This is a genomic window from Virgibacillus ihumii (assembly GCF_902726655.1).
GTDB classification, from domain to species: Bacteria; Bacillota; Bacilli; order Bacillales; family Amphibacillaceae; genus Lentibacillus; species Lentibacillus ihumii.
In genome coordinates this window covers 634,385-865,070 of the sequence record NZ_CACVAN010000001.1, presented here as the reverse complement: position 1 = coordinate 865,070, position 230,686 = coordinate 634,385, and the positions used below count along the sequence as shown (strand labels likewise).

The window sequence follows — 230,686 nt, the reverse complement described above, 5'->3', positions numbered from 1 at the left end:
TCATATGTAATTGGCGGTCAGTCCATGCATGTTCTTCATAATGAGGAAGATTTAACCGATTATTTTAAGGAACTGTCTCATTTACATGATAGTGCCTGGCCGATTCTTGTTGATAAATACGCTGACGGAATTGAGGCGGAACTGGATTGTGTCAGTGATGGTGACAACATCATAATCCCCGGGATAATGGAGCATGTTGAAAAGGCAGGTGTCCATTCCGGTGACAGTATGGCGTCGGTTCCGCCGGTAAATTTATCGAAACCACAGCAGGATGCCATGATTGATTATACAAAAGCTATCTGTAGGCATGCACATGTAGTTGGTTTGATTAACATACAATTTATTCTTGTGAATGGAGTAGTTCACGTATTGGAAGTCAACCCACGTGCATCACGAACGGTTCCATTAATCAGTAAGGTTACGAAGGTACCCCTTGTTCATCATGCCGTCCGAGTACAGCTGGGCGAGAAATTAACGCATGATACGTTGCCAGGATCATTTGAGAACTATACGGTTAAGGCACCTTCGTTCTCATCTTTCCAGCTGAAGGGAGTGGATCCTGCACTTGGACCGGAAATGAAGTCAACGGGTGAAATTATCGGTATTGCTGAAACATTTCAGCAAGCCCTGGCAAAAGCAATACGTTCAACCGGCTCTGTCCTGGAAGGGAACGTTGAAAAGCCATATTTATTCTGTTCGGTAGCAGAGAATCAACGATTGTCCAGTTTACCGGAAATACACCAATTGAACAGCAAATTTCAGTTATTTGCTACACAAGAAACTAGCAGGTATTTATCAGAAAATGGAATATTCGCTTATGAGGTAACTAGTCATGAAAAATTAAAAAACCTGTATGATGAACAATTATTAGCAGGTGCAGTCATTTTGACATCCGGATTCCAGGAAGAGGAAACAGGGCGAAGGGCACGTGATCTGTCCGCTTCCCATCAAGTGCCTTTGTTCACTTGTTTGGATACATTGAAGGTTGCAATTGAATCCGCTAATGTGGAAATTGATTCCATTTACACGCTCAAAGAATACCATCAGTTAAGTAGGCTCATGCAGAGAACGTGATGACATTCGGTCAGCTTTTAGGTTAAAAGTTTTACAATATTTATGTAAATAACTTTTATAAAGATGCCAATTTACCCCTTGGATGCTTTGTCCAAGGGGAGTTTTTAGGTAAAAAATAAACTTATAATCAACCTAGACGTTAATATCATATCTTTTCAACTTATTGTAGAGAGTTACCCGGGAAATCCCCAGCTTTCTTGCTGCATCAGATTTATTTCCATTAGTCTGGACAAGTGTATTTTTAATCAATTGTTGTTCGATATTTTCTTTTTCTGTAGGCAGTGATGGGTTTATTTCAGCTTTTTCATTTGCTTGTACGTCCATCATATGAGGGAGGAGTTTTTGTATATCGTCCTTAGTAATAATAGGTTTTTCGGAAAGAATTATAAGTCTTTCCATCATATTTCGCAGTTCCCTGACATTCCCGGGCCAATCATAATTAAGAAGCAGTTGAAAGGCTTCATCATTGATTTGGGAATTAACCATTTGATGTTTTGTTGCGAACTGTTTCAAAAATAGATCTGCCAGTTCAGGGATATCGTCGATTCTTTCTCTTAGTGGCGGCATTGTCAGCTGAATAACGTTTAAACGGTAATATAAATCCGTGCGAAATTGTTTTTCTTCTATTAATTGGACAAGATTCTGGTTGGTAGCTGCTATAAAACGGACGTTTACCTTTCTGCCGGTTGAGTCCCCTATACGATAAATAAGGTTCTCCTGCAGAACGCGGAGCAGCTTTACTTGCATTTCCAACGGAAGCTCACCAACTTCATCCAGGAATAATGTACCCCCATCTGCCATTTCAATTTTTCCTGCCTTCCCGTTTTTTTCGGCTCCAGTAAATGATCCGCCTTCATAACCAAATAATTCACTTTCAAATAATGCTCCGGGAATGGCACCGCAATTGACCGGAATAAATGGTGCATCCTTTCGGGGGCCTGCTTCATGAATTGCTCTTGCACATACTTCTTTTCCAGTTCCGCTTTCTCCCAGTATTAATGCTGTCGTTTCAGTATTCGCAGCTTTTTGTGCTATTTGTATTGTTTGCTGTAATGGCAAACTTCTTCCAACCAGCTTTGAAAAGGGAGAGGTTGGTTCATTTGCATGCATTTTTTTCTTTAATTCATCCAGTTCTGCTGATGTAGTTTCCAGGTTGTCATTCAGTTTTACAACCTGTGTTATATCTCTTTCGACCGATACAGCTCCGATAATGTTACTTTTATCATCAAATATCGGAGATGCGTTTATCACAACATGCTTATCCTTTCTTGGACGATGATAGACATTATTAACGGCTTCTCTGGTCTTAAGCACTTTCAAGATCATAAGGTCCTCTGTATGGAAAAACTCAGTAATTTTTTTATTTGTAATTTCTGACTCGTTGATATTGTAAGTCTGGATAGCAGCATCATTCCAGTACAACACCATACCTTGATTATTGATGATAGTTATGGCATCATCTTCGGCTTTAAGTACAGCTTTCAGATGAAAAAATAAATTATTCTCCACATAATCACTCCATCACATATTAAACTGTGTTGTAAATTAATTGTACACTCAGTTTACAACTATGTAAAGAAACTTAACAATCCCTTTCCCTGAAATTAATAGTTGTCACAAAAAAATAAATTTTTATAACCATTGTTGTGTAAGCGATTCCATTCAATGCAAATACAAAATAAGGTTTGTTGGCATGATTTTTGCTTTATAACTGGTAGAGAGAAAAAAGGCTCTTTATGCTTTTAATTTCTCGTATCAGCAAATAGTTATTAGGAGGTTTTATTTTGGTACTACCATTCAAACATGAACCATTTACAGATTTTACAGTTGAATCAAATATCAGTGAATTTAAGTCCGCTCTTGAAAAAGTTCAGGGTGAGTTAGGTCAGGAGTATCCATTGATAATAAATGGAGAAAAGATATATACAGATGATAAACTTTCATCTTATAATCCTGCTGATAAATCGCAATTGATAGGAAAAGTATCCAAAGCTACAAAAGAGCATGTGGATCAGGCGATGGATTCTGCGCTGGAAGCCTTTAAGACATGGAGCTCATGGACAGCAGCAGAACGTGCAGACGTTCTATATAAAGCTGCAGCTATTGTACGTCGCCGTAAGCACGAGTTTTCTGCATGGCTTGTATATGATGCTGGTAAACCGTGGAATCAGGCAGATGGTGATACTGCAGAAGGAATAGATTTCATGGAATATTATGCACGCCAGATGGTTGAGCTTGAAAAAGGAAAAGAGATAAATGACCGTGCAAATGAACAAAACACTTACTTTTACCAGGCGATGGGACCTGGCGTAACGATTCCGCCATGGAACTTTGCGTTTGCGATTGTCGCAGGAACGACTGTTGGACCAATTGTTGCGGGTAACCCTGTACTGTTGAAACCATCTGAAAATACACCGGTTATCGCTTACAAACTTGCAGAAGTACTGGAAGAAGCCGGACTGCCAAAAGGAGTACTCAACTTTGTACCCGGTGATCCTGCAGAAATCGGTGACTATTTAGTAGATCATAAAGATACACACTTCATCAATTTCACTGGTTCCCGTGCAACCGGAACTCGAATTATGGAACGTGCTGCAAAAGTGCAGGAAGGACAAACATTCCTTAAACGAGTAGTTGCTGAGATGGGCGGCAAGGATACAATTATAGTTGACAAAGATGCAGATCTTGACCTTGCAGCAGATTCCATCGTTAATTCTGCGTTTGGATTCTCAGGTCAAAAATGTTCCGCATGTTCAAGAGCAGTGATTCATGAAGATGTTTATGACGAAGTGCTTGAAAAATCAATCGCTTTGACGGAAAAATTGATTAGAGTCGGCAACCCAGCAGATAAAAATGTCTATATGGGTGCAGTTGTTAACCAAAAACAATTCGATAAAATTAAAGAATATATTGAAATCGGCAAAAATGAAGGACAGTTGGCTTTTGGCGGGGAAACAGATGATGCAAAAGGTTATTTTGTCCACCCGACGATTTTTAAAGATGTGGATCCTGAAGCAAGAATCATGCAGGAGGAAATTTTTGGGCCAGTAGTCGGATTTGCGAAAGCTTCCAACTTTGACGAACTGCTGGAAATCGCCAACAATACGGAATATGGTCTGACCGGCGCTGTCATTTCCAACAACCGTTCACATCTGAACAAAGCTAGGTATTCTTTTAATGTTGGTAATCTATACTTCAACCGTGGATGTACTGCTGCAATTGTTGGTTACCATCCATTTGGCGGATTCAAAATGTCCGGTACTGATTCGAAAGCCGGCGGACCGGATTATCTGCAGCATTTTCTTGAAGCCAAAATGGTTTCTGAAACGTTTTAATAAATTTGGTGGCTGGGGCAGTTTAAAGACTGTCTCAGCTAATATCCATTGCCAATTTTAAATTCCATAAAACTTATTATTGTGTATGTGTTGTTTACAGCGAATGAAACACATGTTTAAAGGAGCTAGTTATTATGGCCAATTTAACAAGAGATTTTTTCATTGGTTTATCAAATAATAAATTATTGAATACAAATGCAAAGAAATGGGGCTTCAAGCTGGGAGCGGAAAAGTTTGTTGCCGGCACGAATATTGAAAGCGTTACAAAAGTAGTCAAAGGGCTGAACCAAAAAGGTATCACCGCAACTCTAGATAATCTGGGTGAATTTGTAAAAGATAAATCTGAAGCCAATGAGGCAAAAAATGATATTATCCGGATTTTAGAGCGAATTCATAATGAAAATCTGGATTGTCACATGTCGGTGAAATTAACACAGCTGGGTCTGGATATTGAGCAGGAATTTTGTGTTGAAAACATGAGGGAGATTCTGTCCAAAGCATCAGAGTACAATATTTTCATTAATATTGACATGGAAAAGTATGTTCATTATGAAAAAACGTTGGATATTCTACAAATGCTTAGCGAACAATACCAAAATGTTGGTACAGTTATACAATCCTACCTTTATCGTGCAGAAAAAGATCTTGAACAACTGAAAGATATCAGAATCCGCCTGGTGAAGGGTGCATATAAAGAAAGTGATGTTGTAGCATACCAATCCAAAGAGGATATTGATCGCAATTTCATGAAAATGGCCAAGGAACGTCTGCTTGGGAATACATTCACTTCCATTGCTACACATGACCATAATATCATCAATGAATTAAAGAAATTTGTTAAAGAAAATCAGATCAGCAAAGAAAATTTTGAATTTCAAATGCTTTATGGATTCCGAACAGAGATGCATTATGGTCTGGCAGAGGAGGGTTATAATTTCTGTACGTATATCCCTTTTGGCAATGACTGGTTTGGTTACTTTATGCGCAGACTCGCAGAACGGCCACAAAATATTAACCTTGTATTGCAGGATACGTTCTATACAGAAGAAAAAAAATTAAGAAAAGGACCAATTATAGTTGGTGCGCTGGTTGTTTCAGCATCTGTCCTGTTAACTGCATGTATTACCAGAATAAAATGAGAAAGGTTTTTTACGATCCTGGGCATTTCTGTCCCATTAAAATCTTTGTTATCTGAAGATTAACAAAAAATACTTTGAAAGGGGAGTTAGTATGTCAGGGGATGTTTATCAACTTTTAGCCATTATTATTTACATGGTTGGAATGTTATTAATTGGATGGTATGCATTTAAACGTACTAGTAACTTATCAGATTATATGCTTGGCGGCCGTTCACTCGGCCCGGCAGTTACCGCATTGAGTGCCGGCGCGTCTGATATGTCGGGGTGGCTCTTAATGGGACTTCCCGGTGCAATTTATGTTTCAGGTCTTGTTGAAGTTTGGATTGCAGTCGGGCTGACAATAGGTGCGTATTTAAACTGGGTTTTTGTCGCACCACGTCTTCGTGCCTATACTCAAGTTTCTGATGATTCAATTACAATACCGAGTTTTTTGGATAACAGACTGAAGGAAAATTCACGAATTTTGCGCATTGTATCCGGTGTCATTATTTTAGTATATTTCACATTCTATGTTTCTTCCGGAATGGTCGCGGGTGGAGTATTCTTTGAGAGCTCGTTTGGACTTGATTATCATACAGGACTGATCCTCTGTTCAGCAGTTGTTATCGCATATACACTTTTTGGAGGATTTCTCGCAGTTAGCTATACAGACTTTGTACAGGGTCTGATTATGTTTTTGGCATTGATTCTTGTACCGGCAATCGGTATTTTTGTGACAGGGGGTCCAGCCGAAACATTTGACTCTATCCGTCAGGTGGATCCAAATATGTTAAGTTTGTTTGCCACTGCGACAACTGCAGGAGTTATTTCCAGCTTGGCATGGGGGCTTGGTTATTTTGGCCAGCCGCATATCATCGTACGATTTATGGCAATTAAGTCTGTTAAAGAAACGAAATCCGCAAGACGTATAGGTATTGGCTGGATGATTCTCAGCCTTATCGGTGCAACATTTACTGCTTTAATCGGGATTGCTTACTTCCAGCAAAATCCGAACGCTTCCATAACAGACCCGGAAGCAGTCTTTATCGATCTTGGTCAGGTCATTTTCCATCCTTTTATTGCCGGAATTATGCTTGCGGCAGTATTGGCAGCGATAATGAGTACAATTTCTTCTCAATTGCTTGTTACGTCTTCAGCTCTTGTTGAGGATATTTATAAGGATTTATTTAATGCGAAGGCGTCGGAACAAAGATATGTAACACTGGGACGTATCGCTGTACTGATTGTCTCGATTGTGGCAATGATCTTTGCATGGCAGCAAAATGATACAATCCTTGGATTAGTAGCATTTGCATGGGCAGGATTTGGCGCATCATTCGGACCGATCATATTACTTTCCATCTATTGGAGAAAAATCACAGGTATTGGTGCACTGGCCGGTATGGCTGTAGGTGCAATTACTGTATTTGTCTGGGGTAATTCAGAGCTTTCAGGTGTATTGTATGAGATTGTTCCTGGTTTTGTATTAAACCTTATCATTACAGTGGTCGTCAGTTTAATGACTTATAAACCAAATGCCGAAGTAAATCGTGAATTTGATGAAACACTTCAAATCATAGAAAATGAAAAATAAGCAGTTGAAAACAAAGCAGATAAAATAGTAGTTCTTAGAAGATATAATAAGTTTTATCCTTAAATGATGGGATAAGACTTATTTTTTTGTGTTCTGACATTCTGTACTGATTTGCAGTTCCCATCGAATTAAAGTAATATGAATAAAGAACGTATATTCGTAATGGTATCCTATGTTTACGAAAGGGAGAGATTATCATGACCAAACATAAAATTTATACAATGAGTATCGCAAGTGTCTATCCTCACTATGTCACGAAAGCGGAGAAAAAAGGGCGTACAAAAACAGAAGTCGATGAAATTATCCTATGGTTGACAGGGTATAGCCAGGAAGAGTTAGAGGCGCAGCTGGAAAAACAGACAGACTTTGAGACTTTCTTTGCGGAAGCTCCCCAACTGAATTCATCACGAACGCTGATTAAAGGTGTGATTTGCGGTGTTCGAGTGGAAGACATCGAGGAGCCAACTATGCAGGAAATTCGCTATCTGGATAAGCTGATTGATGAGTTGGCAAAGGGAAAAACGATGGAGAAGATTTTGCGGAAATAATCGTTATTGCTGAAAGCAGAAAAAGTTCCGTTCTTTTTATAATAATGGGATAATGTCTTACAAACGAAAGAATCCATTTTATCGAAATGGATTCTTTCGTCTCTTGGGCGGATTTGTTTAAATCATTTTGCAATGCATGGTATATTTCTGATTCATAACGTTTCAACATGTGTTTTATTTTGTTTAATCGGGATTTGCGAAATGCATAATCCAGCGTTTTACCGTTGCGGAAAAATTCCCTTTGTCTGTTTACAAGTTGGTCAAATTGTTCCATCAAAAATCAAACCCTCTATTTGGAATCTACTTTTACCCTGCAGAAATCGTGCGCAAGTTCTGTGTTTGAAAAAACAGTCCGTGCTTCATGGAGCAATTTTTGCGATTCATCCTTTTGATACCGGGATGATATATGCGTCAACAGTAACTTTTTTGTTTGGCTGTCTCTTGCAAGCGTAGCAGCCTCTACAGTGGTTGAGTGAAAATATTGACGGGCAAGATCTGCTTTGGAATGGTCAAATGTCGCTTCGTGTACGAGTATATCCGAATCAACCGCAAACTCCCGGAACCTATCGGAATTTCTCGTATCCCCCATTATGGTAATAATACGCCCTTTCTTTGCCGGCCCAAGAAAGCGATCACGATGAATTATCTTTCCATCATTTGTAGTAACCACATCATTTTCCTTTATTAGCTGATAAATTGGACCAGGCATAATTCCTTGGTCTTGTAATTTTTCAACTAAAAGAGAACCCGGTTTATCTTTTTCAACGATGCGAAACCCGTAGCTGGCAATGCCGTGTTCCAGTTTTTTTGTACGGACAGTAAAATTGTTATTTTCAACTACCTTGCCTTCTGTAAATTCAACAACAGAAAGGGGATAGGTAAGATGTGTTCCACTCACTTTCAGACTGGTTTCCACATATTGTTTTATGCCAGGCGGACCGTAAATGGTTAATTCATCATCACCTCCCTGGAAGGATCTGCTGCTAAGAAATCCAGGCAGGCCAAAAATGTGATCACCGTGCAAATGGGTGATAAAAATTTTATTAATCTTCCTCGGTTTAATGGAAGTGTGCATAATCTGGTGCTGCGTTGCTTCCCCGCAATCGAACAGCCAGATGCTGTTCTCTTCTTGCAATAGGGTTAATGCGAGTGCTGAAACATTCCGGTTTTTGGAAGGGATTCCTGAACCGGTACCAAGAAAAATCAGTTCCATAGTCATTTCCATCCTTGTCTGTATAGTTGTGGTGCAGTGTGTTTATACTTCTGTATCGGCAGCCTCTTTATCCTGATTTGAATTCAGAAATAATGTGTTGTCACTAATCATAAGGTCTGCACGTTCATTCTGGACAATTTCTACTGCATGCAGTCCATTGGTAACCAATTCCACTGTGTCTGTTACATCTTTTTAATCAAAGAGACATAGCAATTCTCTTTTAAGGTAACTTCACAGTTCAACTCGCGGAAAATAATGTCTTGCATGCTATGTCGATTGATTGTTAAATTGTTCACGGCACTGCAAGGCCTGTTCGGGTATATCGGTAAAGATGCCATCACTTCCATAGTCGAAACAGCGTTGCATGCGGTTTGTGCTGTTCACGGTATAAACGCGAACCGGTATGTTTTCCTGTTTACATTGCTGGATCAGACGATTACTGAGCAGAGGGTATTTTATATGTACTGCGCTTGCGCCCAACAACTTGGCATTTTCAACCAACCTTTTCCTGCGTTTTGATGTTAAGAACGCAATATCAATCTGGTTTGCTATTGTGCTTAACCTTCTCACACTTTTTGGGTTAAATGTTGAAATAGTGGTGCGGTTTTGCAGTTGGAATTGTGATATCATATCAACAACGATGTTTTCCAGATTCTTATAGTCTATTTTATTATTTTTCAGCTCAATGTTTAAATATAATTGCTTATTGCGCAGCCATTGAAGCAGTTCATGAAGTGAAATTATCGTTTCACCCGAAAATTTTGTTGAAAACCAGGTGCCGGCGTCAAGCTGCTGCAGCTGAGATAAAGTATAGTCTTTTATGTAACCGGTACCGTTTGTTGTCCGTTTCAGACGTTCATCGTGCATTATTACAGGGACATTATCCTTTGTCAGCTGCACGTCTGTTTCAATTCCTTCTGCACCTGACTGGTATGCGAGTTCAAAGGCGGACATGGTATTCTCAGGAGCTGACCTGCTGGCGCCTCGATGGGCTATGATGGTAGTTGACAATTCGTTCACCTCTTCTTCGATTGTGTTTTATTTTAAATAAGAAGTCAATTTTTATGGGGGGCAAAACATATGAAACACTGGCAGACAAAAGAACAATTGACGGAATTATTGTGTTCTCTTGTTGAACACCAGAGTATAACGGGAAGCAATGCTGAAATTGCTTTGGCGGAATACATGCGGCATTTACTGGCACAGAAAAAATACTTTCGGGATAATCCGGATTATTTAAAACTGCATCCACTGTCAGATGGCAGACAACTCCTGACAGCCCTTGTGAAAAATGGAAGTACTTCCGATACAATTATTTTATTGAGCCATTTTGATGTAGTTGGGGTTGAGGATTATGGTTCACTTGAAAATCTTGCATTTTATCCACGTGAACTTACAAAAGAGATGAAGGCGATACGCGGCAGTCTTCCGGAAGAAGTCCAAAGAGATCTCAAAACCGGTGATTGGTTATTCGGCCGCGGCGCGATGGATATGAAAGCAGGGGTTTCCTTACACTTTTCCATGCTCGAGCGGGCTATTGAAGGCGAGTTTGATGGAAATATTCTGCTGCTTACTGTTCCGGATGAAGAGGTCAATTCAATGGGAATGCTGACGGCGCTTCCTGTTCTGGATCAGTTAAAGCAGGAAGAACAGTTTACATATACAGCATGTCTGAATGGTGAGCCGATGTTCAGTAAATATCCGGGGGATACGAATTACTATGTTTATACAGGCTCCATCGGCAAGGTGCTTCCAGGTTTCTACTGCTATGGAAAAGCATCACACGTAGGCGAGCCTTTTGCCGGAATCAACCCGAACCTGATGACGGGTTTTTTATCCCAGCAGCTGGAGTTAAATGAATCGTTTATCGAAAAAATTGGTGATGAAGTTACCCCTCCGCCTATCAGCCTGATGCAGCGTGATTTGAAGGAGGAGTATTCTGTTCAAACCCCACATGCTGCAATTGCGATGTATAATGTGTTATATCTGAAACAATCATTTGCGGAAATCAATAAAAAATTGTTGGCAGGTGCGGAGACTGCCGCCCGCGAAATGGAGGATTACATCCGGCTCAAGGCTGGTCGGTTTGCGGAAGTAGCTGACGATTTTACAATGCCTGATTCGCGGGTTAATGTTATGATGTACGATGAACTGTATGCGGAAGCTGTGCAACGTCATGGTGTAAAAGAAGTGGAGCGCCGAGAAAATCTGCTCGTCAGCCAGCGTAATTCCGGAGATCGTGATTTTTCCACATTATTGGTTCAGGAACTGGCCGCAATGTGCAAAGACCTTGCACCAATGATTATCTTATTCTACAGTCCGCCATTTTATCCTGCTGTGTCATCCTATGATGATGCGAAAATTCAGGATGTCATGGATTATGTTAAAACGTATACAAATAAACAATTTAACAAGAATCTGACGGTTGCTGAATTTTTTACCGGTCTGTCCGATTTGAGTTTTATCGGACCGGATACATCACAAAGTAAATTGCAGCAGCTGACTACCAATATGCCATTGCAGAATAATGGTTTTGATTTTCCAGAAGATGTTATGGAACAGCTTACGATGCCGATTTTGAATATCGGGCCATTGGGAAAGGATCCGCATCAATGGACAGAGCGGTTGGAACTGACGTACAGTTTTGATTATTTGCCTGATATTTTAACTGAAGCAATCCACAGGCTATTTGCAAACTAAATGCCCTTTATGTGACTTTTTGCCGTAATGGATATACAATATACTAAACTGAACAGTCATTCATTTGGGGAGTGAAAACATGAAAGTAATGGATAAAACAATCAGCCAGATAACCGTACCGACACCATTTGCAGTGGGGGATACCCATGTATACCTGCTCAAAGGGGACACACTCTCGCTGGTTGATGCAGGTGTTAAAACAAAGGAAGCCTGGGAAGCGTTAACGGTTCAATTAAAAGAACTTGGATACTTCCCGGAGGATATTGAACAAATTATTCTGACACACCACCACCCGGATCATATTGGGCTTATTGAAGAATTTCCACGGGTTAAGAATATAGCAGCACATCAAAACGTTGATTTATGGCTGTCCAGAAACGAAGCATTTTTTCAGCATTACGAGCAATTTTTTGCGGATTTCTTTATGAAGTGCGGGGTGCCGTCCAAGTATCGTGACGTATTAAAGAAACTTCGGACACCGCTGGATTTTTCAGGCACCGGCCACGTGGGTATTGCTATCCAAGAAGGGGATGTTCTGCCGGGTCATGAAGACTGGCAGGTTATTGACACAAAAGGCCACGCCCAAAGTCACTTATCGTTTCTCCGTGAGTCTGATGGGGCATTCTTAGGCGGTGATCATTTGCTCCATCATATTTCACCAAATCCGCTGCTTGAGGCACCAATTGATGGGGATGAACGCCCGAGACCGATGCTGCAATACCGGGACAATCTGAAGAAGTGTCAGACACTGGGAATCAGCAACGTGTTTCCCGGACACGGCGAAGTTTTCTCGGATGTTGCATCTTTAGTGCCGTATCGACTGGAAAAACAGAAGCAGCGTGCTAATAAGGTACTTACGCTCTTGAAGGATCATGCACAGTCTGTATTTGAAATTTGCCGGCAAATTTTTACGAAACAATATGAAAAACAATTGGATTTAACCATATCTGAAACAGTTGGCCAACTAGATTATCTGGAAGATGAGCATCTCGCGGGGAAATTTCTTCAGGATGGAGTCTATTACTACTATGCAAAATAGAATTGCTGGTAAAAAGATTATCATAACTGGTGCGTCAAGCGGTATTGGTGAACGAATAGCCTGGCAAATTGCTGAAAATGGCGGGATTCCGATTATGGTTGCCCGTTCTATCAATAAACTCAAAAATCAGCAGATGCAAATTAAGAAGGTCTGTCAGGTAGACAGTTATGCTTATCAAGCCGATTTGCTGAATCAAAAGGAACTCGTTAACGTAATCAATCAAATTATTTCAGACCATACACAAATTCACGGGCTGATTAATAATGCCGGTGCAGCTGTGTTTGACTATGTCCGGAACATGCTGTGGTCCGATGTTGAACAGATGTTTCAATTGAACGTATTTGCACTTATGCAGGGGACAAAATGTTTGTTGCCGCATTTTATGCAGCATAATGAAGGACATATTATCAACGTTGCTTCACAGGCCGGTAAAATTGCTACTCCGAAAGCTGCTGTTTATGCTGCAACCAAACACGCTGTTCTCGGATTTACCAATTCACTCCGTCTGGAAACAACAGAATACAATATCCGTGTTACATCGGTTAATCTGGGGCCTGTAAACACCAACTTTTTTGCTGGTGCCGATCCAACCGGAGATTATCAGAAAAACATTGAGCGCTATATGCTTAATCCTGATAAAGTGGCGGTGAAAGTGGTAAAAGCACTTTTTACGGACAAGCGGGAAATTAATTTACCGGGCTGGATGGAACTAGGCAGTAAATTGTATCATTTGTTCCCACGGGCTTTGGAACGGCTTTTAAAAAAGCAATTTGATAAGAAGTAACGCTTTCCTTACGCCTGATGACCGCCAATTTTATGACTTCGGTCGATAGTGATGCCGGCATCGGTATAGCTTGTGGCCCTTAAAATGGAAGTTGTCCCATACTTGTCGCGGATTGTGTCCATTACAAAGCCAATATCTTTTTGCTTCAGTTTATTATCGAATAAATTAAGTTGTGTTTTACCATCATCATAAAGATTATCCAGGGTAACATAGACATGCCTGATTTTACTGATTCCATCGTAAAATTCACGGAAAAGCTGCATAGCAGTCCCGTAAACATCCATTGTAATATTGGTCGGAAGCAGGACAGATCTTGACCGGTTGAAACCGCTGCCTGTTTCTTTGGAGTATGCAATTCCAAGATGTATTGTTCGCCCGGCTTTTCCTGCTGTTCGCGCCCGGCGGCAGGCTTCTTCACAGAGATCAAGAACACAGGCGGCGACTTCTTCTCCGGAGTAATCCCGCAATAGGGAAATGCCATGGCCAAATCCCTTTTGTTCTGTTTTAGTAAAATTGCCGAAGACAGGGCTGAAATCCATCCCCCAGGCATGCCAGTAGAGTTGCTCCCCCATAATGCCAAAGCGTTTTTTTAAGGTTTTTAACGGGAAGTTGGCGAGATGTCCCAAATTCACAATTCCCATTCGGTTTAAATTGCGTTGCATTCTCCGTCCGATTCCCCAAATACGCTGAACAGGGATTGGCCACAATTTTTCTTCTACATCTTCATATTTGCATTCGGCTATACCTGTTTTTTTGGCATGCAGATCCATTACAACTTTTGCAAGGAATTTATTGTCGCCTATACCAATGGAACAGGTGAGGCCGAAGCTTTCCAAAATTTCCTGTTTAATGGACATGGCAACCTCCCGGCGATTGCCGAACTGTTTTTCCAGTCCGTTTACAGTTACCCACACCTCGTCAACAGAGTATTGATGAATAGCCTCTTTCGGCACGTATTGATTAATCAGGCGGGTGATTTCAACAGAGACCTCCAGATAATCAGCCATATGCGCTGCAACAATAACAATTTCCGGATCATCAGGAAGTTCAAAAAAGCGGCTGACATTACTGATACCATGTTTTTTCTTCAATGTCGGAGAAGCCGCCAAAACAATACTTCCCGGCCGATTTGTGTCCCCGACCACAGCCAGTTGAACTGTCATCGGATCCTCGCCCAGCTTGACAGCCTCAACACTTGCATAAAAGGAACGCATATCGATGCACAGCACATCATTTCTTGGATAGCTTGAATAATTCATTGCCACCACTACTTTCGAACTAGAACATTTGTTCCTATTATATGCAATTAACTGTCATTTTAGCAATGGAAATTTATTGTAGAGGTGGGGGCGAAATTCCAAAATCGCGGATATCGAGTTCGAAATCATGGATATCCGGTGTAAAATCGCGGATATATTTCGGCGATTGGATAAGGGTAAAAACGAGTATATCGCTACTTAAAAATCTGTAATAAAAAAGTGGCATAACAATAAGCTGTCCATGCCACTTTTTTTCGCTTTATCGGTGGTTCGTATATTGAATTGCTTTTGTAATTTGCTGTAAAGCTTCATATGTTTCGTCAGTCAAAGCTCTGGAATGATCGAACGCAGTATTTTCTGTTACCTGGTCAGTTGAGCTTGCACCAAACACGGCAGTAGCAACGGCAGGGGATTTGAGCACATATTTCAGGGCCAGCTCATTAAACGAATGTTCATCACCGAATTGTTCAGTAAGATTTTGGTTAACCGCTTTAAGTTCTTCAAAGGAATAGTCCAAAAATCCGTCCTGACCTTTTTTGTTAATCTGCTCAGTGGCTTTATTACTGAGCATACCTTTTGCAAGTGGACCTCTAGCCAGCACACTGATGTTGTTCGCATGCAGTAAATCAAGTATTTCCTCTTCCGATCGCCGGTCAAGCATGTTGTACTGCATCATAACGCCATCTATATTGGAACGTTTTACATATTCACGAATGACGTTGGGGCGAATGGAAGAGATGCCGTATGCACGAATAACACCTTCCTGTTTTAGTGACTCAAATGCCCCAATCGTTTCGTCAATCGGATCATCAATGGTACCGCCGTGCAGCATATAAAAATCGATATAGTCTGTATTTAAACGGTGAAGACTGTCTTTAACACCTTTCTTGATATGATCAGGTGAAGGGTCCCAGAACCAGTCTTGTTTATCCTTATTAAAATGATTGCCAACCTTCGTCGTTAAAATAATCTGATCCCGCCGGTTTTTGATTGTCTTACCGACAAGTTCCTCGTTTACACCAAAATCGTATAAATCAGCAGTATCCAGATGGTTAACACCGGCATCCAAGGCAGCATCGATAATATCGTTTGCTTTTTGCCGATCTGTCCCCAAAGACATGCATCCAAGCGTTAATTCAGAAACATTTAAATTCGATTGACCGAGTTGATTTTTTTTCATGTCGTTCCCTCCAGTAAATGTTCTTATCTCCATTGTAGAAAACTGTTTCTGCTAAATTCAACTAAACAGGTGTGTTAGAATGAAAATAGTGCTGAAAGAAAAGGATGGACCGATAAATGAAAAAATTTGAAGAAAAAACCATTCATACGGAACACATATATGATGGAAAGGTCGTTAAACTGCAGGTGGATGATGTCACACTTCCTGATGGTGAAACAGCGAAAAGGGAACTGATTAAGCATCCGGGTGCAGTAGCGGTCATTCCGGTTACAAAGGATAAAAAAATTGTCTTTGTTGAACAATATCGTAAGCCGCTGGAAAAATCACTGGTGGAAATTCCGGCCGGTAAATTGGAACCCGGTGAAAAACCTGAAAAAACTGCCGTTCGTGAACTGGAGGAAGAGACAGGTTACACGACTAGTAATTTGAAGTTGATTACATCATTTTATACTTCGCCGGGATTTGCGGATGAAATCATGTATATCTATATAACGGAAGACTTGGAACCACTGAAAAATGCGGTTACGGGTGATGATGATGAGTTTGTTGAATTGCTTGAACTGACACTGGACGAAGCAAAACAGTATGTACGAGAACAACGCATTCATGATGCGAAGACAAACTATGCAATGTTGTATCTTGAATTACTAGAAAGGATGTAGGAAATGCTGAATTCATTTTTCACCGATCTGCACATTCATATCGGCAGGGATATGTACAATAAACCGGTAAAAATAACGGGTGCCAAGACGTTGACGCTGACAAATATTTTGAAAGAAGCAAGCCGTAACAAGGGCATCCACATGGCGGGGGTGATTGACAGCCATGCTCCGGCAGTACAAGAAGAAATAAAGCAGCTGATTGATGCTGGAAAAGCATATGAACTGGCGGATGGAGGAGTTCGTTTCGAAAAGGTTACACTGCTGCCGGGGGCGGAGATTGAAGTATATGATGAAAACTGCCACGGACAAATTCATGTGCTTTGCTTTTTCCCAACACTTGCGGCAATCGGGAAGTTCACGGAGTGGCTGACAGGAAAGATGAAAAATGTCACATTGAGCTCCCAGCGATATTATGGTTCAGCAAAGGAACTGCAATATAAAGTAAAGGAACTTTCCGGGCTGTTTATTATTGCTCATGCATTTACTCCGTTTAAAAGCTTATACGGAAAAGGTGTTCGCCAATCTTTAAAAGAAGTATTCGATCCGGACTTGATTGATGCCATTGAGCTGGGTCTGAGTTCAGATACGATGATGGCTGATCAAATTGCCGAACTGCACGATTACACATTTGTATCGAATTCAGATGCGCACTCGCTTGCGAAAATAGCGAGAGAATATCAGGAAATTATGATGGATGAGCCTTCTTTTAAAGAATTTGAATGGGCACTGGGCAATGTTAACGGGCGAGGCATCAAACAGAACTTTGGCATGAATCCGCATTTGGGGAAATATTATACAACGGTTTGCAGTCAGTGTCTCGAACCATTATCACCTGATGCAGATCAATGTCATACGTGTCATTCAACTAAAATTATCAAAGGGGTGTATGACCGGATACAGGAGTTATCCAATGCGGATGGCAGCAATATGGAACGGCCGCCATATTTGTATCAGGTTCCATTGGAATATTTGCCGAAGCTTGGTCCCAAAACATTTGAAAAGCTATTATCCCATTTTGATACAGAAATGAATGTGATTCACCATGTTCCATTTGAGGAACTGCAGGAGATCGTACCCGAAAAACTAGCAGCCTCTATCATTCGGATGCGGGAAGGGGATTTAGAAATAAAAGCTGGCGGTGGCGGCAGGTATGGGAGTGTAACTTCCTGAATAAATCATTCATTAAATTATCCGCATTTTGGTATTTTTACATGGTATTCTTCATAGTTTTTAGTAGAGAGGAAAAAAGGACAATGGAGGATTTCGATGTATACCAAACGAACTTTAGCAGTGAATCATGTAAAAGATCATGCCACTATTTATATGTTTATGATCATTCTGTTTTTAACCGGTGTAGTGTTTGGAGCAATTATTGTAAACGGCATGAGTTTCGGACAGAAGGAAGGTTTGTTTTTTTATCTGGAGCGTTTTTTCGGACAGCTTAATGGCAGTGAACAAATAAATAATAGTGAAATATTAAAATCCAGCTTCCTTTATCATGCCAAATATTTAATTTTACTGTTTATATTGGGATTGTCCGTTATCGGTCTTCCATTGGTGTGGATTCTCATTTTCCTGAAAGGACTTGTTGTGGGCTTCTCAGTTGGGTTCATTGTCAATCAGCTTGGGGCGAAAGGGCTGCTGTTGGCATCATTATCAATTGCACCGCAGAACTTTCTGATTATACCAGTCTATTTAATTGCCGGAAGTATGGCGATGATATTCTCACTAACACTGCTTGGTAAACTTTTTTCAAAAAAGATTCCGCAGCCGATTTTTCAGCCGTTTGGCCGTTATATCATGATTTTCTCATTGTTATTGATAGCTTCACTTGCGGCCGCGTCCCTGGAGGCGTTCGTCGCCAATGAAGCAATGGAAGCGCTGATTGAGTCGTTTTATTAGAATGCTCTCGTTGCTGTCTAACAGTTGAAGTAAACTGCGACATAGTATGATGTTTTACCACCGCTGCGGAAATACACGTCGCTTTCACTTTCGAGCATAAGTGCGACATCTGCTCAAGCAAGCTTTCGCAGTGTCTTCTTTACCGTGGGTGGCTGATGAGCCTCCTTGCGCTACCGCGCTACGGAGTCTCATCTAGGCCTCTGCTCCCACAGGAGTCTCCGCGTATTTCCTCCGCTATTTTTACGTTTATGACTCTTTGCTGGAATCGAAATCGTTATAGAAAAACGGATGATACCACTACACTAGTCCGGGTGAGCGGAGGGCGGTGACTCCTGCGGGAACAGCACGAGTCCGAAGACCCCGCAGAGTGGAAAAGGAAGGTCGACTAAAATCGTCCTTTGCGGACAACGTCGACATACCCCTTGCCGGGGCAAGGAGGCTGAGGCCGTGCCCGCGGTAAAGAAGACACAGTGAAAGTGATTTTCTTGAACTGATGTCGCACTTATGCTGGCAGTGAAAGCATCCGCCCGAAGCGATCCCGGACGGTAGGGCGAGAAAGTGGACGTAATTATATAAAAACATTCCAGTAGTTGTGTCGCAGTTTATGGATATTGTGTAATAACAATTACCTTTTAGAAATCCTGGCATTATCAAATAGAGGACGTCGCAGTTTTCCTGCCATAACAAATATTCCCTGATGACTTTATAAAAAATAATTTATATTATATAATAATAATTATCGATAACAGTTTATAATAATTATACTTTGACACTCGTTATCTATGTGCATATAATTATAGTTGGGGATATCAGGGAGGAGACTTGCCATGGAACATCGAATTGAACAGATTAAAAAACAGCTCCATGCACAAAGCTATAAACTAACTCCGCAGCGGGAAGCTACTGTCAGAGTATTGCTTGAACGTGAAGAAGATCATTTGAGTGCTGAAGAAATATACTTACTTGTTAAAGAATTGGCGCCTGAAATCGGATTGGCAACTGTTTACCGTACATTGGAATTATTATCAGAATTAAAGATTGTGGATAAGATAAATTTTGGTGATGGCGTTTCCCGCTACGACCTTCGAAAAGAGGGGGCAGAGCATTTTCATCATCATCTTGTCTGCATTGAATGCGGGTCTGTCGAAGAAATTGTTGAAGACTTGCTTGAGGATGTAGAAAAAATAGTGGAAAGTGACTGGGGATTTCAAGTGAAGGATCACCGTCTGACATTTCACGGGCTTTGCAAGCAATGTCAGAAAGCATCCGTACAATCAGCAACATCATAATGAAACTTGTATGCCTTTTTCTTCACCGGAAAGAGGCTTTTGTTTTAACGTCAGAAATTATAAGATAGGGTTGACCTTATAAGAAAATCATCGGCAATTGCTATAAGAGAGGCAAATGCTGAGTTTTTCCAATGCTGCAGAATTTTGCGGATAAAGCTACTCAGCTCTAATCAGCCGTTTGTGTTTTGTTTTAAGTTTACATTTTGGTCAAGATGGGTTACGTTTGAATCAGTAATATGAAATTGTTTTCAATGTATATTGTGTTCCTTTTTTAGCATATCTTCTAACAATAGATAGTAAAAGAGGGGACATGCACAATGAAAAAAATGATATGGGAAACATTGAAAGTATTTGTCATTTTTGCAGCCTGCACGTGTTTATTTTATGTTGGGCTGCATGCCATGCATGCTGAATATGAAAAGGAGCACCGCTATGATCCACCTGAAGGACCTTCTGTAAAAGTATTTTATGAAGTGGAAGATATCATAGCCCGTCTGGACATATTTTTTCGATTAGGGGAGTAGCTGTTATGCTGAAAGCCGGTATTGAGGATTTTATTCATTATTTGCAGGTTGAACGGGGCTTGTCTGATAATACACTGAAATCCTATCAAAGAGATTTAAAACAGTATATGGCTTTTATCGAGAATCACATACATAAGAAAAGCTGGAATGATGTGGAACGTAACGATATTATCGGATTTTTGTATGAATTAAAAGATAATGGGAAATCCGCAGCCACTATTTCACGGGCAATTTCATCTATTCGTGCTTACCATCAATTTCTGATCAGGGACCAACAGGTGAACCAGGATGCCAGCATCCATATTGAAACTCCCAAAAAAGAACAAAAATTGCCGAAAGTTTTGTCTTCCAAAGATGTGGAGAAGTTATTGACTTTTCAGGAAGACAGTCCGTTAAGTATCCGTAACAAGGCGATGCTGGAATTACTGTATGCATCAGGGCTGCGTGTTTCAGAATTAATAAGTCTGAAAGTGAGCGACCTTCATTTGACGATGGGATTTTTACGATGTTTCGGGAAAGGTTCAAGAGAAAGAATTGTTCCTTTGGGTGATGTCGCGAAAGAAGCGGTGGAAAAATATTTGCGGGAGGCACGCGGACAATTGACAAGACGGAGGCAGGATAAAAATGCACTATTTGTTAACCAGCATGGCCGTCCGTTATCACGCCAAGGGTTCTGGAAGATATTGAAGGGCATTGCCAGGCAGTCTGGGATTAAGAAAGAAATAACACCACACACGCTGCGTCACTCGTTTGCAACTCATTTGCTGGAGAATGGCGCAGATTTACGGTCAGTACAGGAGATGCTCGGACATGCCGATATTTCTACAACGCAAATTTATACACATATCAATAAATCACGTCTGAAGGATATTTATCAATCGTACCACCCAAGGGCGTAACAAGGAATAAATTTTTTTAAATAGAGAGGTCAGACATCATACAACAGAATGAAAATGACATATTTTTGACATGCTGATTAATACTTACTGGAGGGATAGATATGCAAAATTTCAAAAGGGTTTTTCTGATTGTAATGGACTCGGTAGGCATCGGCGAGGCACCTGATGCGGAAAGGTTTAATGATAAAGGGGCGGATACGCTTGGACATATTGCTGATCGCATGAATGGGTTGAATATGCCAAATATGGCAAAGCTTGGCCTGAGTAATATCCGGGAAATCGAAGGAATTGCAAAACAGGATAGTCCGCAGGCACATTACACAAAAATGCAAGAAGCGTCCAATGGAAAGGATACGATGACTGGACATTGGGAAATTATGGGGTTGAATATCCAACAGCCTTTTCGCACCTTCCCGGATGGATTTCCGGACGAACTGATTTCAGAGTTGGAGGAACGGACCGGTCGGAAAGTAATCGGCAATAAGCCTGCGTCCGGAACGGTTATTTTGGAAGAACTTGGTGCTGAGCATATGAAAACCGGTGCATTAATCGTATATACGTCAGCAGACTCTGTGCTGCAGATTGCTGCCCATGAAGATATCGTTCCACTTGAAGAGCAGTATAAAATCTGTGAAATTGCCCGTGAACTGACGTTGGATGAAAAATATATGGTCGGCCGTGTGATCGCCAGACCATTTACCGGTCAGCCGGGGGCATTTCAGCGGACAGCAAACAGGCATGATTACGCACTGAAGCCGTTCGGACATACAGTTATGAATGAACTGGAAGATACCGGTCATGACGTCATTGCACTCGGTAAAATTTCCGATATTTACGACGGGGAGGGTGTTACCTCTGCGATTCGGACTGCAGATAATGAAGACGGGATGACCAAGTTGATCGAATCAATGAGTGAAGATTTCCACGGCCTCAATTTTTTAAACCTGGTCGACTTTGATGCCAAATATGGCCATCGCCGGGATCCGGAAGGCTATGGAAAAGCGCTGGAAGCATTTGATGCAAGACTCCCGGAAGTGTTAAACAGACTGAAGGATGAAGATCTATTGATTATTACAGCTGATCATGGGAATGATCCTGTCCATCACGGAACCGATCACACACGTGAATATGTCCCGCTAATCATTTACCATAACGGCATCAGTAAAGGAAAAAAATTGCCGTTAAGAGAGACATTTGCCGATATCGGGGCAACTGTTTCGGATAACTTTAAAATAACAATGCCTGAACACGGTAAAAGTTTTTTAAACGAAATTAAATAGAAAGTGTGGTAGAGTGCATGAATCTGAACAACGTGAAAGAAGCAGCAGCATTTCTGAAGGAAAATACGGAGAAGAAACCGGAAATCGGATTAATACTGGGCTCCGGTTTGGGTGTGCTTGCCGACGAAATCGAGAATCCTGTATCTGTCGGATATAAGTATATTCCACATTTTCCGGAGTCAACAGTCGCTGGTCATAAAGGACAACTTGTGACCGGTACACTGGAGGGCCGGCAGGTGATTGCTATGCAAGGTCGGTTTCACTATTACGAAGGGTACACGATGCAGCAGGTGACGTTCCCGGTTCGCGTCATGAAAGAGCTGGGAATTAACTCCATCCTTGTCACAAACGCAGCAGGTGGCATAAATAAAACATTCAATCCGGGCGATTTGATGCTGATTGATGATCATATTAATAATATGGGTGACACCCCGTTGATTGGGCCAAATGATAATCAAATGGGGGATCGATTCCCTGACATGTCAAAGGCCTATGATACATTATTTCTTGACCATGCCGACAAGTGTGCGGAAAAAATTGGCCTGACGGTTCAGCATGGTGTATATGTGGGAAATACAGGGCCTGCTTATGAAACGCCAGCAGAGATTAACATGTTACGGACATTCGGCGGTGATGCGGTGGGGATGTCAACTGTTCCGGAAGTGACTATTGCTGCCCATTCCGGATTGCGGGTTCTCGGTATTTCGTGTATCTCGAATATGGCCGCTGGCATTCTTGACCAGCCGCTGACACATGATGAAGTGATTGAAACAACGGAAAAAGTGAAGGAAAATTTTTTACGGTTTGTAAAAGAAATTATCCGTACATTGCCAAATAATGAGTGAGGTTGATGGATTATGAGAATGTATGACATCATTGAAAAAAAACGGAACGGTGAAGAACTTACTGATCAGGAAATTCATTTTTTTATTGAGGGATATACAAAAGGTGACATACCGGATTATCAGGTGAGCGCCTTGATGATGGCGATTTATTTTCAAGACATGACAGAAAAGGAACGAGCGGAATTGACAAGTTCCATGGTAGATTCCGGAGATAAGATTGATTTATCGGCTATTTCAGGAATCAAAGTGGACAAACATTCCACTGGCGGTGTCGGTGATACGACGACACTTGTGCTTGCGCCACTGGTTGCATCTATTGGTGTCCCGGTTGCCAAAATGAGCGGTCGTGGATTGGGCCATACCGGGGGGACCATTGATAAACTTGAATCGATTCCAGGTTTTCACGTGGAAATTTCCAACGATGAATTTATCCAATTGGTAAATAAGAATAAGGTAGCAGTTATTGGTCAATCCGGTAATCTGACGCCGGCGGATAAAAAACTTTACAGCTTGCGGGATGTAACCGCAACAGTCAATTCAATTCCGTTAATTGCGAGTTCTATTATGAGCAAAAAAATAGCGTCAGGCGCTGATAGTATTGTTCTCGATGTGAAGACCGGTTCAGGTGCATTTATGGCAGAACTGGAGGATGCGAAAGAATTGGCCGGGGCGATGGTATCCATTGGAAATCGCGTAGGAAGAAATACAATGGCAGTGATTTCGGATATGAGTCAGCCACTGGGTAATGCAATCGGAAACGCATTGGAAGTGAAAGAAGCGATTGATACATTAAAAGGAAGTGGACCGGAAGACCTGACAGAATTATGCCTTGTTCTGGGAAGTCAGATGGCTGTACTGGGAGGAAAAGCGGAGACATTGGACGAAGCACGTGACCAACTGCGAACAAACATGCAAAACGGTAAAGCGTTCAACCAGTTTAAAACTTTCCTTGATTCACAGGGTGGAGATTCACACGTTGCCGACCACCCGGAAATGCTTCCGCAGGCATCATATAAAATAGAACTGCCGGCACTGGAAACCGGTACATTATCGGAAATAGCAGCCAATGAGGTCGGCACAGCTGCAATGATGCTTGGGGCGGGCCGGGCAACGAAAGAATCAACAATTGATTTGGCTGCAGGTATCGTTCTGCATAAGAAAATCGGAGACAAGGTTACCAAAGATGAAGCGCTGTTAACGATTCATACAAATCAAGATGATATAGAAGAAGTGAAGGACAGGCTGTATAAAAGTATCCGGATATCGGATACAACAGTAGATCCCCCAACACTTATCTATAATACCGTAACAGAATAAGGCGTAAATTCTGCGGAAAACACACATGATCCATGTGTGTTTTTTGTATTTCCAATAAGTATAAAAACAGTCGATAAAGTCAATCCTTTTACTATATTGATTGTTGGAGGTTAAACAATGAAAAAATTTGTAATCATGACCAGCATTGTTTGTTTTATGATGTCGGCAGCTGCCGGTATCGTGCATGGGGAGGAAAAAGATTCACAGGATAAATCCATTCAGGATGTTAATCTGGCACCTGAAGCCGAATCGGCAATCCTGATGGAACGGGATACAGGCAAGGTGCTGTACAAGAAGAATGCGAATAAAAGACTACCCCCGGCAAGCATGACCAAAGTAATGTCACTCTTGTTGATCATGGAAGCATTGGAAGAAGGAAAAATTAAGAAAGATGAAATCATCCGTGTCAGTGAAAGAGCAGCATCTATGGGAGGCTCGCAGATTTTCCTGGAGGAAGGAGAGGAAATGAGCGTTCATAATCTGCTGAAAGGAATTGCCATCGCCTCAGGTAATGACGCGACTGTAGCATTGGCGGAACGGATTGCCGGAAGTGAAGAAGCTTTTGTGAAAAAAATGAATAAAAAGGCGAAAGCGATGGGCCTGGAAAATACGCACTTTAATAATTCCACCGGATTGCCAGCCGATAATCATTACAGTACGGTACATGACATGTCGGTAATGGCGAAAGAATTATTAAAATACGAATCTATAACAAATTATACATCCATTTATGAGGATTACTTGCGAAAAGGACAGGAAAATGAATTCTGGCTTGTTAATACAAATAAATTGGTTAAATCGTATCCTGGCGTGGATGGACTGAAAACAGGTTATACTAATGAAGCTAAATATTGTTTAACAGCAACAGCAGAAAAAAACGGGATGCGTGTAATTGCGGTTGTAATGGGTGCAGATTCAACGAAAGAACGTAATAGTACAGTGTCGAACATGCTTGATTACGCATTTAATCATTTTGAAACGAAAAATTTATATAAAAAAGGGGAAAAGATAACAACCTTAAATTTATTGAAAGCAGAGGATCAATATACTGACGTGATCACCTCAGAATCGATCAGTACGATTCATCGGAAAGGGGAGTCAACTGAAGATATCAGCTCAGAGGCAGTATTATCCGAAAACCTGCAGCTGCCTATTGAAAAAGGTGATAAAGTAGGAACATTAATTGTTAAGAAAGATGGAAAAATTGTTTCCAAATCACAATTGGTTTTAAAGCAGGATGCTGAATCCGCCGGTTATTTCACATTGTTGAAAAGATCGCTGCAAAATATGGCGAAAAGCAGCTGATTTCTTCTGTTTTCAACGAATGGCATCTTCTTTTGTCATCAAGCAGGATTTCAGCTGCATCATAAAGAAAAAGATATACTACAACATTTTGTAAGGAGGAGAATGAATGATTCTGTCTACTGCATTTGAAGTTAAGGAGGACGTGCTGATTGTCAGAATTTCCGGGGAACTGGATCATCATGAAGCAGAAGCGTTGCGGAATGAATGGAAAGAAATGATTTATCAAAATGCGATAAAACACGTGATACTGAATTTGGAAGCTGTATCTTTTATGGATAGTTCCGGACTGGGAGTGGTTTTGGGACGATATAAGGAAATTCTGCAGCTTGGCGGTGAAATGGTGGTATGTTCTGTCTCGCCACCAGTAAAACGATTATTTGAAATGTCGGGTATCTTTAAAATTATTCGTTTAGAGGAGAACGAAGGAATAGCGTTGTCCACGTTAGGGGTGGCTTCATGAATAATGAAATGTTTGTAGAGTTTTCCAGTGTCAGTGCAAATGAATCGTTTGCAAGGGTAACAGTCGGGTCGTTTGTTGCCCAACTTGACCCAACAATGGATGAATTGACCGAAATAAAAACGGTCGTATCGGAGGCGGTCACAAACGCGATTATTCACGGATATAATAATCAGCCAGGTAATCAGGTTTCGATTACGTGTGCCTTAAATGATGGCGAAGTGGAACTGACGATTAAAGATAATGGAATAGGTATCGGTGATCTGGATGAAGCAAGACAGCCGCTATATACATCAAAACCTGAACTGGAGCGTTCCGGTATGGGATTTACCATCATCGAGAATTTCATGGACTCTGTTGAAGTGATTTCAAACCCTGGTGATGGAACAACTGTGCATATGACAAAACAACTAACAAAAAGCAAGACGGTATGTAACTAGGGATGCCTATGGATGTAAATGTAAAAAAAGATGATCAGAATGAGCAAAGAGAGGCTTTGACAGATGAGCAGGTAAAGGAATACATTTACAAGAGTCAACAGGGTGATAAAGAATCCAGGGATGTTTTGGTGGAAAGGAATGTCAGACTTGTTTGGTCAGTAGTACAGCGATTTATCAGCAGAGGCTATGACCCTGATGATCTTTTTCAGATCGGGAGCATTGGACTGATCAAGGCAATTGATAAATTTGATCTGTCCTATGATGTGCGTTTTTCCACATATGCAGTGCCGATGATCATTGGGGAAATCCAGCGGTTTATCCGTGACGACGGAAGTGTAAAAGTCAGCAGATCCTTGAAGGAGACCGGAAATAAAATAAGAAAAAAGCGAGACGAGCTGACAAAACAGCTTGGGAGGTCACCGGCAATCCACGAAATAGCTGATGCTTTGGATATTACCCCGGAGGATGTAGTGCATGCGGAAGATGCAGCAAAGGCACCGCATTCGATTCATGAAACAGTGTTTGAAAATGATGGGGATCCAATTACGTTGCTGGACCAAATTGCAGAAGAGGATACAAACTGGTTCGACAAACTGACCTTGCAGGAGGCGATAAGGGGGCTCAATGAACGGGAGCGGCTGATTGTATATTTGCGTTATTACAAAGACAGAACACAGTCTGAAGTAGCAGACAGGCTCGGTATATCGCAAGTTCAGGTATCGAGACTGGAGAAAAAGATATTATATGAAATGAAAATTAATATGAATTAAGCTGAATCACCACTTTACAGAGTGGTGATTTTTTTGGCAGTTTAAGAAAGAAAAAATCCTTTCTTACTGTTTTCTAAGTTAATAAGAGCGTTTCTACACAGTTGCTGCATCTTTTCTAACTTGACAACTTTTACTAGCTATAACAATTTTTTTTTAACAAAAACTATATGACACCAAGTAGCGAAGGATGATATTGATGGCAGACATAATATATCTCCGGATGAAAAAGAATGTGGAGTTGAACCGAATGCAACGTTTATTTTTAAAAGATATTGCATATATATCGGCTCCTTCAGGTTTAAAATCAAAATTAGAGAACAATTTTATTTACGAGGTTACAAAGAAAGACCGGAATATCATTATTATCGACAGTTTTATGGTTATCGATCATTTAAATGAGCTATATCCGGGATTAGAATTCCAGCTTATTGGACCGGCACAGTCGATTATACGGATTAAAAAGGTTCGTAAAACTCCGAGCGTCCTTCTTGCATCCGGTGTTTGGATTCTGTTGTTTATTGGAACTGCAATGACGATTATGAACTTTCACTACGATGTCAGTATGCAGGATGTACAGCAAAAACTGCATTTCCTGCTGACCGGTGAGGAAAATCAATACCCGCTGTGGATACAAATTCCATATTCATTCGGATTAGGCATTGGAATGCTGCTGTTTTTTAATCATTGGTTTACGAAACGGTTTAACGAAGAACCAAGCCCGCTTGAAGTTGAAATTTATAATTACCAGCAGGATCTGGATCAATATGTCAGTTACTATGAAAATCGGTTAAATGATACAAAACCTTTTCATTAATATTCTGGAAGCCACAATCGGTCTGGCTGCTGGGTTGGCTGTAGGTGGCGGGTTCGTTGCATTCCTGACTGTACTTGGTATTATTCCTCGATTAATTCAGCTAAGCCGCACAGCGAAGTATATTCAAATTTATGTCGTCAGTGTTATTACCGGTACCATATTCGGCACATATATGTCTTTTGCAGATGTGAGCTGGGATCAACCGACAGCAGTTTTAATTCTCTGGGGAATTTTTCATGGTATTTTTAACGGAATGCTTGCGGCAGCACTTACGGAGATTTTGAATGTGTTTCCGATTATTTCCAAGCGAATCAGAATGGATGACAAGCTGTTGTGGTTACTAATGGCAATTGTATTCGGAAAAATCGCGGGTTCCATTTTTCAATGGACGATTTTTGTGAAATAACGATCCAATTTATGTACGGGGGGTTTATTTGTGAAGCAGCAGAAAGATTATAGTCAAGTATCGGGAAAAATTAAAGAAAATGAAACATATATGAAAGATAAAATCGGTCTCGGTACATCATTTGACCTTGGCTTTCGGGAGCTTACCATTCTGAAAACAAAAGTTCAAATTTATTATGTAAACGGACTTTGTGATACATCTGTCATACTGGAGATCATCAAAAAGATGGTAGACATTAATGACAGTGAGCGGAATCGAAAAAAGATACCGGAAATCATTCAAAACCGGATTGTTCATCAGCAGGTGAACTCGACGGAAAATATGGATGAAACCATTGATCAATTATTATCCGGTCTGATTGTGATTTTTGTAAACGGAGAGAAAAGGTCATTTATCGTGGACGTCCGGAATTACCCGGGAAGAACTCCTCAGGAACCGGACACGGAGCATGTTGTACGAGGTTCAAGAGATGGCTATACGGAAAATGTTATTGAGAATACAGCTTTGACGAGGAGGAGAATACGCGACGCAAGATTGCGTATGGAAATGATGAAAGTCGGCGAGCGCTCCAAAACAGATTTGTGTGTTTGCTATTTGGATGATGTCGCAGATGATGGGCTTATAAAAGTTATCAAAAAAAGGATTAATAATATCGAAATTGACGGCATTACGATGGCGGATAAAACAATTGAGGAATTTATTGTACAGCGCGGCTGGAATCCTTATCCTCTGGTGCGCTATACAGAGCGCCCTGATGTTGCCTCTAACCACTTACTGGAAGGACATGTATTATTAATCGTTGATACCTCACCAAGTGTTATTATTTTACCAACGACTTATTTTCATCATGTTCAGCATGCGGAGGAGTATCGGCAGGCACCAATGATTGGTACATTTATCAGATGGGTCCGATTTTTGGCAATACTTGCTGCCGTTTTCTTACTTCCATTATGGCTGTTGTTTGTAATCGAACCAACATTACTTCCAAAGCAGCTTGCTTTTATCGGTCCCAGGGAAGAAGGGAACATTCCGATGGTTCTACAGATCATACTGGCTGATCTAGGGGTGGAATTTTTACGGATGGCCGCCATTCATACACCGACACCTTTATCAACTGCAATGGGCTTAATTGCCGCTGTTCTGATTGGTCAAATCGCAATTGATGTTGGTATGTTTGGACCGGAAGTAATTTTATATGTTTCCGTAAGTGCGATTGGTTCATATGTTACGCCAAGTTATGAGCTAAGCGTAGCAAACAAGCTCGCCCGGTTTATTTTAGTCATCTTGACCGGATTTTTTGGGGTAATCGGGTTTTCCATCGGGTTCACCCTATACATTTTATATCTCGTGCGACTTCGATCGATTCGAACACCATATTTATGGCCTTTCCTGCCGTTTAATGCGAGTGCACTTGCACATATTCTCATTCGTGTCCCTGTTCCTAAATCAAATAAACGACCGAGTATTGTTCATCCGCGTAATAATTACCGCCAACCTGTTGACAAACGATAATCTTTCCGCAAATACTGGCATTATCCTTTTGTTTTTTTTCTGCTTATGATACAGTATTTCTATTATTTTGATTAGGGGAAATGCATTATGGTACTGGAATATCACCCGTTTACCATCACGGAAAATGATCATCTTGAAATAGGCGGAATGGATTCAATGGAATTAGCATCTAAATACGGAACACCATTATATGTATATGACGTATCGGTTATACGTCAAAACTGCCGGGCTTTTGTCGATACATTTAAGGAACTGGGAGTAAAAGCACAGGTCGCATATGCGAGTAAAGCTTTTTCATCGATTGCAATGCTGCAGGTTATGAAACAGGAAAGTCTGAGTTTGGATGTTGTATCTCAGGGTGAACTCTATACAGCATTGCAGGCAGATTTTCCTGTCGATAAAATACATTTGCATGGAAATAACAAAAGCCGGAACGAACTTTCCATGGCCATCGAACATGGGGTTGGATGTATTGTAGTCGATAATTTTTATGAAATTAAGCTGATGAGCAGTTTACTGGAAGAACATCAGACGGAAATCGATGTCCTGATGCGTGTAACACCCGGGATTGAGACAAAGACACATCAATATATTATGACAGGGAATGAAGATTCCAAGTTTGGATTTAATCTGCACAACGGTCAAGCGGATCAGGCTTTTCTGCAATTGATGCAACATGATAAAATCCGTTTTAAAGGTCTTCATTGTCATCTTGGTTCGCAAATCTTCGAAACGGATGGATTTAAACTTGCAGCCGAGATGTTATTCGGTAAATTGAAATCCTGGAAAGACAATCATGACTTCACACCGGATGTCCTTAACCTTGGAGGTGGATTTGGAATCCGCTATACAGAAGAGGACAAGCCGCTTCCTTATCCAGCCTACGTTCAGGAGTTAGTGAAGACGGTACAAAGACATGCTGATCAGCTTGATATCCCCTTACCGGAAATTTGGATTGAACCCGGTCGCTCCATTGCCGGGAATGCCGGGTTGACGTTATATTCGATAGGATCCATTAAGGAAATCCCCGGCGTGCGTAAATATATATCAGTGGACGGAGGAATGACTGATAACCTCAGACCGGCGCTGTACCAGGCGAAATACGAAGGAATTTTGGCCAATAAAGCAAATGCAACCGCTACTGAGGAAGTTTCCGTAGCCGGTAAATGCTGTGAATCCGGTGATATGCTTATCTGGAATCTTCCATTGCCGCAGGTTGACAGCGGGGACGTGTTTGCTGTTTTTTCTACCGGTGCATACGGATATTCTATGGCAAATCACTATAACCGGTTTCCCAATGCTGCAGTTGTTTTTGTTGAAAATGGCCGCGACAAACTGGTTGTCAAAAGGGAAAGTTATCAGGATTTAGTTAAAAATGATTTAAGTTATGAATAGACTTTGCATGATTAACTTCCAATAAACAGTGTAAAATGATAAGATATACAGGTGCTTAAAGAAATTAAAAGGGGATGTCGAAATGAGTAAAACAGGTTATATTCTAATGGAAAATGGCAATAAAATTGAATTTGAGCTTTATCCGAATGAAGCTCCAAATACAGTGGAGAATTTTGAAAAACTATCGAATGAACACTTCTATGATGGGTTGACTTTTCACCGGGTAATCGATGGCTTTGTCAGTCAGGGCGGCTGTCCGAACGGAACTGGTACCGGATCTGCCGGCTATACGATTAAATGCGAAACAGAAGGTAACCCGCATAAGCATGTTGAAGGATCATTATCCATGGCACACGCGGGTAAGGATACAGGCAGCTGTCAGTTTTTTATTGTGCATGAAGAACAGCCGCATCTAAACGGGGTTCACACTGTTTTTGGGCAGGTGACATCTGGAATTGAACATGCAAAAGCAATGAAAAATGGTGATACAATGAAGGAAATAAGAGTAGTTCCAGAGTAATTAAGATTCCTCGGTAAGCCCACGGTCCACTAGCTGATGAAACCAACAGAAAGTCAGCGGTATGATTAACATCCGTCAGGGCAATACTTTATAAAGGATGAGTGAGTTGAACCAACGTAAAAAAAATTGGTTGTTGCTGGTCATTTTACTGCTGATTGGTTTTACTGCGGGATCCATTTATTGGTTTGTTTTTGTATTCTAAATGTAATTTGACAAATTAAGCGGGATAAGGCATAAATATATATACAACTTACATAACTGCCAATAAATTTTGAAAAGTTATTTTCATAATGAGGGGTATCTATGTTAATTCGTTATAAAAAGAATATGGAAAAAATAGCAATGGGATTGTTGTCCTTTATGCCTGAAGGTAAAGACGTGAAGAAATTGCAACAGACCATAAAGGAATATGAAACCAATCCTGACTGGCAGCTCTTCTTATGGAAAGAAGAAGATGTGACAGGTGCGATCGGAATAAAAATAGAAAATGATATAAACGCGGTTGTCCAGCACATAACAGTGAATCCATCCCACCGGAATATGGGTATCGGCAAAAAAATGGTTGAAGAGATTAATAAAATGTACAGTGATAAGTATGCTGTCTGTGCAGATGAATTTACACAAGCCTTTTTTAATAAATATAATGATTCCAACAATAATCAATAGCAGGACTCACGCAAAACAATAGCCAGCTCTTTTTGGGAGCTGGCTATTGTTAAGCAAGTTATTTTGGTGTAACTGGGATGATGGATCTACATCCAGGCTGCACCAACAATAATGAGCAGTATGAACAGAACGACGATTAACGCAAATCCTCCACCATAGTTGCCACTCATAGCTAAATTCCTCCTTTTTCACTTAACGAATAAATGTTATTTTGTTAACATTTATCTTACGTAATAACTTATGCTTGCAACAGGTATCATGTATAGGCGTCTATGACAAATTAAACTATTTTTGATCTGCTGCGGTATTTTCGGCGATGTTGGCAAATGGAAAAGGCTATATCCATCCTGCCGCATCTATACAAATAGGGTTATTGTCAATGATTCGGCGAAACACCAAGTTTTCTAAAAGGAATGAGAGGTATGAATAAACCGTATCAAGTTAAGTTGGACACATTTGAGGGGCCTCTTGATTTACTTCTTCATTTAGTCAATCACTATGAAATCGATATTTATGATATCCCGGTTGCCCGTATTACCGAACAGTATATGCACTACATACACACCATGCAACAACTGGAATTGAACGTTGCGAGTGAATACCTTGTAATGGCTGCTACGCTGCTTGCAATCAAAAGCCAGATGCTCCTTCCAGTACAGCAAATTGATGAAGAAGATGAAGAATACATGGAAGATCCACGTGAAGAATTAATGCAGCGTCTGGTCGAATATCGGAAGTATAAATCGGCTGCGGAACAGCTGAAGGAAAAAGAAAGCGACGAACAACAGACTTTCACAAGATCTCCAGCAGCATTCGAACAGGATGAACAAAAGCCAGTAATGGAAAAAAGTGATACGTCCATTTATGATATGCTGCATGCGCTGGAAAAAGTGTTTGAACGCAAAAAGTGGAATGATCCACTGGAAACAAAAGTACAGCGAGGAGAAATACCGATTGAACAACGAATGACAGAGGTGCTTCAGATTATTAAGGACTCAGGCGCCCAAGTTTCCTTTGACCATTTGTTTGAGACACCATCAAAAGAACATATTGTTGCAACGTTTATGGCTGTACTGGAATTAATGAAAGAACATCAGATTCATTGCATACAAAAAAAACATTTTGATGCATTATACGTTGTTTATTTGGGGGATTAGAATTGGAATTAAGTCATATCAAAGGTGTTGTCGAAGGGTTATTATTTGCAAGCGGTGATGAAGGAATTACCGCAAAGCAAATTGCATCAGTACTTGGTATTACGGATACCACCGTACACCATACACTCAATGAATTAAAAGAAGACTATAATCAAATGGATCGTGGTGTTATGATAATGCAGGCAAATCATGCTTTTCATCTCACTACGAAACCGGAACACAGCTCATATTACAAAAAGTACCTTGCATCCCCTCAATCGGCAAAAATGTCACAGGCAGCATTGGAAACACTTGCAATTATCGCCTACCGCCAACCAATCACAAGGACTGAAATTGAAGACATAAGGGGTGTTAAAAGCGATCGTCCTGTACAGACTTTAGTTGCCAGGTCACTGATTGAAGAAGTAGGCAGAAGAGAAGGAATTGGCCGCCCGATTCTGTTTAGTACCACGAAAGATTTTCTGACTTACTTCGGAATGACATCACTTGAGGAGCTTCCTCCACTTCCGGAAGGTGACGAGGATCTCAATCAGGAAGCTGATTTGTTTTTTGGTGATGAATTGCGTAGTAACAACTAAGGTCGTTACCTAAAGGCTTGGTGGCACCGAATAATACGAAATAAATAAATTTAAAAGCCATCCATGCAAGCATTGTGTGGATTTTTTTAATTAGGCATATCCATCCCAGTGGTGCATAAACTGTACAGAATAGTCTTCTGAAGCGGGAGGAACGTACATGCGTCATATGATAATTGCCATCAGCCTGTTAATTAGTTTACTCATATTTCCAGCAATTGGACAAGCAAAACCGGGTGTATCTGCAAATAATGCCGTATTAATGGAACAGTCTTCCGGTCGGATTTTGTTTGCCAAGAATGCACATGAAACGGAACGAATTGCCAGCATAACGAAAATCATGACCGCTATCATTGCAATCGAATCAGGGATGATGAATGAAACTGTTACCGCAAGTAAACGCGCAGTATATACAGAAGGCTCGTCGATCTATTTGGAGCAAGGTGAAAAAATGAAATTGAAAGATCTTGTATATGGCCTTATGCTCCGCTCTGGAAATGATGCAGCTGTTGCGATAAGCGAACATGTAGGCGGAAGTGTGGAAGGTTTCGTTCACCTGATGAATAAAAAGGCAAGATGGATCGGTATGACAAATACATCGTTTGCGAATCCGCATGGACTTGATTCGGACAAACATTATTCCACAGCTTATGACATGGCTCTGCTCATGCGTTACGCAATGGACAATGAACTGTTTAGGAAAATCACCGGAACAAAAATATATAAATCTGAAAAGCGGTCCTATTCATGGCAAAACAAAAATAAATTACTGACCCGGCTTTATAAATATAGTACTGGAGGAAAAACCGGCTATACTCGGGTTGCTGGAAGGACACTGGTTTCGACTGCTAAAAAGAAAGATATGAATCTTATTGCTGTAACACTTAATGGACCTGATGATTGGCAGGATCATATTTCCATGTTCGAGTGGGGGTTTGATAAGTATGAAATGAAAACACTCGGAAATAAAGGCAGAGTGGAATACAATCTGAACAATTCCTCCGACAATACGATAGGATATTTACATCATGATATTGTCTATCCGTTGAATCAGCAAGAATTGGGAACCGTTGAAAGTCAATCATTTATTTTAAAAGATGCATCAGTTGAGGATGTACAGGACATTATTGGTAAAACAATTTACTTTATCGACTCTGTTCCGGTGCTGGAAACACCTATTTATGCTGAAAAAAAGAAGGAAGATTTTCTGTCGTATATCAAACTAGTCTATCTGCGGATGTTAGGAATTTATTAATATGGTAAATATAATATGGGCTGCAATGGCCGCTATTGGCATCATTTATGCAATGTTTAACGGAACCATGGATAACGTCAACAAAGCATTATTTGAAAGCGCGGACGAAGCAGTAACATTATCAATCGGCTTGATAAGTGTTTTGGTGTTTTGGCTGGGAATTATGAAGGTTGCGGAAAAAGCAGGAATTTTGCGAGTTATGATAAAAGCGTTTCGTCCTGTTGTTGCAAAGATATTTCCTGATATACCGAAAGATCACCCGGCGATGGGCTATATATTATCAAACTTTACAGCTAATATTTTCGGTCTCGGAAATGCAGCGACACCAATGGGCATCAAAGCGATGGAACAAATGAAAGAATTAAGCGGATCAGATACAGCTTCACGGTCTATGATAACTTTTTTGGCGCTTAATACATCCAGTCTGACTCTAATACCAACTACCGTAATCGCCATCCGCATGCAATATGATTCAGCGTCACCTACCGAAATTGTCGGGACAACAATTATCGCTACAACAATATCATCTGTCAGTGCACTCTTGATTGACAGGTTATTCTACTATAGAAGTATCAGGAGGAAATAAAATGGGAGTTATAACTGCTATTAGCACTTGGCTGATTCCTTGTTTTATTCTGATTGTGTTGGTTGTTGCCACTTGGAAGCGGGTGCCAACCTATGAAATGTTTGTTGAGGGAGGAAAGGAAGGTGTCAGTATGGCCTTTTCTTTACTTCCTTTTTTAGTCGGTATGATTGTTTCCATTGCTATTTTGCGAAGTTCTGGTGCGCTGGAAGCCTTTATTAATCTGATTACCCCTTTCCTCGTACAAATCGGGATTCCTCCCGATATTATTCCATTGGCACTTGTACGACCGATATCAGGAACAGCTGCACTGGGAATGACTACTGAATTAATCAGTACACATGGAGCGGATTCTTTCATCGGTCGTCTGGCATCCACCATGCAGGGCAGCACCGATACGACTCTTTATATATTGACCGTTTATTTCGGAGCAGTTGGCATCAGAAAAATGGGATATGCAGTAAAGGTTGGACTACTGGCCGATTTAGTTGGTATAATTGCCTCGATTATTATCGTTACATTAATATTTGGATAAGTATTATCATTAGCGTTAACATGTTGTTAACGCTATTATTATGTGTGACGATATAACAAGGTTAAATAAGGTACATAACTAATTGAAAAGTTTGGTGATTACACATGGAAAGATTGCAGAAAGTTATTGCGCAAAGTGGGGTTACTTCCCGGAGAAAAGCGGAGAAACTTATAGCTGACGGTAAAGTGAAAGTTAATAATAAGGTTGTAACAGAATTGGGATCAAAAGTATCAGGCAATGATGAAATTGAAGTAAATGGAATCAAACTGGAAAAAGAAGCTCCGGTATACTACATGCTGTATAAACCGAGGGGTGTTATTTCCAGTTTGTCTGATGATAAAGGGAGAAAAGTCGTTACCGATTTCCTGGGAGAAGTTCCGGAGCGAATTTATCCAATAGGACGGCTTGATTATGATACATCCGGAATTTTATTACTTACCAATGACGGTGAATTTGCTAACCTGTTGATGCACCCCAGTCACGGTGTCGAAAAGGTATATGTCTGCAAAGTTAAAGGCATACCGGATAAAAAGGATCTGAACCGGTTACGAACAGGTGTGAAATCCAATAATGAATTGTTGAAAGCAGTTGGCTATAAAATCATGCGTGTTGACCGGGCCAAAAACACCATGATACTTGAAATTACACTGAACGAGGGTAAGAACCGCCACATCAGACGCATGATGGAGGAAATCGGTTTTCCCGTTTCCAAGCTGAAGCGGGAACGTTATGGATTGTTAACACTGGATGGTATGCAGCCCGGGGATTACCGTATGTTGAACCCGAAAGAAGTAAAAAAAATGCGTCAGGTGTCACATTAATTGTTAAAGAATAGTCAAATTTGTCAATATGCATACATGGTATACTTGCGGAGGGAGTGAAAAAGATGAGTGCAGAGCAGCGGATGATAAACAAAAAAACTAAAAAGAGAAACCGGCTGATTTTTCGTTCCATAGTATTGGCCGTACTCCTTGTTGCACTGATATACGCGGTAGTTTCAAATCTGACTAAAGAAAACACCAATGTCGATGTAGGTGATGAGGCACCTGATTTTGTACTTAATCAGATAAATAAAAATAATGAACTTGAAAAAATTCAATTCAGTAATCTCGAAGGAAAAGGTGTCATGTTAAACTTCTGGGGCACGTGGTGTGAACCGTGTGAAGCTGAAATGCCGTTTATGCAAAAACTCTATCCGGAGTATAAGAAAAAAGGCGTTGAAATTGTAACGGTTAATCTGGATGCGAGTAAATTTGTTGTACATCAATTTGTTGACAAATATGACTTAACTTTCCCTGTACTGTATGACGCGAAAGATCAGGTAATGAACCTGTATAATGTGGGGCCGATTCCGAGTTCTTTCTTTATCAGTCCGGAAGGGGAAATCGTCGAAGTTGTGGAAGGCGCACTGACGCTTGAAAAACTGGAAGGCTATTTAAAACAGATTCAACCAGAGCAACAATCATAATGTGAGGGATGAATATGAAACACATCAAATGTGAATGCGGACATGTTAACCCGGAAGGTACCGTTCTTTGCGAAGCATGCGGTAAACCGGTGGAGGGCAACCAGCATATCGACGGTAATGACAAGAAAAAATTGCTGAACATGCGATATGATGGCAGTGCACGCAGATCACAGACGTATAATAAATCAATTATCGATAAAACATGGAACTTTTTTTCATCCGTGAAGATTGGGGTCTGGTTAATTGTGCTTGCACTGGTTGCCTCAGCCATCGGCACCATTTTTCCACAGGAGATGTATATTCCGGCTGATGCGGAATCCAGAGACCCTTCGATTTACTACGAACAGACGTATGGTATTTTGGGACAGATTTATTATCAATTAGGGTTTCATAATCTATATGGCTCGGCATGGTATCTGATTCTCATCGCTTTAATCGGAGTATCGCTGGTGATATGCAGTATTGATCGTTTTGTTCCTTTATACAAAGCATTAAGAATGCAAAAAGCAAAACGGCACGAGACTTTTTTGAACAGACAGCGTTTGTACAGCAAGACCGAAACAGTTACTGCAGAAGAAAAAGAACAACTTATTACAGCCATGAAAAATAAACGTTACAAAGTCCGGGATGAGGATGGTCATATTTTAGCTGAGAAGGGAAGATTTTCCCGCTGGGGTCCATATGTGAATCACATTGGACTTATTATAGTACTGATTGCGGCATTACTCAGAATGGCCACCCCTATGTATATTGATGAATATGTCTGGGTCAGGGAAGGTGAACAGACCGTCATCCCCGGAACAAAGGGAGAATATTACATAAAAAACAAAAATTTTATTAAGGAGACATATTCCGAGGAAAACGAGAAGTTTCAAGAGGCTCTCAAACAAGAAGGACAAGTTGTGAAGAACTATCAGACTAACGTTGTAATCTACAAGGAAACAGATAATTCCATCCCGGGATCAGAGCAGCAACTTAAGAAAGTCACTGAAGATCAGATTAAAATGAACCATCCGCTTAAATTTGATGGGTATACGTTGTATCAGGCTGGTTATCAACAAAATGAATTCACGAAAATGACCTTTAAAATACACAAAACAAATGACCCGAAAGAAAAGGCAATGGGAAGTATTACGGTTGATTTAACATCACCAAAGAAAGAATATGAGCTGGATAACGGTTTTCGCGTTGTAATGGAACAATATTATCCTGACTACTATATGGATGATGGTGAACCAAGATCAAAAACCAAATATCCAAGAAATCCGGCATTTGTATTTTCTGTTTATCCTCCGGGCACTGATAAAGCTGAGGTTAGCTTTGTCGGAATCGGAAAAAACATTGATCCAAGTAATAACAATCAGTATAAACTTGGCATCCAGGATTTTCAGATGCGCGATGTCAGCGGTTTAACCGTACGACGTGACTATACATTGCCATTATTCATTATCGGTGCAGCGATTTTCATGATTGGTGTCGCACAAGGAATGTACTGGCAGCACCGCAGAATTTGGATTCGCCCTAAAGAAGGTGGTATTTTGATGGCAGCACATACAAATAAAAACTGGTACGGTATCAAAAAGGACATTGAAGGTATAATCGAAGGTACGAATGTAAAAATGGTTGATGATCAGCAGGAACTCGAAGAATTATCTTAACAGGCCTGAAAAAGGAGGATACAGATGGAAGCGTTGCTTAATCTAAGTAATATATCACTTTATGCAGCATTTGCCCTATATTTAATTGCCACACTTTTCTTTGGTGCAACAATCAAAGGAAACAAGGCAAAAGAGGAATCGGGCAATGGGAAAGCCGGAACAATCGGAATTGTTATTACGATAATCGGCTTTATATCACAATCGGTCTACTTTGTAACGAGATGGGTTGTAAGCGGACATGTTCCTGTCAGTAACCTTTTTGAGTTTATGACATTTTTCGGTATGGGAATCGTGCTAGCCTTTATCATTATTTATTTCATTTACAGGCTGCCTGTACTAGGAGTGTTTGCACTGCCAATAGCTCTGACCGTACTTGGTTTTGCCAGTATGTTTCCCAGTGAGATCTCGCCGCTTGTGGCATCACTTAGGCACTGGATGCTTTACGTTCATGTAACAACAGTAGCATTTGGCGAGGCAATTCTGTCGATCAGTTTTGTAGCGGGTCTGATTTATTTAATCAGACAAATTGATCAATCAAAAGCAAATAAACGAACTGCTTGGCTGGAAGTTATCCTGTTTTCCATTTTTATACTGATCGGTTTCAGTGTAATATCTGTTATATTCGGTTCAATGGATTATAAGGCTCAGTTCGAATATACAAAAAATGGCGCGACATTGACTGCCGATTATCCTCTTCCACCAATTGCCGGACCAAATGAAGGCAAACTTGTTACAGAAGGTGCAATGAAACCATGGTTTGAAACGCCTGAATGGATGCGAGGTGCGGATGCAGCAAGAAAATTCAATACGGTTATTTGGTCCGTGATTACCGGTTTTATAATTTATGTATCAGCACGGTTAATTACACGGAAAAGAATTGGTGCGGCAATCCAGCCGCTCCTGAAAAAAGCAAAACCTGATTTATTGGATGAAGTTTCGTATCGAGCGGTCGCAATAGGCTTTCCGGTATTTACACTGGGCGGACTGATCTTTGCATCTATTTGGGCCCAAATTGCCTGGGATCGTTTCTGGGGATGGGATCCGAAAGAAGTATGGGCATTAGTAACCTGGTTCTTTTACGCAGCGTTTTTACATTTACGACTGTCCAGAGGCTGGCATGGTGAAAGATCAGCTTGGCTAGCAGTTGGTGGATTCGCGATTATTATGTTTAATCTGATTGCGGTGAATCTCGTGCTGGCCGGACTGCATTCCTATGCATGACCTTGAATGGAGGCTAATAATAACCATTAATAATGGAGGGGACCTACATGGAGACAAATGCCAGAGTACTTGTTGTTGATGATGAAGCAAGGATTCGACGCCTGATTAAAATGTATCTGGAAAAAGAAGAGTTCATTGTTGAAGAAGCTGCGGATGGATCAGAAGCACTGCAACTGGCACTGGATAATAATTACGATGTCATTTTACTGGATATTATGATGCCTGAAATGGACGGGATTAAGGTAACCGAGGAATTGCGGAAAGAAAAATCTACACCAATCATTATGCTTACCGCCAAGGGTGAGGAGTCCAACCGTGTCCAGGGGTTTGAAGTTGGTACGGACGACTATATAGTTAAACCGTTCAGTCCCAGGGAAGTTGTTTTACGTGTTAAAGCACTTTTACGAAGGATTTCTGCCACCAGTTTCAGTGATGGTGCACCTACCAAAAATTTATTGGTATTTCCGCATTTAACAATTGATCACGACGCACACCGTGTCACTGCGGACGGAACAGAAGTAGCATTAACACCTAAAGAGTATGAGCTCCTTTGTTATCTTGCCAAATCGCCTGATAAAGTGTTTAATCGTGAACTGTTGCTGAAGGACGTTTGGGAATATGAATTTTTTGGCGATTTGCGGACGGTAGATACACATGTAAAACGGTTACGCGAGAAATTGAATAATGTATCCGCAGACGCTGCCAAGATGATAGTCACTGTCTGGGGCGTAGGATATAAATTTGAGGTAGATGATGTCTGATGTTTTGGCGGAGTGTTGTAGGGAAACTGGCAATAACCATTTTATTGCTGGTTTCTTTTGTATTATTTATTTTAACTATATTACTGTTGGAGTTCTTTGAAAATTTTCATGTTCAACAGGCTGAAAATGAAATGATGCAAACAGCTAATAAAGTTTCGTTGATGATTGAGCAGTATGACGATAGAGAGCTTGCCTATCGAACCACTGAACTTATTAAAGATCCGGCAAGTCATATTGCGGTCGTATACGGAAATGGCGATTTTTGGACATCCCACAGTATTGATAACCTGCATGAACTTGGTGAACAGTGGTTTCGTTCAGAGGATTCGTTAAACGCAGTTTTCACTAAAGGGGAAAATTTGAAGGAACAAATGCGGTTGCCCGGCGGTAATGATCGGGCTATGATGGTCGGAACTCCCATTCAGAACAATGGCGCTGTTTTTGTTTACCAGTCATTGGATGTTGTTAATAAGACAAAATCCGATACAACGAAAATCATATTGCTTGCGGCAGGTATTGCGATTGTATTGACAACGATTTTCGCTTTTTTCCTGTCAACGAGAATTACATCACCACTGATTAAAATGCGTGAAGCAGCTTTTGATTTAACGAGAGGCGAGTTTAATACGAAAGTTCCGATTTTGACACATGATGAAATAGGTGAATTGGCGATAGCCTTTAATCGGATGGGAAGGCAGTTGAAATTCCATATTAATGCACTAAGGCAGGAGAAAGAACAGCTCTCCAGCATTGTCAGCTCAATGGCGGATGGCGTTATTACGCTGAACCGAAATGGTGATATGCTGGTCACAAATTCTCCCGCAGACCAATTAATTGAAAGTCTTTATTATGAAAATAACTTGCGGTTAAATGATGAACATAACAAACTTCCTGATCCGCTGAATGGAATACTGGAAGATGTTATTCAGGAGGAAAAAGAAGCAATTAATGAGATAAACATCCAAGGGAGAACATGGGTCATGATTATGACTCCTTTATATGACCAATCATATGTACGAGGGGCTGTCGCTGTTATCCGGGATATGACAGAAGATCGCAGGCTCGATAAGCTGCGTAAAGACTTTATTGCCAACGTATCGCATGAATTGCGGACTCCGATTTCCATGTTGCAGGGATATAGTGAAGCAATTGTTGATGATGTGGCAGAAAGCAGGGAAGAAAAAAGAGAACTTGCCCAGATTATTTATGAAGAGTCCCTGAGGATGGGTCGTTTAGTTAATGAATTACTGGATCTTGCCCGAATGGAAGCTGGACAAATAAGCCTTAACGTGGAACACGTTGAACTGGATCCATATGTGGAGCGGATTATCAAAAAATTTTCCGGACTGGCAAACGACAGCAAGGTTGATCTGCAGCTAATTAAAAAGCTATCCGCTCAATCCATTTATATCGATCCCGACCGGATTGAACAGGTGCTTACTAATCTGATTGATAATGCAATTAGACATACTGGAGAAGAAGGAAAGGTGATTGTGACAGTGGAAAGCAATGACAGTGAGTTTTCGGTATCTGTTGCAGATAATGGGAGTGGTATTCCTAAAGAAGATATTCCTTTCGTATTTGAACGATTTTATAAGGCGGATAAATCACGCGTCAGGAATGGAAAGAAAAAAGGAACCGGGCTTGGATTGTCCATTGCCAAAAACATTGTTGATGCGCATAACGGGACGATTACGGTTAACAGTATCGTTAATGAAGGTACCACATTTGTATTGAAACTGCCACTGAATGACTAACCGTGTGGACAGGCAATTTATTTATGATATAATAATGGTAATTGAATAGGTAATGATGATTGGTGTATTACTTAATAGGGAATTCAGTGCAAAGCTGAAACTGTCCTCGCAACTGTATATGATCGGCGAAATAAGCATAATCCACTGTATGAATTCATATGGGAAGGGCTTAGAGTAGGGTGTGATCATGAGTCAGTAGACCTGCCAGCCATCTATCGTTTCAATGCTTCGAGGATATGAGCGATTGGGACAACCGGATACATTTTATGGAATAGTTATATATTCGATTGTCTATAAAGCTGACTCGCTTGAAGGGGTCAGCTTTTTATTTTTGCGGTTGAATTGACAGTATCGGTTACCAGCGCCCAATTCTCCTCAAAATTACAGTACTGGAGGAATGGGAACATGCATAAAGGTTTCTTACGTTTGGCATCATTTTTAATTGTTATTGGGTTATTAGTTGGCTGTGGAACAAGTGAAGGGCAGTCGACGTCACAGAATAATCAGAGCGCTAAATCAACGGAAAGCAGCAACGCATCTGAACAAAAGGATGAAACAGTCACCATTATCCTTTCCAAAAATAATGGGGAAAAGCAGCTCGGGAAAAAAGAAATTGAAATTGAGGAAGGGACAACATTGATGTCGGTTATGAAAAAAAATTTTACACTGAAAACATCCCATAATGGTGGATTTATTACCGCCATTGAAGGTGTTTCACATGATAAAGGAAAAACGGCATGGATGTTTACCGTGAATGGAGAAGCAGCTAAAGTTGGTGCAAAAGAGCTCGAATTGTCCCCAGGCGATCAAATAACGTTTGATCTGCATGCATTTTGAACACGTATAAACTAACGCTTCTGGCGGTACTTGCAGCACTTGCAGTCGTTGGCAGATATGTTTTTGCTTTTCTGCCCAATGTTCAGCCTGTCACATCACTGATTATCATTTGCGGGTTGTTGCTCGGGCCGCTGGCAGCAGTACTGTTGGCAATTTTAACAACTTTTTTGTCCAATATGCTTTTGGGAATGGGAATATGGACAGTCTGGCAAGTTGTTTCATGGGGGCTCATCGGGGTATTAAGTGGATTGCTTGGAAAATATCCTAAAAAATTTCCATTTTGGGTCATCGTCGCTTTTTCCATATTCAGCGGTTTTTTATACGGCTTTGTCATTTCGCTGATGACATATTCGATTGCCGGTGAATTTTGGCCGTATTATCTGGCGGGTCTGCCTTTTTCTGTCAACCATGCGGTCGGTAACGCAATTTTTATGGTTGTGTTTTATCCGGTTATATCCCATTTATTTAAAACATATTCAAATAAGCACTTTTATTTAAAAAATACCAGCTGAAATAGGCTGGTATTTATTGTTTGATACCAGTAGTTAATACGGATAAAAATCAATTCCCGGTTGACATTCATTCAAATAACACTTTTACTTTTTCTCAATTTCCAATATAGTTAGAGCAAAGGTGTAACTTTTGATCAGTACAGACGACTGATTTATTGAACGGGGGACCCTTATGAAGGCCGTTTTTGAGGAATTATACGAAAAATACCATCAGGATTTATATCAGTTTATTTTTTATATGGTGAAAGATAAAGAAGTTTGTGAAGACCTTATTCAGGAAGTTTATATCAAAGTATTAAGATCATATGATTCGTTTAAAGGTGACAGCAGTGAAAAAACATGGCTTTTTTCCATTGCCCGTCATGTTACGATTGATTTTTTCCGTTCATTGAAACGAAAACGGAATCGAATAGCCGGGTATTTCGATTGGAATGAAAACGATCGGTATCTTTCCGATCAAAAGCCGCTTCCTGATGAAATTGCTGAACAGAATGAGAAAATAAAACGGATGTATTTTTATTTGGATAAGTGCACACCCGAACAAAAAAGTGTACTTATTTTGCGATACATACAATCTTTCTCAATCCAGGAAACAGCGGAGATTTTGGGTTTTAGTATAAGTAAAGTGAAAACAACGCAGCATCGCGGTTTAAAGCGGTTAAAAAAATGGATGATTGAAGCGAATCAGAAGGGAGGGGATGGATCATGAAGTCCCGGGACAACGATGAGAAGCAGATAACTGATTCACTAAAACAGATGCCAGTGGTCAAAGACAAAAGAAAAAAAGATGAGCTCTATAAACAAATTTCCTCCAGTTTAAAGGAACCGCAGCGAGTGCAGGCATCACGAAAGATTCCTCTTGTACCGATTTTCAGCATAGTGGCGGTATTGACCATCCTCCTTATTAGTGTACCGTTTTTGATGAATGAAGATAATTTTCTGACCAATAACAGTCACGATGAAGCAAAAATGGAAAAAGCGGTATCTGACAATCGGACTAATACGGGGCAAATGAAACCTGGGAAAGAAAGTGATTTCAGTGCTGCACAGTCCAATAAGAAAAATATGCTTAGGATGGATAAAAATTTCCAATCACATGTAGTTCGTTCTATAAAGGATACAAATTCCATTGTGTACGGAGCTGTTGCCAATCAACAGGCCCAGTTCATTATACCGTTGACATTTATTGTTTCTGAAACGGAAGATTTAAGTAAACAGTATAATAAGATCGGCAGCTATCTTAAAGGGAAAAAAAGGCCGCCTGGCGATTATATGCTTGCCGGTGCAATGTTTGAAATGAACAGAGCAAATGGTACGGTATTAGTGGGTTTGCCGAAAGGTTTTTCACTCAACTCGGGGGCTGAGGCTAATATGTTTAGCAAAACAGTGCAATCCATGTTTGGTCCACTGCAGTTTGATAAGGCCGTCTTTACCCGCAAGGTTAATCTTGGACCAATCGGTAGTGTGAAGGCGTTAAAAATAAATGGAATTCAGAATAAAGCATATAAATTGTATGATCCGGCTCAATCCGAAAGAAATTTTTTAGTTCCGGTTAATATGGAAAATAAGAGGGAAATTACTGGTGCATTCGAAGAGATGAAACAGAGTGAAGAGGAATTTCATTTACAGCGTACCATCCCTGAAAATATCCAGATCTCAACGCATCAAAAGGGAGAGTCACTGCAGTTAACGTTTGCTGAAAACATACCGCGAAACCAGGAAAGTTTGACAATGATTGAATCCATCCTGATGACTGCCAAAAGTTTCGGATATAAACAGGTTGAATTTAAAAATACCGGAGTGCACATGATAGGTCCATATCAATTGACGGATCCGCTCAATGTCCCTGCAGGTGTTAACCCTATTTATACAAGGTCAAAATGAAGAAAGGCTGCTCTTTATTTGCAGATAGGAAAGTATAAAATTTTCCTATCTGCTTAAGTGCAACTATGGCATTCGTCTAAAAACTTGCACTTTACAGGTCACAGATGTGCGAGATCCATTCCCTGTCTTGAATCAGTCCCGTAGGCACTCAACCTTCTTCATATTTCAGCGGGTCACCATCAAATGGTGTACCTGACACTTTGATGGAATCCGTTGGGCAGCCTTCATAAGCATCCAGCATATCCTCTTCCAGCGTTTCCGGTATTACTTTATTTCCTTTATTTTCATCCAACATGACGTAAGCGATACTTTCATCATCATAATCAAATACATCCGGCGCCGCAGCACCACATGCTCCGCAGGCAATGCACGTCTCTTGATCTACTATCGTGTATTTAGCCATAAAGTATTCCTCCCCAAACTATAAATCAATTTTAAGACGGAAGTTTTTACATTTCAACTTACAACTGATGTGATACCATTAATTTATTAAGTTGGAAGTTACAAAGGAGAATGAAAAAATGCTTCTAGACATGATTATTATCAAATGCAGCAGTCAATTTCAGGATAAACGAAGTGTCGCAGCCATTTTTCATCTTCTTAAAGGGAGAAAATCAATTCAGACGCAGCAGGATGCTTTTCTTTATGATTTGCAGAAGTTTTATGGCATATATAAAAAACTGTCTAAACAATCTTTCAACCTGATAATAAATCAATTACAAGATAACGGGTATCTGCACCTGTATGGTGGATCAGTCCTATCCGGAAAGAAAGGAACAGCATTCTTGCAAAAAATGGATAGACATCGACATGTACCTTATTTAAACGGTATGAAGTATTCAAATGCTGATACAATTTTTTGTCAGCGGCTTTTTTTACTGATTCAAACGCTAACCAACAGCTGGCACAATCATTTTTCATTTATCCCTGTTGTGGATACACCTCAAATAACCGGCTGGGTTAAAGATCATTACAAGCAAATGAAACCAAAACACGAGAATGTACTCTATTTAATTCACAAAGAACTGCAGCAACTTCTTGAACGTTTTCCGGAAGCCGACGCTGAATTTTTCGTTGACTGTCTTGCTGGTTTTGAACACTACGGGATGAGCAGCTATCAATTGGCTAAGCATCATGAACTGGAGAGACTTGATGTTCCACTGCACCTGACAGCAATCGTACACCGCATGTTTTGGGAAATGGAACAGGAACCGGGAAAATTCCCAATCATATCGTATATTATAAAGGATGTGAAACAGGAGACAAAGCTCTCCCAGTCAGCTTCTAAAACTGATATCCTTTTGCGTGAAAACCATAACCCTGCGGAAATTGCCAGGATTCGAAACCTAAAAATCAATACCGTTTACGATCATATTGTCGAAATCGCTCTTTACGAGCCAAACTTTCCAATTGATGCATATATTTCAAATGAACAGCAGGAAAAAATTGCAGCCGCAATCAGAAAAGCAAAAAGCTTTAAATTGAAGGACATTAAAAGCGGGATTGATGATGAGATAAGTTATTTTCAAATACGACTTGTTTTAGCGACACACCATAAAGGAGTCAGGTGATAAACTTGATCAGCCAGGCAAATCTTGACCAAAAACTTAAAAAATACTTTCAGATTGATTCATTTCGGCCGGGACAAAAAGAGATTATTGAGGATATTACGGCGGGGAACGATGTTTTGGGTATCTTGCCGACAGGATCGGGGAAATCGTTATGTTACCAACTTCCCGCACTACTAATGGATGGGCTGACCATCGTAGTATCCCCGCTGATTTCGTTAATGCAGGATCAGGTAAAACAGTTGAAATCAAAAGGATTTAAGTATGCAGCTGCATTAAACAGCTTTATGGATCCGGAAGAAAGAATTCATGTGCTTCGAAATATAAAGCAATTTAAATTAATTTACATATCGCCTGAATTACTTCAACAGCCTAAACTGATCGAACTATTCAGCCATATAAAAATAAGTTTGTTTGTTATTGATGAAGCACATTGCATTTCCCAGTGGGGGCATGATTTCAGACCGGACTATTTACGGCTTGGAGCTGTTATCAAGCAATTGGGAAACCCTGTAGTACTAGCGTTAAGCGCAACAGCAACTGCAGAAATTCAAAAAGATATTATTACTGCACTGGACAGGAAATCCATTACCAAACATATTTATCCGATAGACAGAAAAAATATTACGTTTGCAGTCGAGCATGTAAGCAGCAATTTAGAGAAAAAACAAGCGTTGACAGATTTATTCAGACAATATCGTGTGCCGGCATTGATCTATTTTACAAGCAGACGGATGAGCGAGGAGACAGCTCATTATCTTTCGCAAACACTTCCGTTACACAGGGTAGCTTTCTATCATGGGGGGATGGATCAGACTGACCGGGTTACTATTCAGCAGCAATTTATGAACAATCAACTGGATATAATTTGCTGTACGAGTGCGTTTGGAATGGGAATAGACAAGCACAATATCCGCCTGGTCATCCATTATCATCTTCCTCCGCAAATTGAATCTTATATTCAGGAAGTGGGCAGAGCCGGGCGGGACGGTAAGCAAAGCATCGGCCTGTTAATGTATGCACAGGGGGATGAACAAATTCCAGAATCAATCATTACAAGTGAACTGCCAACAGATGTTATGGTACGTTCAATTTTTCAACGATTGGCTGAGTTATGCCACTCTTCTGCGGATTATAACCAAATTAAAAATCAGTTGATCGAAGAATTTCAGCTGAATGAAATTCAATGGCGATTTTTGCACTATCAATTTGAAAAACATGATATGATGAGGGAAAATAAATTTCTTTATCATACCAATTGTTGGGAAGCAGCTGAAGCAAAGATTATCAGGCTTGTCAGTCATCGAAAATCCTTAAAGGAAGCGAAGTTAGCTGAAATGGTAAGCTGGATTAATCATACCAATTGTTTGCGTGAGCATCTATATAAAAGTTTCCAGGACACATATGAAAAACCAGCCAGCATGTGCTGCAGCAGCTGCGGCTTTTCATTTTCCGAATGGACTCCTCAACAAACAGAAAATGAGGAAAAACAGATGACCTGGCAGACGAAATTGCGTTATATACTGTTAAGCGGGGTAAAGAATGACCAGGCAGAGTGAAATAATAAAACAACTATCTGATGCAGAATTAAATAAACAACTAGTGCTTTCCCAGTTGATTATGCTCGTTACAGGGTTATTTTTGAGTATATTCCTGTTTGACGATTTTTCAGTCTGGTTTGAGTTATTTGAGTTAAATATAACTGAGATTCTTTACTATGGAGTATGTTCTGGTCTGTTAATTGTTATAGTTGATTTATTACTGATAAAGATTTTTCCGAAGCGATATTATGATGATGATGGCATTAATGCAAGAATCTTCGGCAATCGAAAAATAACAGAGACCTTTGCACTGACATTACTCGTGGCAATTTCGGAGGAGATATTATTCAGAGGATTCATCCAGACAACATTTGGTTACCTGATTGCCAGTATACTTTTCGCACTGATTCATTTCAGGTATTTACGTAAGCCTGTTTTGTTAATTTCAGTCCTTGCTGTCAGTTTTTATCTTGGCTATATATTTTTGCTGACACAGAATCTGCTTGTTACAATAATATCGCATTTTATTGTTGATTTTACCTTGGGAATTGCTATCCGTTTTCAAAAGTGGGGTGCTGAGGATGAGTTATGAAGCCGAAAATCATGGAGACGACAGAACGGAATTAAAAAGATTACTTGATGAAGTGCAGAGCGGGGAAAATAATCATAAGCCACATCAAACAAATGAATCTACTGACTCGGTGAAAAAGGAACGGGGTATAGATGTATTAAATTTGCCGCCTCGAAAGGACGTACATAGTGCTGCTAAAAGTCGCAAACGGGTTAAAATCAATCATGCACTGTTCCGGCTGATTTTCGTAATTATCCTGATAATTATAGTGCTGGGCGGCATATTTTATTTATGGGGCGAAGAAGTTTTAAATCTTATTTAATGAAAATTGCAGAAGGTGCCTTATATGAGGCACCTTTTAAGTTAAAAAAATGTTTTTTTATCCCGATCTTCCTTGAGTATCTCAACTGCTTCACGAAATCGCATTGAATGAACAACTTCCCGTTCACGCAAAAATTTCAGGCTGTCATTTAGTTCTGGATCATCGGATAGATTAATTATCCATTGGTAGGTTGCCCTTGCCTTTTCCTCGGCGGCAATATCTTCGTAGAGATCGGCAATCGGATCACCTTTGGCCTGGATATATGCAGCGGTCCATGGTGTCCGATGCGTATTTTCCGGGAATAATGCATGACCGTGATCAGTGTAGCGGCCACCTAGACCCGCAGCATCCATTTGCTCCGCAGTGGCATCTTTGGTCAATTTATAGATCATTGTCGCAATCATTTCAAGATGGGCGAATTCTTCAGTGCCTATATCGTTCAGTAACCCTACAACTTTGTCAGGGATGCTATATCGTTGATTTAAGTATCGTAAGGCAGCGGACAGTTCACCGTCAGCGCCACCATATTGTTCGATTAAAAATAATGCTAAATGTGGATTACATTCTCTGACTTTTACGGGGTATTGAAGCTTTTTATTATAATACCACAAACTATCTCCTCCTAATTAACGATTCTTTCTTTCAGGTTATACCTGCCATGGCCACGGCGTATCATCCCAATTCCATGGATAGTCTGAATAACTTTTTCCAAATTGCATGAGCGGGCCGAATTTCGCTTCAAAATTATTGGTCAGTTCCTTACTTTTTTTGACGTATAAATTAAATTGTTCAATTGCATCATAATCATATGGATGTGTATCCAGATATAATGTCAGTTCAACCAGTACAAAATCGACAGCTTGAAGCTCTTCTAATAATTGGTAATATTCAGGGGGGAGTGTTTTACTCATTTTGTTCACCTCTTTTTGTCGACGGTGGATAAGGACTGAACAGAGCGGGCCACAATGTACCATGATATAAGGCTTCTTTTGGATCGAATTGGGGTAATCCTCTTGGTTGAAAAGGTATATAAAGATTAGGCGGCGTGCTATAAACTTTTACCCGATCTGGGGGGCATGGATCGGTAGGACTTATAAAAGGCTCCCAATATTTGTATTGTGTATACATAATTTCCTCCTTTCAAATTACTTCATCGCTTCATGTGTATGACCTTTCAGATTGTCCGAATAACCATTATTTAAAGTACTTATTATAATAGTTATCATGAAACAACATATGATTGTTGCTTTTTATATTTGTCAGGGTTAATGTACCGGGAAATTTTTTCGGAAATGAATTGGATTGGTTTACTTTGCATCATAATACTAATATCCTTGTACATAACGTTTGTCTAAGTTGGCTTTTAAAGAATGGGCATGTATAATTTGCCTGTAAATGTTCAACAATTGCTAAATTGACATATAGTATTATAAACGGGATAAAAAGAAACCATTCGGCATATAAAGGGGGATGCTTTATGCGTATAGAACAAGTATCCAGCAGTCAATTCACGATTTTTCTCACATTTGATGATTTAATTGACCGTGGCTTTACGAAAGAAGATCTGTGGCATGATGTTTCAAGTGTGCGCAGTCTGTTCAGCGATATGATGTATGAAGCCAGTACCGAACTGGATTTTGAACTGGAGGGGATACTGCTTGTACAGGTTCATTTAATGCAGGCGCAAGGCATGCATGTCGTTGTTACCAAAAAGAACGAAAATATAAGCTGGGATGAGGATTTTATTGAGATGAAAGTTACTTTGGATGAAAGTAAAGAACTAATCTTTTCATTTGCCGAATTTGAAGACATCATCCAGGTTTCCTCCTATTTAACAAAGCTTAATGTGGATGGTGGTCAAGTATACTACTTTAATAACAGTTATTATATGCTTCTTCATGAGAATGAACTGGCGTATGCTGACAAAGAGGATATTATCGCTGTTATGTCGGAGTTCTCGACTCCAAGTATTATTACATCTTACCGGCTTAAAGAGTATGGTAAGGAAATTATGTCGGAAAAAGCCGTGCACCAGGTCGTCAAAGCATTTTTATGTTAAAATAAATATGTTTGGTATACAGAGATGCAATCGCTTACAGTCCTTTTATAAAATTCCCGGAGAAAATAGATTTATATTATTGCATATTTAATATGAAGGTGTATACTAATCTCTGAGTACAGCAATAATCAAAACAATCATTAATTGACAATCTAGGAGGTAAATTCATGGTAGCCGATAAAGCAGCAGATTCTACCAAAGAGGTAAATAAAAAGATGGATGTGTTAAGTTCAACACGAACTGTTGTGAAGACTGCACTCGAAAAACTGGGTTACCCTGATGAAGTATTTGAGCTGTTAAAGGACCCAATCCGCATGATGACAGTCAGAATTCCCGTCAGAATGGATGATGGTTCAATCAAAATCTTCACCGGATATCGTGCACAGCACAATGATGCAGTTGGACCTACAAAAGGCGGTGTCAGGTTTCACCCTGATGTAACAGAAACGGAAGTGAAAGCATTATCGATATGGATGAGCTTAAAAGCTGGCATTGTTGACTTGCCATATGGTGGAGGTAAAGGCGGTATTGTTTGTGACCCCCGGGAAATGTCATTCCGGGAACTTGAAGGTATCAGCCGTGGCTATGTCCGTGCGATAAGTCAAATCGTTGGACCTACAAAAGATATTCCTGCACCGGATGTGTTTACAAACTCGCAAATTATGGCTTGGATGCTTGATGAGTACAGTCGAATTGACGAATTTAACAGTCCTGGCTTTATTACCGGAAAGCCAATTGTTCTTGGCGGTTCACATGGAAGAGAATCTGCTACAGCAAAAGGTGTTACAATTGTTATAAATGAAGCAGCAAAGAAAAAAGGTCTTGATGTAAAAGGTGCAAGGGTAGTTGTCCAAGGTTTTGGTAATGCTGGAAGCTTCCTGGCCAAATTTTTGCATGATGCCGGCGCCAAAGTAGTCGGAATTTCCGATGCTTACGGTGGACTGCATGATCCCGATGGGCTTGATATCGACTACCTTCTTGACAGAAGAGACAGTTTCGGAACGGTCACCAAATTGTTTAACGATACGATTACTAATGAGGAATTGTTGGAATTGGATTGTGATATTCTCGTTCCAGCAGCAGTTGAAAATCAAATAACCGAAGAGAACGCGGATCGGATTAAAGCCAGTATTGTAGTCGAAGCTGCTAACGGTCCAACAACACTGGAAGCAACTAAAATATTGACAGAGCGCGGTATTTTGCTCGTACCTGATGTCTTATCCTCCGCTGGTGGTGTCACAGTATCCTATTTTGAGTGGGTGCAAAATAACCAGGGGTATTATTGGGAAGAAGATGAGATTGAAGAGAAGTTGCAATCCATTATGATTAAGGCATTCAATAATATCTACAATACTGCTCAAACAAGACGGGTGGATATGCGTCTTGCCGCTTATATGATTGGTGTACGGAAAATGGCCGAAGCCGCCAGGTTCCGTGGATGGGTTTAATTATCAGCTTCAAAACAGAATAAATGACGAAAGAACTCTTATCATGTATAGTTGGATAGGAGTTTTTTTTTGGGATTGTACAAAGACAATTCAGGATTGTTTATTATGTTTGAAAAAAATCAAACACTGGGAAGAATGACTCACTAATTTTTACTGGAACTATTTCTTATTTTATATCAATTGAAAGCATTAAAGATAGAGATATTAATGAAAATGCTCCTTTATAATTAAATATTCTGGAGGGAATAAAGGAAGTGTGTAAGATATGAATATGGAAAATACGATAATTATCGGCGGCGGGCCATGCGGTATGTCATGTGCAATAGAACTTCAAAAGCAGGGTATCAGACCGCTTATTATTGAAAAGGGAAATATTGTCAACACGTTATATAATTTCCCGACACATCAGACTTTTTTCAGTTCAAGCGAAAAGCTTGAGATTGGCGGTCTCCCATTTATTACGGAACTTAAAAAGCCTGTAAGAAATCAGGCGCTGGCATATTATCGTGCTGTAGCAGAACGGACGGATATCCGGGTGAATACGTTTGAAAAAGTTACAGAAGTCAGTAAACAGGATGAAGCTTTTTTAATACGAACGGATAAATCAGGTCACAGAAAAGCTGAATATAAAGCAAAGCATGTTATTATAGCTACCGGTTACTATGATCAGCCGAATAAAATGAATATACCTGGTGAAGACCTTCCAAAAGTAATGCATTACTTTAAAGAAGCACATCCGTTTTTTCAAAAAAATGTTGTTGTCATCGGTGGAAAAAACTCTGCAGTTGATACTACGCTGGAATTGCACAAAGCAGGTGCAAACATTACCGTTTTATACAGAGGAGACGGTTATTCAAAAAGTATTAAACCATGGATATTGCCGGAGTTCGATTCACTTGTCAGAAAAGAAATTGTCGGTATGGAATTTAATGCTGAAACACTGCGTATAACGAAAGATCAGGTGGAATACAGGGTGGATGGCGAGACCAAATCGATTGACAATGATTTTGTATTTGCGATGACCGGATATAAGCCGAACAATAAATTTATAAAGCAAATTGGTATTTCTGTTGATGAACATAATGGTAAGCCTGCTTTTGATGAAAATACGTACGAAACGAACGTACCAAATGCATATATCGCTGGAGTTGTTGCAGCCGGGTACAATAATAACGAAATATTTATTGAAAACGGCCGGCATCATGGCAAACAAATTGCTGAAGATATTGTAAAGAAGGGTTAATTTGTATATTCTTTGACAGCTTATAGAAGCAAAGTAGCAAATCCCGTACCATTTTTGATATGGTACGGGATATTCATTTAGGAAAATAAGTTTAATTCGTGATTTTTTTGTTACTACTTTTCATTCTCAAACATTTCCCGAATAACATTTTGATCATTGGTTTTTTCCAGGGCAAGTAATAATTTGATACGGGCTTTTGGGCCGTTAAGGCCGTTTGTCAGGATAACTCCTTTTTCTTTTAACTGTTTTCCGCCGCCTTCATATGCGTAAGTAGGCTGCACAATTCCCTGGTAACAACGGGAAACCAATATAACCGGAATATTATCTGCTATAAATTTCAAGATGGGGGTGACCGTATTTTGGGGAAGGTTGCCCTGTCCAAGACCTTCAATCACAAGACCATCCGGATTACCGGCATATAATGCTTCGAGTATCTGCCCGTTCATACCGGCATATGCCTTAAGTAAAAACACATTCTTAGAGATTTGTGCAGCCGGATGAGAGTACCTTGCCAAAATGGTATGATGGAATATAATGGATTCTTTCGTAATAATTCCTATCGGTCCATATTGCGGACTCTGAAATGTTGCGACATTGCTAGTTGATGTTTTCGTTACATTGCCTGCAGTATGAATTTCATCGTTCATCACGACAAGGACTCCTTTACCGGAAGCCTCTTGATCAATAGCCACCCGCAGTGAACTGATTAAATTGTATAGGGCATCTGACCCAATTTCATTCGTTGAGCGCATCGCCCCTGTGATTATGACTGGTTTTGCGGTTTTAACTGTCAGATCCAGAAAATAAGCCGTTTCCTCCAGTGTATCTGTACCATGTGTTACTACAATGCCATCATAATCCTTACTCATCTTATCAATTTTTTTGGACAGTTCCAGCATATGTTCCGGCGTAATATGTGGTGAAGGAAGTGAAAACGCAATAACCTCATCCACATTTGCATAAGATTTAAAGTAATAAGACAGGTCTGTTAATGGATGCTCGGAAGTGGTTGAAACTTTTCCGGTTTCTTTGTTTTCCAGCATGGATATGGTCCCGCCTGTATGTATAATCAGTATATTTTTCACAATAAGAACCTCCCTGTAACTATTTTCATTCCCGGCACTTAATGGTAAGCTTAATGAAGCATAATTGGAAGGGGGGAAATAACTTGCTTGCTATTATATCAGCTGGTATTGCACCTGTATTTGCACTGATGTCCTTTTTTTACTTAAAAGATCGTTTTTCAGAGCCAATAACATTAGTAGTCAAAACTTTTATATCAGGCGCAGCGCTTGTCTTTCCAATTATGTTTATTCAATATGCTTTACATGCGGAAAATTTCAGCGACAATAATTTTATTCAATCCTTTTTGCTGATTGCGTTTTCCGAAGAGTTTTTCAAATGGTTTATATTTATTTTTGTTATTTATAACCATACTGAATTTGATACGCACTATGACGGCATTATCTACGCTGTTTCGATCAGTCTTGGATTTGCCACTGTAGAAAATGTTTTGTATCTCGTCACCAATGGAATTGAATATGCTTTTTCACGTGCATTATTTCCTGTTTCATCACATGCCTTATTTGGTGTCATAATGGGATATTACTTTGGAAAAGCGAAAGTTAATAATAACTTTAAAAAATGGAATGTGGTGCTTGCATTTGTATTTCCTTTCCTGCTCCATGGAAGCTATAATTTCATTCTAAAAACGGTCACAAGCGACTGGCTTGCTCTGCTAATTCCATTTATGCTGATATTATGGATGGTCTGTCTGAATAGGATGAAAGCTGCTAATAAGCCTATTCAATCAGACTGAACGTAAAGTTTGAGGCTGGGACAAAACCCAGTAAAATAGAATAAGCGTGGTCTCCACCATTAAGTGGAAAGACCACGCTTATTTTTTTGCTTTTAATAAACAAAAAGGACACCTTCTGATAAAATTAAAGTAACCACACAATAATCATCGGAGGTGTCCTTATGTTTAAACATTATAACATGAATCAAGTGGTTTTGCCGTTAGATTTAGAAATAAAACTTCAAGAAGATGATATTGCTTACGCTGTGAATGACATAGTGGAAGCTATTCCGGATGATGCATTCATTAACTTTTTACGTGACACTGGTTGTCCAGCTTATCATCCACGCATGATGATGAAAATTATTTTATGTGCTTACACGCAATCTGTTTTCTCTGGCAGAAAGGTGGAAGGATTACTGAACGATAGTGTACGTATGATGTGGTTAGCCCAGGGATATGAGCCGAGTTATCGCACCATCAATCGATTCCGTGTTCATCCAGAGGTCAAAGAACTATTGCGTCAGTGCTTCGTGCAATTTCGTTGTCAGCTTGTACAGGAAGAACAGATAGATGAAGAAGCGATTTTTATGGACGGAACCAAAATCGAAGCGAATGCCAATAAGTATACATTTGTTTGGCGTAAAGCGATTGAAAAATACAGTGCCAATTTGGTGGAGAAGTCCAACCAGATGTATGATGAACTATTGGAAAAAGAAATTATTCCGGAAATCGAACGGGAAAGCGCAGATGAGCTATCTACCGATGAGCTCGAAAAAGTAGTCGAAAAGCTGGATGAGAACGTTGAAGCCTATAATAAAAAAATCGAAGCAAGTGAAGATGGAAGCGAACGGAAACGGCTTCGCTCCGAACGCAAAACACCGAAACAATATCGTAAACAATTTAAGGATTACGTGGCACGCAAACAGAAATACCAGCAGGACATGGAAACCTTCGGAACACGCAACAGTTACTCCAAGACAGATCATGATGCCACGTTTATGCGAATGAAAGATGACCATATGAGAAATGGCCAACTGAAAGCAGGCTATAATGTGCAACTTGCGACAGAAGGACAATATGCGCTCGCTTATGATGTGTTTCCAAACCCGACAGATACACGTACATTCATTCCTTTTCTGGATCATATCGAGGAACGTTTCTTTAAGCTACCGACGTATATTGTCGCTGACGCAGGCTATGGAAGTGAACAAAACTACGAAGACGTCATCGAGAATCGGAAACGCACGCCACTGATTACGTATAACCAATACCGTAAAGAGAAGAAAAAGAAATATAAGGAAAACGCCTTTAATGTAGCCAATTGGGAATATAGCGAGGAAAATGATACCTTTACCTGTCCGAATGGTAAAAGATTAACCTTCCGCTATATGTCCAACCGAACAGACCGATATGGTTATACAAGGACATTTAAAGTTTATGAATGTGAAGACTGTTCCGGTTGTCCGTTACGATCCCAATGCACCAAAGCAAAGGAAGGCCATAACCGAAGAATTTATTATAACCAAAAGTGGGAGCAACAAAAAGCATATACGAGACAACAGCTTTCGGAAAAAGAAACTGGTGAAATTTACGGTAAACGTAAAATTGAGGTGGAACCAGTCTTCGGATTCTTGAAGGCTAATTTGCGTTTCACCCGTTTTTCTGTACGGGGCAAAGAGAAAGTGGAAAATGAATTAGGATTTGCATTCATGGCGGTGAACTTGCGAAAGTACACTGCCATGAACGTAAATCAACCAACAGATCATAAAAATAATCCAAATCAAAATGGTTCCGATCACCAACAATCGATGATCGGAACCATTTTTAAGTTATTTTTGGCTAGTTATGTCCCAGCCTCTTTCTATTTTTTAAGAAAATGAATAAAAAGCGATTTTCGTTTTAAAATAGGTACATCATATCTTCTAGCAGCAGGAGGAAATTACATGACCTATCAAACAAGAAAATTGTCACTATCCATTATTATTATATGTTTTATTGCTATCGGATTACAAACCGCAGCCCCTGTAAATAAGGTGGAAGCATTTAGTCCGCAGGTGATTCAGCATGGTTCAACCGGGGATGATGTCATCGAGCTTCAGGCAAGACTTCAGTATCTAGGGTTCTATAATGGAGATATCGATGGTGTATTTGGATGGGGAACGTATTGGGCATTAAGAAATTTCCAATATGAATTTGGGCTGAAAGTGGATGGGTTTGCCGGTCCAGTAACTAAAAACAAACTCGTCCAGGAAAGTAAATATGATAAGCAATACGTTAAAAGTCAAATCAGAAGCGGAAATGAGTTTACGTATTATGGAGGCGTCGATAGATCGAAACAATCTGCACCACAGGGAAATAACACCCCTAATCAGACAAATAATCAAACAAACAATCAGTCAGGTAATCAGGCAAATCCTCAACCTACTGCGGTAAATGTACCACAGGGCTTCTCGCAGAATGACATTAAGCTTATGGCGAATGCCGTTCACGGTGAAGCCAGAGGCGAGCCATACGTGGGTCAGGTTGCTGTTGCGGCAGTTATTTTAAACCGTGTTGAAAGTTCGTCTTTTCCGAATACTATTTCCGGCGTTATTTTTGAACCAAGAGCATTTACCGCAGTTGCTGACGGACAGATTTGGCTGACTCCGGACGAAACTGCAAAACAGGCAGTGATGGATGCCATAAACGGCTGGGATCCTTCCGGAGGGGCGTTGTATTATTTCAACCCGAAAACCGCAACATCTGATTGGATATGGTCCCGTCCGCAAATCAAGAAAATTGGCAAGCATATATTTTGTAAATAGAAAGGTGTGATATACATGATACGTTGGATTTTAATTGGTGTTCTAACCGTTGGAATAGCCGCTGTAGGTTTTTGGGGATATCAGGAACATCAGGAAAAGAATGCGATTCTTGTTCAAGCGGAAAATGACTATCAGCGTGCATTTCATGAACTTACCTATCATTTGGATTTGATGAATGATAAGATAGGAACCGCTTTGGCTATGGATTCAAAAACAAGCCTATCTCCACAATTGGTGGAAATATGGCGGCTGACTTCACAAGCAACTGCAGATGTTGGGCAGCTTCCTTTGGTTTTGATGCCATTTAATAAAACGGAAGAATTTCTTTCTGATATCGGTAAATTTACGTATCGAACAGCTGTTAAAGATTCAGGGAAAAAGGCCTTGACAGATAAGGAAATGACAAGACTGGAAAAATTATATCAACAATCAGCCGATATTAAAAATGAATTAAGAAGAGTACAGAATGTTGTATTGGAAGAAAATTTACGGTGGATGGATGTTGAATTGGCTCTTGCTGAGGAAGGCGAACCTACGGATAACACCATTGTGGACGGATTTAAAACAGTGGAAAAAACGGTGGAAGGTTTCAGTGAAAGCAACGTTGATTCACCACTGCCTGGAACATCATCCCAGGATCACAAGTATCAGTTCCTGAAAGGTGAAAAAATTAGCAAAGAAGAAGCTTTAAAGCGAAGTAAAAATATTTTTAATGTAAAAAACACGGAAAACATTACGATAACCGAAAGTGGTAAGGGATCCGATATACCTATTTACAGCATTTCTTATCGGAATGGTGATAAAAATGCTTATATGGATATGTCACAAAAGGGTGGGCATCTTATCTCTCTGCTTGTTAACCGCAAAGTCGGAAAGCAGAAGATCAGCTTGAATGATGGGTTAAAAAAAGCTGAATCCTACCTTAACAAACATGGTTTTGAAAAGATGGAAATTTTCCAGAGCAATCAATATGACAACATCGGTGTTTATTCCTTTTTGTATAATCAGAATGGGGTACGGGTTTATTCCGATGCAATTGAGGTAAAAGTTGCGCTGGATAACGGTGACCTGCTCGGATTTACCGCCAAGAATTATTTTATGAACCATAAGAAAAGAGATATTCCCGAGCCTAAGCTGTCTGCCAAAGAAGCAAAAGAAAGTGTCAATGCTGATGTGAAAATTAATGAAAAACATCTGGCGATTATCGATAATGACCTTGGCAAGGAAGTTTTGACGTATGAATTTCTCGGAGTTCTTGGCAATGAGACATACCGTATCTTTATCAATGCAATGAATGGGACAGAGGAAAAGGTTGAAAAACTGGATGGCAAAGAAGTAAATTTTGATGTTGTTTCCTGAAACGGAACACATGTTAAAAAGCAGCCCGTATCACGTAAACTGATACAGGCTGCTTTATTTTTTGCGCTTTTATATTATGAAAAGTGAAGTTATTTTCGGAGCAGCTGAATACACTAATACAATTATTTGGGATTTTTCTATTGAGAAAACATATTTGTCCCATCCTTGTTTTCTTACAAAAACAAATAGACCTTCATTTCAATAATGTGTTATTATTTATTGTAGGGTTATGGAAAAAATATGTCGGAATCATGTTTGTAATACATAATGGTGTTGACTTTCACACACTTCACCAAGTTTATATAAGCATAAAAATCGTGTGGGTTACAAGGGAAAATGAGAGGAATGAAAGTCATAAATGAATAAGAAAGAAATAGCGATTGCAATTGATGGACCTGCCGCTGCAGGGAAAAGCACTGTAGCAAGAATAGCAGCTAGGAAACTCAACTTTATATACGTTGACACGGGGGCAATGTACCGTGCGTTGACACTAAAAGCGCTAAACAGCCAAATTGATCCGAATAATGAAAATGCGCTGTTTAAACTGTTGGGGCATACAACCATTGAACTGATTCAAGGAGAAGATAGCCAGCATGTTTTATTGGACGGGAATGATGTAACAAATGACATTCGCTCTGATCAGGTAACCAACCATGTTTCCTATATTGCCAAGCATCCACATATTAGGAAGGAAATGGTAAAACGTCAACAGAAACTGGCGGCAAAGCGAGGCGTTGTTATGGACGGCCGGGATATTGGCACACATGTACTGCCGAATGCAGAAGTGAAAATATTTCTTATTGCCACCGTTGAAGAACGTGCGCAGAGAAGACATAAAGAAAACTTACAAAAAGGGTTTTCTTCCGATCTGGAGACACTTAAAAAAGAAATCGAACAGCGGGATTTGATCGATTCCAAACGGGAAGCCTCGCCATTGCTGAAAGCCGATGATGCCATTGAAATAGATACAACCTCCATTACCATTGCCGAAGTGGCGGAACGTATTTTAGATGAAGCCTGCAACGTAATGGGACGTAGAGGGGACGGAGCATGAGTCTTTATACATTTGCTAAAACAGTAGTGGCAATTTTTCTGTTTCCAATATACCGTATCAAGGTTGTCGGAAAGGAAAATGTACCGAAAGAAGGACCTGTCATTATTTGTTCCAATCATATTTCAAACTTGGATCCGCCAGTTGTAGGCATTACGTCACCGCGTGATATCTATTTTATGGCTAAGGGCGAGTTATTTGAAAAACCGGTACTGGGAACATTACTAAGGAAAATACATGCTTTTCCTGTACGAAGAGGAATGGGAGATCGGAACGCGCTACGGAGTGGGTTGAAAATATTACAAAACAATGAAACACTGGGACTCTTCCCCGAAGGAACACGCAGCAGGACTGGAAAGGTGGGAAAAGGCCTGGCAGGAGCAGGTTTTTTCGCTTTGCGTTCTAAAGCAGCAATTGTACCCTGTGCCATTATTGGACCATATAAGCCCGGCCAGCGTTTGACAGTAATTTACGGGAAACCGATAGAAATGGAAACATACCGTCAAAATAAATCGTCAGCAAAAGATACATCAGATGCAATTATGGATGAAATAAGAAAATTAGTGGATAATTATCATTCGTGATTTGCTTTGCTTGACAAATAATTATAAATATTAGAAGTTATAAAAAAGAGATATTTCGAACTTTGTTGGTTTGTATTTTAAGGAGGGCTTTTGAATGACTGAATCTAACAGCGAAGTACCAGAATTGAAGGTGGGAGACCTTATCACAGGAACCGTTGTCAAAGTGGAAGAAAAACAGGTTCTTGTAGATATTGGATATAAAACAGAGGGGATTATTCCGATAAGTGAGTTGTCAAACCTTCATGTTGAACAAGCAAGTGACGTGGTGAAAGAGGACGACGAACTCTCACTGCAGATTAAAAAGATTGAGGATGATGAAGTCATTCTATCCAAAAAAGCGGTAGATGCAGATAAGGCATGGGAATCACTTGCTACGAAATTTGAGAATGAAGAAGTTTTTGAAACAGAAATTAAAGATATTGTAAAAGGCGGACTGGTTGTTGACGTTGGTTTGCGCGGATTTATTCCGGCATCTCTCGTTGAAACGTATTTTGTGGAAGACTTTTCCGACTATAAAAATCAAGTATTATCAGTAAAAATTATTGATCTCAACAGAGAACAGAACCGCGTTATTCTATCGCATCGTGATGTGGTTCAAGATGAGGAAGAAAGCCAAAAACAGCAATTACTTCAAAACCTTGAAGCGGGACAGGTACTTGACGGCACTGTCCAACGTATAACAAGCTTTGGTGCTTTTGTAGACCTTGGAGGAATCGATGGTCTTGTCCACATTTCACAGCTGGCACATGAACATGTGGAAAAGACAGAAGATGTTGTCGCAGAAGGGGATACAATAAGCGTTGAAATTTTATCCGTTGATCGTGATAATGAACGTATTTCACTTTCTCGTAAGAAAACTCTTCCTGGACCTTGGACAGATATTGAAGAAAAAGTATCAAAGGGAGATGTGCTTGAAGGGACGGTAAAACGCCTTGTAAGTTTTGGTGCTTTTGTCGAAGTAATGGCTGGTGTCGAAGGACTTGTTCATATTTCACAAATTGCCAACAGACACATCGGAACACCTCAGGAGGTATTGGATACCGGACAAACCGTTAAAGTAAAAGTACTGGATGTCAGCGAGGCAGAACAGCGGATGTCATTGTCCATAAAAGAATTGGAAATGGAACAGGAAGCGGCCGAATTTAAAAAGTATGAAAAAGATGATGATCAACTTGGCTTCCAGGTTGGGGACTTCATTGGCGATAAACTGGACAAATATAAATCATAACTTTTTAGCGAATGCTCTTTCCAAATGGGAAGAGCATTCTTTATAGTGCTGTTTTATACGGTATTATAAATGAATCCATCCGTCCGGAAATTGTTTTCCATTAATAATTGTCTATGTGGCTTTCTTTTGCTAGAATAAATAAATGCTGTATACATAAAAATAAATCTGGAACGTAATGATGGAAAGGATGTTCCTTTCATGAGGAAATCTGTAGTAGCAATAGTTGGCAGACCGAATGTCGGTAAATCAACTATTTTTAATCGACTGGTCGGAGAGAGAATTTCAATTGTTGAAGATACTCCCGGGGTTACCAGGGACCGAATATATGCCGAAGCTGAATGGCTTACAACCACTTTCAATTTGATTGATACGGGTGGTATTGACGTTGGAGATGAGCCTTTATTGATTCAAATGCGTCAACAGGCGGAAGTTGCCATTGAAGAAGCTGATGTTATTATTTTTTTGTTGAATGGCAGGGAAGGCATTACTGCTGCTGATGAAGAAGTGGCTAAATTACTGTTTAAATCAAATAAACCTGTAGTTGTCGGTGTTAATAAAATGGACAACCCGGAAATGCGCCAGGAGGTTTATGAATTTTATTCACTTGGATTTGGAGAACCGTATCCGATTTCCGGGTCGCATGGGCTTGGATTGGGGGATTTACTTGACGAAGTGGTCGGATATTTTCCCAAGGAGCAGGAGATAGAAATGCCTGATGATACCATATACTTCAGTGTGATTGGAAGACCCAATGTTGGTAAATCATCACTCGTTAATTCGATGTTAAACGAAGACCGGGTCATAGTGAGTGAAATAGAAGGAACAACCCGGGACGCAGTTGACACGCACTTGCGTAAAGATGATCAGGATTTTGTAATAATTGATACTGCCGGTATGCGTAAACGTGGTAAAGTGTATGAAACAACCGAAAAATACAGTGTATTACGTGCCTTAAAGGCGATTGAACGATCGGATGTAGTCCTAGTTCTGTTAGATGCAGAGACAGGAATAAGGGAGCAGGATAAAAAAATTGCCGGGTATGCACATGATGCCGGTCGGGCAATTATTATTGTTGTGAATAAATGGGATACAATCGAATCCAGTGACAAAACGATGAAAGAATTTGAGGAGAAAGTAAGGGCACATTTTCAATTCCTTGATTATGCCCCTGTTGTATTTCTTTCAGCTAAAACGAGGAAAAGGCTTCATACACTTATTCCCGCTATCAGAACGGCCAGTGAAAACCATGCAAAGCGCATACAGACAAACGTACTGAATGATGTGATTATGGATGCATTGGCAATGAATCCAACACCAACCGTTAAGGGCAGAAAACTGAAGGTACTGTATGCAACGCAGGTAGCAGTTAAACCACCAAGTTTTGTTGTCTTTGTGAATGATCCTGATTTAATGCATTTCACATATAAACGTTTTTTGGAAAACAGAATTCGGGATGCTTTTGGGTTTACAGGAACTCCGATTAAAATATTTGCAAGACGACGTCAATAAGGAGGCTATACCAATGAGTAAAGTAGCAGTAATTGGTGCAGGCAGCTGGGGAACAGCCCTCAGTATTGTATTGTCTGACAATGGTCATGATGTCCGTCTGTGGACACATCGTAAAAAGCAGGCTGATACAATAAATAACGAACGAATAAACGAAAATTATTTAGAAGTAAAAATACCTGAAAACATTAAGGCATTTGATGATTTACAGGCAGCAATTGATGACGTCAAAGCCATCGTACTGGTTGTACCGACAAAAGCTATACGCGAAGTAAGCAAACAACTATACAGTTTACTGAAGAAAAAAATAACCATTATTCATGCCACCAAGGGAATTGAGCCGGAGTCACTTAAACGTGTATCCCAAATGATCAGTGAAGAAATGGATGCGTACAGCTATGAAGATATTGTGGTGCTTTCGGGTCCAAGTCATGCTGAGGAGGTTGGCAAGCGGCTGCCAACAACGGTAACCGTCTCATCGCTTGACAGTTCCAATGCCGAATTGGCACAGGATCTGTTTATTAATGAATCTTTTCGTGTATATACAAGCCCTGATGTGGTTGGAATTGAACTTGGCGGAGCATTAAAAAATATAATAGCACTTGGTGCGGGTATTTCGGACGGTTTAGGGTATGGTGATAATGCTAAAGCAGCTTTGATTACGAGAGGTCTGGCTGAAATTACCCGGTTGGGTACCTCTCTGGGAGCCAATCCGCTAACATTTCTGGGGCTTCCTGGTGTTGGGGATTTGATCGTAACATGTACCAGTGTCCACAGCAGAAACTGGCGTGCCGGCAATCTGTTGGGTAAAGGACATAAGCTGGATGAAGTACTTGACCAAATGGGGATGGTTGTTGAAGGCGTTCGTACCGCAAAGGCCGCATATCAATTTGCTGAAGACCAGGATATAGAAATGCCAATAACCGCCGGTATATACCAGATTCTGTTTGAGAATAAATATCCTCGCGATATTGTGGAGCAATTGATGAGTCGCAACAAACGTGAAGAGATGGATGATCTTGCAGAATTAATTGGAGGAAACTATTCCAAATAACACGTAAACGCATGCTTTGCATATAATGTGTTGAAGTAACAATGCAGGGAGGCGAGCGTGTGAGTAATTCCTGGAACGATCCTTTTGATCAATTACAGCAGCAGGCAGATATCAACCCGGATCAAATTTACAAAGTAGCTGAATCCGTCAAAAATGCTGATTTTTCCGATGAAACAACGGTAAGAGCATTGGTTCAGAAACTGGCAAAAATAGCCGGAAAGCCTATTTCAAAAGCGAAAGAGGATAAGATTGTACAATCCATCACAGACAACAATATGCCGATGGATATGCAAACATTGAATCAGCTGTTTAAAAAGTAGCGATATTTAGGCAAGTGAGGATGCAATTGGAAGTCTGCTCGCATAATATAAATCGCACAAGCATTCATGATAGAGTTGCTGTGGATTTTATTTAGTCAACCGGGATGGAGTCAGCCCCCTCTGTCCCGGATTTTTAATCGGATTTTACATACACATTCAACCATGTTCGGCTCATTGTCGAACAACCAGCAGAGATTTTGATGGGAGCGCATTTCCAAACTTCACACTTTCCACTACGATAATAAGATGCTAAATGACGCTTCCGCTTCATTATAAATTGTGACATTTTTTTGATTAAAATTATTTTAAATATATGAATCATGCCCAGTATGTTATAATACGGTGTGCAATTATGCTGAATTTGAAGCGGGAGTGAAATAAATGTCTCAGAGTATGCTGAATATGTGGATTTCATTTATCGGTATGGCACTCCTCCTACTTTCAATCGGACTTATCCTGCTCAGCCGGCATAAACTGAGAGGCTGGCTCGCAGGTATTGTCTCATTACTGGCTTACCTGTCGTTAATCCTTGGTGGGATTATTATTTTGTACATTGTCTTCAGCGGGCCGACAAGTTAGGAGGATCTACCGTGAAAGCTACATATATTTATTTATGCATTGCAATCATTTTCACAATTTTATTAAGCGGCTGTCTGTATCCGGAAAGTGAAAAGTCCAAAAATCAAATTCCGAATGAAGCTCAACTGGATATGATGCAATCAGCAGTTGATACCTACCAGAAACAGACACAGGGGTTACTCCCGATTAAAACCAAGGAACAGGATACACCTATTTTTCGTAAGTATTTAATTAACTTCAAAAAATTACTGGAGCGTAACATTATTTCGGACATTCCAGGCACTGCTTATGAAAATGGTGGTATTTATCAATATACCATCATTCATGCTGACAAGGACCCAACTGTCAAATTAATCGATCTGCGTGTAACCGATGCTATCCGTGAACTGAATATCAAATTAAATATGTACCGGAATGAACATCTCTATCCCCCATTTGGCAAAAGAATTTCAGAAGGTGTATTTAAAATTGATTATGAAAAATTAGGGCTGGATACTGAGCCATATGTTGTAAGTCCATATTCGCATAAAAATCTTCCAATCGTTATGGATACAGAAGGTAACCTTTATGTGGATTACAGGATCGATTTAACCGCCGCATTGAAGAAATATGATCACGATTATGAAGAGGGTGAAGATATTCGTTATTTATTAGCGGAACATTCACCATTTGTACCTTCCTATTCACTGCCATATACAATAAAAAATGGGGAACCGGTTTTTCTTCAGGATCATTAATATATCATAATATGTCCCTTGTAACATATATTGTGTTGCAAGGGATTTTTTGTGCAGTTAAAAACTGAAATGATGCTTCTATAAAAATTCCGTTAACGAATACCAAGGTTTGAAAGTCATCCAGAATTTATTTTTTTAGTCAAAATCAAGTCATAATTTGGTGGGACAACATCATAGACTTGTAATGTCAATTATTCGCAGGTTTTTCAGGATTATCGGAAATGGAGATCGGGAGGGGATCGTTTGGAGAGAGTTGATATTTTTAAAGATATTTCGAAACGGACGAATGGAGATATTTATCTGGGAATTGTCGGTGCAGTCCGAACCGGGAAGTCTACCTTTATTAAACGCTTTATGGAGTCCGTAGTATTGCCAAATATCGAGGATGATGGCGAAAGAGGACGTGCTCATGATGAACTGCCGCAGAGTGCTGCGGGCAAGACCATTATGACGACCGAGCCGAAATTCATTCCGAATCAGGCGGTATCTGTTCATGTTGATGACGGTTTGGATGTTAACGTAAGACTTGTTGATTGTGTTGGTTATGCAGTGGAAGGTGCCAAGGGATTTGAAGATGAAAATGGACCACGAATGATAAATACCCCATGGTACGAAGACCCTATTCCTTTTCATGATGCCGCGGAAATTGGAACCAGGAAAGTCATTCAGGAGCATTCCACCATTGGAGTTGTTGTAACTACTGATGGGACAATTGGTGAGATTGAGCGATCTGATTATCAGGAAGCTGAATCGAAAGTGGTGGAAGAGCTGAAAGAGGTTGGAAAACCTTTTATTATGGTGGTAAACTCCACTCGTCCGACAAGCCAGGAAACAGAATTGTATCGTCAGGAGCTAACTGAACAATATGATATTCCCGTACTTGCCATGAGTATTGAATCAATGACAGAACATGATGTGTATAATGTTCTGCGGGAAGCACTTTATGAATTCCCTGTTTTGGAAGTGAATGTGAATCTCCCAAGCTGGGTAATGGTTCTCAATGAAGATCACTGGCTGAGGCGAAATTATCAGGATGCAATTCAATCAACTGTCCAGAATATCAAAAGGCTTCGCGATGTCGACAGTATCGTTGGAGATTTCGAGGAATACGACAACATTGCTAAAGCAAATCTGGCAGGTATGGAAATGGGTGACGGTGTAGCGGAAATTGACTTACATGCGCCAGATTATCTGTACGATGATATATTGAAGGAAATTGTTGGCCAGCAGATTCGCGGCAAAGATCACCTCCTGGAATTAATGCAGGACTTCGCACACGCGAAACGGGAATATGATCAGGTAGCAGGAGCATTACAAATGGTTAAGCAAACCGGATACGGAATTGCCGCTCCTTCGCTTGAAGATATGGAACTGGATGAACCGGAAATTATTCGTCAGGGTTCCAGGTTTGGGGTAAGGCTTAAGGCAATGGCCCCCTCGATTCATATGATTAAAGTAGAAGTGGAATCAGAATTTGCTCCAATCATTGGTACAGAGAAACAGAGCGAGGAACTAGTCAGATATCTGATGCAGGATTTCGAGGAAGATCCTTTATCCATTTGGGAATCAGATATTTTTGGAAGGTCATTAAGCTCGATTGTACGAGAAGGAATTCAGGCAAAAATAGCACTTATGCCAGAGAATGCACGGTATAAGCTCAAAGATACACTGGAACGAATTATAAATGAAGGATCCGGTGGATTAATAGCAATAATCTTGTAGCAGCTGAACATAGTTGCTACTTTTTTTAGCAGTTATGTAGGTTTCAGTTTAATATAGGATTTTGTGTTTTCTATTTAATTTAAAGTTTTTTTTGATCAACAGCAGGAATTTGACATCTTATGTCGTATAGTTTATAAAGAGGTTTATATTAACCTTTTAAGTACAGTGCGGTTCTGGTTTAGCAGATTTTTCCCATAATCTGGAAAATTTATGGGGAAAATTCGCCAATAATTAAATAAATACCGGAAAATTATGCACTTATTGTTGAATTTTGCTTCAATCTCAGTTAATATAAGCCTTGTCATCATTGAATTGGTGGCATTGCGTATAAAAAATGACAAATTGGAAACAAATGAAATTAGATTCAATTTGTTCCAATGTCTATTGAACTTTTGGGAGGAGGTGAATATCATGAACAAAACAGACTTAGTAAATGCAGTTGCAGAAAAAAGTGAGCTTTCTAAAAAGGATGCTACAAAAGCTGTAGATGCAGTATTCGAATCTGTCATGGATTCACTTAAACAAGGTGAAAAAGTACAATTAATTGGATTTGGGAACTTTGAAGTACGTGAGCGTTCTGCCCGTAAAGGCCGAAACCCTCAAACAGGTGAGGAGATCAAAATTCCTGCAAGCAAAGTTCCTGCATTCAAACCAGGTAAAGCCCTAAAAGAAAGTGTAAAATAAAACGTACATAGGGCGAGAAAAGGGCGCGTGTCAACGTGCCCTTTTTTCTTTGGCAGATAGGAAAGTTTTATACTTTCCTATCTCCAAAAGTACAACTGAGGCATTCGTCCAAAAACTTGGCGAATGCCAAGTTTTTTAAAAAAATATATTTTTTGCAACCATTTATGGATGGAGGTAAAAATCATGGAAAAAGATGATTATTTCGTAATAAAAGCGTTGGAAGACGGTGTAAATGTGATTGGTCTGACAAGAGGAACGGACACACGATTTCATCATTCCGAAAAATTGGATAAAGGTGAAGTGATGATCGCTCAGTTTACGGAACATACTTCCGCAGTGAAAATCAGGGGTAAGGCATTAATTCAGACAAGTCATGGAGAAATGAACAATGATTAATCTTTGATAAATTATCAGCTGCGTCCAGCTCCAGCACCCAGCAACTGACAGAGATCCTGGCGAAAAGACCAACAACGAAATGCAGCTTCACTATATAAGTTGCCAGACAAACACTTTGGTTTTTGTTTTATTCAGCGATTTCTGATTATAATTTATAATTATGGAACACTTATAAAATGTGCTATAATGTCATTATTAATAAGAATGCATGAAAGGGCACGGGTGGTTGGTTTGCAGACGTCCAATACGGAAATGAGAAATCTCAGGTCATTAATACATGAGAAGATGCAGCATACATATATAGAAAGTTATGTCGATATACCGGAAATCAATGATGATAAACTATTCCTATTAAAAGCAATTTTGGATGATACTGATTTAACCGGTTTACAAAAAGAAAATTACATCACGACGACTATGTTGGTGCAAATGGCCCTGGATACGCATGATCTGGTTCCGCAGACCAATAACTATGTACAGACTGATTCAGAGAGAAAAAACAAACAATTATCGGTACTTGCTGGTGATTATTACAGTGGTCTATATTATTTAATTCTTTCCAGCATCGAAGAGATTGAATTGGTTCATATGCTCGCTGCAGCAATCAAAGAAATAAATGAATGTAAAATGCAATTATATTATAATAAAGCAGATTCATTGCACGAATTTTTAACTATAAATAATAAAATCGACTCACTTTTGATTATGTATGTTGCAGAATTTGTACAAGAAAAAGAAATCAGTAATATAACAGGTGACTGGCTGCTTTTAAGCAAACTACTCGAAGCGAAGCGTAATTTGGCAATGAATAATGCCTCATCAGTATTCACATACCGGCCCGGCTACTCCGCTTTTACTGAACAATTGAACAATCCGGAAGTGATTAATCAAATAATCCTGGATAATGTGACCAGTCTCAAAAATTCACTGGATAATTTCCCTAGTAGGCTGACCTCACTAAAGGCTGACTTGATGGACACATTAAGTGAACAATTAAGCAGCTTAAGAATAATTTCGGAAGAAGGATAACACATGTCTCAGTCCAAAGAAGAACGCGTACACCACGTGTTTGAGAAAATATATAACAATTACGATTCCATGAACTCAATCATATCGTTTAAGCGTCACAAGGCATGGCGGCGGGACGTTATGAAGCGGATGAATGTTTCAGAGGGAGCATCTGCATTGGATGTTTGCTGCGGCACAGGGGATTGGGCATTTTCGATGGCGAAAGCTACCGGGAACAAAGGTAAGGTGATTGGAATTGATTTTAGCTCCAATATGCTTTCAGTAGCCCGGGAGAAAAATAAAAATATACAGTACGAACAGCTTTCGTTCGTTCACGGTAACGCAATGAATTTGCCATATGATGCTAACTCCTTTGATTATGTAACGATCGGTTTTGGATTGCGAAATGTTCCCGATTATATGACGGTTTTAAGAGAAATGTACCGGGTCGTGAAACCGGGCGGTAAAGTTGTCTGTCTGGAAACATCCCAGCCGACCATGCTCGGCTTTCGTCAAGGGTATTATTTTTATTTTCGATTCATTATGCCGCTGATTGGCAGATTGTTTGCTAAAAGCTATAAGGAATATGCATGGTTACATGAATCAGCTAAAAATTTTCCTGATAAAAAGGAACTGAAGGAAATGTTTCTGGATGCGGGGTTCAGCCAGGTACAGGTTAAAAGTTATACAGGCGGCGTGGCAGCCATGCATTTGGGTGAGAAAAAATAAACGAAACGATTAGCGGGAAATTAATGTAAAAGGTGACGTGCATGAAACTAAGTAAAACATATGGATATTTAAAAAAAGAATTGGATATAATTGAACATGCATTAAACAGTGCAATACAAGCCGATCATACTGTGTTACGGGAAGCATCTTTACAGTTGCTTCAGGCAGGGGGGAAGCGTATTCGCCCTGTTTTTGTCTTGTTATGCGGCCAGCTGGGGAATTATGATTTGAACCGGGTAAAAACGGTTGCAGTCTCGCTTGAACTGATACACATGGCGACGCTGGTGCACGATGATGTGATTGATGATGCATCATTGCGCAGAGGAAAATCCACCACGAAACAGTTATACGGGAATCGTGTCGCGATGTATACAGGAGATTACATACTTGCCCGTGCATTGGAAAATATCACAACCATCCCCGATGTCAATGCTCATCAGGAATTGTCCAAAACAATTGTCCAAGTTGTAGTCGGTGAGATTGAACAAATTAAGGATAAATTTGACTGGGATCAGAATTTGCGTGATTATTTACGAAGAATCAGACGAAAAACCGCACTGCTTATAGCGACAAGCTGTAAATTGGGCGCTATCGTCTCTGGACTTTCAGAAAAAGAGCAAAAAAAATTATATCAGTATGGTTACTACATCGGAATGTCCTATCAAATTATTGATGATATTTTGGATTTCACCTCTTCAGCGGATGAACTGGGGAAACCTGCTGGAAATGACCTTCTACAAGGTAATATAACATTGCCTGTTTTATTTGCAATGCAGGATTCGGCTTTTAAACAGATGCTCATGGAAACATTTGATTCGTCCAAAACGGTAACAGATGCTGACATGACTCAAGTAATTAAAGGACTGAAGAATACGACTGCGATTGAAAAATCGTACCAGGTAAGTGATCACTATTTGGAAAAAGCATTAAATGCACTAGACTGTATTAAAAATCATAAAGCTAAACAGACACTTCTCAGCATTGCCAAATATATTGGCAAAAGACGTTCCTGACATTGTTATTTACTATGAAGTTTGATAAACTTTTAAACGGTTATAAAACTCAAATACATACTAAACGAGGTGCTACTATGGAAAAAACATTTTTAATGGTAAAACCAGATGGCGTACAACGCAATTTGGTAGGAGAGATTGTAAATCGGTTTGAACGTAAAGGGTTTAAACTGGCTGGTGCAAAACTGATGCAAATCACAGATGACCTGGCTCAAAATCACTACGGTGAACATAAAGAACGTCCATTCTTTGGCGAGTTAGTCAACTTCATTACTTCCGGTCCGGTATTTGCAATGGTTTGGGAAGGTGAAAATGTTATCACTACAGCCAGAGATATGATGGGCAAAACAAATCCGCTGGAAGCTTCTGCCGGAACAATCCGCGGGGATTATGGCATGACAGTTGGTAAAAATGTCATTCACGGATCTGACTCACCGGAAAGTGCAGAACGCGAAATTGGTCTTTTCTTCAATGAAAATGACGTATTATCTTATTCAAAACAAGACAGCGAATGGATTTACTAATTATGAAAAACCTCCGTTTTATATGCGGAGGTTTTTATGTTTTAAATAAAAATTCCTGACTTTATCCCAGTTAAATAAGCTTCAGCACATGCTTGTTACACAACAAGCGTATTTTTATGCAAAATAATGATGTTTTTTTCACAAAAATAAAAACAAATATGATATAGTAATATGAAAATCCTGAAAAGGAGGATCTCATTATGCGCTACTTAACTGCAGGTGAATCACATGGAAAACAACTTACAACAATTATCGAAGGTCTTCCTGCCCGGATGCCGCTGACGATTGATGATATCAACCAATCATTACTGCGCAGGCAAAAGGGACATGGCAGAGGCAAACGAATGCAAATCGAAAAGGATTTGGCTGAAATAATGAGTGGAGTTAGGCATGGATATACGCTTGGATCTCCTGTTACGCTTGTTATCCCTAACGATGATTTCAAGCATTGGACAGATATTATGGGGGAAGAACCGCTGGATGAAGATGCAAAAATCAGGCGTACCGTTTCCAGACCAAGACCAGGACACGCCGACTTAAATGGGGCACTAAAATATGGCCACCGTGATATGCGGAATGTACTGGAACGTTCTTCAGCCCGGGAAACCGCTGCAAGGGTAGCAGCCGGAGCTGTTGCCAAAACATTGTTGAAGCAGCTTGGGATTAAAATTTCAGGATATGTAAAGGGAATCGCCGGAATTGTCGCGGAAGATTCTCCTTCGCTTAGCATAAAAGAAAGACAGGAAATGTCAGAAGCCTCTCCTGTACGAACGTTGGATAAGCAAGTCGAGCAACCGATGATGGATGCGATCGACAAGGCGAAAAAAGATGGGGATTCAATCGGGGGTGTTGTCGAAGTTTATGTAGAAGGGATGCCTGCCGGAGTCGGATCCTATGTACATTATGATCGAAAACTGGATTCTCGGATTGCTGGCAGTGTTGTCAGCATAAACGCTTTTAAGGGAGTGGAATTCGGTCTCGGTTTTGAAGCAGCACGAAGGAACGGGAGTCAGGTTCATGACGAAATTGCCTGGAACGACGAAGATGGCTATTACCGGAAAACAAACCGTCTTGGTGGATTTGAAGGTGGAATGACAACAGGAATGCCTATAGTTGTTAAAGGTGTTATGAAGCCTATACCAACCCTTTATAAGCCACTGCAAAGTATTGATATTGATTCCAAGGAACCTTTCAATGCCAGTATAGAACGATCTGATTCATGTGCGGTGCCGGCAGCATCAGTTGTGATGGAACATGTTGTAGCATTTGAAATTGCCAAAGCTGTTTTGGAACAATTTCCGTATGACCAGTTTCCAAAACTGGCAGACGCCATCAATGAATACCGTGAAGAAACAAGGTGTTTTTAGGTGAAGGTTACCAAAGTAAAATCTTCTGCAAAAACATATGGTGTTTATATCGGTGAAGGTCTCAGAACTAAGATTAAAGAATTTTTTCCAACAACATATTCTTCCATTTTAATCATTACGGACGATCTGGTGGCAGGTCATTATCTGGAAGACGTTCAGCGTAACTTTGACAATGAACATGTTTATACAGCAATAATTGAAAATGGGGAAGGCTCCAAGTCAATTGAAATGTTTCATCAACTTCATACGAAAGCAATCGATTGCGGTCTGGACAGAAAATCATTGATTATAGCACTCGGAGGCGGAGTTGTCGGTGATTTGGCCGGTTTTGTTGCAGCAACGTACATGCGGGGCATTGACTTTATCCAAATGCCTACAACCATCCTGGCGCACGACAGCAGTGTCGGCGGTAAAGTAGCAATCAATCATGCACAGGGGAAAAATTTAATTGGGAATTTCTATCCTCCTGCAGCTGTCATTTATGATGTCAATACTTTGCAAACTATAAATCAGCAGGAGTTCAGAAGCGGATATGCTGAACTCGTTAAAGAAGCATTAATTGCTGACGAGCCATTTTTCGATTCCTTGATGTCTGTTCATCTGTCTGATTTAACAAGTAAAACCATTGCAGATCATATTAATCGTGGAATAGCAATTAAGGCAGATGTGGTTGAAGCAGATGAGACAGAGGCTGGAATCCGAAAATATCTGAATTTGGGTCATACATTCGGGCATGCATTAGAGGCAATACAGGATTATCATGGTTTCTCACACGGTGAAGCGGTAGCAATTGGCATGCTTTTCGCATTTCAGGTTAGCGAACAAACATTTCCTGTCAGCTTACCCTTTAACCAGTTGTATTCCTGGCTGAAATCAAATGGGTATCCGTTACAATTGCCGAAATTGGACTCAATGCATATTATAAATAAAATGAAACTTGATAAAAAAACAGAAGGCAAAAAAGTTCAAATGGTACTTTTACGGTCTGTCGCCCAGCCTGTAACGGCTGAAATCAGCGATGACGACCTATTGAACTATATCGATTTATTTATGGAAACATTATCAGGCAGATCTTGAGTAAAGGACAGGTGAGGACTGGAATGGATACAAAGCAAATTATAAATGAGTTAACACCATATAAACCGGGAAAGCAAATTCAAGAGGTCAAGAAAATGTTTGGTCTGGATCGAATTGTTAAATTGGCATCGAATGAAAATCCATTCGGTTACACAAAAAAACTTGACAACCTGAATACATTAACACCGTCTTTTGAGGTTTATCCTGATGGGTATACTGCAGAATTAAGAGGAGCCCTGGCTGAAAGACTGAATATTGATGAGAGTCAGCTTGTTTTTGGCAACGGGTCTGATGAAATTGTCCAGTCCGTCTGTCGTGCATTCCTGTACCCTGGAGTAAATACTGTCATGGCGGTACCGACATTTCCGCAGTATAAGCACAACGCACGTATCGAGGGTGCAGATGTTAAAGAAATACCAGTTATAAATGGCTATCATGATCTGCAGGGAATGCTTGATGCTATTGATAAGAAGACGAATGTCGTATGGCTGTGTTCACCGAATAATCCAACCGGGTGTGCCATTCCTCATAAGGATTTTTATACCTTTTTGGATAAGTGTCCGGATGATGTGCTTGTCGTACTGGATGAAGCGTATTATGAATATCTTGATGAAAAGAAAGACTTGGATACACTTGAAAATCTGCCGAATTATAAAAACCTGCTTGTGCTGAGAACTTTTTCAAAAGCCTATGGTCTGGCAGGGTTGCGTATCGGATATGGAATCGCTGATTCTAATCTGATAGCAAAACTGGATGTTGTCAGAGGACCATTCAATACATCATCCATTGCGCAGAAAGCTGCTTTAATTGCTATGAAAGACGATGCTTTTATTGCTGATAGTGTATCGAGAAATAAAAGGATCAAACAGGATTTTCAACAATTTTTGGAGTCGATTGATTGGCATTATTATGACTCAGAAACCAATTTTCTGTTTATTTCCACACCGATAAGCGGTAATGAAGTGTTTGAATACTTGCTGCAACATGGCTTTATTGTTCGTCCGCTCGAGGGTCTTGGCTGTCCGAATGAAATCCGAATCACAATTGGCAACGAATCCGATATGAAACAACTACAAACTATTATTTTACAACTGAACAACAAAGTAATAGAGGAGATTCAATCTTGAAAAGAACAATATTTATCATTGGCTTGGGTCTGATTGGCGGTTCACTTGCCAAAAGTCTTAAAAATGACAGCAGCAATTATATTATCGGATATGATTCAGACATGCGGAGTATGGAGTTTGCGCAGAAAAACAATATTATTCATGCCTCCTGTGAGGATATTACCATATCTGCACAGGAGGCTGATATCATTATTTTAGGCACACCTATCAGTGAAACAATCGCAATCCTTGGAAAATTAGATAAGGTACCGTTTGATCATGAAGTTATTGTGTCGGATGTTTCTTCGGTTAAATCACCTGTAATGAACAAGGCAAAGATGATCACGAATAAAAATATTAACTTTATTGGGGGCCATCCGATGGCGGGCTCCCATAAACGGGGGGTAACAGCAGCTAAAGCACACCTGTTCGAAAACGCTATTTATGTATTAAGTCCGGCAGAAAGTTGCCGTTCACATTATGTCGATGAGTTGGAGGAAGTCCTCCGTATCGCAAAAAGTAATTTTATTGTTTTGCCGGCCGAGGACCATGATGAAATGACAGGAGTCATCTCCCATTTTCCTCATTTAATTGCATCATCACTGGTTCATCAGGCAAGAAAATGGCAGGATACTCATGCATACATTCCCAAACTTGCTGCAGGCGGCTTTCGTGATATTACAAGAATTGCTTCAAGCAACCCGAATTTATGGCAGGATATTTTTTACCATAACCGTAGTAAGATGTCACAGTTATTGGGAGACTGGATCGCGGAAATGAACGAGTTAAAAGATCTAATTGACCATAACAACCGGATTGAGATGACCGCTTACTTGAAACAGGCAAAAGAATATCGTGACGGACTTGGTATTTCGGAAAAAGGTGCTATCCCGGCATTTTATGATTTGTACATCGATATCCGTGACCAGCCGGGTGCAATATCTTCTGTTGCTCACATACTGGCATCAGCAGAGATCAGCATAAAAAATCTGCAAATACTGGAAATACGCGAAGGAATAACGGGAGTATTGCGGTTAAGCGTTCCATCGAAAGAACAGCAACAGGAAAGCAGGAGTGTATTAGCAAAAAACGGTTATGAACTCATGCTTGCAGAATAATTGGAATAATGAAGGAAGTGAAAATATTGACTGCAATGAAATTGGAACCATATCAAAAGCCATTAACCGGAGAATTAGAGGTTCCGGGAGATAAATCGATCTCGCACCGTGCTGTTATCCTTGGGTCACTGGCCAAAGGGACTACCAAGGTTACAAATTTTTTGGATGGAGAGGATTGTCGAAGAACAATTGACGCATTCCGAAGTCTGGGTGTCGGGATTGAACAGGAAGGCACCACTGTCACCATACATAGTGATGGAAAAGAATCATTAGTCGAAGCAAAGCAGCCGATTTATTTTGGCAACTCCGGAACAACGGCCCGGTTAATGCTGGGTGTATTTGCGGGACTGCCTTTATTCACAACTTTATATGGTGATCCATCATTGACGGTCAGACCAATGGATCGGGTTGTACAACCCTTGCGGCAGATGGGCGCTTCCATTAATGGACGTGCTGAAGGGAGCTTTCTGCCACTGGCTGTTAATGGAGGTGGTCTTAAAGGAATATCGTATATCCTTCCAGTAAAAAGTGCACAAGTGAAATCAGCGGTTTTGTTGGCAGGGTTATTTGCTGAAGATGTTACTGAAGTCATCGAACATACAGCTACGCGAAACCATTCTGAAAATATGCTGGCAGCGTTTGGAGCCGATATAGTGATAAAAAACAATGTAATTCGGATAACAAATCAGTCACTATCCGCTACTAACGTTTACGTACCTGGCGATATTTCATCAGCGGCATTTTTTATAGCGGCCGCAGCAATCGTTCCTGGAAGTAACATTACTATTCATAATGTTGGTCTGAATAAGACCCGTACAGGAATTATTGATGTTTTGCTCGAAATGGGGGCCAGTTTGAACATTTCGAACGAGAAGGTTATAAGTGGCGAATTGATCGGGGACATAACCATAAGATATGAAAATTTGAAAGGTACGATTATCGAGGGTGACATGATTCCGAGACTGATCGATGAAATTCCTGTCATTGCTCTGGTTGCAACACAGGCAGAAGGGGATACAGAAATCCGTGATGCAAAAGAACTCAGACTGAAGGAAACGGATCGGATTGAAGCGATTGCGTCCAACTTGATTAAACTCGGTGCACATGTCGAGACAACTGAAGATGGCATGATCATACATGGAAAAGCGTCACTTACTGGAGGAGAAGTGGCATCATACGATGATCACAGAATTGTGATGATGCTTGCTGTTGCTTCGCTGATTGCCAATGATAATATAGTAATTGATGACATTTCTTCCGCGGCAATATCATATCCTGGCTTTTTCAAACACCTGGATACATTGAAGACACCTTAAAGAATCTGCATAAAAGCAGGTTCTTTTCTGATTGAAGTCAGCAGCAAAGTTTTGTATGATTAAAATCACCGGAAAATATTGTCCGATTAGAGAAAGGAAGTAATTAATGGACGAATCAATCATGGATGCAGTACGTCTGATGGAGAGCAAGCAGTCAGAAAAAGCCATTGCTCTTTTGGAAAACTTTTTACCTCAGGCGGATGTTGAAGAAAAGTATACAATTGCCGAATTATATATACAATGGGGATTTTTGAAAGAAGCAAGTACTGTTTTAGAGGAACTTCTCCAGCAATTTCCGCAAGAGGGAGAATTGAAAGTAATGCTTGCCGATACGTATATAGAATTGGACAGGGATGAAGAAGCAATGAATCTCCTTAATGAAATTGAAGAGGATGATCCGGAATATATTGCAACGCTGATTCAACTCGCTGATTTGTACCAGGCACAAGGGTTGTTTGAAGTTGCTGAACAAAAACTGTTGGCAGCAAAACAAAAGGAGCCCAACGAACCGATTATCGATTTTGCGCTTGCTGAACTGATGTTTTCAACCGGTTCCTATACAAATGCGATCATGTATTATGAAAAAGTTTTGCCAGTTACAAAGGAAATTGCCAACGTATCCATTAATGACAGACTTGCTGAAGCATATGCCGCATCCGGCGAATACGAAATGGCTTTAAGCATTTATCAGGATATTGACAGTGAGGACTCGAATACATTATTTAAATACGGTTTCACCGCACTGCATGCCGGACGAAAAGATATTGCCATCAAAGCATGGGAACACCTTATTGAAATCGACATGTACTACCACACAGCATATTATCAGCTTGCCAAAACATACGAGTCGGAGGATATGATAAATGAGGCATACGAGACTGCTAAAAAAGGGCTGAAGGTTGATGAATTCAACAAAGAACTATATTTTCTTGCTGGATCCCTTGCACATCAGCTGAATGCAAATGATGAAAGTGAAAAGTGGATGCGTGAGGCGGTTGCACTTGATCCCGATTATAAGGAAGCAGTATTATTTTTGATTGAACTGTTCAAAACAGATGAAAATTATTCGCAAACTATCGATCTGATCACTGAAATCAAAAGCACCGGTGCCACTGATCCGCTTTATGAATGGGAGCTTGCCCGGGCGTATAATGAAAATGAATCATATGAGAATGCATTAAATCACTATGATGAAGCATATAATAGCCTAAACGAAGACAGTGACTTTTTAAAAGAATATGGCTATTTCCTGATGGAAGAAGGGAGGCAAAAAAAAGCGTTATCGGTTTTTGAAAAATATTTGTCTCAGCAGCCGGAGGATATCGAAATGGAGGAGTACATCAGCAGAATAAAACAGATGGGAGAAACTGATTAACAAAAAAAGATGCTGAAGGAGGTTAACTATCATTGCAAACTCCTGTTTCCTTACAAGATAAAAAAAGCTTTATTCAATGGTTTTTAAATCATTATCAATTGAAAAAGCGGGAAAGTGTCTGGATTTTAAATTATTTGGTTAACCATAATGAAGTTCTGTCAAATGTACACTTTGTACGGGAAGCAAAGTTTTGTCCACGGGGAATTATCATGACAAGCCACTGCTCCGATGAGGTGCCATTCCGTTTTTATAAAAACCAGCTTGTAACGACAGATGCAGAAAAGTCCTTTCACGATATTCGACTTAACCAGCACGATCCACTGTATATACAACTGAATTTTGATAAAGCAAACCAAAACATCTTTTACGCTGCTGTGTTAGTGGAGAATCCATTTATTCCAAACGAGTATTTCATCACACAAAAAGACAAAGATCTGGCGAAGGATTTATTGGATAAACTGCTATTTGATTCAACGAAAACGAGACTCCTCAATAAGATTGATAAAGCTTTGGATCAACATGACCGTGACACGTTTGAGCAACTTGTAAAACAACTGAATCACTTGGAAAGCATTGCTGAAAATCAACCCGATATTCATTGATAATCGGTTGATTTTTTTTGTTTAAATAGGATATGATTAATTTTAAGATTATTATTATCCTCGTAAGAACATTATCATAGAAAGGCTGGATATCTTAATGAAATGGAAGAAGAATGAGCTGGAACAATACATAAATGCAAAGGAATATGTGGATACAATTATCATACCATTGCTGCCATTCCAGTTATCAGATGATTCAAACATGGGCAAAGATGCCTTTCAAAGGGAAGTTCTTGAAACATTTACAAACGAACTGGAAATGGAGCTTACCGGCAGAGTGATACGCATTCCGGCGTACAATTATTTAAAAACAGCAGATAAAGAGTCGGAAATCGCCCGCTTGAAAAGCTGGACAGATGATATAGGCAATCAGCCTTTTCATCATGTGTTTTTCACAACTTTCGATTCTGCCTGGAAAAAAGTTGAACATGCCTTACCAGGAACTTTATTGTGGATGCCCGGCATAACAACAGGAGATATAGATTCCAAGGAAATGCAATCGATTATTCGTAGCCAGGTTGAACAAGTTGGTGAATTAATCCGAACCTATTGGGCAGAATAGATTACCGGACAGGAAAGTTTATTCCCGAATCTTTTATGATTATATTGATTATATATTGACCGGACAAACAGTTTGCGCTATCATGGTAATGTCCTAGTAATCTGATTAAAATTATTTTGTCCGTGAAAAATGTATAGAGGGGGGAAATTCATGAGCGAAGATAAGCAGCGAGTATCCCGTCGTCAGTTTTTGAACTACACTTTAACAGGTGTAGGCGGATTTATGGCAGCTGGCTTAATGATTTCACCGATTCGAATGGCTATTGATCCAGTTTTCCAAAAGTCCAGTGCCGGACAATTGGCGAATGCAGGCATTGCTGTGGAGGATATTACGAGTAAACCGCAGCGTGTTGACTGGAAAGTAAATCAAGTTGATGGCTGGTATGAATCAAAAGTCAGTAAATCTGCCTGGGTTTATAAAAATGATAATGGCGACATTGTAGCACTTTCCCCAATATGTAAACACCTTGGCTGTGTTGTTGCATGGGAAGGCAGTGATCAATTTCCAAATCAATTTTATTGCCCATGTCATGGCGGACGCTATGAGAAAAATGGCGACAACGTTCCGAATACACCGCCGACGGCACCGTTGGATGTATATGAACACAAAGTTGAAAATGGGATGCTGTTTCTTGGTAAAGCACATCCACAAGGGGAGGCGTAATCGATTATGTTACAGAAGATTTATGACTGGATAGACGATCGTATCGATATTACGCCATTATGGCGCGATATTGCAGATCATGAAGTTCCTGAACATGTTAATCCTGCCCATCATTTTTCAGCTTTTGTTTACTGTTTTGGAGGATTGACATTTTTCGTTGTAGTCATTCAGATTTTGTCAGGTATGTTTCTAACCATGTATTATGTTCCGGACATCGAGAACGCATGGAGATCCGTTTATTATCTGCAAACTGAAGTGGCACATGGTCAGATTGTAAGAGGTATGCATCACTGGGGAGCCAGTGTTGTTATTGTAATGTTACTACTACATACATTGCGGGTGTTTTTCCAAGGTGCTTATAAAAAACCGCGTGAACTTAACTGGATGGTAGGAGTTCTGTTATTTTTTACAATGCTCGGACTCGGGTTTACAGGTTATTTATTGCCATGGGATAACAAAGCTTACTTTGCTACAGAAGTAGGATTGAATATTGCGGAACAGGTTCCGTTTATTGGAGAAGAAATTAAGACATTACTTGCAGGTGACCAGGAAATAGTTGGTGCACAGACACTGACCAGATTTTTTGCGATACATGTTTTCTTTTTACCTGCCGCCTTGTTCGGTTTAATGGCTGTTCACTTTGTGTTGATTCGCAGACAGGGTATTTCCGGACCATTATAAAATAAAAGGAGGTAGAACTGTGCATAAGGGTAAGGGAATGAAATTCGTCGGCGACTCACGTATAACTGCCGAACGAACACCTAATATACCAAAAGATTATTCAGAATATCCCGGTAGAACGGAAGCATTCTGGCCCAACTTCCTTTTAAAGGAGTGGCTGGCGGGTTCTGTGTTCTTAGTCGGCTTTATGTGTTTGACACTGGCACATCCCTCTCCACTGGAAGGAATGGCTGATCCGACAAATGCAAGCTATATCCCGTTGCCGGACTGGTACTTTCTATTTTTATATGAACTTTTAAAATATGACTTTGCAGCTGGACCATATGTATTACTGGGTATTATTGTTATTCCAGGTCTGGCATTCGGTGGTTTGTTACTGGCACCATTTTTGGATAACGGACCAGGAAGACGTCCGCATAAGCGTCCTGTTGCAGTAGGTATGATGCTGCTTGGTCTTGCAGCTTGTATTTGGTTAACATATGAGTCGGCATCACATGTCGATTGGGAGAAACGCGCTCAGGTAAATCAGCCGGTTCCTCCGTCACAACAGGTAGAGATTAACAAAGAAGATCCAGGTTATGCTATTTATGAGAATAACTGTATGAGCTGTCACGGCGAAGATTTACAGGGTGGAAGTGCTGCACCTCCACTAGTCGGCATTGACCGTTCTGCAGAAGAAGTGGCAAAAATTGCACGTGAAGGTACGGGCTCAATGCCACCAGGTATGTTTAAAGGTTCGGATAAAGAACTGGACAAATTAGTTCAATTTATCATGTCTGTTAATAAAGATGCAACAGAATAACTGATAATCAACGAGCACTTTTGCCATCAAGTCGGTGAAGGTGCTCTTGTTGATTGGGAGTAATTCAGAAAGGATTTATCAGATGATCAGATACATACTGTTGGACAAAGGGTTCATTTTTATACTATTTATTATCAATCTGCTTGGAACACTTTATGGATATTATTGGTATCGCTTTCAGCTCGCGGCAACACCTGATATTTTTTTGATATTTGTACCGGATAGTCCGACTGCCAGCTTGTTTTTTACGATATTTCTTCTGTTTTTCCTGTTTGGCAAAAGCACACCATATATTGAAGCATTAGCAGTCATCACCTTGTTTAAATATGGTGTATGGGCAGTAGTTATGAATTTGCTCACCCTCGTTGTTGAAGGTTCTCTGAATTGGCAGGGCTATATGCTGATGGCTTCACACGGAGCCATGGCAGTGCAAGGACTTCTTTATGCCCCTTTTTACAAAATAAAACTTCGTCATATTATGGCAGCCGCCATTTGGACACTGCATAATGACATTATCGATTATGTATTTGAAATGATGCCTGTTTATTCCTCCTTATCTTCATATATGGATGAGATTGGATATTTTACATTTTGGTTAAGCATAATTTCCATCGCAATTGCTTATAAACTGACTGTGAACAAAAAGAATCCAGCGTTAATGTAACTGCATGTTATATATTGTTTGGGCCTCACATACATTAGATTAGAAGAAGCTATGTGAGGTGATCTCTATGAAACATCAGCGGAAATTCCATCGATTGTTCATACTCATAGGGATTTTGCTGTTGGCGGCGCCTGGTTCTGTTCATGCGGGAGAAATCGCAGAAACACTGATTTTTGCCAAGACAAACCATTCATCAATGGTACCATTATATTGGATGACCATTATTGTCGGTGGGTGTATAGCGGTTACATTAACATACGTAAGTTGGAGAAAATATAAAGCAGAAAAGAAAAAAAATGTGAACAATGACTCAAATAGTTGACTTTGCAGACAAATTTGACTAAAATTGACCTTAATAAGATATCTAATGGAGGAATGAACAATGCTGGGTGGTCTTGGCGGTTATTTAATATACATTGCGTTACTGTTAATAATACCGATATGGGCACAATCAAAAGTAAAACGAACCTATAAAAAATATTCGAAAAAGGCAACTTCTTCCCACATGACCGGTGCGGAAGTAGCCCGGAAAATTTTAAATGATAATGGGATCTATAATGTAGAAGTACAAGAAACCAAAGGGGTATTGTCTGATCATTATGATCCACGTAAAAAAGTTGTAAGATTGTCCAGAGGAAATTATCACGGACAGTCAATGGCATCCTCAGCTATTGCGGCGCACGAAGTCGGACACGCTATCCAGGATGCTCAGGATTATGCTTTCCTGCGTTTCAGGTCTTCGCTGGCACCGCTTGCGGCAACAGGATCAAATATTTCATTTTTCCTGATCATTGCCGGAATCCTGCTGAATATGTCCGGAATGCTTCTGTTTGGCATCATATTCATGTCAGCAGCAGTACTGTTCCAATTGGTTACATTGCCGGTTGAGTTTGATGCGTCGAACAGAGCAATGGCACAGCTTGTTTCAACAGGAACCATACGGAACAACGAAGAAAGAGAAACCAAGAAAGTGCTGAATGCTGCTGCATTGACATATGTAGCTGCAGCACTCGTAGCAGTTGCAGAGCTGGTAAGATTTATTCTTATCTATGCAGCAAGCAACGAATAAAAAATTAAGGAAAAATACCCTGTTGTATAATTACAATCGATTGATAAATATAAAAAGTGTCATGATTTTCTAAATAAAATCATGACACTTTTTGCTGTGGTTTGCAATAGTAATTATAAAGACAGTATATATTTTTCATCGTTTGTTACCGACAAAATTTCCATAAACTGCGACATAGTATGATGTTCTACCACCGCTGCGGAAATACACGTCGCTTTCACTTTCGAGCATAAGCGCGACCTGCTCAAGCAAGCTTTCGCAGTGTCTTCTTTACCGTGGGCGGCTGATGAGCCTCCTTGCGCTGTCGCGCTACGGAGTCTAGGCACTCTTTGCTGGAATCGAAATCGTTATAGAAAAACGAATGATACCACTACACTAGTCCGGGTGAGCGGAGGGCGGTGACTCCTGCGGGAACAGCACGTGTCCGAAGACCCCGCAGAGTGGTTTTCTCGAGGAGGCTGAGGCCGTGCCCGCGGAAAGCATCCGCCCGGAGCGATCCCGGACGGCAGGGCGAGAGATGGATGTAATTATAGAACTCATTCCAGCAGTTTATGTCGCAGTTTTGTTCAACTGTTCACATAGCTTTAAATATAAAACAACCTAATCATTTATCGGGTTTTTATTTTCATCCAGTGTGAACCCTTCGCCGACAACGTCGTGTACGGAACTTACCGCAACAAATGCATGAGGGTCAACATCATTAATAATATTTTTTAACCGGACAATTTCATTTCTGCCAACGATACAGTAAAGAACATCGCGTTGTTCACCGGTAAAGCTGCCGCGACCGGATAAAACGGTAACACCACGATCCATATCCTGAATGATTTTACTGGCAATATCATCACTGCAGCTTGAGATAATGGTTGCACCACGGGCGGAATACGCCCCTTCCTGAATAAAATCAATGACACGGGCGCCAACGTAGACTGCCACCAGTGTATACATACCATTGACAAGGTCCAGAATGGAAAACACAGATGTAGTGATAACAACAAAGTCGAACAGAAACATTGTTCTTCCCATACTCCAACCGACATATTTATGGACTAGTCTTGCAATAATATCAACTCCGCCCGTGGTTCCCCCATAGCGGAATATGATACCCAATCCGACACCGATAAAAACACCGGCAAATAGCGCTGCGAGCGTCATATCAGAATGCAGGTCTATTTCGATCGGATTGATCTGAAACACGTATAAAAAAACGGATACGGCTGCTGTTCCAATGATTGTGTAATAAAATGTATTCCTCCCTAAAAATTTCCACCCGATAAAGAAAACCGGAATATTGAGAAGCAGATTGGAAATTGCGGGATCCCATCCCCAGAGAAAATACAATAATAGTGTAATACCAGTAAATCCACCTTCACCCAAGTTGTTCTGCATATTAAAATGAACAATGCCAAACGAAAAAATTGCGGAACCAAGCAGAATAAAAAATATGTTTTTTAATTTCAAACCAAAAACCATAGCGATTTACCTCCATTTCATAAATATTATAGACAATATCAACCCGGTAAACAAATTGAAGTAAGACTAACTGAAAGATTAGGCATTTATCGCAGGTTGAAACTTTTTATAAGGTCAATCATAAAAATTTCTCCCGGGTTTTAAACGTAAACATTTGTCAAAGTAATGCTGATTAGCTAACATTAAAGAAGATTGAATAGCTGAGGAGATGTGTATATGACAACAAAACATACAAATTACAGCACACAGGAAATCCAGCAACGGGTTGATGCTTACATATCCCAGTTTAAGGAAGGTTACTTTTCACCACTCAGTCTGATGGCAAGATTAACGGAGGAAAGTGGTGAACTGGCTCGTGAGGTCAATCATTATTATGGGGAAAAACCTAAAAAATCCTCTGAGACGGAAAAGACTGTGGAAGAGGAGTTAGGCGATATCATATTTGTTCTGTCGTGTTTTGCGAACTCACTTAATATTGATTTATCTGAAGCATTTGAGCACTCAATGAGCAAAATCGAGACGAGAGATAAAGACAGATGGACAAAGAAATAAAACGCAATTAGCGAAATGTGTGGAGGGACTTTTATGAGCATTAACATAATTATTGCCGGGCCGCGAGGTAGAATGGGCTCTGAGGCTGTAAAAATGGTTAGCAGCGAGGAAAGTTTTGTTCTTACAGCGTGTATCGACCGGAAACATAACGGAAAGAAAATGAATGAAATAGATGGTCTTCCGGACTTGGATGTACCATTTTACGAAGATCCGGAAGAATGTCTACAACAAACGGATGCGGATGTTCTGATTGATTTAACTGTTCCTGAAGCAGGCTTTGTCAATACAAAACTGGCATTGTTATATGATGTTCGTCCGGTTGTTGGAACGTCCGGATTTACACCGGATCAAATTGATGCATTAAGGGATTTGTCGGAATCACATGGTACAGGCTGTATCATCGCCCCTAACTTTGCCGTAGGTGCTGTATTGATGATGCGCTTCGCAAAAGAAGCTGCCAAATATTTGCCTGACGTGGAGATTATTGAAAAGCACCATGATAAAAAATTGGACGCACCATCGGGGACAGCTGTAAAAACTGCTGATCTAATCAAAGAAACAAGAGATTCAAAACAACAAGGTCATCCGGATGAAAAGGAAACCTTGGATGGTGCACGAGGTGCAGAAAATGATGGAATTCGTATACACAGCGTACGTCTTCCGGGATTGGTTGCACATCAGGAAGTACTTTTCGGAGGAGCGGGCCAAACCCTTACCATCAAACATGATTCCTATAACCGTGAATCCTTTATGGCCGGTGTGAAATTGGCGGTCAATAAAGTCATGAGCATGAACGAACTGGTTTATGGATTGGATAACATTCTTGACTAGGAGGAAGATGAAATGAACATCGCCTTAATTGCTCATGATAAAAAGAAGCAGGACATAATTAATTTCAGCATTGCATATCAGCATATTTTAAAAAATCATCAATTATTTGCTACAGGCACCACGGGTAAAAAAATTTCCGAAGAGACGGGCTTGGAGGTATTCCGGTTTCAGTCGGGACCAATTGGAGGAGACCAGCAAATTGGTGCAAAAATTGCCAACAATGAAATGGACATCGTTATTTTTTTACGGGATCCATTAACTGCACAGCCGCATGAACCTGATGTCAGTGCTTTGATGCGCCTGTGTGATGTTCATTTAATTCCGCTTGCAACCAATATTGCTGCAGCTGAGATAGTTATACGTGCATTGGCAAATGGGAATTTTTCATGGAGAGACGTACTGAAACAACAGAAAGAAGAAGGTTATAGCGAATGAAAAAAATAGGTATCACATGTTATCCGACGGTGGGTGGATCAGGCGTTATCGCAACAGAATTGGGAATGCTGCTGGCGGAACAGGGCAATGAAATTCATTTTATCACCTCAAGCCTGCCATTTCGGCTGAATCATGTTAATCCCGCGATTTTTTATCATGAAGTGGAATTAAATCACTACCCGGTTTTTCAATATCCGCCGTTTGACCTTGCGATGGCCAACAAAATGGCTGAAGTAATCGACCAGGAAAAGCTGGATATCCTTCATGTTCATTATGCAATGCCACATGCGATTTGTGCAATTTTAGCCAAGGATATCGCAGACCATGATGTGAAAATTGTTACAACACTGCATGGCACTGATATTACCGTTCTGGGCTATGATCATTCACTTAAAACTATTATCAGACATGGAATCGAAAATTCAGATGCGGTAACAGCAGTCTCCCAGAGTCTAGTGAATCAAACAAAAGAAATGCTTGGTGTGGAAAAAAACATTCACGTTATTTATAATTTTGTTAATGAAGAGAATTACGTAAAAAGAGAGCACCCAAGCATCAAACACCATTATGGTATTAAAGAAGATGAAAAGGTAATTATTCATATTTCGAATTTCCGCAAAGTGAAACGTGTCCAAGATGTAATTTATACGTTCGATAAAATACAGCAGCATCTAAAAGCTAAGCTTGTGCTGGTTGGTGATGGACCGGAATATTCAAACGCTGTTCAACTTACCAAACAACTGGGTATTCAGAATAAAGTACTATTTCCGGGCAAACAGAAAAACGTAAGTGATTTGCTTTCCATTTCGGATCTTAAACTGCTCTTATCTGAAAAAGAAAGCTTTGGTCTGGTACTTCTGGAAGCAATGTCCTGTGAGGTACCATGCATCGGGACAACCATAGGCGGCATTCCGGAAGTGATCGATCATGGCAATTCCGGTTATTTAGTGGAAGTTGGCAACACACAAAAAGCAGCTGAATATGCTATTGATCTGCTGAGCGATGATGCACTGTTGGAACGTTTCTCTAAAAATGCGCTTGAACGTGCAAGAAATAATTTTTCTTCACAGGACATTGTTAATCAGTACAACGCTCTTTATGACGAAATATTGAAATGGTGAGACCAATGCAGATAACTTTTTTTGATGAAGCTAAAGAAATACTGGAACGTCTTGAGTCCTATAATCATAAGGCATATTTTGTCGGTGGCTGTGTACGGGATATGATTCTCGGACGAAATATAGGTGACGTTGATATAGCCACTTCCGCATCCCCTGAATCGGTACAGGAGATATTTGATAATGTCATACCAGTCGGCTTGCAGCATGGCACTGTCATTGTTCGCCACAACCGTCAGTCATACGAGGTAACGACCTTTCGAACAGATGGGGAATATTCAGACCAGCGACACCCCGATTCAGTTACATTCATTCAGTCGATTGACGAGGATTTGCAGCGTCGTGATTTCACCATCAACGCATTGGCAATGGACAGAGACGGGACAATCATTGATTTATTTCAAGGCAAAAATGACATAGCAAAAAAAGTCATCCGGACAGTAGGAAATGGTTTTGAACGGTTTCAGGAGGATCCACTCCGTATTATCCGGGCACTACGTTTTTCCAGTCAGCTTGGATTTTCCATAAGTGATGATACATTAGATAACATGAAGCTTGTAAAGCAGGAAGTTGAAACTATCGCTGTTGAACGAATTAAACAGGAAGTAGAGAAATTCTTCGCAGGCAAACACGTGCAAAGGGGCATCGACTATTTAAAAGAAACACAATTGGATTACCATCTTCCGGTATTCAGACATTATCACCATTTGATACATAAGCTGCCGGACAGATTGACACCTGTTCCATCGTTTGGAGCTGTTACAGCTTTATTCCATTATCTAAAGCCGGAAATTACCATTCAGTACTGGAGCAGCCAATGGAAATGTTCCAACAGAGAAAAGCGTGCAGCCAATGATTTAATACGGGCACTTCATCAGTTTAATCACAGTGGGATGAACAGCTGGCTTGTATATTGTTTACCAGCAGCATGCTATCCCTCATTTGTTATTTTGATAAACTTACTGATGGACAAACACGCTGTATTAAACGATATAATGAAGTGGGAAAGTATATTACCGATTCATTCAAGACAGGAATTGGTTATTGATGGAAATGATGTAAAACAGCTGTTTCCCGACCGGAGCAGTGGTCCATGGATAAAAGATGTCCTGAATGCTGTTGAATTTGCAGTCGTAACCGGAAAAGTGAATAATAACAAAAAAGACTTAAAGGAATGGATAAAATGGAATCCAACCGCAATAAATTAATTGAGCTGTTATCAGCGAGCAACGATAAATATGTGTCCGGACAATTTCTTTCTGAAAAATTGAATGTTTCCCGCAGTGCTATCTGGAAACATATGCGCGAACTGGAAAAGGATGGATATACGATAGAAGGTGTATCGCGTAAAGGTTATCGAATTATTAAGTTCCCTGATAAGGTAAGCGAAAATACGCTTCAGTGGGGGTTACAAACGGAATGGCTGGGTAAGAAAATTATCCACCGGGATTCCATTTCCACCACCCAGCAGTTGGCACATAAGACAGCTCAAGAAGGTGCTGGTGATGGAACGGTTATCATTGCCGATGAGCAAACGAAGGGGAAGGGAAGAATGAACCGTTACTGGCATTCTTCCAAGGGAAAAGGGATTTGGATGAGTCTTATTCTCAAACCCGACATCCCGCCTAATCTCGCACCACAACTGACACTGCTGACAGCAACAGTACTGGCGGAAGTTTTTTCATCATATACCAAGACAAACCCAAAGATTAAGTGGCCAAACGATATTCTCATCGCGGATAAGAAAACAGCGGGTATCTTGACGGAAATGCAGGCAGAACAAGATCAGATTCAATATGTCGTAATCGGAATAGGAATTAATGTTAATCAAAGTACCGGGGAGATACCGGATGACATTAAGGATAGGGCGACTTCATTAGCTGTTGAGACAGGTGAAAATTGGAACCTGAAAGACCTTATTCAGCGTATTCTGGCAGCATTTGAGACAGCATATGATACATACATAACTGATGGATTTCAAATAGTTAAACAAAATTGGGAGTATTACGGGTATAAAATCGGTAAACGGTTATTGATTAAAACATTGCGGAATGAGTGGTATGCAAAATTTATCGGGATTGGTGAGGATGGCGCATTACTGATTCAGGATGACACTGGCAGGATTGAAAAAATATATTCAGCAGAAATCGAGTGGTTTAAAGAAACGGGGGATGCGTGATGCTGACGAGAACAGACATGCAGAAAATGAAAATGGAGAATCGCAAAATTGCCATGGTGACTGCCTATGATTTCCCATCAGCGAAGACGGCTCAAGCTGCGGGAGTTGACATGATTTTGGTTGGGGATTCGTTAGGAATGGTAGTACTCGGTTATGATTCCACCATAAAAGTTACGATTGGCGACATGATCCACCATGGAAAAGCTGTTCGACGGGGAGCCCAGGATACGTTTGTTGTTGTGGATATGCCGTTTATGTCCTTCCACATCTCACAGGATCAAACGATGCAAAATGCCCAAAAGCTTATCCAGGAAACAGATGCCCAAGCGGTTAAACTGGAAGGTGCGAATGAGGAAATTCTTCATACAACCCGGAGACTAACGGAAGCCGGGATTCCAGTGGTAGCACATCTCGGATTGACACCGCAATCGGTTAATGTACTTGGTGGTTATAAAGTTCAGGGGAAAGACAGAGAAGCAGGTGAAAAGCTGTTGCAGGATGCCAAAAATCTTGCAGACAGTGGGGCAATTGCACTTGTTTTGGAATGTGTTCCAGAAGAGCTTGCAGCCATTGTTACGGAAGAAATCATAATCCCAACCATCGGCATCGGCGCAGGGCCGGATTGTGACGGTCAGGTGCTTGTCTACCATGATATATTGAAATATGGGGTGGATAGACTTCCTAAATTTGTAAAACCTTATGCCGATTTTAATTCAACGGGAAAAGACAGTTTGGAAGCCTATATCTCAGATGTCCGAAAACAAACATTCCCAGCAGCAGAACACACATTTAACATAAAGGATAAAAATCTTTTGCCGAAAACCAATAGGAAAGAGTAGATTGTATGCAAATTATACGTTCAGTAAAGGAAATGCAGCAGTTGATGCTGCAATTAGGAAACGAAAACAGTATAGGATTTGTCGCCACAATGGGTTATTTTCATGAAGGTCATCTTTCACTTATGAAAGAATCGGTAAATGAAAACGACAAAACCATTACAAGTATATTTGTTAATCCATTGCAGTTTGGCGCCAACGAAGATCTTGACCGGTACCCCCGTGATCTGGAAAATGACAGCAGAGCGGCAGAGGAAGCAGGAGTAGATATTTTATTTGTCCCTGAAGCAATTGATATGTATCCATCCAAAATGACTTTGGAAATAATCACGAACCGGCGAACAAACGTGATGTGCGGAAAATCCAGACCCGGACATTTTGAGGGAGTTGCCACTGTTCTCATCAAGTTGTTTAATATCGTCCGCCCTGATAAAACATATTTCGGGATTAAGGATGCCCAGCAGGCATCTATCGTACAAGCACTTATCAATGATTTAAATTTCCCGATTGAATTGGTCACACTGCCGATTGTCAGGGAACCGGATGGACTTGCAAAAAGCAGCCGCAATGTTAATTTAACCGTTCAGGAACGCCAGGAAGCTATATGGCTGCATAAAGCATTGGATCAAGGCAGACAATTCGTTATTGACGGTAATTTTATTCCTGCTATGATTGTAAAAGAGGTAAACAAGATGATTGATGATAAAATATCCGGCACTGTCGATTATGTGGAATTACTGAGCTATCCGGAATTAGAGCCGGTAACAGACACCGGGAATCATTTTATTCTTGCTGCAGCAGTACAATTCAGTCAAGCGCGATTGATTGACAACCTGATATTTGACAGTGAAGGAAACTTAACAAGATAAAATAGGGGGAAACGGCATGTTCCGCACCATGATGAAGGCTAAAATTCATCGTGCCCATGTTACCGAAGCAAATTTGAATTATGTTGGCAGTATCACAATCGACCAGGATATTCTTGACCGGACTGATATTTTGCCGCACGAAAAAGTACAAGTGGTGAACAATAATAATGGAACCCGATTGGAGACCTATGTCATACCTGGTGAAAGAGGGTCCGGAGTTATCTGCTTGAACGGGGCGGCTGCACGGCTTGTCCAAAAAGAGGATATTGTAATAATTGTATCCTATGCACTGGTAGCGAACGATGAACTTGCAAATTATAAACCGAAAGTCGCACTAATGGATGAAGAAAACAGAGTTGTCCGGCTTGTTGAACAGGAGCCACCATTAACAACAATGTAACACAATAATGGTGAACATCAACTCTTATCCGCTTGAGTGGTAAGAGTTTTTTGACTTCCGGGCTGTGTGATGTGTAATTTTTCAGAGAGACAGGTGGATTCAATGGATAAGCGATTTGCGGTGATTGATCTCGAAACAACAGGACATTCACCATCAAAAGGCGATAAAATAATAGAAGTTGGTCTTGTCATTATTGAAAATGATAAAATTACTGATGAATTCTCCACTTTGCTTAATCCGGGAAAAGAAATTTCACCTTTTATTATGAATTTAACAGGTATATCCAATGATGATGTGTCAGATGCACCGATGTTTAAAGATAAAGCGGATGAAATTGCTGCGCTGCTGCAAAACAGCTATATCATTGCGCATAATGTACCATTTGATTTGGGATTTATTAACGAAGAATTTGCTAATGCCGGATTAAAGAAATTGCAAAATCCGGTGCTGGATACAGTTGAGTTATCGAGGATTCTTTGTCCAAAAGCCCCCGGATTTAAACTGGGCCAGTTGGCAGAATTTATGAACCTGGAGCATCGTGATCCGCATCGGGCACTTTCGGATGCTTTCGTTACTGCTAATTTGTTTTTGGCGCTGAAGAAAAAGCTTTATAAACTGCCATATGATACAGTCACACATCTGCTGCATCTGACAAAACGTTTGAAATCCGATTTATATGAATTACTGTGCGATTGTCAGCAATCATTCGGGATGTCGATTGAACCGGAAGCAGGAATGGACAGTTTTAGAGGCCTGACATTTAAAACAGTCGCCACCCCAAAAAAGGAACATTTTGATATTCCGACTACGTTCGGAAATTATTTGGATGATATTTATGAAGAACAAGGCAGTATGCAGCAACTGATGCCTCGATATGAAAAACGGGATGGTCAGAGAGAGATGTCTGAAACGATTTATGATGCATTTCAGACACATAATCATGCATTGATTGAAGCGGAAACCGGAACCGGAAAATCCCTTGCATATTTGATTCCTGCTGTGTATGAAGCAGTCAGGACAAAAAAGCGCATTGTAATCAGTACATATACGACACAGCTGCAATCACAGCTGATGGATGAAGAAATCCCCCTGATACGAAAACTGCTGCCTTTTTCATTCTATGTAGCATTACTAAAAGGAAAACAGCATTATATCAGCCTTGAGAAATTTGAACGGTCGCTTGCTGACACGCAGTCGGACAACTATGATATCGCACTGACAAAGGCGATGATACTTGTATGGTTAACAGAGACCGATACAGGGGATATTGATGAAATACAGCTGCCATCGAGCGGGTATTTTTTCTATCGGGGAATTTCAAGTGATACGGAAGGTTTTGCAGATCCGAATTCTCCCTGGTTTAGCCGGTCATATTATCAGAAGGCACGAAAAAAAGCTCAGCAGGCAGATCTTCTGATTACAAATCATGCATTACTAAGTACCGACATGTTCAATGAATACCAATTTCTTCCGTCGTATAATAAAGCAATAATTGATGAAGCACATCACATGGAGGAGACAGCTTCCAAACATTACGGTCTGAAGTTGGATTATGTTTCGGTGCAATATATACTTTCACATATTGGAACATCGGATGAGGACGGTTGGTTACATACAACACTTCGAAAGTATGGGTTCACAGAGGAATATTTTGCTTTTGAGACATGGAATGATATATTCGTGAAAGCAAAACATGAAGCTGATGATATGTTTCGGATGATTTTTCAATATGTCCTTGAGCAGAAGCAAAAAGACAGATCACTAAGTGATATCGGACGCATCCAATATCGTTTTCAAAATGCTGAAGAGCAATCATCAAAATGGAATGTCGTGTTAGAAATGGTATCCAGATTCATTTTTTACGTAAGAGATCTGATTCACATGCTCTCACAAGTGGATTACCATGCTTCAAAAACAGAGCAGCTGGACAAACATGACAAAAGTAACATCATTGATTCCATCGAGTCACTCCAATCCATTATTGACCGGATGGAGCAACTTTTCCTACTCGAGGATGAACAAGAAATGCAAGTGAAATGGATTGAAATTGATGCTCATGGTGCCAAAAACGCCGTCTATCTCTACAGCGAACCAACGGATATGTCCGAAATACTTGCAAATGACTTCTTCAGTGAAAAAGAGAGCGTGGTTCTGACCAGTGCAACGCTGACTATGAAAAATTCGTTTTCATTTATCCGAAATCGACTTGGACTGCCATCGGAAAATACAGTACCGGTTAAAATAGCATCGCCTTTTTCCTATCAGAATCAGGTGCAGTTGATGATACCAAACGATTTTCCGGACATCAGGCAGGGAAATCAGGATGACTTTATTTATTCCACCTGTGAAGCAATACTGTCACTGGCCAGCATTACAGAGGGAAGGATGCTTGTACTATTTACATCGTATGATATGCTGCGAAAGTCCTATTGGCTGTTGAAGAATACATTGAATACCAGCGATTTCATGCTGATTGCACAAGGGATTTCAAGTGGAAGCCGCTCACGTCTTAAAAAGAATTTTCAGACCTTCGACCAGTCCATTTTACTTGGCACAAGCTCATTCTGGGAAGGTGTCGATATTCCAGGTAATGATTTATCCTGTCTGATGATTGTCCGGCTTCCTTTTCAGCCGCCGAATCACCCGATATATGAAGCAAAGTCACAACGGCTTAAAGATGAAGGCAAAAATGCTTTCTTTGAATTGGCACTTCCAAATGCGGTAATTCGCTTTAAACAGGGCTTCGGTCGTCTGATTAGATCTGCCAGTGACCGAGGGATTGTGTTTGTATGTGATGCTCGGATTGTCAAATCACGCTATGGTAAATTTTTTACAAAATCAATACCTTCAGTACCGATTTCTTATGACTCGACAGATAAACTGTTGGATAAAGCTGAAAAGTGGTTTTAGTATTAATAACCAAGTAAAAATAACTGATGCACCGATCGATGCATCAGTATAAGCTGGTATGGGAAGGAAAAAATTTGTTGAAATAAATAAAATTAAACACATTGACTGCAATGCTTGTTATACTGTTTATTGAAGTTCATTTCAACGTTACTTATAGTTTAACCAATGCATCGGTCCCTATGAATAGCAAAATATGATAAAACAAGAAGCATTTTTAAATGGAGGTAACATGATGGATATCAGAATCATAATGCGTTACAAATGAGGAACATGACAGTTCCGGTCTGGCTTAAATGGACGATTGGAGTTATATGCATTATTTTACTTTCTTGTTTTATCTACGGTGTATATCTGTATTATGATGTTCAACAAAGCAAGACTGCAGCTTATTCGGAAATAACCAAAAATGTGAAGCGCGAAACTGAAATAAGCACTGTCCAAAAAATGGAACAGTATCATGGGGAAAAAGCATTTTATATTGTCTATGGTCAAACCGGAAATAATCAGAAGAAAATTGTTTTTTACCCGTATTCTAAAAAAGACGGAACGCTAAAAGTCATCGACAGATCAGAGATTATTCCGGAGAGGTCCATACAGGAATCCTGGAATTCACAGTGCGGTAACTGCGAACTTGTTAAAATTACACCTGCATTGATTAATGAAAAAGCAGCTTGGGAAGTTACCTTCATTGATGAATCCAAGCGTTATGTAATTGATTATTTATCCATATTTGATGGAAACCAAATCGAACAAATACGACTAAAACAAATGTTTAAATAGGAAGGGGATTACATGGAATTAGCAAATCGGGTTAAAACGTTAACACCATCATCAACTTTGGCTATTACAGCAAAAGCAAAGCAGCTGAAAAACGAGGGGCATGATGTGATTGGATTGGGAGCAGGAGAACCTGATTTCAATACACCACAATTTATCATTGATGCTGCAAATGAAGCAGCGCAAAATGGCTTTACAAAGTATACACCGTCAGGAGGCATTCCAAAGCTTAAAGAAGCGATTGTAAACAAGTTGCAGAAAGATAATGGGTTATCCTATACGACTGACGAGATAATTGTTACAACAGGGGCAAAACATGCTTTATACACCTTGTTTCAAGTCCTTTTGAATAAAGGAGACGAAGTGATTGTTCCTGCACCATACTGGGTGAGCTATCCGGAACAAATTAAACTGGCAGAAGGAAAACCGGTTGTCATCAAAGCAGATGAAGCAAATAACTTTAAAATAACCCCAGAGCAGTTGGAGGCATCCATAACGGACAAGACAAAGGCATTGATTATCAACTCGCCAAGTAATCCAACCGGAATGATGTACAGCAAAGGTGAACTAGAAAAAATTAGCGATATATGTCTGAAGCATAATTTATTAATTGTATCGGATGAAATATATGAGCAATTGATCTATACTGACGATCAACACGTATCGATTGCCGGAATTTCAGACCAGTTAAAAGAACAATCAATTGTTATTAACGGGGTTTCCAAATCGCATTCAATGACAGGTTGGCGTATTGGATATGCAGCTGGTCCCAACAAAATAATTAAAGCAATGACGAACCTGGCTTCCCATTCAACTTCAAATCCCACTTCTATTTCGCAATATGCAGCGCTTGCAGCATACAGCTCTGAAGAAGATTCCGGGGAAGAAATGCGCAGGACATTCCGTGAACGGCTTGATACATTACATGAGTTGTTAAATGAGATTCCTGGTGTATCGTGCAGAAAACCAAAAGGTGCATTTTACCTGTTTCCGAATGTGAAAGAAGCAGTCCGACAAAACGGTTTTGAATCAACTGATGCTTGGGTTACCGCGCTTCTGGAAGAAGAAAAGGTTGCACTTGTACCGGGATCAGGTTTCGGGTTTCCCGACAATGTACGGTTATCCTATGCCATTTCAATTGAATTATTAAAAGAAGCAGCAGAGCGGATTAACCGTTTTGTAGTAAATCATCAATCTTAGGCAGTGGAGGTAATTTTTTGAAAACAACGATATCACAATCACCAAAATCTCTGGAGCAGGAAGTAACCATTGGAGCCTGGCTGGCAAACAAGCGTTCAAGCGGTAAGATTGCTTTCTTACAGCTGCGTGATGGAACAGGATTTATGCAGGGAGTTGTTGCCAAAAACGACGTTCCCGAAGAGACATTCCAGCTTGCCAAGAACATGACGCAGGAATCTTCCATGTACATTACTGGAACGATTGTTGAAGATAAACGGTCACCATTTGGCTACGAAATGCAAGTAAGTAATATAGAGCTAATTCATGAAGCAATCGACTATCCGATTACACCAAAAGAACATGGAACAGAATTTTTAATGGATCACCGTCATTTATGGCTTAGGTCAAAAAAACAGCATGCTGTCATGAAAATCCGCAATGAAATCATTCGGGCAACCTATCAGTTTTTCAATGACAACGACTATGTAAAAGTGGATCCGCCAATTTTGACCGGTTCATCTGCCGAAGGTACAACTGAATTGTTCCATACCAAATATTTCGATGAGGAAGCCTATTTATCACAGAGTGGTCAGTTATATATGGAAGCAGCAGCAATGGCGCTTGGCAAAGTTTTCTCATTTGGACCGACGTTCCGTGCCGAAAAATCAAAAACGAGACGTCATCTGATTGAGTTTTGGATGATTGAACCGGAAATGGCATTTATGGACCATGATGAGAGTCTGGAAGTTCAGGAGCAGTACGTAAGCTTTGTTGTTCAATCTGTATTGGAAAATTGCCATCTTGAACTGGGTACGCTTGAACGGGACACATCAAAATTGGAAAATATTAAAGCGCCTTTCCCGAGGATCAGTTATGATGATGCTGTGGAGTTGCTGCAGAACAAAGGGTTTGATGATATTAAGTGGGGTGAAGATTTTGGTGCACCACACGAAACCGCCATTGCAGAACATTTTGATAAACCAGTATTTATCACCAATTATCCAGCAGAAATCAAGGCGTTTTATATGAAGCCTGATCCGGATCGACCGGAAGTCGTCCTATGTGCTGATCTGATTGCTCCAGAAGGGTATGGGGAAGTCATCGGCGGCTCACAACGCATTGATGATCTGGAGCTGATGAAACAACGCTATGAAGAGCATAGCTTAACCAGTGATGCATACAAATGGTATTTAGAATTAAGACAATATGGAAGTGTACCACATTCCGGATTTGGTCTTGGACTGGAACGAACGGTGGCATGGCTTGCAGGTGTTGACCACGTCAGGGAAACCATTCCTTTCCCAAGGTTACTAAACAGACTTTATCCATAACTTGTAAATCCCTTGCTCCAATCAGCAGGGGATTTTATTCGATTACTGCAATGCCACGGGGCATAGTTTAAATCCGACACATAAACTTCCATGTTATAATGTTTACGAGGTGTTATAAAGTGAAAAAGTCCATTTCATTTCAGGATATACTGCTAAATCAACTGCAGGTTCCAATAAAACTGCTCGAATCATACAAATCATTAAACCTTAATGAAAAAGAGGTCATGGTAATTCTTCATATATACCGTTTTTTGAATGAAAATAATGACTTTCCAACGCCTGGTGAGCTGGCATCTTACCTGTCATTTGGAGAAAAAGAGTGTTCAGATATACTTCGGAAACTCATACAGCGGAATTTGATATCAATTGAACAAACCGAAAATGAATCACACCAGATAAGCGAAGCATACAGCTTAAATCCGCTGTGGAAAAAATTGTTTGAGGAAGAAGTGGTAGAACCTGTTGAAAAAACGGAAGATGGTACAATATTTGTGCTGTTTGAGCAGGAATTCGGAAGACCATTGTCTCCTTTTGAAATTGAAATGATTAATGTTTGGCTCGATGAAGATCATATCTTACCTTCCTTAATTAAAGCTGCCCTTAGGGAATCTGTCTTAATGGGTAAATTAAACTTTAAATATATTGATCGGATACTCCGTGAATGGAAGAAGAAAGGAATTCATTCGGTTGATCAGGCGCGGGAAGCTAGCAAACAATTTCATAATAAACAAGGCAGCAAACAGGAGACACAGGGCAAGAAACGTGATACATCATTTTACTACAACTGGCTGGAAGAGGGGGAGTAATGAATGTTGAATAAATCCCAGGTTGAATACTGCCTGGAGGTGATGAAGGAGATGTTCCCTGAGGCACAATGCGAACTCAGACATGATAATCCTTTTGAATTAGTAATTGCGGTATTGTTATCAGCGCAATGCACCGATGTATTGGTCAATAAAGTTACCGAATCTTTATTTAAAAAATATCAAACCCCGGAAGATTACCTTGCAGTATCATTGGAGGAGTTGCAACAGGATATCCGTTCCATCGGGTTATACCGCAACAAGGCAAAAAATATCCGTAAACTGTGTCAGATGCTGCTTGATGAATATGAAGGGGAAGTACCAAGAACAAAAGAGGAACTGATGAAACTGGCCGGTGTCGGGAGAAAAACTGCCAATGTTGTTGCGTCAGTCGCATTTAGAGAACCGGCAATCGCTGTCGATACTCACGTTGAACGTGTTTCTAAGCGACTGGCAATTTGCCGCTGGAAAGATTCAGTTCTGGAAGTTGAACAGACGTTGATGCGAAAGGTACCGAAAGATGAGTGGGCGGATACACATCACCGAATGATATTTTTTGGACGTTACCATTGCAAAGCAAGAAATCCGGAATGCCCGGAATGTCCGCTCCTCGAATTGTGCAGGGAAGGGCAGAAACGGATGAAAAAGCTGAATAAAGCAAAATAAAGAGAGACAGCTATAGTTCAGCTGTCTCTCTTGTTTATTCATATTTAGGCGGCCTCATCAGTATTATTTTCATTACTATTTGAATTACTATTTTCATTAACGCCACCCTCATTTCCTGCACCTTCACCATTTCCTTGATCCGCTGGAATGGTGAACTGTGTGGTCCCAGGGCTGCCTTGCTGTCCCTGATTGCTGCCGTTTCTGCCAACAGGAGTTACGGTAACTGTATATGACCGACCCGGGCGCGGAAATTCCAGATAGTATGACGCATTGGTCGATGTAACCTGTTGTGATGATATGCCGTCGATAACAACATTGTAGATGGCGGGCGGCCCGGAATAATCCCAAGCCATCGATACTGTCTGATTATCCGGATTATAGGATGCACTGACATTGGATACCTGCATTGGCTCATTGCCGTTATTATCCTGTTCCTCTTCATTTTCTTCTTGCTCTTGATCTCCCTCATCTTCTTCCTTGTCTCCAGGTATTTGTACCGATACTGTGGCAGGTTCACTGCTGCTTACACCGGATTCTTCGCTGATCGCTGTTACCTGAATTTTATAGGTAGCACCCGGTTCGACGTTTGATATTTCAAGTGAGGTCTCGTCAGTGGAAGACAGACCCTGCATGGAACCACCGTTAACACTTGCTTTCACATCAAAGGACACATTGTCATCAGACCCGTAATCCCATGTTACCTTTATTGATTTTGCATTCTTATCATACGTTGCATTCAGGTTGTCAACAGAATCAAGCCGATCATATTTATCAGATGTTGCAGTAGGTTCATGACCATCAACGAATAGTTCCGTCACAATTTCAGAAGAAGGTGTGTAGCTGCTCGGCCGTTTGGCAGGACGGGATCCTTCTTCTACTTTAGCTTCGACTACCGAATCCGGCATTTCAAAATCAGGTGTTTCGATATCCTGTGATATTTCAGTCATTGTATTTTTAAACAATGCATGTGGAATTTTTGTATCCGGAAGTACTACTTTTTGGTTATCATATCCGGTCCACGCAGAAATGGTGTATTTTGTCGTATAACCGGTGAACCAGGAATCCGGACTGCCTTCTTTGTCCTCCAGGTTGGTTGTACCTGTTTTACCCGCAACAGGCAAGTTAGGAATATCAGCCAATTTACCGGTACCTTCTGAAATAGCTGTTTTTAACATATCTGTCATCATATACGCTGTGTAATCTGACATAACCGACTTTGGTTCCGGCTTCAGATTAACTGTTTTACCTGTATCCGGAAATTCCACTTTTGTAACGGCATATGGCTCATTGTAAATTCCGCCATTTGCAAAAGCCCGATATGCTCCGGCGAGTTCCATCGGATTCGTTCCCGTTTGTGAACCGCCGATTGCGTCCGTCAGCGCAATTTGATCGTTATGAAATTCAATGCCAAGATCTTCTGCAAATTTTTGAGCGGTACCATAGCCAACTTGCGTAAGCGTCTTTACCGCTGGAATGTTCAATGATTCCCTAAGTGCAAACCGCATGGAAACCCAGTCGTAATAATGACCGCCATTTACCCATGTATGGATTTCCTGATCAGTACCTTCAATTTCATATGGTCCGTCATCATTCAATTGATGATATGTTGACCATTGTTGAGTTTCAATAGCCGGTCCATAGGAAATAATCGGTTTAAATGTTGAGCCTGGCTGACGGTTGATATCTGTTGCATAGTTATATCCATGACTATAGTTGCGCCCGCCGCCGATTGCTCTGATTGCACCTGATTGTGTATCCAGAACGACCATACCGGCTCTCATGTCAACTGTTTTGGATTTGCCTTCCACAGTGATTGTTTTTGGTTCAGGGTAATCGATTGGGTTATTTGCATTATCAGACAGCAGGAACTGTACATGCTCCTGAACATCGGTATCAATTGTGGTATAGATTTTCAACCCATCCGTATAAATATTTGCTCCATCCACTTTATTTTTAACCTCTTTACGTACGCGATCAAGAAATGCAGTATACTGATTCGTTTCCTGCTCTTTTTGCGTCAGGAGGGATTTAATGTCCACATTGCCGGCTTTCTCCGCTTGTTTCTCTGTGATTTTGCCGTGCTGAACCATCAGGCTGAGAACGATATTCATCCGCTGTTTCATCAGTTCCGGATTCTCAAATGGGTTATAAGCAGATGGTCGTTGCGGCAGTCCAGCCAAAATTGCTGCTTCAGGCAATGTAAGCTTGCTCAAATCTGTTTTGCCAAAATATACTTCAGCCGCTTTGCCGACACCGTAAGCACCACTTCCGTAATATACTTTATTTAAGTACATTTCGAGTATTTGTTTTTTGCTGTATTTCTGTTCCAGTTGCAGTGCCAGCCACATTTCCTGTACTTTGAGACTGATTTTCTTTTCATGGCTCAGAAACGATTTTTCCACCAATTGCTGTGTAATCGTACTGGCACCTTCTGACCCGAACCCATTCGTAATATTGGCTATAATTGCTCCGCCAATTCGCCAGACGTCAATACCAGGATGCTCAAAGAAACGGGAATCTTCCGTAGCAATAACTGCATCAATCAGGACATCAGGAAGGTCTTCGTATTCCACTTTTGAGCGCGCTTTGTTTCCTAAATCAGCAATCAGTTCGCCATCTTTATCCAGGATTTTTGATGGAAACGGTGTTTTCAATTTGGATGCATCAATCTCCGGGGCGGTGGCAATGTAATAGGAAAATAACGCCGCAACACCAATACCTATTACTAAGAGGGCAATCATTGCCATCAAAAAAATTCGTTTCCATACTGGTTTCTTTTTTGATTTCTTTTGTTTTCTTCTTGCTGTACGAGACTGGCCATTATCTGCCATAACTCATCTTCCTCCAATCTATTCGAAAACTAAGTGTGTCGCCGGATTTCAGGCGAAAGCCTAGTTAGTTGCACTTATGCAGTACGAGTTTTAATCTTTTTTATCCGCAAAATAAACCCGATCGATAACGGCTAAATAGTTTACCCTGGCTTGAAAATGAAAGGGGATCAAATAACCTTCCTGTTTAATCTGCTCATATGAAATGGATTTTTTCCCGCCGTTAATTTTTTCCTCCCAATACGGAAAAAATCTTCCGGCAGGCATAAAGTACGTTTCATCGTATGCAGCAAACCGGATAATCAAAAAGCAGATGCCGCCATGTTCAACAATCGTTTTCATATGGGTAATTTGGTGTTCATGTATATTTGCCAAAGGAAAACGCGTTTTATTTTTGGTTTCCTTTGCTTCAAAATCAATGTGCCTGCTTCGATAAATGCCGTTATAATCCGTTGTCGATGGCTGCTTAAAATACCCCTCGGTTATGACCGCTGCACTTCTTTTGGGATAATGCACCTTGACAATTTGAACCGGGGTGGGCTTTTTATGAATAATTGCTTTTTCCACAGTTAAATAATAAGTATTAGTAGCATTAATATCTTCCTCCAACGTCATGCCACGGTTACTGTACCCGTTTTTCTGCTGAGTCTTGGGCATTCGCTGCCTGATGTTTTTACCGGTGCCATTCGGATACCTCATTTTCATTCCCCCCAGCATATTACAGTATCATATCAAAAATTGGCATGCTTGGTAACCATTAACTTCTTACAATAGTGTGAAAGCAGGTAATTTCCATGCATTTTAATTCAAAAAATCACCAATATCTACATTATATAACAAAAAAAACGAATGAGTATAATTCGGATAACATTTCCCGAACAAACGCATATCAAAACTTTTATAACCTATTTCCCGACATAAAATGGGCATTTGTTGCAAGCATGGTATCAAGAAACGCCGGTTGGAATATGACGGATTTATTTCTTTCACCGTTTCTTGAAATATTGGGTAAAAAGGAACGAAATCAATTGTTTATGACCTATGAACGGGCTAACTGGCTGATTTTTTCTGACGCATATCCACAGCTGTTGATATTTCAGCTGTCCGTACAGAAAAACAAGCCGATGTTCCATTTGCTGTTCGCGTTTCATGTCTCGCAATATATGGTTGATGAGTGGCAGCGTTACTGGGAATTTGGAGACAGGGATCGACTCATGCTGGCATTGATCATCAATGAGCAAAATGTTATTCAGCAGCCAGTCATAAAACAGTCATATTTCAAGTATAAAGTATTTTTGCGTCCGCCATACCTTCTGCAGGATATTTTATTGTTAAACGCTATTATACTCCCGACATCGGACAATAAACTTTTTGGCGTAAATGTTCATGATTTTACAAAATTAACGAATCGAATTTTACTTGGGAAAAAAATCGCCTCCATTATTTATAATCCAGCTGTCTATTTATCCATTTACCGTTTTGCGGCAAATAATGAACATACCGGTTCCAGAAGAGATTATGAGAAGTTTTTTTCCAAGCCAATGGAAAAAGCCCCTTTTTTACGTACGGTATATCCAGTAATTACACATCGGGATACAATTCGAAATGACTGGTATAAAACCGGGGGCATCAGAAAAAAATGGTTGAAAAATGTCAGCGCTGACCTGAATCATGATGTCAGCAACTCTTTTTACAAGAAAAGAAAGCTGTTTTATGCTTATTACCACGTAAAAAAGATACTATAACAAAAACCTGGCTTGATGGGTCTGTATCAGCCAGGTTATCCAATGAATATGCGCTGCCGCTTTTCTTTTAGGTTGATGGGCGATTAGGCCCGTCCAGTTTCTTATTTCCCATATCTGTTGGCTTACGTTTCTGTTTACGTTCGTCTTGCTTATCAGATTGTTTCTTCTTCACTTTCAGAACCTCCTTCCATGAATAGTTTGTCTAACCTTCATTAAATTTACACTAGTTTTGTTTCATTTCTTCTAGTTTTGTCGAACAGGAAGGGGACGGCGCGTTATTGTGGAATAAGAGTAATAACCAACTAAAAGTGAGGGTGAATAACATGGCTGTTGAAAATTTGGACAAGCAGACATTTACCGATGCGATTTCGGAACTGGCTGATCAGATACGGATAATGGAACAAAAGTATACGTTGAAGGTGGATGACACCATATTGCAGCATTTCCATGAGCAGCAAAAAAATATAAATCGGACTAAATCCTCCATGAAGAAACTGGCAAAACAAAAACCGGAAATTAAACTTTCTGCCCCTAATTTCAAAGTGAGAAAAAAATTATCGTAACGGCTGATTATTTTATGGTCTGATGGTAAAATGAACCTGTACTATTAAACTGTAAAAAGGTCGGATACATTATTATGAATCTTCAAATGCAGACAGAACAGCTTAAACAAAAATTACAGCAATTAAAATATAAGTATGAAGAAAATGACCCTCCGGAAGATCGCAAAGACAAGGAATTTTTTCTGATGGTTAAGTCACAGACTGAACCTATTTATCAAATGCTGGATAATTGGGAGGAAGAAGCACTGGCAGTAGTTAAGGATCAAAAAGTGTCATTGCATCCGCACCAGGTTACATCGACTAAGGAAAACATGGGGCTCCTGTTAATGCATAGTTTTTATATTGATGTGAAACGAAAGCGGTATATGGAGCTGAATCATTCGGTGAATTTTATCTTTGATCAGCTTATACATGACCTGCGTGACGGGTAACTTGCTTTACACGGGGGAAGTAATCTTTTATAATAACCTTCCAACGTGAAAGGGGTTCAGTATGAATAAAAATGATTTAATAAAAAAAGCGATTAAAATCATGGAAAGAGCTTACGTACCATACTCGAAATTTCCGGTGGGGGCAGCACTGCTTACCAAATCCGGGAAGGTTTATACCGGATGCAATATTGAAAATGCTGCATATCCGGTCAGCTGCTGTGCGGAAAGGGTGGCAATTTTCAAAGCCATATCCGATGGTGAACATCATTTTACCAGTCTGGCGGTGGCAGCTGACACAAAAAGACCTGTCCCGCCATGCGGATCCTGTCGTCAGGTAATGAGCGAATTCTTTGATGCTAGTACCGAAATACATCTGACAAATCTGAATAACGATATCAATTCTATCTCGATGGAAGCGTTACTTCCTTTTTCCTTTCAGCAGGAAGATTTAAATAAACAGTAAAAAAGAAGCGAGTGTTTGGCTTCTTTTTTTTTGCTTTAGAACGTCAGAAAATATAAGTTACGTTTGAATCTTATAATAAAACTTCCGCACTCGCTATAAGACAAGAATAATCTTTAATGTTATACTGGATGGAAGAAAGGATACACATAAATAAAATGGATAAAAATACAATTGTTATTGATTGATAATTTTGAAAAACATGAGGTGACTCAAAATGAATGCAAATCGAATGCAACTTAGCAGTAAGGATATTTTGGAAAAGGAATTTAAAACAGCCATCCGTGGTTATCACCAAGAGGAAGTAGACGAGTTTCTTGATACAGTTATTCAGGATTATGAAGCATTTCAGCAGGAGATTGAAAAACTGAAACAGGAAAATGATAGGCTGCGTAAGCAATCCGATCAGACAAGGACGAGAACCGCAGCACCAAATCATCAGGTTAACTATGACGTTATTAAAAGATTGTCCAACCTTGAAAAAGCGGTATTTGGTAAAAAGTACGCAGATTCTTAATGTGTTACTTCTTTTTACCAATGCGAAAATGCGTTTTATATGCTATAATCAATGAAGAGAAATGATGAATGCCTGCGTAATCGCTGTATGTAATTTTAGCATGCAGAGGAAAGTCCATGCTCACACGGGCTGCGATGCCTGTAGTGATCGTGCTTGACGAAATCATAAGTCAGGGTAACCGTAATGGTTAACGGCAGTGAAAAATCCTAATTCCGATGTGTTATGGATGAGTACACTTGAAAGTGCCACAGTGACGAAGCCGGATCGGAAACTTTCCGGGTGGAACGGGGTAAACCCCACGAGTGAGCAACCCAAATAATGGTAGGGGCATCCTTGATTAGGGAAATGAACCGAAAAAGGGACAAGCATAGCTTGTAGATAGATGATTACGACCAATGTACAAGGTTGACCACCGCTGGAAGTACAACGGGACAGAACATGGCTTACCAGGTATTCACCGGTCTGTTCTTAAACACATAGTGCTTGATTATATGCCTTTAATTTTATATGCGTTAAATTATGGAAACCTTTCTGATTGCACGCTTGCTGTTGGAAAGGTTTTTTCCTTACGGTATAATAAAGTAGAACGATATTGAATTTTGAAAGTGAAAGGAATTAATGCTATGGAACAAGATGTGACATTGATTGCAACCGCTGCCATGGGACTGGAATCAATTGTGGCAAGAGAAATTAATCAGTTGGGATATGAAGCGCACGTCGAAGATGGAAAAGTAGTATTCCAGGCTCCTGTATCAGCGATTCCACGCTGTAATTTATGGCTGCGCACAGGTGATCGTGTGAAATTACTCGTTGGCAGATTTAATGCTGCTACATTTGACGACTTGTTTGAATCGACCAAAGCACTGCCATGGGAACAATTTATTAGTGAAGAAGGAAAGTTTCCTGTTTCGGGTAAATCCGTCAAATCAACATTATACAGTGTTCCCGATTGTCAGGCGATTGTTAAAAAAGCAATTGCCGAACGACTGAAATTAAAGTATGGGTTTGCCAGTAAAATGCCTGAGACTGGTGCAATGTATAAAGTGGAAGTGGCAATACATAAAGATGAAGCATTACTGACGTTGGATACTTCAGGCAGCGGACTTCATAAACGGGGCTACCGTGTTGGACAGGGGGAGGCTCCCTTAAAGGAGACAATGGCTGCGGCACTCATACTGCTGACAAACTGGAAACCTGATTCCCCGCTTGTCGATCCGTTCTGCGGTTCCGGGACAATCCCCATTGAGGCAGCATTGATTGGGCAGAATATTGCACCGGGCTTTAATCGTGAATTTGATTCGGAAAATTGGAATTTTATTAAGAGCCGTTTCTGGGATGAAGCATTTGAAGAAGCAGAAGATGAAGCAAACTATGATCAAAAACTCGATATTATCGGATCCGACATTGATCATAAAATGATTAAGATTTCGAACGATAATTCAAAAGAAGCCGGCCTGGGTGAACTTATCTCCTGGAAACAAATGCAGGTAAAAGATTTGTTTATTCGCAAAGGTAATGGTTACTTGATTGGGAACCCGCCATACGGTCAGCGGATTGGTGACAAAAAAGGAGCCGCTGCGATTTACCGCGATCTTGGCCGAATTATGCGCGATCATCCAACGTGGAGCGTTTATATTATGACGGCATTTGACGAGTTTGAGAAACAATACGGCATCAAAGCAACAAAAAAACGAAAATTGTTTAATGGATTTATCCAAACAAATTACTATCAGTACTTCGGGAGGAAACAGAGTTAAATTAACAAGATTAATTGCAGTAAAATATACAAAAAGCACTTCAGACTATTATGGTCGCTGGAAAAACAGGGTGAACCCCTGTTTTTTTATGTATGTTTTTTGGAATCATGTTGCAAACTGTATATAAAAAGGTGACACGATGACATATATTTCTTCAGTTGGAAAAGGCATTCCCGAGCATAACTTGGGTCAGGACGAAATAAAAACGCTTGTCCAGGATATATTCTCAATTTCCGGGCGAGAGGCACGCCGATTTTTGCCTGTATTTGATCATGCAAAAATCGAACACAGACAGCTTGTGACAGATGCAGATTGGTTCAAAGAAGATCATACATTTAAAGAAAAAAATGATTTATACCAAAAACATGCCCGTACATATTCATTGCAGGCCATGGATGATTGCCTTACCAATTCATATTTTTTGAACAACAGTATTCCGTATGAGGCAATCGATTTGATTATTTTTGTGTCGAGTACCGGACTCTCTACTCCTTCCATCGATACGTTTTTAATGAACGATCGGCCATTCAGGGGGGATGTTACCCGCATGCCGTTATGGGGCCTTGGCTGCGCTGGTGGAGCAATCGGACTTTCCCGTGCATTTGACTGGTTAACAGCACACCCGGACAAGAATGCTCTTCTGGTTTGTTGTGAACTTTGCAGCCTTACGTTTCAAAAAAATGACCGACAAAAAAGTAATCTGATAGGAACAGCACTTTTTGGTGATGGTATTGGTGCAGTACTGTTAATGGGGAATAATTCACCATTTCTTTCGTATAACCAAAACAGCAAACCACTGATATACAAAACAAGTTCCAAAACGATGAAGAACAGTAATGATGTTATGGGATGGGATGTTACCAATAATGGTCTGGAAGTTATTTTTTCCAAAAGCATTCCTTCACTTGTAAGAACATTCTGGAGTACACACATAAAAACGTTCTTACAGAACAATCAATTAACAAAAGAGGATATACATTCGCTTGTCGCTCACCCGGGAGGTATGAAAGTGCTAAAGGCAATGGAAGAAGTACTGCTTGTATCTGAAGAAAAATTCAAGTATTCCTATGATGTACTGTGTGACCATGGGAATATGTCATCTGCGACAGTTTTATATGTACTGGACAGATGGATGAAAGAAAAAATACCAAAAAATGAAGTGAGTGTACTTTCAGCTTTGGGACCGGGATTCAGTTCCGAATTGTTGTTAATGGAGTGGGATAGATCATGACAATATGGATGTGGCTTTTTATTATAACAGTAATTGCACAACGGCTGATCGAATTGTATATCGCGAAACAGAATGAGATTTGGATGAAAGAAAGAGGAGGGGTCGAAAGGGGGGAGAAACATTATAAATGGTTTATTATTCTGCACAGTTTTTTCTTCTTATCCATAATAACGGAAGCTGTCGTTGATGGAAATTCGATTACTGAAATCAGTTACTTTTGGTTTACCATATTTTTACTCACGCAAATGTGCAGAATCTGGTGTATTCAGGCTCTCGGTCCCTTCTGGAATACAAAGGTCATTGTTCTGCCCGGGGTTGCATTGATTCGAAAAGGGCCATACAAATATGTAAAGCATCCAAATTATATTATCGTTGCGATTGAATTGTTTGTCATTCCATTTATTTTAGGAGCACAGATTACAGCGGTGATCTTTCCAATTCTTCACATATTGTTGCTGCGAGTCAGAATACCACGGGAGGAGAAAGCATTGCGTAATGCGGCAACTTAAAAAAGAGGCTGGGACAAATCAAAAAGTGTAATACAAAAAACGAACAATATTAGAAACTAGCGGAGGAAATATACGTAGACTCCTGCGGGAGAACAGGCCTAGATGAGACCCCGCAGTGCGTAAGCACGAGGAGGGCTCAACAGCCGCCCGCGGTAAAGAAGACACAGCGAAAGTGATTTCCTTGAGCTGTTGTCGCACTTATGCTCGAAAGTGAAAGCGAAGTATATTTCCGGAGCGGCTGAGTCCACCATTTAATTCGTTTTTTCTTTTGATAAATCACTTTTTGTCCCAGCCTCTTTTTATAATCATTGTTTCCATAAGCTTTAAATTCTACTTTTTATGCATATATTTAGCAATGTACATGAACGGCGTATCGATTAAGGCTACTACAAATTTGATAATATATGTTGTCAGGAAAATTTCCAGCCAGATTGTCGCCGGAAATTGTCCGAGAAAAGCGATGGAACAAAAAACGGCAGAGTCCAGAAGCTGGCTTAGCATCGTACTTCCATTATTCCGAATCCACAAAAATTTATCTGCGGGGAATATTTTACGCAGTCTGTCATAAATCCACACATCAAAATACTGACTTACCGCATATGCTGCAAGACTTCCGGCCGCAACCCTCGGAATCATTCCAAAAATCATTTGCAGGGACTCATGGGCGACATCATCCGGAGCCGGATTAAACACAAGGGAAATCTGCATCATTACCGTCATGGCAATCAGCGTTGAAAATCCCATCCAGACAGCCTTTTTTGCATCTTCTTTTCCGTATTTTTCATTTAGAATATCAGTTGCCAGGTAGGCAGTACCATAAATGATATTTCCAAGAGTCGCCGTTAATCCGAACAGTTCAACCGTTTTTAACACTTGAATATTGGCAATCACTGTAGCCATTCCGACCCAGACGAACAGACCCATCTTCCCAAACATGCGATAAAATAGCAAAAGCAATGAAAAATTGAGCAGTGCAAATAAGATCCATATTAACTCATTTGGCATTTTTTATCTTCCTCCTTAGTTTTGATAACGCGGGAGTTTGCGAACCGCGTGAAACAACAACGTTCATTATACGGATTCATTTTTAAAAAGGCAATATCAAAGGATTGTTTTAAAGCCACCAAAAAAAGCGGTAATCTATAACAGATTACCGCTTTGTATATGACTTCGTTATTTTTTGTTTACGTTTGCAGCTTGCGGGCCACGTTCGCCTTCAACAATTTCAAAGTCAACTTCCTGGCCCTCTTCCAGTGATTTGAAGCCTTCTTCCTGAATTGCGGAATAATGAACGAATACGTCATTTCCTTCTTCAACTTGGATAAAGCCGTACCCCTTTTCAGCGTTGAACCACTTAACTACTCCATTTTCCATGTGAATAATCCTCCTAAAAACTTTCACGTAAAACGTGGTAATACAAAGACAGATCATGAATACCAAAAAAGGCATCTCCATATAGAAGTGTAGAATCACATGTACACCTACTTCTATAGAAGCTGCCTGTCAATAATGATTCCATACATCCTTCTTTGCTTACGTCCAATATAGCGTATTTTAGGCTGTCAGTCAAGAAAATGTCTGGTTTATTTGCGAATTTCTGACTTTTTATACTAAAAAATGAATAAAAATGTAATCGTTTTATGAAATCGAACGAAAGTTATGTGAAAAATAGAATAAGTACGTTAAACTATAAGTAATTGATAGAGAGGAGTGTGCTACACTATGCCTACTGATATCGAAATTGCACAAAATGCTACACTGAAACCGATTGGTGAGATTGCTGAAAGTCTTGATTTGGCCAGTAATGACTGGGAACCATACGGCCATACAAAAGCAAAATTGTCGGACAAACTGCTGGAAAAGCTGGAAGATAAGCCCGACGGGAAAATTATTCTGGTAACTTCCATTAATCCAACACCAGCCGGGGAAGGGAAGTCAACTGTAACAGTCGGGCTCGGCCAAGCGCTTAACCGTATTGGAAAAAAAGCAATTATTGCACTTCGGGAACCTTCACTTGGTCCAATTATGGGAATGAAAGGCGGAGCTGCCGGCGGGGGTTACTCACAAGTACTACCGATGGAAGATATTAATCTGCATTTTACGGGAGACTTACATGCCATTACCAGCGCCAACAATGCTCTAAGTGCCTTTATTGATAATCATATACACAGAAGGAATGAACTTAATATTGATCCCCGTCGGATTGAATGGAAGCGCGTCATGGACATGAATGATCGTGTTCTCCGGCAAATCGTTGTCGGACTTGGCGGGCCGTTGCGCGGCGTACCAAGAGAAGATGGTTTTAATATTACGGTAGCTTCGGAAATTATGGCGATTCTCTGTTTAGCAACCAGTTTGGAAAACCTGAAAGAAAGGATCTCCAAAATTGTTGTTGGCTACACCTATGATGGGGAACCGGTAACCGTTAAGGACCTTAAAATGGAAGGTGCACTTACATTACTGTTGAAGGATGCGATTAAGCCGAACCTCGTTCAGACTATTGAAAACACACCAGCAATTATTCATGGCGGTCCATTTGCAAATATTGCCCACGGCTGTAACAGTATTATGGCCACTAAAACAGCTGCTAAGCTAGGGGACTACGTTATAACAGAATCAGGATTTGGAGCAGACCTGGGACTTGAAAAATTTCTTGATATAAAGTCACGGGCAGGTGATTTTGATACGGACGCTGTAGTCATTGTCGCCACTGTCAGGGCGTTAAAGATGCATGGCGGCGTTGCAAAAGATAATCTGAAAGCAGAGAATGTTAATGCTTTAAAAGCAGGCATGGACAATTTGCAGAAGCACATCGAAACTGTTGAGCAATTCGGTCTTCCATTCGTTGTTGCCATCAATAAATTCCCGGACGATACAGAAGCAGAAACAGATTATATTACAAAATGGTGTGAAGCAAGAGAAATAGACGTGGCTTTAACAGATATTTGGGCGCACGGCGGAGAAGGCGGAATTGAACTGGCTAAGAATGTCGTTCAAACAGCTCAATCAGCTGAGCGGAATTTTCAGCGAATTTATGAACTGGAAGACACTTTGTATACAAAAATCCGTAAAATTGCTCAAAAAGTATATGGTGCTGATGATATTGAACTATCTGCAAAAGCTAAAAAGCAACTTGCTTTTTACGAAAAACAAGGGTGGGGAGATCTGCCGGTATGTATGGCGAAAACACAGTATTCATTATCCGACGATCCGTCACTGCTTGGCAGACCATCCGGTTTTACCGTAACCATCAGAGAGTTGCGTGCGTCAATTGGAGCGGGTTTCATCGTTGTATTGACCGGAGATATGATGACGATGCCAGGACTGCCTAAAAAACCGGCAGCCTTAAATATGGACGTTACAGAAGATGGAAAAATTAAAGGGTTATTTTAATGAACAACGACGATAAAATCGCTGCCATCCGGGATTATGTGTTTGCCATTTTCAGCAGCGATGCTACTGGACACGATTTTCATCACATGAGTCGGGTGGCTGATGCGGCAAGAACAATTTCAGAAGCGGAAAACGCCAATCCATTTATTTGTGAAGCTGCAGCATGGATCCATGATATAGGGGATGAAAAACTATTTGCAGATCGGACTGAGGCAATTAATGATCTTACAGCATTCCTATTATCCAGTGGAATTACCAGAGATGAAACACGTAAAATCCTGCAAGCAGCTGAAGATGTGTCATTTCGAAAAGGAAACGTACCGGATACATTGGAAGGAAAAATTGTTCAGGATGCGGACAGGCTTGATGCAATCGGGGCAGTTGGCATTGCCCGCACATTCGCTTATGGCGGTTCCAACGGACAGCTGATTTGGAGCAGTACGGAAAGTGATGGTACTTCCATCCAGCATTTTTATGATAAACTGCTGTTATTAAAGGGGCGGATGAATACTAACAGTGCCATCCGGATTGCTGAAAAAAGACATCGTTTTATGGAAATGTACCTGGATCAATTTTTCAGTGAATGGTGCAGGTAGAAAGGAATTTCCTTTTCGCCTGCATCATTATTTTTTTATTTGACAACTCGGGCACCAGGATATCCCACTGGCTTATCTTTTGCATTATTTACAGTTTTCTGCTCCATTTCTCCCTCTTTTAGGTTTGTGTTACAATAAATTTAATTAAAAAGATATGGAAAAATACATAAAGAACATGTTCGATATGGAGGGGAAACAACATGCAAAAAGGTGAGAAGGCATATTTGGAATTATGCAGACAGGTACTGGAAAACGGAAACAAAAAAGAGGATCGGACAAACACAGGAACCTACTCCGTATTCGGACACCAGATGCGATTTGATCTGAGTGAAGGATTTCCGCTTCTGACAACAAAAAAAGTGCCGTTTCGGCTCGTTGCAAGCGAATTGCTTTGGTTTATCAAAGGAGATACAAACATTCGCTACCTTCTGCAAAACAATAATAATATTTGGAATGAATGGGCATTTAAAAAATGGGTGGAAAGCGATGATTATGATGGGCCGGACATGACGAATTTCGGAAACCGCAGTCAGTGTGATCCCGATTTCAATGAGGAATATCAGGAACAAATGGCCATTTTTAAAAAACAAATACTTCAGGAAGATGCGTTTGCACGTAAATTTGGAGAGTTGGGCAATGTATATGGAAAGCAATGGAGAGACTGGAAGACGTCCAATGATGAAACAATTGACCAACTGAAACAGGTTATCGACTCCATAAAAAACAAACCCGATTCCAGAAGACATATCGTTACCGCGTGGAATCCGGAAGATATACCAAACATGGCACTTCCGCCATGTCACACATTATTTCAATTTTATGTTGCGGACGGCAAGTTGTCGTGTCAACTGTACCAGCGCAGTGCAGATATATTCCTTGGGGTACCATTTAATATAGCAAGTTATGCATTATTAACTTACCTGATTGCACATGAATGCAACCTTGCACCAGGCGAATTTGTACATACACTGGGCGATGCACATATTTACACCAACCATGTGGATCAGGTGAAAACACAGCTTGGCCGCCATATAAAGCCATTGCCAAAACTGGTCATCAATCAGGATAAACAATCGATATTTGACTTTGAACTGACTGATTTTGAAGTACAGGATTATAATCCACATCCATCCATTAAGGCACCAATTGCTGTTTAAATAGACACAAAAGAGAGGACTGATTCGTATGATTTCTTTGCTTGTTGCTATGGACAAAAATAAAACAATCGGACTGAATAATGATCTGCCGTGGCATATACCAAATGATTTAAAATTTTTTAAAGAAAAATCAACCGGCAATACCATTATTATGGGACGAAAAACATATGAATCCATGGGAGGACCGCTGCCGAACCGCAACAATGTCGTGTTAACAAAAAAACAGATGGATTTTCCTGATGAGGTTGAAGTAATCAATAATCTGGATACCATATATGATTGGAATAATGATTACCCTGATAAAGAGCTATTTGTAATTGGTGGTGCTAATATATTCAAACAGGTAATGCCGTATGCTGACCGGATGTATATAACGTGGATTGATGAGGCATTTAATGGGGATACCTTTTTTCCGGAATTTTCCGATACAGACTGGAAACTGACATCGAAAGAAAAAGGTGAGAAGAACGAGAAAAATCCATATGATTACTACTTTCTGCAATATGATCGAAACCGATTGGATGCATAGAATATGAACACTTGCGGTATTATTTTATCAGGCGGAAAATCATCCCGAATGGGAACGGATAAGTCACTGCTTCCTCTTGGGGGTAAACCTGTCATTCAACATATTGCAACGCAAATGAAATCATTTTCGTTGCATCAGGCGATCATCACAAATTTCCCTGAGAAGTATGATTTTCTTGATATTGAAAAGCATGCTGACCGATATCCTGGAAGGGGACCGCTCGCCGGTTTGGAATCGGCACTTTATCATATCGATACATCGATATTTATCTGTGCTGCATGCGATATGCCATATATAAGTGCGGAAGTGTACAATAAATTGCTCTGTGAGCTGGAAAGTTACGATGCTGTCGTACCGGTTTTCAACGATAGAATACATCCACTATCCGGAATATACACGAAACGAATACTTCCGTTTATTCAACAGCAACTGGAACAGAATCAGCTGAAAGTGAGAGATGTATTCCGTTTCATAAATGTCAATTATGCAGATAACTTCGAGGGAATTCCGGAAAATACACTCAAAAAACATTTTTTTAATATGAACAATCCGGAGCAGTACGAGGAAGCTAAACATTTTTAAGTTGTTAATCACAGGAATTTCATGTTAAACTAAAGACGTTTAAATAAGCATTTTATAGATTAAGAATGATAATTGGTGAACTTTCCAATAATACATATGGAGAAGGTGATTTGATGCTGGCAAATATAGGTTTTCCAGGTCTTATTCTTATATTGGTTATCGCATTGGTTGTATTCGGACCAAAGAAACTTCCAGAAATCGGAAAAGCCGCCGGTCATACACTAAAGGAATTTAAGAAATCAGCCCGTGATTTGACTGGTGATGCCGCAGATGAAATTAAAGAAGCTCGCGACATTGTTAAAGGTGATGAAAGCAAATAATTTAGTGGAGTGATTGTGTATGTTAAGTAATATTGGCATCCCCGGATTAATATTAATTCTGGTCATTGCATTGATTGTCTTCGGCCCTTCAAAATTACCGGAGATCGGCAAGGCTGTTGGTGGATCTCTGAAAGAATTCAAAAAAGCAACAAAAGATATTGTTTCAGATGATGACGCGGAAGAGAAACATAATTCATCAAACAAATAGTTAACTTCTGATGGTGTAGGGGGCCCCTTACATCTTCTTTTATGCCTGAGCACTGGGAGTGTGAAAAATGCCTGGAGAAACACAGTATGATAATGAGAAGGAAATGAATCTGGTTGGACATTTATCCGAGTTACGAAACAGGCTGATTGTTACTGCGGTAACATTTATAGTTTTATTTTTCATTGGATTTATTTATGTAAAAGATATTTACCACTTTTTCGTAAAAGATCTTGGATTTACTTTAAATATAACAGGATTGACTGATACAGTTTCTGTTTATATCACGATGGCAGGACTCGTAGCGATTATCGGAACGCTTCCATTACTTTGCCTGCAAATTTGGTTGTTTATCAGACCTGGATTAACCAAGCAGGAACAAAAATCATCCTTGCCCTATATCCCGGCAGTTTTTCTCCTGTTTATTGCTGGCTTGACTTTTGGCTATATTGTGTTTGTTCAACTGATTGTTCCGTTCCTGCTTTCCTTGAATGAAGGAATGTTTAACGAAATATTTACTTATGACCGATACTTTAAATTACTTTTTCGTGTGATTGTACCGTTTGCGGTTCTGTTTGAAATTCCGGTGGTTACCATGTTTTTAACAAGCCTCGGAATTCTGACACCTGCATTTATGCGAAAAACCAGAAAGTATGCATACCTAATTCTTGTTATAGTCGGTGCAGCGATTACACCCCCGGATTTTGTACTGCAGATTGTAGTTGCAATCCCGCTGATTCTTTTATATGAAATTAGCATTTATCTATCAGATTTTGTTTACCGCAAAAAATTGAAAAAGCATCAGGAATTTATGGAAAGCGATTGAGGTGCAATGTATGCGTTCATTTTACCATTACATGATGACTTATCGGGGGAATAAACAAACTGATGATAAAAGCCGGCTTGCTGATTGGATGTTTTATGATCATGACTTTCCGAAACATTCAACCGATTATGATGAAATCAGCAACTACCTTGAATGGAACAGCCCATTCACAAATGCGTTGCGGGTCTTTGACGAACTTTGGGATGATTATAAAACATAAAGAACATAGAGGCCAGGACAAATAGTATTTTATTAAAAGAAAAATCGAATTAAATGGTGGACTGAGCCGCTCCGGAAATATACTTCGCTTTCCGCGGGCGGCTGTTGAGCCTCTTCGTGCTGACGCACTTCAGAGTCTCACCTAGGCCTGTCCTCCCGCAGGAGTCTACGTATATTTCCTCCGCTGACCTCTAAAATTGTTCGTTTTTTGAATTATGCTTTTTGATTTGCCCCAGCCTCTACGTTTTTTTCTACATAACATTAACTTAATAGGGTGGGGGATTTCTGAAAACATATAAATTTAAACAAACGTTTGATTGATTCAGTGATTCCGTAAGCCTAATAAGGGAAGACAACTTCCGGCAAATTCCGTCATCAAGTTTCAAATAAACGTTTGAACATGTAACATTTTGCGGTTGCCCGGGAAATATTTACTGAATAATTGGGCAAATCTGGTGTATTTCTTATTGTTGTGCATGCTGATAGCCTACACTATTTCATTGTTGTTACGTACAATAACCTAGAATAGTAAATCGAGAAATGAGGGATTATGATGGTATGGCCAACGCAGCAGCCTGAGAGGAATTATATTGGGAGTTTTCCATTTAACCGGCAAATGCCGCCGGATAATAGCTTAAACCGTATAATACCTGTCCAAAAAATGCAAAGTTTTCTATCGCCAGAACGGATTGGTTCGATTACAAATACGCTCACAAAAGTTCAACAAGTTTTAAAAACGGTTGAAAATGCTGCCCCCATTATACAACAGTACGGCCCGATGGTTAAAAATCTGCCAATGATGTTTAAAATAATGAAGGCGCTGAAGGAAAGTGATGACGTTGAAATTGATGATGTAGAGGAAGAAGAATTCGCGGAAGAAAATATCGAAGAAGATACCTTTTATGAGCATGAGGAAGAACTTCCGGGAAGTTCAAAACCTAAGCTGTTTATTTAAAGTACATTTTCAGGCACACAACTTGATTTTTTAACCGAAAAGCGAAAAAATAAGATTATACACAATAATTAAAAGTAATAAATGATGGAGGTTCGTAATACATGGATTCTCAAATAAAATATGCAACGTTTGCCGGCGGATGTTTCTGGTGTATGGTTGAACCTTTCGATCAGCGGCCAGGCGTTGTAAGTATCACTTCCGGTTATACAGGCGGTACAGTAGCCAACCCAACATATGAACAGGTATGTTCTGATACAACAGGGCATGTGGAAGCTGTACAGATCGCATATGATCCGGAAGTAATGCCATATGAGCAATTAGTTGAGACGTTTTGGCAGCAGATTGACCCGACAGATGCGGACGGTCAATTTAATGATCGAGGCGAATCATACCAGACCACTATTTTTTACCATGATGAACAGCAAAAAAAGATTGCTGAAGTGTCCAAAGAAAGACTGGAGGGGAGTGGAAAATTTTCAAAACCTATCGTAACTCCGGTTTTACCGGCAAAAACATTTTATAAAGCCGAAGAGAATCATCAGGATTACTATAAGAAACAGCCATTTCATTATAAATTATATAAAAAAGGGTCAGGAAGGGAGGACTTTATCTTGAAAAACTGGCGTCAAACACCGGATAAAAAAGAACTGAAAGAACGCCTGACACCAATTCAATATACTGTGACACAGGAGAACGGCACCGAACGGCCGTTTGAAAATGAATATTGGAATGAAAAATCTGATGGCATTTATGTTGATATCGTATCCGGTGATGTCTTGTTCTCTTCCTTGGATAAATTCGACTCTGACTGTGGTTGGCCAAGCTTTACCAAGCCAATCGATCCATACAAGGTAACGAAAAACACCGATACAACGCACGGAATGATTCGGACAGAAGTTCGGAGTAAACATGCTGATTCGCATCTTGGACATGTCTTTGAGGACGGTCCGAAAGACAAAGGGGGACTCCGTTACTGTATGAATTCTGCAGCGATGCGGTTTATCCCAAAAGAAGAACTGGAACAGGAAGGGTATGGCGAATACTCGAAGTTATTTAAATAAACTATTTCGCACATGTAGGAGGATACAGATGATTCATCTAAATTGGGAAAATCACGAAACAATTAAAAAAGTGGAGTGTGTGCATGCTGACGCAACAAAATTTATCGTTCACAATAAACTAACACCAGGCAAGCAATATGCCGTAAAAAATGAAACGGATGAATTTTACTTCATCATTGATAACAGCAATCGTGTTGGCGGATTTTTTAAAGATTATTTTAAAGAAATAATGTAGTTAAAATAGCAGGCATAAATTCCTGCTATTTTTGTGTTAATTTTTATTCAAAAATTGTTTTATATACTTCTTATTAATGCTATACTTATATTATTATTTTCAAAATATTAAATAGGTTCCATCTAAACTGCTGGAGAGGAGCTGGATCATCTTGAAAAACTTATTTATAGTCCGACACTGTTTGGCTGATGGGCAGCACAAAGACTCGCCACTGACAGATGTCGGAATGAGACAAGCACATCTATTGTCGGTATACTTGGGAAAAAACGAATTTGCAATTGATAAGATTATTTCCAGTCCTTATTTACGGGCAATCGAAAGTATCCGGCCTTTTGCTGAAAACAGTAATTTGACAATCAACATTGATGATCGGCTTCAAGAACGTATTTTAAGCAATGAACCAGTAGACGACTGGATGGAGGTACTCGAGCAATCTTTCTCAGACCCGGATTTCCGACTTCCCGGAGGAGAATCCGGTAATGATGTTATACAGCGGACAAATGGACTGATTGATAGTTTGCAATCCCAACCAGATGTTTCGAATGTTTTGCTGGTCAGTCATGGGAATCTGATTGCACTATTGTTAAGCAGGTTTAATCCGGACTTTGGATTTGAAGGGTGGAAAAACCTGCAAAATCCGGATGTTTTCCTGATTAATTTAGAAGAAGAGATCCATGCTGTTAATAGCTTATGGTCGAACTAAATTAAAGGTAGAGATTTGCCAGCATAATTCCCAGGCTTTCCTGATATATTTCTTCAAATTGTGCAAACGGCAGCGGGTTAATCCCGGTCCCCAACTCAATTGTAAAACCTGGCTGCCTGAAATCTTGTATATACCAATCTTTATAACCGGCATAACTATCGATATATCTGACTGGTTCATAACCGCTCACACGAAAATATTCATTAACGATAACTTCAGAAACTGGAGGCTCCAACCCTTCAAACCCCCAATAGATCACTTCTCCTTGAGTGTGAAATGCGTTCAACCGTAAAAAATTCCTTTCACTTGCTAAATTTGCCATTGCACTCGATTCCGGTTCAGACAACGGATATGGCCCAGGATAATCCCTTGGTTGCGGGGAATCTGGTTTTCGTTCAGCTTCTACTTGCCAGAGAGCAGGGAATTGTTTGTTTAAATCAACCCCCTTAATATTGGCTTTCCAGTTTGTAAAATTATTGCTTTGATTATTAATTTCCAAAACTTCTTCCTGAAAAGCTTCAGCTGCTGATGCGCCATTCAAGACAAGGTTTACCCCGTCCGGATTTACCATCGGAACAACTGACAGTAATGTCTCATTAAATAATGGAAGCATGTTTAAACCGCGGATAGGACGCTTATTCGTAACGGAAAGCACATATTCATTTACAAACCGCATAATAGTTGAAGTCGTGATCCACTCATTTGCGTGAAAAGAACCATCGATATGAACCTGTTTATTACCACTTCCTATTTGCAGTTCAATAAGGTCTTTTCCCATAACCGAATTGCCGATGGATTGTTTGACAATAAACGGATATACTTCCATCAGGTTATTAATGTCCATTTCCATTTTATTAAATGTATACTGGTCAAGGTCGGAAATCAGCATTTGGTTTACACGCTCGGGGATACGAATGGTCTGCCCAATCTGCAGGTTGTCAGCATTAACTTCCTGGTTTGCCAATTGCAGCAGATCAACTGGAATATTATACTTGATTGCCAACTTCCACAACGTATCATTAACGGCAATAGTATAGTTAGGCATCACGTATCCCGGAATTTTGACACGCTGCCCTGCAGCTAATTGCTCAGGATTTGTCTGTGGATTCGATTGTTTAATTAAAACAAGTGGTATGTCGAATAATTGACTGTAGTACCAGAACGTGTCGCCAGGGCGTATCGTTACTTCCATGTACACTCGCTCCCTTTACTCGGTATAGTAAATAGTATGTGTGGACAATTGACTATGTGTATTTAGGTTGAAACAATTAGTATTTTTAGGTAATATTGTTGTATATTCAATGATAATGCTCGCTATTTGAAGGAGGAGATTTACTTGGCATTTGTCATTACATCACCATGTAAAAATGAAAAATCAGGCGAATGTGTTGAAGTTTGTCCTGTAGATTGTATAGAAGAAGGAAAAGATATGTTCTACATTGATCCGGACATATGTATTGATTGCGGCGCGTGTGAAGCTGTCTGTCCAGTTGAAGCCATATATATGGAAGATGAAGTGCCTGAAGAGGAAAATGAATACATTGCATTAAATCGTAAATTTTACGAGGAAAACTAACCAATAAAAAACTTGGATTATCGTTAAAGGATTCTTATAAAAGCATAAGTTGCTTTTATATCCGGGAAGGTATTTACAGAGCCGCTGTCCGCAATGGATGGCGGCTTTATTTGATGGAGAATTGCTTATACCCTTCGTCTTTATTAAATCTGTCCACATCTATTTGCTTTACTTTTATAAACTGAGTAAATCCTGCTTTCATTTCTTCCAAAAAGCGGTCAACCTTCTGTTCGGGGCCTTCCACTTTGAGTTCCACACTCCCATCAGCTTTGTTTTGAACCCAACCTGTTAAATTATGTTGTGCAGCCTGCTGCTGTGCGGAATACCTGAAACCAACCCCTTGCACGCGGCCGGTTACTGTAACATGTGCTAACATTTTAATCACCTCTATAGCATCTTATTACCGTCTGAATACAGTTTTAAACGACAATTATATGTAAATCATGAATTTATGACAAATATCGTACGAAACCCATGTGATAATTATCACATAACTGCCAATCTTCACTTTAATTTATTGTTCAACATTTTAAGGCATGATAAGCTGAAAGTGTAGTAAAAAGTAACTAACTTTATTATATACGAACTGGAATAGAATAACAGTTAATGGGGTGAACATTTTATGTCAGGTCCGGCGCTAAGAAAAGTTGACAGCCATAGTGCAATTCATGAAGCAGCGTTGAATGAAGCTGCCGAATTAACAGAATTGCTGTCAAAACTGGTTAAAGGCGATCACACGGAAAAAGCTAAAGAATTAGCTTACGTATTAATTGAACTGTGGGAATCACGAATACTTCAGCATGCCAATTCAGAGGAAGAGGGACTTTACAAAGAAATAATTGAAGAACAACCGGAATTACGTGATGACATTGTTGCACTTACAAGGGATCACAATTTACTGCGCATTCTTGTTAAAGAAATAAAAGAAATTCTAAAAAAAAGCAATGTGGACAATTCTATCCTTCAGCAATTTCAAGCATTGATCATTATTGATGAACTCCATAATCGAAAGGAAATGGAAGTACTTCCAGATCATGATCATTAACCATTTATCGAATCCGAAGTGGAGGTGTTAAATAAATGGAACCGTCAAAAATGGGACCAACACAATCATTGCAAGTTCTATTTCCAGATCTCTACCAATTTGTGACGGAACACCTGGAAGAGACACATAATATTCATCCGTATGATGTCCAGGCGCATGCGATCAAAGAACAGAATGGCTATCAGCTGATTTTTCATTTCGGTGAGGGCTATGCGCACGAAGAGTCTAAGTTTTTTACACATAATGCTATCAAAAATATGGATAGTGAGATAAAAGAGTTTACTAAAGAAGTCGGAGAAAAATGCAAAGAGGTAATGATTGCGGATTATTTTAAAATGATGAAAATGTAAGTACTTCACTTTAGAGGTTCAGGCTTATTGCCAAGCATTTATGGCGATACTTATGCAGCCAGGAAAGTCATACTCTCTTAGCTGCAGGAAAAGGAGCGGACAGTATGTTTATGTTTGAAGACGAGGCAAGTTTTGTTGATGACCGCGAAGATTTACTGGCAATACTTAAAATGCGTTTTGGTGAAATACCACCGGGAATTATCCAGGCTATTTATGATATTAAAGAATATGATGCCATCGAACGGTTAATTCTGGTCGCTTCAAATGTTCCAAGCTTCGAAATATTTATTGAGGAACTGGAGGAGGGTTCCGGCAGCTTTCGGATACTGGGAGATCGTTTCAATCCAATCCAATCATTTAGCGATAAAGGGGAATTAAATGATGAGAAAAAGTAATAAGCTATTTGAAACCCTGAAACACATCCGTCATGGCGAACGAATTAATGATAACTTCACAGAAGAAAGCCCACGTCCGCGTGATGCAGAGGATATTTACCGACGGAGATGGCAGCATGATAAAATTGTTCGGTCAACACACGGCGTTAATTGTACTGGGTCTTGCAGCTGGAAAATTTATGTAAAAGATGGGATCATCACCTCCGAAACACAACAGACGGATTATCCAAGTACCGGGGACGATTTTCCGGAATACGAACCAAGAGGATGTCCGCGCGGAGCAAGTTTCTCCTGGTATACGTACAGTCCAATCCGTGTAAAGTATCCTTATGTTCGCAGTGATTTATATGAACTCTGGAAACAGGAACGTGAACAGGCAGGTGATCCTGTAACAGCATGGGAAAATATTACAAGCAATCCTGAAAAACGTGCAAAATATGTCAGTGCACGCGGTAAGGGAGGATTTGTCCGTGCCACTTGGAAGGACATGTGCGAAATTATCGCAAGCGCAGCCATCGTTACGATTAAAAAATACGGACCGGATCGTATTGCCGGTTTCAGTCCGATTCCTGCGATGTCAATGGTCAGTTATGCAGCCGGAACTCGCTTTCTATCCTTAATAGGCGGTACCATTTTAAGCTTCTACGACTGGTATGCTGACTTGCCGCCCGCATCACCGCAAGTCTGGGGTGAGCAGACAGATGTACCGGAGAGTGCAGACTGGTATAACTCCAAATATTTCATCATTTGGGGGACGAATCTGCCGCAAACCCGGACACCGGATGCACATTTCATGGTCGAGGCCAGGTATAACGGCACGAAGGTTGTAGGTGTGAGCCCTGACTTTGCTGAATATGAAAAGTTCGCTGACATTTGGCTGCCTGCCAGAGCCGGTACAGATGCAGCGTTGGCAATGGCGATGACACACGTTATTTTAAAAGAATTTTACGTAAATAAAAAAACACCTTACTTTACATCCTATACGAAGAAATACACAGATCTTCCTTTTTTGGTTACATTGAGAGAGGAAAATGGTGCATACCGCAGTAATCGTTTTCTCCGTGCATCAGATTTGAATGACCACCATACAAAAGGGGAATGGAAAACAATTGTATGGGATGATGTCACAAATGAACCTGCGACACCGAACGGCAGCATGGGATTCCGCTGGGATAATGACAATAAATGGAATCTGGAACTTAAAAAACAGAATGGAAGCTTTATTGATCCGACATTATCGTTCATTGACAAATCAGATGATGTAACGATGGTTCAATTCCCTTATTTTGCCGAGGAAAATGGGGGAGTCGTAGAAAGAGGCGTTCCTGTCAAACATATTCAGAATAAAAATGGTGAAACAATTAAAGTTACAACGGTTTATGATCTCATGATGGCACATACTGGGGTGGGGCGTGATTTGCCTGGTGATTATCCAAAAGATTATGATGATCCGAAACCATATACCCCTGCCTGGCAGGAAAGTATGACAGGTGTTAACAAGAATCACGTCATTAAAGTTGCCAAAGAATTTGCTGATAATGCCGAACGTACAAAAGGAAAATCGATGATTGCCATGGGAGGCGGAACGAATCACTGGTATCATAGTGACCAAATCTACCGTGCCATTTTAAACCTTGTTTTATTAACAGGTTCACAAGGTGTCAATGGCGGTGGCTGGGCACATTATGTCGGCCAGGAAAAAGTCCGCCCCCAGGAAGGTTGGCAACAGGTATCGTTCTCCGGTGACTGGCAAAAAGCAACACGGCTGCAAAATGGTACATCTTATTTCTATTTTCATACGGACCAGCACCGTTATGAAACACAATTGAACGAAGGGGATTCCGCCTGGGGCAATAAATATGATTCGATTCACCCGGCTGATATTAATGCCCTGTCAGCCCGACTTGGATGGCTGCCATCTTATCCGCAGTTCACACAGAACTCAATTGATATTGTGAAAGAAAGCCGTGAAAACGGTGCAACAACGGACCAGGAAGTTATTGACGATGTCGTCAAAAAGCTGAAAGAAAACAAACTGGAATGGGCCATTGAAAATCCGGATAATCCGAGAAACTTTCCAAGGCTTTTCTTTAACTGGCGGTCCAATCTTTTGGGTGACAGTGGTAAAGGCCACGAATTCTTCGTTAAACATTTGATCGGCGGTGACAACCAGGTCCTGGCCGAACCGGAAAATTCCTGGCAGCCAAAAAATGTAAAAGTTACGGATGAAGCACCAACAGGAAAAGCTGATCTGCTTGTAAGCGTTGATTTCAGAATGACCAGTTCCGGTTTATTCTCAGACATTGTTCTTCCCGCAGCAACTTGGTATGAGAAATTTGATATCAGCAGTACGGATATGCATCCATTTGTGCATCCGTTTAATGCTGCTATTTCGCCGCCTTGGGAAGCAAAAAGTGACTGGAACACGTTCCGGGAAATCAGTAAAGAATTTTCAGAGCTGGCTGAGAAACATTTACCCGAAACAGAGGAACTGGTAACTTCACCGCTTGGACATGATTCGGAAAATGAGATTTCTCAACCATTTGGTGAAATAAAGGATTGGCGAAAAGGTGAAGTGGAAGCAATTCCGGGTAAGACCATGCCAAACATGAAAATTATCAGCAGGGATTATCCAAATACGTATCAGAAGATGACCACTATGGGACCGCTAATCAAAAATGGTTACGGTGGCAAGGGCGTTACAATCCCGGGTGAACCGGTTTATGATGAATTAGGAAAAAGACTGGGAAAATCCAAACGGGACGGCATTGGAAAAGGCAATCCGGATTTGTATACGGACCAGCAGGCAATTAATGCCATACTATTGATGTCCGGGGCAACCAACGGAAAGCGTGCAGTTGCCGGATGGAAGTCCCTGGAAGCGAAAACCGGGCAGAAACTTGGCGACATATCAGCAGCGCGCGAAGAAGAAGATCATACATTACGTGATTTAACTATCCAACCGCGGACAGCTATTTCAACGCCGGTCTGGAGCGGTCTTGAAAAGGATCATCGCCGGTATTCGCCATTTACCGTCAATACGGAATATAACATTCCATGGCGTACACTTACCGGAAGACAAAGTTTCTATCTGGATCATGAAATGATGCTGGACTTTGGTGAAGGACTGCCGCTATATTTGCCGCCATTAAACTATGGTCCATTTCTGAAGAATGAAGAGGGTGTGAAAGCAAACGGTGATTCTATTACAGTAAGATACCTTACACCGCACCAGAAATGGGGTATCCATACGATGTTTACGGATACTACGAACATGTCGACATTGTTTCGTGGCTGGCAGACGATTTGGATGAATGAAAAAGATGGTGCTTCGATTGGGTTGAAAGATAACGATTTTGTTGAGGTATATAACCGGAATGGCGCAATCGCCGCACGTGTAGTTTTGACTTATCGAATACCAAAAGGAATGGCCTACATGTACCATGCCCAGGATCGTACGTTAGGTGTTCCGGCAACAACTGTCAGTAAAGATCGCGGCAAGAAAAAACGCGGTGGTACACATAACAGTGTAACCCGCATCAGTCTGAAACCAACACACATGATTGGCGGATATTCCCAGCTGAGTTACGGATTCAATTATTATGGACCAACAGGACACCAGCGGGATACAATCGCAGTTATCAGACCACTTAAGGAGGTTGATTGGCTTGAGAATTAAAGCACAAGTCGCAATGGTGATGCACTTGGACAAATGTATCGGCTGTCACACTTGTTCAGTAACTTGTAAAAATACATGGACAAATCGTCCGGGTACAGAATACATGTGGTTCAATAATGTTGAAACACGTCCCGGTGTGGGCTATCCAAAACGTTGGGAAGACACTGATCATTTTAAAGGCGGTTGGGTTCTGAAGAACGGAAAACTGCAGCTTAAAGCCGGCGGACCAATCACCAAGCTGATGAATATTTTTTATAATCCGGATATGGCTTCCATGGATGATTACTATGAACCTTGGACATATGACTATCAAAACCTGATTCATAGTCCAAAGGGGGATAACCTTCCTGTTGGCAGACCTCAGTCTGCGATTACAGGCGAATATATTGATAAGCCAGAGTGGGGACCGAACTGGGATGATGATCTTGCAGGCGGAAGCGAAACAGTTTCAAAGGATCCCACTGTTGAGAAATTACAAGAACACATCTCGATGCAGTACGAAAAAACGTTTATGATGTATCTGCCAAGGATATGTGAACACTGCCTTAACCCGTCATGTGTAGCATCCTGTCCATCAGGTGCACTGTACAAGCGGGATGAAGACGGTATTGTGCTTGTGGATCAGGAGGCATGCCGCGGCTGGCGTTTCTGTATGAGCGGATGCCCTTATCATAAAGTTTATTATAACTGGAATACACATAAAGCTGAAAAATGTAATTTCTGTTATCCACGTACAGAGGCCGGTCTTCCAACGATTTGTTCTGAAACATGTGTTGGTCGTATCCGATACATTGGAGTTGTTCTATATGATGCGGATAAGGTAAAAGACGCTGCATCTGTAGAAGATCCGCAAGATCTTTATGAAGCACAACTTTCCGTATTCCAGGATCCATTCGACCCTGAAGTGATTAAAGAGGCGAAGAAAGCAGGAATCAATGATGAATGGATTGAAAGTGCACAGAATTCACCCGTTTATAAAATGGCATTAAAATGGAAAATCGCATTGCCATTGCACCCTGAATACCGTACATTACCAATGGTTTGGTATGTTCCGCCACTAAGCCCGATTATGAATCATATTACCAATGAGGACGAACTTGATACAGATGGCTATATTCCGGCTGTAAACCAGATGCGGATTCCAGTCCAATATCTCGCATCGATCCTGGCGGCGGACGATACAGATGTAATCCGAAAAGTATTACTAAAACTGACAGCAATGCGCGTTCACATGCGTGGAAAAACAGTTGGCGGCATTGACGAGTTTAGGCAAAGTGAACTGCTGAATGAGGCTAATACGACACCGGAGGAAATTGAAGATATGGCCCGTTTACTGGGAATCGCCAAGTATAATGAGCGCTTCGTTATCCCTACAGGACGCAGAGAAATGGATGGCGATGCATTGTATTACGAACAAGGCGCTTGCAGTTTGGAGGATCTTGCCCCCCCTGAAGGAGTGGTAACATATCCATTCGGAAAGGGTGTCAGACAATGAACGACCAAGACCGTACCTTACTCATTATCGGTTCCCGGCTATTGGCTTATCCAGATGAAAATTTTATAAAAGAACAAATAGATATTCAGGATTGTGTACAGGATAATATTACATCGGAGGAACTGAAAAAAGAATTAAACAAAACACTAAAAGCTTTACACAGTTTATCACCGGAGGAACTGAAACAAACCTATGTTGCAACTTTCGATCTGAAGGCAAAACACGGGTTATATCTTACCGCGCATGAATTCGGTGACAGCAGTAAGCGTGGTGCAGGGTTAATTAAGCTGCAAAATATCATCAGTAATGCTGGCTTTGAACGGGTGGATGAAGAACTGGCAGATTATTTACCAATGTTATTTGAATTCCTGGCTGTTGCACCAGACAACCAGGAAAATGAACGATTATTAAGAAGGTTGGCTGCAGCGTTAAAAAGAATACTCAGCAGCATGCCGCTTGACAGTCCATACTATGATATACTGCATATTTTAGCCGTTTATGTTTTTCCGGAACCAACTAAAGAAGAAATTGATAAACTTGAATTTGAAAGGGAAGAAGCGGATTTGGAAGAATTGCCGTACCCGATTATGTACAAATGATAGAAGGAAAAACTCAATAATTAAAGGAGGCGAAAGATATGACCGGGATTTTCTGGTGGGTTATCTTTCCTTACGTAACACTGGCTATCATGGTTTTCGGTCTGTTATATCGCTTTACATTTCGACAATTAACATGGGCAGCACCATCAACGGAGTTTTTTGAAAAAAAATGGCTCCGGCTTGGTTCACCTCTTTTTCATTGGGGTATTGTATTCGCATTTATAGGTCATATAATGGGAATTGTGATCCCGATGAGCTTTTATGAAACGCTGGGGATTTCTAATCATTTGTATCATATGGGCGCAGTATACGGGGGCGGACTTGCCGGTATCGCAACAGTGGCCGGTCTGGTTATTTTGCTCATTCGTAAAATAGTAATTGATCCGATAAGAATTCATGCAACATTTGCAGATTTCTTTTCTGTTGTCGCGCTGCTGATTGTAGCCGGAATCGGAACGTACATGACTGTTTTTGGAAACTTCACACCTGAGGAATTTGATTATCGTTCAGCAATTGGACCATGGTTCAGAAGTTTATTCGTCTTCAATCCGCAATATCAGGTTATGACAGGTATTCCGTTCGTCTTTAAACTGCATACCTTAACGGCCTTTGGACTTTTTGCTTCAATACCGTTCACAAGATTGATTCATTTTTACAGTATACCGATAACATACCCAACCAGAGCACCACAACAGTATAGATCAAGAGCTCAATACAAAAAAGTAAAATAAATAATACACATCAAAACCAAAGGCAGCATCGATATGCTGCCTTTGGTTTTGATAATTTTATTCCTCTCAGAGCATAAATCAACACATTACAACAAATAATAAATTCCATGAAAGTATTGCACATGAGGAGGAAATAGACGTGACTGAGAATATTCACATCCCGCAGTTTCCTGAATCTTACTGGAGGGATTCAATTGAACTTCCATCATTCCCAAGACTTCAGGATTCTGTCAAAACTGATGTTGGTATTGTAGGGGGTGGAATCACAGGAATAACTGCAGCATATTTACTTGCAAAAGAAGGTTTAAAGGTGACTTTAATTGATGCCGGATTACTCCTAAAGGGAACTACCGGTCATACGACAGCCAAAATCACAGCCCAGCATGGACTTATTTATGATGAATTTTCCCGGCATTTCGGGGCTGAGCAGGCATCAAAATATCATCAGGCAAATATGGAAGCAAAACAATTAATCGAAAAATTAGTTGAACAGCATAAAATTAAATGTAATTACCAGCAGGAAGATGCATACATTTATGCTACGTCCGAGCAGTACCAAGAGAAACTGGAAACAGAGAAAAAAGCATATGATGAACTGGGTATCTCCGGGGAGTTAACCAACAGCATCCCGCTTGGACTTTCGATAAAAAGTGCACTTTGCATGGAGAAACAGGCACAGTTTCATCCATTAAAATACTTAAAGGCAATTGCAAAAGAAGCAGAGAAGAATGGTGCAGTGTTTTATGAAAATACGACCGCAGTCGATGTAGAGTACAATAAGCATCCTGCTATCGTAACACGTGATGGCAAACGCATAACTTGCCGTTATGTAATCCAAGCTTCACACTATCCGTTTTACGATGGCCAGGGTTTTTATCCAACCAGAATGTACGCGGAACGGGCATATATCGTTGCAGTCAAAACGCCTGAAAAATTCCCGGGTGGTATGTATATAAATGCTGAATCACCCTCACGATCAATTCGTTCCGCACAGATGGATGGAAAAGAAATGTGGCTGTTTGCAGGAGAAAACCACAAAACCGGACAAGGACAATCCACGATGCAGCATTATGATGCATTACAACAATTTGCGGAAGAAAAATTCGGCATCACGGACTATGTATACCGCTGGTCAGCGCAGGATTTAACAACACTGGATAAAATGCCGTATATCGGGCCGGTAACTAGAGGTGAGAATTCAGTTTTTGTCGCCACGGGCTTTCGTAAATGGGGAATGACAAACGGAACAATTGCCGCCAGTATTTTAAGTGATCGTATTTTGGAAAAGGAAAATCCGTATGCTGAAATATATAGTCCTTCCAGATTTCAAGCCGACCCTGCCATTCGTAAATTTATGCGTACGAATGCGGATGTAGCAAAACATTTAATAAAAGGAAAACTTGAGTACACCAACAACAATATTGACGAACTTACACCTGATAATGCGATTACAACCCGAATAAATGGAATGCGCGCCGGCGTTTATATGGATAAAGAACGTAACTTACATGCAGTCGATACAACTTGTAAGCACCTTGGCTGTGAAACACACTGGAATTCCGGTGATCGTACATGGGATTGCCCTTGTCATGGCTCACGATATTCGTACACAGGAGAAGTACTGAATGGTCCGGCCAATGAACCATTGAATAGAGTTGAAATTGATTAAAAGCTATCGCTGTTGCGAGCAAATTATCAACCGTAAATTGCGGATCAACTATCTTAGAAAACTTGGATGTTACCAAGCCATTAGGTGACAACTATAGTTGCACTTATGCAGTAAGAAAGGATTAAATCCTTTCTTAACTGCCAAAAAAGCAGCCGAATTGGCTGCTTTTTTAGCCAAGATGAAAATTCGATACAAAACGTACAAAATCACTTTCCTTCTCATGATCGTATTTATAAAGAATATACATACATGCTTTTGGAAGCTCCAGAATTGGAACTGGAACTTCCAACAATCTGCCCTCGAGCAATTCCCGATTAATAATAGATTTAGGCAAAAAACTGATGCCAATGCCTTCAAGCACAAATCGCTTTGCGATGTGCGACTGTGTAATTTTTATAAATTTAAAAGTATGCAAGGTTGCTTTCAATTGTTCCTTAAGAGCCCTCCAATAAACAGGGTGATTATCCGTGAAAATAACATTATTCTCAAGCAACTTTCTTGCTTCAAGAACAGGTCCCGATTCAAGATCGTATCCATCATGACTGCATACCAGGCTTATAGATTCTTCATGAAATTTTACAGTATTAATATTTGAAGACCCTGGTAAACAGGACAGCCCAATATCCGCTTCATCATTTTCAACAGCATCATTTATATCATTTGATTCAATAACCTGTATTGATAACACCACATTGGAATTACGTTTCGTATATTCCCGAAAAATAGCCGGCAGCACCGTATCGGCAAGCAGTGGTGAAATTGCAATCCGAATCGATTTTGTAAATCCCTGCTGATAGTTACCAATCAGTGTCATACTGGTTTCATATTGATTGACCAATTTTAATGCCTCTTTGTAAAATAACCGCCCAATTTCAGTTAATTGAATCTGTCGGCCATGTTTCAAAAATAACTTATTACCGATTTCCTTCTCCAACTGGCGTATTTGAAAAGTTACGGCAGGCTGGGTTATATATAACTTTTCAGATACAATTCTAAAGTTTTCGTATTCAGCTGCCATAATAAATGTTTTTAATAAGCGCATGTCCATAATTCTACCTCATTAATAAGAATTACTAATTATTATATAAAAAAACATTAAATTTTAATAATGGAAAGCATCATATACAATAAAAATAACAAAAGGGAAGGGGAGATATGCATGAACACCCGTGGATTAAAAGATGTAATTGTAGCTGAAACAAGAATTAGTGATATTAATGGCAGTCAAGGTAAATTATCATATCGCGGACTGCATATTGAAGAAATAATTGACAATTATTCATTTGAGGAAACAGCTTTCTTTTTGCTATACGATCGAATACCGAATGCAAATAAGTTAACCGCATTTGATTTAGACTTAAAAGCTGAACGCAATCTGCCGGAGCAATTAAAGATTATACTTGATACGATACCAACACATACCCCAATGATGGATGTATTACGGACCGGGATTTCAGCCTTGTCGGATAGTAAAGCCATACGTTTGATCGCCATTATACCAACCATTATTGCATATCGCTTCCGTAAAATTAATCAACTACCGGAGATTAAACCTAGTCGCAATTTAAAACACTCAGAAAATTTTATCTATATGTTAACTGGAACTGTTAATGAAACAAAAGCAAAAATACTTGAATCTTATATGATTATGACGATGGAACACGGCATGAATGCATCCACATTCTCAGCCAGGGTTACAATTTCAACACAAAGTGATCTGACCGCAGCAGTTACAAGTGCCTTAGAAACGATGAAAGGACCATTACATGGCGGCGCGCCATCGGGCGTTATTAAATTACTCGACGAAATCGCTACTGAAGACAGAATCTATAACGTTATACAAAGTAAATTACAGAATAATGAGCGCATCATGGGTTTTGGCCATCGTGTCTATAAAACGTTTGATCCGCGCTCAGAAGCTTTAAAAACAACATTACTGAAACTGGAAGAAAAACCGGATTGGATTGAGTTAGCATTAAAAACAGAGATAAAAACCGTAAACATGTTGCGTGAATATAAACCAAATCAGGCACTGTATACAAATGTCGAATATTATGCAGCTGCTATAATGAAATCACTGGATTTAGATTCATCTTTATTCACAGCCATATTCAGTGCAAGCCGAATTGTCGGATGGTGTGCACATGCAATAGAACAAGCTGATAACAATACAATTTTCAGGCCGTCAGTTAAATATATTGGTTAAAAGCATTAAAAAATCACGTTGAAAATCAGCGTGATTTTTTAATTTATCTCAATATCATAAGTAAACTTTATTTTTGAGACAAAGTAATTAAATTTTTGATGAGTGCTGATAAGATATATTATGTCTACTAGAAAATATTGTAAAATAAAGAAGGTGTTTTCAAACACCCTCCTAACCCGGAAATCATTACTGTTTAATTTTTTTCTTCTTTCTTTTAGTGCATTTTTATGTACCTTAATCCCTCTGTCTTGTAATTGATCCACAGGTAATTTTTCCAGTTGAAATTCGTTATACTTTCGTTTTAAATATAAATCTTTATTCCGGTATATCCATTTAGAAAAAAGATTAATTGTTCTCCTGCCGCAATGAAAAACCCCAGAATATATGCCATATTATTTGACCAAGTTTTGAAATAATGCTCATTAAATATATATTTCCGCTTCCAGCTTCCGTGTGGTCTCATTTCAACATTATTCCTATGCAACACTAAGCATATATAACGTGATGTTACATTAGCATGGTTAGCAATTTCAATTGTTCGTTCGCCATTCTTATACAATTCTACTATTTCTCGATCACTAAGTGTTCTTTTTGTTAATCTCCCCTTACCCACTAATCCCACTCCCCATTAGAACGTTTGTTCTATTATATTATTGCACACTAAAAATTGCGAAAAATCCAATTTGAAACATAATATTTCAAGTCTGTTCTCACGTTTATTCCTTTTATTGTTAGAAAAAATGGCTTACCAGAAATTAGAAAAAGGGTGAAAGCAAGATACGGTTGATCTTACTTTCACCCTTTAGTTTGTAGACCCTTGTATACGTGTCTCTTCAAATTCACGTATTTTATCATAAGATTTCACCAAATGTTCAGGCACCAATGTTCTGCCATATTCCCACGCATTTGCTTCTATTTCCGATTGAAGCTCTTCTTTTTCATCATCTTCTCCATATATTAATATTTTTAAATCACGTTTATTTTTCTTGAAATCCAAATAATAACCGAGTTCATGATAAAGGATTAACTTAATAATATTTTCATCTGACTCCTTTAATTTAAATAATTCTCTGACATACCCATTTACTTGCAGATAATTAAATTTTATCGTCTTTGTTGATACATTATAGCTCATTGGTACAGCTAATTCATTGTTGGACTCATAGTTAATGTCCAGATTAAGTTCATTCAATGTTGCTTTAATTATTCGCTCAATGTTCCATATATAAAGCATTTTTCAATCACTTTCCTTATAAAATATCGATTTTAATTCGGATCATTAAGATTATTCTTACACAGGATAATAAGCTACGTCAATGGATCGATTACATAAAGGCGCAATTCTCTTGGAGAAAAGCGCCCAATATATGAAAAAGGATAATAAATATTATTTTATTTTTCAAAACCATATTATTTATCCGTTACTTTATCGCACCTTTTTCAACGCCGCTGATAATCCACTTCTGAGCCAAAATGTACACGAGAGATAGGAAACACCGGACGAATGACAATTTCGCCCGGTAGTAATTACCGCAGCCGATAAACGGATGCTTCATAAGGGTTTAATGTAATTGATTGGAAGTTGCGGCTCTCAGCCTCCGCATCATTTGTAATTAACATCTCCTTCGAGGGATTAACGAGTTCTTCCGGAAGCTCACAGGGCTGCTTTTCTCCCGTAAAGTTACACAAGATGAGAAGCTTTTCATCCCCCAGGCTTCTCGTGTAAGCATAGATCGCCTCACTATCAGGAAGAAGAAGTTCATAGCTGCCGTAAACAATTACATCATACTGTTTTCTCAGTTCAATTAGTTTTTTATAAAAATAAAAGATGGAATTTGGATCACTCAACGCCTGTTTTGCGTTAATCTCATTGTAATTCCGATTCACCTTGATCCAGGGGGTGCCATCTGTAAATCCGGCATGTTCTGTATTATCCCACTGAACTGGTGTCCGGGCATTATCCCGTCCTCTTGCATAAATCGATTTCAGCACCTCTTCAGGATCTTTTCCATACTCTTCAACCTGTTCACGGTACATGTTCAAGGTTTCAATATCTTGGTAATCCGTTATATCCGGAAAATGCACATTTGTCATCCCTATCTCTTCACCCTGATAAATGTAGGGCGTGCCTTTCATCATGTGCATACAGGCTGCGAGCATTTTTGCCGATTTCTCGCGGTATTCCTCGTCGTTGCCGAAACGCGAGACAACACGGGGCTGGTCATGGTTATTCCAATAAAGACTGTTCCAGCCTTCTTCTTCGAGTTCCTTTTGCCATTTTGTCATGATTTCCTTGAGCTCAGTCAGTTTCCACGGCAAGTGGCTCCATTTTCCATTATCGCCGTCACCCAGTCCCATGTGTTCAAAATGAAAAACCATGTTCAGTTCATTGCGGTCCTCACCGGTATAAAGTTTTGCCTGTTCCGTGTTTACCCCGGGCATTTCTCCCACAGTAATAATATCGTAATGTGACAACACCTTCTGATTCATTTCCTGCAAGAATTCATGGATACGCGGACCATCCCTGAAATAGTCAGACCCTGAAGCATATTTTTTTCCATTCTTCACTTTACCGTCAGAGTAGTTTTGGTCCTTTGAAATAAAATTAATCACGTCCATACGAAAACCGTCAATACCTTTATCAAGCCACCAGGTCATCATGTCGTAAATTTCCTGCCTTAGTGTTTCGTTCTCCCAATTGAGATCGGGTTGTTTTTTACTGAATAGGTGCAGAAAATATTGATCTGTCGTTGTATCGTATTGCCATGCAGAACCGCTGAACGAGGATTCCCAGTTTGTTGGTTCTTTGCCGTCTTTTGCATCCTTCCATATGTAATAGTCCCGCTTTTGGCTGTCTTTTGAAGATCGTGATTCAAGAAACCAGGCATGTTCATCTGAAGTATGATTAACAACAAGGTCCATCATTATTTTAATATCGCGCTTATGAGCTTCCCTAAGCATCTCATCGAAATCTTCCATCGTACCGAACTCATCCATAATCGACTGATAATCGCTGATGTCATAGCCGTTATCATCGTTGGGCGACTGATAGACAGGCGAAAGCCAGATTACATCGATGCCAAGTTTTTGCAAGTAGTCAAGCTTTTGGATAATCCCTCTGATGTCGCCAATTCCGTCTCCATTGCTGTCATTAAAACTCCGGGGGTAAATTTGATAAACAACCGATTCTTTCCACCAGGCTTTTTGCATCATCATGTCATCCTTTCTTATATAACGTAAACGTTTACGTAAATGAAAAAAGTATTTGCCACTGTACAAATAGCGACATATATTTCTCCTATGTTAAGTCTTTAACTGATTGACGTTCCACAATCGTGTGAGGCAAGATATAACTTCCAACTTCCTTACCAGTCCGCAGCATTTGAAAAAGAGTATTGGCCGATTTATACCCCATCTCGAACAATGGCTGCGCCAAGGCGGTCAGAGGAGGAATCGACATTTCCGATAGTTTCGTATTATCATAACCTATCACGGAGAGATCATCCGGAACTTGAATCCCAAGTTGATGAGCCATAGATATTGCACCAATGGCTATCTCATCGCTGGCCGCGAAGAGAGCTGTCATTTCGGGAAACCTGTTTAATAAAACCGGAAAACATTCTGCCCCATCTTTAAAACCAAACCCGCCATTTGAAGCAATGTTATCTTCTTTAACGGACAAGTCGTGCTCTTTCATTGCCTGCTTATAGCCCTCCACTCTCGGCTCCCCGGCAATTTTATCTTGCCTGCACCCACTAATCATCCCTATATGCGTGTGCCCTTTTCTGATTAGAAACTCGGTTGCACTGTAAGCTGCATGCCGATCATCAACTTTAACGTATGGAAGTGGAAATTTGTACGATGAAGTGGAAACAAGAACAACTGGCACATCCATCGCTTTAAGAGTTGTATAGTAATCTTCTGTCATTTCTTCACTTGCAAAAATGACACCGTCTACCTGTTTCTCCTTCAGAAGCTGCAAGTATTTCATCGTTTTTTTCCCGTTTGAAGAAGTATTGCATACAATCACACTATGCCCTAATTCATGCGCCTTGCTTTCAATTCCCCGCAGAATTTCTGATGACAGCATTCCTGATACATCGGGAAAAAGAACACCAAGGGTTTGTGTCTTTTTGTTAATTAAACCGCGAGCAATCGCATTTGGCTGATAATTCAGCTCTTTGATGGCTGCCAAAACTTTATTTTTTGTGTTTTCCGAGTATCCAGGAAGATCATTTAATATTCTTGATACAGTTGCGATCGATACATCTGCCTTCTTGGCTACATCTTTAATTGTTGGACTCATAGCTTCCCCTTCTTACCGTAAAAGTCTTGGAACTGCTCAAAACATAACGTAAACGTTTAACTTTGGTTTTATCCTACACTGTTTGCAATTATGCGTCAACACTCATTAATAATTTCATTTATTAAATTCAATTTAACTATATATAGGCAGCCTTCAACGTTTATAAAATCTTGTTCCTAAAGTGTACTTAGTTAAGAAATATTGAAAAACAAAAAGAGGTACCAATATAAGATTGATACCATCTATCTGTTTCCTTCCTTATTCACGATTCGTACTTATTCAGCTGATTCAAGTTCACTTTCGACAACCCACTTATGGTTAACAACTTTCTCACCACCTGTAGATGGTGTGAAATTAACCATATATACGGTAGTTTCGACTGCTGAATCAATGACGGCTTTGGCACCATTCATTCCTTTCATATGATCCGCATTTAAGATCACTTCAGTACCTGGTTCCAGCGGGGCTTCTCCTGGATCTTCAACAAGAAGTTCCTCATGGATGACCCATTTATGGTTCTTTACCGGTTCGCCGCCATTTGTCGGGGTAAAAGAAACCGCATAGGCAGTTGTGTCGAATGCCCCTACAATGGTTGCCCTAGCACCACTCATCCCCTTCATATGCATATGCTCGGCTTTAATAATAGCATTACTTCCAACTTCATATTTGGGATTTTTTGCTTCTTGCAATCCAGCGGGAACTTTTCCTGAACTGGACATATGCTCAGACATATTACCTTGCGAATGGGAGGATGATTTCTCGTTTGTCTGTTGCTGGTTTGCATCATCATTTTCTGCATTTGTTTCACCGCTGCCACTGCCGCATGCAGCTAACAGCATAGCAGTACAGATCAGAACAACACCCATCCATAGTTTTTTGTTTGTCATAATAATCCTCCTTCAAATTTTTTATTGTTGGTTATACGTAAACATCCGTGCATTAATCGCCACTATCACCGTACTCAAGCTCATTAATACTGCCCCTACTGCCGGGCTTAGTACGATTCCTAACGGAGCTAAAACCCCTGCCGCAAGCGGTATTGCAAAAATATTATACCCGGTTGCCCACCATAGATTCTGGATCATTTTCCGGTATGTTTGTTTCGATAACCCGATTAAGGAAACAACATCTTTCGGGTTACTTTTTACAAGAACAACATCCGCTGTCTCCATGGCTACATCTGTACCGGCTCCAATGGCAATTCCCAAATCGGCAGTCGCCAAAGCAGGAGCATCATTCACCCCGTCACCGGTCATGGCAACTTGCCATCCTTTTGTTGATTTAATTTCCTTCACTTGGTCGGCCTTTTTGTCTGGTAAAACTTCTGCATATACTTCGTCAATATCCAATTGGTTGGCGACCCAGTGCGCAACTCTCTTATTATCACCAGTTAACATGACCGAATGAATACCCTTTTCTTTCAGGGAAGCAATCGCTTCTTTGGCTGTTTCCCGCACCATATCAGCCAGGGCAATCATGCCGACCAATTCATCCTCAACCAATACAAATACAACCGTCTTTCCTGCTTCCGACATTTCATTGAATAGTTGTCTGTCATAATCCATATGCTGGTTATCAACATATCCGGGACTGACAACATTTATCTTTTTACCATCTATTATCCCCTGGATTCCTTTTCCGGTGATGGATTCAAAATCGGTAATTTTTTTAAGTTTAATCCCTTTTTCTTTCGCAGACTTTACGATACCTGCTGCAATGGGATGCTCTGAATTTTGTTCCAGGCTCGCTGCCCAGTTCAGGACTTCTTCTTCCTCATATTCTTTAGTCGGGACAATGTCAGTTACCCCGAACTCACCTTTTGTCAATGTGCCCGTTTTATCAAAAACAACCGCATTAAGATTTCTAGCCCCTTCAAAATTAGCTCGGTTTCTGATGAGTAATCCATGCTTAGCAGATATCGATGTCGAGACTGCAATTACAAGTGGTGCGGCTAATCCAAGCGCATGCGGACATGTAATAACCATTACTGTAACCATTCGCTCCAAGGCAACATCAAATGGATATCCTAACATTAACCAGATGAACAATGTAATAAAACCAGATGCCAGGGCCACATAAAACAACCACTTTGCTGCCCGGTTGGTGATATCCTGTGTTCGGGATTTTGATTCCTGTGCTTCTTTTACCAGTGTTATAACCTGGGTAAGGTATGAGTCATCACCTGTTTTTTCAACCTGTATCGTAAGTGATCCTTCGTTATTGACCGAACCGCCGATAACTTCATCACCTTTGTATTTTTCCACTGGTACCGATTCCCCGGTAAGCATCGATTCATCAATAGCCGATTTACCGTCCACTATCGTTCCATCGACGGGAATTTTTTCACCAGGTTTTACAAGGACCCGGTCTTTATGTTTCAAATCAAACACCGGGACATCCTGTATTTCACCTTGTTCATCCACTTTATGCGCTTCGTTCGGCATGAGCTTCACGAGTTCTTCCAGCGCATTGGATGCTCCCATGACAGAACGCATTTCAATCCAATGTCCCAGCAGCATAATATCAATCAGTGTCGCCAGTTCCCAGAAAAAGTTTTTCCCCTGCAATCCGAATACGGTGAGGGAACTGTATCCATACGCAACAAAAATAGCAAGCCCGATCAGTGTCATCATTCCGGGATTCTTTTGTTTTAACTCACTAATACCGCCAGTGATAAATGGCCAGCCACCATAGAAAAATACAAACGTTGCAAGCGCGAATAATATATATTGGTCATTCGCAAATTGCCAGTCAACACCGATGAAATCCTGTATCATTGGTGACAAAATTAGAATTGGGATCGTAACGACTAAGGAAATATAAAATCGTTTTTTGAAATTGTTCACCATATCCCCATGGTCGTGATGATCGTGCCCTCCACGACCGCCATGATCATGATTCGCATGATTACTGTGCTCCTGATGGTTGTGATGATCATGATTATTGGTGTTGTGCTCTGTATAACCATCATGGCTGTGATGACCGTGTTCATGATGATGATGGGATTTATGTTTTTCATCGTGATTCGCCATACGATCACTCCTTACATTTAACATTCCTTAAAATTTTCAGGTGATACCTTTGATCCTATAAGGTGCTCACCGCTAATTACAATAATACGATACCCTTGTATGGTATTATACAAACATAAAAAAACAGTTACAAACCTGTAACATTTAAAGCTGGTCCTATCAAAGGAACCAGCCTATATGTTAAGTTATGCAACAACATCATAACCTTGCTCTTCCACTGCTTCACGCATATCTGACAATGTGATCTGCGCATCATCGTACGTAACATCTACTTTTCCACTGGCCAGATCAACTTCAGCACCGCTGACTCCATCCAATCCTTTCAATGCACCTTCAACAGATGATTTACAATGGCCACATGACATACCTTGTACATCCAATGTTACCTTTTTCATCCTGATTTCACCCCCTTTCAAAAGTCCGCTGAAAAGCCATGCACAGATGGCGAAACAAGATTGCAATTGTGAACTTTGGCATTTCGCATGTGAACTTCGGCATTTTTACATCTTATTATATTTTAACCCGCTTCAATCGCAGGGAATTAGAAACAACGCTGACCGAACTTAATGCCATTGCCGCACCAGCAATCCATGGTGCAAGTAATCCGATTGCTGCAACCGGAATTCCCGCTGTATTATAGCCAAATGCCCAGAAGAGGTTTTGCCGGATATTTCGAATTGTTGCATGACTGATTCGAATGGCTTTCGGTATGAGCAAAAGTTCCCCGCCAAGAATCGTAACATCAGCAGCTTCAATGGCAACTTCTGTACCAGTGCCAATGGCAATTCCGATATCTGCCGTAACTAATGCAGGTGCATCGTTCACACCGTCACCAACCATCGCGACCTTTTTATCCAGTGCTTGAATTTCTTTCACTTTATTCGCTTTTTCTTCAGGTAATACTTCCGCAATCACCTGATCAATACCAGCTTGTTTTGCGATAGCTTGTGCTGTTCGTTCGTTGTCACCCGTCAGCATGATCACTTCGAGACCTTGTTCCTGCAGCTCTTTAATTGCTTGTGGTGCGGTTTCTTTAATCGTATCCGCAACGGCAACAATTCCGCGATACTCTCCGTCAATAGCAATTAACATCGCCGTTTTTCCTTCAACTTCGTAATCAATCAATTCTTGTTCCGCACCACCAACATCTACTTGGTGATCTTGCATTAATTTTCGGTTTCCAACAAGAACGTGTTTTCCGAAAATCTTCGTTTCAATACCATGACCAGGTATAGCGTCAAATTCATCTACTTCCACAAAATCAATATCATGCTCTGTTGCATAAGCAACAATGGCTTCTGCAAGTGGATGTTCTGAACCTTTTTCCGCACTCGCAAGCAACTGTAATGTTTCCTCATCACCTGTAAAGTTTGTTACTTCAGGTTTTCCCTTTGTGATCGTTCCTGTTTTATCAAGAACAATTGCCTCTAACTGATGTGTTTTTTCCAGGTGTTCTCCACCTTTAAACAAGATACCACTTTCAGCAGCCTTTCCAGTCCCTACCATAATAGAAGTAGGCGTCGCAAGCCCTAACGCACATGGACAGGCAATAACGAGTACAGCAATTCCCGCAACTAAGGCAGGCTCAAATTGACCTGGCTGGACAAATGAAATCCAGGCGATAAATGTTAGAAAAGCAATTCCTACAACGATAGGTACGAAATAGCCGGAAATCACATCAGCCAGCCGTTGAATTGGCGCCTTCGATCCTTGCGCTTCTTCCACCACTTTAATAATCGATGCAAGGGCAGTATCTTTCCCTACCTTTGTTGCTTCCATTTCAATCGAACCATTTTTGTTTATCGTCGAACCGATAACAGCAGCGTCTATTTCCTTTTCAATCGGAATGGATTCACCGGTAATCATGGATTCATCAACAGATGTTTTCCCCTTTACGACCATACCGTCTACCGGTATTTTCTCTCCTGGTTTTACAATTAATCGATCACCAACAACAACTTCGCGGGCAGGTATCATGATTTCCTCGCCATTTCTTATAACGCGAGCTTCTTTTGCTTGCAAATTCAGCAAAGAGGATAGTGCATTTGTTGTCTGGGTTTTTGCTCGCGCTTCCAAATACTTGCCAAATAAAATCAACGTAATTAACACAGCACTTGTTTCAAAGTATAAATGCGGCATATATTCCGGATTGCCAATGGTCTTAAGTGCTTCATATAAACTGTAAAAATAAGCAGCACTCGTGCCTAATGCAACAAGCACATCCATATTTGCGCCGCCATTACGAAGGTTCTTATAGGCGCCAATATAAAATTGCCATCCAATGATAAATTGAACTGGTGTCGCTAAAGCAAATTGAAACCATGGATTCATGAATATTGCTGGCAGATTCATGCCAAATAAATGAACGAGCATCGTTACTAATAACGGTGCTGACAGTACAGCGGAAATAATCAACTTCGTCTTCTTTTGCTGCAGTTCTTTTTCTTTATGGGATTGTTTTTCCTCTGCTTCTGCCTTTGGTTTGGCATCATAGCCAATATTTCGGATCTTTTCGATCAAATTTTTTACATCAACCATTCCAGTGTTATACTCAATCGTTGCACTTTCAGTCGTTAGGTTTACACTTGCTTGCTTTACGCCTGATTGTTTATTCAAAACCTTTTCAATCCGGTTGGAACAGGCCGCGCACGTCATCCCCATGACATCTAGTTCAGCTTTTTCCGTCAAAACACCGTAACCAGTATTTTCTATCTTTTCCGTAATATCCTTAATCGAAGTCTTATCCGAATCGTAATCGACAGTTGCCTTTTCCGTTGTTAAATTGACGTGGGCTTCCACTCCATCCATTTTGTTTAAAACTTTTTCAACGCGATTGGAGCAAGCAGCACAGGTCATTCCTGTTATACCAAGTGTTTCATGATTTGTTTCGCTCATCATAGTTCCCTCCCTACTTGGAAAACTGCTTCATGACACTCATTAATTCTTCAATGGTTTCGTGACCTTCACCTTGTTTAATCGCATCACTGACACAATGGTGAATATGCCGTTCCGTGACATTGAAACCTACATTTTTTAAGGCGGATTGAATGGCGCTGATTTGTACTAAAATATCCATACAATATCGATCCTCTTCCACCATTTTCTGTATTCCGCGAACCTGCCCTTCTATACGTTTTAAACGGTTAATTGTCTTTTCCTTTTCATCCCGTGTTCTCGGTTTACTTGGTTGATCATGCAAGAATTTATCCAAATCAATCACTTCCTTTTCGTTTATATTTATACTATACCCCCATATGGTATTTTGTCAACTAAAAAATTTTATAAGATAAAAGTCTAATTCCTCCACATCTTTATGGAGGAATTAGATTTAACTCTCTTCAACAATTGCACCCGATCGATGAAGGAACATATATTTATAATTTCGAACACTATTCACTACTCCCCTCACTAAGCGGAAGTGTGATCCAGAAAGTATGAATGTCTCCATTCGACTGTACACCGATATTCCCATTATGGCGTTCAATTATCTCCTTGGATATTGCCAGACCAAGCCCTGTACCTCCCGAAAACTTACTTCGGGAAAAGTCAGTACGGTGGAAACGCTCAAAAATCTCACTATGTTCAGCAGCTGGAATGGGCTGACCGGGGCCGGATACTGTTACTTTGTAATTGGAATCCTGTTTTAATCCGTTTATCTGAATTGGTCCAGCACCCTCGTAGTATTGGATTGCATTTTCAATGAGATTACTAATAACCTGTGATATTCCGCCGTGATCCACCTTGACAATACCATGATCAGACTGAACGTCGATTCGAATCCTCGCCTTTTCCAGTGACCAATAAAACATTTCTGCAGATTGCCGAACAATCTGATGCATATCAGATGATTCTTTTTCAAAAAACTTCTGATTGGAAATATAATCCCATTCTTTAAGCTGCTCCAATTGTTTTACCATATTCGTGAGTCGGCGTGATTCATCATACAAATCCTGAAAGAGGTTTTCATCACCTTCAATAACCCCATTACTTAACGCATTTAAGTATCCGTTCAGGTTTGACAACGGCGTTCGAAATTCATGCGACAGATCTGATACAAGTTTCTGACGCTGCTCCTGGTTAACCTTTATTTGCTGGATCAGATCATTAAATTGTCCAATCAATTCCCCTGTCTCATCGTTTGATTTCACGGCAAGCGGTTCGGGATAGCGTCCTTCTTTCATGCGTTTTGTGGATTTAATCAATTCCCTTAGCGGATCAATCAACTTTTTTGTTATATAAAAATGAACCAGACTGCCAATAACGATTGCTGCAATACTGAAAATCCATAAATATTGGAAAAGAATCGAATTAAATTGCTTCTGCTTCTGATTGCTCAACGTGCCAAGCCCATCAGCCAATGAGCATGCAGTGTTATATATTGACCAACTACTCAATATAATAAAAGCAGTAATTACAATAATGTTGGTAATGGATAATCGCCATAAAAACTGCTTTGGGAGCCATGACCTGTTATGCTTATTCATTGGCAAATTTATACCCCATTCCCCGGACCGTGATAATTCGTTTCGGATCCGATGGTTTATCCTCGATTTTTTCGCGGAGTTTTTTAATATGAGCATCAATAGTACGATCCAGCACAATTTTATCAGCATACGGATACAACTGATCAATCAGATTTTCCCTGGAAAAAACAATATTCGGATTCTCCATAAAGAAATAAAGCAAGTTAAACTCGTGTTTTGTCAGATGCAACTGTTTATTGAATAATAGTACTTCTCCTTTGCGGGGTTTAATGCACAACCCACTATAAGCAATCTTCTGGCAAAACTGCCCCGTTCTGCGCAACACCGCCTCGACATGGGCAACAAGTTCATCAGGGTCAAATGGTTTTGTCAAATAATCATCTGCACCCATTTTCAGGCCGCTGATTTTGTCATCAGTACGTGCCTTTGCGGAAACCATGATAATGGAAACTTCATTCCGTTCCTGTTCCCTCACCCACATGCAGAAATCTTCCCCGCTCATTTTGGGGAGCATTAAATCCAGGATAATTAAACATGGGTGATTTGTCAGAAAAACCTCTTTTGCTTGTTCACCATTCTCAGCTTCGATAACGTCATATCCGGCTTTTACTAAATATATACTTATCAGACTACGAATCATTTTATCGTCTTCAACCACTAAAAGGGTTTGTTTCACAGTGACCACCTCGAGTCCATTTTGTACTATATGGCTGTATTATTTCATTTTTTTCCAGTTCCTGCACCATAAAATCATAATTCATTGCACCGAACGCCCTAAACCGGATCACCCCTTCTGCATCAATCATATAAGTGGTAGGGATGGGACGTATTTGATACATAGCGGCAACAGAGACTTGTCTATCTAATAGAATCGGAAATGTCAGATGATACTCGGTTCACATTCTGAATGTTTGCTTCAGACTTGGTTAAATTAACAGCTAAAATCGTAATGTCTTTGTTTTGATGAAGCTTTTCCATATCAGGAATTTCTGCACGACATGGCGGGCACCATGTAGCCCAGAAGTTAAGCATAACCGGATTACCCCTGAAGTCCGACAATTTTACCTTTTCGCCTTCCAACGTTTCCAGTTGAAAACCGGGTAATATCACCTACATCCAGTCCGACTACTCCGGTTTTAGTCACTTCCTCGGTTTCCTGATCCTGACTGCTCCCCTGTGAAGCAGTTTCGGTCTCGGACGTAAATCCTTTGTCGCTTTCCATTACTGTTTTATCATTTGATGAACTTACAAAATCATATACCGCCCACCCTAACATTCCAACAATGACAACAATTAAAACTGCTTTTTTCATCATTTCTTAAGCCCCCATCTCATCCTAACCTTGATAACCATGTATCCTGAACCAGATCAAGCAAGAACCCTGTTATACGCGGCATCAAACCAAAAAACAGTACAAGCCCCATAATAATCATGATAACCGCTCCTATTTTCATAATTAAATTGCTGTGCCGGATGATCCATTTGGTTGAACCAAGAAAAAATGTCAACACAAGAAATGGTAGTGAAAAGCCGATCACATACATCACTGTATAAAACACACCTTGCCCCGGATTACTTGCTGCTAAAAGCAGTATGGATCCGAAAATCGGTCCGATACATGGTGTCCATCCAGCAGCAAAACCAAGCCCGATAACAAATGTTCCGACATACCCTGCCGGCCGCTTGCCAAACCGATAACGGCGTTCCTTCATCAATGAGGGAATGGAAATCCAGCCTGCAACAAATAAGCCCATCACAATAATTAATATTCCTGCAATCCGTTGAATAAGCAATCCAGATTCACCTACAAGCAAATCTTGCGCCCACTGACCTAAAAAAGAAGCACTCGCACCTAAACTAATAAACACTAAGGATACCGCCAACAGAAAAATAAGTGAATGACTCAATAGCTGACGGCGGATTTTTATATTCTGATCTCCCTGCAATTCTTTTACACTGATACCGGTAATATACGACATATAAGCCGGAAAAATCGGTAGCACGCATGGTGACAAAAACGATAATGCACCAGCGCCAACCGCAAGAAACATTCCAACGACCAGCATCGTATCCGCTTCAATTCCACCCATTACAATCGCCTCTTTCTTTTTAAAAAAAATATATACAATAAACTGAACAAGATAAACAATCCTAAAAACCACGGCGAAACAATATACCCAAACACGGTTACAAACGGCTGTAAAAAGTAAAGTAACAGTACTCCCATACTCCAGCAGATAATTATGATTATCAACAGGATTGCAGCTGTTACGCGTTTTTGAATAAAAAGAAACACCAGCAACATTACTGTAAGCAGGACCAGGTAGCCAAACGCAAATTGATTATTATGATATATGTATTGTATAAATTCATAAGCAAATGAGGCTGCTAAAAATACAAGCATGGCAGATTCAAGGAATAACAGTGAATCCAGCTGCCATTTCCTTGACTTATAATGAAAAACTGCCGCACTGAAAAATAAAGCCAAATAAAATGAGTTCGCACCACTGGGATATGCCAACACAGATATAGGATCATTCATAAATAACGGGAAACTCAAAATGATTTTGCTTATCCAAATAAAGATAATCAAATTAATAAGCTGTGAAAATATCTCTTCCATATATAGCTTACGTTGTTCTTTGGACTGTCCGTTCGTAAGGAAAAAAAATATGAATCCGAAAAGAAAACTTAGCGCCATCACCCCGACTGACATTAACTTAATTGCAGCTGCCACAAATTTATTCCTCCATTCATCACTTTCACAAACACTTTACTTGTTTAATATGAAAATTTGATGAAAATAAATTGCAAAATATAAATACCTCTAACATGAATCATGTAAAATCAGGGATACTGGGACCGAAACAGTAGTTGTTCACATCCACTAAATGTTATTTATTTTACAGCATACTACCTAAAAACCGTCCCCAACGAAAAGGAAACGGTTTTTAATCTATTAGATGCAAACCAACGTGAAGTGAATTTTTGGTAATTCAACGAACATCTTGGCCCGAATAACGGTCATCCTGTTACGTATTTGGTACCGCCTTAAAAGCATAATTTTCAGGGTTCAATTGAATCAATTCAGCTGAAAAACCATTATTTACCAATGCCTTTTTCATATCATCCGAGGAAATACGGTGGTTCAGTGGCGGTCCGGACTTTGTCTCAAATGCCTCCCAGTCAAGCAGAAGCATCTGTCCACCGGGTTTTAAAATACGTGTTATTTCTCCAAGTGTTTTATCGATATCCGGCACCTCATGAATCACAAATGAAATCATAACCTTATCTATTGAGGTGTTATCAAGCTGGATTTGGTCTAAATTGCTTTCAACATACGTAATATTTTCAAGTTTTTCTGCTTCAGCATCTCCAGCATTCTTGGTTCAATATCGACTGCTTGGATTCTCTGCGCCTGTTTTGCTATTGGAATTGTGAAAAAACCAGTACCTGCACCAAGATCTGCAATTATATCACTGGATCTTATATCCAAATGGTCAATCACTTCCTCCGGCGGTAACCTCTTTTTCCGGTCTGAACTCGCCAGTACATGAGCCCTGTCTGGATTAAAACGTTTATCGGTCATTATTTATTCCCCTTTCATGATATAAGTGCTTCTCCATATAGTTACCTTACCGGCTTTTAACCAGTAAGTTGACAGCTTCTTTAATAATATCTTCGGAGTTTTTACCCGCATCTTTTTCTTCACGGATGCACTGTTCCAGGTTTTTACTTACAATCAGCGCTGACGTACGGTCAAGAGCATTCCTGGCAGCCGACATTTGACTCACCACATTACGGCAATCCTTTCCTTCGTCCATCATTTTCAACAATCCTCGTACTTGCCCTTCAATACGTTTCACCCTGTTTCTGATTTGATCATCATAATCCATGTCTGAACACCCTCTTTCTTTTCCGGTATCAATATAGTTCTTCACATAGTAATATACTCCACCATGTACCAATATTATTTGCCGGATGCGGATATTTGTCAAAAATTCAACCTTGAACCTGCTCCCCTTTAGTATTGCCAGTGCTTTCATCCCAATATATCCAGCCAAATTTTTAACGCAGTGGCAAAAATTAAAACGGCTAGTATCCATTGTAAAATTTTCGTGTTTACTTTTTTACCAATCCTTGCCCCCAGAGGCGAAGCGATTAAGCTTGCAACAATCATGATAACTGCCGGCACCAACAAAACTTGACCCGTCAGCACCTTACCTCCAGCAGACCCAATTGATGAAATAAAGGTAATTGCCAAAGATGATGCAATCGTAATTCGTGTCGGGATTTTTAAAGCAAGCAGCATAATCGGAACCAGTATAAATGCACCGCCCGCTCCTACAATACCGGCTCCTATCCCAACGAACAATGCAAGAAGAGCCGCCAGCCATCGATTAAATTGTTCCGGATCAAATACAGCACCATCCATTCTTTTTTTCGGAACAAACATCATGATTGCAGCCAGCACCGCCAGCAGACCATATACAAGGTTTATCCCCTCTTCAGTCATCAAGGAAGAAAAAAAGCCGCCGATAAAGCTGCCCGCGAGTATGCTGACTCCCATATAGCCAATAATTGATTTATGAATATAACCACCTTTCCTGTATGCCCAGACTCCGCCGATTGTCGCAAAAAACACTTGAATTGCCGTAATCCCTGATACTTCAAATGATGTAAATTCAGCTACACCCAAAGCAGCTGGTACATACAACAAAAGGGGGAAGTTGATGATTGCGCCGCCAATTCCAACCATCCCAGAAATAAAGGAACCCACGAAGCCTATAAGAAAAATGACAACTACAGTAACTACACTAATTTCCAAATTCTCACCCCCATCAAGGGGGCCCGCAAATCAGCGGGTCTCCTTTATGCCTTTTTAATCCAAAATTTCAGGATGTCCCCTTCTTCTGTTTGATCGACCAGTTCGTGACCACCTGATTTTGTCCAAGCCGCCAGGTCACTTTTGGCCCCTTTGTCAGTCGCATGGACTTCGAGAATTTCTCCTGAATTAATTTCATCCATTGCCTTTTTGGTTTTCACAACCGGCATTGGACATGCTATTCCTTTTGCATCTAATACTCTTACTGCTTCCATCATAAGTTCCTCCTGTTGGATTTTCTATTTTTCAGAGCTTTTTCCGCTCCCGCTATTTGCTGGTTTTCGTCAAGTCTGCTAGTTTAACCGTGTACTGCACAGCGGTTCGGTCCTATTTCCATTTCACGTTGTTTCTTATCTTCCGGGTCCATTTGACCCATATTGATCTGACGAATATTATCGTACTCGTTTGGCTGTGGCGGCAGATTTTCCGTTACCATTCTGTGGAATTTCTGTTCATCGTCCACCTTCAAACCCGAATTCTGCTCATACAAGTCACCAAGCCGTGCCTTGACACTGCCATCTTTGCCGAGCTCTTCTACAAAGGAATAGTGGGCAGGCAATACAATTAGATCGTCAGACAATTCGATATAACGGCTGTATAAGGTTTCGTGCAAATCACCAACCCAATCTTCAGCCTTTCCGGCCAAGTCGGGACGTCCGATCGATTTTACAAACAATATATCCCCTGTTAGCAGATATTTTTTATCAATAATTAATGATGTGCTTCCAATTGTGTGTCCCGGTGAATAAACAGGCTGAACATTAACCGTGGTATTGCCGATCGTAATATCGTGCCCTTCTTCCAACGGTGTATAATAGAACGTTACTTTTTCAGCATCTTTAGGCGGCAGATGATATGATCCGCCGGTATTATCGGCAAGCTTTCGGCCTCCCGAAATATGGTCAGCGTGAAGATGTGTATCAATTGTATACTCAATCGTTACATTTTTCTTTTCAGCAAATCGTTCATAAATATCCGTCATACGATTAGCGTCGATAACCGCAGCTGTCTTATTGGAAACGACCATATACGACAGACACCCTTTGCCAAGGCGAACAAATTGATAAATGCTTCCGCCATCGTTTAAGTCCGCTATTTTGACCGGTTCCAAGTGTTCACTCCAGGCTTCCATACCGCCTTCTAAATCATAAACATTTGTAAACCCGTTTTCTTCCATCAATTCTTTCACCATTTTCGATGAGTTGCCCTTGGCACAAACGACAATTACTTCCTGATCCTTATTTATTTTTTCCGCGATCGGTTCGACACCATCAAGTACATTAAAATAAGGTTCATTCATTATTTCAACGCTGTCTCCTTCAATCTTCCAGTCTTTAAACTTATCGGTATTTCGAACATCCAGAATAAGCGTTTCTTCACGATTGACGACCCGATTTGCCAGTTCGTCAGTTGTTATAGTCTTAGCCATAAATATTTAACCTCCTCATGTTAAAATGTCAGCGAAATATCAGCATCTTTAGCAAATTCAATGAAGGATGCTGCGCCGCCGACTTCAATCCCGTCTACAAAATCGTTTTTTTCCAAGTTCATAACATCCATCGTCATTTGGCAGCCGATCATTTTTACGCCCAGCTCTTGAGCCATTTCCAATAAGTCGCTGATGGATGGAACATTCGTTTTTTTAAAACCTTCTTGAAAGTCTTCTTTTCCTTCCGGGAGCGGCAGCCTTTTATGCGCCTCTTTATGAATCAGATTCAGTCCTTCAAATGTAAAGAAGATCCCTACTTCTTTATCGGATGCTGCTGCTGCAGTTGCAATATTAAATACTTTATAAGCATCGAACATACCACCATTTGCCGCTATAATTGCTACACGAGTGTTGCTGTTTGTCTTAATTTCTTTCATTTTCGTTTTACCTCCTTAGAATCACTGAACAGTAAATTCGTTGCTTTCTTCTTTTACATCAGATTGCTTCTCCTTTCATATTTATCGAATACATATACATGTACATGTATTTATACATGGCAAAAAATATAACCAGATACGGTTATTTTTTTGGAATTCCAAAAAACAATGCAACGCCACTATATACCCCTATATGTATTTTGTCAATAAGAATAAACTTGTGAAGGCTTTAATTCATCTTTGCCAGCTGCTGTATCATCAAATCATAGTTCATGGCACCCAAATGCATATAAGTTATATGGCCGCTTGCGTCAATCATATATGAAGTCGGATATGCCCGGACATTGTACTGTTCAGCAACCTTGGATTCTGTATCCTTCAACACAGGAAAGGACATTTTATAATTCTGTACAAATTTTTTAACGTCACCAATACTTTGTTCAGTTGACGTTAAATTAACCGCCAAAATCTCCACATTCTTATTTTTGTAGAGCTTTCTTAAATCCGGAATTTCTGCCCTGCACGGCGGGCACCATGTAGCCCAAAAATTGACAATAACAGGCTCTCCTCTGAAATCTGATAAACGCACCGCTTTCCCTTTCATGTTTTTCAATTTAAAATCAGGGGCAATGTTACCTGGCGAAAGACCTACCTCGTCTGTCATTTTTAGCCCGCCGTTTTGAGAAGATGGTGGAGTAGTTTTAGTTGAACTATTATTCAATTCGTTAGCAGTTTCATTAGTTGAGATTGCGAAATCATATACAGCCCATCCAAACATTGCTAATACAATTACTGCTATAATTGCCTTTTTCATTATTTGTAACCTCCATATTTCAGCCTGAAGAACGGTTTTATTTGAGTAAGTTTTTTCGAACACGTTCTCATATCATTCAACTTACAACATAAATATGAAAATTTGATGAAAGTGAAAAGAAAATATAATTTGGAATAGGGTTTGATGTCAGTATATATATAATGAATATAGTTTTCACTGACGAGGGAAAGGAAAGAGGCTCTGCTACAAGCAAATAATATGACATTGCGTTCTTAGACAACCCCATTTCGTAATAACCTGTAAAGACGAAAGGAGTGACATTTTGAACAATATAGATTGGCAAATGATAATGTTTGTAAGTACCTCCCTGGTACATGATTACTGGATCTATTGGGGACTTCCACGAGTATATTATTGGGATATAAAATATGAAAATAATAATGAGCTGGCGGAATTTCAAAAAAATAAGAGTAACGCATCATAAAACACGTCACTCTTAGAACTAACTATTCAAACAAATTCATACTAAGATACCGTTCTCCTGTATCCGGAGCAATACATAAGACTTTCTTTCCTTTACTTAGCTGCTTCGCAACTTGAATTGCTGCAAAAACTGCCGCAGCACCAGACAATCCAATAAATACTCCTTCCTCACGCGGCAGCTTTTTAAACATATTGACCGCATCGTCATCGTCAATTTGAATAATCTTATCGTAAATATCTGTATTTAGAATATCAGGTACAAAGCCCGGACTTGTTCCGACCAATTTATGCGGTCCAGGTTTCCCGCCTGACAATACAGGAGATCCCTTTGGTTCAGCTATTGTTATGTGTAATCCAGGTATTTTAGCTTTTAATGTTTCACCAGTTCCTGTTACAGTGCCACCAGTTCCGGCCGTACAAACAAATGCATCGAGTTCTCCGTCCATCTGGTCATATATTTCTGTTGCTGTCGTTGTTCGATGGATATCGGAATTAGCATCATTTTCAAATTGCTGAGGAATAAAACTACCTGGAATTTCATCTTGAAGTTCTTTTGCCTTTTTAATAGCACCAGGCATTTTTTCAGCACTTGGTGTAAGCACAACTTTTGCCCCGAAAGCTTTTAAAATATTTCGGCGTTCCTGGGTGCTGTTATCGGGCATTACCAGGATCACCTGATAACCTTTCGCGGCACCATTCATTGCAAGTCCTATACCCGTGTTTCCGCTTGTCGGTTCAATAATTGTATCCCCGGGCTTTATAGCCTTTGCATCTTCTGCTTGCTTTATCATATTATATGCAGCACGGTCCTTAACACTTTTACTCGGGTTATTTGATTCAAGTTTCACAAAAATATCTGCCGCATCTTCCGGTACGATTTTATTTAATCGAACAACAGGTGTTTCACCAATTAATTCTGTCATATTCTGCGCTACTCTCATTGTCAATCAACCTTCCTCCATCAATCTTTTGCCCTTCGCATAAAATTCCTTCATATCAGCTTCCGGTACCAATGAGCCACCTGTTGCCCAGGCGATATGAGAAATATTTTCTTTTGGCAATCCGTTTTCCTCTATATATTCCTGCACACGTTCTGGTCCGATTAATCCGGCTGTTGCGGACGGTTCCAGATAAATTCCTTCTGTATCTGCAAGCAGGGTCAAATAACGGTACAATTCATTATCTTCAACCGTATAGATACCGCTGATCAGCTTATCACTGACCGCTGTAGCAAAAGCTGATGGACGGCCAACCGCAAGACCATCAGCTTCCGTCTGGTTATCGATTCCGAAATCCTGAACGCTTATTTTATTCATTTCACCAGTCAAAAGCCCGATAAGCACGGAAGGGGAGTGTGTAGGTTCCACGAAAAAACAATGAACATGTTCACCAAATACATGTTTTAACCCGAATGCAATACCGCCCGGTGATCCGCCAACTCCACACGGTAAGTAAATACACAGCGGATGATTCTTGTCCACTTTAATATTTTGTTCCTGCAGCTGCTTCTGTAATTCAAATGCAGCAACACTGTAGCCTAAAAATAAATGCTTCGAATCTTCATCATCCACAAAGTATGCTTTCGGGTCATTGATAGTTTGTTCACGTCCTGCACGAATTGCCTCACTGAAGTCACCAGCGAACTCATATACAAACGCACCACGGTTCCGAAGCATATCCTTTTTCCATTGTTTAGCATCCGCAGACATATATACCGATACATTAAAACCGAGTTGGGCACTGATTGTACCAATACTTAAGCCTAAATTACCCGTCGACCCGACTCCAATTGCATATTGACTAAAAAACTTTTTGAACCGATCTGTCGCAAATACCTCATAATTATCATCAACTGACACCATTCCCGCTTCGACGGCTAAACGCTCCGCATAATGAAGAATTTCATAAAGACCGCCTCTTGCTTTAATGGATCCGACAATTGGCAGGTCATTATCACACTTTAAAAACAAATCGCCTTGTACAGACATTTGCTTATCCTTGAATGTTGAAATCTGCTTTAATGGTGATTCGATTATTCCGTTTGAGTCCGGGAATACCATACGCAGATAAGGAGCAAATCGCTCCCATAGTTTTTGAGCATCTGCCATATCCTGCTTGGAAATCGGCAGTGAATCCAAGTTAACCTGTTTATGTAGGTGATGATTCGACCAATAAATAGGGTTTAAATTAATAATATCATCTAAAATCGGAAATCTTTCTTTCCATTTTACAACTTCCTGCTGTGAAAAAACCATCTTTACCACCCTCTCATGACAATATCAGTCGCTAGTATACCCAATTTTATACTATCATGACACAAGTAAAAGCCCAATCAAAAAGCTGACCGTGGCTCGAACGTCACCTTTGTTTGCTATGTTCAGGCAGAATAAACTACTCAAACAATCTTACCCCTCGTGAAAACGATCCAGTTTTCTTGTCAATTTTTCTTTATAATGATTACTGAAACAATCATTCCCACCCCGCATTATTTCCGTCGCATAGAGAGAAGTAGGTGCAGTCTCAACCGTTTTTTTAATACCAATAAATGTCAATGCCTGGTATAATACCCCGGCAATGCTTACCAGGACAATTGCCGGTCGGTAAATCCGATTGTACACACCTTCCCGCCTGTATAAATACTCTAACGCTTCGGCCGGAATTTCATACACTTTTCCTTCCACATCTTCCGCTTTGTTTTCAACAATATCTGCCTTACCGCCGTCATTCGTTTTAACAGAAAAACGGAATTCAAATCCGTTAAGCACTCCAGACCCAAATACGTGTTTAAAAAAATGATCTGCTCCCGCACTGCGAAAGCGTTCATCATCGAGACAGGATCCATACGCAAAATACAACAGTTTATCCCGTTTTATGTATTTGTTTACGCACCAGTCGCCTGAAGAAATACTGTGAGTGGAATAATTTATGGATCGTGCTGCAGTAAAGACAACAGCGCGGCATTCCTCCCCTGATTCATTCCATACGGGCGTAGTTATCTTATGATATAAATTATCAGACCTTCCATCCTCATATCCTTCCAGCACATCAATGGTTTTCATTTGTGAATCCGTCACACTATAAAGTTCCCCAAATACCCAGGATGAATTATCTGGCTGCATAACAGGGTAATCTTTATCCGTATTAAGCAACTTTCCGCGAACGCGGCACTGGCTGTATATGCACTCTGCACCTTCCAAAAAAGAATCATTGCGACCGCCCATACGTAATGTTCCATATACAAACACGTTTGTCACTTGAACCCCTCCCATATTCATTCATAATACCATATCCTTTTATACTGATAAAAAGCATTGGCAGCTAAATACCCTTACATGTATATGTTAATACCCCGCAGTCAAGAACGGCTCTGATATTGCAGGGTATATAGTGATACATGCATAGGTATTATAAAATCTCATAAAAATACCGGATACCCCACTATAAGATATCCGGAAATGTGTTTGTATGTTTAGCAGATGAATAAAGTTAAGGATTATGCTTACTTTGCTTTGCCCTAAAGAAATCTCCGCTCCCACCCTTTACTTTTTTATTATCGGTTTCATCTCCCACTTCATGATCTGTTCTTTTCAGAAGAGGAATGTGTTTCGAACAATGGATGTAAGCCTCTTCGACTTCTATAACCACCCACCGTTCAGCTTTTTGCCCTTCCTCAGATTCAATTTTGCTTAAATAATCTTCTGTAATATTTAGCAAAGACAGTTTTTCATGTTCGATGATTTTTGCCTTCCCATTTACATGTAATCCAATTCTATGCTCAAAGAAATCAATAAATAGCAGGCCGATATGTGGATTTTCTACGATATTTCCCAAGCTGGACATTACACCGTTACCCTTGTATTCAGGGTACATTAGTGTGTGTTCATCAATGATTTTCACAAAACCCTTCTCACCGGCACGAAAAGAGTTATCACAATTCCCATCGTTGTCAGCTGTCGATATAAACATCATATCCTGATCTATAATAAATTCCCGCATTAATTCATTTAGAAAGCTTAACATTTGGTTATTATAAAATGAAAATGCCCGTTTTTTCGTCCCATTTTCTTCTTGAAGTATATGTTCGCCTCTTTTTTCAGACATCCGGACCCTCCTGACGATTTTCAACGGATATATTATAACGCAGAGCTGTGGTCGAGAAAAATATTTATATTACTGCTTGATTGTATGTTGCCGAAAATCGTGGATACATTCAATTAGGCAGGACTGATCGAAGGAGGATTTGTCAAAATCGAGCATTAATCCTTAAACAGAAAACGCCTCCCTGCCGCAACCTGCAACTGCAAGGGAGACGTTCACAACTATCGTTTTTTACCTGAATTCTATCTAATCTACAATCATTTACGATGATTTTTCCTGCAATCTTATTTTACCAGTTTAGCCAGATTGGTAAATTCCAGTTCGGTAAACTTGTCCTCAATCTGCTTTTTATCGTATTTCCACAATGCATCCTCTACCGGGCAGGAAACGGGAACATCACATTTGATTTCAGCTAGCTCCCTTGATAAATGCAGCAAGTCCAAATTATTTTTAATTTTGGTCTGGATTCCTTTTGATAACTGATCCATATTGGCAAGAATATTATCGATTGAATCGTACTTCTTAATAAGCTTCATCGCTGTTTTTTCACCGATGCCTTTAACACCAGGGTAATTATCCGATGTGTCACCCATCAGTCCTTTTAAATCAATTATCTGCTTCGGCGTAATTCCTTTCTTCTCCAGGAAATTAGTTTGTTCATACACATCATAGTTACCCTGTCCCTTCTTCATGATGGCAACACTGATGCCTTCATCGACCAGCTGCAGAATATCCTGATCTCCTGTAAGAATAAGCACTTCACTGTCGGTGGAAAAAGTTCGTGCAAGCGTTCCGATACAATCATCCGCTTCAAAATTTTCCACTCCGACATTCGGCATATTAAATGCTTCGGTCACTTCTTTCACCAGATCAAACTGCGGGATAAGTTCTTCCGGCGGTTCTGACCTGTTCGCTTTGTATCCTTCAAACATATCGGTACGGAATGTTTTACTCCCCATATCCCAGCAGCAGATCACGTGTGTCGGTTCAAATGTATCGACCGCATCCAGAAAATACCGCAGAAATTGATAAACACCATTTGTCGGTACACCACTGCTGGTCTTCATGAAATTACCCCGAAATGCGGTTGCGAAAAAGCCCCGGAACAACAATGCCATTCCATCTACGAGCAATATTTTGCCTTCTCTCATCATCCTTAAGCCTCCCAATCTTCTTCATCAAGAATCGAAACAAGCTTATCCTGTTTCGCCTGTAATACACCAGGTTCAACTGAATGATCATCCATCATGGATAACAGGTTATCGATATATAAATCTATATGCTTGCTAATGTCCTGTTTTATATCGCCCGTTGCTGTCTGCCACTGCTCCAGATAGCTATCCTGCATGTGCTGCTGATTCTTTTCCAAATAACGTTCAGTAACTGGGGATATCCGGCTATAAATCGCTTCTTTCATGGTTTCTTTTTCATTCTTTGCAAAAAAAGCTTTCGTTCCGTTGAATAACTTCAGTTCTTTACGAAAATTATCCGTCCCCAATTCAATAAATGCCTGCTCATATTCCGGTGTTTGCAATTCCAAATCAGTAATGTCCGGTAATAAAAATTTGGGATCGATTTGCTTGCTGCTGTTTGAAAAATCATCCTGCAATTCCGTCTGCAGTTCCTTCATAAACGCCTCAATCCGAAGCGAAACTGCCCGTAATTCCTGCAGCAATTCATAGCCCGTGTAATCCAATAATTCCTGAAGCTGTTTCTCCAGTTGGAGCACTGCTTTTCTGCCTGATTCAGTAATCGTGGCAGGGTTAAATGTTTCTTTGAAAAAATCATGGAAACGAATGGACAGCCGTTCCAACACATAATAGAGCTGCTTTTCAATTTTTTGAGCTATTTTTTGTTCACCGGTTGCACTATCTATATTAGCTGCAATCTCTTTCAGCGCTTCACGTTTTGACTGTAATTCATTGCGATACGCGTCTTTCTCCGCTTCATTCAGTTGAAGTGAGTCCAAGTATTGTCTGATTGCCTGTAATGCCCGGTACATATCACGGCCGGCAGACTGAATGGTGATTGCCGCCAGTTCATGATGAATAAAGTGATTGAAATCAGCTTGAAATGCAGCCATTTGCTCGTTTAATGGAAAATTCTTCTGTTTATCCATTAGTGATTGTTTACTGGAAATCGGGTACAACCTTGGGAAGCGAATCCCCAGTATTGTCAATTGTTCTTTGATATAATTCGACACCAGGTTTAATTCCATATCATCTGCCGCTAAGTCAGCTGCATTCATAATGAAGAACATTTTATCCAGTTCAAATGCATCTTTTACGCGTCCAAGCTGAAGCAGAAAGTCTTTATCCGCGCGAGCCAGTGCATGGTTATAATAGGTAACATACAAAATCGCATCTGCATGCTTAATATAATCAAACGCAACATTTGTATGGCGGGCGTTAACGGAATCTGCGCCAGGCGTATCCACCAGGGTAATGCCATCTCTTGTCAACTCACAGTCATAATACAAGTCAACCGATTCAATATAACAGGCTTTTGCTTCATTGGTTACAAATGCTTCAAACGAATCGATATCAATCGTAATACTTCCGGTAGTCGCTTCCATATAATCATGGTAACCGTCAAGAATCGCCTGCAAATAATTTTGGTGTGTTTGATGGAGATCATCATGTTCATGTATATTATTTTTCCTGATCCAATCAACCAATTGTTCAAAATCAGCAGATGGCGGATCAAGCTTTTTCATGAGCTGCTTCAGGTCGTTTATCAGTGTTTCCGTATCTTTCAAAGTAACAACAACGGTTCCGTGGTCAACTTCCTTCTCAACAGGATTAATCCGGTTAATCACAGCAGTTGTCGGATTTGGTGACACAGGCAATACATTTTTACCCAGCAGTGCATTGGCAAATGATGATTTACCTGCACTGAATGCCCCGAATAATGCTATCGTAAACGAACGTTTTGTCAAACGATGCCGTTTTTCCGATAAATCATCAATAATAGACTGAAAACCAGGCAGATCCTGAATCGTATCGATCACATTCTCAATCTTCTCCAGGGTATTTTCCACTGATGAATTCGTTTTTTTCTCGGGTTTAACTGTTGCCGCTACTGTCTCTTCTACCTGTTTTACATCGGAATACATACTTTTGGTTGCTTTCTTAACCGGTTTATGCCTGATTTTCAGCTCCTGTTCAATTTCCCCATCGACAGCAACATCCGATTTGGGATTGCTGTACGCTGATTCCAGCAGACTTAATTTTTCTTGTAATTCATTTTTCAAATCCATCTGATTCCGGTGCAATTCCAATTTATCCTGCAATTTTTGTTTTTCCGGTTCATACTTTTTCAGTTCCTCATTGACCTGGTCATCCAGGTTTACCTGAATCTGTTCCCAAATACGGAATGCTTCTCTTTTATAGCGTTGTTTTATATCGGAGCTGACATCATTCGTGTAAATTAATACATAATCCCCATTTACCTTTGCTCCCGGTTTTTGCAGGGAACGAAGCTGCTCCTCGCCATAATCAATGGCCAACTGTTGAATGGCATTCGCAAGCTGTTGATCATAAATGTGAAATTCCTTCAGCAGCTCCGAAAATTTATCCCGGAGTTTCCACTGAATCGACGTTTCCATTGTTTCTTTCAGTGATTGATAAAAGTCATCCAAACGCTTTTCCCGTTCTTCTTGCGTTTTCTTTTTTGATGAAAATATCCCGGCTTTGAAATCCTGTTGCTGCGATTCTAAATAAACCTGAGCCTTATCACGAAGCACCGCCGGCATCAAGTAAGCATTTTTAAGGGTTTTATTCAGCTCTGCCAAAAATGCTTCCTCCACTTTTTGCGGGTAATGCTTAATCGATTCTATTCTCTCTTTAACGGCTTCCAGTCTGGATCCAGCATCCATTTCACCGTCCTCTGATAAATTTTCCGGCAGTTTTTCTTCGTATACATCATGCAGAAACTTTCGATGTGCTTCCATCACCTGTTTGGTGGATCGTTCGATGTTCATTATCGCCTCTTTGTCAGTCATTAAGGCTGTCAGCTTTTCTCTGATATTATTAATCTGATTATGATCAGCAGCGGAATCTATCAACGAAGAATAATAGATTTTTTCCGGGTTAATGTCCCACTGGCTGAACGTTTGGTTAATACTTTCGGTAAAGCTGTCAAACGTAATTTCACGCTCGTCATGTTTATCGATTTGATTGATAATAATATAAAATGGTATTTCGAAATCCTGCACCATTTTAAGAAATTGCAAATTAACTTCAGATTGGACATGATTATAATCCATCACATAAAACAACCGGTCAACAAGATGCAGTGATGATTCGGTCATAAGCCGGTCAGCATCATCTGCTGCATCAATTCCCGGTGTATCCACAATGATACAATCACTAGGTAAAATCGCTTCTTTTGTACTGATATCAATCGCTTTGATACCTGCTTTATCTTTAGCGTATTCCTTAATCATATCGATGTCATATGGCTCTTCATATTCCAATGGTTCATTATCATGAAAATAAACGGTGGCCGTACCATAACCGGACTTAATTTTCACTACGTTTGCACTGGTTGGAATCGGACTCTTCGGCAAAATCTGTTTCCCCAGTAATTCATTGATCATGGATGATTTTCCAGCAGAAAAATGACCAGCAAAACTGATCATGATTTCCTGATTATTGTTTTTTTCGTATACATCTAATAGTTTGGCAGCATTTTCAGTATCACCGTGTTCCAGCATGATCTGATACAGGCTGGTCAAATACTCGTTTGTGATAGATTGCATGGGTACAGTTTGCAACATGATGATAAAATTCCTTCCTAATTAACATTTCCACCTTCCATTATACGATTTTTTAGCCTATATATCCACCGGCTAAAAATTGGGAAGCATTTTTCGCTGGATGCGGATCTGACCGCGATGATTGATTTCATCTTCAAATGTATGAAACCAGATGAAATAATTATTGGACGGGTAGCTGGCCCATTTTCGTTCCACATATAACCAGTCGTCATTCCGCCTCTTAAATTCAGTAAGTGTTCTATTGCGGACTTTATCCAGTTTATCTATGTAGTAGTCCAATGGTTTTCCCTTTATTTCGTGCCGTCCTTTTTCACCAAGGTCTAACCCGGCACCCCATTCCTGAACTTCCGCATCTGTTGGCTCTCGCTCATCAAACGTTTCAATCTGGAAACAAAATTCAACAGCTGCCATATGCGTCAAAAGTGCACCGATTGAATTCGCATTATCTGCATAAAGATAATCCAGTTGTTCTATCGTTAATCCTTTAACCGCCTGTAATGTTGTAGTCCGTGCATAATTCATCATGTGAACCAGGCGACCGATTTGTGGTGTATAGCCTTCCAAGTCCTTAATTTTAAATTCCATCCTATTTACCTTCCCTTTCTGCCAGCATCGTTTCCAATTTCATGACTGTCTTCCAATTCCGCATTGTTGCAGGTGTTTTCAGCTTTTGCAGGTGACGCTGAAGATTGGATTTATGAAGATTCTGACCAAAAAGCAGATAAACTTCCTTGCCATTCAGTTGATATGTATCTAAATTATTCTCATAGGTTCCCAGGCTGTTGACAGCTTGTTCTGAGGGTATTTCTCCAAGAAAGGAAATATGTATGCTTTGTTCATTCGCCAATGGTTTATCAGCATATGGACACAGCTGAATAATATTCGACCACTCTGATCGTGTTCGCAACATAACGGGAATGGCAAACCCGAACCGTTCCTCCAACTTAAATTCCAGCATGTTTTTCAGTGCTTTCACATCCATTTCCGATTCAAAAATAATGTTTCCGCTTTGGATATATGTCTGGACATGCTGCAGACCAATTGATTCCAGAAAACTTCTTAATTCAGCCATTTTCACCTTGTTTTTCTTACCAAGATTGATTGCTCTGAGCAGAGCGACATAGGTTGTCATAACTTCCACCTCCTATCCTTTGTGCATTATGGCCGCAAAATACTTATTGGTATAAAGGTCACCCCTTATGTTTCATCATCTGAATTGGCAATAATAGAAGTGGAAATAAACCGGATCAGATCTCCTCTGCTGATGACACCGATAAGTTTTGAATCATTATCAACTACCGGCACTTTTTTAATATGATGGTTCGAGAAAATATTTAGTACCTTCTCTATCTCGTCCTCAGGATGTACCTTGTACAGATCCTTCTTCCGCATGAAATTTTCAGCAGTATCATTAATACTGGAGTTTATTTTATAACGGAAATCCTCTTTTTCATTAACGAGCACCAGTGAAAACATATCATAGACTGTTCTGCCCCGGGGCTGCAAATAACGGATAATATCACCATCACTCACTGCTCCCATTAAGCGATTATTATCATCAATTACCGGAACACCGCCAATTTTATTTTCGACCAATGTTCTAAGTAATTGTTTGATCGTCGTATCTTTCGTTGCAGTAATGACATCTGTTATCATAAAATCTCTTATTTTCATCAAATTCACCTCACCTATATGAACCAGTCGTGTTAGCATAAATGAACTAATCCAGTGACCGGTATTTTCCACTGTAGAAAATAATTGGATCTCCTTCATTCATGTTCATTTCTGTTACTTCAGCAATAAAAATCATATGGTCGCCTGCTTCAGCAGTTTCTTTTACATGACAGGACAGTGATGCGATTGCTCCATCAATAACTGGGATGCCATCCTGTCTGATAATTGGAATGTCCCTGTCTTTTTCTTTCTGTCTGGCAAAAATCATTGCTAAATCTTGCTGATCCTCTGTTAAAATACTTATCCCGAATTTCCCGGTTTTTTGTAATTTATCATACATTCTTGCCTTTTCATCAATAGATATAGCAATTAATTTGGGGGCCAGTGAAACAGACATAAAAGCATTTACCGTCATCCCCATTGTGTCGTCCTCATAATCAGTGGTTACAATGGTAATACCGGTTGCAAATTTCCCCATTGCATTTCGGAATTCCCTGCTATCCATTAGTTTGTATCCCCCTCCACTCTCTGACTCTAAATTAGGATATCATGTTACCTGAAAATTTAAAATGGATAGGATTCATGTGGTTAGTTAACATAATAATATTATCGTAAATAAATTCCCGATGGTTGATATAGTTTATGCTGATAGTAATATTTTGTTATGAGAAAATCCTTGATATCTGATATCAAGGATTTTCGTTATCTCACATTTACACTGGATAAACACCGTGTTTCCGTTCAGTAAACGTTACATTCTTTTGTTCATAAATCTTGAAGCGGCTAACAAGTTCACCACGCAGCTTATCAGGATCAACGACAGCGTCAACAACCATTTCAGATGCCAGGCGGTAAATATCGATGTTATCTTTGTACTCTTCCTGTTTTTCCTTGATGAATGCCGGGCGTTGTTCTTCCGGTAGTTCCGCAATTTTGTTTGCATATACTGCATTCACAGCTGCTTCCGGTCCCATGACAGCAATTTGTGCAGTCGGTAATGCCAGACAGCAATCCGGTTCAAATGCCGGTCCTGCCATCGCATACAGGCCTGCTCCATATGCTTTTCGTACAACAACGGAGATTTTCGGAACGGTTGCTTCACTCATCGCGGCAAGCATTTTGGCACCGTGCCGGATGATACCCGCACGTTCCACCTTTGTTCCAATCATAAAGCCTGGAATATCCATCAGGAACAGAAGAGGAATATTAAATGCATCACACAGCTGGATAAATTTGGCTGCTTTATCAGCGGAATCGGGGAACAACACACCGCCCTTCATCCGTGGCTGATTGGCAATAATCCCTACTGACTTGCCATTTATTCGGGCAAGTCCGGTAATAAGTTCTGGTGCAAACTTTTTCTTCACTTCACAAAAACTGTCTTCATCAATTAACCGTTTAATCAAATCAAACATGTTAAATGGTGCATTTTGATTTTCCGGGATCAGATCTGTAATGGACTTTTCAAAATTCTTAACTTCCTTTGCATCCATAGCTTGTGGCTTTTGCCGGAAGTTTGCCGGAAAATAACTTACGTATTTCTTCGTGTATTCAATGGCATCTTCCTCAGATTTGACGAGCACATCACCACATCCGGAAACAGAACAGTGCATTTTTGCACCGCCCATTTCTTCAAGGCTTACTTTTTCGCCGATAACTTTTTCAGCCATCCGTGGGGAACCTAAGTACATCGATGCATTGCCATCGACCATGATGACAATGTCACAAAACGCCGGAATATATGCACCGCCGGCAGCAGATGGTCCAAATAACAGACAAACTTGCGGCACCCGGCCGGACAGTTTTATCTGATTGTGGAAAATACGTCCTGCACCACGGCGGCCAGGAAACATTTCAATCTGATCGGTAATCCGTGCGCCGGCTGAATCCACCAGATAAAGCATCGGAATTTCCAATTTTTCAGCAGTTTCCTGAATGCGGAGAATTTTTTCAACCGTCCGTTTCCCCCAGGATCCTGCTTTAACAGTGGAGTCGTTCGCCATCACACATACGGATTGACCACCAACCTTTCCAATCCCGGTGACAACACCATCGGACGGCAATGAACCATCCATGCAATTGGCGAAAAATGCATCTTCCAAATTAATTCCATCGTCAAATAATAATTCCAGTCGTTTACGGACGAACAGCTTTCCTTTTTCTTCGTTTTTCTGGTGGTATTTTTCTTTCCCGCCGCTTTCAATTTTTTTAATTCTGCTTTGTAGTTCTTCCAAGTATGACATATCGTGCCCTCCTGCTTCTATTTACCTTGATAAACAGGCTTCCGTTTTTCTTTAAACGCCTGCAATCCCTCGATCCGGTCTTCTGTTGGAATTGTTTCTTTATAGCACAAATGTTCAATGGCAAGACCTGTTGTAATATCTGCCTGCAGTCCCTGGTTAATGGCTGTTTTTGCCTGGCGTAATGCAACCGGGCCGTTTTTCGCAATCATTGTTGCTGCTTCCCTTGCTTCATCAAGCAGATTATCAACTGATACAATCTGTTCGACGAGACCAAGTTCCAGTGCTTCATCAGCAGTCACCGGTTTTGCAGTAAAGATTAGTTTTTTAGCCTTGCCAGGTCCAATCAGGCGGGTCAGTCGCTGTGTCCCGCCTGCACCCGGAATAATTGCCAGGGACGTTTCGGTCAGTCCTGTTTTAACATGATCCGCAGCAATCCGAATATCACAGCCCAAAGCAAGTTCCAGCCCACCGCCAAATGCAGCCCCATTTAGTGCTGCAATTACCGGCATCTTCATATTTTCAACATTTTTAACCGTTTCGCCGATATAGGAAACGGCCTCAATCACCTGTTTCTCAGACATTCCCTTTCGTTCTTTCAGGTCAGCGCCGGCACAAAATGCTTTCTCACCGGATCCGGTAATGACCGTGCATCGGATTGAATTGTCATTATTAATCGATTGAATGTGCTCATTCAACGCATCCAGCAATTTCTTTGACATGGCGTTCATGGCTTCCGGTCTATTAAGCGTCAATACAGCTATGTTTTCTCTTTTTTGATATTCCACTGGATTTGCCACTATTATTCTCCTTTGCTACCATGTGTGATTGATTATTTTCATTTTATTCGATTACCGCAATAACATCGCCTTCATTAACAAAATCACCCTCAGCAACTTTCAACTCTTTCACTGTTCCGTCTTCTTCAGCCGGGATCGGAATTTCCATTTTCATCGATTCCAGAATAACAATATCCTGATCCTCTTCTACCTGTTCGCCTGCGCTAACTGCAATTTTCCATACGCTTCCTGCCATTGATGCTTTTACTTCAGTCATGATTAAATTCCTCCTATTTTGCTTTAAGTTGTGGTAAATAATAGTCATCAACAAATGCTGTTGTCGTATTGCCTTTTTTAAATTCATCATTGTCAATTATATCAATCAGCATTGGTATATTTGTTTTAATGCCCTCGACCTTATACGTCATCAGTGCTTGTTTCATCCGGGATATCGCTTCATCCCTATTATCACCTTTAATAATTAACTTGCCAATCATTGGATCATAGAATGGGGTTACATCATAATTGCCAGTAACCGCCGCCTCATTACGGACGTACTCACCATCCGGCAGATGAAATTCGTCAATATGCCCTGGTGACGGGAAAAATGTTTTCGGATCTTCCGCATAAATCCTAACTTCAATTGCATGGCCATCAATCGTCAGGTCGTTCTGCTGCAATTGCAGTTCTTTTCCATCGGCAATTTCAAGCTGCTTTTCCACGATATCCAGTCCAGTAATTTCCTCCGTAATCGGATGTTCCACCTGGATGCGTGTATTCATTTCCAGGAAGTAAAAGTTTTCCTTTTCATCCACCAGAAATTCAATTGTCCCCGCATTGGTATAGCCTAAGGATTTTGCTGCTTTTACTGCGGCATTCCCCATTTTCTGACGCGTTTCCTCAGAAATAAACGGAGAAGGTGCTTCTTCCACCACTTTTTGATTACGGCGCTGGATCGAACATTCCCGTTCAAAAAGATGTACAGCATTTCCATGACTGTCCGCCAACAGTTGAATTTCGATATGACGGGCATTTTCCAGTTTCTTCTCCATAAACATGGCCCCATCACCGAAAAATGTTTTGGCACGTTTTGAATTGCTCTCAAACGCCTTCATCAGTTCGTCATCGGAGCGGACAACCTGCATACCAATTCCGCCGCCGCCAGCAGACGCCTTCAACATTACCGGATACCCAATCTCTTTGGCAATCTCAATTGCTTCATCAGCTGAAGCAACTGCACCTTCAGTCCCGGGTACAACCGGCACCCCAGCTTTCTGCATCGCCTTTCGCGCCTCGATTTTACTTCCCATTTTTTCCATAACCGTTTTGGACGGCCCGATAAATATGATATCATTTTGCTCGCACTTATCAGAGAACTGTCCACTTTCACTCAGGAAGCCATAACCTGGATGGATCGCATCCACTCCCGCTTCTTTGGCGATCGAAACAATCTTATCCACGTTCAGATAGCTCTCATTGACACGTGGTGGACCAATCAGAAAACTTTCATCAGCCATTTCCACAAACGGTGCTTTTTGATCTGCTTCAGAATAGACAGCCACGGTCTTGATATCAAGTTTCTTACATGTACGGATAACACGTGCGGCTATTTCTCCTCGGTTTGCAATCAATACTTTTTTTATCATCGACTCGCTCCCCATTATGAAATTTGCTCTTTTGCATATTCTCTCAGTTTATACTTCTGAATCTTTCCGCTTGCGGTCATCGGATATTCATCAACGAAGGAAATATACTTTGGAATTTTATGATAAGATATATTTCCTTTGCAAAATTCCCTGATGTCCTCTTCGGTCGTCCCGGAATTATCTTTTAATATAATCCAGGCCATCAATTCTTCCCCGTATTTTTTATCCGGAACACCGATAACCTGAACATCCATCACGTCAGGGTACTGATACAAAAACTCTTCAATCTCCCTTGGATAAACATTTTCACCGCCGCGGATAATCATATCTTTCATCCGGCCGGTGATGGAGAAGTAACCATTTTCATCCATAACAGCCAAATCACCTGTGTGCAGCCATCCATCACTGTCGATTGCCTGAATGGTCGCTTCCTCGTTATTGTAATACCCTTTCATAACGTGATATCCACGGGTGTACAACTCACCCGGTACGCCCTGTTCTTGTTCATCATCGGTTCCGGGTACAACAATTTTTACTTCCACATTCGGATGCACCTGTCCGACTGTACTCGCTTTTAATTCAGCCGGATCATCGGTTCTTGTCTGGAGGAACACCGGTGATGATTCCGTTTGACCATATGCAATCGTAATTTCGGATGCACCCATTTTATTCATTACATCATTCATGACCTCGATCGGACAAGTAGATCCTGCCATAATACCGGTACGTAAATGGGAAAAATCATACCTGTCAAAGTTTGGATGATTCAATTCAGCAATAAACATTGTCGGTACACCATGAAGTGCTGTGCATTTTTCATCTGATACAGCTTTCATGACTCTTTCAGCCTCAAATTGTTCCACAATAACCATTGTTGTTCCCTTTGAAACCGCTGCAAGCACACCGAGTACACAGCCGAAACAGTGAAAAAACGGTACTGGTATACATAGCCGGTCTTCATTTGTCAGTTTCATGCAATCTGCAATCTGATTCCCATTATTTACGATGTTATGATGAGTCAGCATGACACCTTTCGGAAATCCGGTTGTACCTGATGTATACTGCATATTAATAACCTCATGGAAGCCGAGTGACTTTTTCTGTTCATCCAGGTCCCCGTCTGACACCTTGTCAGCCATTTCCATTACCTCATTCCAGGTGTACGCGTTTGGATAACTGTCATCACTGAGCACGATAATATTTTTTAAGAATGGTAATTTGTCAGATTGAAAGTTTCCTTTTTCAGCTGTTTCAAACTCGGGACAAACCTTTTTCAGCACATCAATATATGATGTTCCTTTATAGGACTCGGCCATAATCAATGTTGTTGATTCGGATTGCTTTAATAGATACTCCAATTCCTTTGCCTGATAGCTGGTGTTTACGGTAACAAGAACTGCCCCCATTTTTCCTGTTGCAAACTGCGAGGTCAGCCATTCCGGTTTATTGTCTGACCAGATGGCAACATTCTCGCCTTTTTCAATCCCCAGTGCCATAAATCCTTTCGCTGCCTGATCAGCCATCTCATTAAATTCTTTATAAGTTTTCCGCAAGTTCAATTCCGGATAAATAACCGCTTCCTGATCCGGGTATAACGCTGCCTGTTTCTCCAGGATTCCGCCTACTGTTACATCTATTAAAGACATGAACTCCCTCCCTTATTAAAATTGTCAGCAACCTAATTGTCTGGCAATAACCATCCGCTGCACCTCGGATGTACCTTCTCCAATTTCCAGCAGTTTCGCATCACGCAAGTATCGTTCGACTTCATATTCACGCATATACCCATAACCACCATGAATTTGAATTGCCTGGTTGGCAGCACGAAATGCCGTTTCCGTAGCATATAATTTTGCGTATGCTGCTTCTTTAGAGAATGGCTTTTCGTTGTCTTTCAGCCATGCAGCTTTATAAACGATGTTTCTGGCAAGCTCAACTTCCATCGCCATGTCCGCCAGCTTAAATTGGATCGCCTGGAAATCAGAGATTGGCTTACCGAATTGCTTCCGCTCTTTCGCATAGCTCAATGCCCGATCAAGGGATCCCTGGGCAATTCCCAGACCAATAGCAGCTATCGAAATTCGTCCGCCATCCAGGGTATACAAAAACTGGCTGAATCCTTTATTCGGATCGCCCAGCAGGTTTGCTTTTGGAACACGGACATTATCAAGGACAATTTCTGCTGTGTCCGAACCGCGTACACCCATTTTGTCATAATTACTTGTAATAGTGACTCCTTCCGTATCAGTCGGTACGATGATAGCAGAAATAATATTTTTGCCGCGGTCGTTTTTGCCTGTTACAGCTGTAACGATAATCGTTTTCGCATAACTCGCATTGGTGATAAAACACTTTTCACCATTTATGACATAATCATCGCCATCTTCAACCGCTGTTGTTTTTGTTCCACCGGCATCAGACCCTGCATTTGGTTCAGTCAGACCGAATGCACCCAATGCTTTTCCTTCTGCCATCGGAGTGAGAAATTTACGTTTCTGCTCCTCCGTCCCAAAGTAATAAATCGGACTTGATCCAAGTGACACAGCTGCCGCAAAACTAAGCCCAGTACTTCCGCAAACTCTGCCGACTTCTTCAACTGCGATGGCATATGAAACGGTATCCCCGCCGGAGCCGCCATATTCTTCAGAAAAAGGAATTCCCAATAATCCCAATTCACCCATTTGTTCAAATGTCTCAACCGGAAACCTTGCTTCTTTGTCGATTTCAATTGCTTTGGGCTGGATCACATTTTGAGCAAAGTCCTGCACCATACTTCTGATCATTGCCTGTTCTTTTGTTAATTCAAAATTCATCTCAAACCTCCTCGAAGTTTATGCATTTAAGACCGACTGGTTGGTCTGTATGCGTCATTAAAAAAGAAAGCGATTTCCTTTAGTCAGGTAAAAAACTTTCCCTTGCTTTATTTTGGTATGTATTTGTTTCCAGAATCGCACGCAATATGAAATCAACAAATATATTGCCAATTTCATCGATTGATTTAGGTCCTGACCGCTTATACCATTTGTACGTCCAGTTTACCATACCGAGAATCGCCATTCCTGTAATATCTGCGGGTATATCACGGCGAAAATCGCCACTTTCCTTGCCCTCATGGATTGTCTGAATAATAATCTGTTTAAAGTGATCGCGCTTTTTCTTAATCATTGATTCATATTCCGGTTTTAAGTAAATGTTCTCCTGGTAAAACACGGAAATATGTGCCTTGTACAGATCAAATACTTTAACGAAATCTTTTACAATCGCTTCCAGTTTTTGTGTTGGCGAGTCATAGGCTCCGTCTGCAATCATCGCCTTATCCAATACATACGTAATAAACGTGTCGTGAATGACAAACAACAATTCGTCCTTTGATGTGAAATGATGATAAAATCCGCCTTTGGAAGTACCGACTTTTTGTACGATTTGGTTTACTGAAACGCCATGAAAACCATCTTTTTCAAATAAAAATAGTGCTTCCTGAATAATTCTATTTCGCAGATCCGCCATGAGCCCTCCTTTCAACAACCTAATCTTAATCTACCATATTTTTCAGATTATATAAAGCGTTTTCACAAAAATAAAATCATGCCTGGATAGTAAAGAAAACCTTTTTTGGCGAATTCAGCTGCTTTTCCTACGAATTCACCGTAAATTCGGGACTTTTTAATTTTTTTGGTGAATCATATATTAATTCGACATTTACCTTTAACTGAACCCATTTAACCTTCTCATAGCCCGGCCGACTGCTGAAAATATCTTCCTGATAAATCGTTAAAGTAGATGGAAGCATGCTATAATACAGTTAAAAAAATGGAGTGAAAGGAGCAAATTCTCATGAAAATCATTGTCATATCAGACACCCATATTCCAAAAAAAGGACCAAAACTGCCCTCCCGTCTCATGAAGGAGTTGGAAGCAGCCAAACTCATCATTCACGCCGGCGACTGGAGTTCGATGGAAGTGTATGACATGCTTCAACAGTATGCACCTGTAAAAGGGGTTTACGGCAATATTGAAAACGAAGAGATTCTGGATAAATTCTCCTCCAAAGAACTCCTGATAATTAACGGATTTCGAATTGGGATTGTCCATGGTCACGGTGAAAAAAAGACAACGGAAAGACGGGCTTTCGATGCATTCCTTGATGACGATGTGGATGCCATTATTTTTGGACACTCCCATATTCCGCTGCTCCGTTATTTCAAAAAAGTTTTGCTGTTGAACCCTGGCTCCCCAACTGATAAGCGTACACAACCTTATTACTCATTTGTGACACTTCGTATTGATGATGAAATAAATGCTGAATTTACTTTCTTTTAGTTGAATAATTCATCACGGAGTTTTTATGGATGTGTATGTCAGGCTGGTATATTTTTTATCAAAATTATAACAATAAGAGAACGGCACAATAATTAAAGTGGAGGTTCAACATGGAGTTTGCAGTTTTTTTCCTGGCATCATGGTTGATTACAGCCATATTTGTCATCATGCCAAAAAAACTTTCCATTATCGAGAATACAATAACATTCTTATTGTTATTAATTATAACCATTAATATATCGTGGATTATAATTGAAGAATTGAAGCTAATCAAACAAACTCAAGAGGGCATTAAGTATGTGGTGTATTTATTAAATAGAAGTGTTATCATTCCAATGACGTTAATTACACAATTAAATGTCCTTCATCAATCAAATTCCGTTGCAAGATTCATACTGACAACCGCTGTATCGTTGATTTTCTTGCTTGGATTAAGGGCGCTTTCTGTCTATTTTGATATTATCGGTTACCTCAAATGGAATTTTGGCTACGATATCCTTTACTTTATTATCCTGCATCTGATTGCATATTACGCGCATCAATTATTTCGGAGATTGACCCGGAGCGAGGTGGAGGTATCATGACGTTGTGGGGGTACTTTGATAAAAATGAAATTTACATTTTAATCGCGCTTGTTATCCTCTATGTCATTTTCTTTCTGCTTCCCAAACGGTTTACCCGGGATGTGACATTGCTGTTTTTAATTTGGGGATTTGCTGTTTCAACACTGTTTGATTTTACAATTGGAGGAGGCTTAATTGATCTTTATAAGACGAATGATTTAAACGGCTATGAATTATTTGACTTGCTTACCTATGTCATGTTTGCTCCGATTAGCTATTTCTTTATTTATGTATATGATGTTTTAGGTATTAACAAAAAGGGCTTTATTTGGTATATCCTGATATGGACAGTTATGGGATTAGGAGCAGAGTGGATTTCGACAATGATGGGCGTTACAAAACATCAAAATGGCTATCAATTGCACTACTCTGTTGCTGTATTTCTCATTGTTCTTACTACAACAGCGCTTTTTTATGAGTCGGTGAAATCAAGGCATGAAACACGATCATTTAGTAATTAACCGTAGCTTGTACTGATGCAGATAAGAAAGTTTAAAATTTCTTATCTGCCAAAAAATATTCCCGCACCACCTAACGTGATACGGGAAATGGGTAAGTACATCCGTTCAGTCCTGTATATCCTCAAAGACCTTATCATAAACAGCTTCTTTCCAGACTTCCGTTACTTCACCATGGTTATCACTGTCAATTACGAATGATCCATTGCTGTATCGGTCACTTGCCGATAAGTTCAGCGGGTAGATACTGTGTGTTTCACCGTTGGCTGTTTTAAAGCAAATGGTGTCCTGATCATTAACTGCAAACAACCCTTTTATTCGGTGCGGCTTGCTTTTTAATTCCCGCAGCATCAACAAACCGCGATTGGCACGGCTCGCCTTCTCAAATTCACTCAATTTCATGCGTTTACATGCGCCACGCTGGGTAACAACAACCAGCGATGGTTCCGTTAAATCATCAAAAACTTGTCCGCTGACAACTTGCTCTCCTGCTTTTAGCTTAATTGCCTTTACTCCTGCTGCACGCTGACCGACAACGGAAATTTCCGACTCGTGATACCAGAGACCATAACCCTTGTCCGATGCGACAAATACGTCTGAATGCCCGTTTGTCTGCAACACATTAACTACCTCATCATCACCTTTTAAGTTCAGTGCAATAAGTGCTTTTGAATAACGCTGTGCATCGTAAAGTTTCAGCTCGCTGCGTTTTACCAGACCGTTTCTGGTAAAGAAAATTAGATAACTGTCTTCCTGGAATTCCCGGACCGGAATACATTGAACAATCCGTTCATCCTTATCAATCGAGACAATATTCGATATGTGCTGTCCAAGATCTTTCCACTTGATGTCAGGCAGCTCGTGGACAGGAATAAATATATATTTACCTTTCGTTGTGAAGAGGAGCAGTTTATCTGTTGTGTTTAACTCCAACAAACCAATCATGTGATCTTCATCTTTCATGGCGAAATCTTCACCGTTCGAAGCACCATACGAACGGATGCTGGTCCGTTTTACATAGCCGCTTCTGGTCACGGAAACGAGTACATCCTCACTGGCAACGGTTACTTCAATGTTAAAGGTTAATTCTTCAATTTGTTCTTCAATTTTAGTTTTTCGACTGTCGGAAAAGCTTTTCTTGATTTGTCTTAGATCCTTTTTAATAGCCTGGTAAAGCTTTTTCTCACTGCCGAGCAGCTCCTCATATTCTGCGATCGCTTTACGGAGCTCTTCCGCTTCTTTTTCAAGCGATGTTATATCCGTATTTGTCAATCTGTACAACTGGAGCATTACGATTGCTTCAGCCTGTGCTTCCGTGAAATCATATTTTGCGATAATCCGTTTCTTTGCATCACCTTTGTCTTTAGACGCACGAATGGTAGCAATAAGTTCGTCCAAAACGGATATTGCTTTAATCAGCCCTTCGAGTATATGTGAGCGGTCATTTGCCTTTTTTAAATCGTACTGTATTTGTCTGGTCATGACTTCTTTTTGATGGTCGATGTATGCGTCAAGAATTTGCGGAAGTGACAGCACTTTAGGTGTCTTATTCTGAATGGCCACCATATTAAAATGGTACGTTACCTGCAGATCCGTATTTTTATACAGATAGTTCAGCACGCCTTGGCTGTTCGCATCTTTTTTCAGCTCCACCACGACCCGAAGGCCAGTCCGGTCTGTTTCATCACGAACCTCTAAAATACCTTCCACTTTTCGGTCGATGCGAAGTTCATCCATTTTCTTGACCATGTTAGCTTTATTGACCTCATAAGGAATTTCATCAATCACAATTTGCTGTCTGCCGCTGCGCAGATCTTCCACCTTTGCTTTTCCGCGGACAACAATCTTGCCTCTTCCGGTTTCATATGCTTTTCTAATTCCATCTACACCTTGTATAATGCCGCCTGTCGGAAAGTCAGGGCCTTTCATAACCTGAAGCAGTTCATCCACTGAAGCGGAAGGCTTGTCAATTTTTTTAATAACTGCATCGATCACCTCTGCCAGATTATGCGGCGGAATATCTGTTGCATACCCTGCAGAAATTCCGGTCGAACCGTTTACCAGGAGATTCGGAAATTTTGCAGGCAGTACAACCGGTTCTGAAATCGTATCATCAAAATTCGGTATAAAATCAACGGTTTCTTTTCCGATATCACGCAGCAGTTCTGATGAGATTTTGGAGAGTCTTGCTTCCGTGTACCGCATTGCAGCAGGTGGGTCTCCATCAATGCTTCCGTTGTTGCCATGCATTTCAACCAGTGCATTTCTGATTTTCCATTCCTGGCTTAATCGTACCATCGCATCATAAACAGATGTATCTCCATGCGGGTGGTAGTTACCAATTACAGTACCCACTGTTTTTGCTGCCTTTCGGAAGTTTTTATCATACGTATTTTTTTCCTCGTGCATGGCATAGAGAATCCTGCGCTGAACAGGTTTTAATCCGTCTCTGGCATCAGGCAATGCACGATCCTGGATAATATATTTACTGTACCTGCCAAATCTGTCTCCCATTACTTCTTCCAGTGGTAAGTCCAGATAGCTTTCCGACTGTGCCAAACAAATTCCCCCTTAAATCCTGCCTGCATTTACGTGTGAATTTTATCATTTTCCAATATATTTGCATTCTCTTCCATACCAAATTGGACATGGCCTTCAATCCATTTCCGTCGAGGTTCAACCTTGTCACCCATTAACGTTGTAACACGTCTCTCAGCCCGGGCAAGGTCTTCGATTGTTACCCGGATCAGTGTTCTTGTTTCAGGATTCATCGTTGTTTCCCACAGCTGATCCGCATTCATTTCACCAAGACCTTTATACCGCTGAATAATATAGCCATTTTTAAACTCATTGATAGCTTTTTTCATTTCCTCATCATCCCAGGCATATACCACTTTCTCATTTTTACCTTTGCCCTTAGATATTTTATAAAGAGGTGGCAGCGCAATGTATATCTTGCCTTGTTCAACTAAGGACCGCATGTAACGGTAGAAAAATGTAAGCAGTAAAACCTGAATATGTGCACCATCCGTATCCGCATCGGTCATAATAATAATCTTATCATATTGGACATCTTCCAGATCAAAATCACCACCGACGCCAGCCCCAACTGTATGAATAATAGTTGAAATTTCTTCGTTTTTAAAAATATCCTGTATTTTAGCTTTTTCCGTATTGATTACTTTTCCTCTGAGTGGTAAGACAGCTTGAAATCTTCTGTCCCTCCCCTGTTTGGCAGAACCGCCGGCAGAATCACCCTCGACCAGATACAGTTCATTTTTCTTTGGATTACGTGATTGCGCAGGCGTCAGTTTCCCGCTCAACAGTGTATCTTTACGTTTCTTCTTTTTACCGGTTCTTGCATCTTCGCGTGCTTTTCTGGCGGCTTCCCGGGCTTCCTTTGCTTTCATCGCTTTCCGAACAAGCACACCGGAAACATCCGGATTTTCCTGCAGAAAGTATGAAAGCTTTTCGGAAACAACCGCATCAACAACCGATCGTGCTTCAGCAGTTCCCAGTTTCCCTTTTGTCTGTCCCTCAAATTGCAGCATTTCTTCTGGAATCCGAACCGATACAACGGCAGTGAACCCTTCGCGAATATCAGTCCCTTCCAGGTTTTTATCTTTATCCTTCAATAGTGCATTTTTTCTGGCGTAATCATTGAACGTTCTGGTGATTGCCGTTCTGGCACCGGATTCATGTGTGCCGCCATCTTTGGTACGTACATGGTTTACAAAGGAAAGCATACTCTCTGCAAATCCGTCATTGAACTGAAATGCAAAATCGACTTCGATTCCCTGTTGCTCACCTTGAAATGATACAACTGGATGCATCGTATCTTTTTCTTCATTTAAATACGCGACAAATGACTCCAGCCCATCATCAAACTGGTACTCTTCTTTCACATCATTCCGCTCGTCCACCAGTTCAATTTTAAGACCTCCCAGCAGGAAGGCAGACTCCCGCAATCTTTCTGACAGTGTTTCAAAATTATATACGGTTGCAGAAAAAATTTGCGGATCCGGTTTAAAATGAATGATGGTGCCTTTCTTCCTAGATGTTCCCATATTTTCAAATGAACCCGCCGGAACTCCGCCATTTTCAAAACGCTGAAAATATTTGTTTCCATCACGGAATGTCGTAATCTCCATCCATTCAGATAATGCATTCACAACCGATGCACCTACACCGTGCAATCCTCCGCTGGTTTTATATCCGCCCTGTCCGAATTTACCACCGGCGTGCAACACAGTGAAAATGACTTCGATTGTCGGTTTGCCGGTACTGTGCATTCCGGTTGGTATACCTCTTCCGGTATCCGTAACCGAAATACTGTTATCCTGATGAATGGTAACTTTAATATGATCGCCATACCCGGCAAGTGCCTCATCGACTGCATTATCAACTATTTCAAATACAAGATGATGCAGTCCGCGCTGGTCGGTGCTGCCGATATACATTCCTGGTCTTTTTCTGACCGCTTCAAGCCCCTCAAGTACCTGAATCGAGTCATCTGTATATTGCAGTGATTTATTGACCATTCATTTTTGACCCCTTTCCTATGTATCTCTGTCATCAATTGACTTTATAATAGAACAAATGTTTGTCATTGTAAAATAATTATACCAAAACATTGATTTTAGTATACTATAAATAATTTCTTCTTGTATAGTTAACAATGGCGGAATGCCTGTTTAGCGGTAGTTTTTGATCCCTGACCTATTCCGGATGCCGCTATCTGCCTGCGTCCAGTTGAACGACCGCAATTCTATTGAAATGCACGTTTTCATATTATATATGCACGATTTTACAGTCAATATGCACGGTTCTCTAGTGGAAATGCACGATTTCAATACGTTTATGACGATTTTTCATTATACGATTTTTGTTTTCCCAGTGCAACCAGTCGAAAAGGGCAAAGCAAGAAGAATGACCAATCCGGCCATTCTTCGAAAAACACTACTACAGTTAATCCTCCCTATCCTAGTCTTCAAGTAATCCATGCTCGACCAAAAAGTTCCGTGCTACTGTTTCAGGTGATTTGTCCTTATAATCAACCTGATAGTTCATTTGCCGCATTTGCTGGTTGGTAATTTTGCCGCCAAGCTGGTTTAGAACATCCCGCAATTCCGGATATTTCTCCAGTGTATCCTGGCGCATCAGCGGTGCACCTTGATACGGTGGAAAAAGGTTTTTCGGATCATCCAATGTTACCAGGTCGAGTTTTATCATGTACGAATCTGTCGCATAGGCATCAATAACATCAACTTCCCCTCTTGACAATGCCTCCTGACGAATTCCCGGTTCCATTGTTTTCACATTCGCAATATCAAGGTTATAGACATCCTGCATTCCGACATAACCATCATACCGGTCCTTAAACTCCAGTGTGAATCCGGCAGTTATCTGATCTTCCACTTTATTTAAATCACCAAGTGTCTCCAGGTTGTGTTTATTTGCAAACTCCTTAGTGGTGGCGACCGCATACGTGTTGTTAAATTGCATTGGCTTCAGCATAACCATGCCGTACTCTTCCTTCATGCCCTTTTTAGCCTGCATGTACACTTCCTGTTTTTGGTTGCTTTTTGCTTCTTCCTCCAGATGTGTCACAATTGCTGTTCCGGTGAATTCAGGATAGATGTCGATACTGCCATTTTTCAGTGCACTGAATACAAAAGCTGTTTTGCCAAGACCTGGTTTTAGTTTCACATCCAAATCAGTCTCTTCTTCAATAAGCAGCTTGTACATATTAATCAAAATTGCCGGTTCAGACCCGAGTTTTCCGCCGATTGTCAGATCTGCCTTGTTTCCTCCTGTAAAAATAAACGGTGAAACCACAATCAGGATTGCAGCCAGCAGCATCGCGATAAACGATTTGAATCCGGCTCGTTTTGAAATTCGTTCAAAACCACGCAAAATATAATCAAGTGCAATCGCCAGTAATGCTGCCGGAATAGCCCCCAGCAATATCAAGTTTAAGTCTGCACCCCGGTCAATCCCAAGCAAAATTAATTCACCGAGACCGCCAGCACCGATTAATGCTGCAATCGTCGTAGTACCGACAATCAACACCATTGATGTGCGGACCCCGGCCATAATAACCGGTAAGGCGATAGGCAATTCAACTTTTGTTAATCGCCTGAATGAGTTCATCCCCATTCCGGTTGCAGCCTCTTTTAAGGCAGGATTCACTTCATTAATACCGGTATATGTATTCCGCAAAATCGGTAAGAGTCCGTATAATGTTAAGGCGATGATTGCTGGTGTCGTTCCTATACCAAAAAACGGAATCAGAAAAGCCAGCACCGCAAGACTCGGAATCGTCTGCATAATGGCAGACAGCCCAATAATTGGTTCTGCCACACGTTTATGTCTAGTCAACACAAGCCCAAGTGGTACTGCAATAAGGATGGCAATAATTAATGAAATCAGTGAAATTTGCAAGTGTTCCCATATGGTTTCAAGGAGGATATCCTGTCTGTTTTGAAATGTTTCAATAAATTCCTTCATTCCTGTATCACTCCATTATCCACCTTGATATTACTCTTGAGGAAATCAACAATATTTTTATACGAGAGGATGCCGACAAGTTTGTTTCCTTTCAATACCGGGAAAACATCCTGACTGCTTTTCTGCAGAATTTCTGTCGCTTTATAAAGTGCTACATCATTTTCTAGGGTTTGCAACGTCTTTTTTGCACCATCATCAATTGCCCCAACATAATTACCTTTTTGATCAGTCACGATATAAAAACCTCGCATGACTGATTGAGCTTTCTGTTCAGTAATCACTCTGTCTCCTGTCTGATCAGCAATTACGTCAATCGCTGTCTGCCAAGGAGATTTCCGCTCACCAATGAAATCCTTAACGAAATCTGTTTTCGGGTTAAGAATCAATTCCTGCGGGGGATCCACTTGAACAATCTGACCTTCCCGCATCAGACATACCTTATCACCCAATGCCATCGCCTCATCCATGTCATGGGTGACGAATACAATGGTCTTTTTGATTTTCCTTTGCAAATCGCGGATATCTGACTGCAGCTGTTCTCTGCTGATCGGATCCAATGCGCTGAAAGGCTCGTCCATCAAAATTATATCCGGATCAGCGGCAAGTGCACGAATAACCCCTATCCGCTGCTGTTCACCACCGGAAAGTTCACTTGGCATCCGACCTTTAAATGTTGCAGGATCCAACCCAACCATATCCAATAATTCCAGACTTCGTTCATGAATCTTTTTACGTTTCCATTTTTTCATTTCAGGTACCACTGCAATATTATCTTCAATCGTCATATGCGGAAATAAAGCAATTTCCTGCAAAACATATCCTATATTCCAACGCAGTTCGTGGATATTATAATCATTTATATTTTTGTCGTTTATGTAAATCGATCCTGCTGTCGGTTCAATTAAACGGTTAATCATTTTCATCGTCGTCGTCTTACCGCAACCGCTGGGACCAATCAGTGTAACCAATTCCCCATCATTCACCGTCAGCGAAAAATCCTTCAGGGCCTCAGTGCCGTCAGGATAAACTTTTTTAACATCTTTAAATTCAATCACCTGTATCACTTCCTTTACAAACATATCCTTAAGTTGGATATTCAACGATTATATATACCCATTTTATAATTCGGAAAAACGTCTTTTCCATATTAAAGGTTCTGTGATGTTGGAGTTCATGATAAAATGAATAGCAGTAAACCATTACAAAATGAAGGTAGGAAACGGAATGGAGTATATTTTATTTGCCATTATAGCGTATCTTTTAGGATCAATACCATTTGGAGTGATTGTAGGTAAAATCGGGTATAATATCGATATCCGGGAACACGGAAGCGGAAATTTGGGAGCGACAAACTCTTTCCGTGTACTTGGCGTAAAAGCGGGAATTATTGTAATTGCAGCGGATATATTAAAAGGAACAGTCGCCACAGTACTCCCTTTATTGTTTGATTCGGATGTATACAGACTCATAATCGGACTGTTCGCGGTAATAGGGCACACCTATCCCCTGTTTGCAAAATTCAAAGGCGGAAAAGCTGTCGCAACATCAGGCGGGATATTGCTGGGGATTAATCCAATATTATTTGTTATTATGGTTGCTACATTCATATTGTCTTTGTATATTTCCAAATATGTCTCACTCTCCTCAATGATAACGGGTGTTGCAGCTGTTATAGTATCAATTATTTTCATGGATATCGGACTGATTATTGTAACTGCAGCTTTAACTATTTTTGTTTTCTACAGACACGCTGACAATATTAAACGCATTAAAAATAAAACGGAACCCAAAATAACGTGGATGTAGCCCGGTAAAAGCCAATAAATTGAATACTGTTTTTTTCTTAAGTATAATTATAAACAGGATGAATAGAAAGGGGTCATGGATATGAACAAAACTAGGACCTTGCCAAAAAAACAGCTACCAAACAAAGCACAACGCCATAAATTATTCGGTTCTGTGGAGCCGGGGCCACGAACAAAACCAAGTGAAAAAAATAAAATGGCCGACCTGCAGAACTCCCAAAATGACTTTCTATTTGACCTTGATGAAGTTGGAATTGCTGACGTGAAACATCCGATTACTGTCACCAGTAATTCAGCTCCAACATCACAGACAACTATCGGTACGTTTAAGTTTTCTTCAAGTATCGGTAAATTGAGCAAAGGTACAAATATGAGTCGTTTTACTGAACAGTTACAAGCATATTACGAAAAGGGTCTTACAATTGATTTTAAAACCCTTAAAGCGTTCACGAAGGATCTCGCTGAACGATTGAACCAAAATGATGCTGAAGTTGAAGTCGGGTTTCCATGGTTTTTCGAGCGGCGGGGACCTTATGCAGACCTTGCCGGAATGAACCACGCAGATGCTTCCATTTCGGTCAAATATGATGTGAATGAAGGTTATACGTTAAATGCATCGTTGTCTGCACTGATTACAACACTTTGTCCTTGTTCAAAAGAAATCAGTGAGTACAGTGCACATAACCAGCGCGGCCATGTGTCGATGAGTATCTCACTGAATGAGGATTTTGATGAAGATGAAGATACTGCAGATTGGAAAGAGATGCTTCTTGAAGCAGCGGAAAGTAATGCGAGTGCGCGAATTCATCCGGTACTGAAGCGGACGGATGAAAAAATGGTAACCGAACAAGCGTATGAAAATCCGCGTTTTGTCGAAGATATCGTTCGTCTCGTCGCGGCTGATTTATACGAAATACCATCAGTGAAAAAGTTTAAAGTCGAGTGTCGTAATGAAGAATCCATTCATATGCATGATGCAATCGCATCGGTGACGTATGATAAACGGCAGGAAGAAATCGAACCAGGGAGATAATTCTGATGAAATATTTATTTATCGGTTTCATTACGTTTTATCGAAAAGCAATCAGTCCGTTAAAACCGCCGACATGCAGATTTTATCCGTCATGTTCGGAATACGGACTGGAGGCATTTAAACGATTTGGGGTTATCAAGGGTGGCTTTTTGACGATTAAACGCATCAGCAAGTGTCATCCATTTCACCCAGGAGGAATTGATATGGTCCCTGAAAAGAATTCAAAACACTGAAACAGATTCCAGCGGAGGTGATTGCTTGAACTTGCACATATCCGAAAACGCAGCAAAATGGTATAAAAAAGAATTGGAAATTGAAGAATCTGCTAATGTACGATTTTTTGTCCGATATGGTTTCGGGGGCATTGTTCCTGGCTTTTCACTTGGGGTTGGCTTTGATGAACCATCTACAATTCATGCCTCACATGAAGCCCTAGGAATCACGTTTTATATTGAGGAAAAAGATGCCTGGTATTTTGACGAAAATAATTTGGCAGTCCAAATGAATAATAAATTAGATGAACCGGAATTTAAATATAAATCATGAAGCGCCAAAAACTGTCGCTTCATGATTTTTTATAAATTAAATTTTTCGATCTGATGCCACATACCTTCGTCAATCAGAATGCGCTTTTGCCTGTCTCCAAAAAGATCAAAGTGCGGATAATTAGGATCTCTGTGAATCCATTGGGGCTGTAAATTATGGGTCACGCCCCATTTGATAAGCTTTTCGATATCGATACAACCAACCTTGGTTACGGAATAACACCCGGGAAAACGCTCATCCATCCAATAATGGGTCAAAAAAGCTATTTCACCACTGCTGACGTCCTTTTTCCACTTCTTTAATTCATTCCTGTCAATTCCAAAGGCCATTACAATTCCTCATCTAAAGCATTGGTATATGCATTATGCCAGTCCGGGAATGATCTTCTTAAGGAGAGCGGGCGAAAGGTATCTTTTTTAACTATAACATGTTTGGTTGTACCACTCACACAAATGTCGTCTTTTTCATTAACGATGTTGTAGCCGTAAACTGTCCTGAGCCCATCATATTCCTCAATCCATGTCTCAACGAAAGCATCCTCACCATAACGTACCGGCTGTTTAAAGGTAATATTAGCATCAACTACCGGCGCCACAACATTCTGCTTTTCCATATCCGCATACCGAAGACCAATACTTTCAATAAATTTAGTGCGGCCAATTTCAAACCAGACCAGATAATTAGCGTGATACACTACGCCCATTTGATCTGTTTCCTGATAACGTACTTCAATTGGTGTCTGTATCTTTTTCAATCCCACTTCCTCCTTGCACTATTGTTCCAATCCCAAGTTTATCACAAAAAGAAAGGGAACGAAGACACTTTGCTCCATACAAAAACCCCAAACCATTTCTCAGGTCCGGGGCCCCATGTTTACTGATCCGCTTCATCCTTCATTTCCTGCCGCATCCCTTTTACTGATTCCTGCCGGCGTTTGTTCTTTGCTTTAATTTGTTCTTTTTCCTGTCCGGATGAAAATTCCATTGTTTCCTCAGCTTCGTCCATATTTTCGAGCGTATCATGAATCATATTTTCGATTTTTTCAGCATTATCACTGCGATCATCAGGTTTTGGTTCATACTTGTCCGGCATAATACATCTCCTTTATCAATTGAATTTCGTCCATTATTTTTTACCGGAATACCAATATTATGTATGTAAAATTACTGCATTGCATCAACACACCGAATACGTTGATATCGTACAATGTTTTTTGCCAAAATAAAATGCCTGTCCATTATTGGACAAGCACTTTATTCTGCAGATTTTTTATCAGACAATTGATGTTTTCTTTCAAAAGAATCTTCAATTGCTTCGATTTGTGCACGGTCTTTTAAAATCTGTTTCCTGTTTTCCTGTACAAGCTCATCGAATGTATAACGTTTCTTTAAGGAAATAGTAATCCACTCCTTTTTGGCAGTTTAAAAAGTTAAAATACTTTCTTACTGCATAAGTGTAACTAAAGCTTTCGTCAGGATTGACATAAGCCAAGTTTTCTAAGATTAGTATTACCATTTCCAGCCAATTATATAATTTATTTAGTCTTTTGCAGCATTTTTACCATTTCTTCATATGTCATTGGACCGCGTTTTTGTTCTATAACATTTCCATCTCGTCCAATCAAATACGTTGTAGGAACTACGGTAACATCGTACATACCCTGCACTTCTGAATTCTTATCCAGTGGAACCGGATATGTGTACCCGTATTGATCAATATATTTACGTACTTTACCCACACCGATCTCACTACCAGTCAGGTTAACCGCGATAACTTCAACTTTTCCCTTATATTTGTCATAGAACTTTTGCATATCCGGCATCTCTTTTTTACAAGGCCCGCACCATGAAGCCCAGAAATTTAAAAAAACAGGTTTTCCGCGTAAATCCGTTAAGCGGAATGTATCGCCGGACAATGTCTGAAGTGAAAAATCCGGCGCAGTCTCTCCGACTTCAATACCATTTTGATTAGGGGCAACGATGCCGGCACCATCGGAGTCGCTTGAACTGCTTGTCTTATCGTTCTTTTCATTCATAAAACCAGCAACCATAAAGCCAGCCAACGCGAGCAAAATGACCAGACCGAATATATTTCGTTTCTTCATGACATCATTCCCCTCCTAACATTCAATAACTATTATGTATGGTATGTCTATTTTATCTATATGTAAAGCATTCAGGATTATTATTCATAAATACGTCAAAAAACCAGCACACCCTTTCAATGGTGTACTGGTTTATAATAAAATTCTTATTGCAATTTGTTACGCAATACCATCTGTAGAATACCGCCATGACGATAGTAATCAATTTCAACATCACTGTCAAAACGAGCAATAACATGAAATTCGGTCTTCTTACCGTCTTCATCAACAGCCGTAACTTTGACACGGTCATGCGGCTTAACATTTTCATCGATTTCCACATCAAATGATTCTTTTCCAGTTAAGCCAAGCTTATCAGCGCTGTCTCCATCTTCGAACTGCAATGGAAGAACACCCATCATAACCAGATTTGAGCGATGAATACGTTCAAAGCTTTCGGCGATAACTGTCTTAATTCCAAGCAGGATGGTGCCTTTTGCCGCCCAGTCACGGGAGGAGCCCATACCGTAATCTTTACCACCGATTACCATAAGGCCAGTGCCATCTTCCTGATATTTCATAGCAGCATCATAAATTGGCATTACTTCTTCAGTTGGCCAATACGTTGTATAGCCGCCTTCTTTACCTTGTGCTAACAAGTTACGGATACGGATATTAGCAAATGTACCACGCATCATTACCTCGTGATTTCCGCGACGGGAACCATACGAGTTAAAGTTTCTTGGTGACACACCTTTTTCCTGCAAATACTGTCCTGCCGGCATATCCTTAGCAATCGCGCCTGCTGGTGAAATATGGTCCGTTGTTACGGAATCCCCAAACTTACCAACGACACGCAAATCATTCAACGGATTGACTTTACCGGCTTCTTTTGACAGCCCTTCGAAAAATGGAGGGTTTTGAATATACGTTGATTCACTGTCCCATTCAAATAACGGCTCATCCGTTGTTTGGATTTCATTCCATTTTTCATTGGAGTCGAATACACTCTTGTATTCTTTCCTGAAGATATCAGGATTAACAGTGCTCTGAACTGCTTCTTTAATTTCAGCCATTGAAGGCCAGATATCGTTCAGGTAAACAGGTTCACCATCTGCATCATAACCTAATGCATCAGTTGTTAAATTGACATCCACATTACCTGCCAGTGCGTATGCAACTACCAATGGAGGTGAAGCAAGATAGTTTGCCTTAACAAGCGGGTGAATACGTCCTTCAAAGTTACGGTTACCTGAAAGAACAGATGATACAGTCAAATCCTCTTTGGAAATAGCTTTCTCAATTTCCTCACGCAATGGACCGGAGTTACCGATACATGTTGTACAGCCATATCCGACAAGATTAAAGCCAAGATTATCGAGATAATCCATCAGACCAGAATCTTCGAGATATCGTGTAACAACTTTCGAACCCGGTGCCAATGAAGTTTTGACATATCCCGGTACTTGCAGACCTTTTTCGACTGCATTTTTAGCAAGCAAGCCAGCTCCAAGCATTACATACGGGTTTGATGTATTCGTACATGATGTAATTGCTGCAATCGCAATCGCACCTGTTTTCATAACCGATTTGTCACCGTTTGGATGCTCAACAACTGCCTCTTTATCAAACTCTGATTTATCAAGTCCAAGTCCCTGGTTACCAGATGGTGCCGTAACAGCTTTATTGAACTCTTCTTTCATGTTTGATAAAGCAATCAAATCCTGTGGACGTTTCGGACCAGACAGGTTTGGTTCCAGTTCGGATAAATTAATCTCAACAAGATCTGTGTATTCAGGATCTGGCTGATCAGGTGAATACCATAGATTGTTAGCTTTACAATACTTTTCTACTAATTCAATTTGTTCGTCGCTGCGTCCGGTCAGACTAAGATAGTTCAGTGATTCATCATCAACCGGGAAGAAACCGCACGTTGCACCATATTCAGGCGCCATGTTGGAAATCGTTGCACGGTCAGCAAGCGGCATATCCTTCAGTCCAGGACCGAAATACTCCACAAACTTGCCAACTACTTTTTTCTCACGTAAAACCTGGGTAACTTTCAGCGCCAGGTCTGTTGCTGTAGTGCCTTGTGGAAAACTTCCAGTGAACTTAACACCGATAACTTCCGGCGCTGGGAAATAAGAAGGCTGACCAAGCATACCGGCTTCAGCTTCAATACCGCCTACACCCCAGCCAAGTACGCCCAAACCATTGATCATGGTCGTATGGGAGTCTGTACCGAATAATGTATCAGGGAATGCATCATATGTTCCATCTTCATTTTCCAAACCATGAACAACATTGGCAATGTACTCCAAGTTTACCTGGTGTACAATACCGGTTGCCGGTGGAACGGCACGATAGTTTTCAAATGCTTTTTGAGCCCAGTGAAGAAACTCATACCGTTCAGCATTCCGTTCAAACTCAAGTTCCATATTTGCTTTTAATGCATTTGGCGTACCATATTCATCAACCTGTACGGAGTGGTCAATAACCAGGTCAACAGGCACTTCAGGATTGATTTTATCGGGTTCGCCACCCATATCAACCATTGCTTTCCGTAATGAAGCAAGATCTACTACTGCAGGTACACCGGTAAAATCCTGTAAAATGATTCGGGATGGTTTGAAAGGCACATCCACGTTTCCGCCACTATCTGTTCCCCATTGGGATAACCCTTCAATATGTTCATCCTTAATTACATGACCATCACGCTGACGGACAAGTGATTCCAAAAGAACACGAATGGAGAATGGTAAGCGGGAGACTTTTCCAAGTCCAGCATTTTCAAGAGCTTGCAATTCATAATAGTTATACGTTTTACCATTCAATTCAAACTGCTTTTTCGCATCAATACCCATATAAAATGAAACTCCTCTCTTACTGAATGCCGTAAATAACTAATATTTCGACAAACGTTCTACCAGTACATTTTATATGAAAATAGTATAGAAGACAAATGAATATTACGGTTCAGCCTATATTAAATAGTTATATAGACTGATAAATTATAATTATACATTTTATAGATTTCCTGCAATGTTAATTATAGATAAGCAATTTATTTATAGTTCCATGGAAGGCAGTTTAATTCGAAAGGTGCTTCCCTTTGACTCATTCTGCTGTATCTCCAATTCTCCATCATGTTTTTCCAGGATTTGTCGAATAATCATGATACCAAGACCTGTTCCATTTTGTTTCGTCGTGAAAAACGGTTCGCCAAGTTTATGTATTAATTCTTCCGGTACTCCAACTCCCTGGTCAATTACCTCCACCGCTAATTGCTCATCTTGAACTGCAGCATGAATATGAATTTTTCCTGGTTCCTCCATTGCCTCAATCGCATTTTTAACGAGGTTAATCAATACCTGTTTAATCTGGGACCGATCACAAAAAACGGAATAATCATCGGGGATGCTGCATGCAACTTCAATATTTTTTAATCCGGCTTGCGGCTTAAGCAATGTAATCACATCTTCCACCATACTTACTACTGATTCAACACGCTTATTATCCGTAAGCGGCTTCGATATAAACAGTAGTTCCGATGTTATGGTTTCCATTTTCTCAATTTCATCAATCATTATTTTATAGTATTCCTCTTTCCGGTTCACACCAGCTTGAATCAACTGTAAAAAACCTTTCAAAGATGTCAGCGGATTACGGATTTCATGTGCTATTCCGGCAGCAAGCTGCCCAGCGACAGACATCTTTTCCGAACGGACCATCATTTCTTCGGCTTCTTTTTTATCCGTAATATCTTTAACAATAGAGACAAAAAACAGTTTCCCGAACTTATCCTGAACCCGTGATATGATATGTTCCGTCCAAATATATTTACCACTCCAGTTACGAATGTGAATATTGAATGGTTTTCCATTTTCTTCTTCTAAATTGTTCATATTTTTCTTCAAATACTCCATATCATCACGAGCAATATATTCATACCAATCAGAACCCAGCAATTCATCAGGTTTATACCCTAATAATTGTTCCACAGACTGGGATACAAAAATCAGTTTACCGTTCTCTTCGCATACAGTTACAATGTCATTACTGTTTTCATCAATCCATTTAAGCAGTGTTTTTGGCAGGGAAGCCAACCCGGGGAAAAACTCCTCAACCTGTGAACAATGTGAAATTTTGGAGTGTTCCGTATTCGTGTTACCGTAATTACTGTTTCTGCTTTCCATCACTTTCCCTCCCAGGTACCGCATTTATTACGAATCAATCCAACTATCCAACCATGTAACTGATTTAAAAAATTATGATATGTAAGCCTTGTATGTATCATGACGCCCTATTATAATTATATTAAGCAATAGTAAAAAAATGACTAAAATCTACAAAATTATTCAAACGTTTATTTTATACAAGCAAGTAATCTTAATTTTACTATAATTATACATAAAAATAAATGATTCATGTGGAATAATTTGCCTTAAAAAAGTACATGTGTTTAATTTACAGGAATCGAGTGATGAATTATGTCAGCAATTGGGGATTACATGATAGTTATGTGGGGTTTTTTGCTGATTACCCTAATGGGAATCGGCGGATTTTTTATGTTTCGGAAATTTTTGAAAAAGTTGCCAAAAGAGGATGGCAAATCAAAAATGGACTGGGAAGAATTTTACATGGAAAAGACAAGACATATGTGGCGTAAACCGGAAAAAGAACTTCTGGAGGATTTGGTTACACCTGTTCCGGAACTGTTCAGGGATATTGCCAGACAAAAAATCGCCAGTAAAATTGGAGAAGTTGCACTGCAAAAAAAACGAAAAGTTATTACACAGGATGTTCTTATCGAAGGTTATATCCTTGCTACACCAAAACGGGACCACAAATTTTTAAGGAAAAAATTGGATCAAAAAAATATTGATGTCACGCCGTATGAAAGGTTTTTCGAGTATTAAAAAATGCGTCTGTTGAAGACGCATTTTTTAATACTCAAGCTGTTTCTCAAGTTTTTTATATTTGTATAACATTGCAAGTCGCCAGGACAGAATCATGCCAAACGCAAGTAAAAAGAACATGCCACTGGTTTCTCCCAGAGAAATCGTTCCACCAATAACAAGTTTTATGATAACCCTGATAGCCAATAATCCGAATAAAATAAAGACAAAGGATTTGGACGGAATAAGATAAATATCATTACTCCTGATTTCAAATTTCGATGTTTTAATCAGGAATATGGAAAAAACCACCCCTACGCTGAATGCCTCAAGCACTTGCAGCCATTCAACCTGAAACACTGGAAACAGGAACATGAATGCACCTGTGCTCATAAACAGCGGCGGCAATATTATTTTTTTGACAGAAGCTGGCTGTTTGGCGGCTTTCAAACGGACAAAAATCATTGTAACAGCCATAAACGCAGCAACCACTGTGCTTGCAATTATCCAAAACATGCCTGATCTACCCTTTCAACTGCAGCATATGTAACCGGGACAACAGCTTTACTTCACGATTTTTGATCCCTTGAAATAGACAAAATGATTGTAAGTGTAACACCCAACACTGTAACATAAACGCCGACATCAAACAGCATGGCCGTGGCAAGCTCCATTTTTCCAAAAAACGGAATCTGTACATAAGTGAAGGTCTGGGATAAAAACGGAACATTAAAAAAGAATGACCCTATACCAGTTCCAAGGGCAATTAACAGTCCAATCGGAATTAACAAACGGTAATTAATCGGCAATATTTTTTCGATGGCTTTTGATCCGTATGATATGTATAAAAGCAGTATTGCAGATGCTGTCATCAACCCGCCGATAAATCCTCCTCCCGGAGAATTATGCCCGGCCAGCAACAAGTAAATCGAAAAACCAAGCAAAATGAAAACGATAATCGATGTTGTTGTCCGCAAAATAAGATCGTTTGGTTTGTACATAGTGAAGCTCCTTTTTAAACGGTATCTGCTAATTAAAGTGTAATATAATGATTAAAAAAAATCTACTTTTAAAAGCCTGTGAAACCAAACCACCCGGCTAGAAATGCCGTTAATTTGCCCATCCAATTAAAGAAAAGTGCAATTCCCATAAAAATCATGAGATAACCGCCGACCTTAACAATCTTCGCACTGTTTCGTTTAATCCACCCCAATTTTCCAATGAAGAATGACAGAATGAAAAATGGTATGGAAAAACCAAGAATATAACTGATCATCATGACCATTCCCAGATCAGGATTTGTAGCGGTAAGTGATAGAACCACCATGAGAATCGGTCCCATACACGGTGTCCACCCCAGCGAGAACGCCAAACCAATCAAAAACGAGCCGGCAAATCCGGCCGGACGATTTTTAAAGGTGATTTTTTTATCCTTCATAAGGAATTCAAAGTTCAATATACCCACAATGACAAAACCGAAAAATACGATGACAAGCGCACCGACTTGCCGGATAATGTCTTGATAGTCGTCAAGGAAATCCGAAAACACATTGGATGTATATCCCATTACGATAAAAATACACGAAAAGCCAAGCAAAAAGAACAAGGTATGCAGCATGCTTTTCCGGTTAAGCATTTTGTTGTCTTCTTTAATCTCATTTACACTCATTCCGGTAATATAGGACAAAAATGCCGGATATAAAGGCAGCACACACGGCGAGATAAAAGATAACAAACCAGCACCAAATGCAATGAATATGTTGATTTCTTCCGACATCGTAAACCCCTCCCAACTCCTTCTTTCACCTATTTTAGCAGATGCAAACAAAATGGAAAGGAATTGATTTTGACAATAAACCGACACTTCGCTATACGAAAACACCCCTTGTTACCATTCCGAAACAAGGGGGTATGCACACATATAGTATAAGTGCTTGTTATTTGTTCTGCTGATTATTCATCGAACGCATCATCTGATTAATTTTCTTTTGTGATGGCTTCTGGCCCATCTGCATCATTAATGTACGAAGCATCTGTTCATTAATTGGTGGGTTTTTCTTCAAATAGTTCATCATATATTTTCGTGCGATGAAGAATCCAAGCGCAACACCGGCAATTAATGCAACGACAGCTATTAGTACAACCCAAATTACATCCATAGCAAACTTTCCTCCTTCGTGTTGTCCCTCATACAGTATAGTAAATCAAAGATAAGAATACAATACTTGTTCAGTCTTGTCCCTTTTTCTTTGAATTACCGGAGATAACCAACCGTAATGATCCACATTATTACTCATAATAAATAACACCGGCTGAAATAGTCGGAGTGCCGGAAACAGCAAATTTTCGGCATCATGCAATATCTCACTACGAAAGTTTATATGTTTTTGATGAATATGTAAAGAAATATATTGCATATCTTTCCAAATTTCCACGTTGCTTTCCTGCCAGCTCACATGTACATTATCAGATTTGTTGTGTGAAAGATGGGCAATCAGCTCTTTCTTAGGAAAAGGGTTTGTTATAAATTCAAACTGATTTTTTAGGTCTTCCCGGTTTTCTTCTATTTGATACGCTCTTAAAAAACGGTAAAGGATATGACTTTTATGAAAAAAATGATGCGCAAATTCTTCTTTTATCCAGTAAATGCTGTATTGATTCAACAAAATCCCTCCTCATTTACTTTCTATTATACGCATTTCATTTTTAAATTTTGTCATAACCCGTAGCAAATAAGCACTAGTTTTGTCAAAATATAAAAGATGACCTCCCTGAAGGAAGGCCATCCTGCAATATAGCTTAGTCTACATATGATTCGACTTGCTGCACTACATTTTCAACGGTGAAACCATATTCTTCCACCACTTTGTCACCTTTAGCTGAAGCACCGAATGTATCAATGCCAATCACTTTTCCGTTTTCACCAACATAACGTTCCCATCCAAATGGTGATGCCATTTCGATCGCAACACGATTCTTCACTTTCGGCAAAATCACATTGTTTTTATATGCCTGATCCTGGCTGTTAAAACGATCCCAGGACGGCATGCTGATAACATTCACATCAATACCTTTTTCTTTCAGTGCATCTTTTGCTTTGACAGCAAGCTGCACTTCAGAACCAGTCGCAAGTAGTAATGCATCAGGTGTTTCTTTATCTGATTTACTTACAACATAAGCACCTTTTTTGACACCTTCATATGCATTTTCCTGTGTACCTTTCAGTGTAGGCAGTCCCTGTCTGGTCAGTACCAGGGCCGTCGGCTTGTCTTCTGCCTCAAGTGCAAGTCTCCAGGCTGCCTGTACTTCATTTCCATCTGCAGGACGAATCAATGACAGGCCAGGCATTGCCCGGAGTGACGCCAACTGTTCGATTGGTTCGTGAGTTGGACCATCTTCCCCTACTGCAATCGAATCGTGTGTAAACACGTACGTCACTGGTGTATTCATAATTGCCGATAGACGAATTGCCGGGCGCATGTAGTCACTGAATACAAAGAAAGTACCGGCATATACTTTTAATCCGCCATGCAATGCCATTCCATTGGTTGCGGCAGCCATAGCAAATTCACGAACACCAAACCAGATGTTCTTACCTGCGTGATTTTGCAACGAAAAGTCTTCTTCATTTTTAACCGTTGTTTTGTTGGAACCTGCCAAATCTGCACTGCCCCCAAAGAAATACGGAACAGCTTTGGAAATTTCATTGAGTACCTCTCCTGAAGTGGCTCTGGTTGCTGCAGAATCTTTCCCGGCCTCATAGACGGGAAGATTTTCGTTCCAGTTTTCCGGCAGTTCACCTTTCATCGCAAGTTCCAGTTCCCTCGCAGCGTCGGGATATTTTTCTTTATAGGAAGCAAATAGAGCATTCCAATTATCCTCAGCGTCTGCTCCATCTTTTCCGATTTTTTCATTAAAGTCAGCATATACTTCTTCCGGCACATGAAAATCATCATGTGTCCATTTATAATATTCTTTTGTCAATTTTACTTCATCCGCACCAAGTGGAGCACCATGTGAAGCAGCAGAAGCCGATTTGTTTGGCGAACCATAGCCAATAACCGTTTTAACCTCGATTAACGTAGGTTGTTCCGTGTTTTCTTTTGCCTCTTTAATCGCATTGCGGATTTCCGTCAGATTATTACCATCTTCTACGCGAATAACCTGCCAGCCATATGCCTTGAAGCGGCTTTCCGTATCGTCGGAAAATGCACGATCCAAGTCACCGTCAAGCGAAATGTCATTGGAATCATACAACGCGATGAGTTTACCTAACCCCAAATGGCCTGCAAGGGATGCAGACTCATGTGAAATACCTTCCATCAGATCGCCGTCACTCACAATTGCGTACGTGTAATGGTCGACAATGTTGATATCCTCTTTATTATAAAGGGAAGCTAAGTGTGTCTCGGCCATCGCCATCCCTACTGACATAGCAAGTCCTTGTCCAAGTGGTCCTGTGGTTGCCTCTACACCATCTGTGTGATGAACCTCCGGGTGTCCTGGTGTTCTAGAGCCCCACTGACGGAATGATTTTAAATCATCAATCGTTACGTCATAACCGGACAGATGCAATAAACCGTATTGCAGCATGGAGCCATGACCAGCCGATAATACAAAACGGTCACGGTTAAACCATTTGGAGTTTTTCGGATTGTGGGTCATAAAGTCGGTCCATAACGTATAGGCCATAGGGGCAGCCCCCATCGGCAAGCCCGGGTGACCTGAATTGGCATTTTCAATAGCATCAATTGCCAAGGTACGAATTGTATTAATCGATAGTTGTTCTGTGTTCTGTGACAATGAAATTCCCCTTTCCGATTCAATTCTTGTTTGTATCCTTTTTTATTCTATAACGAAAACATACTCGTAACAAGTTTTTTCAGGAGCCCATTGATATATATGCTACGTCAAATCCGGAGCACCATTGGGACAATTACCAATAACCAATCAATGCTTTTTATTACGTTCCTGTAAATCCCGCACTTTTTTTGGTGTGACATCATTGCCTTCGCGGTCCATCACAGTCATCGACTTGAATTGATTTTTAAATGATTTGCGGACATTCTTCAAATATTCCTGTCTTAACTCTTTTTGTTCCGCTTTTTCAGCGTCAGTCAGTCCTGATTCTTTTGATTTTTTAGCAAGCTCATTTATACGATTCAATTTTTCTTTTGAAATCATGCAAACCCTCCTGGTCACTGCATATTGGATAAGCCCGGCATTCAACCCAAATTTGTAATGAGTGCCGAAGTCTTCCTTAATAAGGTATTGTTTCATTTATAATATCTGACATTAGAAAAAAGGCAAGAACATATTGGTGTTCCTGCCTCTCAATACTACCTTTTATATAGAGCAGATTCAAGAATTTACGTATTCCTGATATCTGCGATGAACTGTTGCTTTAGAAACGGAATAACCTAAATTATTAAGCCTGCGGGTTATTTCTTCGAAGGTCATTTCATTCTGTCTTAATTGAACGACTTCTTCAATTGGGAACACTACCCTTTCACGGCCGGGTGCCTGATTACGGTTGGTTAAATTTTGACCCGGATTAAAACCATCACGGACTGCCCGTTTCATACCGCGCCTGATTTTAGCATTTTGAAGTTTACGTTGATACTCTTCGACGATGCCGACAATTTGCAATACCATGGAATCAGATTCTGAAACTTCCACTTCTCCACCGTGTAAACTTGTATATATAGGCACTTTTAATTTCTGTAATTGATGAAATAGTGCAATTTTGGTATTTCCTCTGCCCAGTCTTGTTTCATCCTGTATCAGCAATATATCTGCTTGTCCATCTGAAAAATAATCAAGCATTTCAAAAATACCTTCTCTGTCAATCTCATAGCCGCTTTCCTGTTCTTCAATAGCTGTTATGATCGTAAAATTATTCCTGTTTGCCAATTTTATCAGTTCTTCCTTTTGTCTGGCTAAGGAGGTTTCCTGTGCCTTCTTGTTGGTACTTACCCTGCAATATATGACTGCTCTCATTGGAATAACTCCTTGTATTATGCACTTGTAACCATTGTAAAATATAAAAACACCAGCGCCAATGCAAAAGCAACTATATAAAATACATCTGTCTTCGTAATCTTTTCAAACATATTTATCAGTCCCTTCATCGTAAATTTAGAACCTCTGTTCGCATCTCTATATTTCATTATATACGAACAAATGATCTTGTCAACCTTTTTTCGAACGAATGTTTGCTTTCCCTAAATTTTAATGATAAACTATCATTAATAAATACTATGCGCGAGGTGTTTAATAGATGAACAAACTATCCAAGAGGCAGCAGGCAATACTCGACTATATAAAGGAACAGGTAAAAGAAAAAGGATATCCACCTTCCGTTCGTGAAATTGCAGTAGCTGTGGGACTTGCATCCAGTTCGACAGTACATGGCCATTTAGCCAGACTTGAAAGCAAGGGATTTATCAGAAGGGATCCAACAAAACCAAGAGCAATCGAAGTCTTGGATCTATCCGAAGATATGAACATACCGCAGGAAGAAGCACGCTATGCGCCAGTAATAGGTAAAGTAACAGCTGGTTTACCGATTACTGCTGTGGAAAATATTGAGGAATTTGTACCGCTGCCCAGTTCAAGTGCCGGACCAGATGACAATTTATTTGTTCTGGTCATAGAAGGTGAAAGTATGATTGAAGCTGGTATTTTGGATGGTGACATGGTGATTGTAAAACAGCAGAACACAGCACAAAATGGAGATATTGTTGTTGCCATGACGGAGGAGGACGAAGCAACGGTTAAACGATTCTTTAAGGAAAAGAACCATATTCGTCTGCAGCCGGAGAATGCTACAATGGACCCGCTCATCTATCCAAATGTAACAATACTTGGCAAGGTAATTGGATTATACCGAAATATTCACTAATTAAGAAAGCATCCGTCATTTTACTGCTGACGGATGCTTTTTCGTATCTATTAAACTAGCAAAATGTGTCTTTCGGCTTTGGTACCGACATGCCAAACAACGGTCGTAAATAAAGCGCGAGGAAAGTACCGGCAAGTGCCATAATCATCCAAACCCAACCATGAAGGCTGAATGAAGCAATCCCGCCAAAATACGCACCGATATTACATCCAAAGGCAATCCTTGAACCATACCCCATCAGGATACCGCCAATTACCGCAGCTGAAATTCGTTTCAATCCAATCTTTCTAAGCGTAAAAATACCTCCGGCAGTTGAAGCCAAAAAGGCGCCAAGAATAACGCCAAAGTCCAGGACACTTGTTGAGTGCATAAGAACAGATTGATCCAATGAAGCGGCACGTTCGCCGGACCAATAAACCCATTCGGTGACATCGATGCCGAAGAACATTGCTATTTTGGACCCCCACAGAGCAAAAGCAGATGTAACACCCCAAGGGGTACCTCTTACCAATAACGTTAATGCATTAAAAACCGCTAATAGAATTGCCGCAACCCATAACGGCCACGATCCACGCAGTATTCGAACCCAGCCTTTTTCACTTGGCACCGGCTTTATAACAGGTGGTGTTCGTTTTTTGTCAAAATAGTATGCAGCCCCGAAAATCAATCCAAAAAGAATGATCTGTACAGCCCAGGCACCAACATACCCCAAATCCGTACTGGTTGCCAGTGAAATTGCCGGAAATGATGGTGTTTCATTAACCCAAAAATTCCAATGCCATGCTCCCAGCACAGAACCAACAATAAATGCAAGCAGTGTTACGAACATTGCAGTACGACCTCCGCCAACCGCATATAGTGTTCCGGATGCACATCCACCGCCAAGCTGCATGCCTATTCCAAATATAAAAGCACCTACAACAACACTCGTTCCAACAGGGGAAACATATCCTGATGGGTCATTTCCGAAAAATCCTAATCCCATTGATAATATAGGAGCGAATAATGTACAGGCAACAGCCATCATAATCATGTGCGCACGCATTGCCTGCCCATTGCCAACTGACATTAGCCTTCTGAAAGCCGAGGTAAAACCAAAACGGGCATGAAATAGAGTAATACCCAAAAGCAGCCCGACCCACATTGTCATTGTATTCTTAAGCCCTGCAGTAGTCATAATTGCATAACTTAATAGTGCGATAATCATTATTCCGATTGTAATCTTCGTTTTTTGGGGAGACGGCAGAGATGGATGCTTCTCTCCACTCGCATCTTTCATGACATTACTTGGAATCGCCATAATTATAGCCTCCATTTCTCATAAATTTACTCGGAATTAATTTAAAGGCTAATACATCACTGCGTAAAAGTCAATAATGAAAATTTGTCATTAGAAAACTTGGTTTCACCAACCCTTTAGGTGACAGCCATAGTTTCACTTATCAGTAAGAAAGGATTTTATACTTTATTTGCCAACAAAAACCCTTTGAACAGTAAAATTCAAAGGATACAAGTTTATATTTATGTACGGAGTAGTTATTCATGATTTAAAGCTGTTCGAAATCTTGCAACTCCGTTAAGGACATTAACAATCATGCGTGCTGAAGAATATAAAATTCTCCAACACGCCCCTAATTAAAATTAGCTTTCATCTGAACTTGAAGTGACTTACTCTTTAACTTCTAGGTTCAAACGTTTTGCAATCGGTTTCCTCTGTTGTTCTGGCTTTCGACTGTTTGTGGGTAACAACATATATCCGGTCAGCGTTACAAATATTGCCATCGCCCCAATAAGTACAATTATTTACCTCGCAAAGTACATCCTTTGCCATTTTAACACCTCCTTCATCTTTATCATTGACAAACAAAACATAAAAAATAAAAACGATTAAATACTTTACTAATTATAATGTTTACTCAAATTAAAACACCGCGCAGATTATACTCTTTGCGGTGTTTCTAAATGGTTTATTTTTATACATTTCCATGCAAACTGACAACGGATATTTTTTCAGGCCCACTGTATTTTTTGTCAAACTCATATAACAAAACATCATCGATCTTCTATTCAAAAAGTGTTGTATATCTCTATTGCTGCAAGAGCCACAAAAATAACAATGATCGCCCCTAAAATAAGGTTATTGGCTATCCCATTTCGATATTGTTTTACTACCTTTTTCGAATTTAAAAGCAACATTAATGTAATGGCAAGAAAGGGGAGAATTGTTGCACTAAATGCCAGTCCAATCATAACAAGTAAAACTGGATCGTCCACAAATAAAAACAACATGGACGGAAACGTCAGCCAAAGCAAGTAAGCACGATAAGCAGGATCCTGTTCGGAAATATCACGATTTGAGTCTTTATCTTTGTTCTTTAATAATTGAACAAAATCTGTGAAAATATAAGGAAGCCCATTAAAAGCGGAAAGCAAAGATGTGAACGCAGCTGCCCAGAACCCAATAAGAAGTAACCAAGTAGCTACAGTTCCGAACCTTTCCCCATAAATTTCAGCCATTGTGACAAGTCCTTCACTTCCTGAAATCGATATCCCTGCACCATATAAAAATTGATAGGCTACTATCATAAGCGCAAAGCAAAATATCCCTGTAATAATATATGCTACTGCAGAATCAAGTCGCATAGTAGGAATCCATGAACCACCATACCAATTTTTTTCGCGTATCCAATAGCAATAATAGGGGATGGAAGCAGCACCGCCTACACCACTAATCAGTCCTAAGGTTTGTAAAAATGAACCCGTTGGCATTCTGGGTATCAACCCGTTCGCTAATTCTCCAATGCTTGGAAAAACCAATATCGCTGAGCCTACCACGGTAATGAACATCACAATAACAAAAAACTGCATAATACGTTCAAAATTTTGATATCCTCCAAACCATCCCACTACAAGGCCAACCAATGCATGGATGATTGCCCAACCCCATACAGGTAATACCGGAAATAGTGCTGATATAAACAGAGCACACGCAGATGTCACAGCAGCACCATAAATAAGGCCAAATAAGACAACATAGACTACATAATATCCTGACACCCAGCTTCCCAAGGACCGCCATCCTTGTAAAATGGTTTGTCCTGTTGCTAAATACCAGCGCCCTACACCTTCATTTAAAACGTATTTTAAAAATGCACCTAAAATAACTGCCCATAATAACATAAGCCCAAAATCAGCACCCGCTACAAGGGCAGCAACTAAATCACCAGCACCGACGCCAGCCACAGCTACAACCAGACCAGGTCCGATGAACGATAACTTCCTTTTCTCCGATTTTTCTACAACTGATTGTTTGGCCTCCATAGTCACATCCTTTCGTACACTTTTTTTGATTCACATTAAATTATATAATGTTCTCAATCTTACATGATTAATTCAAATCATACAATTCAGAAATTCATTTAATTCTTAAAAAGTTCTCAAATGAAATTTACTTAACGATTTGGTGCTAGTCTGAGAGGTATTCAAAGGGAAATTGTTCTATACTCAAATTTCCACGCCCTTTCTTTATACAGAAGTGTTACTATCTCCAATAATACCCCAAATACTAATACCATTTCTTTTCAGTAAAAAAGAAGAGACTGACCCCAAAAGCCACTTCATAAGTGACTATTTAGTGTCAGTCCCATCGCTTGTCGCTCACAATTATACTTACACAAATGTATTATTTGTTTTCGCAAAAAGATTCGTTCTTAGAAGTATTTTAATATAGATGCAATTGGAAAAGTTGAAAGAAAATGATACAGAAAAATACCGCCCAATTTGAATCTTACATGGACGATATTTTAAATTAATTTTTTATACTTTTTTGGGGTGAATTTGGGGTGAAATCCATTAATCAATGCATTATAATGAATACACCCCACATTAAAACCGTATTATACCGGTGTTAATAACTTGCTAAATACTGCTCCCGTTCCCATGGATGAACAGTCGTACGGAACATATCCCATTCAATTTCTTTTGCTTCCATGAAGTGTTCATGGAGATGTTCACCCAATGCTTCGACAACCACTGAGTCCTTATCCAATTCCAGCAGAGCATCCATCAACGTAGCCGGCAAATCTTTGATGCCATTTTCAACGCGTTCTGCTTTATCCATCGTATAAATGTTCTCATCAACTGAAGTTGGCGGTGTCAGTTTGTTCTTCACACCATCAAGTCCACTTGCAAGTAAAACCGACATTGCCATGTATGGATTGGCAGCCGGATCCACGCTTCTTACTTCGATCCTGGTACTTAATCCCCTTGAATACGGAATCCGAACCAATGGACTCCTGTTTGTTCCTGACCATGCCACATAACATGGCGCCTCATACCCTGGCACTAAACGCTTGTAGGAATTAACAATAGGATTGGTGACAGCAGTGTAGTTTGTTGCATGTTTAATGACACCAGCTGTAAATTGATAGGCGACATCACTTAGTTCCATCTCGCCTTGCTTATCAAAGAATTGATTTTCACCATCTTTAAATAAGGACATATTTACGTGCATTCCTGAGCCGTTTACGCCAAATAATGGTTTGGGCATAAATGTGGCATGCAGGTTGTGTTTTCGGGCAATGGTTTTAACAACCAGCTTAAATGTTTGAATATCATCACAATGTTTTACCGCATCGGAGTATTTAAAATCAATCTCGTGCTGTCCTGGAGCTGCTTCATGATGGGAAGCCTCGATTTCAAAGCCCATTTCCTCCAGTTCAAGGACAATATCACGACGGCAGTTTTCTCCAAGATCTGTAGGTGCCAGATCAAAGTATCCGCCATGGTCATTTAATTCAAGGGAGGGATCTCCTTTTTCATCCAATTTGAATAAAAAGAATTCCGGCTCGGTTCCAATGTTAAATGCATCAAAGCCTAATTCCTCCATTTTTTTGAGGTTGCGTTTCAGATTATATCTTGGGCAGCCTTCAAATGGTGTTCCATCCGGATTGTAAATATCACAAATAAACCGAGCTACTTTCCCCTTATCGGAAGTCCATGGAAACACAACAAAAGAATCCAAATCCGGATGCAGATACATATCTGATTCCTCAATCCGGACAAACCCTTCGATGGAGGATCCATCAAACATCATTTTGTTATCAAATGCCTTATCCAGTTGACCAAGCGGGATTTCCACATTTTTAATAATTCCCAGCATGTCTGTGAATTGCAGCCGGATAAAGCGGACGTTTTCCTCCTCGATTATTTTAAAAATTTCTTCCTTTGTTAAACCTGAACTCATGTAAGTTCCTCCTAGTTATAATTTAATGGAAAAAACGGGACATCTCGCCTTGCAGCATATTTGATTTACCCATTTTTCCCGTTTGAAACAATAGTTCGTTTCGAATCATTTTACGTACTTTCTTATTTGTCATTCGTACATCTTTCGACTGAGTGCGTTCTTTCTCCATCAGTATATGTTTTATGCCTGCAAGATTTATTCCTTTATCAAGCATATCTTTAATCTCCAACAGGCGATCAACATCATGAAAGGAATACAGGCGCTGATTACCTGATGTCCGCTCCGGAAATACCAGAGTATGTTCCTCATAATATCTGATTTGCCGTGCCGTCAGCTCAGTAAGCTTTTTTACAATACCAATTGAAAATAAGGGCATCGAACGTCTTTCCTGATCATCCATTGATTTCCCCCATTTTAGTTACTTTATACTTATTATACCTGATGTTAAGTTATCTGTCAAATTTATGTTAGGTTTCCTTACATAAAGTATAAAACAAAAAGCCATTTATGATTGGCTTTTTGTTTTATACTCTGCCTTATCTGAAAATAAACTTTTTTCATTCAAAAAGTTAACCGCTTCTTCAAGCGCGATTTTTACATGTGCATACGTTAAGCCTCCCTGAACAAAGGCTGTATAAGGTTCTCTCAGTGGGCCATCAGCGGTCAATTCAATACTTGCTCCTTGAATAAAGGTACCGGCGGCCATGATAACTTTATCCTGATAGCCTGGCATCTCACTCGGAAATGGTGTAACAAACGCATTAACAGGTGAGTTATGCTGGATTGCCTGACAGAACGCTACCATATTTGCCTGATCATGAAAGGTAACGGCCTGGATTAAGTCTGTACGTTTTTCATTATAATGCGGACTTGTCTCAAACCCGGACAATTCTAAAAAGCGTGCGGTTAAAACAGCTCCCTTTAACGATTCGGCGACAACATGCGGTGCAAGGAATAATCCCTGGAATAACTCCTGAAGCATATTCAGTGTTGCACCTGTTTCTTTTCCAAGCCCTGGAGCTGTCAGACGATGGCCACATTGAAGGATCAGTTCTTTTTTTCCAGCTATATAGCCACCCGCTCTGACAATACCGCCGCCGGGATTTTTAATCAAAGAGCCGGCAATAATATCTGCGCCCACATGCAGTGGTTCTTTCTCCTCAACAAATTCACCATAACAATTGTCCACAAAGATAATCAGATTTTCATCGATGCTTTTTACAAAACGTATCATTTCCGCAATTTCATCAATTGTAAATGACGGCCTGTCATCATAACCTTTTGAACGCTGAATAGCCACTACTTTTGTTTGTTCGGAGAGTGTTTGTTCAATACCTTCATAATTAATCCTGCCATTTTCCAAAAGGGCAACCTCATTATAACTAATCTTATACTCGTGCAATGAGCCGGTATCGTCACCTTCTTTTCCAATGACTGATTCCAGGGTATCGTATGGCTTTCCGGTAATATATAAAAGCTCATCCCCCGGGCGCAGCATGCCAAACAGGGCTGTTGATATAGCATGCGTCCCGGAAACCAATTGTGGACGGACCAACGCGTCCTGCCCGCCGAATACATCTGCATAAACCTGTTCAAGTACTTCTCTGCCAAAATCATCATAGCCATATCCTGTAGTGGCGTTAAAGTGACTGTCACTGACACGGTTCTGTTGAAACGCTTTGAGCACCCGTTTTTGATTCAATTCCGCTATTTTATTTGCTTTTTTATGTTGAACTTCACAATCTGTTTCTGCCTGTTTCATTAATTGTTCTATCATTTGCTGTTACTTACCCCTTCATTACGCCGTTCAAAGGATGTTCCGGCCGGATAAAACCTTTGACACTGTATTCATTTTCTGATTCGATAAACGATTGATTGGTGATGATTGATTCATGTTGGAGCCTGTTCAATATTTTGCCCTGATCAGGCTGTAACTGAACCTGGTACCACTCCCATTCTTCTTTTAAAATGGATTCCACCTTTAAAAGCAAGCGGGTAATATCCGATTCCTCCAATGCGCTTATCAGTATGTTCGGATGATCGATGCCAATAAAATCATCATCCAGTAAATCCTTTTTATTGTATACAGTCAGCATGGGGATGTCATCCGCTTCCAAATCCTTCAGCAAACTTTTTACCGTGTTATGATGCTGCTCCATATCCGGGTTTGCTGCATCCACAACATGCAGAATAAAATCTGCTTCTGTTACCTCTTCCAATGTCGATTTGAATGAAGCAACCAGTGATGTGGGCAAATCCTGAATAAACCCGACCGTATCGGTAAGCAGCGTCTGAAATCCGGATGGAAGCTGAATTTTACGTGTCAGTGGATCAAGTGTCGCAAAAAGCTGATCTTCCACCATCGAGCTGCTGTTCGTCAGCCGATTAAATAAGGTAGACTTTCCTGCATTCGTATAACCCACCACCGCAATTTGAAAGACCTCATTTGTTCTGCGTCGCTTGCGGTATTGCTCTCGTTGCTGAACTACAGCCTTCAACCGGCGTTTAATATCAACAATCCGCTGTCTGATATGGCGCTGATCCGTTTCAAGTTTTGTCTCACCTGGCCCGCGTGTACCAATCCCTGCACCAAGCCTGGACATTTCCGTACCCTGCCCATGCAATCTGGGCAGCAAATATTCAAGCTGAGCCAGCTCCACCTGCAGTTTACCTTCTTTTGTACGGGCACGTTGAGCAAATATATCCAATATCAGCTGACTTCGATCGATAACCCGGATTCCGATATGATCGGACAGATTGCGCAACTGGCCGGGTGATAACTCATCATTTGATACAATCAATTTTATTTGCAGATCCTCAGCCGTATTTTTGATTTCATTCATTTTTCCTTCACCAATGTAGTATGCCGGGTGGATCCGCTGCCTGTTTTGCGTGATAACTTTTTCCACCGTTCCCCCGGCCGTTTCACATAGAGATACAAGTTCATCCAATGAGGATTGAAAGCGTCGTTCCTGCTGTTCCGGTTTCTTAACCGAAATGATTAGTATAGGTTCTGGCATATATATAATAACCTCTTTCTACGTTAACTGGATACTTCGTCTTTCTAAATCATAGCAAAGAAGTTATCTAATCACAATTCAGGCCTCATCCAGTGACAAGTCCGCTCCTGTAAGCTGAATGAGATCATCCACTGTGAAGTTTTCTTTTCCCAGCAGCCGGACAGCATGCAGCCGGATCGAATGTTCAATAACATTGCGCACATATCTGGCATTGGAAAAGTTACGATGAGTATCCTGTTTTTTCTGACGCAAATGGTTTTTCAGTTTAAATTCCGCCTCAGTGGTGAATTCATACTCCCGTTCATGAACCATCTGTTTGGCTATTTTTACAAGTTGTTCCAGCTCGTAATCCTGGAAGTCAAGAATAAATGGAAACCTGGATTTCAAACCTGGATTCAGCGTAAGAAAACGATCCATTTCATACGGATAGCCAGCCAGTATTAAAACAAAATCGTCATGATTATCTTCCATATGTTTTACAAGCGTATCAATGGCTTCCTTGCCGAAATCTTTTTCACCGCCGCGGGCAAGCGAATAAGCCTCATCCACAAACAAAATCCCGCCCATTGCCTTCTGAATGATTGCACGGGTTTTCTGCGCCGTCTGACCGATATACTCCCCAACCAAATCGGCCCGTTCTGCTTCAATAAAATGTCCCTTTGACAACAGATTCATATCAAAATACATCTTCGCCAGCTTTCTTGCTACTGTTGTCTTACCTGTGCCGGGGTTTCCTTTGAACAACATGTGAAGGACTTGCCTGTTGCTTGAGAGATTCATTTGCCGGCGTTTTTCATTCATTACAATCGTTGCATATATTTCCTTAATCGTCTTTTTTAAATTCGTCATCCCAATAAATGATGAAAAATCACTGTCAATATGGGAAAAAGGATTATTATCTGAATAGGTTCCATCAGATGTTTTTTCAACAGCCACATCGTTTTTTTGCAGAACAATGTTAATTTGGCCATTTCGGTTTCGAAGCCTTTGCGATTCCACATCATCACCCCTCAGTCACGTTAGTATACGTCATTCATGGGGGTGTTGTGACAAATGCCTATGATGAAAATTCGAATGGACGACCGGGGAGTGTAGAGAACCGGAAGAACATTACCTTTCGAACCGACTGGCAATTCGTATGTACTAAATTCGGACACGCTCGCCATTAGAAAACTTGGCATTCGCCAAACTTTATGGCGAATGCCTTAGTTGCTCTTATGCAGTAAGAAAGTATTTAAACTTTCTTAACTGACCAAAAAGCGGAAGCGCCTATTTACGCTTCCGCTTCTATTTTTATTCCTTTTCAATCGATACGTTTTTAACCGGTGCAAAGGTTGATATCGCATGTTTGAACAGTAATTGCTGTTTCCCATCTGTTTCCAAAAGTACTGTGAAGTTATCAAATGCTTTGACAATGCCTCTTAATTGAAAGCCATTTGTTAAAAAAACAGTAACAGAAACATGTTCCTTTCTTAGCTGGTTCAAATACTGGTCCTGAATGTTTACTGTCTGTGCCATGATAAATTTCCTCCTCTTTTCTATCTGTATATATTTATTTCTACTTTTTTTTCAACATTCCTGCTAAATCGCCCAAAATATTTCGAAATCTTTCTTCTGCTGTAGATGGTGTGATGTCATACCACACCACATTCAGCTTGTTTCGAAACCAAGTATACTGTCTTTTGGCATATCTCCTGGAATTTCGTTTCAGTATGTTAATCGATTCTTCCAATGACTGACGATTTTCAAAGTAAGGGATAAACTCTTTGTAGCCTATTCCCTTCATCGACTGATATTCTTCCAGACCTTTTTGGTAAAAAAATTCTGCCTCAGCTACCAGCCCATCCTGCACCATTTCATCCACACGCCTATTGATGCGGTCGTATAACAATTCCCGATCCATTTCGAGACCTATTAATATCGGATTATACGGCGATTCCAACACTTGTTCATTCTGGTATTCTGTCATCGTTTTCCCGGTTGTTTCATATATTTCCAATGCACGAATGACTCTCCGGTGATTATTAGGATGAATCTTTGCGGCCTGCTGCGGATCAATTTTCTCCAGATGTTTATGAAGAGATGCGGCTCCCTCACTTTTGAGTTCTTCTTCCAATTTTGCAGTAAGCGCCTCATCTCGAGGCTGCGCCGAAAAATTATAATCGTATAATGCACCCTGTATGTATAAACCGCTCCCACCGGCAATGATCGGCAGTTTGTGATGGGAGCTTATTTCTTTAATATAGTGCTGGACATATGTCTGAAAGTCGGCAACCGAAAAGGGTTCTTCCGGATTTTTGACATCAATCATGTAGTGTGGAATACCCTGTTTCTCCTGACTGGCAATTTTTGCGGTTCCGATATCCATACCCTTAAATACCTGCATCGAATCACCGCTGATCACTTCTCCATTAAACGCCTTGGCAATCTCCACACTGAGTTTTGTCTTGCCAACAGCGGTTGGACCAACGACGGCAATTACAGTTTGTTTCATCAGCATTCCCCTAATTCTCTTTATTCATACGCATTATAAGCACGAAGCATCCAGACAGACTTCTCCAGTTTTCCTTGTAATGTAATAAGCAAATCAGCTGTTGGCTCATCATGCTGTTCCGACGCTTCCGGCAGTCCAATTTCTTTTATCTCTTTAATAAGCAGTGTAAAGTCACGAATCAGCTGAGAAATTAATTCATCCTCCTTGTCATCAGCGGTTGCTTCTTCAAGCGTGGTTTCCTTCAAATATTTCGACATCGTTGCAAGCGGCTTGCCACCAATCATAAGCACCCGTTCAGCTATTTCGTCAAGGTCATCGGCTGTTTCCGTATACATGTCCTCAAAGACTCCGTGCAGCTGATAAAAATGCCTTCCCTGCACAAACCAATGATACCTGTGCAACTTCACATACATGACAAAGTAATTGGACAATAATTGATTTAAAAAGTTAATAAGCTTTTGATTTTCCATTATACACACCTCGCAATATACTTTAATATGCACGGGGTGTGTATTATTTATGCAGTGTTACATGACGTGTTTGATTGGTACTGCTTTTACCTATTTTATTACAAATTGTAATATATCACAATCAGCATATTACGGATACTTGTTCTCATTTGTTTAAAATGTGATTCTTTATTATTTTGATTTTTCCGTATGCATTTTTAGGTTATGATCTTTTGTGATATGTTTGTGTGTAAATGATATAATTTAATTATAAATACAGTTGGGAAAGGGTTATCCTGCATGAAGACATTAAAGGTAAAAGCACTTAAATGGATTAACCCGCTCTTTAAAAGGTATTCATCAAATGAAAAAGAGAAAACTGTGTTCACTCAATTTAAGCGAGGTGGAGAATATGACAGGCGAAGCAGTTTCACAAAAAAGTATAGTTATTGCTTATTTATTCTGGTTTTTTTTAGGGCAACTTGGAATTCATCGAATTTATACCGGACGAACAGGTTCTGGTATTATCCAAATAATATTAGGCGTTCTTGGGTGGCTAACTACATCAATATTAATAGGTTGGATATTTCTAATCCCTCTTTGGATTTGGTTATTTATTGATATATTTCTGATTCCGTCTATGTGCCGGAATCCACGCTAAAAAAGATATTAGCACATAACAATTTGTCAAGAATAATTTGTCGCGTTCAACATATTTTGACCTGAAGAATAAATATATAAAGCCTAATTCCTCCTTCTTATGACCGAGAAATCAAGCTCATAATTTTTGAAGTTACTCGTTACTTTTGTGGTCATAACAGCTAAAACAATGCGCCAAACCCCATCCCTATCAAGGTTTTGGCGCATTATTAATTACATAACCCTCTTAAACATTTTCTCCAATTCATATGAAGAAAAATGAACAATAATCGGCCGACCATGTGGACAAGTAAACGGATCGGCCGATTTCCGCAAATCCTCAAGCAGCCGGAACATATCATCCTGATTGAGATAGTGATTTGCTTTGATTGACCGTTTGCAGGACATCAGGATTGCGGCATCTTCTCTGATATTTTCCACATTTACTTTTTCCGTTTCCATGATTTGATCAATCATTTCACGGATTATCTCTTCTTCAAAGCCTTTTGGAAACCAGTTTGGATGCGAGCGGATGATATAGGTCTGGTTTCCGAACGATTCAAAAAACAATCCTACCTTTTCCAGTTCATCTTTATATTCGTCGATAAAGATAGATTCCTGCTTGGAAAACTCAAATGTTAGTGGAATCAAAAGTTCCTGCGCTTCATTAAACGTGGAACCTAGTTTCTTCTTGAAAAATTCATACTTAATCCGCTCCTGGGCGGCATGCTGATCCACCATATACAATCCGTTTTCATTTTGTGCCAGAATATAGGTGCCGTGCAGCTGGCCAATCGGGTACATCGATGGAATCCTATCCTTTGGTTCCGGCTCTGCCTTTTCCGATAAAAGCGGTTCATCGAAACGGTCTTCCGGAAAAATATCATTCTGGTAATTTTTGATTCGTTCTTTTGTGTCTGGGGTATCAGGTTCCGGACTCTTTTCATGTATCTGGTAATCCAAGTGCCAATCATATTTCGGTGGTTCCGGCTGCGAATCATTAAATTGAATGGTATTTTGAACCGATTGCTCCTGCTTTGGTTCCTTATGTTCCTGCTCCATTTCCGGAATCAGGGATGTACTCCTGAACGTGTTACGAATCGTCTCTTCCAATGCTGCAAATAATTCCTTATCCTTACTGAAGCGGACTTCCAGCTTGGTAGGGTGAACATTTACATCCACCAGAATCGGATCCATTGTAATGGAAATCACCGCAACCGGGTTTCGTCCGATTGGAAGAAGTGTATGATAACCGTTTTTAATGGCTTTGGACAGCGCAACACTTTTAATATAACGTCCATTAATCATAGTAGAAATATAGTTGCGTGATGCACGCGTTACCTCAGGCTTAGCGATGTACCCCTCTATTTTGAAATCAAGTGTTTCATGCTCAATCGGCAGCATTTTTTTGGCGACATTCATTCCGTAAACATGACTGACAACCTGCAGAAGATCCCCTGAACCTGATGTTTTGAAAAGTGATTTACCATTATGAACCGCTTCAAAACGGATATCCGGATGTGATAAAGCAAGCCGGTTTAATAAATCGGTTATATGCCCGAGTTCTGTATGAATGGTCTTCATATACTTCAGCCGTGCAGGTGTGTTAAAGAATAAGTCCTCCACCGTTATTTCGGTGCCCTGTCTGGCATCACTTTTGAACTTTTCCACTTCACGACCGCCCTGCATTTTTAGAAATGTACCCGCCTGGTCTCCCTGCGAGGTTTTAACCGAAAGCCGGCTTACCGCTGCAATACTTGCCAATGCTTCACCCCGGAAACCTAGTGTACTCACATGAAACAGGTCCGTCTCATTTTTAATTTTACTTGTGGCATGACGCAGGAATGCCCGTTCACAGTCCTCTTCTGACATACCATCCCCATTGTCAGTCACCCGAATCGACTGCAGCCCTGCTTCAGTAATGTCCACTTTAATCCAGGTACTGTTGGCGTCAATACTGTTTTCAATCAGTTCCTTTACAACGGAGGCCGGTCGTTCCACCACTTCTCCAGCTGCTATTTTATTTGCAAGTGAATCCGGCATTTGAAATATCTTCATAATCAAACCCTTTCTGCTTACTTTTTAGTTTCTTTTTGCAACCGGTAAAGTTCATTCATCGCATCCAACGGTGTCATTTCAAATAAATTCAAATCTTTTAATTCGTTTACAACGTTATTTTCCTGTTTTGTGTTTAAAATTCTTGATTCTGGCTTATTTTCCTCCACGAAAAATGATAATTGTCCGGGGTGTGCCTCTTCGGCAGAATCATCACTTTTTTCCAATTCCTGCAAAATATTGTTTGCCCGGGTTATCAACTTATCAGGCAGTTCCGCCAGTTTCGCAACATGGATACCATAGCTCCTGTCAGCAGCACCTTCCTGAATCTGATGGAGAAACACCACTTTTCCTTCGTATTCCTCTGCCCGAACATGAATGTTTTTCAGGTGATCCAGTGTCCCCTCAAGGGCTGTTAATTCATGATAGTGGGTTGAAAATAATGTTTTGGCATGTATATGATTATGAATAAATTCAATAATTGATTGTGCCAATGCCATTCCATCATATGTGCTTGTGCCTCGTCCGATTTCATCGAATAAAATCAAACTGTTTTCAGTGGCATTGGCAATTGCATGGTTTGCCTCCAGCATCTCCACCATGAATGTACTTTGTCCGGACACGAGATCATCTGCGGCACCGATACGCGTAAAAATCTGATCGAACAATAGCAATTGCGCTTCATCACACGGCACGAAACAGCCAATTTGTCCCATTATAGCAATCAGTGCAAGCTGCCGCATGTACGTACTTTTCCCTGACATGTTCGGACCGGTAATCAGCAATACATTAGTAGATTGATTAAGTTCAATATCATTCGGGACATACGAGCCATCTGTCATGACCTGTTCAATTACCGGATGGCGTCCATTTTTAATGGAGAGCGTATTTTCATCAAACGATGGCCGCACGTAATTATTCGCTTCACTGACAGTAGCAAATGCCTGCAGAACATCAATTTTACTTACCGTATCCGCCAGATGCTGAATCTCCGGTATGAGTTCTTTCACCTGATCGCGAATTTCAAGAAACAGATTATATTCCAGGTCAACGCTCTTTTCTTCAGCTTCCAGGATGAGTTCCTCTTTTTCTTTCAGTTCAGGCGTGATATACCGTTCAGCATTTGTCAATGTTTGTTTACGTTCATAGCGCCCATCCGGTACGAGATGCAGATTGGCCCTGGTAACCTCGATATAGTATCCGAACACCCGATTATATCTGATTTTAAGCGATTTAATTCCGGTTTCATTTTTTTCTTTCTGTTCCAGCTCAGCAATCCATTGTTTGCCATTGCGTGAAGCTTCCCGGTAATCATCCAGTTTTTTGTTGTAGCCAGTTTTAATAATCGACCCTTCCTTAATGGAAATCGGCGGATCATCTATTAAACTGGTATCAAGCAGTGATACGAGATGTTCCGGAAAAACAAGCTTGTCACTCAGTTCTTTAATATATGCCTGTTCAAACTGTCGGAGGGTACCTTTAATCTCCGGAATTTTTTCCAATGATTGTTTCAGTTGTACCAGATCACGTGCATTCACATTTCCGAATGCGACACGGCCTGCCAAACGTTCAAGGTCATATACAGATTTTAATGTATCTCTCAGTGTATCACGTTCCATGAACCCTTGATAAAAGCCATCAACAATATCATGACGCCTTTCGATTTCCTGTCTGCTTAAAAGCGGCCGCTCAAGCCATTTTTTCAGCATCCTGGATCCCATGGCAGTCACCGTTTTATCCAGTACCCACAGCAAACTTCCATGCTTACCTTTTTTCATGATCGTTTCCGTCAATTCGAGATTTCGTTTGGAATACATATCCAATGACAGATAGTAATCCAGTTCGATTACCCTTGCAGGCTGCAGATGATCAAGCGATCGCTTCTGTGTATACTGGATGTAATTAAGCAACCGGCTGAATGCCTTAACAAGCCGTTCATCATTTAAATTATCGCATAGACTGCGGTATTCAGCTTTAAAATTTACTTCTTCCTGATAGGATAATGTCACATTCAACTTATTATGAAGCTGATTTTGCAATTCTTCTGGGAGATTAGGAGAAACTACCATCTCCCTGATGGGCTGGTTATATAATTCATGAATCACAGCATCCCAGCCTTGCGAAATCAGGGCAATGCTGTTTTCACCTATTGACAGATCATTGTATACGACAACATAGGCTCCATCCGGAAAGTGCGAAAGACTTGCAATATAGTTATGATCACGCTCTTCAAGCATATTGCTTTCCATTACTGTACCAGGAGTGATTAGCTGGACCACTTCCCTTTTCACAACGCCTTTAGCTGTTTTGGGGTCTTCAACCTGCTCACAGATGGCAACTTTATATCCCTTATCAATCAGATTTTTTATGTAATTTGATGCGGAGTGGTATGGAACACCACACATTGGAATTGGTTCCTGCTGCCCGCCGTCTCTCTTGGTCAGCGTAATTTCCAGTTCCCGTGCAGCATCAATTGCATCGTCAAAGAACATCTCATAAAAATCACCTAGTCGGAAAAACAAAAACGCATCTTTATTTTCCGCTTTGATTCTAAGATATTGTTCCATCATTGGTGTGTGTTTTGCCATTTGCTAACCTCCAAAACATATGAATATATTGTACAATTATAGCATATTATGACGAATGGATGCGATTGATGGAAACAGAAATATCCTGCATCTGAAAATGCCGAATAAACATCCGAAAAAAACAAAAAAATTACGAGGAAATGTTTCCCCGTAATTCATTCAGTCTTTATTTTTACGGCCGAGAAAATCCGGTTTTACATCGCGAAGTTCATCATCTGTCACATCATGTCTAAATTCATCATGATGATCGTGATGAATTCCGTTTGGGTTCACCTTAGCATATACTTTTGTTTCACCGATTATTTCGACGACAAATTCACGTTCAATTTCCACCTCGATTTTATTACCGTGATTATCAATTTCGCATTCCAGGCAATTAGGCTGCTGGACTACTTTTGCAATCACATCATAATCATCGCTGAGACAGTGATCATCTTTGACCGATAATGGGATATAATCACAGTATGTTACCCGCTCTGTTACAACTTCCGTTTTTGTGTTGTCATTATAGGAATACCAAATATTAATGTCATAGCTTCCATTCACTTCAACCGTATCCTTCGACTTTTTCTTTGCATTATACAAGTGATTAATTACCCAGCAGCCAAGAATGCTTGACGGGCGATGAGATGGTGAAACAGAATGCTTTGCCTCGGTGAACTTCCGGCCTTTTCCACAGACTGCTTTTGTAATAATTTCTCTATATTCTTGATCAAGAAATGACATAATTATGTTTACCTCCTTTTTCTCATAGTCATTTTATGCAAGACAAATACCTAAAGTGCATAACTGATTTTTGAAAGATTATTCGCTTTCCATCACCTGCTTTCCCGATAATATTCTCTTGTGTGTGTCAAGTGCCTATATGGTCAATGTATGCATAGAATTTATTTCAGTCACCATTACGGGAAAAAATAATAAAAAAGTGGAAGCGCCCATATGGACACTTCCACTCTTCTATGTTCCTTCCGAATATTTAATGGCTGCAGCCGGAACCGTTTTGTACTTTTGATCCCGTTTCACCTGATAACAGGTCTCCATCTGTGGATGTAATGACATTATTGGTTACTTCGCGGGAAATAGTTCCCGAAACCAACTGCAGAACATCATTAACGACAATTTGTGTTTCCTTAAACTCCTGCACAACGGGAATCGCATCGATTTCAGCCTGGAAACGGTCAATTTCATCTTCAACCCGCTTCAATGCCTCCGTTTTTCCATAAGCTTGGAAATTGACCGCCTGTTTCTGCAACGCTTTGATTTTTGTAATCAGTTTTTGCACTTTTTCATTTGCGTTGATTTTTGCTTCAACCTGCTTAAAACGATCAATTTCTTCTGTATTAGAAAGCATCTCTGCTAAACTTTTTGCCTCATCAAGTATTTGCTTACGCGTATATTCTGCCATATCATTTCACCTCAACTGTATTTTCTACCATTATACCATTCAACGACCATGTTTTGGCTTCTGTTATTTTAACATCTACAATTTGACCAATCGCCGATTTTGGAGCTTTAAAATTCACAAGCTTATTGCGCTCAGTGTAACCGGCCAAAACATCGGGGTCTTTCTTGCTTTCACCTTCTACAAGAACTTTCACTACTTTATCCTTGTACGTTTTCATGGATTCGGCCGATTGTTTGTTTACAAGGTCGTTTAAACGGTATAACCGCTGTTTCTTCACTTCTTCCGGTACATCATCCTTCTTCCTTGCTGCTGGAGTACCGTCACGAGGAGAATAAATAAATGTAAAGGCAGCTTCAAACCCTACTTCTTCAACCAGTGACATTGTTTCTTCAAACTGTTCCTCGGTTTCATTTGGAAACCCGACGATGATATCAGTGGTTAAAGTCGCGTTTGGCATGGCTTCACGTATTTTACGCACCAGTTCCAAATACTCTTCCCGTGTATATTTCCGATTCATTTTCTTCAGCACTTCACTGCTGCCTGACTGAACCGGCAGATGAATATGATCCAGCAGATTTCCGCCTTGTGCCAGTACTTCAATAAGCCGGTCATCAAAGTCTCTTGGATGTGAAGTTGTAAAACGCACACGCGGAATATCTATTTTATGGATATCATCCATTAAATCACCAAGACCATATGATAGATCCTCAAAATCTTTTCCATACGCATTGACGTTTTGACCAAGCAGCGTAATTTCTTTGTACCCCTGTGCTACCAGATGACGTACTTCCTGAATAATATCTTCCGGGGTACGACTCCGTTCTTTCCCTCGAGTCATTGGAACGATACAATACGTGCAGAATTTATCACAACCGTACATAATATTAACCCATGCCTTAATTTTACCTTTACGGACCTTCGGAAGATTTTCAATAATATCTCCCTCTTTGGACCATACTTCCACAACCTTCTCTTTACTGAACATAGCATCTTTCACAAGATGCGGCAGCCGGTGAATATTATGCGTTCCAAAGATTAAGTCAACCTGAGGATGTTTCTTCATAATCCGATTAACGACGGATTCTTCCTGGGACATACATCCGCAGACACCGAGAATCAAGTCTGGTTTTTCCAGCTTCAGTGGTTTAAGATGACCGATTTCACCAAAAACCTTATTTTCAGCGTTTTCTCGAATTGCACATGTATTCAAAAGAATGATATCTGCTTCGTTTGTATCAGCGGTTGATTCATAACCCATTTCAGTCAAAATTCCTGCCATGACCTCTGTATCGTGTTCGTTCATCTGGCATCCATATGTACGGATCAGAAACTTCTTACCTTTTCCTATATTTTCCATGTCTTCCGGAATGCCAAAGTCATAATGAACATTTACTTTATCGCGTCCACGCTTACGTGCTTTATTTATATTCGGTGGTTCATAGGTCGTTTCAAAATACTTCGCAAAATCATCGCTTGTCTTTTCGCTCAAAGGTTTGTCCTGTCCGGATTTTCTGTCCGCGGCATCCACCTGTTTTATTTGCGATTGCTCTTTTCGCTGCTGTTCGTTCATAGCGAAACTCCTTTCTATCTCAAAAAGCATCTCATTGCATAGCTGTTCATTATTACAGTATAAAGGTTAAACGCAAATTTAACAATACATACAAAACGCAAAAAGTGCATAAAATTAGTGCTGCGCCTTGGCGCAACACTCGATATCATTATCATCCGGAATTATCTCGGTTCTATAATCAGCTTAATCGCTGTTCGTTCTTCATCATCAATCATAATGTCAGTAAAGGCCGGTATACAAATTAGATCAACCCCGCTTGGCGCCACAAATCCTCTTGCTATTGCGACCGCTTTAATGGACTGGTTGATTGCACCCGCTCCGATAGCCTGAATCTCCGCTGAACCACGTTCCCGTAAAACGTTTGCAAGTGCACCTGCTACAGAATTTGGATTTGATTTTGCTGAAACCTTTAATACTTCCATTACTGGTACCTCCCTCATATCAATTGTAGATCTACTGCTACTATATTCTTGGAGACCTTTGCTTATTACCTATTATGAATGAATAATTCCGGACATACCATCATTCAGGCAAAAAATGGGTGATCATCATTAATCAAAATCCGCTCAACATTGACAGCGCTTCCAGTCTTCTGATCAACATCAACCAGAAAACCATTCAGTTGTGTTCTTCCCGTTTTATCTATTTCAAAACGTACCGGTAAACCAGTAAGAAATTTTTTTAAAACAGCTTCTCTGTTCACACCTAATATAGCATCATATGGACCCGTCATGCCGACATCCGTAATGTACGCTGTTCCTTGAGGGAGGATGCGCTCGTCTGCCGTTTGTGTATGTGTATGCGTTCCGACAACTGCACTGACCCGTCCATCAAGATACCATCCCATTGCCTGCTTCTCACTGGTAGCCTCACCATGAAAATCAACAAAAATAATATCTGTACGTTCCTTGGCAATTTCAATTAATTCATCCATTTTTCGGAACGGATCATCAATTGCAGGTAAAAAGGTGCGGCCCTGCATATTGATTACAGCAATTTCCACGCCATTAATATTAACGAATGTCATTCCTTTTCCGGGAGTGCCTTCCGGATAATTTGCCGGACGAATCATTTTCTTGGCATCATCAATAAACTCAAAAATTTCCCGTTTATCCCAAGTGTGATTCCCCATGGTGACAACCTGGGCGCCCCATTCCAGGAATTGCTTATAAATTTTTTCATTGATTCCTTTTCCGGCTGCCGCATTCTCACCGTTCAGAATCGTCATATTGGGACGATATTTCTCCTTCAGTTTCGGTAAATAATGCTGGACCATGTCCCGTCCGGGCGATCCTGCGACATCTCCGATAAATAGTATCCGCATTGTCTGTTTCATCCTAACGTTTTATCAATAGTTTCTTTATAAAAGTATACAGTAATGCCAAACAAATGCGCAAGCACCCGGTTAGCACTGTAAGAGCTGTTTTAATAGTTACCGGACAAAATTAAAAGCGACCACACGGCCGCTTTTAATTTTGCCAACTCCATTTTAAATGGAATGGTTATTTCCATTTACTTGGCATATTCTACTGCTCTTGTTTCCCTGATGACCGTTACTTTAATATGGCCCGGATAATCCAATTCGCCTTCGATCTTCTTACGGATATCGCGCGCAATTCGAACCGAATCAATATCATCAATTTCATCAGGTCTAACCATAATTCGTATTTCTCTGCCAGCTTGAATGGCAAATGATTTTTCTACTCCGCTAAACGACTCTGAAATTTCTTCCAGTTTTTCCAGCCGTTTAATGTAGTTTTCCAAGGTCTCACTTCTTGCCCCTGGCCTCGCAGCAGATAATGCATCAGCTGCAGCAACCAGAACAGAAGTAATGGAAGTTGCTTCTTCATCACCGTGATGTGAAGCAATAGCATTTATGACAACTTCATGCTCCTTGTATTTTACAGCCAACTCTTTACCAATTTCAACATGGCTTCCCTCTACTTCATGATCGATTGCCTTACCGATATCATGAAGCAAACCGGCTCTTCTTGCCAAAGTCTCATCTTCGCCCAATTCAGCAGCAAGCAGTCCGGAAAGGTACGCTACTTCCGTCGAATGCTTCAACACATTTTGACCATAGCTTGTACGATATTTCAGGCGGCCGAGGATCTTTACCAGATCCGGATGCAAGCCGTGTACCCCGACCTCAAATGTTGTTTCTTCACCGACTTCACGTATATATTCATCAACCTCGCGTCTGGCTTTATCCACCATTTCTTCAATTCGTGCCGGGTGGATCCGCCCATCCTGCACAAGTTTTTCCAAGGCCATACGGGCTGTCTCACGGCGTACCGGATCAAACCCTGACAGGATAACAGCTTCCGGTGTATCGTCGATTATCAGATCGATGCCGGTCAGCGTCTCCAGTGTCCGGATATTCCGACCTTCCCGTCCAATAATCCGGCCTTTCATTTCATCATTAGGAAGATTAACAACAGATACGGTTGTCTCAGCAACGTGGTCTGCGGCACAACGCTGCAAGGCCAGTGAAAGAATGTTTTTAGCCTTCTTGTCCGCTTCTTCTTTAGCACGATTCTCTGCTTCTTTAATCATCAGCGCTGACTCGTGGCTAACCTCTTGTTCAATCCGTTCTAAAATAATCTGTTTTGCCTGGTCAGTAGTGTATCCTGAAATGCGTTCAAGTTCTGTTTGCTGCTCTTTAAGCATCGCATCCACTTTGCTTTCCATTTCTTCAATTTGTTGTTGTTTTTCTGTTAGTGATTGTTCCTTTCTCTCTAACGTTAGCTCTCGCTTATCCAGCGTTTCGCTTTTCTTGTCCAGATTTTCTTCTTTTTGCATCAGACGATTTTCTTGCTTCTGTACTTCTGCTCTGCGTTCACGTAAATCTTCTTCTGCCTGCTGACGAAGTTTATGATTCTCATCCTTCGCCTCAAGAAGTGCCTCTTTCTTGGAGGCATCTGCATTTCGATGTGCTTCATCAACTATTTGTTTCGCTAAATTTTCCGCACTGGAGATTTTAGCTTCCGCAATAGATTTACGAATGAGATAACCAACAACAATACCGACGATTAGGATTACGGCAAGCAAAATGGAGATGATTAGGGGACTGTCCATGGATTTCACCTCCCATTGCTATAAAGTTGTACAATTCACTCTCTGTCGGCATGTACAGTTTTCAATAATAAATAAGTGATTGATGTATAATGAAACTATAAAATTATACAATCTAATTTTAATTGTATGGTTAACCAATGTCAAGAAAGTGTAACAATTATATGGTAAAATTACACAACCTCTTTTTTGGAATATTTTGGTTGTATTTATGACCGGATTTAGCCGCTGTTAAATACAGTATCGACGGTTCAGGTCAATTTCATTCTCTTTGTTGCAGGATAAAAATGGCGAAAAAATCAAACCCTTTGCCGTAGTTAACCTGCAAAGGGTTTAATTGTGTATATTATTTAGACATCCATGCTCTCCTGGCTTTGTTTGCCGGATGGTTCTTCTTCATCCGCTTCGTCCGGTTCTTCATCCAGACTGTAATGTTCTCTGATTGCGTCATGGATTTCAGCCATTACATCTTCATTAGCCTTCAAAAATTCTTTGGAGTTTTCCCTGCCTTGTCCAAGTCTGTCGCCGTTATAGGAATACCATGCTCCGCTTTTCTGGACGATATCCAAATCGGAACCGATATCCAGGATTTCCCCTTCCTTGGAGATACCTTCACCATACATGATATCAACTTCCGCTTTTTTAAATGGAGGAGCCACTTTATTCTTGACTACTTTCACGCGTGTTTTATTTCCTACCATATCATTGCCCTGTTTCAATGTTTCCGCACGACGAACTTCCAATCTGACAGATGAATAGAATTTCAATGCTCGTCCGCCTGGAGTCGTTTCAGGGTTCCCGAACATTACTCCAACTTTTTCGCGGATTTGGTTAATGAAAATAGCTGTTGTTTTTGACTTATTAATGGCGCCGGATAATTTCCTCAGCGCCTGTGACATCAGGCGTGCCTGCAGCCCTACATGGGAATCTCCCATTTCACCTTCAATTTCCGCCTTTGGCACCAATGCTGCTACTGAGTCAACCACCACAATATCGACTGCTCCACTGCGAACCAGCGCTTCAGCGATTTCCAATGCTTGTTCACCGGTATCCGGCTGTGATAAGAGCAGCTCATCCGTATCGACACCCAGCGCACGTGCGTACGTTGGATCCAATGCATGCTCCGCGTCGATGAATGCCGCCTGTCCACCCTTTCGTTGTGCCTCGGCAATCGCATGGAGCGCTACTGTTGTTTTACCGGACGATTCCGGACCGTATATTTCGACAACGCGTCCCCTTGGGTACCCCCCAATGCCCAATGCTACATCCAAAGCCAATGAGCCGCTTGGTATCGTTGCGATTTTTTGTTCTGTCTGCTCACCCAGTTTCATTATAGAACCTTTACCGAACTGTTTCTCAATTTGTTTTAATGCCATATCTAAAGCTTGCTTTCTATCACTCAACGGGAAGACCTCCTTTTATTCACTGTATCTATCATAACTTGTTTTTAACAATTTGCCAAGCAAAAATCGAATAAATGTTCTCTTTTTTTTACTTATCTTTTCTTTGAAGAAAAATCATTATACAGATGTAAGTTCATGATAAAATGCCAATTCCTGCTAAAACAGCCTGTTAATATTCTTTTTCCAATAAATTCATGACAAGTTCAAAACCTTTTATAACGGACCTTTCACGAATAGTATTCCGGTCACCCTGAAAAATGCATTTCCTTACAACCGTATCTTTACCTACTTGGTGAATACCGATAAACACAGTCCCGGGCGGGTTACCTTCCTCGGTTTCCGGTCCGGCAGCACCGGTAAAGCTGATACCAACATCAGCATCTAAAACCGAACAAATATTTTCGGCCATTTCTGCTGCACACTGTTCACTGATCGTGCCATATTGCTGAATCGTCTCAGGTGACACACCAAGTACATTTTCTTTCACCTTGACATCGTAGCAGACAATACCGCCTCGACATACCGCGGAGGCACCCCTGAGTGAGATCAGTCTATCCATAAACATGCCGCCAGTCAGACTTTCAGCAGCACCGATAAACAAGCCCTGATCTTTTAAGAGCCCGGAAACCTTCTCTGGCAATGTCTGCTCATCACTTCCGTAAAAATGTGCCCCAACTTTAGACAAAATTTGCTGCTTCGTATTTTCTATTAAATTCAAAGCTTCCTTTGCACTGGATGCTTTGGCGGTAACCCTGATCGCCACTCCCTCATTTTGGGCCAAAGGAGCAACAGTCGGATTGCTTTGACTGTGGATAATGTCCTTTAACTCGGCTTCAAGCCGTGACTCGCCAATACCGGTAAATCGGAGCATGGTCGATTTTATCACCGTATGCTCACCAGTATGTTGTTTTAAATAAGGCAGCACTGTATTCGTGATCATTGCTTTCATTTCCCTTGGTACACCAGGAAGGAAAATCCAAATGTTATTTTGATGCCGGACGACCATTCCCGGTGCCATCCCAACATGATTGTCGATGACTTCCGCACCTTTAAACAAGCGGGCCTGTCTTCGATTATTTTCCGTCATAACCGAGTTGCGTTTCTTAAAAAATGCTTCAATTTTATCCATGGACGGACCATTTTCCACCATTTCCAGATTACTAATTTTTTGAAATGCTTCTCTGGTCATATCATCTTCAGTTGGGCCCAATCCACCGGTAACGATTATAACATCGGACCTTTTACCAGATTGTTCAAACTGTGCCATAACCCGCTGGAGATTATCTCCAACAACCGCATGATGAAAAACATTGAATCCATTCTCAGCCATTTGTTCTGAAATCCACTGGGCATTTGTATTGGCAATCTGACCAAGCAACAGTTCTGTTCCAACCCCAATAATTTCGGTTTTAATTTGTGTCATTTGGAATCCCTCATAACGTGCCGGTTTTTACTGAAATATTCATAACCGGACAATATTGTAAAAAACACCGCGATATACAACATAATACTTGCAATCGGCAGACCAAGATATGAAAAAGGAAAGTTATGAAGCAGCAATGCTGCAATTGCAATCATCTGTGTTGCAGTTTTCAATTTGCCCATCTTACTCGCCGCAAGGACAATGCCTCCACCTGCTGCCACAAGGCGCAGGCCGGTAACAGCAAACTCTCTGCTGATAATAATGATGACGACCCATGCAGGGGCAAAACCAAGTTCAACAAGCAAAATCAGTGCTGCTGAAACAAGCAGTTTATCTGCGAGCGGATCCAGGAACTTGCCCAAATTGGTGACAAGGTTATATTTTCTGGCATAATACCCGTCAACCCAATCTGTTGTTGAAGCAATGATAAACAAGATAGCCGCCGCAAAATGTGAAACAGGCAGGCTAGCCTCGCCGATATCCCATTCTCCCCAATCAAACGGAACACTTAATAAAATAATAAAAATGGGAATCAGACAAATACGTGAAATGGTTAATCTGTTAGGTATATTCATTCTTCTTCCTCCTACGGTATACAGGGGCTGGGACAAACAAATATGCGTATAAGAAAAGACGAACGATACTCTATTTTAGCGGAGGAAATATGCGTAGACTCCTGCGGGAGGAAAGGCCTAGGTGAGACTCTGAGTGCGTAGCACGAAGAGGCTCAACAGCCGCCCGCGGAAAGCGAAGTATATTTCCGGAGCGGCTAAATTCCTCAATTAAGTTAATTCGTATTTTCTTTTGATAAAACACTTTTGTCCCAACCTCATTTCAAAAGTCATTGCCAATCATTCACCTGCCGAATTTTTTCCGTTTAGCATAATCCACAAATACTGGTGTACCTTCTCTTCAGGATTCAGCGGATATTCGACCTTTACATCATTTATCTTCACCGTTAACGACCGTGCACTGCCAATGTTCAAATGAATCTTTTCAGAATCAGAGACATTAAACTCTTTGACATCGTCTTCAGTGGTTAATAAACCCGAATAGAGAATTTTTCCATCACCATTCTTAAGTTCCACCCAGGAATCACCGGTTGGTTTAAGCGTCAAAATTACCTTATCCCCAGCGTTTGTCATCGAAAGTGTCGATTCCGGACTTGCCCCGGTCCCCTTTTCAATTACTTCAAACCCTGGTTTGTTTTCATCCTGCTTCTTTTGCTGGTCCGCATTTGATTCATTTGATTTTGTCTGTTTATCTGCAGATCCCGATTTTGATTCTTCCTTTGAATCATCATTGGTGTTTTTATCATCGTCCAACTGAACACTGTCCTGATCTTCCTGATCATTACGAACAACTTGATTTGAATCCTGTTCCTCTACAGGCTCAGCTTTTTCACCGGAACTATCTTTAGTAATAAAAAACCATGCGGCAAACAAAATCCCGACAATCAACAGAATTACAATTATTGTCGGCAGCATTGAAAAAATGACAGGCGTCCCTTTAGTGGGATTATTATCTTTTCTGGAACTTCTGATTTGAGTATATTGAGCTGTGCTGTCATCTTCCGTTTTTGGAATTTCCTCTTTATACTCCTCCAATAATTCCTTTGCATCAATACCAACAGCAGTGGCATATTCCTTAATGAATGCCCTGGCATAAAATTTACCCGGCAGAATATGAAAATTCCCCTGCTCAATCGCTTCCAAGTATCGTTTCTGTATCTTGGTCGATTCCTGTACGCTTTCAAGGGACAGTCCTTTAGCCTCCCTTGCCTCTCTTAATCTTTCTCCTATCTCCATCACCAACACCATCCATTTTTAGAAAACTTGGCTTCTCGTTAAAGGGGTTATCATAAAAACATCGTTACTCTTTTATATACCCTTATTCACCCCATACTTAATGGCGTAAGCCCTGAAACTCATCCGTAATGTTTAATATACTAGTTGCTAAAAATCAAACATCGAAAAACCATCTTCTTGTCCGAATTGGTTTTGTTCAACCGGTTCATATGTAATTTCTTCATCAACTGTACTGCGCAATTCAATAATATAGTCAAAATCATTCAATTCATATTCGGTAGTCTGCACAAACATATCAGGATGCTCAACTACTTTTACGGCAGGAAGCTGCATTATTTCCCTGATCAGCTGCCAATGTTTTTCATTCGCCCGGCGTGTGGAGACGATACCGTCAATAATATACAAAGTGTCACTGCTGTATTCATCCTGAATTAATTGACTGCGGACAGTCTGTTTCAACAGTGTACTGGATACAAACAGCCAGCGCTTGTTAGCACAGACACTTGCTGCAACAACTGATTCGGTTTTCCCCACCCGTGGCATTCCTCGAATACCTATTAGTTTGTGGCCTTCTTTTTTATATAGCTCAGCCATAAAATCGACCAATACACCCAGTTCGCTTCGAACAAAACGAAATGTTTTCCGGTCATCGGCATCACTATGAATATAACGGCCATGTCTTACTGCTAGTTTATCACGAAGTTTTGGTTTCCGTAACTTTTTTACAATTAACGTATCCATTGTCTCAAGAATTGATTTTAAACGGGTGATCTGCTCATCTTCTCTCGAAAGCAGGAGCATTCCTCTTCTGGAATTTTCCACACCATTAATACTGATAATATTAATCGAAAGCATTCCCAGCAGAGAGGAAATATCCCCTAATAGCCCAGGACGGTTATATTGAATCTCATATTCAAGGTACCATTCTGTCTTTTCCATTATAATCCCCTCATTCTTAAGCTGAATTTATCGAAACAAATGAATGATTGCAATATATCCATACAATAATAATAAATGATTTTACGTTCAGTGAAAAGAAGATTATTCCAAAACAA

General features: G+C 40.4%; 240 protein-coding genes, 1 other RNA gene, 2 pseudogenes and 1 riboswitch (1 of these 244 only partly in view). Of the genes and pseudogenes, 139 read left to right on the top strand and 104 right to left on the bottom strand.

The genetic code is table 11. The features are described from left to right. Positions 1–1,074: the final stretch of a carbamoyl-phosphate synthase (glutamine-hydrolyzing) large subunit gene (carB, locus tag HUX68_RS04280; protein WP_174613678.1), read on the top strand. Its footprint begins 2,121 nt before the window's first position; only the last 1,074 of its 3,195 coding nucleotides appear in the window; its start codon lies off the left edge, out of view; it ends in the stop codon at positions 1,072–1,074. Between the two features lie 132 nt (positions 1,075–1,206). Here the strand turns inward: carB and HUX68_RS04275 are convergent, their stop codons facing one another. Then, entirely contained in the window at positions 1,207–2,583 is a 1,377-nt protein-coding gene (locus tag HUX68_RS04275; RefSeq protein ID WP_174613677.1) for a sigma-54 interaction domain-containing protein, read from the bottom strand. A gap of 275 nt (positions 2,584–2,858) precedes the next feature. On the opposite strand from HUX68_RS04275, the gene pruA reads away from it, so the two are divergent. The 4 genes from pruA to HUX68_RS04255 all read left to right on the top strand — a co-directional run bounded on the left by pruA (position 2,859) and on the right by HUX68_RS04255 (position 7,669). Continuing rightward, on the top strand, positions 2,859–4,409 hold the full coding sequence (pruA, locus tag HUX68_RS04270; RefSeq protein WP_174613676.1) for an L-glutamate gamma-semialdehyde dehydrogenase: 1,551 nt from the start codon (positions 2,859–2,861) through the stop codon (positions 4,407–4,409). Between the two features lie 134 nt (positions 4,410–4,543). After that, entirely contained in the window at positions 4,544–5,548 is a 1,005-nt protein-coding gene (locus HUX68_RS04265) for a proline dehydrogenase family protein (protein WP_174613675.1), read from the top strand. Positions 5,549–5,639: 91 nt separating this feature from the next. Next, positions 5,640–7,121 (top strand): sodium/proline symporter PutP, encoded by a 1,482-nt coding sequence (putP, locus tag HUX68_RS04260; protein ID WP_174613674.1) that lies wholly within the window; start codon positions 5,640–5,642, stop codon positions 7,119–7,121. Positions 7,122–7,318: 197 nt separating this feature from the next. After that, positions 7,319–7,669 (top strand): DUF2200 domain-containing protein, encoded by a 351-nt coding sequence (locus HUX68_RS04255; protein WP_174613673.1) that lies wholly within the window; start codon positions 7,319–7,321, stop codon positions 7,667–7,669. A gap of 289 nt (positions 7,670–7,958) precedes the next feature. Here the strand turns inward: HUX68_RS04255 and rnz are convergent, their stop codons facing one another. The 3 genes from rnz to HUX68_RS04245 all read right to left on the bottom strand — a co-directional run bounded on the left by rnz (position 7,959) and on the right by HUX68_RS04245 (position 9,893). Then, positions 7,959–8,882 (bottom strand): ribonuclease Z, encoded by a 924-nt coding sequence (gene rnz, locus HUX68_RS04250; RefSeq protein WP_174613672.1) that lies wholly within the window; start codon positions 8,880–8,882, stop codon positions 7,959–7,961. Positions 8,883–8,924: 42 nt separating this feature from the next. Continuing rightward, positions 8,925–9,056 carry a hypothetical protein gene (locus HUX68_RS19400; RefSeq protein ID WP_281355687.1) on the bottom strand — a complete coding sequence of 44 codons (132 nt, stop codon included), beginning with the start codon at positions 9,054–9,056 and terminating at the stop codon, positions 8,925–8,927. Positions 9,057–9,149: 93 nt separating this feature from the next. Next, positions 9,150–9,893, bottom strand: coding sequence for a glycerophosphodiester phosphodiesterase (locus HUX68_RS04245; RefSeq protein WP_174613671.1), 744 nt, complete (start codon positions 9,891–9,893; stop codon positions 9,150–9,152). A gap of 69 nt (positions 9,894–9,962) precedes the next feature. Between HUX68_RS04245 and HUX68_RS04240 the strand changes: the two genes are divergently transcribed. From HUX68_RS04240 to HUX68_RS04230, 3 genes are all read left to right on the top strand, one after another. Next, positions 9,963–11,582: a M20/M25/M40 family metallo-hydrolase gene (locus HUX68_RS04240; RefSeq protein ID WP_174613670.1), complete on the top strand. Its 1,620-nt coding sequence runs from the start codon at positions 9,963–9,965 to the stop codon at positions 11,580–11,582. 79 nt (positions 11,583–11,661) lie between these two features. Next, entirely contained in the window at positions 11,662–12,621 is a 960-nt protein-coding gene (locus HUX68_RS04235) for an MBL fold metallo-hydrolase (RefSeq protein ID WP_174613669.1), read from the top strand. Beyond that, the gene (locus tag HUX68_RS04230; protein WP_174613668.1) at positions 12,611–13,405 is read left to right on the top strand and encodes an SDR family NAD(P)-dependent oxidoreductase; all 795 of its coding nucleotides are present in this window, start codon (positions 12,611–12,613) and stop codon (positions 13,403–13,405) included. Before HUX68_RS04235 ends, HUX68_RS04230 begins: the two co-directional genes overlap by 11 nt. An 8-nt stretch (positions 13,406–13,413) precedes the next feature. On the opposite strand, the gene HUX68_RS04225 is transcribed toward HUX68_RS04230, so the two are convergent. Beyond that, positions 13,414–14,664 carry a Y-family DNA polymerase gene (locus HUX68_RS04225; RefSeq protein WP_174613667.1) on the bottom strand — a complete coding sequence of 417 codons (1,251 nt, stop codon included), beginning with the start codon at positions 14,662–14,664 and terminating at the stop codon, positions 13,414–13,416. 259 nt (positions 14,665–14,923) lie between these two features. Beyond that, a complete protein-coding gene (locus HUX68_RS04220) occupies positions 14,924–15,844 on the bottom strand; it encodes an aldo/keto reductase (protein ID WP_174613666.1) in 921 nt (306 codons plus the stop codon). A 116-nt stretch (positions 15,845–15,960) separates the two neighbouring features. Between HUX68_RS04220 and HUX68_RS04215 the strand changes: the two genes are divergently transcribed. From HUX68_RS04215 to HUX68_RS04125, 19 genes are all read left to right on the top strand, one after another. After that, positions 15,961–16,506, top strand: coding sequence for an NUDIX hydrolase (locus tag HUX68_RS04215; RefSeq protein WP_174613665.1), 546 nt, complete (start codon positions 15,961–15,963; stop codon positions 16,504–16,506). Between the two features lie 3 nt (positions 16,507–16,509). Further along, a complete protein-coding gene (locus HUX68_RS04210) occupies positions 16,510–17,676 on the top strand; it encodes an endonuclease Q family protein (RefSeq protein WP_174613664.1) in 1,167 nt (388 codons plus the stop codon). A gap of 96 nt (positions 17,677–17,772) precedes the next feature. Continuing rightward, positions 17,773–18,408, top strand: a complete 636-nt coding sequence (spoIIM, locus tag HUX68_RS04205) for a stage II sporulation protein M (RefSeq protein ID WP_174613663.1) — start codon at positions 17,773–17,775, stop codon at positions 18,406–18,408. 827 nt (positions 18,409–19,235) lie between these two features. Next, complete coding sequence (gene fur / locus HUX68_RS04200) at positions 19,236–19,697, top strand: ferric iron uptake transcriptional regulator (RefSeq protein ID WP_174613662.1); 462 nt, start codon at positions 19,236–19,238, stop codon at positions 19,695–19,697. A gap of 317 nt (positions 19,698–20,014) precedes the next feature. Next, positions 20,015–20,221 carry a DUF4227 family protein gene (locus HUX68_RS04195; protein ID WP_174613661.1) on the top strand — a complete coding sequence of 69 codons (207 nt, stop codon included), beginning with the start codon at positions 20,015–20,017 and terminating at the stop codon, positions 20,219–20,221. 5 nt (positions 20,222–20,226) lie between these two features. Further along, positions 20,227–21,120: a site-specific tyrosine recombinase XerD gene (gene xerD, locus HUX68_RS04190; protein ID WP_174613660.1), complete on the top strand. Its 894-nt coding sequence runs from the start codon at positions 20,227–20,229 to the stop codon at positions 21,118–21,120. Positions 21,121–21,221: 101 nt separating this feature from the next. Continuing rightward, entirely contained in the window at positions 21,222–22,400 is a 1,179-nt protein-coding gene (gene deoB, locus HUX68_RS04185; protein WP_174613659.1) for a phosphopentomutase, read from the top strand. Positions 22,401–22,417: 17 nt separating this feature from the next. Further along, positions 22,418–23,245 carry a purine-nucleoside phosphorylase gene (locus HUX68_RS04180; RefSeq protein ID WP_174613658.1) on the top strand — a complete coding sequence of 276 codons (828 nt, stop codon included), beginning with the start codon at positions 22,418–22,420 and terminating at the stop codon, positions 23,243–23,245. Positions 23,246–23,257: 12 nt separating this feature from the next. Next, on the top strand, positions 23,258–24,562 hold the full coding sequence (locus tag HUX68_RS04175) for a pyrimidine-nucleoside phosphorylase (RefSeq protein WP_174613657.1): 1,305 nt from the start codon (positions 23,258–23,260) through the stop codon (positions 24,560–24,562). A gap of 117 nt (positions 24,563–24,679) precedes the next feature. Then, on the top strand, positions 24,680–25,867 hold the full coding sequence (locus HUX68_RS04170; RefSeq protein ID WP_174613656.1) for a D-alanyl-D-alanine carboxypeptidase family protein: 1,188 nt from the start codon (positions 24,680–24,682) through the stop codon (positions 25,865–25,867). Positions 25,868–25,973: 106 nt separating this feature from the next. Next, a complete protein-coding gene (spoIIAA, locus tag HUX68_RS04165) occupies positions 25,974–26,327 on the top strand; it encodes an anti-sigma F factor antagonist (protein ID WP_174613655.1) in 354 nt (117 codons plus the stop codon). Further along, positions 26,324–26,764, top strand: coding sequence for an anti-sigma F factor (spoIIAB, locus tag HUX68_RS04160; protein ID WP_174613654.1), 441 nt, complete (start codon positions 26,324–26,326; stop codon positions 26,762–26,764). The genes spoIIAA and spoIIAB overlap by 4 nt, the downstream gene beginning before the upstream one ends. An 8-nt stretch (positions 26,765–26,772) precedes the next feature. Next, positions 26,773–27,534: an RNA polymerase sporulation sigma factor SigF gene (sigF, locus tag HUX68_RS04155; protein WP_174613653.1), complete on the top strand. Its 762-nt coding sequence runs from the start codon at positions 26,773–26,775 to the stop codon at positions 27,532–27,534. 196 nt (positions 27,535–27,730) lie between these two features. Beyond that, entirely contained in the window at positions 27,731–28,348 is a 618-nt protein-coding gene (locus tag HUX68_RS04150) for a stage V sporulation protein AA (protein WP_174613652.1), read from the top strand. After that, positions 28,326–28,754, top strand: coding sequence for a stage V sporulation protein AB (locus HUX68_RS04145; protein ID WP_174613651.1), 429 nt, complete (start codon positions 28,326–28,328; stop codon positions 28,752–28,754). Before HUX68_RS04150 ends, HUX68_RS04145 begins: the two co-directional genes overlap by 23 nt. A gap of 90 nt (positions 28,755–28,844) precedes the next feature. Further along, positions 28,845–30,266, top strand: coding sequence for a spore germination protein (locus HUX68_RS04140; protein ID WP_174616337.1), 1,422 nt, complete (start codon positions 28,845–28,847; stop codon positions 30,264–30,266). 87 nt (positions 30,267–30,353) lie between these two features. Beyond that, positions 30,354–31,661 carry a diaminopimelate decarboxylase gene (lysA, locus tag HUX68_RS04135; protein WP_174613650.1) on the top strand — a complete coding sequence of 436 codons (1,308 nt, stop codon included), beginning with the start codon at positions 30,354–30,356 and terminating at the stop codon, positions 31,659–31,661. Positions 31,662–31,743: 82 nt separating this feature from the next. After that, positions 31,744–32,181 (top strand): peptidylprolyl isomerase, encoded by a 438-nt coding sequence (locus HUX68_RS04130; RefSeq protein WP_174613649.1) that lies wholly within the window; start codon positions 31,744–31,746, stop codon positions 32,179–32,181. Positions 32,182–32,484: 303 nt separating this feature from the next. After that, positions 32,485–32,847 (top strand): GNAT family N-acetyltransferase, encoded by a 363-nt coding sequence (locus HUX68_RS04125; RefSeq protein ID WP_174613648.1) that lies wholly within the window; start codon positions 32,485–32,487, stop codon positions 32,845–32,847. 86 nt (positions 32,848–32,933) lie between these two features. Here HUX68_RS04125 and HUX68_RS04120 read toward each other — a convergent pair whose 3' ends face one another. Continuing rightward, on the bottom strand, positions 32,934–33,017 hold the full coding sequence (locus HUX68_RS04120; protein WP_077326775.1) for a YjcZ family sporulation protein: 84 nt from the start codon (positions 33,015–33,017) through the stop codon (positions 32,934–32,936). 252 nt (positions 33,018–33,269) lie between these two features. Between HUX68_RS04120 and HUX68_RS04115 the strand changes: the two genes are divergently transcribed. The 15 genes from HUX68_RS04115 (at position 33,270) to HUX68_RS04045 (ending at position 47,050) form a co-directional block, all read left to right on the top strand. Beyond that, positions 33,270–34,004, top strand: coding sequence for a segregation/condensation protein A (locus HUX68_RS04115; protein ID WP_174613647.1), 735 nt, complete (start codon positions 33,270–33,272; stop codon positions 34,002–34,004). A 2-nt stretch (positions 34,005–34,006) separates the two neighbouring features. Then, the gene (gene scpB, locus HUX68_RS04110) at positions 34,007–34,582 is read left to right on the top strand and encodes an SMC-Scp complex subunit ScpB (protein ID WP_174613646.1); all 576 of its coding nucleotides are present in this window, start codon (positions 34,007–34,009) and stop codon (positions 34,580–34,582) included. A gap of 157 nt (positions 34,583–34,739) precedes the next feature. After that, the gene (locus tag HUX68_RS04105) at positions 34,740–35,834 is read left to right on the top strand and encodes a D-alanyl-D-alanine carboxypeptidase family protein (protein WP_174613645.1); all 1,095 of its coding nucleotides are present in this window, start codon (positions 34,740–34,742) and stop codon (positions 35,832–35,834) included. Position 35,835: 1 nt separating this feature from the next. Beyond that, positions 35,836–36,420, top strand: a complete 585-nt coding sequence (locus HUX68_RS04100) for a nucleoside recognition domain-containing protein (RefSeq protein WP_174613644.1) — start codon at positions 35,836–35,838, stop codon at positions 36,418–36,420. A 1-nt stretch (position 36,421) separates the two neighbouring features. Beyond that, positions 36,422–36,952: a spore maturation protein gene (locus HUX68_RS04095; RefSeq protein ID WP_174613643.1), complete on the top strand. Its 531-nt coding sequence runs from the start codon at positions 36,422–36,424 to the stop codon at positions 36,950–36,952. A gap of 104 nt (positions 36,953–37,056) precedes the next feature. Then, a complete protein-coding gene (locus HUX68_RS04090; protein WP_174613642.1) occupies positions 37,057–37,773 on the top strand; it encodes a pseudouridine synthase in 717 nt (238 codons plus the stop codon). Between the two features lie 65 nt (positions 37,774–37,838). After that, the gene (resA, locus tag HUX68_RS04085; RefSeq protein WP_174613641.1) at positions 37,839–38,420 is read left to right on the top strand and encodes a thiol-disulfide oxidoreductase ResA; all 582 of its coding nucleotides are present in this window, start codon (positions 37,839–37,841) and stop codon (positions 38,418–38,420) included. Positions 38,421–38,434: 14 nt separating this feature from the next. Continuing rightward, positions 38,435–40,078, top strand: a complete 1,644-nt coding sequence (gene resB, locus HUX68_RS04080) for a cytochrome c biogenesis protein ResB (RefSeq protein WP_174613640.1) — start codon at positions 38,435–38,437, stop codon at positions 40,076–40,078. A gap of 24 nt (positions 40,079–40,102) precedes the next feature. Beyond that, complete coding sequence (ccsB, locus tag HUX68_RS04075) at positions 40,103–41,299, top strand: c-type cytochrome biogenesis protein CcsB (RefSeq protein WP_174613639.1); 1,197 nt, start codon at positions 40,103–40,105, stop codon at positions 41,297–41,299. Positions 41,300–41,346: 47 nt separating this feature from the next. Further along, positions 41,347–42,060, top strand: coding sequence for a response regulator transcription factor (locus tag HUX68_RS04070; protein ID WP_174613638.1), 714 nt, complete (start codon positions 41,347–41,349; stop codon positions 42,058–42,060). After that, complete coding sequence (locus HUX68_RS04065) at positions 42,060–43,817, top strand: ATP-binding protein (protein ID WP_174613637.1); 1,758 nt, start codon at positions 42,060–42,062, stop codon at positions 43,815–43,817. The genes HUX68_RS04070 and HUX68_RS04065 overlap by 1 nt, the downstream gene beginning before the upstream one ends. Before the next feature lie 43 nt (positions 43,818–43,860). Next, a riboswitch (cobalamin riboswitch) is annotated at positions 43,861–44,040 on the top strand. A 182-nt stretch (positions 44,041–44,222) separates the two neighbouring features. Beyond that, entirely contained in the window at positions 44,223–44,654 is a 432-nt protein-coding gene (locus HUX68_RS04060; protein WP_174613636.1) for a DUF4430 domain-containing protein, read from the top strand. Continuing rightward, complete coding sequence (locus HUX68_RS04055) at positions 44,651–45,166, top strand: ECF transporter S component (protein WP_174613635.1); 516 nt, start codon at positions 44,651–44,653, stop codon at positions 45,164–45,166. Before HUX68_RS04060 ends, HUX68_RS04055 begins: the two co-directional genes overlap by 4 nt. 172 nt (positions 45,167–45,338) lie before the next feature. Beyond that, complete coding sequence (gene sigX, locus HUX68_RS04050) at positions 45,339–45,875, top strand: RNA polymerase sigma factor SigX (protein ID WP_174613634.1); 537 nt, start codon at positions 45,339–45,341, stop codon at positions 45,873–45,875. Beyond that, positions 45,872–47,050 carry a hypothetical protein gene (locus HUX68_RS04045; protein ID WP_174613633.1) on the top strand — a complete coding sequence of 393 codons (1,179 nt, stop codon included), beginning with the start codon at positions 45,872–45,874 and terminating at the stop codon, positions 47,048–47,050. Before sigX ends, HUX68_RS04045 begins: the two co-directional genes overlap by 4 nt. Before the next feature lie 148 nt (positions 47,051–47,198). On the opposite strand, the gene HUX68_RS04040 is transcribed toward HUX68_RS04045, so the two are convergent. Further along, positions 47,199–47,453 carry a ferredoxin gene (locus HUX68_RS04040; protein WP_174613632.1) on the bottom strand — a complete coding sequence of 85 codons (255 nt, stop codon included), beginning with the start codon at positions 47,451–47,453 and terminating at the stop codon, positions 47,199–47,201. Between the two features lie 118 nt (positions 47,454–47,571). Between HUX68_RS04040 and HUX68_RS04035 the strand changes: the two genes are divergently transcribed. From HUX68_RS04035 to HUX68_RS04020, 4 genes are read left to right on the top strand one after another with little or no spacing between them, the layout of a single operon-like run. Beyond that, on the top strand, positions 47,572–48,621 hold the full coding sequence (locus HUX68_RS04035) for a YpbB family protein (protein WP_174613631.1): 1,050 nt from the start codon (positions 47,572–47,574) through the stop codon (positions 48,619–48,621). After that, on the top strand, positions 48,618–50,177 hold the full coding sequence (locus HUX68_RS04030) for a RecQ family ATP-dependent DNA helicase (protein ID WP_246206603.1): 1,560 nt from the start codon (positions 48,618–48,620) through the stop codon (positions 50,175–50,177). Before HUX68_RS04035 ends, HUX68_RS04030 begins: the two co-directional genes overlap by 4 nt. Beyond that, the gene (locus HUX68_RS04025; RefSeq protein ID WP_174613630.1) at positions 50,161–50,751 is read left to right on the top strand and encodes a CPBP family intramembrane glutamic endopeptidase; all 591 of its coding nucleotides are present in this window, start codon (positions 50,161–50,163) and stop codon (positions 50,749–50,751) included. The genes HUX68_RS04030 and HUX68_RS04025 overlap by 17 nt, the downstream gene beginning before the upstream one ends. After that, positions 50,741–51,052 (top strand): hypothetical protein, encoded by a 312-nt coding sequence (locus tag HUX68_RS04020; protein WP_174613629.1) that lies wholly within the window; start codon positions 50,741–50,743, stop codon positions 51,050–51,052. Before HUX68_RS04025 ends, HUX68_RS04020 begins: the two co-directional genes overlap by 11 nt. 41 nt (positions 51,053–51,093) lie before the next feature. Here HUX68_RS04020 and HUX68_RS04015 read toward each other — a convergent pair whose 3' ends face one another. From HUX68_RS04015 to HUX68_RS04005, 3 genes are read right to left on the bottom strand one after another with little or no spacing between them, the layout of a single operon-like run. Next, positions 51,094–51,663, bottom strand: a complete 570-nt coding sequence (locus HUX68_RS04015; RefSeq protein ID WP_174613628.1) for a manganese catalase family protein — start codon at positions 51,661–51,663, stop codon at positions 51,094–51,096. 36 nt (positions 51,664–51,699) lie between these two features. Next, the gene (locus HUX68_RS04010; protein ID WP_174613627.1) at positions 51,700–51,963 is read right to left on the bottom strand and encodes a spore coat protein CotJB; all 264 of its coding nucleotides are present in this window, start codon (positions 51,961–51,963) and stop codon (positions 51,700–51,702) included. Continuing rightward, entirely contained in the window at positions 51,956–52,180 is a 225-nt protein-coding gene (locus tag HUX68_RS04005) for a spore coat associated protein CotJA (protein WP_174613626.1), read from the bottom strand. The genes HUX68_RS04010 and HUX68_RS04005 overlap by 8 nt, the downstream gene beginning before the upstream one ends. Before the next feature lie 349 nt (positions 52,181–52,529). On the opposite strand from HUX68_RS04005, the gene HUX68_RS04000 reads away from it, so the two are divergent. From HUX68_RS04000 to HUX68_RS03990, 3 genes are all read left to right on the top strand, one after another. Further along, the gene (locus tag HUX68_RS04000; protein ID WP_174613625.1) at positions 52,530–53,111 is read left to right on the top strand and encodes a genetic competence negative regulator; all 582 of its coding nucleotides are present in this window, start codon (positions 52,530–52,532) and stop codon (positions 53,109–53,111) included. Positions 53,112–53,326: 215 nt separating this feature from the next. Then, positions 53,327–54,559 carry a Glu/Leu/Phe/Val family dehydrogenase gene (locus tag HUX68_RS03995; protein WP_425509534.1) on the top strand — a complete coding sequence of 411 codons (1,233 nt, stop codon included), beginning with the start codon at positions 53,327–53,329 and terminating at the stop codon, positions 54,557–54,559. A 265-nt stretch (positions 54,560–54,824) separates the two neighbouring features. Beyond that, positions 54,825–55,802, top strand: a complete 978-nt coding sequence (locus tag HUX68_RS03990; protein ID WP_174613623.1) for a YpdA family putative bacillithiol disulfide reductase — start codon at positions 54,825–54,827, stop codon at positions 55,800–55,802. A 113-nt stretch (positions 55,803–55,915) separates the two neighbouring features. On the opposite strand, the gene HUX68_RS03985 is transcribed toward HUX68_RS03990, so the two are convergent. Continuing rightward, positions 55,916–56,887, bottom strand: coding sequence for an asparaginase (locus tag HUX68_RS03985; RefSeq protein WP_174613622.1), 972 nt, complete (start codon positions 56,885–56,887; stop codon positions 55,916–55,918). Positions 56,888–56,970: 83 nt separating this feature from the next. Between HUX68_RS03985 and prsW the strand changes: the two genes are divergently transcribed. The 33 genes from prsW (at position 56,971) to HUX68_RS03820 (ending at position 87,303) form a co-directional block, all read left to right on the top strand. Continuing rightward, a complete protein-coding gene (gene prsW / locus HUX68_RS03980; protein WP_174613621.1) occupies positions 56,971–57,621 on the top strand; it encodes a glutamic-type intramembrane protease PrsW in 651 nt (216 codons plus the stop codon). Positions 57,622–57,782: 161 nt separating this feature from the next. Beyond that, positions 57,783–59,483 (top strand): IS1182 family transposase, encoded by a 1,701-nt coding sequence (locus HUX68_RS03975; protein ID WP_174613620.1) that lies wholly within the window; start codon positions 57,783–57,785, stop codon positions 59,481–59,483. Positions 59,484–59,546: 63 nt separating this feature from the next. Further along, positions 59,547–60,407: a spore cortex-lytic enzyme gene (gene sleB / locus HUX68_RS03970; protein ID WP_174613619.1), complete on the top strand. Its 861-nt coding sequence runs from the start codon at positions 59,547–59,549 to the stop codon at positions 60,405–60,407. Between the two features lie 15 nt (positions 60,408–60,422). Continuing rightward, the gene (gene ypeB / locus HUX68_RS03965) at positions 60,423–61,766 is read left to right on the top strand and encodes a germination protein YpeB (protein WP_174613618.1); all 1,344 of its coding nucleotides are present in this window, start codon (positions 60,423–60,425) and stop codon (positions 61,764–61,766) included. Between the two features lie 358 nt (positions 61,767–62,124). Next, entirely contained in the window at positions 62,125–62,820 is a 696-nt protein-coding gene (gene cmk, locus HUX68_RS03960; RefSeq protein ID WP_174613617.1) for a (d)CMP kinase, read from the top strand. After that, entirely contained in the window at positions 62,817–63,401 is a 585-nt protein-coding gene (locus HUX68_RS03955; RefSeq protein WP_174613616.1) for a lysophospholipid acyltransferase family protein, read from the top strand. The genes cmk and HUX68_RS03955 overlap by 4 nt, the downstream gene beginning before the upstream one ends. 94 nt (positions 63,402–63,495) lie before the next feature. Then, positions 63,496–64,629, top strand: a complete 1,134-nt coding sequence (gene rpsA, locus HUX68_RS03950) for a 30S ribosomal protein S1 (RefSeq protein ID WP_174613615.1) — start codon at positions 63,496–63,498, stop codon at positions 64,627–64,629. A 198-nt stretch (positions 64,630–64,827) separates the two neighbouring features. After that, entirely contained in the window at positions 64,828–66,138 is a 1,311-nt protein-coding gene (der, locus tag HUX68_RS03945; protein ID WP_174613614.1) for a ribosome biogenesis GTPase Der, read from the top strand. A gap of 13 nt (positions 66,139–66,151) precedes the next feature. Beyond that, positions 66,152–67,189: an NAD(P)H-dependent glycerol-3-phosphate dehydrogenase gene (locus HUX68_RS03940; RefSeq protein ID WP_174613613.1), complete on the top strand. Its 1,038-nt coding sequence runs from the start codon at positions 66,152–66,154 to the stop codon at positions 67,187–67,189. Between the two features lie 59 nt (positions 67,190–67,248). Next, positions 67,249–67,509 carry a stage VI sporulation protein F gene (locus HUX68_RS03935; RefSeq protein ID WP_246206602.1) on the top strand — a complete coding sequence of 87 codons (261 nt, stop codon included), beginning with the start codon at positions 67,249–67,251 and terminating at the stop codon, positions 67,507–67,509. A 381-nt stretch (positions 67,510–67,890) separates the two neighbouring features. Continuing rightward, positions 67,891–68,088, top strand: coding sequence for a DUF2768 family protein (locus tag HUX68_RS03930; RefSeq protein WP_174613611.1), 198 nt, complete (start codon positions 67,891–67,893; stop codon positions 68,086–68,088). 11 nt (positions 68,089–68,099) lie between these two features. Then, complete coding sequence (locus HUX68_RS03925) at positions 68,100–68,825, top strand: hypothetical protein (protein ID WP_246206601.1); 726 nt, start codon at positions 68,100–68,102, stop codon at positions 68,823–68,825. A gap of 243 nt (positions 68,826–69,068) precedes the next feature. Beyond that, positions 69,069–70,547 (top strand): stage IV sporulation protein A, encoded by a 1,479-nt coding sequence (gene spoIVA, locus HUX68_RS03920; protein ID WP_174613610.1) that lies wholly within the window; start codon positions 69,069–69,071, stop codon positions 70,545–70,547. A 411-nt stretch (positions 70,548–70,958) separates the two neighbouring features. Continuing rightward, a complete protein-coding gene (locus HUX68_RS03915) occupies positions 70,959–71,231 on the top strand; it encodes an HU family DNA-binding protein (protein WP_174613609.1) in 273 nt (90 codons plus the stop codon). Positions 71,232–71,414: 183 nt separating this feature from the next. Next, the gene (mtrB, locus tag HUX68_RS03910; protein ID WP_174613608.1) at positions 71,415–71,627 is read left to right on the top strand and encodes a trp RNA-binding attenuation protein MtrB; all 213 of its coding nucleotides are present in this window, start codon (positions 71,415–71,417) and stop codon (positions 71,625–71,627) included. 231 nt (positions 71,628–71,858) lie between these two features. Next, complete coding sequence (locus HUX68_RS03905) at positions 71,859–72,656, top strand: heptaprenyl diphosphate synthase component 1 (protein WP_174613607.1); 798 nt, start codon at positions 71,859–71,861, stop codon at positions 72,654–72,656. Between the two features lie 3 nt (positions 72,657–72,659). Further along, positions 72,660–73,364 (top strand): demethylmenaquinone methyltransferase, encoded by a 705-nt coding sequence (menG, locus tag HUX68_RS03900; RefSeq protein WP_174613606.1) that lies wholly within the window; start codon positions 72,660–72,662, stop codon positions 73,362–73,364. Positions 73,365–73,405: 41 nt separating this feature from the next. After that, positions 73,406–74,377 carry a heptaprenyl diphosphate synthase component II gene (gene hepT / locus HUX68_RS03895; protein ID WP_174613605.1) on the top strand — a complete coding sequence of 324 codons (972 nt, stop codon included), beginning with the start codon at positions 73,406–73,408 and terminating at the stop codon, positions 74,375–74,377. Between the two features lie 77 nt (positions 74,378–74,454). Further along, on the top strand, positions 74,455–74,901 hold the full coding sequence (ndk, locus tag HUX68_RS03890; RefSeq protein ID WP_174613604.1) for a nucleoside-diphosphate kinase: 447 nt from the start codon (positions 74,455–74,457) through the stop codon (positions 74,899–74,901). Positions 74,902–75,101: 200 nt separating this feature from the next. Beyond that, positions 75,102–76,268 (top strand): chorismate synthase, encoded by a 1,167-nt coding sequence (gene aroC / locus HUX68_RS03885; protein WP_174613603.1) that lies wholly within the window; start codon positions 75,102–75,104, stop codon positions 76,266–76,268. Beyond that, entirely contained in the window at positions 76,269–77,345 is a 1,077-nt protein-coding gene (gene aroB / locus HUX68_RS03880; RefSeq protein WP_174613602.1) for a 3-dehydroquinate synthase, read from the top strand. A gap of 23 nt (positions 77,346–77,368) precedes the next feature. Then, positions 77,369–78,472 (top strand): histidinol-phosphate transaminase, encoded by a 1,104-nt coding sequence (hisC, locus tag HUX68_RS03875; protein ID WP_174613601.1) that lies wholly within the window; start codon positions 77,369–77,371, stop codon positions 78,470–78,472. After that, complete coding sequence (locus HUX68_RS03870) at positions 78,469–79,569, top strand: prephenate dehydrogenase (RefSeq protein ID WP_174613600.1); 1,101 nt, start codon at positions 78,469–78,471, stop codon at positions 79,567–79,569. The genes hisC and HUX68_RS03870 overlap by 4 nt, the downstream gene beginning before the upstream one ends. Before the next feature lie 26 nt (positions 79,570–79,595). Beyond that, on the top strand, positions 79,596–80,885 hold the full coding sequence (gene aroA, locus HUX68_RS03865; protein ID WP_425509504.1) for a 3-phosphoshikimate 1-carboxyvinyltransferase: 1,290 nt from the start codon (positions 79,596–79,598) through the stop codon (positions 80,883–80,885). 106 nt (positions 80,886–80,991) lie between these two features. Next, positions 80,992–82,260, top strand: a complete 1,269-nt coding sequence (locus HUX68_RS03860) for a tetratricopeptide repeat protein (protein WP_174613598.1) — start codon at positions 80,992–80,994, stop codon at positions 82,258–82,260. Positions 82,261–82,292: 32 nt separating this feature from the next. After that, the gene (locus HUX68_RS03855; protein WP_174613597.1) at positions 82,293–82,862 is read left to right on the top strand and encodes a ReoY family proteolytic degradation factor; all 570 of its coding nucleotides are present in this window, start codon (positions 82,293–82,295) and stop codon (positions 82,860–82,862) included. Between the two features lie 97 nt (positions 82,863–82,959). Beyond that, the gene (locus tag HUX68_RS03850) at positions 82,960–83,424 is read left to right on the top strand and encodes a DUF2487 family protein (RefSeq protein ID WP_174613596.1); all 465 of its coding nucleotides are present in this window, start codon (positions 82,960–82,962) and stop codon (positions 83,422–83,424) included. Positions 83,425–83,574: 150 nt separating this feature from the next. After that, positions 83,575–84,087: a QcrA and Rieske domain-containing protein gene (locus HUX68_RS03845; protein ID WP_174613595.1), complete on the top strand. Its 513-nt coding sequence runs from the start codon at positions 83,575–83,577 to the stop codon at positions 84,085–84,087. 6 nt (positions 84,088–84,093) lie between these two features. After that, on the top strand, positions 84,094–84,768 hold the full coding sequence (qcrB, locus tag HUX68_RS03840; protein ID WP_174613594.1) for a menaquinol-cytochrome c reductase cytochrome b subunit: 675 nt from the start codon (positions 84,094–84,096) through the stop codon (positions 84,766–84,768). A 19-nt stretch (positions 84,769–84,787) separates the two neighbouring features. Beyond that, positions 84,788–85,570, top strand: coding sequence for a menaquinol-cytochrome c reductase cytochrome b/c subunit (locus tag HUX68_RS03835; protein ID WP_174613593.1), 783 nt, complete (start codon positions 84,788–84,790; stop codon positions 85,568–85,570). Between the two features lie 82 nt (positions 85,571–85,652). Then, the gene (gene lhaT / locus HUX68_RS03830) at positions 85,653–86,234 is read left to right on the top strand and encodes a lipoprotein heptaprenylglyceryl N-acetyltransferase LhaT (protein ID WP_174613592.1); all 582 of its coding nucleotides are present in this window, start codon (positions 85,653–85,655) and stop codon (positions 86,232–86,234) included. A 67-nt stretch (positions 86,235–86,301) separates the two neighbouring features. Continuing rightward, the gene (locus HUX68_RS03825; protein WP_174613591.1) at positions 86,302–86,556 is read left to right on the top strand and encodes a sporulation protein YpjB; all 255 of its coding nucleotides are present in this window, start codon (positions 86,302–86,304) and stop codon (positions 86,554–86,556) included. Between the two features lie 60 nt (positions 86,557–86,616). Beyond that, complete coding sequence (locus HUX68_RS03820; protein ID WP_174613590.1) at positions 86,617–87,303, top strand: zinc metallopeptidase; 687 nt, start codon at positions 86,617–86,619, stop codon at positions 87,301–87,303. A gap of 600 nt (positions 87,304–87,903) precedes the next feature. Here HUX68_RS03820 and HUX68_RS03815 read toward each other — a convergent pair. Beyond that, on the bottom strand, positions 87,904–88,776 hold the full coding sequence (locus HUX68_RS03815; RefSeq protein WP_174613589.1) for a YitT family protein: 873 nt from the start codon (positions 88,774–88,776) through the stop codon (positions 87,904–87,906). 216 nt (positions 88,777–88,992) lie between these two features. Between HUX68_RS03815 and HUX68_RS03810 the strand changes: the two genes are divergently transcribed. From HUX68_RS03810 to nth, 15 genes are all read left to right on the top strand, one after another. Then, positions 88,993–89,328 carry a nucleotide pyrophosphohydrolase gene (locus HUX68_RS03810; RefSeq protein ID WP_174613588.1) on the top strand — a complete coding sequence of 112 codons (336 nt, stop codon included), beginning with the start codon at positions 88,993–88,995 and terminating at the stop codon, positions 89,326–89,328. A 33-nt stretch (positions 89,329–89,361) separates the two neighbouring features. Continuing rightward, positions 89,362–90,159, top strand: coding sequence for a 4-hydroxy-tetrahydrodipicolinate reductase (gene dapB, locus HUX68_RS03805; RefSeq protein WP_174613587.1), 798 nt, complete (start codon positions 89,362–89,364; stop codon positions 90,157–90,159). Positions 90,160–90,171: 12 nt separating this feature from the next. Further along, entirely contained in the window at positions 90,172–90,594 is a 423-nt protein-coding gene (gene mgsA / locus HUX68_RS03800) for a methylglyoxal synthase (RefSeq protein WP_174613586.1), read from the top strand. Beyond that, positions 90,591–91,715: an N-acetyl-alpha-D-glucosaminyl L-malate synthase BshA gene (gene bshA, locus HUX68_RS03795; protein WP_174613585.1), complete on the top strand. Its 1,125-nt coding sequence runs from the start codon at positions 90,591–90,593 to the stop codon at positions 91,713–91,715. Before mgsA ends, bshA begins: the two co-directional genes overlap by 4 nt. Positions 91,716–91,720: 5 nt before the next feature. After that, a complete protein-coding gene (locus HUX68_RS03790) occupies positions 91,721–92,920 on the top strand; it encodes a CCA tRNA nucleotidyltransferase (protein WP_174613584.1) in 1,200 nt (399 codons plus the stop codon). After that, the gene (locus HUX68_RS03785; protein ID WP_174613583.1) at positions 92,896–93,891 is read left to right on the top strand and encodes a biotin--[acetyl-CoA-carboxylase] ligase; all 996 of its coding nucleotides are present in this window, start codon (positions 92,896–92,898) and stop codon (positions 93,889–93,891) included. Before HUX68_RS03790 ends, HUX68_RS03785 begins: the two co-directional genes overlap by 25 nt. Continuing rightward, entirely contained in the window at positions 93,891–94,730 is an 840-nt protein-coding gene (gene panB, locus HUX68_RS03780) for a 3-methyl-2-oxobutanoate hydroxymethyltransferase (protein ID WP_174613582.1), read from the top strand. The genes HUX68_RS03785 and panB overlap by 1 nt, the downstream gene beginning before the upstream one ends. A gap of 5 nt (positions 94,731–94,735) precedes the next feature. Continuing rightward, positions 94,736–95,596 carry a pantoate--beta-alanine ligase gene (gene panC / locus HUX68_RS03775; protein WP_174613581.1) on the top strand — a complete coding sequence of 287 codons (861 nt, stop codon included), beginning with the start codon at positions 94,736–94,738 and terminating at the stop codon, positions 95,594–95,596. Positions 95,597–95,612: 16 nt separating this feature from the next. After that, on the top strand, positions 95,613–95,996 hold the full coding sequence (gene panD, locus HUX68_RS03770; protein WP_174613580.1) for an aspartate 1-decarboxylase: 384 nt from the start codon (positions 95,613–95,615) through the stop codon (positions 95,994–95,996). 102 nt (positions 95,997–96,098) lie between these two features. Then, positions 96,099–98,906 (top strand): ATP-dependent DNA helicase DinG, encoded by a 2,808-nt coding sequence (dinG, locus tag HUX68_RS03765; RefSeq protein ID WP_174613579.1) that lies wholly within the window; start codon positions 96,099–96,101, stop codon positions 98,904–98,906. A gap of 270 nt (positions 98,907–99,176) precedes the next feature. After that, the gene (locus tag HUX68_RS03760; RefSeq protein WP_174613578.1) at positions 99,177–99,686 is read left to right on the top strand and encodes a cell wall elongation regulator TseB-like domain-containing protein; all 510 of its coding nucleotides are present in this window, start codon (positions 99,177–99,179) and stop codon (positions 99,684–99,686) included. 12 nt (positions 99,687–99,698) lie between these two features. Further along, complete coding sequence (locus tag HUX68_RS03755) at positions 99,699–100,883, top strand: pyridoxal phosphate-dependent aminotransferase (RefSeq protein WP_174613577.1); 1,185 nt, start codon at positions 99,699–99,701, stop codon at positions 100,881–100,883. A 17-nt stretch (positions 100,884–100,900) separates the two neighbouring features. Beyond that, positions 100,901–102,193 carry an asparagine--tRNA ligase gene (gene asnS, locus HUX68_RS03750; protein ID WP_174613576.1) on the top strand — a complete coding sequence of 431 codons (1,293 nt, stop codon included), beginning with the start codon at positions 100,901–100,903 and terminating at the stop codon, positions 102,191–102,193. 119 nt (positions 102,194–102,312) lie between these two features. Next, positions 102,313–102,999, top strand: coding sequence for a DnaD domain-containing protein (locus HUX68_RS03745; protein WP_174613575.1), 687 nt, complete (start codon positions 102,313–102,315; stop codon positions 102,997–102,999). 3 nt (positions 103,000–103,002) lie between these two features. Further along, positions 103,003–103,662 (top strand): endonuclease III, encoded by a 660-nt coding sequence (gene nth, locus HUX68_RS03740; protein ID WP_174613574.1) that lies wholly within the window; start codon positions 103,003–103,005, stop codon positions 103,660–103,662. 44 nt (positions 103,663–103,706) lie between these two features. Here the strand turns inward: nth and HUX68_RS03735 are convergent, their stop codons facing one another. Together HUX68_RS03735 and recU are read right to left on the bottom strand one after the other, a co-directional pair. Next, a complete protein-coding gene (locus tag HUX68_RS03735) occupies positions 103,707–106,493 on the bottom strand; it encodes a PBP1A family penicillin-binding protein (protein WP_174613573.1) in 2,787 nt (928 codons plus the stop codon). Positions 106,494–106,583: 90 nt separating this feature from the next. Then, positions 106,584–107,189: a Holliday junction resolvase RecU gene (gene recU, locus HUX68_RS03730; RefSeq protein ID WP_281355682.1), complete on the bottom strand. Its 606-nt coding sequence runs from the start codon at positions 107,187–107,189 to the stop codon at positions 106,584–106,586. 95 nt (positions 107,190–107,284) lie between these two features. Between recU and HUX68_RS03725 the strand changes: the two genes are divergently transcribed. Beyond that, positions 107,285–108,235 carry a DUF2515 family protein gene (locus tag HUX68_RS03725; protein WP_174613571.1) on the top strand — a complete coding sequence of 317 codons (951 nt, stop codon included), beginning with the start codon at positions 107,285–107,287 and terminating at the stop codon, positions 108,233–108,235. Positions 108,236–108,302: 67 nt separating this feature from the next. Here the strand turns inward: HUX68_RS03725 and HUX68_RS19590 are convergent, their stop codons facing one another. Further along, positions 108,303–108,407 (bottom strand): acid-soluble spore protein SspM, encoded by a 105-nt coding sequence (locus HUX68_RS19590; RefSeq protein ID WP_425509503.1) that lies wholly within the window; start codon positions 108,405–108,407, stop codon positions 108,303–108,305. Positions 108,408–108,558: 151 nt separating this feature from the next. On the opposite strand from HUX68_RS19590, the gene HUX68_RS03720 reads away from it, so the two are divergent. The 8 genes from HUX68_RS03720 to HUX68_RS03685 all read left to right on the top strand — a co-directional run bounded on the left by HUX68_RS03720 (position 108,559) and on the right by HUX68_RS03685 (position 113,703). Beyond that, entirely contained in the window at positions 108,559–108,798 is a 240-nt protein-coding gene (locus HUX68_RS03720) for a hypothetical protein (protein WP_174613570.1), read from the top strand. A 74-nt stretch (positions 108,799–108,872) separates the two neighbouring features. After that, positions 108,873–109,229 carry a DUF1798 family protein gene (locus tag HUX68_RS03715; protein ID WP_174613569.1) on the top strand — a complete coding sequence of 119 codons (357 nt, stop codon included), beginning with the start codon at positions 108,873–108,875 and terminating at the stop codon, positions 109,227–109,229. Positions 109,230–109,290: 61 nt separating this feature from the next. Next, positions 109,291–109,692 carry a cytidine deaminase gene (locus tag HUX68_RS03710; protein ID WP_174613568.1) on the top strand — a complete coding sequence of 134 codons (402 nt, stop codon included), beginning with the start codon at positions 109,291–109,293 and terminating at the stop codon, positions 109,690–109,692. A 214-nt stretch (positions 109,693–109,906) separates the two neighbouring features. Next, entirely contained in the window at positions 109,907–110,206 is a 300-nt protein-coding gene (gene gpsB, locus HUX68_RS03705; RefSeq protein ID WP_174613567.1) for a cell division regulator GpsB, read from the top strand. 68 nt (positions 110,207–110,274) lie between these two features. Beyond that, positions 110,275–110,657, top strand: an RNA gene (rnpB, locus tag HUX68_RS03700) — RNase P RNA component class B. Positions 110,658–110,829: 172 nt separating this feature from the next. Beyond that, positions 110,830–111,963, top strand: coding sequence for a THUMP domain-containing class I SAM-dependent RNA methyltransferase (locus HUX68_RS03695; RefSeq protein WP_174613566.1), 1,134 nt, complete (start codon positions 110,830–110,832; stop codon positions 111,961–111,963). A gap of 139 nt (positions 111,964–112,102) precedes the next feature. Continuing rightward, complete coding sequence (locus tag HUX68_RS03690) at positions 112,103–113,194, top strand: type III polyketide synthase (protein ID WP_174613565.1); 1,092 nt, start codon at positions 112,103–112,105, stop codon at positions 113,192–113,194. Continuing rightward, positions 113,191–113,703 (top strand): isoprenylcysteine carboxyl methyltransferase family protein, encoded by a 513-nt coding sequence (locus HUX68_RS03685; protein ID WP_174613564.1) that lies wholly within the window; start codon positions 113,191–113,193, stop codon positions 113,701–113,703. The genes HUX68_RS03690 and HUX68_RS03685 overlap by 4 nt, the downstream gene beginning before the upstream one ends. A 330-nt stretch (positions 113,704–114,033) precedes the next feature. Here HUX68_RS03685 and HUX68_RS03680 read toward each other — a convergent pair whose 3' ends face one another. Then, positions 114,034–114,708: a queuosine precursor transporter gene (locus tag HUX68_RS03680; protein WP_174613563.1), complete on the bottom strand. Its 675-nt coding sequence runs from the start codon at positions 114,706–114,708 to the stop codon at positions 114,034–114,036. 168 nt (positions 114,709–114,876) lie between these two features. Further along, a complete protein-coding gene (locus tag HUX68_RS03675) occupies positions 114,877–115,077 on the bottom strand; it encodes a cold-shock protein (RefSeq protein WP_174613562.1) in 201 nt (66 codons plus the stop codon). A 348-nt stretch (positions 115,078–115,425) separates the two neighbouring features. Between HUX68_RS03675 and HUX68_RS03670 the strand changes: the two genes are divergently transcribed. The 13 genes from HUX68_RS03670 to HUX68_RS03610 all read left to right on the top strand — a co-directional run bounded on the left by HUX68_RS03670 (position 115,426) and on the right by HUX68_RS03610 (position 124,484). Next, on the top strand, positions 115,426–117,096 hold the full coding sequence (locus tag HUX68_RS03670) for a formate--tetrahydrofolate ligase (protein ID WP_174613561.1): 1,671 nt from the start codon (positions 115,426–115,428) through the stop codon (positions 117,094–117,096). Then, on the top strand, positions 117,096–117,692 hold the full coding sequence (locus HUX68_RS03665; protein ID WP_174613560.1) for an HD domain-containing protein: 597 nt from the start codon (positions 117,096–117,098) through the stop codon (positions 117,690–117,692). The genes HUX68_RS03670 and HUX68_RS03665 overlap by 1 nt, the downstream gene beginning before the upstream one ends. Positions 117,693–117,892: 200 nt before the next feature. After that, positions 117,893–118,849: a thymidylate synthase gene (locus tag HUX68_RS03660; RefSeq protein WP_174613559.1), complete on the top strand. Its 957-nt coding sequence runs from the start codon at positions 117,893–117,895 to the stop codon at positions 118,847–118,849. Positions 118,850–118,877: 28 nt separating this feature from the next. Then, on the top strand, positions 118,878–119,378 hold the full coding sequence (locus tag HUX68_RS03655; protein ID WP_174613558.1) for a dihydrofolate reductase: 501 nt from the start codon (positions 118,878–118,880) through the stop codon (positions 119,376–119,378). A 3-nt stretch (positions 119,379–119,381) separates the two neighbouring features. After that, complete coding sequence (gene mobA / locus HUX68_RS03650) at positions 119,382–119,960, top strand: molybdenum cofactor guanylyltransferase (protein ID WP_174613557.1); 579 nt, start codon at positions 119,382–119,384, stop codon at positions 119,958–119,960. A 113-nt stretch (positions 119,961–120,073) separates the two neighbouring features. Further along, positions 120,074–120,280 (top strand): twin-arginine translocase TatA/TatE family subunit, encoded by a 207-nt coding sequence (locus HUX68_RS03645; RefSeq protein WP_174613556.1) that lies wholly within the window; start codon positions 120,074–120,076, stop codon positions 120,278–120,280. Positions 120,281–120,299: 19 nt separating this feature from the next. Continuing rightward, entirely contained in the window at positions 120,300–120,488 is a 189-nt protein-coding gene (gene tatA / locus HUX68_RS03640; protein WP_174613554.1) for a twin-arginine translocase TatA/TatE family subunit, read from the top strand. A gap of 67 nt (positions 120,489–120,555) precedes the next feature. Beyond that, positions 120,556–121,311 (top strand): twin-arginine translocase subunit TatC, encoded by a 756-nt coding sequence (gene tatC, locus HUX68_RS03635; RefSeq protein ID WP_174613552.1) that lies wholly within the window; start codon positions 120,556–120,558, stop codon positions 121,309–121,311. Between the two features lie 10 nt (positions 121,312–121,321). Then, positions 121,322–121,531 (top strand): YozE family protein, encoded by a 210-nt coding sequence (locus tag HUX68_RS03630; RefSeq protein WP_174613551.1) that lies wholly within the window; start codon positions 121,322–121,324, stop codon positions 121,529–121,531. A 552-nt stretch (positions 121,532–122,083) separates the two neighbouring features. Then, complete coding sequence (vrrA, locus tag HUX68_RS03625) at positions 122,084–122,485, top strand: VrrA/YqfQ family protein (protein ID WP_174613549.1); 402 nt, start codon at positions 122,084–122,086, stop codon at positions 122,483–122,485. A 101-nt stretch (positions 122,486–122,586) separates the two neighbouring features. After that, positions 122,587–123,546, top strand: coding sequence for a peptide-methionine (S)-S-oxide reductase MsrA (gene msrA, locus HUX68_RS03620; protein ID WP_174613547.1), 960 nt, complete (start codon positions 122,587–122,589; stop codon positions 123,544–123,546). A gap of 28 nt (positions 123,547–123,574) precedes the next feature. Continuing rightward, positions 123,575–123,781 (top strand): DUF6501 family protein, encoded by a 207-nt coding sequence (locus HUX68_RS03615; protein WP_174613546.1) that lies wholly within the window; start codon positions 123,575–123,577, stop codon positions 123,779–123,781. A 151-nt stretch (positions 123,782–123,932) separates the two neighbouring features. Beyond that, positions 123,933–124,484 carry a histidine phosphatase family protein gene (locus tag HUX68_RS03610; RefSeq protein WP_174613544.1) on the top strand — a complete coding sequence of 184 codons (552 nt, stop codon included), beginning with the start codon at positions 123,933–123,935 and terminating at the stop codon, positions 124,482–124,484. 1 nt (position 124,485) lies between these two features. Here HUX68_RS03610 and HUX68_RS03605 read toward each other — a convergent pair whose 3' ends face one another. Next, positions 124,486–125,676 carry a M14 family metallopeptidase gene (locus HUX68_RS03605; RefSeq protein ID WP_174613542.1) on the bottom strand — a complete coding sequence of 397 codons (1,191 nt, stop codon included), beginning with the start codon at positions 125,674–125,676 and terminating at the stop codon, positions 124,486–124,488. A gap of 144 nt (positions 125,677–125,820) precedes the next feature. On the opposite strand from HUX68_RS03605, the gene HUX68_RS03600 reads away from it, so the two are divergent. After that, complete coding sequence (locus tag HUX68_RS03600; RefSeq protein ID WP_174613540.1) at positions 125,821–126,060, top strand: DUF362 domain-containing protein; 240 nt, start codon at positions 125,821–125,823, stop codon at positions 126,058–126,060. 106 nt (positions 126,061–126,166) lie between these two features. Here the strand turns inward: HUX68_RS03600 and HUX68_RS03595 are convergent, their stop codons facing one another. Continuing rightward, positions 126,167–126,436 (bottom strand): acylphosphatase, encoded by a 270-nt coding sequence (locus tag HUX68_RS03595; RefSeq protein ID WP_174613538.1) that lies wholly within the window; start codon positions 126,434–126,436, stop codon positions 126,167–126,169. Positions 126,437–126,682: 246 nt separating this feature from the next. Between HUX68_RS03595 and HUX68_RS03590 the strand changes: the two genes are divergently transcribed. From HUX68_RS03590 to HUX68_RS03555, 8 genes are all read left to right on the top strand, one after another. After that, on the top strand, positions 126,683–127,105 hold the full coding sequence (locus tag HUX68_RS03590; RefSeq protein WP_174613536.1) for a hemerythrin domain-containing protein: 423 nt from the start codon (positions 126,683–126,685) through the stop codon (positions 127,103–127,105). Positions 127,106–127,140: 35 nt separating this feature from the next. Beyond that, on the top strand, positions 127,141–127,455 hold the full coding sequence (locus HUX68_RS03585; protein ID WP_174613534.1) for a hypothetical protein: 315 nt from the start codon (positions 127,141–127,143) through the stop codon (positions 127,453–127,455). 104 nt (positions 127,456–127,559) lie between these two features. Continuing rightward, positions 127,560–127,850, top strand: coding sequence for a hypothetical protein (locus HUX68_RS03580; protein ID WP_174613532.1), 291 nt, complete (start codon positions 127,560–127,562; stop codon positions 127,848–127,850). After that, positions 127,837–131,529, top strand: coding sequence for a nitrate reductase subunit alpha (locus HUX68_RS03575; protein ID WP_174613529.1), 3,693 nt, complete (start codon positions 127,837–127,839; stop codon positions 131,527–131,529). Before HUX68_RS03580 ends, HUX68_RS03575 begins: the two co-directional genes overlap by 14 nt. Then, a complete protein-coding gene (narH, locus tag HUX68_RS03570; protein ID WP_174613527.1) occupies positions 131,519–133,024 on the top strand; it encodes a nitrate reductase subunit beta in 1,506 nt (501 codons plus the stop codon). The genes HUX68_RS03575 and narH overlap by 11 nt, the downstream gene beginning before the upstream one ends. Next, positions 133,021–133,623, top strand: a complete 603-nt coding sequence (gene narJ / locus HUX68_RS03565) for a nitrate reductase molybdenum cofactor assembly chaperone (protein WP_174613526.1) — start codon at positions 133,021–133,023, stop codon at positions 133,621–133,623. Before narH ends, narJ begins: the two co-directional genes overlap by 4 nt. 38 nt (positions 133,624–133,661) lie before the next feature. After that, positions 133,662–134,354, top strand: a complete 693-nt coding sequence (narI, locus tag HUX68_RS03560; RefSeq protein WP_174613524.1) for a respiratory nitrate reductase subunit gamma — start codon at positions 133,662–133,664, stop codon at positions 134,352–134,354. A 139-nt stretch (positions 134,355–134,493) separates the two neighbouring features. Next, a complete protein-coding gene (locus tag HUX68_RS03555) occupies positions 134,494–136,023 on the top strand; it encodes an FAD-dependent oxidoreductase (RefSeq protein ID WP_174613522.1) in 1,530 nt (509 codons plus the stop codon). A gap of 169 nt (positions 136,024–136,192) precedes the next feature. On the opposite strand, the gene HUX68_RS03550 is transcribed toward HUX68_RS03555, so the two are convergent. After that, entirely contained in the window at positions 136,193–137,071 is an 879-nt protein-coding gene (locus HUX68_RS03550; RefSeq protein WP_174613521.1) for a LysR family transcriptional regulator, read from the bottom strand. A gap of 111 nt (positions 137,072–137,182) precedes the next feature. Here HUX68_RS03550 and HUX68_RS03545 point away from each other — a divergent pair, with 111 nt between their 5' ends. Then, complete coding sequence (locus HUX68_RS03545; protein WP_174613520.1) at positions 137,183–138,229, top strand: citrate/2-methylcitrate synthase; 1,047 nt, start codon at positions 137,183–137,185, stop codon at positions 138,227–138,229. Between the two features lie 355 nt (positions 138,230–138,584). Here the strand turns inward: HUX68_RS03545 and HUX68_RS03540 are convergent. The 40 genes and pseudogenes from HUX68_RS03540 to HUX68_RS03355 form a co-directional block, all read right to left on the bottom strand. Next, positions 138,585–138,842: pseudogene (locus HUX68_RS03540) on the bottom strand (endonuclease); the annotation flags it as partial. A gap of 189 nt (positions 138,843–139,031) precedes the next feature. Beyond that, entirely contained in the window at positions 139,032–139,463 is a 432-nt protein-coding gene (locus HUX68_RS03535; protein ID WP_174613518.1) for a hypothetical protein, read from the bottom strand. A gap of 293 nt (positions 139,464–139,756) precedes the next feature. Next, positions 139,757–141,439, bottom strand: coding sequence for a glycoside hydrolase family 13 protein (locus HUX68_RS03530; RefSeq protein WP_174613516.1), 1,683 nt, complete (start codon positions 141,437–141,439; stop codon positions 139,757–139,759). 88 nt (positions 141,440–141,527) lie between these two features. Beyond that, positions 141,528–142,535, bottom strand: coding sequence for a LacI family DNA-binding transcriptional regulator (locus tag HUX68_RS03525; RefSeq protein ID WP_174613514.1), 1,008 nt, complete (start codon positions 142,533–142,535; stop codon positions 141,528–141,530). 275 nt (positions 142,536–142,810) lie between these two features. Beyond that, positions 142,811–143,422 (bottom strand): YdhK family protein, encoded by a 612-nt coding sequence (locus HUX68_RS03520; RefSeq protein ID WP_174613512.1) that lies wholly within the window; start codon positions 143,420–143,422, stop codon positions 142,811–142,813. Positions 143,423–143,443: 21 nt separating this feature from the next. Next, entirely contained in the window at positions 143,444–145,567 is a 2,124-nt protein-coding gene (locus HUX68_RS03515) for a heavy metal translocating P-type ATPase (protein ID WP_174613510.1), read from the bottom strand. A 185-nt stretch (positions 145,568–145,752) separates the two neighbouring features. Continuing rightward, positions 145,753–145,962: a copper chaperone CopZ gene (copZ, locus tag HUX68_RS03510; RefSeq protein WP_174613508.1), complete on the bottom strand. Its 210-nt coding sequence runs from the start codon at positions 145,960–145,962 to the stop codon at positions 145,753–145,755. A 115-nt stretch (positions 145,963–146,077) separates the two neighbouring features. Next, the gene (locus HUX68_RS03505) at positions 146,078–148,462 is read right to left on the bottom strand and encodes a heavy metal translocating P-type ATPase (protein WP_174613506.1); all 2,385 of its coding nucleotides are present in this window, start codon (positions 148,460–148,462) and stop codon (positions 146,078–146,080) included. A gap of 13 nt (positions 148,463–148,475) precedes the next feature. Then, positions 148,476–148,778, bottom strand: coding sequence for a metal-sensing transcriptional repressor (locus HUX68_RS03500; protein ID WP_174613505.1), 303 nt, complete (start codon positions 148,776–148,778; stop codon positions 148,476–148,478). Positions 148,779–148,956: 178 nt separating this feature from the next. Then, the gene (locus tag HUX68_RS03495; RefSeq protein WP_174616334.1) at positions 148,957–150,051 is read right to left on the bottom strand and encodes a sensor histidine kinase; all 1,095 of its coding nucleotides are present in this window, start codon (positions 150,049–150,051) and stop codon (positions 148,957–148,959) included. After that, positions 150,044–150,727 carry a response regulator transcription factor gene (locus tag HUX68_RS03490; protein ID WP_174613503.1) on the bottom strand — a complete coding sequence of 228 codons (684 nt, stop codon included), beginning with the start codon at positions 150,725–150,727 and terminating at the stop codon, positions 150,044–150,046. The genes HUX68_RS03495 and HUX68_RS03490 overlap by 8 nt, the downstream gene beginning before the upstream one ends. After that, positions 150,702–150,890, bottom strand: a complete 189-nt coding sequence (locus HUX68_RS19515; protein ID WP_343033611.1) for a TlpA family protein disulfide reductase — start codon at positions 150,888–150,890, stop codon at positions 150,702–150,704. The genes HUX68_RS03490 and HUX68_RS19515 overlap by 26 nt, the downstream gene beginning before the upstream one ends. Positions 150,891–150,909: 19 nt before the next feature. Then, complete coding sequence (locus HUX68_RS19510; protein WP_343033610.1) at positions 150,910–151,161, bottom strand: TlpA family protein disulfide reductase; 252 nt, start codon at positions 151,159–151,161, stop codon at positions 150,910–150,912. Next, positions 151,091–151,366: a hypothetical protein gene (locus tag HUX68_RS19505; RefSeq protein ID WP_343033609.1), complete on the bottom strand. Its 276-nt coding sequence runs from the start codon at positions 151,364–151,366 to the stop codon at positions 151,091–151,093. Before HUX68_RS19505 ends, HUX68_RS19510 begins: the two co-directional genes overlap by 71 nt. A gap of 16 nt (positions 151,367–151,382) precedes the next feature. Continuing rightward, positions 151,383–152,141 carry a cytochrome c biogenesis CcdA family protein gene (locus HUX68_RS03480; RefSeq protein WP_174613501.1) on the bottom strand — a complete coding sequence of 253 codons (759 nt, stop codon included), beginning with the start codon at positions 152,139–152,141 and terminating at the stop codon, positions 151,383–151,385. Beyond that, positions 152,141–152,788 carry a hypothetical protein gene (locus tag HUX68_RS03475; protein WP_174613499.1) on the bottom strand — a complete coding sequence of 216 codons (648 nt, stop codon included), beginning with the start codon at positions 152,786–152,788 and terminating at the stop codon, positions 152,141–152,143. The genes HUX68_RS03480 and HUX68_RS03475 overlap by 1 nt, the downstream gene beginning before the upstream one ends. Before the next feature lie 295 nt (positions 152,789–153,083). Beyond that, positions 153,084–153,502: pseudogene (locus tag HUX68_RS03470) on the bottom strand (class I SAM-dependent methyltransferase); the annotation flags it as partial. 184 nt (positions 153,503–153,686) lie between these two features. Continuing rightward, entirely contained in the window at positions 153,687–153,947 is a 261-nt protein-coding gene (locus HUX68_RS03465; RefSeq protein ID WP_174616333.1) for a metal-sensitive transcriptional regulator, read from the bottom strand. Between the two features lie 146 nt (positions 153,948–154,093). Then, positions 154,094–154,873, bottom strand: a complete 780-nt coding sequence (locus HUX68_RS03460; RefSeq protein ID WP_425509533.1) for a sulfite exporter TauE/SafE family protein — start codon at positions 154,871–154,873, stop codon at positions 154,094–154,096. Between the two features lie 50 nt (positions 154,874–154,923). Next, on the bottom strand, positions 154,924–155,151 hold the full coding sequence (locus HUX68_RS03455; RefSeq protein ID WP_174613496.1) for a sulfurtransferase TusA family protein: 228 nt from the start codon (positions 155,149–155,151) through the stop codon (positions 154,924–154,926). Between the two features lie 83 nt (positions 155,152–155,234). Further along, a complete protein-coding gene (locus HUX68_RS03450; RefSeq protein WP_174613494.1) occupies positions 155,235–156,365 on the bottom strand; it encodes an MBL fold metallo-hydrolase in 1,131 nt (376 codons plus the stop codon). A 20-nt stretch (positions 156,366–156,385) separates the two neighbouring features. After that, positions 156,386–156,802: a DsrE/DsrF/DrsH-like family protein gene (locus HUX68_RS03445; protein WP_174613492.1), complete on the bottom strand. Its 417-nt coding sequence runs from the start codon at positions 156,800–156,802 to the stop codon at positions 156,386–156,388. A 229-nt stretch (positions 156,803–157,031) separates the two neighbouring features. After that, on the bottom strand, positions 157,032–157,616 hold the full coding sequence (locus HUX68_RS03440; protein WP_174613491.1) for a peroxiredoxin family protein: 585 nt from the start codon (positions 157,614–157,616) through the stop codon (positions 157,032–157,034). 467 nt (positions 157,617–158,083) lie between these two features. Continuing rightward, positions 158,084–159,001: a cysteine synthase A gene (gene cysK, locus HUX68_RS03435; protein WP_174616332.1), complete on the bottom strand. Its 918-nt coding sequence runs from the start codon at positions 158,999–159,001 to the stop codon at positions 158,084–158,086. A 6-nt stretch (positions 159,002–159,007) separates the two neighbouring features. Next, complete coding sequence (gene dsdA, locus HUX68_RS03430; RefSeq protein WP_174613489.1) at positions 159,008–160,315, bottom strand: D-serine ammonia-lyase; 1,308 nt, start codon at positions 160,313–160,315, stop codon at positions 159,008–159,010. 150 nt (positions 160,316–160,465) lie between these two features. After that, positions 160,466–161,314 carry a gamma-glutamylcyclotransferase family protein gene (locus tag HUX68_RS03425; RefSeq protein WP_174613487.1) on the bottom strand — a complete coding sequence of 283 codons (849 nt, stop codon included), beginning with the start codon at positions 161,312–161,314 and terminating at the stop codon, positions 160,466–160,468. Positions 161,315–161,546: 232 nt separating this feature from the next. Further along, positions 161,547–162,161, bottom strand: a complete 615-nt coding sequence (locus tag HUX68_RS03420; protein ID WP_174613485.1) for a pyridoxamine 5'-phosphate oxidase family protein — start codon at positions 162,159–162,161, stop codon at positions 161,547–161,549. A 281-nt stretch (positions 162,162–162,442) separates the two neighbouring features. After that, a complete protein-coding gene (locus HUX68_RS03415) occupies positions 162,443–163,309 on the bottom strand; it encodes a 5'-3' exonuclease (protein WP_174616331.1) in 867 nt (288 codons plus the stop codon). A 5-nt stretch (positions 163,310–163,314) separates the two neighbouring features. Then, complete coding sequence (locus HUX68_RS03410; protein ID WP_174613484.1) at positions 163,315–166,938, bottom strand: dynamin family protein; 3,624 nt, start codon at positions 166,936–166,938, stop codon at positions 163,315–163,317. 72 nt (positions 166,939–167,010) lie between these two features. Then, positions 167,011–167,523: a DinB family protein gene (locus HUX68_RS03405; protein WP_174613482.1), complete on the bottom strand. Its 513-nt coding sequence runs from the start codon at positions 167,521–167,523 to the stop codon at positions 167,011–167,013. A gap of 1 nt (position 167,524) precedes the next feature. After that, complete coding sequence (locus tag HUX68_RS03400; RefSeq protein ID WP_174613480.1) at positions 167,525–168,070, bottom strand: DUF1697 domain-containing protein; 546 nt, start codon at positions 168,068–168,070, stop codon at positions 167,525–167,527. A gap of 65 nt (positions 168,071–168,135) precedes the next feature. Continuing rightward, on the bottom strand, positions 168,136–168,612 hold the full coding sequence (locus HUX68_RS03395; protein ID WP_174613478.1) for a CBS domain-containing protein: 477 nt from the start codon (positions 168,610–168,612) through the stop codon (positions 168,136–168,138). 46 nt (positions 168,613–168,658) lie between these two features. Continuing rightward, a complete protein-coding gene (locus HUX68_RS03390; protein WP_174613476.1) occupies positions 168,659–169,117 on the bottom strand; it encodes a flavin reductase family protein in 459 nt (152 codons plus the stop codon). Between the two features lie 208 nt (positions 169,118–169,325). Continuing rightward, a complete protein-coding gene (locus HUX68_RS03385) occupies positions 169,326–170,855 on the bottom strand; it encodes an acyl-CoA carboxylase subunit beta (protein WP_174613474.1) in 1,530 nt (509 codons plus the stop codon). 17 nt (positions 170,856–170,872) lie between these two features. Continuing rightward, positions 170,873–171,652 carry an enoyl-CoA hydratase gene (locus HUX68_RS03380; RefSeq protein ID WP_174613471.1) on the bottom strand — a complete coding sequence of 260 codons (780 nt, stop codon included), beginning with the start codon at positions 171,650–171,652 and terminating at the stop codon, positions 170,873–170,875. A gap of 43 nt (positions 171,653–171,695) precedes the next feature. Continuing rightward, positions 171,696–171,908: an acetyl-CoA carboxylase biotin carboxyl carrier protein subunit gene (locus HUX68_RS03375; RefSeq protein WP_174613466.1), complete on the bottom strand. Its 213-nt coding sequence runs from the start codon at positions 171,906–171,908 to the stop codon at positions 171,696–171,698. Between the two features lie 13 nt (positions 171,909–171,921). Further along, entirely contained in the window at positions 171,922–173,277 is a 1,356-nt protein-coding gene (gene accC, locus HUX68_RS03370) for an acetyl-CoA carboxylase biotin carboxylase subunit (protein WP_174613465.1), read from the bottom strand. 14 nt (positions 173,278–173,291) lie between these two features. Then, entirely contained in the window at positions 173,292–174,923 is a 1,632-nt protein-coding gene (locus HUX68_RS03365; protein ID WP_174613463.1) for an AMP-binding protein, read from the bottom strand. A gap of 24 nt (positions 174,924–174,947) precedes the next feature. Continuing rightward, entirely contained in the window at positions 174,948–176,090 is a 1,143-nt protein-coding gene (locus HUX68_RS03360) for an acyl-CoA dehydrogenase (RefSeq protein WP_174613461.1), read from the bottom strand. Positions 176,091–176,169: 79 nt separating this feature from the next. Next, positions 176,170–176,784 (bottom strand): TetR/AcrR family transcriptional regulator, encoded by a 615-nt coding sequence (locus HUX68_RS03355; protein ID WP_174613460.1) that lies wholly within the window; start codon positions 176,782–176,784, stop codon positions 176,170–176,172. Between the two features lie 327 nt (positions 176,785–177,111). Here HUX68_RS03355 and HUX68_RS03350 point away from each other — a divergent pair, with 327 nt between their 5' ends. The 3 genes from HUX68_RS03350 (at position 177,112) to HUX68_RS03340 (ending at position 178,681) form a co-directional block, all read left to right on the top strand. Continuing rightward, the gene (locus HUX68_RS03350) at positions 177,112–177,597 is read left to right on the top strand and encodes a metallophosphoesterase family protein (protein ID WP_174613458.1); all 486 of its coding nucleotides are present in this window, start codon (positions 177,112–177,114) and stop codon (positions 177,595–177,597) included. A 110-nt stretch (positions 177,598–177,707) separates the two neighbouring features. Next, positions 177,708–178,181, top strand: a complete 474-nt coding sequence (locus HUX68_RS03345) for a hypothetical protein (protein WP_174613457.1) — start codon at positions 177,708–177,710, stop codon at positions 178,179–178,181. Further along, entirely contained in the window at positions 178,178–178,681 is a 504-nt protein-coding gene (locus HUX68_RS03340; RefSeq protein WP_174613455.1) for a hypothetical protein, read from the top strand. The genes HUX68_RS03345 and HUX68_RS03340 overlap by 4 nt, the downstream gene beginning before the upstream one ends. 105 nt (positions 178,682–178,786) lie before the next feature. On the opposite strand, the gene parC is transcribed toward HUX68_RS03340, so the two are convergent. The 4 genes from parC to HUX68_RS03320 all read right to left on the bottom strand — a co-directional run bounded on the left by parC (position 178,787) and on the right by HUX68_RS03320 (position 186,243). Next, positions 178,787–181,237 carry a DNA topoisomerase IV subunit A gene (gene parC, locus HUX68_RS03335; protein ID WP_174613453.1) on the bottom strand — a complete coding sequence of 817 codons (2,451 nt, stop codon included), beginning with the start codon at positions 181,235–181,237 and terminating at the stop codon, positions 178,787–178,789. Between the two features lie 29 nt (positions 181,238–181,266). Then, positions 181,267–183,219: a DNA topoisomerase IV subunit B gene (gene parE / locus HUX68_RS03330; protein WP_174613451.1), complete on the bottom strand. Its 1,953-nt coding sequence runs from the start codon at positions 183,217–183,219 to the stop codon at positions 181,267–181,269. A gap of 442 nt (positions 183,220–183,661) precedes the next feature. Further along, a complete protein-coding gene (locus HUX68_RS03325; RefSeq protein WP_174613449.1) occupies positions 183,662–185,188 on the bottom strand; it encodes an ABC transporter permease/substrate-binding protein in 1,527 nt (508 codons plus the stop codon). Continuing rightward, on the bottom strand, positions 185,185–186,243 hold the full coding sequence (locus HUX68_RS03320) for an ABC transporter ATP-binding protein (protein ID WP_174613447.1): 1,059 nt from the start codon (positions 186,241–186,243) through the stop codon (positions 185,185–185,187). The genes HUX68_RS03325 and HUX68_RS03320 overlap by 4 nt, the downstream gene beginning before the upstream one ends. 169 nt (positions 186,244–186,412) lie before the next feature. Between HUX68_RS03320 and plsY the strand changes: the two genes are divergently transcribed. The 4 genes from plsY (at position 186,413) to HUX68_RS03300 (ending at position 188,572) form a co-directional block, all read left to right on the top strand. Continuing rightward, on the top strand, positions 186,413–186,994 hold the full coding sequence (plsY, locus tag HUX68_RS03315) for a glycerol-3-phosphate 1-O-acyltransferase PlsY (protein ID WP_174613445.1): 582 nt from the start codon (positions 186,413–186,415) through the stop codon (positions 186,992–186,994). A gap of 81 nt (positions 186,995–187,075) precedes the next feature. Beyond that, entirely contained in the window at positions 187,076–188,026 is a 951-nt protein-coding gene (gene folE2, locus HUX68_RS03310; protein WP_174613443.1) for a GTP cyclohydrolase FolE2, read from the top strand. Positions 188,027–188,031: 5 nt separating this feature from the next. Beyond that, complete coding sequence (yidD, locus tag HUX68_RS03305; RefSeq protein ID WP_174613441.1) at positions 188,032–188,259, top strand: membrane protein insertion efficiency factor YidD; 228 nt, start codon at positions 188,032–188,034, stop codon at positions 188,257–188,259. Between the two features lie 25 nt (positions 188,260–188,284). Further along, entirely contained in the window at positions 188,285–188,572 is a 288-nt protein-coding gene (locus HUX68_RS03300; protein WP_174613439.1) for a HesB/YadR/YfhF family protein, read from the top strand. 29 nt (positions 188,573–188,601) lie between these two features. Here HUX68_RS03300 and HUX68_RS03295 read toward each other — a convergent pair whose 3' ends face one another. The 7 genes from HUX68_RS03295 to HUX68_RS03265 form a co-directional block, all read right to left on the bottom strand. Beyond that, positions 188,602–188,901 (bottom strand): hypothetical protein, encoded by a 300-nt coding sequence (locus tag HUX68_RS03295; RefSeq protein ID WP_174613437.1) that lies wholly within the window; start codon positions 188,899–188,901, stop codon positions 188,602–188,604. Beyond that, on the bottom strand, positions 188,901–189,326 hold the full coding sequence (locus tag HUX68_RS03290; protein ID WP_174613435.1) for an acyl-CoA thioesterase: 426 nt from the start codon (positions 189,324–189,326) through the stop codon (positions 188,901–188,903). Before HUX68_RS03290 ends, HUX68_RS03295 begins: the two co-directional genes overlap by 1 nt. Before the next feature lie 119 nt (positions 189,327–189,445). Beyond that, positions 189,446–189,664 (bottom strand): small acid-soluble spore protein Tlp, encoded by a 219-nt coding sequence (gene tlp, locus HUX68_RS03285; RefSeq protein WP_174613433.1) that lies wholly within the window; start codon positions 189,662–189,664, stop codon positions 189,446–189,448. Positions 189,665–189,825: 161 nt separating this feature from the next. Next, on the bottom strand, positions 189,826–189,969 hold the full coding sequence (locus tag HUX68_RS19395; protein ID WP_174616330.1) for an FbpB family small basic protein: 144 nt from the start codon (positions 189,967–189,969) through the stop codon (positions 189,826–189,828). A gap of 137 nt (positions 189,970–190,106) precedes the next feature. Next, positions 190,107–190,676 (bottom strand): redoxin domain-containing protein, encoded by a 570-nt coding sequence (locus HUX68_RS03275; RefSeq protein ID WP_246206600.1) that lies wholly within the window; start codon positions 190,674–190,676, stop codon positions 190,107–190,109. 146 nt (positions 190,677–190,822) lie between these two features. Beyond that, complete coding sequence (gene acnA, locus HUX68_RS03270; protein WP_174613431.1) at positions 190,823–193,519, bottom strand: aconitate hydratase AcnA; 2,697 nt, start codon at positions 193,517–193,519, stop codon at positions 190,823–190,825. Positions 193,520–193,723: 204 nt separating this feature from the next. Further along, positions 193,724–194,851: an ATP-binding protein gene (locus tag HUX68_RS03265; RefSeq protein ID WP_174613429.1), complete on the bottom strand. Its 1,128-nt coding sequence runs from the start codon at positions 194,849–194,851 to the stop codon at positions 193,724–193,726. A gap of 315 nt (positions 194,852–195,166) precedes the next feature. Between HUX68_RS03265 and HUX68_RS03260 the strand changes: the two genes are divergently transcribed. Further along, the gene (locus HUX68_RS03260) at positions 195,167–195,574 is read left to right on the top strand and encodes a DUF2621 family protein (RefSeq protein ID WP_425509502.1); all 408 of its coding nucleotides are present in this window, start codon (positions 195,167–195,169) and stop codon (positions 195,572–195,574) included. Positions 195,575–195,601: 27 nt separating this feature from the next. Here the strand turns inward: HUX68_RS03260 and HUX68_RS03255 are convergent, their stop codons facing one another. The 8 genes from HUX68_RS03255 to HUX68_RS03220 all read right to left on the bottom strand — a co-directional run bounded on the left by HUX68_RS03255 (position 195,602) and on the right by HUX68_RS03220 (position 201,553). Further along, entirely contained in the window at positions 195,602–196,069 is a 468-nt protein-coding gene (locus HUX68_RS03255; RefSeq protein ID WP_174613425.1) for a CcdC family protein, read from the bottom strand. 53 nt (positions 196,070–196,122) lie between these two features. Continuing rightward, the gene (locus HUX68_RS03250) at positions 196,123–196,554 is read right to left on the bottom strand and encodes a Na(+)/H(+) antiporter subunit B (RefSeq protein WP_174613424.1); all 432 of its coding nucleotides are present in this window, start codon (positions 196,552–196,554) and stop codon (positions 196,123–196,125) included. A gap of 68 nt (positions 196,555–196,622) precedes the next feature. After that, on the bottom strand, positions 196,623–197,330 hold the full coding sequence (locus HUX68_RS03245; RefSeq protein WP_174613422.1) for a cytochrome c biogenesis CcdA family protein: 708 nt from the start codon (positions 197,328–197,330) through the stop codon (positions 196,623–196,625). A 160-nt stretch (positions 197,331–197,490) separates the two neighbouring features. Further along, on the bottom strand, positions 197,491–197,712 hold the full coding sequence (locus tag HUX68_RS03240; RefSeq protein WP_174613420.1) for a YneF family protein: 222 nt from the start codon (positions 197,710–197,712) through the stop codon (positions 197,491–197,493). Positions 197,713–197,757: 45 nt separating this feature from the next. Then, positions 197,758–198,216 (bottom strand): sporulation inhibitor of replication protein SirA, encoded by a 459-nt coding sequence (gene sirA / locus HUX68_RS03235; RefSeq protein ID WP_174613418.1) that lies wholly within the window; start codon positions 198,214–198,216, stop codon positions 197,758–197,760. Between the two features lie 136 nt (positions 198,217–198,352). Beyond that, positions 198,353–200,356: a transketolase gene (gene tkt / locus HUX68_RS03230; protein ID WP_174613416.1), complete on the bottom strand. Its 2,004-nt coding sequence runs from the start codon at positions 200,354–200,356 to the stop codon at positions 198,353–198,355. 147 nt (positions 200,357–200,503) lie between these two features. Continuing rightward, the gene (locus tag HUX68_RS03225) at positions 200,504–200,737 is read right to left on the bottom strand and encodes a DUF896 domain-containing protein (RefSeq protein WP_174613414.1); all 234 of its coding nucleotides are present in this window, start codon (positions 200,735–200,737) and stop codon (positions 200,504–200,506) included. Between the two features lie 177 nt (positions 200,738–200,914). Then, on the bottom strand, positions 200,915–201,553 hold the full coding sequence (locus HUX68_RS03220; protein ID WP_174613412.1) for a YneB family resolvase-like protein: 639 nt from the start codon (positions 201,551–201,553) through the stop codon (positions 200,915–200,917). A gap of 280 nt (positions 201,554–201,833) precedes the next feature. Between HUX68_RS03220 and lexA the strand changes: the two genes are divergently transcribed. Next, entirely contained in the window at positions 201,834–202,457 is a 624-nt protein-coding gene (gene lexA / locus HUX68_RS03215) for a transcriptional repressor LexA (protein ID WP_174613410.1), read from the top strand. A 55-nt stretch (positions 202,458–202,512) separates the two neighbouring features. Here the strand turns inward: lexA and HUX68_RS03210 are convergent, their stop codons facing one another. The 11 genes from HUX68_RS03210 to HUX68_RS03160 all read right to left on the bottom strand — a co-directional run bounded on the left by HUX68_RS03210 (position 202,513) and on the right by HUX68_RS03160 (position 213,686). After that, positions 202,513–203,757, bottom strand: coding sequence for a YeeE/YedE family protein (locus HUX68_RS03210; protein WP_174613409.1), 1,245 nt, complete (start codon positions 203,755–203,757; stop codon positions 202,513–202,515). Between the two features lie 375 nt (positions 203,758–204,132). Further along, positions 204,133–204,288 carry a DUF1540 domain-containing protein gene (locus tag HUX68_RS03205; RefSeq protein ID WP_174613407.1) on the bottom strand — a complete coding sequence of 52 codons (156 nt, stop codon included), beginning with the start codon at positions 204,286–204,288 and terminating at the stop codon, positions 204,133–204,135. A gap of 236 nt (positions 204,289–204,524) precedes the next feature. Next, on the bottom strand, positions 204,525–205,778 hold the full coding sequence (locus HUX68_RS03200) for an Nramp family divalent metal transporter (protein ID WP_174613405.1): 1,254 nt from the start codon (positions 205,776–205,778) through the stop codon (positions 204,525–204,527). 586 nt (positions 205,779–206,364) lie between these two features. Then, positions 206,365–207,702: a type I glutamate--ammonia ligase gene (gene glnA, locus HUX68_RS03195; protein ID WP_174613403.1), complete on the bottom strand. Its 1,338-nt coding sequence runs from the start codon at positions 207,700–207,702 to the stop codon at positions 206,365–206,367. Positions 207,703–207,724: 22 nt separating this feature from the next. Next, positions 207,725–208,102 (bottom strand): MerR family transcriptional regulator, encoded by a 378-nt coding sequence (locus tag HUX68_RS03190; RefSeq protein ID WP_174613401.1) that lies wholly within the window; start codon positions 208,100–208,102, stop codon positions 207,725–207,727. Positions 208,103–208,207: 105 nt separating this feature from the next. Beyond that, positions 208,208–209,479 (bottom strand): methionine gamma-lyase family protein, encoded by a 1,272-nt coding sequence (locus HUX68_RS03185; RefSeq protein ID WP_174613399.1) that lies wholly within the window; start codon positions 209,477–209,479, stop codon positions 208,208–208,210. 10 nt (positions 209,480–209,489) lie between these two features. Then, a complete protein-coding gene (gene hflX, locus HUX68_RS03180; RefSeq protein WP_174613397.1) occupies positions 209,490–210,722 on the bottom strand; it encodes a GTPase HflX in 1,233 nt (410 codons plus the stop codon). 78 nt (positions 210,723–210,800) lie between these two features. Next, complete coding sequence (gene spoVK / locus HUX68_RS03175) at positions 210,801–211,721, bottom strand: stage V sporulation protein K (protein WP_174613395.1); 921 nt, start codon at positions 211,719–211,721, stop codon at positions 210,801–210,803. Positions 211,722–212,015: 294 nt separating this feature from the next. Continuing rightward, positions 212,016–212,240 carry an RNA chaperone Hfq gene (hfq, locus tag HUX68_RS03170; protein ID WP_077326332.1) on the bottom strand — a complete coding sequence of 75 codons (225 nt, stop codon included), beginning with the start codon at positions 212,238–212,240 and terminating at the stop codon, positions 212,016–212,018. A 40-nt stretch (positions 212,241–212,280) separates the two neighbouring features. Beyond that, positions 212,281–213,216, bottom strand: a complete 936-nt coding sequence (gene miaA, locus HUX68_RS03165; RefSeq protein ID WP_174613393.1) for a tRNA (adenosine(37)-N6)-dimethylallyltransferase MiaA — start codon at positions 213,214–213,216, stop codon at positions 212,281–212,283. Positions 213,217–213,236: 20 nt separating this feature from the next. Then, positions 213,237–213,686, bottom strand: a complete 450-nt coding sequence (locus HUX68_RS03160; RefSeq protein WP_174613391.1) for a Dps family protein — start codon at positions 213,684–213,686, stop codon at positions 213,237–213,239. A 391-nt stretch (positions 213,687–214,077) separates the two neighbouring features. On the opposite strand from HUX68_RS03160, the gene HUX68_RS03155 reads away from it, so the two are divergent. After that, positions 214,078–214,326, top strand: a complete 249-nt coding sequence (locus HUX68_RS03155) for a TM2 domain-containing protein (protein ID WP_174613390.1) — start codon at positions 214,078–214,080, stop codon at positions 214,324–214,326. 212 nt (positions 214,327–214,538) lie between these two features. On the opposite strand, the gene mutL is transcribed toward HUX68_RS03155, so the two are convergent. The 13 genes from mutL to HUX68_RS03090 form a co-directional block, all read right to left on the bottom strand. After that, positions 214,539–216,362 (bottom strand): DNA mismatch repair endonuclease MutL, encoded by a 1,824-nt coding sequence (mutL, locus tag HUX68_RS03150; protein ID WP_281355679.1) that lies wholly within the window; start codon positions 216,360–216,362, stop codon positions 214,539–214,541. Between the two features lie 17 nt (positions 216,363–216,379). Continuing rightward, entirely contained in the window at positions 216,380–218,947 is a 2,568-nt protein-coding gene (gene mutS, locus HUX68_RS03145) for a DNA mismatch repair protein MutS (protein WP_174613388.1), read from the bottom strand. Between the two features lie 159 nt (positions 218,948–219,106). Next, positions 219,107–219,673, bottom strand: coding sequence for an outer spore coat protein CotE (locus tag HUX68_RS03140; RefSeq protein ID WP_174613386.1), 567 nt, complete (start codon positions 219,671–219,673; stop codon positions 219,107–219,109). A 250-nt stretch (positions 219,674–219,923) separates the two neighbouring features. Further along, the gene (locus HUX68_RS03135) at positions 219,924–220,352 is read right to left on the bottom strand and encodes a YlbF/YmcA family competence regulator (protein ID WP_174613385.1); all 429 of its coding nucleotides are present in this window, start codon (positions 220,350–220,352) and stop codon (positions 219,924–219,926) included. Position 220,353: 1 nt separating this feature from the next. Then, positions 220,354–221,922 (bottom strand): tRNA (N6-isopentenyl adenosine(37)-C2)-methylthiotransferase MiaB, encoded by a 1,569-nt coding sequence (gene miaB / locus HUX68_RS03130; protein WP_174613383.1) that lies wholly within the window; start codon positions 221,920–221,922, stop codon positions 220,354–220,356. A 161-nt stretch (positions 221,923–222,083) separates the two neighbouring features. After that, positions 222,084–222,344 (bottom strand): stage V sporulation protein S, encoded by a 261-nt coding sequence (locus HUX68_RS03125; protein WP_174613382.1) that lies wholly within the window; start codon positions 222,342–222,344, stop codon positions 222,084–222,086. A 104-nt stretch (positions 222,345–222,448) separates the two neighbouring features. Then, positions 222,449–223,246: a TIGR00282 family metallophosphoesterase gene (locus HUX68_RS03120; RefSeq protein WP_174613380.1), complete on the bottom strand. Its 798-nt coding sequence runs from the start codon at positions 223,244–223,246 to the stop codon at positions 222,449–222,451. Between the two features lie 188 nt (positions 223,247–223,434). Next, positions 223,435–225,000: a ribonuclease Y gene (rny, locus tag HUX68_RS03115; protein ID WP_174613378.1), complete on the bottom strand. Its 1,566-nt coding sequence runs from the start codon at positions 224,998–225,000 to the stop codon at positions 223,435–223,437. A 347-nt stretch (positions 225,001–225,347) separates the two neighbouring features. Then, on the bottom strand, positions 225,348–226,400 hold the full coding sequence (recA, locus tag HUX68_RS03110) for a recombinase RecA (RefSeq protein WP_174613376.1): 1,053 nt from the start codon (positions 226,398–226,400) through the stop codon (positions 225,348–225,350). A 169-nt stretch (positions 226,401–226,569) separates the two neighbouring features. After that, positions 226,570–227,823, bottom strand: a complete 1,254-nt coding sequence (locus HUX68_RS03105; RefSeq protein WP_174613374.1) for a competence/damage-inducible protein A — start codon at positions 227,821–227,823, stop codon at positions 226,570–226,572. Further along, positions 227,820–228,398, bottom strand: coding sequence for a CDP-diacylglycerol--glycerol-3-phosphate 3-phosphatidyltransferase (gene pgsA / locus HUX68_RS03100; RefSeq protein ID WP_174613373.1), 579 nt, complete (start codon positions 228,396–228,398; stop codon positions 227,820–227,822). The genes HUX68_RS03105 and pgsA overlap by 4 nt, the downstream gene beginning before the upstream one ends. A 276-nt stretch (positions 228,399–228,674) precedes the next feature. Further along, positions 228,675–229,631, bottom strand: coding sequence for a helix-turn-helix domain-containing protein (locus HUX68_RS03095; protein WP_174616327.1), 957 nt, complete (start codon positions 229,629–229,631; stop codon positions 228,675–228,677). A gap of 147 nt (positions 229,632–229,778) precedes the next feature. Further along, positions 229,779–230,570 (bottom strand): YmfK family protein, encoded by a 792-nt coding sequence (locus HUX68_RS03090; RefSeq protein WP_174613371.1) that lies wholly within the window; start codon positions 230,568–230,570, stop codon positions 229,779–229,781. Between the last annotated feature and the right edge of the window lie 116 nt (positions 230,571–230,686).

Coding starts and splice junctions, on each gene's coding strand:
- deoB (WP_174613659.1), top strand. CDS start 21,222: ATGCAAAATTTCAAAAGGGTTTTTCTGATTGTAATGGACTCGGTAGGC.
- HUX68_RS04265 (WP_174613675.1), top strand. CDS start 4,544: ATGGCCAATTTAACAAGAGATTTTTTCATTGGTTTATCAAATAATAAA.
- HUX68_RS04150 (WP_174613652.1), top strand. CDS start 27,731: ATGGCAGACATAATATATCTCCGGATGAAAAAGAATGTGGAGTTGAAC.
- HUX68_RS04100 (WP_174613644.1), top strand. CDS start 35,836: ATGGTAAATATAATATGGGCTGCAATGGCCGCTATTGGCATCATTTAT.
- HUX68_RS04130 (WP_174613649.1), top strand. CDS start 31,744: ATGAGTAAAACAGGTTATATTCTAATGGAAAATGGCAATAAAATTGAA.
- HUX68_RS03535 (WP_174613518.1), bottom strand. CDS start 139,463: ATGCTTTATATATGGAACATTGAGCGAATAATTAAAGCAACATTGAAT.
- HUX68_RS03120 (WP_174613380.1), bottom strand. CDS start 223,246: ATGCGGATACTATTTATCGGAGATGTCGCAGGATCGCCCGGACGGGAC.
- HUX68_RS19515 (WP_343033611.1), bottom strand. CDS start 150,890: ATGTATCAAATACGTCCCATCCCTACCACTTATATGATTGATGCAGAA.
- HUX68_RS03495 (WP_174616334.1), bottom strand. CDS start 150,051: ATGAATAAGCATAACAGGTCATGGCTCCCAAAGCAGTTTTTATGGCGA.
- HUX68_RS04020 (WP_174613629.1), top strand. CDS start 50,741: ATGAGTTATGAAGCCGAAAATCATGGAGACGACAGAACGGAATTAAAA.
- lexA (WP_174613410.1), top strand. CDS start 201,834: ATGAACAAACTATCCAAGAGGCAGCAGGCAATACTCGACTATATAAAG.
- menG (WP_174613606.1), top strand. CDS start 72,660: ATGTCTCAGTCCAAAGAAGAACGCGTACACCACGTGTTTGAGAAAATA.
- HUX68_RS03580 (WP_174613532.1), top strand. CDS start 127,560: ATGTTTATGTTTGAAGACGAGGCAAGTTTTGTTGATGACCGCGAAGAT.
- HUX68_RS03915 (WP_174613609.1), top strand. CDS start 70,959: ATGAACAAAACAGACTTAGTAAATGCAGTTGCAGAAAAAAGTGAGCTT.
- hepT (WP_174613605.1), top strand. CDS start 73,406: ATGAAACTAAGTAAAACATATGGATATTTAAAAAAAGAATTGGATATA.
- HUX68_RS04175 (WP_174613657.1), top strand. CDS start 23,258: ATGAGAATGTATGACATCATTGAAAAAAAACGGAACGGTGAAGAACTT.
- HUX68_RS03350 (WP_174613458.1), top strand. CDS start 177,112: ATGAAAATCATTGTCATATCAGACACCCATATTCCAAAAAAAGGACCA.
- lhaT (WP_174613592.1), top strand. CDS start 85,653: ATGATCAGATACATACTGTTGGACAAAGGGTTCATTTTTATACTATTT.
- HUX68_RS03655 (WP_174613558.1), top strand. CDS start 118,878: ATGATTTCTTTGCTTGTTGCTATGGACAAAAATAAAACAATCGGACTG.
- HUX68_RS03295 (WP_174613437.1), bottom strand. CDS start 188,901: ATGGCCTTTGGAATTGACAGGAATGAATTAAAGAAGTGGAAAAAGGAC.
- HUX68_RS03355 (WP_174613460.1), bottom strand. CDS start 176,784: ATGGCGGATCTGCGAAATAGAATTATTCAGGAAGCACTATTTTTATTT.
- panB (WP_174613582.1), top strand. CDS start 93,891: ATGCTGACGAGAACAGACATGCAGAAAATGAAAATGGAGAATCGCAAA.
- sigX (WP_174613634.1), top strand. CDS start 45,339: ATGAAGGCCGTTTTTGAGGAATTATACGAAAAATACCATCAGGATTTA.
- HUX68_RS03395 (WP_174613478.1), bottom strand. CDS start 168,612: ATGAAAATAAGAGATTTTATGATAACAGATGTCATTACTGCAACGAAA.
- bshA (WP_174613585.1), top strand. CDS start 90,591: ATGAAAAAAATAGGTATCACATGTTATCCGACGGTGGGTGGATCAGGC.
- HUX68_RS04215 (WP_174613665.1), top strand. CDS start 15,961: ATGAAAAAATTTGAAGAAAAAACCATTCATACGGAACACATATATGAT.
- HUX68_RS03820 (WP_174613590.1), top strand. CDS start 86,617: ATGCTGGGTGGTCTTGGCGGTTATTTAATATACATTGCGTTACTGTTA.
- HUX68_RS03360 (WP_174613461.1), bottom strand. CDS start 176,090: ATGAATTTTGAATTAACAAAAGAACAGGCAATGATCAGAAGTATGGTG.
- spoIIAA (WP_174613655.1), top strand. CDS start 25,974: ATGATTCTGTCTACTGCATTTGAAGTTAAGGAGGACGTGCTGATTGTC.
- narI (WP_174613524.1), top strand. CDS start 133,662: ATGACCGGGATTTTCTGGTGGGTTATCTTTCCTTACGTAACACTGGCT.
- HUX68_RS03785 (WP_174613583.1), top strand. CDS start 92,896: ATGGAATCCAACCGCAATAAATTAATTGAGCTGTTATCAGCGAGCAAC.
- HUX68_RS03255 (WP_174613425.1), bottom strand. CDS start 196,069: ATGTTTTGGATAATTGCAAGCACAGTGGTTGCTGCGTTTATGGCTGTT.
- HUX68_RS04140 (WP_174616337.1), top strand. CDS start 28,845: ATGAAAGATAAAATCGGTCTCGGTACATCATTTGACCTTGGCTTTCGG.
- HUX68_RS03615 (WP_174613546.1), top strand. CDS start 123,575: ATGATTCATCTAAATTGGGAAAATCACGAAACAATTAAAAAAGTGGAG.
- rnz (WP_174613672.1), bottom strand. CDS start 8,882: ATGGAACTGATTTTTCTTGGTACCGGTTCAGGAATCCCTTCCAAAAAC.
- resB (WP_174613640.1), top strand. CDS start 38,435: ATGAAACACATCAAATGTGAATGCGGACATGTTAACCCGGAAGGTACC.
- HUX68_RS03135 (WP_174613385.1), bottom strand. CDS start 220,352: ATGGCAGAATATACGCGTAAGCAAATACTTGATGAGGCAAAAAGTTTA.
- HUX68_RS03415 (WP_174616331.1), bottom strand. CDS start 163,309: ATGAGAGAAGGCAAAATATTGCTCGTAGATGGAATGGCATTGTTGTTC.
- HUX68_RS03630 (WP_174613551.1), top strand. CDS start 121,322: ATGCGTTCATTTTACCATTACATGATGACTTATCGGGGGAATAAACAA.
- HUX68_RS03200 (WP_174613405.1), bottom strand. CDS start 205,778: ATGGAGGCCAAACAATCAGTTGTAGAAAAATCGGAGAAAAGGAAGTTA.
- HUX68_RS03400 (WP_174613480.1), bottom strand. CDS start 168,070: ATGACAACCTATGTCGCTCTGCTCAGAGCAATCAATCTTGGTAAGAAA.
- HUX68_RS04235 (WP_174613669.1), top strand. CDS start 11,662: ATGAAAGTAATGGATAAAACAATCAGCCAGATAACCGTACCGACACCA.
- HUX68_RS04225 (WP_174613667.1), bottom strand. CDS start 14,664: ATGAATTATTCAAGCTATCCAAGAAATGATGTGCTGTGCATCGATATG.
- ndk (WP_174613604.1), top strand. CDS start 74,455: ATGGAAAAAACATTTTTAATGGTAAAACCAGATGGCGTACAACGCAAT.
- panD (WP_174613580.1), top strand. CDS start 95,613: ATGTTCCGCACCATGATGAAGGCTAAAATTCATCGTGCCCATGTTACC.
- HUX68_RS03585 (WP_174613534.1), top strand. CDS start 127,141: ATGGAACCGTCAAAAATGGGACCAACACAATCATTGCAAGTTCTATTT.
- aroC (WP_174613603.1), top strand. CDS start 75,102: ATGCGCTACTTAACTGCAGGTGAATCACATGGAAAACAACTTACAACA.
- plsY (WP_174613445.1), top strand. CDS start 186,413: ATGGAGTATATTTTATTTGCCATTATAGCGTATCTTTTAGGATCAATA.
- HUX68_RS03220 (WP_174613412.1), bottom strand. CDS start 201,553: ATGAGAGCAGTCATATATTGCAGGGTAAGTACCAACAAGAAGGCACAG.
- hisC (WP_174613601.1), top strand. CDS start 77,369: ATGGATACAAAGCAAATTATAAATGAGTTAACACCATATAAACCGGGA.
- pgsA (WP_174613373.1), bottom strand. CDS start 228,398: ATGAATATACCTAACAGATTAACCATTTCACGTATTTGTCTGATTCCC.
- recU (WP_281355682.1), bottom strand. CDS start 107,189: ATGAGGTATCCGAATGGCACCGGTAAAAACATCAGGCAGCGAATGCCC.
- parE (WP_174613451.1), bottom strand. CDS start 183,219: ATGGTCAATAAATCACTGCAATATACAGATGACTCGATTCAGGTACTT.
- HUX68_RS03345 (WP_174613457.1), top strand. CDS start 177,708: ATGGAGTTTGCAGTTTTTTTCCTGGCATCATGGTTGATTACAGCCATA.
- HUX68_RS03240 (WP_174613420.1), bottom strand. CDS start 197,712: ATGGATGTAATTTGGGTTGTACTAATAGCTGTCGTTGCATTAATTGCC.
- HUX68_RS03445 (WP_174613492.1), bottom strand. CDS start 156,802: ATGAAAGAAATTAAGACAAACAGCAACACTCGTGTAGCAATTATAGCG.
- HUX68_RS04105 (WP_174613645.1), top strand. CDS start 34,740: ATGCGTCATATGATAATTGCCATCAGCCTGTTAATTAGTTTACTCATA.
- glnA (WP_174613403.1), bottom strand. CDS start 207,702: ATGAGTTCAGGTTTAACAAAGGAAGAAATTTTTAAAATAATCGAGGAG.
- HUX68_RS04010 (WP_174613627.1), bottom strand. CDS start 51,963: ATGAGTAAAACACTCCCCCCTGAATATTACCAATTATTAGAAGAGCTT.
- HUX68_RS04040 (WP_174613632.1), bottom strand. CDS start 47,453: ATGGCTAAATACACGATAGTAGATCAAGAGACGTGCATTGCCTGCGGA.
- HUX68_RS03725 (WP_174613571.1), top strand. CDS start 107,285: ATGCATTTTAATTCAAAAAATCACCAATATCTACATTATATAACAAAA.
- HUX68_RS04090 (WP_174613642.1), top strand. CDS start 37,057: ATGGAAAGATTGCAGAAAGTTATTGCGCAAAGTGGGGTTACTTCCCGG.
- HUX68_RS03260 (WP_425509502.1), top strand. CDS start 195,167: ATGATAGTTATGTGGGGTTTTTTGCTGATTACCCTAATGGGAATCGGC.
- dinG (WP_174613579.1), top strand. CDS start 96,099: ATGGATAAGCGATTTGCGGTGATTGATCTCGAAACAACAGGACATTCA.
- mutS (WP_174613388.1), bottom strand. CDS start 218,947: ATGGCAAAACACACACCAATGATGGAACAATATCTTAGAATCAAAGCG.
- HUX68_RS03545 (WP_174613520.1), top strand. CDS start 137,183: ATGAACACCCGTGGATTAAAAGATGTAATTGTAGCTGAAACAAGAATT.
- cysK (WP_174616332.1), bottom strand. CDS start 159,001: ATGAGAGTAGCGCAGAATATGACAGAATTAATTGGTGAAACACCTGTT.
- HUX68_RS04180 (WP_174613658.1), top strand. CDS start 22,418: ATGAATCTGAACAACGTGAAAGAAGCAGCAGCATTTCTGAAGGAAAAT.
- HUX68_RS03665 (WP_174613560.1), top strand. CDS start 117,096: ATGAACAACGACGATAAAATCGCTGCCATCCGGGATTATGTGTTTGCC.
- HUX68_RS03660 (WP_174613559.1), top strand. CDS start 117,893: ATGCAAAAAGGTGAGAAGGCATATTTGGAATTATGCAGACAGGTACTG.
- HUX68_RS03525 (WP_174613514.1), bottom strand. CDS start 142,535: ATGAGTCCAACAATTAAAGATGTAGCCAAGAAGGCAGATGTATCGATC.
- HUX68_RS04065 (WP_174613637.1), top strand. CDS start 42,060: ATGTTTTGGCGGAGTGTTGTAGGGAAACTGGCAATAACCATTTTATTG.
- HUX68_RS03265 (WP_174613429.1), bottom strand. CDS start 194,851: ATGGAAAGCAGAAACAGTAATTACGGTAACACGAATACGGAACACTCC.
- sigF (WP_174613653.1), top strand. CDS start 26,773: ATGGATGTAAATGTAAAAAAAGATGATCAGAATGAGCAAAGAGAGGCT.
- mtrB (WP_174613608.1), top strand. CDS start 71,415: ATGGAAAAAGATGATTATTTCGTAATAAAAGCGTTGGAAGACGGTGTA.
- HUX68_RS04195 (WP_174613661.1), top strand. CDS start 20,015: ATGAAAAAAATGATATGGGAAACATTGAAAGTATTTGTCATTTTTGCA.
- der (WP_174613614.1), top strand. CDS start 64,828: ATGAGGAAATCTGTAGTAGCAATAGTTGGCAGACCGAATGTCGGTAAA.
- HUX68_RS03760 (WP_174613578.1), top strand. CDS start 99,177: ATGACAGTTCCGGTCTGGCTTAAATGGACGATTGGAGTTATATGCATT.
- HUX68_RS03480 (WP_174613501.1), bottom strand. CDS start 152,141: ATGGGTGGAATTGAAGCGGATACGATGCTGGTCGTTGGAATGTTTCTT.
- HUX68_RS03465 (WP_174616333.1), bottom strand. CDS start 153,947: ATGGATTATGATGATCAAATCAGAAACAGGGTGAAACGTATTGAAGGG.
- spoIIAB (WP_174613654.1), top strand. CDS start 26,324: ATGAATAATGAAATGTTTGTAGAGTTTTCCAGTGTCAGTGCAAATGAA.
- HUX68_RS04070 (WP_174613638.1), top strand. CDS start 41,347: ATGGAGACAAATGCCAGAGTACTTGTTGTTGATGATGAAGCAAGGATT.
- HUX68_RS03155 (WP_174613390.1), top strand. CDS start 214,078: ATGACAGGCGAAGCAGTTTCACAAAAAAGTATAGTTATTGCTTATTTA.
- HUX68_RS03670 (WP_174613561.1), top strand. CDS start 115,426: ATGCCTACTGATATCGAAATTGCACAAAATGCTACACTGAAACCGATT.
- rny (WP_174613378.1), bottom strand. CDS start 225,000: ATGGACAGTCCCCTAATCATCTCCATTTTGCTTGCCGTAATCCTAATC.
- miaA (WP_174613393.1), bottom strand. CDS start 213,216: ATGAAACAAACTGTAATTGCCGTCGTTGGTCCAACCGCTGTTGGCAAG.
- putP (WP_174613674.1), top strand. CDS start 5,640: ATGTCAGGGGATGTTTATCAACTTTTAGCCATTATTATTTACATGGTT.
- HUX68_RS03815 (WP_174613589.1), bottom strand. CDS start 88,776: ATGGTTTTTGGTTTGAAATTAAAAAACATATTTTTTATTCTGCTTGGT.
- mutL (WP_281355679.1), bottom strand. CDS start 216,362: ATGAAGATATTTCAAATGCCGGATTCACTTGCAAATAAAATAGCAGCT.
- HUX68_RS03645 (WP_174613556.1), top strand. CDS start 120,074: ATGCTGGCAAATATAGGTTTTCCAGGTCTTATTCTTATATTGGTTATC.
- HUX68_RS04255 (WP_174613673.1), top strand. CDS start 7,319: ATGACCAAACATAAAATTTATACAATGAGTATCGCAAGTGTCTATCCT.
- HUX68_RS03105 (WP_174613374.1), bottom strand. CDS start 227,823: ATGACACAAATTAAAACCGAAATTATTGGGGTTGGAACAGAACTGTTG.
- HUX68_RS03140 (WP_174613386.1), bottom strand. CDS start 219,673: ATGTCATTTCTTGATCAAGAATATAGAGAAATTATTACAAAAGCAGTC.
- HUX68_RS03210 (WP_174613409.1), bottom strand. CDS start 203,757: ATGGCGATTCCAAGTAATGTCATGAAAGATGCGAGTGGAGAGAAGCAT.
- acnA (WP_174613431.1), bottom strand. CDS start 193,519: ATGGGTATTGATGCGAAAAAGCAGTTTGAATTGAATGGTAAAACGTAT.
- HUX68_RS03590 (WP_174613536.1), top strand. CDS start 126,683: ATGTCAGGTCCGGCGCTAAGAAAAGTTGACAGCCATAGTGCAATTCAT.
- HUX68_RS03685 (WP_174613564.1), top strand. CDS start 113,191: ATGACAATATGGATGTGGCTTTTTATTATAACAGTAATTGCACAACGG.
- cmk (WP_174613617.1), top strand. CDS start 62,125: ATGAATAAGAAAGAAATAGCGATTGCAATTGATGGACCTGCCGCTGCA.
- dsdA (WP_174613489.1), bottom strand. CDS start 160,315: ATGGTTTTTTCACAGCAGGAAGTTGTAAAATGGAAAGAAAGATTTCCG.
- gpsB (WP_174613567.1), top strand. CDS start 109,907: ATGAATGCAAATCGAATGCAACTTAGCAGTAAGGATATTTTGGAAAAG.
- HUX68_RS03160 (WP_174613391.1), bottom strand. CDS start 213,686: ATGGAAAATCAAAAGCTTATTAACTTTTTAAATCAATTATTGTCCAAT.
- HUX68_RS03990 (WP_174613623.1), top strand. CDS start 54,825: ATGAATATGGAAAATACGATAATTATCGGCGGCGGGCCATGCGGTATG.
- HUX68_RS03125 (WP_174613382.1), bottom strand. CDS start 222,344: ATGGAAGTATTAAAGGTTTCAGCAAAATCAAATCCAAATTCTGTAGCA.
- HUX68_RS04045 (WP_174613633.1), top strand. CDS start 45,872: ATGAAGTCCCGGGACAACGATGAGAAGCAGATAACTGATTCACTAAAA.
- HUX68_RS04005 (WP_174613626.1), bottom strand. CDS start 52,180: ATGTATACACAATACAAATATTGGGAGCCTTTTATAAGTCCTACCGAT.
- HUX68_RS03955 (WP_174613616.1), top strand. CDS start 62,817: ATGAGTCTTTATACATTTGCTAAAACAGTAGTGGCAATTTTTCTGTTT.
- HUX68_RS03090 (WP_174613371.1), bottom strand. CDS start 230,570: ATGGAAAAGACAGAATGGTACCTTGAATATGAGATTCAATATAACCGT.
- HUX68_RS03845 (WP_174613595.1), top strand. CDS start 83,575: ATGAGCGAAGATAAGCAGCGAGTATCCCGTCGTCAGTTTTTGAACTAC.
- HUX68_RS03205 (WP_174613407.1), bottom strand. CDS start 204,288: ATGGCAAAGGATGTACTTTGCGAGGTAAATAATTGTACTTATTGGGGC.
- HUX68_RS03680 (WP_174613563.1), bottom strand. CDS start 114,708: ATGCCAAATGAGTTAATATGGATCTTATTTGCACTGCTCAATTTTTCA.
- HUX68_RS04000 (WP_174613625.1), top strand. CDS start 52,530: ATGCGTATAGAACAAGTATCCAGCAGTCAATTCACGATTTTTCTCACA.
- HUX68_RS03825 (WP_174613591.1), top strand. CDS start 86,302: ATGAAACATCAGCGGAAATTCCATCGATTGTTCATACTCATAGGGATT.
- HUX68_RS03850 (WP_174613596.1), top strand. CDS start 82,960: ATGAAATGGAAGAAGAATGAGCTGGAACAATACATAAATGCAAAGGAA.
- HUX68_RS03095 (WP_174616327.1), bottom strand. CDS start 229,631: ATGGAGATAGGAGAAAGATTAAGAGAGGCAAGGGAGGCTAAAGGACTG.
- folE2 (WP_174613443.1), top strand. CDS start 187,076: ATGAACAAAACTAGGACCTTGCCAAAAAAACAGCTACCAAACAAAGCA.
- HUX68_RS03755 (WP_174613577.1), top strand. CDS start 99,699: ATGGAATTAGCAAATCGGGTTAAAACGTTAACACCATCATCAACTTTG.
- HUX68_RS03505 (WP_174613506.1), bottom strand. CDS start 148,462: ATGAGCGAAACAAATCATGAAACACTTGGTATAACAGGAATGACCTGT.
- HUX68_RS03940 (WP_174613613.1), top strand. CDS start 66,152: ATGAGTAAAGTAGCAGTAATTGGTGCAGGCAGCTGGGGAACAGCCCTC.
- HUX68_RS03675 (WP_174613562.1), bottom strand. CDS start 115,077: ATGGAAAATGGAGTAGTTAAGTGGTTCAACGCTGAAAAGGGGTACGGC.
- HUX68_RS03190 (WP_174613401.1), bottom strand. CDS start 208,102: ATGGATGATCAGGAAAGACGTTCGATGCCCTTATTTTCAATTGGTATT.
- HUX68_RS03365 (WP_174613463.1), bottom strand. CDS start 174,923: ATGTCTTTAATAGATGTAACAGTAGGCGGAATCCTGGAGAAACAGGCA.
- lysA (WP_174613650.1), top strand. CDS start 30,354: ATGGTACTGGAATATCACCCGTTTACCATCACGGAAAATGATCATCTT.
- HUX68_RS03860 (WP_174613598.1), top strand. CDS start 80,992: ATGGACGAATCAATCATGGATGCAGTACGTCTGATGGAGAGCAAGCAG.
- HUX68_RS03575 (WP_174613529.1), top strand. CDS start 127,837: ATGAGAAAAAGTAATAAGCTATTTGAAACCCTGAAACACATCCGTCAT.
- HUX68_RS03390 (WP_174613476.1), bottom strand. CDS start 169,117: ATGGATAGCAGGGAATTCCGAAATGCAATGGGGAAATTTGCAACCGGT.
- HUX68_RS04120 (WP_077326775.1), bottom strand. CDS start 33,017: ATGAGTGGCAACTATGGTGGAGGATTTGCGTTAATCGTCGTTCTGTTC.
- HUX68_RS04170 (WP_174613656.1), top strand. CDS start 24,680: ATGAAAAAATTTGTAATCATGACCAGCATTGTTTGTTTTATGATGTCG.
- HUX68_RS03455 (WP_174613496.1), bottom strand. CDS start 155,151: ATGGAAGCAGTAAGAGTATTAGATGCAAAAGGAATAGCATGTCCAATG.
- HUX68_RS19505 (WP_343033609.1), bottom strand. CDS start 151,366: ATGATGAAAAAAGCAGTTTTAATTGTTGTCATTGTTGGAATGTTAGGG.
- HUX68_RS03530 (WP_174613516.1), bottom strand. CDS start 141,439: ATGCAAAAAGCCTGGTGGAAAGAATCGGTTGTTTATCAAATTTACCCC.
- HUX68_RS03550 (WP_174613521.1), bottom strand. CDS start 137,071: ATGGACATGCGCTTATTAAAAACATTTATTATGGCAGCTGAATACGAA.
- tatA (WP_174613554.1), top strand. CDS start 120,300: ATGTTAAGTAATATTGGCATCCCCGGATTAATATTAATTCTGGTCATT.
- HUX68_RS04145 (WP_174613651.1), top strand. CDS start 28,326: ATGATACAAAACCTTTTCATTAATATTCTGGAAGCCACAATCGGTCTG.
- HUX68_RS04125 (WP_174613648.1), top strand. CDS start 32,485: ATGTTAATTCGTTATAAAAAGAATATGGAAAAAATAGCAATGGGATTG.
- hflX (WP_174613397.1), bottom strand. CDS start 210,722: ATGCCAGAACCTATACTAATCATTTCGGTTAAGAAACCGGAACAGCAG.
- tlp (WP_174613433.1), bottom strand. CDS start 189,664: ATGCCGGACAAGTATGAACCAAAACCTGATGATCGCAGTGATAATGCT.
- accC (WP_174613465.1), bottom strand. CDS start 173,277: ATGATAAAAAAAGTATTGATTGCAAACCGAGGAGAAATAGCCGCACGT.
- HUX68_RS04025 (WP_174613630.1), top strand. CDS start 50,161: ATGACCAGGCAGAGTGAAATAATAAAACAACTATCTGATGCAGAATTA.
- HUX68_RS03340 (WP_174613455.1), top strand. CDS start 178,178: ATGACGTTGTGGGGGTACTTTGATAAAAATGAAATTTACATTTTAATC.
- HUX68_RS03185 (WP_174613399.1), bottom strand. CDS start 209,479: ATGATAGAACAATTAATGAAACAGGCAGAAACAGATTGTGAAGTTCAA.
- HUX68_RS03695 (WP_174613566.1), top strand. CDS start 110,830: ATGGAACAAGATGTGACATTGATTGCAACCGCTGCCATGGGACTGGAA.
- ypeB (WP_174613618.1), top strand. CDS start 60,423: ATGATACGTTGGATTTTAATTGGTGTTCTAACCGTTGGAATAGCCGCT.
- HUX68_RS03995 (WP_425509534.1), top strand. CDS start 53,327: ATGGATGTGTTAAGTTCAACACGAACTGTTGTGAAGACTGCACTCGAA.
- HUX68_RS03810 (WP_174613588.1), top strand. CDS start 88,993: ATGACAACAAAACATACAAATTACAGCACACAGGAAATCCAGCAACGG.
- mgsA (WP_174613586.1), top strand. CDS start 90,172: ATGAACATCGCCTTAATTGCTCATGATAAAAAGAAGCAGGACATAATT.
- HUX68_RS03790 (WP_174613584.1), top strand. CDS start 91,721: ATGCAGATAACTTTTTTTGATGAAGCTAAAGAAATACTGGAACGTCTT.
- HUX68_RS03520 (WP_174613512.1), bottom strand. CDS start 143,422: ATGACAAACAAAAAACTATGGATGGGTGTTGTTCTGATCTGTACTGCT.
- HUX68_RS03375 (WP_174613466.1), bottom strand. CDS start 171,908: ATGACTGAAGTAAAAGCATCAATGGCAGGAAGCGTATGGAAAATTGCA.
- HUX68_RS03690 (WP_174613565.1), top strand. CDS start 112,103: ATGACATATATTTCTTCAGTTGGAAAAGGCATTCCCGAGCATAACTTG.
- HUX68_RS04220 (WP_174613666.1), bottom strand. CDS start 15,844: ATGAAAAAAAATCAACTCGGTCAATCGAATTTAAATGTTTCTGAATTA.
- HUX68_RS04230 (WP_174613668.1), top strand. CDS start 12,611: ATGCAAAATAGAATTGCTGGTAAAAAGATTATCATAACTGGTGCGTCA.
- HUX68_RS03245 (WP_174613422.1), bottom strand. CDS start 197,330: ATGTCGGAAGAAATCAACATATTCATTGCATTTGGTGCTGGTTTGTTA.
- HUX68_RS03515 (WP_174613510.1), bottom strand. CDS start 145,567: ATGGCGAATCACGATGAAAAACATAAATCCCATCATCATCATGAACAC.
- vrrA (WP_174613549.1), top strand. CDS start 122,084: ATGGTATGGCCAACGCAGCAGCCTGAGAGGAATTATATTGGGAGTTTT.
- dapB (WP_174613587.1), top strand. CDS start 89,362: ATGAGCATTAACATAATTATTGCCGGGCCGCGAGGTAGAATGGGCTCT.
- ccsB (WP_174613639.1), top strand. CDS start 40,103: ATGGAAGCGTTGCTTAATCTAAGTAATATATCACTTTATGCAGCATTT.
- mobA (WP_174613557.1), top strand. CDS start 119,382: ATGAACACTTGCGGTATTATTTTATCAGGCGGAAAATCATCCCGAATG.
- HUX68_RS03975 (WP_174613620.1), top strand. CDS start 57,783: ATGTTTAAACATTATAACATGAATCAAGTGGTTTTGCCGTTAGATTTA.
- HUX68_RS03250 (WP_174613424.1), bottom strand. CDS start 196,554: ATGTACAAACCAAACGATCTTATTTTGCGGACAACAACATCGATTATC.
- HUX68_RS04060 (WP_174613636.1), top strand. CDS start 44,223: ATGCATAAAGGTTTCTTACGTTTGGCATCATTTTTAATTGTTATTGGG.
- HUX68_RS03595 (WP_174613538.1), bottom strand. CDS start 126,436: ATGTTAGCACATGTTACAGTAACCGGCCGCGTGCAAGGGGTTGGTTTC.
- rpsA (WP_174613615.1), top strand. CDS start 63,496: ATGACTGAATCTAACAGCGAAGTACCAGAATTGAAGGTGGGAGACCTT.
- HUX68_RS04095 (WP_174613643.1), top strand. CDS start 36,422: ATGGGAGTTATAACTGCTATTAGCACTTGGCTGATTCCTTGTTTTATT.
- resA (WP_174613641.1), top strand. CDS start 37,839: ATGAGTGCAGAGCAGCGGATGATAAACAAAAAAACTAAAAAGAGAAAC.
- HUX68_RS03735 (WP_174613573.1), bottom strand. CDS start 106,493: ATGGCAGATAATGGCCAGTCTCGTACAGCAAGAAGAAAACAAAAGAAA.
- nth (WP_174613574.1), top strand. CDS start 103,003: ATGTTGAATAAATCCCAGGTTGAATACTGCCTGGAGGTGATGAAGGAG.
- HUX68_RS04115 (WP_174613647.1), top strand. CDS start 33,270: ATGAATAAACCGTATCAAGTTAAGTTGGACACATTTGAGGGGCCTCTT.
- HUX68_RS04240 (WP_174613670.1), top strand. CDS start 9,963: ATGAAACACTGGCAGACAAAAGAACAATTGACGGAATTATTGTGTTCT.
- HUX68_RS03420 (WP_174613485.1), bottom strand. CDS start 162,161: ATGTCTGAAAAAAGAGGCGAACATATACTTCAAGAAGAAAATGGGACG.
- panC (WP_174613581.1), top strand. CDS start 94,736: ATGCAAATTATACGTTCAGTAAAGGAAATGCAGCAGTTGATGCTGCAA.
- HUX68_RS03325 (WP_174613449.1), bottom strand. CDS start 185,188: ATGAAGGAATTTATTGAAACATTTCAAAACAGACAGGATATCCTCCTT.
- copZ (WP_174613508.1), bottom strand. CDS start 145,962: ATGAAAAAGGTAACATTGGATGTACAAGGTATGTCATGTGGCCATTGT.
- fur (WP_174613662.1), top strand. CDS start 19,236: ATGGAACATCGAATTGAACAGATTAAAAAACAGCTCCATGCACAAAGC.
- HUX68_RS03405 (WP_174613482.1), bottom strand. CDS start 167,523: ATGGAATTTAAAATTAAGGACTTGGAAGGCTATACACCACAAATCGGT.
- HUX68_RS03385 (WP_174613474.1), bottom strand. CDS start 170,855: ATGTCATACTTGGAAGAACTACAAAGCAGAATTAAAAAAATTGAAAGC.
- HUX68_RS03605 (WP_174613542.1), bottom strand. CDS start 125,676: ATGGAAGTAACGATACGCCCTGGCGACACGTTCTGGTACTACAGTCAA.
- sleB (WP_174613619.1), top strand. CDS start 59,547: ATGACCTATCAAACAAGAAAATTGTCACTATCCATTATTATTATATGT.
- HUX68_RS03440 (WP_174613491.1), bottom strand. CDS start 157,616: ATGAAAAAGGCAATTATAGCAGTAATTGTATTAGCAATGTTTGGATGG.
- HUX68_RS03720 (WP_174613570.1), top strand. CDS start 108,559: ATGGCTGTTGAAAATTTGGACAAGCAGACATTTACCGATGCGATTTCG.
- xerD (WP_174613660.1), top strand. CDS start 20,227: ATGCTGAAAGCCGGTATTGAGGATTTTATTCATTATTTGCAGGTTGAA.
- msrA (WP_174613547.1), top strand. CDS start 122,587: ATGGATTCTCAAATAAAATATGCAACGTTTGCCGGCGGATGTTTCTGG.
- miaB (WP_174613383.1), bottom strand. CDS start 221,922: ATGAACGAACAGCAGCGAAAAGAGCAATCGCAAATAAAACAGGTGGAT.
- HUX68_RS03930 (WP_174613611.1), top strand. CDS start 67,891: ATGTCTCAGAGTATGCTGAATATGTGGATTTCATTTATCGGTATGGCA.
- HUX68_RS03710 (WP_174613568.1), top strand. CDS start 109,291: ATGAATAAAAATGATTTAATAAAAAAAGCGATTAAAATCATGGAAAGA.
- hfq (WP_077326332.1), bottom strand. CDS start 212,240: ATGGCACAGACAGTAAACATTCAGGACCAGTATTTGAACCAGCTAAGA.
- qcrB (WP_174613594.1), top strand. CDS start 84,094: ATGTTACAGAAGATTTATGACTGGATAGACGATCGTATCGATATTACG.
- HUX68_RS04035 (WP_174613631.1), top strand. CDS start 47,572: ATGCTTCTAGACATGATTATTATCAAATGCAGCAGTCAATTTCAGGAT.
- yidD (WP_174613441.1), top strand. CDS start 188,032: ATGAAATATTTATTTATCGGTTTCATTACGTTTTATCGAAAAGCAATC.
- spoIIM (WP_174613663.1), top strand. CDS start 17,773: ATGTATACCAAACGAACTTTAGCAGTGAATCATGTAAAAGATCATGCC.
- narJ (WP_174613526.1), top strand. CDS start 133,021: ATGAACGACCAAGACCGTACCTTACTCATTATCGGTTCCCGGCTATTG.
- HUX68_RS04210 (WP_174613664.1), top strand. CDS start 16,510: ATGCTGAATTCATTTTTCACCGATCTGCACATTCATATCGGCAGGGAT.
- HUX68_RS03410 (WP_174613484.1), bottom strand. CDS start 166,938: ATGTTGCAAACTGTACCCATGCAATCTATCACAAACGAGTATTTGACC.
- HUX68_RS03275 (WP_246206600.1), bottom strand. CDS start 190,676: ATGAAGAAACGAAATATATTCGGTCTGGTCATTTTGCTCGCGTTGGCT.
- HUX68_RS03225 (WP_174613414.1), bottom strand. CDS start 200,737: ATGATTTCAAAAGAAAAATTGAATCGTATAAATGAGCTTGCTAAAAAA.
- HUX68_RS03715 (WP_174613569.1), top strand. CDS start 108,873: ATGAATCTTCAAATGCAGACAGAACAGCTTAAACAAAAATTACAGCAA.
- HUX68_RS03450 (WP_174613494.1), bottom strand. CDS start 156,365: ATGGCTAAGACTATAACAACTGACGAACTGGCAAATCGGGTCGTCAAT.
- tatC (WP_174613552.1), top strand. CDS start 120,556: ATGCCTGGAGAAACACAGTATGATAATGAGAAGGAAATGAATCTGGTT.